Raw genomic sequence first — 230686 nt, forward strand, 5'->3', positions numbered from 1 at the left:
CAATAGGCGCGGAGGGCGGCTTTGCCACGGATCACACCCCCGGTCTCGGGTAACAGGCTGGCGGCAACAGGTGAGGTGAAGGTCACGTCATCATGGAAATGCGCCAGAACGGCGTCGAGATCGTGCGCATTCCAGGCAGCGCGCCAATGAGCGGCGAACGTGGCGGGGTCGAAGGTCGTCATTTTACGCAAAACTCTACGCCGCCGTCGCCAGCTTATAGTCCTTATATTGGTCGCGCAGCACGGTCTTGAGCAATTTGCCCGTCGCGGTGTGCGGTAGATCGTCGACGAACAAGATCTCGTCCGGCAGCCACCATTTGGCGACATGCTGGGTCAAATGCTGGATGATCTCCTGTGGCGTCACCGCGCTTCCCGGCTTTCGGACGACGAGTAGCAGCGGCCGCTCGTCCCATTTGGGATGGTGGACGCCGATCGCCGCGGCTTCGTGCACACCCGGACAGCCGACCGCGGCATTTTCGAGATCGACCGAGCTGATCCACTCGCCGCCCGACTTGATCACATCCTTCGAGCGGTCGGTGATCTGCATCGTGCCATTGGGGTGCAGCACCGCGACGTCGCCAGTATCGAACCAGCCGTCGGTGCTCGCGGCATCTTGCTCTGCCTTGAAATAGCGCTTCACCACCCAGGGCCCGCGGATCTGCAACCGGCCCGACGTCTCGCCGTCGCGCGGCAATTCCCTGTCCTCATCATCGACGATGCGCAGTTCGACCCCGAACGGGATCGATCCCTGCTTGCAGACGATGTCGAGCTGTTTGTCGCGGCTGAGGTCGTGCCAGTCCGGCCCCGGGGCGAGCGCAGTCGCGATGGGCGAGGTCTCGGTCATGCCCCAGAGGTGGAGCGGCTTGATCCCCATGTCCATGAACCGCGCCAGCATCGCGCGCGGCGCCGCCGACCCGCCAACGGTGATCTGGCGCAGGAAACGCGGTTCTTCACCGGTCGCGTCGATATGCTGGAACAGTGCCAGCCAAACGGTCGGCACACCGCTGCCGATCGTCACTTTCTCGCTGTTCATCAGTCCACACAGCACGGCCGCGTCATTGGTCTGCGAATAGACGAATTTCGTGCCAGCCAGCGCGCCGGCAAACGGCAGCCCCCAGGCCGCGGCATGGAACATCGGCACGATCGGCAGGATGACGTCCGACGCCGACAGGCCCATCACCCACGGCTCGGCGGCGTGCATTGCGTGCAGCACGGTCGAGCGATGCTCATACAGCACGCCCTTGGGATTGCCCGTCGTGCCGCTCGTGTAGCAGATCATGCACGGCTCGCGCTCCGGGCCTTCGTGCCATGCATAGTCGCCATCCTCGGCATCGAGCAGCGCCTGAAAACCGTCGGGGCCGAGGTCATCGAACGCTACGTAGCGCTCGATCGAGGTCCAAAGCGGCTTGAGCCGGTCAATCAGCGGCTGGAACTGTTTGTCGTAGAACAGCACGCGATCTTCGGCATGGTTGGCGATGTAGATCAATTGCTCGTCGAACAGGCGCGGGTTGATCGTATGGATTACCCCGCCCATCCCCATCGCGCCATACCAGGACGTCAGATGATGCTCGTGGTTCATCGCCAGCGTGGCGACGCGGTCGCCCGGGAGGATGCCCCATTTCTCCAGTCGCTGCGCGAGCTTGCGCGCGTTGCGATGGATGCCGGCCCAGTCGTTGCGAGTCTCGCGCCCATCGGCCCAACGCGTCACGATCTCGCGGGTCGGATGCTCGCGAGCGACATGGTCGAGCAGCCGCATCACGCGCAACTCGAAATCCTGCATCGCACCCATCTGCATCCCACTCTCCATACTCTATGTTTGAAGAGTGTTATTCCGCCCGAAGCGGTCGAAGTCTAGCCGACCAATGCAAGCCGTTGCGGCGGCGCGATTGCGACCTCAGCCGATCGCACCCCGGGAAGCGTGGCAATGCGGTCGGCAAGTTCGGGATCGAGCAGGAAATCGCGCCCGATCAGGATCGTTGCCGTTCCGCCCGCCGGCAGCGGAACAACGAGGCGTGCTTCGCCGCGCGCGCCGCGCGCCTCTGACAATAATGCACCGATCGCCGGGATCGCGGCCGCATCCTCGATCTCGATATCGAGATTCATCCGTGTTGCGCTGGCCAGTTCGTCGAACGGTTGGATGCGTTTGACCGTGACGCGCGGCTGTTCCTCGCCCGCTCGGCGGTCGAGCTCAACCGTGATCAACCCGCAACCGCCATTGCGCGCTGCTTCCTCCAAGTCGACCGCGACCGAATCGTCGAAACAGGTCGCGACGAACTGGCCCGACGGGTCGGACAGGGTCGCCATCAGATAGCGCCGGCCCTTGGCCGAGGTGCGCCAGCGCGTATCCTCGACCATCGCCGCCATTACCGCACCGGCGCGCCCACTCTCCGGAATCTGCAAGTCGCCGAGATCGGCATAGCGCCGCGCGCCGTGCATCCGCGCGAGCTGGGTGAAGCGGTCGACCGGATGCGCCGAGAAATAGAAGCCGAATGCTTCTTTCTCCTGCTCCATCCGCTCGGCCAGGCTCCAGCGCGCCGACTGCGGTAGCTTGATATGCGTACCCGACGCCTCGCTCTCGCCGAACAGGCCACCCTGGCCGCTATTCTTCTGGTCGTGGACCCGCGCCGCGGTCGCCAGGATGGTTTCGGCGCAGGCGTAGATACCGGCACGGTTGGGGTCGATCGTATCGAACGCTCCCGCCGCCGCCAGCGTTTCCAGCTGGCGCTTGTTGAGCAGGCGCGGGTCGACGCGATGGGCAAAGGCGTCGAGGCTGTCGAACGGCCCGGACGCGTCACGTTCCTCGACCAGTTTCTCCATCGCGCCTTCGCCGACCGATTTGAGTCCGGCCAGGGCGTAGCGGACGGCAAGCTGTTCCGTCTCCCCCTCGGAAGCAGAGCCGATTACCTCGACGTCGAACTCCGCCAGACTGCGGTTCACGTCCGGCGGCAGGATCGCAACGTCCAGCCGCCGCATGTCGTCGACAAAGATCGCGAGCTTATCGGTCAGATGGATGTCGTAGCACATCGACGCCGCATAGAATTCGTGCGGATGGTGCGCCTTCAGCCAGGCGGTCTGGTAGGCGAGCAGCGCATAGGCCGCGGCGTGCGACTTGTTGAAGCCATAGCCGGCGAATTTGTCGATCAAGTCGAACAACTCGTTGGCCTTGGCGGCGTCAATCTTGTTGTGGGTCGCGCAGCCCTCGACGAAGGTCGCGCGCTGCGCGTCCATCTCGGCCTGGTTCTTCTTGCCCATCGCGCGGCGCAGCAGGTCGGCGCCGCCGAGCGAATAGCCAGCCAGCACCTGCGCCGCCTGCATCACCTGTTCCTGATAGACGAAAATGCCGTACGTCTCGGCCAGGATCGGCTCGAGCAGCGGATGCGGATAAGTGATCGGCTCCTGTCCGTTCTTGCGCCGGCCGAACGACGGAATGTTGTCCATCGGGCCCGGGCGATAGAGCGAGACGAGCGCGATGATGTCGCCGAAATTCGACGGCCGCACCGCGCTCAGCGTGCGCCGCATGCCTTCCGATTCCAGCTGGAACACGCCGACCGTGTCGCCCTTCTGGAGCAATTTGTAGACGCCCTCATCGTCCCAGGTCAGCGCATCGAGGTCGCAGGAGATGCCGCGCTTGGCGAGCAGTTCGACCGCCTTCTTGAGCACCGACAACGTCTTCAAGCCCAGGAAGTCGAACTTCACCAGGCCTGCGCCTTCGACATATTTCATGTCGAATTGGGTGACCGGCATGTCCGATCGCGGATCGCGATAGAGCGGGACGAGATCGGCAAGCGGACGGTCGCCGATCACCACGCCAGCGGCGTGGGTAGAGCTGTGGCGCGGCAGCCCTTCGAGCTTCATCGCCAGGTCGAACAGATGGCGGACGTCCTTGTCGCCGCGATATTCGGCCGCGAGTTCGCTGACGCCGTTGAGCGCACGATCGAGCGTCCAGGGGTCGGTCGGCAGATTGGGAACGAGCTTGGCGAGGCGGTCGACCTGGCCATAGCTCATCTGCAGCACGCGGCCGGTATCCTTGAGCACCGCGCGCGCCTTCATCGTCCCGAAGGTGATGATCTGCGCGACCTGATCGCGGCCATACTTCGCCTGGACGTAGCGGATCACTTCGCCACGCCGGGTTTCGCAGAAGTCGATGTCGAAGTCGGGCATCGACACGCGTTCCGGGTTGAGGAAGCGTTCGAATAGCAGCCCGAGCTTGATCGGATCGAGATCGGTGATGGTCAGCGCCCAGGCGACCACCGAGCCGGCGCCCGACCCGCGGCCAGGCCCGACCGGGATATCGTGCGCCTTCGCCCATTGGATGAAGTCGGCGACGATCAGAAAATAGCCTGGGAACCCCATCTGGATGATGACGTCGAGCTCGAATTCGAGCCGGTCGCGATAGGGCTGTTGCCAATCGCCTTCGCCCGCATTGCCGAGCTCGACGATGCGATCGAGCCGCTTCTGCAAGCCCTCTCGCGCCGCCTCACGCAGCGCCTGCGATTCGCCCTCACGATCGCCGGCCAGGCTAGGCAGAATAGGCTTGCGCTTCGGCGCCGCCACCGCGCAGCGCTGGGCCACGACCAAGGTATTGGCGATCGCCTCGGGCAGATCGGCGAACAAGGCGCGCATGTCCTTGGCGGGCTTCATCCACGCATCGGGCGAGCTCTTGGGCCGGTCGTCGCTGGCGACGTAGGAAGAATTGGCGATGCACAGCATCGCGTCATGCGCTTCGAGGAATTCCTCATCGGCGAAACAGCACGGATTGGTCGCGACGATCGGCAAATTGCGCGCATAGGCCAATTCGAGCAATTCGGCTTCGGCCTTGGCCTCGACTGGATCGAAGCGCCGCGCGATCTCGATATAGAGCCGGTCGCCGAAAATCGCCTGCAGCCGGTCGACATAGGCATTGGCGCCGTCGGGTTGATCCTCGGCGAACAACCGGGCGACCCCGCCCTCGCCGCCAGCGGTCAGCGCAATCAGCCCCGCCGAATTGGCTTCGAGCGTGGCGAGATCGACATGCGGATCGAGGTCGAGCGGGCGACCGAGATGCGCCTCGCTGACCAGCCGGCAGAGATTGAGATAGCCGGCCTCATCCTGCGCATAGAGCGCGATCCAGTCGGTCTGCACCGCCTGGCCCTCGGGCAGATCGGGTCGTGCCACCCCCAGCATCGTGCCGATGATCGGCTGCACCCCGGCATCGGCAGCCGCGCCCGAGAACGACATCGCCGCGAACAGCCCGTTTCGGTCGGTCACCGCGGCGGCAGGGAAGCCCAGCTCGCGCGCGCGCTTGGCGATCGCCTTCGGCTCGATCGCGCCGTCGAGCATCGTGTAGGACGAAAAAATCCGGAGGGGCACGAAGCCGGAATGGGGCATGGTGCCAACCTAAGTCGCTCGCCCCGCCTTGGCCACCCCGGCGGCGAGCTTACCCACAACTTTCGACGGTACGCGCGTTCAAAGCAGCTTTTCGATATCCGCCGCGATCTCTTCGGGCTTGGTGGTCGGCGCATAGCGTTCGACCACCTGGCCGTCGCGGCCGACCAGGAACTTGGTGAAGTTCCATTTGATGCCCTCGGTACCTAGGAACCCGGGCGCCTGCTTCTTGAGTTCGCCGTAAAGCGGATCGGCGCCCGAGCCGTTGACGTCGATCTTGGCGAAGACCGGGAAGGTCACGTCATAGGTCAGCGAACAGAAGTTCGCGATTTCCTCGGCATTGCCCGGCTCCTGCGCGCCGAACTGGTTGCAGGGGAAACCCAGCACCTCGAACCCGCGATCGGCATATTTGCGATGCAGCGCCTCCAACCCTTCATATTGCGGCGTGAAGCCGCATTTCGAGGCGACGTTGACGACCAGCAGGACCTTGCCGGCATAGGCCGAGAGGTCGGCGTCGCTACCATCCGCCGCCTTGACGTGAAACTCGGTGATCGCGGTCATGCGCCCTTCCCCTCATAACGGGCCATCAAGGCGGCGATATTGCGCTTCACCCCCGGCCATTCGTGTTCGAGGATCGAATAGAGCACGCTGTCGCGATAATGGCCATCGTTGAGGATGAGATGGCCGCGTATCACCCCGTCCATCCGCGCGCCCAGCCGCTCGATCGCCGCGCGAGATTGGCGATTGAGGAAATCGGTGCGGATCTGGACGCAAAAGCAGCCGAGCGCCTCGAACGCGTGGGTCAGCAGCAGCATCTTCGCCTCGGTGTTGAGCCCGGTGCGCTGAACGCGCGTGGCATAGACCGTGCCGCCGATCTCGACCCGGCGGTGCTGCTTCGCCATGCGCAGGAAGCGCGTGACGCCGGCGATCTCTCCGGCGGCATCGCGGACAGTGAACGGCATCGCGCGCCCGGCCTCGAACTCGCGTTCGAGCCGTTGGTACCAAGCCTCGACCGTGGACGAATTGGGTATGGTGGTGTGAAAGGCGCCCTTCAGGTCAGAGGCGAACGCCGCGAGGATGCCCTCTCGATCGTCACGTGTCAGCGGCGAGAGCGTGACGTGCCGGCCGTTCAGCGTCGGAATCGTCCGCCAGGGATCGCTCATCACTTTCCGCTACCGGCTGAAGTCGCGGGATCGCGCCGGTCGATCGGTCTCGCCATGCGCCCCTTGACCTTCGACCAGGCGATATAGTCGATCACGCCCAGCACCTGCTCGATCGGCACCATCCCGACCCCCATTTCATCGACAGGTGCTCGGCTGTCGGCCGCCTGGTCGCGATTGTCGCCCAGCACGAACAGCGTGCCGGGCGGAACCTTGGCGGCAGGCATATCGTCGAACGGACCCGGGATCGTCATCCTGATAACGCGATGCGAGCCGCGTTCACCCGGCAGCCGCTCGGCATAGAGCAGGCTCCGAGTATTCCCGTCTAACGTCGGGCCGGCCCCAAGCTCGCGCCGCCGGGCGGCCACGCCATTGATCCAGGGAAAGCCGCCGCGCATTTCGATCGTATCCCCGCCCACGGCGGCTACGCGGGCGACGCGCACCTCGTCCGGCGTGCGCCGATAGACGATCACCTCGCCCCGTGTCGGCTCGCCCGGTTGGCGACGGCGCGGCAGAACCCGATCACCCGGGATGAGGTTCGGCATCATGCTTTGCGATGGGATCGAATAATAGCGCCCGGTGCGCTGACCGTCGAACATTAGACCAACCACCGGCCAGCACAGGTAGAGCAATGCTCCGATGACGAGCGATCCGATGACGAACAATCCCGCGACGATCCGCATCTGGCGGCGCGCGGAAGCATTCATTGAAGGTGCCCTTCGTGCAGGCGCAGGACGCGGTCCATCCGCGCGGCCAGCCGCTCGTTATGAGTCGCTACCACGGCCGCCGACCCTTCCTGCCGCACCAGCCGCAGGAATTCGCCGAACACGATCTCCGCGGTCGCCTCGTCGAGATTGCCGGTGGGCTCGTCGGCGAGGATCAAGGCGGGCCGGTTGGCCAGCGCGCGGGCGACCGCGACGCGTTGCTGCTCGCCGCCCGACAATTGGCTCGGCCGATGCGTCAGGCGATGCCCCAGGCCGAGCGTCGTCAACAGGTCGGCCGCGCGAGCGTCGGCATCTGCGCGCGAGGCCCCCTTCACCAATTGCGGCAGCACGACATTCTCGATCGCGTTGAAATCGGGCAGCAAGTGATGGAATTGATAGATGAAGCCCAGCATGTCGCGGCGCGTCGCGGTACGCTCCGAACTGCTCATCTGCGCCGCTTCGGTGCCGGTGATGCGGATCGACCCGCCGAACCCGCCTTCGAGCAGGCCGACTGCCTGGAGCAAGGTCGATTTGCCCGAGCCCGAGGGGCCGAGCAGCGCGACGATCTCACCGGGCGCGATCGACAAGTTCACCCCGCGCAGGACGTGGATCGTCTCCCCGCCTTGCTCGAAGCTGCGGGTCAGGCCGGTGGTGGCGAGGACGGCGTCACTCATAGCGAAGCACCTGGACTGGGTCGGTGCTGGCGGCGCGCGACGCCGGGTACAGCGTCGCGAGGAAGGTCAGCAGCAAGGTGATCGCGACGACCATCGCGATCTCGATCGGATTGGGCTTGGATGGCAGTTCGGTCAGGAAGCGGATCGAGGGATCCCATAGATTCTGCCCCGACACTTTTTGCACGAAGTCGACGATCGGCTGGCGGAAATAAAGCAGGACGAATCCCAGGATCAGCCCCGCGATCGTGCCGAGAATGCCGATCGTCGTGCCGACGGTGATGAAGATCCTGACCATCGCGGCGCGCGGCGCGCCCATCGTCCTGAGGATCGCGATGTCGCGCGTCTTGGCGCGGACCAGCATGATCAGCGATGACGCGATGTTGAACGCCGCGACCAGGATGATGATGCACAGGATCACGAACATCGACACTTGCTCGATCGCCAGCGCCTCGAACAATTGCGCGTTCATCTGGCGCCAATCGCTTACGGCGGCGGTCTGGCCAAGCGACGCGCGCAGCGGCGCCAGGATCGGCCCGACCTGATCGGCGTCCCTGGTGTTGACCTCGATCATCCCCACCGTGTCGGGATCAAGCAGCAGCAGGGTCTGCGCCTCCTCCATCGGCATGACGACATAGACCTTGTCGTAATCGTAGACGCCGATCTCGAAGATTGCGCCGACCGTATAGGACACCATCCGCGGCACGGTGCCGAACGGGGTCGATTGTCCCATCGGGCTCCAGATCGTGACCTGACTGCCGATATCGACGCCAAGCGTTTCGGCCAGGCGCGATCCGATCGCGATCCGGTTGCTGCCGGCGGTCACGCTGTTGAGGTCGCCGGCGACGACATGACCGGCAATCGTCGGATTGCCGCGGATATCGGGCACAGTCAGCCCGCGCAGGCTGATCGGCTCGGCGCGACCATTGTTGGTCATCATCAACGGCTGTTCGATCATCGGCACCGCGCTGGTGACGCCTGGCGTCGCCTTGGCGCGTGCAAGCAATTGCCGCCAGTCGTTGAGCGGACGGCCGCCATAGCCCTGGATCACGGCATGGCCGTTCAGTCCGACGATCTTGTCGAACAATTCGGCGCGAAAGCCGTTCATGACGCTCATCACGATGACCAAAGCGGCGACGCCCAGCATCACCGCGCCTAGGCTGAACCCGGCGACGAGAACGATGAAGCGCTCGCCTTTGCCGGGCAACAGATAGCGCCCGGCAATCATGCGTTCGTAGCTCGACAGGAGAATCAATCAGGCCTCGCGATCCGCCCCCGGAATGTCGGGTGCTTAGGGTCTGTACTCGATAGCGGCGGGGATCGAGATTGCGTTGTGGAGCCCGTCGGCGAGGAGCGCAGCGCAGTCGCGTAGCTTGAGCTACGCGCAAGCAAGCGACGACGTCCGGCGGGCTCCACAACGCAACCTCATCGGGGCGGGCGGATTTTGTCGCGTGGAGGGCGTCGCTCGTCGGTCACGATGCATAATGCATCGCTCCCTCCTCGCTCCTACCCACGCGACAAAATCCGCTCCGTCTCGACCCCGTCGCTATTGAGTACAGACCCTAAGGCGTATCGCGATTACAGGCAACCAAGGCGGTGCTGTGGCGGATTCGACACATGCGCGCCGCAATCGTGCGGCGACCCGTTGTTTGGCGATGACAAGACACCAGTCGCCGCTTAGCAGTTTGCTTCGCGAAACGCAGGTCAATGGCCGTGGTTCGGGGATCGCTTCCAGCTCCGCCTTAAAAGAGGCGTGCGGGCGGAAGTTACAAGGGGGCTGACGAGCAATCGTCACGCAGGCGCCCGGGTCGGAAACGGCCCGGGCGTTTGTCATTTGGGGCGAAGGCGAGCAGCGAAGCTGCGAGCCGGTGCGCGAAGCGCATCGCCCCAAACGGCCGCCGGTCCGCAACGCGGCCCGAGCGACGGCGGCTTCGCCGACCGGTGCCCCTTTCGTCGACCGGCGCCCCGCCTGCCCTCATGCCGTCATGCCGCCCTCTTCCGTCATGCCAGCGAAAGCTGGCATCTCATGAGGGGGCTACTGCCTGAGACCCCAGCTTTCGCTGGGGTGACGTTAGTATTCCTCAGGGTTGACGTTAGTTTTCGCCAGGGCGACGCCTTGATCAAAAACTAATCCGGAACGTCCCGCCATAAGTCCGCGGGTCGCCCGGCTGGCCCACAATCAGCCCCGTGCTGCCCGATTGCGTGCTCAGCAGCTCGAAATAATGCTGGTCGAACGCATTGCGCACCCAGCCGTACAGGTTCCACTTGTCCTTGCGGAAACCGAGCCGGAAGTTCGACAGCGAATAGCCATTGATATCGGTGTAGAGCGAGCGCGACGGGTTGGACGAGAATTTCGAGCGATAGCTGCCGTCATAGCCGAGATAGACCTGGCCCCCGCTGACCGGCACGTTCACTTCGCCGCCGAACGAGAACGACCATTTCGAGATGCCGGGCAGAACCGATCCCGAGATATCGCAAACCAAGGGGCTGAGACCCGGCGTGCCGGGCGCCGCCGGCGTCTGACCGGGAAGCGCCGGGTTACCGCCGGACAATTCGGGCGGGCACGGCGCATTGCGGAAGCGGACATATTTGGCATCCGTGAAGGCGCCGTTGGTGTACAGGCTCAGCCGCGGACTGGGGCGGAAGGACGAGTCGAACTCGATGCCGCGCACGCGGACCCGCGCCGCATTGGCCAGATAGCCGCGGATAACGGTCGTCTGCCCGTTGTTCACGGTCGCCTGGTAATCCTTGATGTCGGTCCAGAACGCGGCGAGGTTGAACGTCACCCGGCGGTCGAGGAACTGCGTCTTCAACCCGAGCTCGAAGTGATTCTCCTTCTCGGGCTTTACCGTCTGGGTCGACAGGTCGACTCCGGTATTGGTGGAATTGAGCGGCAGTCCCGACAGGTTGATCCCGCCCGACTTGAAGCTGCGCGCATAGGTCGCATAGCCGTGAATGTCCTTGGAGAAATCGTAGGACAGGGTCAGGTCGCCGGACAGGTTCCAGGCGCTGAATTTCGGGCTGTAACGTTGCGGCGCCAGCGTATTGAGCTGATCGGCAAGCGCGGTCCCGTTCTGCAGCAGGGTCGCGACATTATCCGCCGTCGCGACGAAATTGTACTTGGCGTTGTGGATGCTGACGACCGACTCGTAAAAGCCTGATTTCTTGTCGTAATTGAGTCGCAGGCCGGGCTGGATGTGAAAGCCGGGCGCCGCTTCCCAATTGAGTTTGCCGAACACGGCGAAGCTCTGATTGCTGAAATGGATCGAGTTGGTCGAGGTCAGCCCGTCGAGCACCAGCGGATTGCACGCATTGGCCGTCGGCGTGGCGCAACCGCTCGATCCTACCGGTACGTTGCCAGGATTGAGCAGCCACCGGCTCGCCGCCGGGCCCTGCACCTGCGACCCCTGCGTATCGATCGTCTGGTCGAAGAAGAATGCGCCGAGCGTGTAGTTGAGCTTACCGTCGCCGTTCGAGGCGAGGCGCAATTCCTGCGACCATTGCTTCTGCTGCGACGGATTTTGCGAGACGGTGGTGATCGGCAAGCCGACGAAATCGCGGTCGTTGGCGGGCTGCCAATCCCAATAGCGCCAGGCGGTTACCGACGTGATTGTCGCGCCGCCGACGTCCCAGCTGCCGACCAGCGACAGCCCGCCGACCTCCTGGCGTGAGTTGATCGATGCGTCGAGGTCGGTCACGCGGTCGAACGGATCGAAACTCGGCGGCTTGTAGCCGAGCGCCGCGGCCAGCGCGGCATATTGGCGGTTGAGCGGCCGCTGCGTCGCGCCAACCCGGGCGTAATATTGCACGCAGCAATAGGGATTCTGCAGACTGAAATCGGCCGAGAAGTTGAAATCCAGATTGGGCGTCGCTTGCCACAGCAACTGCCCACGCACGCTGAAATTGTCCTGCTTCTGCAGATTCTTGTCGATCGCGGTGTCGTAGATCGACCCGCCTCGCTTGCTCACCGAAGTCGACAGACGCACGCCCAACTTGCCGTCGGCGATCGGCGCCGAGGCCGAGCCTTTCAGCTGGACCAGGCCGTAATTGCCGGCGCTGACCTCGAACGTCGCTTCTGGCGACGAAAGGTTGGGCTTCTTGGTCGTGATGTTGACCGCGCCCGCGGTGGTGTTCTTGCCGTACAGCGTCCCCTGCGGCCCACGCAGCACCTCGACGCGATCGATGTCGACGAAATCGAAGGTCGAGGCGCCGACGCGGCCGATATAGACCTGGTCGATATAGAGGCCGACGCCCTGCTCGATGCCGTCATTGGTCAGCCCGAACGGCGCCCCCAAACCGCGGATATTGATCGCCGAATTGCGCGGATTGCTCGAATAGAATTGCAGCGCGGGCTGGAATTGCTGGAGCCGGTTGACGTTGAACGCCCCGGCATTGGCCAGCGTTTCGCCGCTCAACACCGCCACCGCGAGCGGCACGGTCTGCAAGCGTTCCGACCGGCGGCGTGCGGTGACGACAATGTCGCCCCCTGGCGTCGGCGCGGCTTGCGGATCGGCTTGGGGCTCGGGCGCCGGTGAGGGTGCGTTGGCGGCAGTATCGTCTGGCGCGACGACCGGCGCTGCCGGGCGAGCGGCGTTGTCGGCGAGCGCGATGCTTTGCGGCGATGCGGCGGCAAGCAGGAGCGGAAACGCAGCGAGCATGATTCGGTAATCCCCTAGACGATTGATTAACGCCTTAATCCCCACTGAGTTGCTGGGAATAAAAGCAAGATCGTCTGACCAGCTACGCAAGCCAAACTTTATCACCGTTGAAAGATAACGATATTTTGTCGGACAGGCACTCTTGAACCGGCGCCGGAATGCCCCAGATATGCGATGACGCGACGCCCATCGGGGTCGCGTCGTTGTGACATCGCTCAATGGAGGATGATTAAATGCGACAGTTCGACCTTACTCCCTACCGCCGCTCGACGATCGGCTTCGATCGCCTGTTCGATATGCTCGAAGCCTCGGCGCGGCAGAATGGCGGGGACAATTACCCGCCCTTCAACCTCGAGCGGATTGCCGAGGATCATTATCGCATCACGATCGCGGTCGCCGGTTTCCGCCGCGACGAGATCGAGATCGTCGCCCAGCAGAACCTGCTGACCGTCAAGGGCAAGAAGGACAAGGACGGCGATCAGTCGGCCTATCTTCACCTCGGTATCGCGACGCGCAGCTTCGAGCGCCGCTTCGAACTCGCCGACTTCATCCGGGTCGACGATGCGCGGCTCAATGACGGTCTGCTGACCGTCGACCTGGTGCGCGAAGTGCCCGAGGCGCTGAAGCCGCAGTCAATCGCGATCAAGACGGGCGCCCCGCTCGCCGCAATCGAGACCAGCCCGGCCGCTGACGAAACCAAGGCGGCCTGACAGACCGGCGCTTTCTCGCTCCCTTGAAAGCGCCAATGGGCGTCCGGGCCGACAGGTCCGGGCGCCTTTTTCGTTTCGATGGCGCCGGTCGTCCTGTTAGCTGTCGGCGATGAAGACGCTGCAGGTGACCGTGAACAAGACTGGCGGCACGGCGGCCAAGATGGGCGACGCGCTGGTCGGAGAGCTGGAAAAAGCTTTTACACAAGCGGGGACAACGGCCGACGTCACAGCGCTCGATGGCGAGCAAATCCCCGAAGCGATCGAGGCGGCAGCGAGATCGGGACGGGTGATCGTCGCGGGCGGCGACGGCACCGCTGCCGGCGCTGCGCAAATCCTCGCGGGCAGCGATACCGAACTCGGCCTGCTGCCGCTCGGCACGCTCAACCATCTGGCGCGAGATCTCGGCATCCCCACCGATCTGGGCGAGGCCGCCAAGGTTGCGGTGAATGGCCAGCCTGTCGCGATCGACGTCGGCGAGGTCAACGGACAGGTCTTCGTCAACAACGCGTCGATCGGGCTCTACCCGTTGATGGTGCGCAAGCGCGAAGGTTTGCGCCGTGCCAAGGGCTGGCCCAAATGGCTGTCGACGCTGCCAGCGGCGTTCGCCGTGCTCGAGCGGCTACCGCATCATCGGTTGCGGCTCGATTGGGGCAAAGGCGAGCGCAGGATCGTCACGCCACTGCTGTTCGTCGGCAACAACGTCTATTCGCTTGATCGCGGCGAGGTTGGCAAACGCGGTACCCTGACCGACGGCAAATTGTCGATCTATGCCGTGACGCATCGACGGCGCGCGGCGCTGATCTGGTTCGCCCTGCGCGCGCTGGTCGGGCGCGCTGAACGCTCGCTCGATTTCGAGACGCTCGGCGAATGCGAGACACTTACCGTCAGTTCGAGCGGCGGATCGATCGAAATCGCACTCGACGGCGAACTGAAGCGGATGGACTCCCCACTCGAATTCCGCATCCGCGCAGGCGCGCTGAGGGTACTGACGCCGGGCGACTCCTAAAAGCAGTGACGTCTAGACCAACCTGCTCTGCCGCACCGCCGCCGCGATGAAGCTGGCGAACAACGGATGCGGGTCGAACGGCTTGGATTTCAGTTCCGGGTGGAACTGGACGCCCACGAACCAGGGATGATCGGGGCGCTCGACGATCTCGGGCAGCATTCCGTCGGGCGACATGCCGCTGAACACCAGCCCGCCTTTTTCGAGCGGTTCGCGATAGCCGGTATTGACCTCGTAGCGATGGCGGTGCCGCTCGCTGATGTCGGTCGAGCCATAGATTGACGAAACGACGCTGTTACCGTCGAGCTTGGCGTCATAGGCTCCAAGCCGCATTGTGCCACCCAGATCGCCACCCGCTTCGCGCTTTTGAACGCCTTCAGCCGACATCCATTCGGTGATGATGCCGACCACCGGTTCCTCGGTCGGGCCGAATTCGGTTGACGAGGCCTTCTCGATCCCCGCCAGGTTCCGCGCGCCCTCGATACAGGCCATCTGCATCCCGAAACAAATGCCGAAATAGGGGACGTTGCGTTCGCGTGCGAATTTGACCGAGGCGATCTTGCCTTCCGCCCCGCGCTCGCCGAACGCGCCGGGGACCAGGATCGCGTGGCAGGGTTCCAGGCTCGCCGTGACGTCGCTATCGGCATGTTCGAACAATTCGGCGTCGATCCAGCGGACGTTGACCTTGACCCGGTTGGCGATGCCGCCATGGACCAGCGCTTCGTTCAATGACTTGTACGCGTCCTGCAGGCCGACATATTTGCCGACCACGCCAACCGTCACTTCCCCTTCCGGGTTGGTCAGGCGATCCATGATGTCGGTCCAGCGCGCGAGATCGGGCAGTGCTTCGGAATCGATCCCGAAAGCATTGAGGACAGCGTCGTCGAGGCCTTCCTCATGGTATTGGACCGGCACGGCGTAGATGCTCTTGGCGTCGAGCGCCGGAATGACCGCTTCCTTCGGCACGTTGCAGAACAACGCAATCTTCGCGCGCTCGCTCGCGGGTAATGGCTGCTCGCAGCGGCACACCAGCACGTCGGGCTGGACGCCCAATGCCGCCAGCTCGCGTACGCTATGCTGGGTCGGCTTGGTCTTCAGCTCGCCCGCGGCGGCGATGTACGGCACCAACGTGACGTGGATGCTGACCGAATTGCCGCGGCCAAGATCGTTGCGAATCTGGCGGATCGCTTCGATGAACGGCAGCGATTCGATATCGCCGACCGTGCCGCCGATCTCGCACAGCACGAAATCGAGATCGTCGGTCTCGGCGAGCGCGAACGCCTTGATCGCGTCGGTGACGTGCGGGATGACCTGGACGGTGGCGCCGAGATAGTCGCCGCGGCGTTCGCGCTGGATGATCTGCTGATAGATCCGGCCGGAGGTGACGTTGTCCGACTGACGGGCAGCAACGCCGGTAAACCGTTCGTAATGGCCGAGATCGAGGTCGGTTTCCGCCCCGTCATCGGTCACATAGACCTCACCATGCTGATACGGGCTCATCGTGCCCGGATCGACGTTGAGATAGGGATCGAACTTCCGGATGCGGACGCGATAGCCGCGTGCCTGGAGGAGGGCAGCCAGTGAAGCCGCCATCAAACCTTTGCCCAGCGAGGAGACCACGCCGCCGGTAATGAAAATAAACCGCGCCATGGGAGTCATCGCCTAGCTGGTATTGGGGGTAAGCCGCAAGCACGCGACTCCGCCCGCGCGAACAAAAAGTCCGCGCGGGCGATTAGAACGAAATGGATTTAGCGGACGGGAACCGCGCCGTTGCTGGCCGGAGCTACCTTGTTCTCGCCCGGCGCCAGAGCGCCCGGGAAGGTGACGTTGCTGCCGGCACCCGCCGCCGCATTGGCCGCCGCGCCACCAAACGCGCCACCCGCCGGCTGCGGGGCAGTGCCCGCCGGCGCGTTGATCGGCGCCGCGCGATTGAGCGAGGTGTCGATCGAGGTCGCATGCCGCGTCGCCGCCATCACCGCCAGGATGATGGTCAAGGTGACGAAGATCGTCGCCAAAATCGCCGTGGACCGCGTCAGGAAGTCTGCAGCACCGCGCGCGGACATCAATCCGGCCGGGCTGCCGCCACCGGTCAGGCCGCCACCTTCGGAGCGCTGCATCAGGATGATGGTGACGAGCGCCGATCCGACGAGCAACTGAACGACAAGGACGAAAGTGAAGAGCATCGAACGACTGTGACCTGCGAAACTGGAGAAAGCGGGGACATAGGCGACCCCTTCCCCGCGATCAACCGCTCATCCACCGGACGACACGTGGCGTTTCCATGACATTTCGTGTCCGCACTGAAACTCAATCGCCCCGGCGCACGTTGTTACGCCTGCGATAGCGACCGCCTTTCGAGCCTTGTGGACAATCAGTGAGCACCGACATGAACATTGCCAGCACTTTCGACAGCTCCCCGCTAACGCGGTGGATGAATACGCTGGTCGATTATGTCCGATCCGGCGAGCCCGATCTCACCAACCGCCAGATGGCGCTGTTGCTCGTCGTTTATCTCAGTCCGGGGCCGCATACGGTGCGCGGTCTGGCCCGCGCGTTGAACGTTTCCAAGCCCGTCGTGACACGCGCCTTGAACAGGTTGGGGGCGCTCGGCTATCTGCGCCGCCAGCGCGACGATACCGACAAGCGCAACATCTTTATCGCGCGTACCACCGAAGGGGCAGGCTTTCTTGAAGAATTCGGACAATTTGTGGGAGAAAGCGACCCGCCCCGCGCCCGCAGAGCCACCGCGTAGAACCTTCGCGCTGACGGGTCCGTCGATATCGATAGACCCGCGCCACAACGCGATTCGCCCCGACCTGGCCGACGTTCGGCTCGCCGAATACGTATTCGCGCCGCATTACGCTGCGCCCCTGCCCTGTGTAGTAACCCGCGCCGTGACCTTGCACGCCGAATCATCCCCCACGTCCGAGCCGCTCGCCGAACTCACCGTCGGTGAGAGCTTCGAAGTGCTGGAAGTCCTGCGCGAGGTCGCCTGGGGTGTGTCGCCCGAACACCGCCTGGCCGGCTATGTCGACCGCACGGCACTGGATCTGGCGGCATGAACGTCAACGTCTTCATCGATGGCGGTGCCGGCACCACCGGGCTAGAGATCCGCGAACGGCTGTCCGGGCGGAGCGACGTCACCCTCGTCACGCTGGACGAAGCGGTGCGCAAGAATTCGACCGCGCGCAAACAGGCGCTGAACGATGCCGATTTCGTCATCCTGTGCCTGCCCGACGATGCCGCGCGCGAAGCGGTGGCGATGATCACGTCGGACAAGACGCGGGTGATCGACGCCTCGACCGCGCATCGCGTCGCCGAGGGATGGGCCTATGGTTTCGCCGAGCTCGAACCGGCCCAGCAGGCGGTGATCGCCGAGGCGCGCTTCGTCAGCAATCCTGGCTGCTATCCGACCGGCTTTCTCGCGCTGGTCCGGCCGCTGGTCCGCGCGGGGCTGATCCCGCACGACTGGCCGCTCAGCGTCAACGCGATCTCGGGCTATTCGGGCGGCGGCAAATCGATGATCGCCGAGTTCGAAGAGGGTAAGGCCAACACCCGCGCCCGGCTGTATGCTTTGGGTCTGGCGCACAAACATGTCGCAGAAATGCAGAAGCATGCCCGGATTGCGCATCCGCCGATCTTCGCGCCCGCGGTCGCCGACACGTACCGCGGCATGATCGTCGAAGTGCCCGTGCCGCTCCATGCCCTCCCACGCAAACCGTCGCTGGCGCAGATCGAAACGACGCTGGCCGAAGCCTATAAGGACAGTCCGCTGATCCGCATGGGCGCGGCGGACGCCCAGTTCGTGACAATCGAGGACGATGCCGGCAGTGACCGCCTGACCTTGCGCGTCTGCGGCAATGCCGAGGCCGGACAAGCGCGGCTGGTCGCGACGCTCGACAATCTCGGCAAGGGCGCGGCGGGGGCCGCGGTGCAGAATCTCAACATCATGGCGGGATTCGACCCGGTCACGGGCCTGACTTTATGAGCGCGACGCCTTAAATTCGTCGGTCTCCACACTCTCCGCCCTGCGCCAAGCGCAGGGCCAACGGTCTAAACGAGGAAAGCTAGATGCCCGGAACGCGCCAGCCGCTCGACAAATTGCTGCTGTTCGGCGCGACCGGGGATTTGTCGCAGCGCATGTTGCTGCCTTCGCTCTACGGCCTCGACGAAGACGGGTTGTTGCCGGCCAACATGACGATCACCGGCACCGCAAGGACGGTGTTCGAGGACGGTGCGTTCCGCAAATTTGCGAAGGAAGCGCTCGAAAAATACCTGCCCGAGGATCGCAAGGACAAGGACAAGATCGCCTCCTTTCTCAAGCGGTTGAACTATCAAGCGCTCGACGCAACCGAGGCCGACCATTTCAAGAACCTGTCGGACGAACTCGGCGACACCTCGAAGGGGCTTGCGATTTTCCTGTCGACCGCGCCGAGCCTGTTCGAAGCGACGATCAAGGGTCTCAACGGCGCGGGCCTGGCGCATGGCAATGTCCGCATCGGGCTCGAAAAGCCGCTCGGCTACGACCTCGCCTCGAGCCGCGAGATCAACGACGCGGTCGCCGCGGTCTTTCCCGAGGACCGGATTTTCCGGATCGACCATTATCTCGGCAAGGAGACCGTCCAGAACATCCTGGCGCTGCGCTTCGGTAATTCGTTCTACGAGCCGGTGTGGAATGCGCAGGGCATCGACAATATCCAGATCACCATCGCGGAGACGGTCGGACTGGAAGAGCGCGCCGGCTATTATGATGGCGCCGGGGCGCTGCGCGACATGGTCACCAACCACATGCTGCAGCTGCTGGCGCTGATCGCGATGGAGCCCCCTGCCCGTTACGACAAGGACGCGATCCGCGACGAAAAAGCCAAGGTTTTCCGTAGCTTGCACGTAATGACGCCAGAGGAAGTGCCGCATCTGACCGTCACTGGTCAGTACGGCCCCGGCGCGGTCGACGGGAAGATCGTCAAGGGCTATCTGGAGGAACTCGGCAAGCCGTCGACCACCGAGACGTTCGTCGCGATCAAGGCGAGCATCGAGAATTGGCGCTGGCAAGGCGTACCCTTCTACCTGCGCACCGGTAAGCGCATGGCGGTGCGCCGCAGCGAGATCGCGATCCAGTTCAAGCCGGTGCCGCATTCGATGTTCGCCGGGCGCGGCGGCCTGCTCCAGCCCAACAAGCTGATCATCCGCCTGCAGCCCGAGGAATATATCTCGATGCTGGTGATGGCGAAGGAGCCGGGTCTCGATCGCGAGGGTATCCATCTGCGCGAAGTGCCGCTCAATCTCAGCCTCGACGCGGAATTCGCCGGCACGCGCCGCCGCATCGCTTATGAACGCCTGCTACTCGACCTGATCGAGGGCGACCAGACCCTGTTCGTTCGTCGCGACGAAGTGGAGGCGCAATGGGCCTGGACCGACGCGATCCGTGCCGGCTGGACGGCCAACGACACCAAGCCCAAGAGCTATGCCTCGGGCAGCTGGGGTCCGTCGACCTCGATCGCGCTGACCGAGCGCGATGGGGTGACGTGGCAGGACGATTGAGTTTCTAAAATCCTCTCCCGCTTGCGGGAGAGGAGCGAGACTTAGGTCGGCGCAGCCGGCCTTAGTCGCAGCGGTGAGGGTCTTCTGTTGCCCCACAGCTGGAAGAAAGAAGACCCTCACCCAACCCTCTCCCGCAAGCGGGAGAGGGCTTTAAGAGCGAAGAGCAACATGGCAACCAACGAAGAAATCGAATGGTGGGAATATGACGATACCGACGAGATGGCGGATGCCGTCTCGGGCGATATCGCGTTCATCATCGAAAGCGCGATCGAAGCGCGCGGCGGTGCGGTGGTCGCGCTGGCCGGTGGTAAGACGCCGATCCCGATCTACGCACGGCTCGCCAAGGCGAAGCTCGAATGGAAGCGGGTGACGATCATCCCCGGCGACGAGCGCATCGTGCCGCTGGGCGACCCGCTGTCCAACGTGACGATGATCGCCAAGACCTTCCTGCCGCTCGGCGCGCGCGTGATGCCGATCGTTCCGCAAGCGACGGCGGACTACAAAGCGGCGGGCCGATCGGCCGACGCGCTGATGCAGGATCTGCATTGGCCGCTCGACCTCTGCCTGCTCGGCATTGGCGGAGACGGCCATACCGCCTCGATCTTCCCGGGTCCGGATTTCGACGAAGCGCTGAACGGTCCCAAGGAGCGCCGGATGCTCGGCGTCATGCCCGACCCGCTGCCGCCCGAAGCGCCCGTGGCGCGCGTGACGCTCAGCCGTGCGGCGATCGTCTCGTCAGCGGCGGTGATCATCGCCATCACCGGTGCCGACAAGAAGAAGGTGCTGGAGGACGCGATCAGCCAGGGGCCGAGCTCGTCCTATCCGATCGGGCGCGTTCTCGCCGATACCGAGCTTCCCGTCGACATCCACTGGGCGCCGTAGCCACGGTCAGGCCACCGAGAGAGTGGCCCCGGTTTCAGCGCATACGAATTTCCATCACCCAGTGAGGCGCGCGGGCTTGCCCAGACGTTGGGCAGGTCTAGGACGAAGTTGAAAGAGCTGGCACGTCCTGCTCCTGGCAAACGGACCCCAAGACCATGAACCCGGCAGTATCCGCCGTCACCAACCGTATCGTCGAGCGCTCGCGCCCGACGCGCCGCGCCTATCTCGACCTGATCGAGCGGGAACGCGACCGCGGATCGCGGTCGCGGGCGACGCTCGGTTGCGCCAACCTCGCGCACGGTTATGCCGGGACCGAGGAAGATCGCGACGCGATGAAGACTAATGCCGCGATGAATATCGGCATCGTCACATCGTATAACGACATGCTGTCGGCGCACGCGGTCTATTATCGCTATCCCGAGCAGATGAAGGTCTGGGCGCGCGAAGTCGGCGCGACCGCACAGGTCGCCGGCGGCGTGCCGGCAATGTGCGACGGCGTAACCCAGGGTTATCCGGGGATGGAGCTGTCGCTGTTCAGCCGCGACACGATCGCGCTGTCGACCGCGATTGCGCTGACTCACGGGCTGTTCGAGGGCGCCGCTTTGCTCGGCATTTGCGACAAGATCGTGCCCGGTTTGCTGATGGGTTCGCTGCGTTTCGGCCATTTGCCGACGATTCTGATCCCCGGCGGTCCGATGCGCACCGGCATTCCCAACAAGGCCAAAGCGGCGGTCCGCGAGCAATTCGCCGAAGGGAAAGTCGGCCGCGAGGAATTGCTCGAAGCCGAGATCGGCGCCTATCATTCGAAGGGCACCTGCACCTTTTACGGCACCGCCAACACCAACCAGATGATGATGGAGGTGATGGGCCTCCACATGCCCGGCGCCGCTTTCGCCAATCCCGGCACCAAGCTGCGCCAGGAACTGAGCCGAGCGGCGGTGCATCGTCTCGCCGAGATCGGTTGGGACGGCGACGATTACCGTCCGCTTGGGCATTGCGTCGATGAACGCGCGATCGTCAACGCGGCGGTCGGCCTGCTCGCGACGGGCGGATCGACCAACCATCTGATCCATCTGCCGGCGATCGCCCGCGCGGCGGGGATCGTGATCGACTGGGAAGACTTCGATCAACTGAGCCGCGCCGTGCCCTTGGTCGCGCGCGTCTATCCCAACGGATCGGCCGATGTGAACGGCTTCGAGGATGCCGGCGGCATGCCGTTCGTGATCCGCGAATTGCTCGGCGCCGGTCTGCTCCATGGCGACATCCTGACCGTAGCGGGGAACTTCGCCGATTACGGCAAGCGCCCGGTGGTCGAGGGTGACGGCCTGCGCTGGGAAGATCCCGGCGCGAGCGGCGACGAGACGATCCTGCGCCCTGCCGCTGCTCCCTTCTCGACAGAAGGCGGCTTCCGCATCCTGACCGGCAATCTCGGCCGCGCCTGCATCAAGGTGTCGGCGGTCGACCAGGATCGCTGGGTGGTCGAGGCACCGGCGCGCGTGTTCCACGATCAGGCCGACGTCCAAGCGGCGTTCAAGGCCGGCGAACTCGATCGCGACGTCGTCGTGGTGATGCGCTTCCAGGGCCCGCGTGCGAACGGTATGCCCGAGTTGCACAAGCTGACCCCGCCTTTGGGCGTGCTCCAGAACAAGGGCTATCGCGTGGCGCTGGTCACCGATGGCCGCATGTCGGGCGCGTCGGGCAAGGTGCCGGCGGCGATCCATTGCTCGCCCGAGGCCTTGGGCGGCGGTCCGCTCGGTCGCGTGCGCGACGGCGACGTCATCAGGCTCGATGCGGTGAACGGCACGCTCGACGCGCTGGTCGACGCGGTCGAATGGGATGCGCGCGATCTTGCGGAATGTCCGCCGGCGGCTGAGGGCATGGGGCGCGAGCTGTTTGGGTTGTTTCGCGGGGCGGCTGACGAAGCGGAATTGGGCGCCAGCGCGATTTTCGCAGGCGCTGGGTTATAAGAACCGTCACCCCAGCGAAAGCTGGGGTCTCAAGCCAAGTGCCAATACCGCATGAGATCCCAGCTTTCGCTGGGATGACGATCTGGGGAGGTTGAGGAAGCACATGGAAGTCGTCGCAGTCGATATCGGGGGCACTCATGCCCGCTTCGCCATCGCGGAAGCGGCGGACGGCAAGGTCGTCTCGCTCGGGCCGGAAACTACCCAGAAGACCGCCGAGCACGCCTCGCTCCAGACCGCGTGGCAGGATTTCGGCCGGCAACTCGGCCGCGACTTGCCCAAAGCGGCGGCGATCGCGGTCGCGTCGCCGGTCGGCGGCGACGTCATCAAGCTGACCAACAATCCCTGGATCATCCGCCCCGCGCTGATCCCCGAACGGCTCGGCGCCGACATCTATGTCATCGTCAACGATTTCGGCGCGATCGCCCACGCCGTGGCCCAGCTTGCCGATGAGGACTTCCAGCACATTTGCGGCCCCAAGCGACCCCTGGCGCGCAGCGGCGTGACCTCGATCTGCGGGCCGGGCACCGGCCTGGGCGTCGCGGGGGTGCTCCATGCCGGCGGCACCTATCATGTGCTGTCGACCGAGGGCGGGCATGTCGATTTCGCCCCGCTCGACGCGTTCGAGGATGCGATCCTCAAGCGGCTGCGCAAAACGTTCACCCGCGTCTCGGCCGAGCGGATCTGCGCCGGGCCGGCGATCGTCGCGATCTACGAAACCCTGGCCGAGATCGAAGGCAAGGCAATCCGCCACCTCGACGACAAGACGATCTGGACGATGGCGTTCGAAGGATCGGACAGTCTGGCGATCGCCGCGCTCGACCGCTTCGTGCTCGCGCTCGGTGCGTTCGCCGGCGACCTCGCACTGATGCAGGGGGCGAAGGACGTCGTCATTGCCGGCGGTCTGGGCCTCAAGCTCAAGGAGCATTTCGCGCGGTCGGGCTTTTCCGAACGCTTCACCGCCAAGGGGCGGTTCCAGCAGATGATGGCCGCTATCCCGGTCAAGCTGATCACCCATCCCCAACCCGGCCTCTACGGCGCCGCGGCCGCTTTTGCCCAGGAGCATGCCAAGTGAACGACACCGTCAACCCGATCGAACGCATCATGCTGGCGGCGCCGGTCATTCCGGTAATCGTGATCGAGGATCTGGCGAGCGCAAGGCCGCTGGCCGAAGCCTTGGTCAAAGGCGGCCTGCCCGTGCTTGAAGTGACGATGCGCACGCCGGCCGCGCTCGATGCGATCCGCGAGATGAAGAAGGTCCCGGGTGCGATTGTCGGTGCGGGCACCGTCATCAACCCCGCTCAGTTCGCGCAAGTGATGGATGCCGGGGCCGAATTCATCGTGTCGCCGGGCCTGACCGAGCGTCTGGCCGAGCCGATCATCGCCAGCGGCGTCCCCTATCTGCCGGGCATCGCCAATTCGGCAGATCTAATGCGCGGACTCGATCTCGGGCTGACGCACTTCAAATTCTTTCCGGCGGAAGCCAATGGCGGGCTGAAGGCGCTCAAGAGCTTGGCGGCGCCATTCTATCAGTGCAAATTCTGTCCGACCGGTGGGGTCAGCGAGGCCAATGCACGCGAGTGGCTGGCGTTCGAACCCGTGCTGTGCGTTGGCGGAAGTTGGGTGTGTTCGGGCACGCCAGAAGAGGTTGAGGCGAAAGCGCGGGCTGCGGCTGGGTTGCGCTGAAATCCCTCTCCCCTTGTGGGAGAGGGAGGGAGCGGCGAAGCCGCGGAAGGGTGAGGGGGAGTCACGAGCGATATCGCTTATGAGTCCCCCTCACCCTTCCCACGCCTTCGGCGCGGGCCCCTTCCCTCTCTCACAAGGCGAGAGGGAAAATCTCACATCTCGCCCCGCGCTCTCCTGATCGCGTACCATTTCTGCACGTTGGCATTATGCTGCTCGAGCGTGTCGGCAAACACATGCCCGCCCGTCCCGTCCGCGACGAAATACAGCGCCTGCGAATCCGCCGGATTGAGCACCGCGTCGATCGACGCCCGCCCCGGATTGGCGATCGGCCCCTTAGGCAACCCCGTCATCGCATAGGTATTGTAGCCGTTATTCGCCTCGAGCTCCGAGCGCAGGATGCGGCGGCCGAGCGGCTTGCCCTTGGTCACCGGGTAGATCACCGTCGGATCGGCCTGGAGCGGCATGCCGCGCTTCAGCCGGTTCGAATAGACCGCGGCGACCATCCGCCGCTCCGACGGTTTGCCGGTTTCCTTCTCGACGATCGACGCGAGGATCAGCGCTTCACGCGGCGTCTTGGCAACGGTCGTCGGCGAGCGCTTCGCCCAGGCCTGGTCGAGATAGAGCGCCATCGCGTGCTGCATGCGCTGGATGATCGCCTCACGGCTGTCGCCGCGTTCGAAACTGTAGCTGTCGGGCAGCAGCGAGCCCTCGGCGGGCACGTCGATCTTCCCCGTCAGCTCGGACATCGCCATCAGCCGCTCCTGCGCCATGATCGACGGCCACCCCTCGGGAATGGTGATAAAACGCTGCAGCGTCTTGCCGCCCTGCAGCAGCTTCAGGATGTCCGACTGGCTGAGATGCGCGGGAATGCGATATTCACCGGCCTTGATCCCTGCCCCACCGCCAAAGACCTTGGCGAGCAAGGTGAAGCGGCTGGCGGATGAGATCGCGCCGGCTTGTTCGAGTTGCTCGGCGGCCTTGTTGAGGCTGGTGCCCGGCGCGATCGAGACGGTGACGTTCTTCGGCAACGGGCCGCGCCCGCCCCAGCTATAGACCAGCCAGAAACCGCCCGCGACCAATAGCAGCGCGGCGACGAGACCGAGGCATCCGAACCGGCTGCCGCCGCGCTTCTTGCGGGCCATGGCGGGGTCAGACCGCCTTCATCACCAGGCTGGCATTGGTGCCGCCGAAGCCGAACGAGTTGTTGAGCACCGCCTTGACCTTACGCTCCTTGGCGACGTGCGGGACAAGGTCGACGCCCGCGCAATTGTCACTTGGATTGTCGAGGTTGAGCGTCGGCGGCACGATCTGATCGCGCAGCGCCAGGATACAGAAGATCGATTCAACCGCGCCCGCGCCGCCGAGCAGATGGCCGATCGCCGACTTGGTCGACGACATCGACATGGTGGCGATGTTGTTGCCGAACAGGCGGCGCACGGCGTTGAGCTCGAGCTCGTCGCCGAGCGGCGTCGAGGTGCCATGCGCGTTGATATAATCGATATCGCTCAGGTCGAGTCCCGACTTGCGCATCGCCATTTCCATCGACCGGAACGCGCCCGATCCTTCGGGATGCGGCGCGGTGACGTGATAAGCGTCGCCCGACAGGCCATAGCCGATCACTTCGGCATAGATTTTGGCGCCGCGCTTCTTGGCGTGCTCATATTCCTCGAGACACACAACACCAGCGCCCTCGCCCATGACGAAACCGTCGCGGTCCCGGTCGTACGGACGGCTACCGCGCCACGGTTCGTCACGGAAGCCGGTCGACAGAGCACGCGCCTGGCCAAAACCGGCGATGCCGATCGGGCAGATCGCGCCTTCCGCACCGCCGGCGAGCATCACGTCGGCATCGTCCATCGCGATCATCCGCGCGGCGTCGCCGATCGCATGCGCGCCGGTCGAACACGCCGTGACGACGGCGTGGTTGGGGCCCATCAGGCCGTATTTGATCTGCACCTGACCGGTGATCAGGTTGATCAGGCGGCCATGGACGAAATGCGGCGAGACGCGCTTGGGACCTTTTGCGGCGAGCACCAGCGATTCGCTTTCGATGCCCGGCAAGCCACCAATGCCCGATCCGATCGAGCAACCGGCGCGAAAGCGCTCTTCCTCGCTCATCTCGGTCAGGCCGGCATCTTCGAGCGCCTGACCGGCGGCATCGATGCCGTAGACGATGAACGGATCGACCTGGCGCTGGACCTTATGGTCGACGCGCTTGTCGGGGTCGAAGCCATATTCGTGATCGGCCGGCTTCACTTCGCACGCATAATTGCTGTGGAAGTCGGTCGCGTCGAAGCGCGTGATCGTCCCCGCGCCTGATTTGGCTGCGATGATGTTCTTCCAGGCCGTTTCGACATCCGCCCCCAAGGGGGTCACCAGGCCCAGGCCGGTCACGACTACGCGCCGCATGGTCTTCTCCAATCCAAGTCTCTTACAGCGAAACGGCCCCCCGGCCCTGGGTAACCCTGGGACGGGGAGCCGCTCGTTACTCTATACGCCCGCGGCGGTCAGCCACGGAAAAGAGGGCTCAGCCCTGATGTGCGTCGATATAGGTGATCGCGTCGTTGACGGTCGTGATCTTCTCGGCGGCATCGTCCGGGATTTCGACCCCGAATTCTTCCTCGAACGCCATGACCAGCTCGACGATGTCGAGGCTGTCGGCACCGAGATCGTCGATGAAGCTAGCCTCAGGCGTCACCGAACCGGCTTCGACGCCCAGGTGCTCGACCACGATCTTCTTCACCCGGTCGGCAGTATCGCTCATTCGTCAGCTTCCCTCTATTGTTCCGGGGTACCCCGGGGAATTTCCTGAACGCACGTAGAACGCGAGTGGTGCCCGCGCAAGAGGGGGCACGTTCACGCGGCGGCGAACTCCGCCGGATAGAACTCGATTGCGGCCAGTGCGGAGAAATATAGCAGCACGTGGCGGCGCGCGCGCGGCTGCGCCGCCGCACCCCTCACCGATGCCAGTGCACCTGAAGACGCCTTTTCGATCAGGCTCTTGCGGTCCTGGGTCGGCAGAGCTGCGTAAGCTGTCGCGAGTTTGGTGGCGTCGAGCCCATCGCTCCGCAACGCGGCTTCGGCACCCAATTTCGTCGCCCTTCCTTGGGTGTAGGAAACGGCAGCCTGAACCGCGTCCGGCGACCAACTGCCGGCGGTGCGGCAGGCTTGGCGCGCGGCGAGCAGTGCGTCGCGGTCGGTATCGAGCGCGGCTGCGGGATTGCCGCCCTTGTCGGCCGCGGCGACGACGCCGTCGCCAATCCGCTGCATCGCGGTCGGACCCAATTTCGCCTCGATGCAACCGATATCGCCTGATGCCGCCCAGGCAGTACCGGGCGCGAGCAGGGCGGCGGCGATCAGGATGATCCTCACAGCATTGCCATCCCGCCATTGACGTGAATTGTCTGGCCGGTGACGTATCCGGCTTCCTTCGACGCGAGATAGACCACAGCGGCACCGATATCCTCGCCGGTGCCGAGATCGCCCGCCGGGATCCGGCCGAGCAACGCAGTTTTCTGCGCTTCCGGCAGTACGTCGGTCATCGCGGAACGGATGAAGCCGGGCGCGACGCAATTAACGGTGATGTTGCGGCTGGCGAGCTCTTGCGCCAGCGCCTTGGACATGCCGACCAGCCCGGCCTTGGACGCGGCGTAATTGGCCTGTCCGGGATTGCCGGTGGCACCGACCACCGAGGTGATCGAGATGACGCGACCGTAGCGCGCCTTCATCATCGGTCTGGCGGCGGCGCGGACGAGGCGGAACGCGGCTTCAAGGTTGACTTTGATCACCTGCTCCCATTCCTCGTCCTTCATCCGCATCGCGAGATTGTCGCGCGTGACGCCGGCATTATTGACCAGGATATCGAGCTTGCCGCCCAGCGCCTCGACCGCCTGCGGCACCAGCGCGTCGACCGCGGCGCCGTCCGACAGATCGCATTGCAACGCGACATGATCCCCGCCAAGCGAAGCCCGGAACGCCTCCAGCTTGTCGGCATTCGATCCCGACACTGCGAGCCGAGCCCCCTGCCCGGCCAAAGCCTGCGCGATCGCCGATCCGATCCCGCCGGACGCGCCGGTAACGAGGGCCGTCATGCCTGTGAGGTCGAACATCATTTCATCTCCAGATTTTGATTTTGGTTCACGCGGAGGCGCTAAGGCGCAAAGGGTTTGTAGTCATTGGCTACGCGACGGAGCTCTTCTTGAGCATCTCGCCGCATTCGCAACGCGTCGTCAACGACAGCAGACGCCAGAGCCTATATATCCTGCAATCTTCGCGCCTTCGCGCCTCCGCGTGAATCAAAAAGATTTAGCCAACGCCTCGATGTCCTCCATCGAGATCACGCTTGACGCATCCACGTCCGGAACGATGCGTTTGACCATTGGGCTCAGCACCTTGCCGCCGAATTCGACGAAGCGCTCGACGCCGGTGTCGGCCATGTTGATCACCGACTCGCGCCAGCGCACCATGCCCGTCACCTGTTCGACCAGCAGCTTGCGGATCGTATCGACGTCGCTGACCGGCTGCGCGGTGACGTTGGCGAACACGGCGACCAGCGGCGTGTCGATGCGCGCCTCGGCCAGCGCCTTTTCCATCGCATCGGCGGCGGGCTGCATCAGCGGACAGTGGAACGGTGCCGATACCGGCAGCGCGATGGCGCGCTTGGCGCCATAGTCCTTCGCGATTTCGATCGCACGGTCGATCGCTGCCTTGGCGCCCGAGATCACCACTTGCGACGGATCGTTGTCGTTGGCGACGGTGCAGACCTCGCCCTGCGCGGCGGCTTCGGCGATCTTCTGCGCGATCGTCAGGTCGGCGCCGAGCAACGCCGCCATCGCGCCCACGCCTACCGGGACCGCCGCCTGCATCGCCTCGCCGCGGTGGCGCAGCAACAATGCGGTGGTGGCAAGGTCGAGCGCGCCGGCGGCACATAAGGCGCTATATTCGCCCAGACTGTGGCCCGCGACGTAGTCGGCCTTGTCGGCCAGCTTCAGCCCACCTTCCTTCTCCAGCACGCGCAATGTCGCGATCGCGTTCGCCATGATCGCGGGCTGAGCGTTGGCAGTCAGCGTCAGTTCGTCGGCGGGCCCGTCGAACATCAGCGCCGACAAATGCTGGCCGAGCGCCTCATCGACTTCCTGGAACACCTCGCGCGCAGCGGCGCTGGCCTCGGCGAGCGCCTTGCCCATGCCGACCGCCTGGCTGCCCTGGCCCGGAAATATGAAAGCGCGCATCGTCGTCTCCCCGATTGAGGCTGCGGCACTAGAAATGCTGCGCTGGTTAGGCAAGTTCGGTCGTTTTGGTGCGGGCCGAAATTCGCACCGAGATGCGTTCCGCTGATGAAGTATTCCGCGGCGCCGACCGACCGCCTCTTCGACCTGCTACAGGTTGATACAAAATCACTCGCTTCCCGCGACACCTTCACGACATGCGCTTCCCAAATTGCCCTCCGACGCCATTCACGACGTCGTCCGAATGGAGGTAACGATGAAAAAGCTGATCCTCACGGCTGCGGCCGTTTCGCTACTTGCCAGCCCGCTCGTGATCGCGCCGGCTTCCGCCGCGCCGCAGCGCGACGATCGCACCAAGGTCAGGACCGGCCCGGACGGGCGCCCCGTCCTCATCACGCATGCAGTCACTTCACCGGCGCGCCCGAGCTTTCGTCGCTGGAACAAGGGCCAGCGCTTCGATTATCGCTATGCGCAGAATTATCGCGTGGTGAACAATTGGCAGCAATATCGCGGCCGCCGCCTCTACGCACCGCCGCGCGGCTATCACTGGGTGCGGTCGGGCAACGACGCGGTGCTCGTCGCGGTCGCGGGTGGCGTGATCGGCGCGGTTATCGCAGGCGCGTTCAACTGATGTAAAGCCCCTCTCCCGCGTGCGGGAGAGGGAGGGGCCCGCCGCGAAGCGGTGGGAGGGTGAGGGTCTTCTTTCTTCTTCCTCCTCACGGAATCAAAAAAGTAGAAAGAAGACCCTCACCCAACCCTCTCCCGCATGCGGGAGAGGGCTTTCCACGCGCGAGAGGGCTCTGCTCCCGCAACCTTGCTTTCCGTCCGGAAACCTGTATGGGAGCCGCCATCGGGGTGGAGGGACGCGTTCTCTCCGCCCCGGTTGCTTTGAAGACGATAGCCGGAGGGGCGTCCGTATGGTGCGGCGTCAGCGATCGGCCAAGATAGAGGTAAGACATGGCTCTTTACGAGCACGTGTTCCTTGCGCGCCAGGATCTGGCACAAGCGCAAGTGGACGCACTGGCGGAAGCCGCCACCAAGATCATCGAGGACAATCAGGGCAAGGTCGTCAAGACCGAGACCTGGGGCCTGCGCAGCCTGGCCTATCGCATCGCGAAGAACCGCAAGGCGCATTACGTGATGCTCGAGATCGACGCACCGGGTTCGGTCGTCGCCGAGCTGGAGCGCCAGACCCAGATCAACGAAGACGTGATCCGCTACATGACCGTCAAGGTCGACGAGCACGAGACCGGCCCGTCGGTGATGATGCGCAAGAACGAGCGCGATCGCGAGCGTCGCAGCGAGCGCGGCGACCGCAACGACCGCGGTCCCCGCGGCGGTTTCGACGGCGAATAAGGAGCAACGACCATGGCACGACCCTTTTTCCGCCGCCGCAAGAGCTGCCCGTTCTCCGCGAAGGATGCCCCCCGGATCGACTATAAGGACGTCCGGCTGCTGCAGGGCTTCGTCTCCGAGCGTGGCAAGATCGTCCCCTCGCGCATCACCTCGGTGAGTGCGAAGAAGCAGCGCGAGCTGGCCCAGGCCATCAAGCGCGCGCGTCACCTGGGCCTGCTGCCCTACCTCGTTAAGTAAGGAGCGCCCGCGATGGACGTTATTTTGCTGGAGCGCGTCGAGAAGCTCGGCGCCATCGGCGATGTCGTGAAGGTCAAGGACGGCTTTGCCCGTAACTACCTTCTGCCGAACAAGAAGGCGCTGCGCGCCAACGAAGCCAACCGCAAGGTGTTCGAATCGAACCGCGCCCGCATCGAGGCCGACAATGCGTCGCGCCGTACCGATGCCGAGAAGGAAGCCAAGAATTTCGACGGCGTGGCGATCACCCTGATCCGTCAATCGTCGAACACCGGCCAGCTCTACGGATCGGTCGCGGTCCGCGATCTGGTCGAAGCGCTCGAAGCCGACGGCCACAAGGTCGCCAAGTCGGCGATCGTGCTCGCCAAGCCGATCAAGGCGATCGGCGTCTACGACGTGAAGGTCCAGCTGCATCCCGAGGTCGCGGTGACCGTCAAGGTCAACGTCGCCCGCTCGCCCGAAGAGGCCGAAATGCAGTCGAAGGGCGTCGACGTCATGGCGCAGATGTTCGAGGAAGGCCGCGAGGTCACCGGCTTCACCGAGGATTACGATCCGAACGCCGAGCCAGGCGCGACCGCCGAGGCTCCGGCCGAAGCCGCTCCGGCCGCCGAGGAAGCCTCGGAAGGCTGAGTTCTTTCAGCTTCAGACATAGAAAAAGGGCCGTCCGGATCGCTCCGGGCGGCCCTTTTCTTGTGCGACCCTTCGGGGGCTGGGGTCGCGGGTCGACGCTCTCGGGGGGATCAGAGCGTCGTAACGTAGGCGCCGACGACCGCTGTCAGCGGGATGAGCGCGAAGATTACAGGCAGAACCTTGCTCACGGCTTCGTTTCCTTCGGCCGTCATGGCCGTTGGCAGTGAAATGTGCACGGGACCGCTTTCTTTCCAGAAGATGAACGGGAAACTTATCGTTTCAGGATGAGAATAGCCGCTTGGCCGCTTCGGAACGTCACTGCCGCCCGAACAGTTTCTTGATCTCGCTATTCGCCAGCTTCTCGAAGGCAGCCTTACAAATGTGAAGGCGGAGGCGGCAATCGGGTGGAAAGCCGCCGTCAAAAATGAGCGAGACTAGCGAGCGTGGCCCAGACCATCGCCACCATTGCCAGGAGCGAGCCGGAGAACGCCAACAAGCCCCATGTCACCTGGGCGTGCCGAGAATGCCGCACGTCCGCTGTGATGCGCTGGCCGCAATAAATCAGGTTGCAGACGAGCAGTGCCAGTGTCAGCAGGATGAAGCTTAGGATCTGCACACTGCAATCATCGCTCAGGCAACGAATGTCTGCAAGTGAGGCGCTTCCGGCCCGGCAGCTTTCCCCACCCGAAACCCGCCGGTCGACTATCAGGCCCGGCGCCCGCTGTTCAGCCGCTGCACGAGAAAAATGGTCGAAGCGGCCGTTTAGCCTGCGCCTGCCAACGCCCAGACAAAGAGCAGCGCCGTGGCTGCGCCCAGTGCGCTCCTGAGGTTGTGCAGCTTTCCCCACTGAACCAGCATCGCGCGGCTTTCAGCGCCCGCCTCGCTTACCGGCGTCGCCATCAAGCGTTTGTTGACGGGCATGATGACGAATAGCGTGAACGGCCAGTTGGCGAGCAACAGGATGCTTCCGGCAAACCACCGCCAATCCGCCGAAAGATACCCGACGATCAGTCCTGCCGCGCCCCCGGCAATCGCCAACCCGGATTGGATCGGTAGCGCTCGCTTGTAGCTGGGCTGCCATTGCGCCAGCAAAGGGCCATCCGACAATCCGAGACGTGAAGGATGCTCCACGAGACTTATGTAGAATGCGGCACCGGCGAACAGCGTGGCGAAAACGAGAGCCGCTATCGAGAGTTGAAGCATAAATGTTCCTCGGCATCAGCCGGGAGGACGCGAGACCCATGTCAGCGCCCTCCCAAACGAGTTGGGTGGACGCCGCGGCTGGGAAGAACCCGATGAACGGGCGCAGGAGCTACCGACCTGCAACTCTATTTTCGGCATTTCCAGAATGATCGGTGACGGGGCGAATTGCAAGGTCCGAATGTCTGCAAATGGGCCGACGGGATCATTCAACCTGGCCGCTCGACCTCAGACGCAACCATAGATGAAGTCGTCTAACCTTCTCTATTTTCTACCGAACAGTTTCTCGATATCGCCATGCGCCAGCTTCACCCAGGTCGGGCGGCCGTGGTTGCACTGGCCCGAATGCGGCGTCACTTCCATCTCGCGAAGCAAAGCGTTCATCTCGGCGACCGACAGCACGCGACCGGCGCGGACCGAGCCGTGGCAGGCCATGGTCGAGGCGACGTGATCGAGGCGTTCCTTGAGGCTCAGCGCTTCGTCGAACGCGGCGAGTTCGTCGGCGAGGTCGGTGACGAGGCCGGTGACATCCCCCTGCCCCAGCAAGGCCGGGGTCGAGCGGACCAGCATCGCGCGCGGACCGAAGCGTTCGAGGTCAAGGCCGAGTTCGGCCAATTCCTCGATCCGCGCCTCAAGCCGGTCGCAGGCGGGTTCGTCGAGTTCGATCACTTCGGGCAATAGCAGCGCCTGCGCCGCGACCTTGCCGCCGGCCAGCGCGGCGCGCATGCGTTCGAGGACGAGGCGTTCGTGGGCGGCATGCTGGTCGACCAGCACCAATCCGTCCTCGGCTTCCGCGACGATATAGGTCTTGGCGACCTGACCGCGCGCGACGCCGAGCGGATGCGCGACGTTTTCGGGTGGCGGTGCCCAGGCCGGTTCGGCGCGCGCCGCCGGCGGCGGCATGGAGAAGGTGGAACGGTGCTCCATCACCGACGTCGCCCCGGCGAAGGCCGGGGCCGCGGGCGATTCCGAATACTGCCAGAGATCCCGACCTTCGTCGGGATGACGGATTTGCGGTTCCGGCTGCCACGCCGCCAACGCGGCTTCATTCGGACGCTGCGCGCTGCGATGGCCCGCCTCGTCGAGCGCGCGGCGTAGGCCGCTGACGATCAGCCCGCGGATCATCTGCGGCTCCCGGAAGCGCACCTCGGTCTTGGCGGGATGGACGTTGACGTCGACCATGTCGGCGGGAAGATCGAGGAAGAGTGCCACCACCGGATGGCGATCGCGCGCCAGCATCTCGGCATAAGCGCCGCGCACTGCGCCGGCGAGCAACCGGTCCTTCACCGGACGGCCATTGACGAACAGATATTGATGATCGGCGACGCCGCGATTGAAGGTCGGCAAGCCGGCCACTCCGCCCAGCCGCACCCCTTCGCGCTCGAGGTCGATCGCGACGCTGTTCTCGATCAGCGCGCGGTCGGTTAGCGCGGCGACGCGGCCGGGGCGATCCTCTGGCGCGTTGGTCGATAGCGCGCGCCGGCCATCATGCTCGACCGAAAAGGCGATGTCGGGCCGCGCCATCGCCAGGCGCCGCACCACGTCGAGACTCGCGCCATATTCGGCGCGCGGGCTCCGCAAGAACTTGCGGCGGGCGGGGACGCGGTCGAACAGCGCCTCGACGCGGACGCGCGTGCCGGGCGGAAGCGCGGCAGGCCCCTCCTCCAGCACCGCGCCATTGTCGACCACGCGTCGCCAGCCATCGGCGCCGCGCACCCGGCTTTCGAGCGTCAGTCGCGCGACGCTGGCGATCGACGGCAGCGCCTCGCCGCGAAAGCCGAGCGTGACGACATTTTCGATCGCCTCATCGGGCAGTTTCGAGGTTGCGTGGCGCTCCAGCGCGAGCGCCATATCGGCCGCGGACATGCCGCATCCGTCGTCGATCACTTCGATCAAATCGATGCCGCCAGAGGCCAGTTTTACGGCAATTCGGGTCGCCCCCGCATCGACCGCGTTTTCGACTAATTCCTTCAACGCACTGGCGGGTCTTTCGACCACTTCACCGGCGGCGATACGGTTGACGAGATGCTCTGGAAGGCGGCGTATTGACATGGGTTTGACTCTAGACCAAGCGACGCCATCCCGCGACTGCAAATGCCAACAAACCGGAGCCCGGATTTGGCTTTGGCGGACGGGGTGAAACAACCCGGCGCATGCCGTCACTACGGTCTCGAATTCGGACGGTCACATCGAATGGTCTTCTCGCGTTTCTTCAAATTCATGTCGCATGACATGGCGATCGATCTGGGGACGGCCAATACCGTCGTCTATCTGCGTGGCCGCGGCGTCGTCCTCAACGAACCGTCGGTCGTGGCGGTCGAGACGATCAACGGGGTCAAGAAGGTCAAGGCGGTCGGCGACGACGCCAAGCTGATGATGGGCAAGACCCCCGACAGCATCCAGGCGATCCGTCCGCTGCGCGACGGTGTCATCGCCGACATCGACGTCGCCGAGCAGATGATCAAGCACTTCATCCACAAGGTGCATGGCGGGCAACGCCGCTTCATGCGCTGGCCGCAGATCGTGATCTGCGTGCCATCGGGCTCGACCTCGGTCGAGCGCCGCGCGATCCGCGATGCCGCGTCGAACGCCGGCGCCAGCCAGGTGTGGCTGATCGAGGAACCGATGGCCGCGGCGATCGGCGCCGACATGCCCGTGACCGAACCGATCGGATCGATGGTCGTCGATATCGGCGGCGGCACGACCGAAGTTGCCGTGCTGTCGCTGCGCGGCCTCGCTTACACCACCTCGGTCCGCGTCGGCGGCGACAAGATGGACGAGGCGATCGTCTCCTACGTCCGTCGCAACCATAATCTGCTGATCGGCGAAGCGACTGCAGAGCGGATCAAACAGGAAGTCGGCACGGCCAAGCCGCCCGCGGACGGCATCGGTCAGACGATCCACATCAAGGGTCGCGACCTGGTCAACGGCGTTCCCAAGGAAATCCAGATCAACCAGGGCCAGATCGCCGAGGCGCTGTCCGAGCCGGTCGGGACGATCGTCGAGGGCGTGCGCATCGCGCTCGAGAATACGGCGCCCGAACTCGCCGCCGACATCGTCGACCAGGGTATCGTGCTCACCGGCGGTGGTGCGTTGCTCGCGGGGATCGACGAAGTGCTGCGCGATGAAACCGGCCTGCCGGTGACGATTGCCGAGGACCCGCTGACCTGCGTCGCGCTGGGTACCGGCCGCGCGCTGGAAGATCCGATGTTCCGCGGCGTGCTGCATAACGCTTGATTGAGTCTCGGGCCTGATCCAAGCCTGAGAGCGAAAGAATCCCGGGGCTTCGGGGTGCGAGGGAAGTGAATGGCGTCGCCACGCAACCGGCGCCCGGGTTATTCGCGGCGGGCGCAATATAGTCTGTTCATCGGCTACGTGATCGCGATCGCGGGCGTGCTCGTGGGCGCCGTTCTGCTGCTGATCTCCAAGCTCGACCCACCCGCTTTCTCGGCGTTACGCGCCGGGACGGCGGAAGTCACCGCGCCGGTCAGCTGGGGCGTCGGCTCGGTCGTGCGCGGGATCGGATCGATCCCCGGCTGGATCGGCAGCTATTTCGGCGTGCATGGCGAGAATGCGCGGCTGAAGGAGCAGGTCCAGCGCCAGGAGCAGGTTCTGCTCAAGGCGCGCGCGATCGCCTATGAGAATATCCGCCTCAAGAAGCTGCTCAACATGCGTGAGCCGGCAATCGAGGACATCATCAATGCGCGGTTGGTGAGCTCGTCGGCGTCGAGCACGCGGCGTTATGCCCTGATCTATGCCGGCATTGCCCAGGGCGTGCATGCCGGCATGCCGGTACGCGGACCCGATGGTCTGGTCGGTCGGGTGATCGAGGCGGGTCCGGATACCGCACGGGTGCTGATGATCATCGATCCGGAAAGTGTGATCCCGGTGCGGCGCCTGAAAGACGGTGCGCCGGGCTTCGCCGCCGGGCGCGGCGACGGCTTGCTCGAAGTGCGGCCGATCGCGATGACGACCGGCCAGTTCGCCCCGGGCGACATCCTGGTGACGTCGGGAACCGGGGGCATCTTCCCGCCCAACGTACCGGTCGCCAAGGTCACCGAGCGCGGCCGCGACAGCGCGTTGGCGATGCCGCTGGCGCGCCCCGACGCACTCGATTTCGCCACGGTGATGAAGACCTATTTGCCGCCGCAGCCGCCGGCGCAGGATACGCGTCCGTGAGTCGGCCGCCGAGCGCGTTCGCTCCCCAGACCTCGCCCACTGGCCGATGGCTGATTCCCGTCAGTTCGGTGATGGTGGGGTCGCTGGTCACCGTGATTCCGTTCATCGCGACCTTTCCCGTGCTGCCGCCGTTCGGCCTGATGATTCTGCTCGGCTGGCGGCTGATGCGTCCCGAGGCCTTGCGTGTCTGGGCGCCGATTCCGTTCGGGCTGTTCGACGATCTGGTCAGCGGCCAGCCATTGGGCAGCGCGGTGATGCTGTGGAGCATGGCGTTTCTGGCCATCGATATGCTCGACCAGCGGTTGGTGGCGCGCGATTTCTGGCAGGATTGGGTGCTGGCGACCGGCGCGATCGCCTTTGCGTTGATCGGAGGACGCTTGATTGCGACCGGGATAGAGGCGCATGTCGATACCCTGTTGTTGTTTCAGGTGATCGTCGCGGTGCTGCTCTATCCCTTCGTCGCTCGTTTGGTCGCCTGGCTCGACCGCAAACGGGGCCGTGCGTGAATCGCCCGACGCGCCTGGTCAACGAGGTCCAGCAATCCTACAGCTTCTCGCGCCGCGCGCTCGTGCTGGGTGCGGCGCAGGGTGCGGTCGCGGTCGCGTTGGCCAGCCGCATGACCTGGCTCGCGGTGATCGAGAACCAGCACTATCAGGTGCTAGCGGAAAGCAACCGCGTCAGTTCGTCGATGATCCCGCCGCGACGTGGCTGGATTCTCGATCGCTATGGCCATCCGATCGCCAACAACCGCACCGATTTCCGCGTCGACATCATTCCCGATCGCCTGCCCAAAGAGCAGATCGATCAGGTGTTGAAACTGCTCCAGCAATTATTGTCGCTGCCCCCCGAACAGGTCGCACGTATCCAGACCGACCTCAAGCGCGCTGCCGGGTTTCAGCCGGTCCAGGTCGCGGAAAATCTCGATTGGGACCGGTTTGCCGCGGTCCAGGTGCGCCTGCCGGAACTGCCCGGTGTGGCGCCGACCCGCGGCTATTCACGGAGCTATCCGGCGGGGCCCGCGGTCGCACACCTGACCGGCTATGTCGGTGCGGCGTCAGCCGAGCAATACAAACAGACCAAGAATTCTCTGTTCATCACTCCTGGTTTCAAGATCGGCAAAGACGGCCTTGAAAAAGCGCTAGAATCGAAGTTGCAGGGCGTCCCCGGCGCCAAGCGCGTCGAGGTTACGGCGCATGGCAAACTGATCCGTGAACTGGCAACGCGGCAGGACGTGCCCGGTCACAACCAGCGGCTGACGATCGATGCGGGGTTGCAGGAATATGCCGCGCGCCGCCTCGGCACCAATTCGGGCTCGGCGGTAGTCATCGACATCACCAGCGGCGACCTGCTCGCCTTCGTGTCGATGCCGGCGTACGATCCCAACAGCTTTTCCGACGGCATCAGCCATCTCGAATGGAAGATGTTGTCGGACAACGACCACGTGCCGTTGATGAACAAGATCCTCCAGGGGCTTTACCCACCGGGGTCGACGGTCAAGCCGATGAACGGGCTGGCGTTGCTCCGTGCCGGTGTCAGCCCGGACGACCGGATCAGCTGCAGCGGCGCACTCCGGGTCGGCAACGGCATCTTCCACTGCCACAAGAAATCGGGGCACGGTCCGCTCAATCTTAAGCAAGCGATCATGGCAAGCTGCGACATCTATTTCTACGAGATGGTGCGGCGGCTGGGTTATGATCAGGTGGCGCCGGTCGCGCGGACGCTGGGGCTCGGTCAGAAGTTCGACCTGCCCTTTTCGACCCAGCGCTATGGCACCGTCCCGGACAGCGCGTGGAAGCTCAAGAAATACAAAGCCGACTGGACCGTCGCCGATTCGCTCAACGCGTCGATCGGCCAGGGCTATGTGCTCGCCAATCCGATTCAGCTCGCGGTGATGGCGTCGCGCATCGCGTCGGGCCGGTCGCTGCAACCACGCATCGTGATGAGCGGCAATGCGCCGATCGCCAACCCGCTGCCGCTCAACCCGGAACACCTCGCCTATATCCGCGACGCGATGTACGGCGTGGTCAATCAGGGCGGCACGGGCGGCCGTGCCCGGCTCAACATTCCCGGCGCCTCGCTCGGCGCCAAGACGGGCACCGCCCAGGTCCGGCGTATCACCATGGCCGAGCGCGCAGGTGGCGTCCGCTCGAACGCCTCGTTGCCGTTCAAGATGCGCGACCACGCCTTGTTTATCTGCTTCGCGCCGGTCGAGAACCCAAAATATGCCGCCGCCGTGGTGCTCGAACATGGCGGCCATACGGTGACCAATCTCGATACGCCGGGAATCGGGCGCGACATCATCACCTATCTGCTCGACCGCGACCGCGCGCTGAAATCGCTAGCCGAGGTCGAGCCGACCTGGGGCGGCGACATCGCCACGCGGATGGCAGCCGAGACCGCCGCGTATAAGAGTCAGATTTCGCTGGTGCAGGGCGCGCAGACCGAAACCAACGCCACCGCGGCGCCGACCGACGCGCCGGCAGTCGAGGCGGCGACCGACGCCGCCAATTCGTCGGCGGCGGCGATCGCCAATACCGCCCAGCCGGCCGAGGAAGGATCGCGCGAGGCGACCAATGACTAAGGGATCCTCCGCCAATCTCGGCTTCGTGCCCGAGCCGCTCGCGCAATTGCCGTGGAAGGTCATCCTGCTGGTCCTGGCGATCGGCTGTTTCGACCTGCTGGTGCTCTATTCGGCGGCGGGCGGGCATATCCGCCCCTGGGCGCTATCGCAGGGTGTCCGCTTCTTTGTCCTGCTCGGCGGCGCGATGGCCTTGTCGCGGGTACGCGAAAGCACCTGGAGTTCGATCAGCCTGCCGATCTACGCGGTCATCATCCTGATGCTGCTGGGAGTCGAGATCCTCGGCAAGGTCGCCGGCGGTGGCCAGCGCTGGCTGGAACTCGGCATCATCCGCCTGCAGCCGTCCGAGCTGATGAAGCCGTTCATCGTGCTCGCCTGCGCGCGCTTCTACGAGATGCTACCCCCTGCCGAGATCCGCAAGTTCGGCGCGATCTGGCCGCCCTTGGTGCTGATCGGCATTCCCGCCGCGCTGGTCATGCTTCAGCCCGATCTCGGCACCGCATTGATGATCACCGCCGGCGGTGTCACAGTGATGTTCCTGGCCGGCATTCCGTTGCGCCTGTTCATCGGCGGCGGGCTGGCGGGCGCGATCCTGGCGCCGATCGCGTTCAACTTCGTGCTCCACGACTATCAGCGCAATCGCATCCTGATCTTCATGGATCCGGAGAGCGATCCGCTCGGCACCGGCTATCATATCAGCCAGTCGAAGATCGCGATCGGATCGGGTGGGATTTTCGGCAAGGGCTTCCTGAACGGAACGCAGAGCCATCTCGACTATTTGCCGGAGGGCCATACCGATTTCGCGCTGGCGACAATGATGGAGGAATGGGGGCTGGTCGGCGGCGTGCTGTTGGTCGTCGCCTGGTTCACGATCATCTGGTGGGCGGTCAATGTCGCGCTCAAGGCCGAAGGGCGTTTCGCCCGGCTGACCGCCGCAGGTTTGGCGACGACCCTGTTCTTCTACGTATCGATCAACATGGCGATGGTGATGGGCATGGCGCCCGTGGTCGGCGTGCCGCTGCCGCTGATCAGTTTCGGCGGATCGTCGCAGCTGACGGTGCTGTTATGCATCGGCATCCTGATGTCGCTCGACCGCCAGAACCGACAACAGACCCGCTGGTAACGGCCAGGCGGGCGCCAATTGCGGCGCCGCAAAAAAGGGGTTGCAAAGCGCGCCTGCGATGGTAATTGCCCCCCTCCCCGTCCGGGGAGCCGCTCTTAACAGCGGCAGCCGCAAACCGGCATGGACGCATAGCTCAGTTGGTAGAGCAGCTGACTCTTAATCAGCGGGTCCTAGGTTCGAGCCCTAGTGCGTCCACCACCTTTTCAATGGCTTAACGGCATGACCTGGGCCAGCCAAGGGCGGCTCGACGGTGGGATGCACGAGATCGTCGACCACCGCGAAGCTCCGCAATTCTACCCGCCCGATTAGGGTCTGTCCTTTTTGTGGCACATGTCCGTGATCGGATTTGCCCCCTTGGCTGTCAGAAGGCCGAGCCGGTATGGCAGCTGGATGTAATCGGAGGGGTGAACCGACGGGTCGTTACCTTGGAACAGGAACCGAAGCGGCTTGCAGGGGTCAATGACCTGGGTCTGATCCGTCGTGTCCCGGATCAGTTCGCCATGCGAAACACCCTCGGACCAGATGCCTTCCACGTTGTCGGCTGTTGCGAAGGGATTTTTGGCGGCTGAACCCAGCGGCACCCAGGTGCCTTCCAAACCGTCGCTTTTCCATATCCGGAAATAACGCCCCTTCGGGCTGATTGCCTCGACGACGGTGAGGTACGTATTGGTTCCTTTTACCCGATAGTGGCTGCTTGCCTCGAACGCGTCCTCTCGAGGCTCGGTGATGACGGTGACGGTATTGTGGAAGCCGTTCGGGAATTGATCGATCCCTGTCTCCGACCGCATGACGTGGCCGTTATCGTCGGTATTGAAGAGGTAGCACTTGGTGTCGTTGCAGAGAATGTAGAAATCTAGCCACCCCTTCCCCGCCGGAGGCTTCGTGATGTCCGGCGCCGTGGCAAAGAATGGGCGAGCAGCGCTCCATGACATCGGGTCGTCGATGTTGGTCGTGGTGGAATACATCGGATCGCCGCCCTGAAATATCAGGTACCAGAGCTTTTTCGGAGCAAAGTAGAACACTTCCGGCGCCGCGCGGTACCCAGGGCCTATCGGCGATTTCTCGAGGGGGAATATCGGCGCCGTCGATGCGGACGACCAATCGGCGAAGCTGGTATAGGCGATGCCCCATCCCTTCGATCCGGCCGTGGTCATGAAGACATGGTATTTTCCGTTCGCAAATACGACGGACGGATCCTTTACCGCGTAAACGGTCTGGGATGGATCCGGCTGCGGCCCGATCAGCGGTGCGCTTGATTTCCAGTAAAAGGCTCCGTGAGACGGCGCAGAGGATGAACCGGCAGACGCCCCGGCACATCCGGCCAGCAGGGCCATGGCCGCCAGGCTCGCTGGACAGAATGTCAGGGCCTTCATCCCCCGCATGTTCTTTTTGAAGTTCATAGTATGAATATCTTTCAAGCTTGAGCCTGGCCGTTAAGATGCAAGCGTATTGGCCCGCTCCTGGGCGCTCCGATTATTCGAGACCAAGCACCGTCACCGATGCCGGCGCGACAGTGATGGTCAGCTTGCCGCTCGCAACCTTGGCCGCCAATGCCTTGGGGGCGACGATATTGGGTGCGTCGAAGGTGTTGACGCTGTCGACCTTCGGCGCCGAAAGGGTTTGGCCCGAAGCCCTCTTGGCTTTCACACCGGCGAGCGAAACGCCGAATGTCGCGGGCGACTTCGGGTCGATATTGGTGACGGCGATCCATATTTTGCCGGCCTTGTCCCTGGCCGCAATGACGTCGACACGCGGCAGGGTGATCCCGTTCGTCATATAGGTGCCGGCGTCGAAGGTCAGCGGCACGAAGGTCGCGTCCTGGAACGGCACGTACATGTGGAAGACGTGATAGGTCGGCGTCAGCAGCATCTTGCCCTTGTCGGTCAGGATCATGGCCTGCAGGACGTTGATCATCTGCGCGATATTGGCCACGCGGACGCGGTCGGCGTGGCGCGCGAAGATATTGATGTTGAGGGCGGCCAGCACGGCGTCGCGCTGAGTATTCTGTTGCACTAGGCTGCCCGGGTTCGACCCCGGCGTCGGGGCCAGCCACGAGCCCCATTCGTCGACCACCAGGGCGACCTTCTTTTCGGGATCATATTTATCCATGATCGCCGACTGCGTCTTGAGCGTATCCTCCATGCCGATCGAGTCTTTCAGCAGGACGGCATAGTCCTTCTCGCCAAAGCCGGTGTCCGCCATATGCGGCGGCCAGCCGCCCGCGCTGTAGGAGTGCAGCGACAGGCCCTCGATATCCCAGGCCCAGGAACGGCTCTTCCAGGCCTTCATGACGGCGTCGGTATAGGTGGGGTCGGCACCGCTCGGTCCGACGGCAACGCGCTTCATCGGCTGGGCAGCGTTGTAATTGCGCACGAAGTGCGAAAAGCGCTTCATTTCGCTGATGTAGAAGTCCGGCGACATGGGGCCGCCGCAGTCCCAGGATTCGTTGCCGAGGCCAAGGATGGCAACCTTGTACGGCTCAGGGTGACCGTTTTTGGCACGCTCGGCACCCAGGGCGTCGTCGGTCGGCGCGGTCATGTACTCCAGCCATTCGGCCGCTTCCTGCGCAGTGCCAGAGCCGAGATTGACCGAAACATAGGCTTCGGTTCCGATCTGCTGGGCGAAGTCCATGAATTCGTCGGTGCCGAAACTATTGGGCTCGCCGATGGCCGGCTTGCGCTCAGGGCCGACTCCGCGGCGCCAGTTATATTGATCGGCGAAGCAGCCGCCCGGCCAGCGGACGTTGGGGACCTTGAGCGCCTTCAAGGCCGCTACGACATCGTTGCGAATGCCGCGCGTGTTTGGGATCGTGGAATCCCTGCCGACCCAGATGCCGCCGTAGATACCGCTGCCTAGATGCTCGGCGAACTGGCCGAAGATATTGCGGTCAATCACCGCGCCGGGCTTGGACGCATCGAGTGTTACCTGAACCGGAGCATCGGCGGCAGGCGCTACGCTTGCCGGCATGGCGATGCACAGCAGCAGGGCGATGCGGGCAGCCCAGGTCAGGGACGAAAAGCGCCGCTTTGCCTGCTCGCCTGACGGCGAGATACGGGTCGTGCGTGGAAACAGGCGCGTAATCATGCGAATCCTTCTGGCATTAGCGTTGATGCCCAGCGATCAGCGTCTGCGCGGCCGGGCGTGTCCTATGATTTCGCAGGGCCAGTCAGGAGCAGCATCAGCACGCTGTGCGGCGCCAGCCGCGCTTGCAGTTTGGTGCTCGTGTCGCCCGTCTTCGTGCTCCACAGGTCGGACCAGCGGTAGACGGCCTGCTTGAAATCGACCGACCGGTTGCTCAGCCCGTCGGTCAGGACTTCCGCCTTCCAGTCATGGTCAACGTTGGTCGGCTGGTTGGAGCGGTTCAGGAACATCAACGCCCATTTGCCGCCGTCGAGCGGCTTGGCATAGGTTTCCAGCGGACCGTCGACCATGACGCGCAGCGCCTGCACACCCAGCTTGTCCTGGCTCACCGCGATCACGCCGGGGTTGGTCAGGATGCGGCGGGTCGACTCGGACATGGAACGCAGGTCGTTGCCCAGGATGAGGGGCGAGGCCATCATGGCCCAGATCGACAGATGGGCGCGGTCTTCGTCCTCGCTCATGCCGTTGCCCACTTCGAGCATGTCCATATCGTTCCAGTGGCCGGGCCCTGCGAACTTGCGCAGGCCGGCCTGCCTGTCGAGGATGCGCAGTACGCCCAGACCAGTCGAAAGACCGGGACTGAATTCGCAGTCGAAGCAATTATAGATATCGGGCGTGGTGCGCCACGAATGGCCAACCTGGCCGGCCCACTCCCACGGCTTGCTCATGCCCCATTCGCACAAGCTGAACAGCATCGGACGGCCCGACTGGGCGATCGCGTCGCGCATCGTGGTGTAGGCCGCTTCGGCGCTCATGCCTGGGGTGTTGCACCAGTCGTACTTGACGTAATCGATGCCCCAGCGCGCATAGGTCCGCGCATCCTGATATTCGTGGCCGCGGCTACCGGGACGGCCGCCGCAGGTGGTCGCGCCGGCGTCCGAGTAGATACCCAGCTTGAGTCCCTTGCCATGCACATAGTCCGCCAGTGCCTTTATGCCGGACGGGAAGCGCTTGGCGTCGGGCTGAATGTTGCCGTCGGCGTCGCGCTGGCCTTGCCAGCAATCGTCAATGTTCACGTACTGGTAGCCGGCGTCCTTCATGCCGGACTTTACCATGGCATCGGCGGTCTCGCGGATCAGGCGCTCGTCGATTTCGCAGGCAAATTTGTTCCAGCTGTTCCAGCCCATTTGCGGGGTGCTGGCCAGGCCTTCAGCCTTTTGAGCCCAGCAATTGCCGCAGGCGGCAGCACCCAGCAAGATGCCTAACATGAGCCGCGCTATGCCTTTGATGTTCACTTCGCATCCCTTCATCATGTCGATGCTGGCACTCGGCCAGGATATGGAAGATTCCGCTCACGCTGCGGATCTCACCAGAAATTGTCAGAAGATCGTCGACTGACGATCCTCCGCGCGGAGCGACGTCGATCTTGAGAGGCCGGACCTTCAGGGCGCGGCGAAAACCGCGGCGATCGTCGATGGATTGAAGTCGGCGCCGGTGTTGCGGTCGAACAGCCCGCACGTGTGATTGGGGAAGGCGCCGGTGTCCCAGTAAAAGGGTGCGAAGCCATGCCGGATCGCGGACCCGGTGACATATTTGGTCCAATAGTCCCTGTACTTCAGCGACGGATCATATTCGGTCTTTGAGATGGCACAATATTCGCCGATGATGACGGGAATGCCCTTGTCGGCATAGGCGGTCTTCGCCTTGTCGAATTGGGCGTCGACATGCGCCTCGTTGTCCCATGCTTCGGTTGCTGCGGGATCGGTTGCGATCGATCCCCACTGCCAGATGGCGCTCTTGTCGTTCAGCGTGAAGTTGTATGAGTCGTAATAATGGAACTCCATCATCAGCCTGCCGCTGACGGTGTCGGTTGGGACGGGAGCTCCACACGCCGTAATCGTATTGGTGATGTCGGTGTTATAACCCTGGAAGACCAAAGTTCGTGACGCATTGTTCCCGCCGGTCGCGCGCACCGCGTCGACGAACGCCTGGTTGAAACCCTCCTGAACCGAGCAATTTTCCTGCGACGGCACGCCATAGTCCACGTGGATTTCGTTAGTGCCGGCGAACAGCAAATGGTTGTCGTAATCTTTGAAATTGTTCGCGACTTGCGTCCACAAATTCTTGTACGCCGCGTTGCCGGCAACCTGGTTCGCAGCCGTCGGCGTGTACCAATCGCTCTTATGCTGGTTGATGATCACGTACAGCCCGGCGTTGCGTGCCATATCGACCACTTCCTTGACCCTGGCGAGCCAGAACGGCGCGATGGTCCCGGCGCTGTCGGCATATTGTGCCCACTCGACGGGAATGCGCACACTCTTGAAACCGGCGGCCGCGACTGCGTTGAGCAATTTCTGGTTTATCACGGGATTGCCGTAAACGGTCTCCTGCGAAGTCGTGTGGGGCTTGCCGTAGTCGTTTAACGACTCAAGCGTATTGCCGATGTTCCAGCCCTTGCCGAGCTCCGCCGTGGTGACCGCCGCAAGCACTGGGGTTGGTGTTGGGGTCGGCGTGGCGGCCGGCATCGGTGTGGGAGCCGGCGCAGGCGCTGGGGTGGGTGTCACCGTTCCGCTTCCGGCCGCGGCGCCGCCTCCGCAAGCAGTCAGACCGAGCGCAACCAGCCCCGACAGCGGCACCCGTCGGTGCACTCGCCCACAAAATTTCATGTCCTCATCCCCAGGCACGTTGGCCGACAACCCTTGCGCACTGGCGCCGAGTTCATGCGGGCTATACGTCAACGAAAATAGCGCGCCGGGAATTGTTTCGGGCCGGAAAATGCTGGCTGCGAAATGGACACGGCGACTGCGAACTGGCTGCAGCGCCGGCTCACCAGCCCGAATCAGGAACATTAGAGGTATCAGCGGATCCTAGATCCGAGCTCTAATATATCCGATTTTCTTTCAATGACTTGATAGGCATGCAATAGGCTCGTCCGGGCATAGGCAGTTCGCAAGGCACATTATAGCCGATCTCTGGTAGCGTTATCAGATTCCAGCTTTGTGGTATCAGGGCACAAAATGAGGGAGGCATAATGCGGCCTGGGTCGAAATCGTCCGGACTCGTCATATCCGGGCTGGCATCATGCCTGGCCTTTACCCTGGTTACAGGAGCATCGCCCGCATCCGCCGTGGATCGGGACGGTCCGGTGGCGCGCACGTCCAAGGGCATGTCGACAGAGACCTGGACGCCGGATAACGGTGACGGCACGTTCACTAATCCATTATTCTATGACGAGTTTTCAGATCCGGACCTGATCCGCGTCGGCGACTGGTTCTACCTGACCGGCACCACCATGCACGCCATGCCCGGCCTGCCGATCCTGCGCTCGAAGGACTTGGTCAACTGGGAATTCGTTGCCTATGCTTTGGACAAGCTCGACCTCGGCCCGGCCTACCGGCTGGAGGATGGCCGGAATATCTACGGTCAGGGTATCTGGGCGCCATGCTTCCGCTACCATGACGGCAAATTCTACATCTTCTCGAACGTCAACGGCCAGACGACCCAGATGTTCACGGCCACCGATCCCAAGGGGCCGTGGACGCGCACGCCGATGAAGCGCAGCTTTCACGATTTGTCCGTCCTGTTCGATGACGACGGCAAGGCCTATGTCGTCTGGGGTCATCAGGACATGCACCTGGCCCAACTTACCGATGACCTGACCGACGTGGTTCCAGGCACCGAGCGCGCCCTGTTCACCGCCGATGCCGGGATGGGCGAAGGCGCGCATTTCTACAAGATAGACGGCAAATATTACATCATCAGCGCCGAATATGCCGGCGGCTTTCGGATGCCGGCGGCGCGGGCGGATCGCGTGCTGGGCCCCTATGAGGTCGATCGAGCGATCAGCTTGCACGAGGACTTCGGCATGGCGGCGGGCCAGCGCACGGCCACGGCCAAACCGCCGTTCAAGTTCTGGGCGCCCGGCGCCGCCGCCAGTCACGGCCTGGCGATGCACCAGGGGGGCATCGTCCAGACGCCGGAGGGCGAATGGTGGGGTTTTTCGATGATGGATTTCAATTCTGTCGGCCGCCTGCTCGACCTGTCGCCGGTCACCTGGAAGGACGGCTGGCCCTATTTCGGGCTGCCGGGTAATCTGACGCGTACGCCGCGGACCTGGGTGAAGCCCAAGACCGCCACGCCGCAGCCCGTGCGGGTGCCCTACCGCCGCAGCGACGATTTCTCGGCGCCGCGGCTCCAGCCGATATGGCAGTGGAACCATGTCCCGGTCGACGGCAAATGGTCGTTGTCGGAACGGCCCGGCTTCCTGCGGCTTCATGCCTTGCCGGCGACCTCATTCTATGACGCGCGCGATACGCTGACGCAGCGCGCGATCGGGCCGATGTCGACCCCGACCGTCCTGCTCGATGCGTCGCACCTGAAGCCTGGCGACATGGCCGGCCTGGGGCTACTCAATCTGCCCTATGCGACTTTGGGCGTCGAAAAACGTACCGACGGGCTCGACATCGTCCTCCATGACCAGCGCTCCGACAAGACGGTACGGGTGAAGATGACGGGGACGCGCATCTGGCTTCGTGCCGACTGCGATTTCCTCACCGAACGCGCGCGCTTCAGCTATTCGTTCGACGGCGTCACCTTTACCCCGATCGGTGAGCAGGTCGTGCTGGTCTATCAGACCTTCACCTTCCAGGGCGTTCGCTACGGATTGTTCAGCTACAATAGGACCGGCGCCGAAGGCGGGTTCGCCGATTTCGACAATATCCAAATCTATCAGCCGCATACCCGCGGCCTGATGCGACCCATTCCCTATGGCCGATCGATCCGGCTGACCTCGTTTCATGCGACGACCGGGCTCGCGGCCGGCGCTGCGGGCCTGGCTTCGGCAGTCCCGACGCGGTTCGAGGTCGTCGACCGCAAGTTGGGCCGCATCGCCCTGCAATCGGGCCGACGCTATGTTACCGTCGGCGCGAATGGAGAGGTGACACTCGTGGCCGGCCAGTCCGGCAAGGCGCAAAACTTCCAATGGATTGAAACGCCGACTGGAGAACTGGTGCTGATGTCGTTGGCGACCAACCGCTTCCTCCGCATCGATCCGAAGACCGGCAATATCCGAGCCGACAGCCCCGGCCCGATGCCGGACGATAGCGATGGCGCGCGCTTTATCTGGTCGGAATAGAAAGGGCGGCGCTGGCGCCCGTGTTGGCTTTCGTGCCGCTAGCCAATTCGGCTTTTTGGTGGCGAAGCCGCTCCCGATGCCGCGGCACCAACACCGGTCCGTAAACATGGGCGTTGGAAACTGGCGAGCCGTTTATCTTCACTCGGCCTGCCCCTCGCCCACCGGCATCACCAGCACCGGCTTGACCACCGATCCGTCGCTGGAGGCGGCGAAGGCGCGCTCAATCTCGGCGAAGGAATAGGTCCGGACGATCTTTTCCAGTGGCAATTCGCCGGCTCGATAATGATCGATGAGCCGCGGAATGAAGCGGCGCGGATCGATGCCGCCCTCGACCACCCCAACGACCCGTCGGCCGACAGCCATGATCGCGGAAGGATCGATCGAGATCGACCCGCCGGGCGGATAGGCACCAACCAGCGCAAGCGTGCCACGCGGCGCGAGCAGATCGACCGCTCGCTCCACCAATGCCGGAACGCCGGTCGTGTCGACGATATGGTCGAACGCGCCCGACAGCCGCTCGATCGCATCGGCGGTTTCCGTCGCGCCGAGGTCGCGCGCCAGATCGAGGCGCCCCGGATGGAGGTCGAGCACCGCGATTCTGCCCGCGCCGAGGATCCGTGCGGCCATCACTGCCGCCAGCCCGACCGCGCCGGCACCGAACACCGCTATCGACTGGCCGGGTTGCAGGCGCAGCGTTTCCATCACCGTGCCCGCGCCCGTCTGGATGCCGCAGCCGAGCGGCGCGAGCAGGTCGAGCGGGAGTGCGGGGTCGATCGGCACCACATTGTCGGCATGGGCGAGCGCCGAGGTGGCAAAGGCCGATTGGCCGAAGATGTTGCCTCCGACCGCCGCGCCATCGCGTCGGATATCGCCCTCGCCCGGCGTCCGCGCGCCGAGAAAATTGCGCGGGACGAACTCGTCGCAATAGCCGGGCTGATGATCGTCGCACGCCGCGCATCGGCCGCAACTGTGGAAGCTGAGCAGCACATGATCGCCTGGCGCGATCCCCTCGACCGCCGAACCCACCGCCTCGACCACCCCGGCGCCTTCATGGCCCAGCACCACCGGAAAGGGGATCGGCAACCCGCCGTCGCGCATCACCATGTCGGTATGGCAGACCCCGCAGGCGTGGATCGCGACCCGGACCTGCTCTGGACCCGGTGGATCGATGGTAACCGCGGTGAGCGTGAACTCGCCGCCGGGCGCCTCGACGATCGCAGCCTGGGCTGTCAGTCCTTCCATCGGATCAGAACCGGAAGCCGAACTTGGCATACCATTCACGTGGCCGGTTATAGCTTCCGAAGAAGACCCCCGCCGATACGTTCGATCCGCCCGAGGTGAGGTAGCGGCCGTCGGTCAGGTTGGTGCCGCCGACCGTCAGCGTCCAATGGTCGCCGGGCTCGCGATAGGTGAGGCTGGCATTGACCGTATTGGTCGTGGGCCGGAACAATAAATAGGTGCGTTGCGCGTCGTTCCACGCGCTGGTGGTATGGCTCCAGTCGGCGAGCAACACCAGCGCTCCGCCATTCCCCAGCCTGGTCTCATAGCGAGGGCTGAGGCTGATCTGCCATTTCGGCGTCTTGGGCAAGGACGCCCCTACCAGCGTTCCCGCCTGGAAAATATTGGCGCCGCCCACCGCAGCCGCGGCCGGGGACACATAGGTGTAATAGGCATCGGTGTAGCCGACCGATCCGTTGATCGTCAGGCCGGCCACAGGCGCTGCGACCATCTCCACCTCGAAGCCCTTGATCCGGGCATTGCCGGCATTGGCGATGGTCGGCGACGTCCCGATCTGGATGTTGAGCTGAATACCCTGATAGTCGGTCGTATAGGCGGCCGCGTTGAGCTGGAGCTTGTGATCGAACCAGGTCGATTTGACGCCAGCTTCCCAGGTCGTCGCCTTTTCCTCATCGAAACCCGGCGCGACATTGCCCTGCGGATTGGTCAGGCGCGTGGTCCAGCCGCCGGTCTTGTAGCCCTTCGACCAGCTGCCATAGAGCAGGATGTCCTTGGCGGCGTGGAGCTGGATGCCGACCTTGGGCGAGAAGTTGGTGAAGGTCTTGCGGTTGACGCCCGGCACATAGACGCGGACCGGATTGCTCGGATCGGGGAAGGACAATCCCTGTTGGCAAGTCACTGGCGCCAGCGGGAACGGGCCGTTGGGCGTGATGTTGCCATTGGCGTCGGAACAGCCGAACAATTTGTAGTTGAACCCGTTGAGCTCCTGCTGCCCGCCCTCGAATTGCTTGTTTTCGCGCGTGTAGCGCCCCCCCAGCGTGATTCCGATCAGGTCGATCGGGCGGAAATCCACCTGCCCGAAGGCGGCATAATTCTCGGTCTTGAGCGTGTTGGGACCGTCGACCTGGACCAGCCCTTCGGCGAAGGTGACATAATCATGCAGGTCGCCGGCTTCCTTGAAATAATAGGCGCCAAGCACATAGTTGAGTTTGTTGTCGAACGCCTTGCCGAGCAGCTGCACTTCCTGGCTGAACTGCCATTGGTTCATCTTGAAGCTGAGCTGCAGGAAGTTGAGCGGCGAGCCGTCGGCATCGAGACCGGCATTCCAATGGAGAGCGCGATACGCGGTGATCGACTTGATCGCGAAGTTCTTCGCCAGGTCGATATCGACGATGCCCGACACGCCCCAATTCTTCAGGTCGGAATAGCTGTTGCCGGTGGCGTAGCTGCGATTGGGATCTGCGGTGACGAAGCGGCTGTCCCATGGCAACCGGTCATTGTTGGGGTTGCCGTCGACATTGACGCTGGCCACGCTCGGCAGCTTGAATTGCGGGCTGTATTGAGTGCTCGTCACGCCGCACAGCGCCTGCGCGCCACGCGCGGCGATCTGCGCCGAGGTGGCGCCGATACAGAAATTGTACAGGCCCGCGAACAGGAAGCCGGTCGTGCCGGTTGGGTCGAAGGCCGTGCCTGGCAGATTGGTCGTGCCGGCAAAATTGCCCGGTACAGTTTCGGCGGTTCCCAGCAGCTTGTTCGCCGATGTTCCCTTGTCGCGGCTGTAATCACCCGACACGGTCAGTCGGACCGGGCCGCCATTGTCCCATTTGAGCTTGCCGCGCAGGTTGAAATTGTCATTGGCGCCTTCGCTCCGCGCGCTGTCATATCCCGCGGCGTCGAAAGCGGTGAAGGACGGCGAATTGTTCGCGCGCGCATCGGGATAGGGAATGCGCTTCAGATAGCCGTCGCGCGTCCGCACACCGAACGTCAGCGACGAAGACAGGCCGTCGGTAATCGGGATATCGACCGTGCCGCGCGCCTGGAGGAGGTTGAAGCTGCCGGTAGTGATGTCGCCGCTGACGCGGAAAGTCTTGCCCGGGTCATGCGTGACGATCGAGATCGCACCACCGATCGTGTTGCGGCCGAACAACGTGCCCTGCGGTCCCTTCAGGATCTCGACGCGCTCGACATCGGGCAGGTCCTGGTTGGCGCCGACCGTTCGCGCCAGATAGACGCCGTCGAGGTAGATGCCGACCCCCGGATCGATGTTGAACGCGAAATCGTCCGACCCGATGCCGCGGATATAGGCGGAGAGAACGGCGGTGGAGCCGGAAAAGGGCGTTCCCGCATCGAGATTGACGTTGGGCGCGATCGCCGACAGCTGCGAAATGCTGGTGACCGCGCGCTCCTTCAGCGTATCGGCGGTGAAGGCCGAAATCGCGATCGGCACGTCCTGCACATTCTCGGACCGCTTCTGCGCGGTCACGACGATATCGGGAATGCCGCTATTGGTCTCGACCTGGGCCGGGTCCGGCTGGGGTGGCGTCGCGGGCGCCGCTTGCGCATGCGCGAGCGACGGCAGGATGACGGTGGTCCCCAACAGGATGCCGATGATTGACGTGCGCAAAATTGTCCTCCCCTGAACCCGGCCGCTTCGAACGGTCTGAGGAAGCTTAGTAGCGCTCGCCGATCCCGTCGGCTTGGATTGGAGCGAATGGCGGCCATGGACTCACGCGAACCGAGCTGCCCCGGGAGAGGTGGGTTCAGCCGATTGTCTCGGGCCAGTATAGCCGTTCGGGATTTTCGATCAGCAGCTTGCGCTGCAGTTCGGCCGTCGGGGCGATGCGCGGGATCATGTCGACCAGCGCGCCGTCGTCGGGGATCGCGTCCTGCATATTAGGGTGCGGCCAATCACTGCCCCAGAGGGCGCGATCGGGATAATCGGCGACCAGCGGCGCGACGGCGGCGGCGAAATCGTCCCAGGGCGCTCCGGCAGGATCGAGCCGGTCGGGACAGGTTGCCTTGAACCAGATGTCGTCGCGGCTGTCGAGCAACCGGCGGAATGCTTGCATGTCGGCGCCATCGGGCCCCTGGGTGACATCCGGGCGCCCCATATGGTCGATTACCAAAGGCACCGGGATGGCATCGAGGAACGGCCGTAATTCCGTCAGGATATCGGCCTCGAAATAGACCACGACATGCCAATCCGGCGGCAGCCGCCGCGCTACGTCGAGGAACTTGTCCTTGGGCGCGTCGTCGACCAGCCGCTTGAGGAAATTGAAGCGGATGCCGCGGCAGCCGCCGTCGTGCAGCGCCTGCAACTCAGCTTCGCCAATGGCGGGGTCGACCACGGCGACTCCCCTCGCCTTGCCGTCCGATCGTGCGATCGCGTCCAACGTCGCGGCGTTGTCGGTGCCGTGGCAGCTCGCCTGAACGATCACGTTGCGGTCGAACCCCAGCCGGTCGCGCAGTGCGAACAGCATGTCCGGCCCGGCATCCTGCGGCAGATATTTCGCTTTGGCGCTGAACGGGAATTGCGCGGCCGGTCCGAACACGTGGCAATGCGCGTCGATCGCGCCGGGCGGGGGAACGAAATGCGGCGTCGAGGGCGATTCCGTCCAGCTGCGGATGCGCCCATTCGCGTCGAGAGTCATGCGAACACCTCGCCATCCATCAGCTTGCGAGCGGTGCGGAGCAACGCGGCGGTCGCGACCTGGCCGTTGTCGTCGAGCGTCAGCACGCAGCTCATTTCGCCGGTCGGGTGCTCGACCGACAGCGTCTTGACCGATCCGTCCGGAATAACAGCGACCGCGGCGGCGGGCGAGCCGGGAACCAGGCAGGCCGTGGCGACGCTGACCGCGCCCAGCACGCCGATCGTGGCATGCGCGCGATGCGGGATGAAGCTTCTGGCGGTCACCGCTCCACCATGTTTCGGCGGCGCCACCAGCATCATCTTGGGCACCGACTTCGCGGTCACATCGCCCAGGTTCATCAACGGCCCCGCCTTGAGCCGGATCGCCTCGATCCGCGCCTTGAGCGCGGTATCGCCGTCGAGCGTCTCGCGATCTTCATAGCCGGTCGCTCCGACATCCTCCGCCCGAAACACCACGCAGGGCATGCCGTTATCGATCAGCGTGCACGCGACGCCTTCGATCTCGTCGGTCGCGTTGCCGGTCGGCAGCAACGCGCCGCAGGACGACCCGGCGGTATCACGGAATTCGAGCGGGATCGGCGCCGCGGTACCCGGCACGCCATCGATCCGCGCCTCGCCATGATAGACCGGTGCGCCATCGCGCGTCCGCACGGTAGCAACCGCGATCTGCCCGGTATTCTCCATGAAGATCGCGACGCGGGTCTCCTCGCCGGCCGCCGCGACCAGACCGCGCTCGATCGCGAACGGACCGACCCCGGCGAGCATATTGCCGCAATTCTGCGCGTCGGTGACGATCGCCTGGTCGACGAACACCTGCAGGAACAGATAATCGACGTCGACACCGGGCCGGGTCGACCGCGAGACGACCGCGACCTTAGAGGTCAACGGATCGGCACCGCCCATGCCGTCGATCTGGCGCGGATCGGGCGATCCCATCACGCGCAACAGGAAAGCATCGCGTGCGGCGGGGTCGGCGGGCAGTTCATCGGCAAGGAAGAACCCGCCTTTCGACGTGCCCCCGCGCATCCACATGCAGCGGATGCCCTGACTGCCCGGGGCGGCCAAGTCACTCATATTTCAGCCCCATCGCCGCGAGCTTGCCGCGCATGTCGTAGATGTCGAGACCGAGCTCACCCGCCGCCAGCCGCTGGCGCTTGGATTCCTCATTCGCCTCGCGCGCCTGGGCCTGTTCGAGCACGGCGGCGGCATCGGCCCGCCGGACCACACACACGCCGTCGTCATCCGCCACGATCACGTCGCCTGGCTCGATCGCTGCACCCGCGCAGACGATCGGCACGTTGACCGATCCCAGGGTCGCCTTGACCGTCCCTTGCGCGAACACCGCCTTCGACCAGACCGGAAAACCCATCTGCGTCAGGTCGCGAACGTCGCGGACGCCCGCATCGATCACCAGCCCGCGGCAGCCCCGCGCCATCGCCGACGTCGCCAGCAAGTCTCCGAAATAGCCGTCCTCGCACGGACTGGTCGGCGCCAGCACCAGGATGTCGCCATCCTGCAACTGCTCGATCGCGACATGGACCATCCAATTGTCGCCCGGCGGCGCGGAGATCGTCACCGCCGACCCCGCGATCCGTGCGCCCGGCCAGATCGGCCGCAGCCGGCTCGCGAGCAGTCCGATCCGGCCCTGCGCTTCGTGCACCGTGGCGACGCCGGCATGCGCCAGGCCATCGATTACCGACGCGTCGGCGCGCGCGATGTTGCGAACCACTCGACCAGCCATGTCCACCTCGCCTCAAAACATTTCGCCGTCAGCGCTAGAGAAGGCGCTGGCGGGGCGGCATTCACAATTATCCCCCAGCGATAAGTTTTTGCTATGATCGCCGCCGATGACCAAGCCCTTCGATCTCAACATCCGGCATTTGCGAGCAATATCGGCGATCGTCCGCCACGGCAGCATGAGCGCCGCCGCCGAGGCCGTGAGCCTGTCGCAGCCCGCGCTGACCCAAGGCCTCGCCAAGCTCGAACGCCAACTCGGCGCGACGCTGTTCGAACGCCACCCCGACGGCATGTCGGCGACGGCCGAGGGTCGGCTGGCGAGCGAACGCGTCGATGCCGCGCTCAACCATCTGACCGTCGCCACCCGCGCCACCGCGCGAGGCGGCGCGCGCAGCTTCGCGCGGCCCGAATTGCTGATGACCGCGACGCAGCTGCGCGCGTTTCTTGCAGTAGCCGATGCCGGTAGCTTCGTCGGTGCAGCCGATGCCACGGGTCTGTCGCAGCCGGCCATTCATCGCGCGGTCCGCGATCTCGAACAGCTCTGCGCCACGCCGCTGGTCGAACGGCGCGGCCGCGGCGTCGCGCTGTCGCCATCAGGCACCAAGCTGGCCCGGGGAATCCGGCTGGCGCGGAGCGAACTCGCCGCGCTGATCGCGGAAGTCGCGGCCGAGCCTGAGGGCGGCGGCAGCGTGGTGGTCGGCGCCATGCCGCTCTGCCGCGCGCTGATCCTGCCAGCCGCGATCGCCCAGTTCACCCGCGACTATCCCGGGACGATGATCGACGTGGTCGAGGGATCGTGGCGCGAGCTGGTCGATCCGTTGCGCGATGGCGTGCTCGACCTGATGATCGGCGCGCTTCGCCCGGCCGCACCGCCCGATTGCGTGCAGATGCCGTTGATGATCGACCGGCTCGCGGTGATCGGCCGCGCCGGCCATCCCTTGGCGCGGGTCGAGCAGCCCTCGCTGGAGCAACTGGCCGGCTATCCGTGGATTGTCGGCCAGCCCGGGACGCCGCTCCGCCTGCAATGGGAAGCCTTGTTCGCCGGGCATCCCCGTCCCCGCGCACCGATCGAATGCGGATCGGTAATGGTCATTCGCGGCGTGCTCGCCGATGGCGACTTCCTGACCCTGTTGTCACCCGACCAGGTGGCGCTGGAAGTCGATGGCGGGATGCTCACGACCATCGGCCCGCGGCTGGAACACAGCACGCGCACGATCGGCATCACGACGCGCGATCACTGGCGGCCGACTCTGCCCCAGGCGCGCTTTATCGAATTGCTGCGCGCGACCATCGCCTGATCCGGACTTCAGGAATTCCGATAGCGATCCCGGCAAACCGATTGGGGCGTCGGCGGCCATAAAGGCTAGCGCTGGGCAATGGACGGAGGGATTGCCTTTATCGGGTTTGGCGAAGCCGGGCAGGCGTTCGCCGACGGACTCGGCGGCCCAGCCCGCGCCTATGACCGCAAGACCTATGTCGGCCCGACCCGCCGGGCCAAGCTGGACGATTACGCCCGGCTGGGCGTGCAGGGCGCATTGACCAACCAGGCCGCGGTCGAAGGCGCCGGGCTGATCCTGTCGCTGGTGACCGCGGACAAGGCGCTCGCGGCGGCCCGCGAAACCGCGCGCGGCATCGAGCGGGGTGCGGTCTATTGCGACATGAACTCGGTCGCGCCGCAGACGAAATGCGAGGCGGCGGGTGCGATCGAGCAAGCCGGCGCGCATTATGTCGACGTGGCGGTGATGGCACCGGTGCATCCCGCCGGGCGTGCCGTTCCGCTGCTGGTCAGCGGACCCCAAGCCGAACGGGCGGCGAAGGCTTTGGGCGCGACCGGCTTCGGCAATGTCCGCGTCATCGCCGGCGGCGTCGGTACCGCTTCGGCGATCAAGATGATCCGGTCGGTGATGGTCAAGGGGATCGAGGCGCTGACCGCCGAATGCGTACTGGCGGCCGAAGCGGCGGGCGTGCGCGACGAAGTCATCGCCTCGCTCGACGCCAGCTGGCCGGGCGCCAATTGGGGTCGCCGGGCCGATTACAATCTCGACCGGATGATGGTGCATGGCCTGCGCCGCGCGGCCGAGATGGAGGAAGTGGTGCGGACGCTGGACGCGCTCGGCACCGGATCGGCGATGAGCCGCGGAACGGTCGAGCGCCAGCGCGCGATCGGGTCGCGCGCGATGACGCCCGCTGCCACGCTCGACGCCAAGGTCGCGGCGTTGCTCGATCGTTCGAAGGACCAGGCTGCATGACATTGGTGATCGACTGCCACGGCCATTATACCACGGTGCCTGCCGCCCATAGCGATTGGCGCGAGGCGCAAAAGGCCGCGTTCAAGGAGGGCCGGACTCCGCCCCCCTACCCCGCCATCTCCGACGACGAGATCCGCGAAAGCCTGGAAGCGAACCAGATCCGGCTGATCCGCGAACGCGGCGCCGACATGACGATCTTCAGCCCGCGCGCTTCGGCCATGGCGCCGCATGTCGGCGACGAAGCGGTCGCGATGGCCTGGGCGCGGGTGAATAACGACCTGATCAAGCGCTGCGTCGATCTCTATCCGGATGTTTTCGCCGGCGTCTGCATGCTGCCGCAGAACCCGAAGGCGGATCTGACCGGGTCGATCGACGAACTCGAGCGCTGCGTCACCGAATTCGGCTTCATCGGCTGCAACCTCAACCCCGATCCCGGCGGCGGCCATTTCACCGCGCCGCCGCTGACCGACCGTTTCTGGTATCCGTTCTACGAGAAGATGGTCGAGCTCGACGTGCCGGCGATGATCCACGTCTCGGGCAGTTGCAATTCGGGGCTGCACGCGACCGGCGCCTATTACATCGCCGCCGACACGATTGCGTTCATGCAGTTGATCGAGGGCGACCTGTTCAGCGATTTCCCGACATTGCGCTTCATCATCCCACACGGCGGCGGCGCGGTGCCCTATCATTGGGGCCGCTATCGCGGTCTGGCCGATATGCTCAAGAAACCGGCGCTGGCCGGGCACGTCATGAACAACGTGTTCTTCGACACCTGCGTCTATCACCAGCCCGGCATCGACCTTCTCGCCAAGGTGATTGACAGCAAGAATATCCTGTTCGGCAGCGAGATGGTCGGCGCGGTGCGCGGGATTGATCCCCAAACCGGCCAATATTTCGACGATACCAAACGCTATGTCGACGCGCTGCCGATCAACGATAGCGAACGGCACGCGATCTTTGAGGGCAATGCCCGCCGCGTCTTCCCGCGCCTCGACCAGCAATTGAAGGAGAAGGGGCGATGAGCGAGCCCGAGGACATCCATTCGTACCTCGCCGAGTTGGACGACATTCCCGGCACGCGCGTGTTCACTGCAAAACGCGCGCGCCAAGGTTACCATATGAACCAGTTCGCGATGAGCCTGATGACGGCGGAAAATCGCGAGCGCTTCAAAGCGGACGAGCGCGCCTATCTCGACGAATGGCCGCTATCCGACGACCAGAAGGACGCCCTTCTGGCGCGCGATTACAATCGCTGCCTCGACCTCGGCGGCAATGTCTATTTCCTCGCCAAATTGTTCTCGACCGACGGGTTCAGCTTTGCCCAGGCGGTCTCGACGATGACCGACATGAATTTCGAGGACTACACCAAGATGATGGTCGCCGGCGGCCGCTCGCCCGAGGGCCAACGCTCGATCAAGGCCAACCAGCAAGACAAAGAAGGGAGCCGCTGAGATGGCGCGCATCACCGCCGGCGTCGCCTCCAGCCATGTGCCGCTGCTTGGCGTCGCTTCCGATTTCGGCAAGGATTCCGACGATTATTTCGCCCCGATCTTCGCCGGCTATGACTGGACCCGCGCCTGGGAACAGGCCGAACGGCCCGATGTCGTCATCCTGGTCTATAACGACCATGCTTCCGCTTTCGACATGAAGATCATTCCGACCTTCGCGATCGGCTGCGGCGAGCGCTACAGGCCGGCCGACGAAGGCTGGGGACCGCGTCAGGTGCCCGAGGTCGAAGGCCATCCCGATCTCGCCTGGCATATCGCGCAGAGCCTGATCCTCGACGAATTCGACATGACCATCATCAACGAGATGGACGTCGATCATGGCCTGACCGTTCCGCTGACGATGATGTTCGGCAAGCCCGATGCCTGGCCGTGCAAAGTCATCCCGCTGGCGGTCAACGTCGTCACTTATCCGCCACCCTCGGGCAATCGCTGCTGGGCGCTCGGCGAGGCGATTGCGCGCGCCGTCGCGAGCTTCCCGGAGGATCTGAATGTCCAGGTCTGGGGCACCGGCGGCATGAGCCATCAGCTTCAGGGTCCGCGCGCGGGGCTGATCAATCCCGAATGGGACAATCGCTTCCTCGACGGGCTGATCGGCGAAAGCGACCATCTGCGCCGCATCCCGCATATCGAGTATCTCCGCGAGACCGGGTCCGAAGGGATCGAGATGGTGATGTGGCTGATCATGCGCGGCGCTCTGGGCAAGCGCACCCGCGCGCTGCACCGCCATTATCACGTGCCGTGCAGCAATACCGCGATCGGCCATATCGTGCTGCGGCCCGACAATGGCGAAGGCTTGGATATGACCGGCGGTGACTACCACGCGGCGCTGACGGCCGAATAGCGGCCTCCCCGCCCAGATTCCGATCAGGAGACACGCATTGACGCTTCGTATCGCCCTCGCCGGCGCCGGCGCTTTCGGCGAGAAACATTTGGACGGCTTGGCCAAGATCGACGGGGTCGAGGTGATCTCCCTGGTCGGCCGCCGGCTCGAACCGACCCAGGCGATCGGAGCCAAATACGGCATCGGCCATGCCACCACAGAATTGGCCGAAACGCTCGATCAGCCGGGGCTCGACGCCGTCATCCTGTGCACGCCGACCCAGATGCATGCCAGCCAGGCGCTGCAATGCCTCGACGCGGGCAAGCATGTGCAGGTCGAGATTCCGCTGTGCGACAATCTGGCCGACGGCGAAGCAGTGCTGCGCAGGCAACAGGAAACCGGCCTGATCGCGATGGTCGGCCACACCCGTCGGTTCAATCCCTCGCACCAATATATCCATCGCAAGATCGCGGCCGGCGAGCTCGCCGTCCAGCAGATGGACGTGCAGACCTATTTCTTCCGTCGCCAGAACATCAATGCCAAGGGTGAGGCGCGGAGCTGGACCGATCATCTGTTGTGGCATCATGCCGCGCACACGGTCGACCTGTTCGCCTATCAGGCGGGACCGATCGTCCGGGCGAATGCAATCGAGGGGCCGATCCATCCCGAGCTGGGCATCGCGATGGACATGTCGATCCAGCTCAAGGCCGAAAGCGGCGCGATCTGCACCTTGTCGCTGAGCTTCAACAATGACGGGCCGCTCGGCACCTTCTTCCGTTATATCTGCGACAACGGCACCTGGATCGCCCGCTATGACGACCTCGTCACCGGCAAAGAAGAGCCTGTCGACGTGAGCAAGGTCGACGTGTCGATGAACGGCATCGAGTTGCAGGACAGGGAATTCGTTGCCGCCATTCGCGAGGGCCGCGAACCCAATGCCAGCGTAGCGCAGGTCATGCCGTGCTACCGCGTCCTCGACGCGCTCGAGAAGCAGCTCGCCGGATCGTGACCACGCGGCGAACGCAGGTCGCGATCGTTGGTGGCGGACCTGCAGGCTTGTTGCTGGGCCATTTGCTGCGCGCCGAGGGAATCGACTGTCTGATCGTCGAGCGCCAGACCCGCGCGCATGTCGAAGCGCGCATCCGCGCGGGCGTGCTGGAGACGCTGACGACCGATCTGCTCGGCCGGCTCGGCGTGGACGCAGGCTTGAAAGCGCATGGCATCCGGGAAGAGGGTTTCAACCTGGCCGACGGTGAGCATGTGATCCGCATCGACATCACGCGGCTGACCGGCAAGCATGTCGTCGTCTACGGCCAGACGGAAATGACGCGCGACCTGATCGCGGCGGCGTCCGAGCGGCAGCTGGAGATCGTGTTCGAGGCGGGCGAGGTCGCGATCCACGATCCCGACAGTGACGCCCCTTCGATCAGCTATACCAAGAACGGGATCGTCCATCGTGTCGACTGCGCGTTCATCGCCGGCTGCGACGGCTTTCACGGACCGTCGCGCAAGGCGATACCGGCCAGCCCGGAACGCGTTTTCGAACGGGAATATCCGTTCGGCTGGCTCGGCATCCTCGCCGATGTCCCGCCATGCCATCCCGAGCTGATCTATTCGAACAGCGACCGCGGCTTCGCCCTCGCGTCGATGCGTTCGGCGACGCGCAGCCGCTATTACATCCAGGTCCCGTCGAGTGAACGGCTGGACGATTGGCCCGAAGACCGGCTGTGGGACGAACTCGAACGGCGCTTCGCCCCGCTCGCGGATCATCCGGTGACGCGCGGGCCCGCACTCGAAATGTCGATCGCGCCACTCAGGTCCTATGTTTTCGAAACGATGCGGCACGGCCGCCTGTTCCTGGCTGGCGACGCCGCACATATCGTCCCGCCGACCGGGGCCAAGGGATTGAACCTCGCGGCATCCGATGTCGCCTATCTGTCGGACGCGCTGATCGGGTTTTTCGGACGCGGCGACGAGCGCGGATTGCTGGACTATCAAGCAAGGGCGCTAGCCCGGATCTGGAAAGCCGAACGGTTCAGCTGGTCGCTGACCAAGCTGATGCACCGCTTTCCCGAGGACGGAGCGTTCGAGCGCCGGATGCAAAAGGCCGAGCTCGATTATCTCGCCGGGTCGCCGGCGATGCAGACCGCGATCGCCGAAAATTACGTGGGACTGCCGCTTTAAGACCATCTTGCTGAGACGGCGCTATCGCGTCGGCCACCTCTCGAAATGTATGCCAAACAAACTATTTCGCGTCATCCAACCGCAGCTTGACCAGCATCAGCGCGAGCGCCGCGACAAGCGACCCCGTTCCCAGCCCGATCGCGACTCCCGCCAGCGGCAGCCCCGCATTGAACAACAGGCCGGCCAGGATCGGCGACAGCGCCGCCCCGCCTCGCCCGACGCCGATCGCGAACCCGGTACCGGTCGCGCGCACATGGGTCGGAAATGCCCGGGCGAAGATCGTATAGAGCCCAACCACGGCGCTGTTGGTGAACAGCCCCGACGCGCAGGCCAGCATAGCGAGGCCGGACAATGAGCGCACGCCCGCGGCGCCGAACAAGGCGACCATCACCGACGAGACCAGCAGTACGCCGATCGTCATCGGCTTCAACGCGAAGCGCTGGGCAAATAGCCCGAATACCGCGCCGCCAACCGCACCGCCGACATTCGCCCACACCAGCACGCCGGCGGCCTGGGCCGGCGCGTGCCCGAGATCGACGACGATCTTGGGCGCCCATTTGAGAATGAAGTAGAAGCTGACGATATGCGCGAAATAGGCGAGCGTCAGCAGCAAGGTCGTGGCCCGAAGGCCCGGCTTGAGAATGTCGATCAGCGACGCGCGGTCTTCGTCCGGCGAAACCGTGGGAAGCGCATCGACCGGCGCGTGCCCCATTCGGGCCAGCGTCGCGTTGACGCGATCGAGCGCGCGCGGCGGGCGGCGCGAAATCAGGAACTGGACCGGTTCCGGAACGAGGAACCAGACCAACGGCACGAAGCATGCGGTGACGATCGCGCCGAATTCGAACACCGCGCGCCAATCGCTTCCCTTGAGCAATTGGGCGGCGATGGAGCCGCCCAGCACCGCGCCGATCGGATAGCCGATCACCATGATCGCGAGCGAGAGATTGCGGCGGCGCCGGTTGGCGAACTCGGCCGCGACCGCGTTGATCGCGGCAAGCATTCCACCGATGCCGAGCCCGGTTATCACGCGCCAGACCGACAAGGTGACGATGTCGTGCGCGGTGGTGACCATGAACATGCCCGCCGCCATCGCCACCAGGCAGCCGAGGATCGTCCGCCGTCGTCCGATCCGGTCGGCGACGCCGCCGAGCAGCATCGATCCCACCGCCATGCCGATCAGTTCCATCGACAGCACCACGCCCAGCGCGGCGCGGTCGATTCCCCATTCGGTGGCGATTCCGGGTGCGGCAAAGCTGATCGACAGCACGTCGAATCCGTCGAGCGCATTCAACCCTACGGTGATCGCCACCGCCGCGATCTGAAGCGCGCCCATCGGCGCCTCATCGATCGTGATGCGCGGATCCTGATGTTTCACGCCGTCCTCCTCCCTTTTTTCGGTCGACCACGCGGAACAAGAAATTTCGTCCGTCCCGACAGCGTCCGCCCGCATATTATTTGTATGTTAGACTAACGAATTATAAGGCCGATGCGAACGTAAAACCTCGCTGGGCGGAGCGTAGCGGCCAGGCACCCTAGAACCAATAGGCGATCGCGCGCATCTCGATCGAGGCGCGCGGCACCGCATCGGCCGGACATTGGGGATCGTCGAACGCGACATGCGGCACCGAATGTGCGCGGTCGGGATCGCTGTCATTGGTCTTGAACACGATGACCTCGTCGCGTGTGAGATCCGGAAACCAATGCCAAAGATGCGCCGGCGAATGGGTGACGACCAGCCCCTCGAATGACCAGGCTATTTCTCCGTCCTGGTCGAACATCGCGTCCGCCGGCAGCAGGTCGGCGGCCGCGACGCTACGCGCGTCGCACAAGGCAAGCGGCACGTCCTGAGGCGCCGGCGAGAGCGCGCGCCAGACGTTGTAATGCGCGATCCTCCGCGGTTCGTCGGCACCGGCGGGTAGTGACCGTACGCCGAACTGCACCGCGGTGGCATCGGATACATCGACATGGGCGAATCGTGCCGGCTTCGAATTGTCGAGCGCACCGGAAAGCGTCGAGCGCTCGGCGAACCGCAACACGCCCGTCCCGGTCACCACAACCTCGTCCGCGCCCGACACGCGCCGCACCAATTCGGCTATCTCTTCGGGATGCACCCGTTTCACCTCGGCCGCGTCCGCAAAGTCGGTCACGACACTGCGATGCGGCACCAGCGCGAACCCTTCGCCGTCCAGAGTGGCCCCGATCTCCCGCGCATTGCGGATCGCCATCGGGCGGGGATCGAGGATGACGGTGTCACGGCTCGAATCATTGGCGAAATACCGCATCCGCTCCGTGCTGCGGGCGACATAGTTGATACCGACCTGCATTGAGCACCTCTCCAAAAACGGCCCGTGCCATCGAGTCCGCCGATGCTGCAATTTTTTTGCGCAGCATGAGGCGCTTAGCGGGGCGCCCCACAAAGGCTACATCATCGGCCCAACGGCAAAAGAGTGGCAATTATAGGGGTAGTCCTACTACTCCTTGTCAAGCGATCAATCGTATGTCCTACTAACAATACGCACCCATGAAGGTGCGCACGGGTGGCACGCTTTCCGGGAGGGGGAGCGAGGCGACACCGTATCAGGAGAGGATTTACGATGCAGAACCCCATTCGTTCGCACGCCTCATTGGCATTGTTGACCGGCGTTTCAGCAGCGGCATTATTGTGCGCAGCACCAGCCCTTGCCCAGGACGCGAACGCCTCGTCGCCGAGCACGGCCCCCGCGCCGCAAACGGCAACACCCCCCGCACCTCAGCCGCCCGCCCAGAACGATGCGTCGGGCTCGCCGGACATCATCGTCACCGCGCAGTTCCGCAAGGAACGGCTGCAGGACACGCCGCTCGCGATCACTGCGGTGAACGCCGCCCAGCTCGAAGCGAAGAGCCAGACCAACCTCGCCCAGATGGCCGACGCGGCACCCAACGTGTCGCTCAAGCCGCAAGGCGCCTCGTTCGGTCCGTCGATTTCCGCCTCGATCCGCGGCGTCGGCCAGAACGACTTCAACCCGGCCTATGAACCGGGCGTCGGCATCTATATCGACGATGTCTATTACCCGCAGCTGACCGGCGCGGTGTTCGACCTGCTCGACGTCGACCGGGTCGAGATCCTGCGCGGTCCGCAAGGCACGCTGTCCGGGCGCAATTCCGAAGGCGGCGCGATCAAACTCTATTCGAAGATGCCGAACGGCGAAACCAGCGGCTATGTCGAGGCAACCTATGGCTCGCGCAATCGGATCGGCCTGCGCGCCGGCGCCGACTTCAAGCTGACCGACACCTTGTTCGGCCGCGTTTCCGGCGTGTTCAAACAGCAGGACGGCTTTGTCGACCGGATCGATTATGGCTGCGCCAACCCAGGCAGCGGGGTTCCCGCGACGCAAGCGGCTGGCCATTGCAAGATCGATAAGCTCGGCGGCATCGGCTATCAGGCGGTCCGCGGCATTCTGCGCTGGGAACCGAGCAGCCAGCTCGATGTGACCGTGATCGGCGACTATACGCATGACGAACACACGATCGCCGGCGAAGTGTTGCTGGGGGTGCAGACGGTCAATAACCCCAACGTCAATCCGGCACCGGGCGTGCCGTACGACAGCCGCTTCATCTGCGGACGCTTCTGCAATTATATCACCGTCGGGCAGCCGGCGGCGACCTGGGCCGGGCCAGTGGCGCCCGGCGTCCCCATGGCGGCGACGCAGGGTAACGACCGCAGCCTGTACGATGGCTGGGGCGTTTCGGGTCAGATCAACTACCGACTGAGCGAGGCTATCTCGCTCACCTCGATCACCGGCTATCGCAAGTTCGACACGCGTTTCGATTCGGACGATGATTTGTCGCCGGCGAATATCGGCTTTGGCCGTAACCGGCTGAAGAACTGGAGCCTGAGCGAGGAATTGCGGCTGAGCGCCAAGCTGGCCAAGGGCATCGACCTGACCGTCGGCGGTTATTACTTCAAGCAGAAGTCGGTCTACGATTCACAGCAGGATTTGCGCTACGTCGTGATCCCGCTGCAATTCCTCCAACCCGATCCAACCGAGGCCGAGGCCAAGGCGTTCTTCGCGCATCTGTCCTGGGAAGCGTTCCACGGCTTCACGCTCAGCGGCGGCGTCCGGTACACCGACGAGTCCAAGGACCAGACCTATTACCGCCTGAACTACAACGGCACGGTCAATGCCTTCCTCGATCCGGTCGGCGCGATCTACGGGATCGGCTATTCGGGACCGGATACGATCGATTACAACGGCAACGGCAATACCGCCGAGACCGTCACCGCGCTGTCGGGACTGACCGCCAAATATAAGGCGAAGCGCTGGGACTATCGGATCGCGGCCGACTACCGTTTCTCTCCGGAGTTGATGGTCTATGCGTCCTTCTCCACCGGCTTCAAGGGCGGCGGCAGCAATCCGCGGCCGTTCAACGCGCAACAGGTGATCTCCTTCCAGCCTGAAGAGCTGCGCGCCTATGAAGTCGGCTTCAAGAGCGACCTGTTCGACCGCAAGGTCCGCTTCAACGTTGCCGGTTTCATCAACGATTATACGAACATCCAAATCCCCGTGCTCACCTGCCCAACCGCACCATGCGCCGCACGGCTCAATGCCGGGGCCGGCAAGATCAAGGGGTTCGAGGCCGAATTGTCGCTATTCCCGGTCCAGGGTTTGGCGATCGACGCGTCGCTTAGCTATTTGTCGTTCAAATATGATGCGAGCAGCTTGAATCCGGCGGCAGCCTATCCGACCAATCCGGGCGGCGTCGTGGCCAACGATCCGCCGACCGTGCCGCCATGGAAGTTCAGCGCGGGTGCCCAATACAAGATCGAGATGGGCAGCGCCGGCAGCATCACGCCGCGCATCGACATGACCTATCAGGACAAGCAATATACCGGACCCACCGTGATCGGTGCGACGCGGATCCTGAACTTCATCCCCTCTTATACCCTGGTCAACGCACGGCTGACCTGGGCCAATGAGAAGGGAGACCTCAGCGTCTCGCTCGAGGCGCAGAATCTCTTCGACAAATATTATCTGCTGACGATCTTCGATCTGCGCGGCGCCGGCGCCGGCTTCCGCAAGGGTCGGCCGGGATCACCGCAGGAATTCGCGGTGACGATCAAGAAGAAGTTCTGAGGCAATTACAAGGCGAACGCGGCAGGGCCGGCATGACTGTCCCTGCCGCGTATCGCGAGGAACGAAGCGACATGGCGGAAACAGCGAGCGTCACTCTCTATCATTGGGAACCCAACGCCAATTCGGGCAAGCCCATGCTGACCCTGTTCGAGAAAGGCGTGACGTTCGAGAGCCATTATCTCGACCTGCTGAACTTCGACCAGCACAAGCCCGATTATCTCGCGATCAATCCGCTCGGCACGATCCCGGCCATGACTCACGGCGACCTCGTGCTGACCGAATCGACCGCGATCATGGAATATGTCGATGAGGCATTTCCCGGTCCACGGCTGATGCCCGACTCCGCTGTCGACAGCTGGCGCGTACGCTGGTGGATGAAGTTCATGGACCAATGGCTCGGGCCGAGCTTCTCGATGATCGGCTGGAGCGTATTCGTCGGCCCGTCGGTGCGCAGCCGCGACCCGGCGGAGCTGGACGCGGCGATCGAGCGCATCCCGCTGCCCGAGCGCCGCATCGCCTGGCGAAAAGCGATCAGCGGCGCGTTTTCGGCGGAAGAGATGGCCGAATCGCAACGCCGCGTCGCGGTCGGCATCGGCTTGCTCGAACAAGCGCTCGGCCAGCGCGAATGGCTCGCGTCGGACAGCTACAGCCTTGCCGATATCAACGGGTTCAACCTGGCTTACGCGCTGCCTTTGTCGCAGCCGCATTTGTCCAATGACGAGCTCACGCCCAATATCATGCGCTGGTTGCGGGCGATCTATGCGCGGCCGGCGACCAGATCGTGCTGGGCACTCGGCCGCACCGACATGGCCAGGCGCGTCACGATTCTGGAAGGGGAACCGGCATGACGACCACCCTTTATCACGGCGAACCCAACGGCCCCTCTTTGACCGTTCTGGCGGCCCTGTTCGAGAAAGGCGCGGACGCCGCGCTCGAGCGGATCGATCTTGCCTCGGGAGAGCGCCACAGCGCGCGCGTGCCGCACGCGATGGAAGTGGATCATTCGATCGAGGGCGAAGGTCCAATATTGGTGGTCGACGGTATCCCGATGGCGGACAGCGTATTCCTCGCCTGCTATCTCGACGACGTTGGCCCCGGACCGGCGTTGCGCCCGCGCGACCCCTATGACCGCTGGCGGATGATGACCTGGTGCCGCTACATCGTCGAGCGAGTCGCACCGGCTGCGTCCTATCTGGGAGTCGAGGCGAGTCCGCCCACGCGTATTCCCGAACGCATCGCCAGTGTCGATCTCGCCGAGCGCTGGAGCGATGCCGTTATGGGGCGGATCGACGATGCCAGGCGCGCCGATAGCCGCGGCAAGATCGTCGAGGCGGTCGAACGGATCGAGCGCGAATTGAGCGACGGCCGCGACTGGCTGATCGACGCATTCTCGATCGCCGACCTGGAAAGCTATGCCTGGCTCGCCGGGATGACCGAGCTCGTTCCCGAGGCCTTTGCCGACCGCCCGCGTACCGCCGCGTGGCTGGCGCGGGTCAAGGCGCGGCCCGCCGTGGCACGCGCGCTCGCACTGGCGACCAGCGTCGCGCCCGAACGTATCTGGGCGCCCGGCCCCGAGATCAATCGCTGGGGCTGATCGCGTGTCGATCGTCATCTCTGGAGGAAGGCACCGAATGGCTTCGGCACTGCAGCGTACCAATTTCATAGTCCTGTTCGCCGCCGGCATGGCATTGGCGGCCGCCGGTTGCAGCCGCAACGCCGGCAGCGAGAGTGGAGAAACGAGTGGCGGCGTCGATGCGGCGCGCATTACCGCGGCGGCTCCCGACCAATGGCTCTCGACCGGCCGAACCTATGACGAACAACGCTTCAGTCCGCTCGACGCGATCAACACCGGCGACGTCGCCAAGCTGGGACTTGCCTGGTCCACCGATCTCGACACCGCGCGCGGCCAAGAGGCGACGCCGCTGTTCGTCGATGGCACGCTCTACGTCTCAACCGCCTGGAGCATGGTCAAGGCCTATGACGGCCAAAGCGGCAAGTTGCTCTGGTCGTACGATCCCCAGGTGCCGCGCGAGACTTTGGTCAAGACCTGCTGCGACGCGGTCAATCGAGGCGTGGCGGCATGGGGCGACAAAGTGTTCGTCGGCACGCTCGACGGGCGGCTGATCGCGCTCGATCGCGCCACCGGCAAGCCGGTCTGGTCGGTAGTCACGGTCGATCAGAGCAAGTCCTACACCATCACAGGCGCGCCGCGCGTGGTCGACGGGCTGGTACTCATCGGCAATGGCGGCGCCGAGTTCGGCGCGCGCGGCTATGTCACTGCCTATGACGCGCAGACCGGCGCGCAGCGCTGGCGGTTCTACACCGTCCCTGCCCAGCCCGGCACGGAACAACAACCCGATTACCTCAACAAAGCCGCCTCGACCTGGTTCGGCGAATGGTGGAAGCAAGGCGGCGGGGGCACGGTCTGGGACTCGATGGCGTACGATCCGGCGCTCGACCTGCTCTATATCGGCGTCGGCAATGGCTCGCCCTGGAACCAGGCCTATCGGTCGGACGGCAAAGGCGACAATCTCTATCTGTCGTCGATCGTCGCCATCCGGCCCAAGACCGGCGATTATGTCTGGCATTACCAGACCACGCCGGGCGACAGCTGGGACTTCACGGCGACGCAGCACATCATCCTCGCCGACCTCACCATCAACGGTCAGAAGCGCAAGGTGCTGATGCAGGCACCGAAAAACGGCTTCTTCTACGTGCTCGACCGCACCAACGGTCAACTCATCTCCGCCAAGAATTTCGTGCCGGTCAATTGGGCGACCGGTATCGACATGAAGACCGGCCGTCCGATCGAAACGCCCGAGGCGCGCTATTACAAGACCGGAAAGCCGTTCATCGGCTCGCCGGGCGCCGGCGGCGCGCATAGCTGGCAGCCGATGGCCTTCGATCCCAAAACCGGCCTGGTCTTCATTCCGGCCAATATAGCCGCTTTCCCCTACTTCCCGGCAAAGGACTGGAAGGCCGCCAAGCTCGGCTTCAACGTCGGCGTCGACATGGGCGCCGCGGCGATGCCAGCCAATCCCCAGATCCGCGCGGCGGCGGCACAGGCGACGACCGGTGCGCTGATCGCCTGGGATCCGGTCGCGCAGAAGGAACGCTGGCGCGTCTCCTATAAAGGGCCCTGGAATGGCGGCCTGCTCGCCTCGGGCGGCGGCCTGGTCTTCCAGGGCAATGCCACGGGCGAGTTCGCCGCTTATGGCGCCGCGGACGGCCGCAAATTATGGTCCTTCCCGGCCCAGACCGGGGTGATCGCCGCGCCGATCAGCTATTCGATCGGTGGCGAGCAATATGTCGCCGTGCTCGCCGGCTGGGGCGGCATCTGGGCGCTCGCCCCCGGCGTTCTGTCGGACAAGAGCGGGCCGAGCCGCAACATCAGCCGCCTGCTGGTGTTCAAGCTCAACGGATCGGCGACGTTGCCGGCCGCGCCGCCCCTCAACAAAACGCCGCTCGATCCGCCCGCTTCTACCGCGCCCCCCGCAGCCATCGCCGCTGGCGGCGAACGGTTCGGGCGCTTCTGCGGGACGTGCCACGGCGATGCCGCGGTCGCCGGCAGCCTCGTCCCCGACCTCCGCCATAGCGGCGCGCTCAACGACGCCGCGACCTGGCGCCAGATCATTTATGAGGGCGCGTTGAAGGACAATGGCATGGTCAGCTTCAAGGCAGTGATGACGCCCGAGGAGATCGAGACGATCCGTGCCTATGTCATCAAGCGGGCCAATGAGGACAAGGCGCTGGAGAAGGCATCGGGAAAATGAAGAAAAGCTAGTCGATATTGTATCAATGGCATACAATATCGACTATGCGCTGCGGGGCGGAGTCGATCGTTAGCGATTGGTCGCCACGCGTCTGAGGAGAGTTCATGCCCATCGATCCCAGCAAGGTCGTCGCCATCGACGTCCACGTCCATGCCGAGGTGTCGTGCCACGACCCCGAGGATCCGGTGATGGCCAAATTCTTCGACGCGGCGTCGGCCTATTTCAAGGCAGATCGCAAGCGGCCGACCATCCCGGAAACGATCGACTATTACCGCGCGCAGAATATCGCCTTCTGCCTGTTCACGGTCGATTGCGAGAGCGGCATCGGCGCCAAGCGCATCAGCAATTACGAAGTGGCCGAGCTCGCCGGGCAGCATGACGACATTGTCATCCCCTTTGCCTCGATCGATCCGCGCAAGGGCAAATACGGCGCGCGCGAGGCGCGCGATCTGGTCGAGAATTACGGGGTCAAGGGCTTCAAGTTTCACAGCATCATGCAGGATTGCCACCCGGCCGACCGCGTCGCTTATCCGATCTACGAAGTGATCGCCGAATACGGGCTGCCGGCGATCTTCCACACCGGCCATTCGGGCATGGGCACAGGAATGCGGGGCGGCGGCGGCGTCCGTCTGAAATATGGCCAGCCGATGCTGGTCGACGACGTCGCGGTGGATTTCCCCGACATGAAGATCATCCTGGCCCATCCGAGCTGGCCATGGACCGACGAGAGCCTGTCGATGGCGCTGCACAAGGACAATGTCTTCATCGACCTGAGCGGCTGGTCGCCCAAATATTTCCCCAAGCAAGTGATCCAATACGCCAACACCCAGCTCAAGCATAAGATGATGTTCGGTTCGGACTGGCCGCTGATCCGCCCCGAGAAATGGATCGACGCCGCCAAGGAGGCGGGTTTCCGCGACGACGTGCTGCCGCTGATCATGAAGGACAATGCGGTGCGCGTGCTGGGCTTGGGATGACGGGAGCGCCCGCCGCGTGCCGGACGACGGCACCCCAACAGGCTCACCCTTTGAAGGCAGATCGATGGCGCTGAAACTCTATCATGCCGAACCGCTTGCCAATTCGCTCAAGTCGATGGCCCCCTTGTTCGAGAAGCAGCTCGCTTTCGAGAGCATCTATGTCAATCTTCACAAGTTCGAGCAGCACGAATCCTGGTTCCTGGCGATCAACCCCGAGGGCCAGGTGCCCGTGCTCGACCATGACGGGACGATCGTGACGCACTCCACCGTCATCAACGAATATCTCGAGGATGCCTTTCCCGATGCACCGCCGCTCCGGCCGAACACGCCTACGGGCAATGCGCGGATGCGGTATTGGAACAAGTTCGTCGACGAGCATGTGATGAACCATGTCTCGATGCATGGCTGGCACCGGTTGGTTGGCGTGATCGCGCGCAAATTGGAGACAGGCGAGTTCGAACAACTGATGGAGCGTATCCCCCTGCCCGACCAGCGCAGGAAATGGATGGCGGCGCGCTCGGGCTTTTCCGACGCCCAACTGGCCGACGCCACCGTCAAGACCGAATATGCGGTGGACAAGGTCGAGCGGCAGCTCGACGGCAATCCCTGGCTCGCCGGCGAGAGTTTCACGCTTGCCGATATCAACTTCTATTCGCATTGCGGCATGATGGTCGAACGGATGTTCCCCGAGATGGAAATCGCCAAACGCGCGCCGCGGCTGGTCGAGTGGCGCGATCGCGTGACGGCGCGCCCGGCGATGCAGCAGGCGCTGAACATGCCGGACCATACCGAACCTGGTTTGCGCACCTGGTCGGGACACGCCCGCTGATGCTGGCCGAGATCGTCGACGGACGCGCGCTCGCCCGCAAGGTGGTGGAGGATGTCCGTGCGGGCATGGCCGCGCTGGATCGCGCACCGGGACTGGCCGTCATACTGGCCGGCGACGATCCGGCGAGCCACGTCTATGTCAATGGCAAGGTCAAGCTGGCGCGCGAGATCGGCTTCAACGCCGAGGTCGTGCTGCTGCCGGCCGACACGACCGAGGAGCGCGTCCTGACCGAAGTCGCGGCGCTCAACGCGCGCGACGAGATCGACGGCATCCTGGTCCAATTGCCGCTGCCCGATGGCATCAACACCTTGCGGGTCATGGCGGCGGTCGATCCGGCAAAGGATGTCGATGGCCTCCATGCGCTCAACGCGGGGCGACTGAGCCAGGGATCGGGCGGGTTGATCCCCTGCACGCCGCTCGGCTGCATGAAGATCATCCGGTCGCTCGTCCCCGACCTGACCGGCAGCCATGCGGTGGTGATCGGCAGCTCGAACATCGTCGGCAAGCCGATGGCGGCGTTGCTGCTCGATGCGCGCGCCACCGTGACCCAGACCCACATCCATACCCGCGACACCCAGTTCATCTGCCGCGGGGCGGATATATTGGTCAGTGCGGTCGGCAAGCCCGGGTTGGTGCGCGGCGACTGGATCAAGCCACGCGCGATCGTCATCGACGTCGGCACCACTCGCGTCGCCAAGCCCGAGGTCGGCCATCGCATTGTCGGCGACGTCGTGTTCGAGGAAGCCAAGCACGTGGCTGGCGCGATAACCCCGGTTCCCGGCGGTGTGGGACCAATGACGATCGCCTGCCTGATGGAGAACACGCTGACCGCCGCCCGTGCACGCGTCGAGGCGCGGCGATCGGGCGCAAGGCGGTCAGTCGCCGAAGAAGTTTAGCTCGAGCAACACCCCGTCCGGATCGTGGACGAACAACTGCCGCAGACCGGCGGCAGCCACCGTATTGATGCGATGATCGAGCGCCATCGCCGCGACCCGGGCAAGCATGGCATCGTAGCCGCTGCAGCGGAGCGCGATATGGTGCAGCGCGCCTGTCGGCGCCGGCGCCATGTCGCGATCGAACACGCGCGGTGCGCCCAGCCCGTTGATATGGAGCACCGCCCGCTCGCCTTTATCGTACATCCAGCGCGCCGTCGCGCGCGTCAGCGGCGGCGGCGCGGGCCGCGACTCGAGTTCCAGCAGCTCATGATAAAAGGCTTCCGCACGATCGAGATCGCGGGTCACGATGTTGAAATGATCGAGCGCTTCGACGGCCATGCCCTTCTCCTCGACACGGCGATCAGCTTCGTCCCAAACCGCGTAGTTCACAAGTACGCAAGACGCACGGCCTTCCGTGGCGCTCTCGATTTGGCGACGCGCGAAAATTGTTTGCCTTACATACAAAATTTCCTATGATCCGCGCCAAGCTTTTGCCACCCGCGAGAGGCGAGCAAAGCACAGCGACAGCGCGGCTGCGGTAGCGGCCGCCGGAAAACGGGAGTGGATCGATGGCCGACAATCTGGAAACCGTGCTGCAGCGGAATGGCAACATCGTCGACATGCTGCGCAATTCGCAGCTGGGCGCCTATGTCTATCCGGTCGTCGCGCCCGAATTCCACAATTGGCGATCCGAACAATGGGCCTGGCAGCATTCGGCGGTATTGTTCGACCAGTCGCACCACATGGTGAACCTGTATTTGCGCGGCAAGGACGCGCTGAAGCTGCTCACCGACACGATGATCAATTCGCCCAAGGGCTGGGAAGTCGGCAAGGCCAAGCAATATGTGCCGACCACGCCTTATGGCCATGTCATCGGCGACGGCATCATTTTCTGGCTGGCGCCGGAAGAATTCTGCTACGTCGGCCGCGCGCCGGCATCGAACTGGCTACGCTATCACGCCGCGACCGGCGGCTATGACCTGGATGTCGAGCTCGACGACCGCTCGCCGATGCGCCCAATGGGAAAGCCGGTCACCCGGTCGGTCTGGCGTTTTCAGATCCAGGGGCCGAGCGCTTGGGCTATCATCGAAAAGCTCAACGGCGGCCCGCTCGAAAAGCTCAAATTCTTCAACATGAGCACGATGACCATTGCCGGCCGAGAGGTGCGCACGCTCCGCCACGGAATGTCGGGCGCGCCGGGCCTGGAAATCTGGGGTCCCTATGCCGAGCAGGAAGAGATCAGGGCGGCAATCCTGGACGCGGGCAAGGAATTCGGCATCGTGCCGTGCGGCAGCCGCGCCTATCCGTCGAACACGCTCGAATCGGGTTGGATCCCCTCCCCGCTGCCAGCCATCTATACGGGCGACAAGCTCAAGGATTATCGCCAGTGGCTGGGCGCCGACAGCTATGAGGCGACCGGTTCGATCGGCGGCAGCTTCGTTTCCGAGCGGATCGAGGATTATTATCTAAACCCGTGGGAGCTGGGCTACGGCCCGTTCGTCAAGTTCGACCATGACTTCCACGGCCGCGAGGCGCTGGAAGGACTCGATCCCGCAGCGCAGCGCCAGAAAGTGACGCTCGCCTGGCATCCCGAGGACATGGCCAAGATCATGGCATCGCTGTTCGACCCCGATGGCGAGCAGTATAAGTTCTTCGACGTGCCGCTCGCCAATTATGCCTCGTCCAATTACGATCGCGTGGTCGATGCCGACGGCAGGACGATCGGCCTGTCGATGTTCACCGGCTACAGTTACAATGAGAAGCAGGCATTGAGCCTCGCCACGATCGATCCGTCGGTGCCGGTCGGCAGCGAAGTCCGCGTCGTGTGGGGCGAGGAGAATGGCGGCACCCGCAAGACCACCGTCGAGCCGCACAAGCAGATCGAGGTCCGCGCGATCGTCAGCCCGGTCCCCTATTCGCGGGTCGCGCGCGAAACCTATCACGAAGGCTGGCGCACCACCCAGACAGCGTAATCGCCGCGACCAATCGACCACGTCCGGGGAGGGTGCGATGACGGATTATGTACTGGTGCACGGTGCCTGGGGTGGCGGCTGGACGCTCGCCGGCCTGGCTGCCGATCTCGAGGCGCACGGACATCGTGTCCTTGTCGCGGCGCTGACCGGGCTGGGCGACCGCGCCGCCGAGCTTTCTCCGGCGGTCGACCTGTCGCGCCATGTCGCGGACGTGATCGATCAAATCGAGGCCGCCGGTTTCGACCGCTTCGTGCTGGCCGGGCACAGCTATGGTGGGATGGTGATCACCGGCGTGGCGACGCACCTGGGCAGCCGGATCGACGCGCTTGCCTATATCGACGCGTTTCTGCCGGGCGATGGCCAGTCGCTGTGGGACCTGACCGGCGAGCAGGACCACCAATTCTATATCGACGGCCAACGCGATACGCCCGGACTTGTCGCACCTTTGCCGTTCCTGCCGCCGGAACCGCGCCTGGGACGGCACCCGCTGCTGACGTTGCTCGAGCCGGTACGTTTCACCGGCGAGGAAGCGAAGGTCGCGCGGCGGGCCTATCTATTCGCCACCGGATGGGCGCCGACACCTTTCACGCGTTTCCATGATGCGGTGAAGGACGATCCTGCCTGGGAAGTGCATCGTGCCGAGGCGAGCCACGACGTGATGACCGACCAGCCGCAGCAATTACGCGAATTGCTGCTCGATCTGGGCCAGCGTTCGTCCTGAGCGGCAGCTACCCAGACTCTCGCTCGCGCGTACGCGGACGCCCTTGGTGAGGCGGCCAGTGCGCCGGCGAGAGTCAGAAGGCGAGCGAGCCGCGACGCTCGGCAAAGCGCCAGCCTTGCTCCGTCAGAACGAATATATCCTGGAACCCGCCCACCAGCGGCGGCGCGTCTGCTGCGGTGAACAGCAGCATCGCGCTGGTGCCGCGAGCGCGGCGCGGGCTTTCGACGGTGACGACGATGTTGCTGCAGATATGGCATGTCACACGCGGCGGCCGCGCCTGGAACGCGGCGAGGATCGCCTCGCGCCCGACGATCGGCACGTCGGGCGCGGTCGGCCGGGTCATGAGCCCGTCCAGCGCGTAGAGCGCGGCGACCTCTTCCCAGCGCGCGGCGTCGTTGAGCTGGGCGTAGAGGTTGATCAGCCGCGCGCAGTCCCATTCGATCGCGCGCTGGTCGCCAGCGGAAAGTTCAGCGCCCAGATTCATTGCGAAGCATCCTTTTCCCTCCCGCTCGCGCCCGGTCGGCGGGGGTCAAGCGTCGGCCGGACGCCGCTCGCCGCCTGGCACGCCGTGCGCGACACGTTTCTCATATTCGGGATCGTCCTCGGGTTGGGCAAGCGCCGCCATTACCCGCGTGTGGATTTCCTCCAGCGTGCCGCGAAATTCGGGATAAGGCAGGATGTAGAGCTGGTCCCGCTCGACCCCATCGAGAACATAGCGCGCCAGCGTCTCCGGCTCCATGCCGACCTCGATCACGCGTTTCAGATGCGCGAACATCGCCGGGTCCGCACCGTAATAGCCGGTGTTCCGCAGATGCTCGGGCCGCGTCAGCACCGCTTCGTGGATATTGGTGTTGACCGCGCCGGGACACAGCATCGAGACGCCAATCCGGTGTTCGGCAAGGTCGAGCGCGAGGCATTCGGACAGGCCGCGGATCGCCATCTTGGTCGTACAATAGATGCCCGTGCCCTTGAGCGCGACGAAGGCCGACATCGACGCCGTGTTGACGATATGGCCGCCATTGCCGCGGGCGATCATGCGCGGCACGAAGGTCTGGATGCCGTTGATGACGCCGTTGAGATTGACCGACAATTGCCAGTCCCAATCGTCATAGGTCGCCTTTTGCAATGGCCCGAAGATCGACACGCCGGCGGTATTGAACAGCAATTCGACCGGGCCGAGCCTGGCCTCCACCGCATCCGCCGCGGCCGAATAAGCGGCTCGGTCGGTGATATCGAGCTTGATCGGCATCACCTCGAAATCGGTCTGATCGAACCAGGCCATCGCCTCGTCGAGATGGTCCTGGCGGATATCGGCGATGGCGACCTTGCATCCTGCCTGCGCGAATATCTTCGCCTGGCCGAGCGCGACTCCCGATCCGCCGCCGGTGATGAAGGCGGTGCGCCCCGCCACCCTGGTCATCGTGCCGATTCCTGTTCCTTGACGCCCTTTTCCCTGCCGTGACGAGCGAGTTCCTCATCGAACACGGGATTGCCGAGCAGGAAGCCGATCGCCTCCGCGCGCTCGCGGTTGATCGGCTCGTCAGGGAAGGAAGCGAGGATCGCGTCGAACCGCGTGCGCATGCCGGCAGCGAATTCGGGATGGGTGAGGATATAGAGGTCGTTGTTGCGGATGCCCGCGAGGACACGCTCGCCGACCTCGTCCGCCTCCATCCACAGCGGCGACACCGGCCGCTTTTCCAGTTCGGCCTCGCGGGTCTGATATCCGCTGTCGCTCTTGAACCGGTCGGGGCGCAATTCGCCCGACAAAGCGATATTGCTCTGGACCGGCCCGGGCAGGAATGCCGAAACGCCGATATTCTCCGCCGCCAGCTCGCCGCGGATCGCTTCCGAAAGCCCCAGCACCGCTGCCTTGGCGGCGGTGTAGGTCGCCGAAAAGGGTATCGGGATCAGCGCCGATTGCGACGAGGTGGTGACGATCTGCCCGCCTTCGCCATGCGCGCGGATCCTCGGCAGGATGGTGACGAGACCGTTGACGACGCCGCCAAAATTGACTCCCATCGCCCAATCCCAATCGTCGTAGCGGGCATCGACGATCGGCCCCATGATGCCGATCCCGGCATTGCCGATCAGCATGTGGATCTTGCCGAACCGCGCCTCGGCGGCGTCGGCGGCTCGCGCGAAACCGGGACGGTCGGTGACGTCCAGTACGACGGTTTCGACCCGCGTGTCGTCGCCGAGCGCGGCGCGCGCCTCCGCCAGCGACTCCGCGCGGATATCGGCGATCACGACATTGGCGCCCGCGCGAACCAAGGCGCGCGCGATGCCGAGCCCGATGCCGTTGGCACCCCCGGTGATGAACGCCGTGCGGCCGGCCACATCGGCCATGGGGGCAGGCCGCGGCGCGGCCGTTACTTCCGACATCTCACTCTCCTTTTATCGTGCCCGCCGTCGGTCAGGGATGATCGGCAGGCCGGTATTTCCGGTCATTTCCCGATCGTCCCCGGCCGCGGCGCCACGTGCTTGCGGTTTAGCTTGCAGAAGCTGGATAGAACTAGAAGACCGCTGGCTATGCCATTATTGGTGCTAACTGGATAAACCATGGCCCATCGCGAAGAACTCACCCGATTCCTCAAGGCGGCGCGCGCCAAGCTGTCGCCGGCGGATGTCGGCCTGCCATGCGGCACGCGGCGGCGCACGACGGGCTTGCGGCGAGAGGAAGTGGCTGCGCTCGCGGGGATGAGCGTCACCTGGTACACCTGGTTCGAGCAAGGCCGCGAAGTCCGGCTCTCGGCGCCGATGATCGAGCGGCTCAGCGCCACGTTGCGGCTCGATAAGAACGAGCGCGAATTCCTGTTCGCGCTCGCCCAGCACCGCCCACCCCCGCTCACCGCGGTCGCCGACGAGCAGGTCCATCCCGGGACGCAGCATTTGCTCGACAGCCTGTCGATCCCGGCTTTGGTCATCGTCGAGGATTGGACGGTGATCGGCTGGAACGACCTCGTCGCGCGCGCTTTCCGCGATTATGGCAGCTTGCCGCTCGCCAAGCGCAACCTGTTCAAGATCCTGATGCTCGACGACCGCTATCGCAGCGACCCCGACCATTTTCGCGAAATGGGGCAGCGGCTGACCGCGCGGTTCAAATGGGACTACAGCCGCACCGCGCGACCCGAAGTGTTCGACGCGATCATCGCTGAGATGTACGAGCGGTCCGAGCTGTTCCGGCAATATTGGCAGGAATCGGAAATCCTCGCCCATTTCGAGCACACCAATGTCGCCGACATGCCCGACGTGGGCGAGATCATTTTTCGGCATACCTCCTACGCGATCGAGGAAGCGCCGGGCCAGCGGCTGATCCTGTTCGCGCCCAACGATCCCGAAAGCGCCGCCAAGCTGGCAAAGCTCGCCGCCAAACGCTGATCAGTTGAAATAGGCGATCGCGCGGAATTCATAACTTTCGCGCGTCACTGCATCGGGACGGCTGGTGTCGTGAAATGCCGTGTGCGGTGCCCTCCAGGCACGGCTGTGATCGCTGTCGTGAAACTTGATGAAGATCACCTCGTCGGCGGTCATGTCGGGGAAATACCACCAACGATGCGCCGAATTGTGATGGAAAATGGTGGCGGCCGCCATTTCTTCCTCGCCTTCGATCGGCGCATAAAGCGCATCCCCCTCGGGGATTTCGTCGACGTCGACTTTGACGTTGGCGACCGCGTCCTCGTCGCCGACGCTGCCGGCCTCGCATAGAGCAAGCGGCCAATCCTGGGGCGGCGGCGAAAAGGTGCGCCACAGGCTGAACGCGATGAACCGGCTGAAGCTGGCGCCGGGGGCCGTCTTGTCGTGCAGTGCCCTGGCGATCCGGTGCGCCGTGCCGGTGTTGAAATCGACATGCGCCTCGGCCGCCGGCGGTTGGATGCCGGCGCCGGAAATGACCGGCGAGCGCAATTGTCCGCTCATCGGCACGACCAGGTCGCAGCCGGTGAGCATGCGCGCGACCTCCGCCACCTCGGCGGGATAATCCGCCACCGCGTCGGGGTCGCGAAAGTCCCCCACCCCGCTGACGTGGCGCGCCAGGCAGAAACCGTGCTTGTCGAGCGTGAACGGCTCGGGCGCCAGCCGGGCGTTGCGGATCGTCACCGGATAGGATTGGTAGATTCCGGTATTCACTTCGTGCCCCGGCGCCCAGAACCGCCGATTGATCTTCGATGTCGGGACGAGATAATCGATGCTGGTCTCGACCGCCGGCCCCGCCGTGCTGCGATTGATGAGCGTCGCCATCGCCGTTTTCCGCCTTCCCTTCGCCTAGGACAGGATCGTCTTGCCCTGGAGGACGGTCTTCTTCTCCATTTCCGTAGCCTTTGGTGGTTCCGGCACGAGCAGGCCGCGCTGCACGGCCGGACGCACCGCGATCGCATCGAACCAGCGCTGCAGATGCGGGAAACCGTCGATCGGCACCTGCGCCCAGTCATGGCCCCTGACCCAGGGGAAGCAGGCGATGTCGGCGATCGAATAATCGCCGGCCAAAAACTCGTGCTCTGCCAGCCGCGCATCCATCACCCCAAATAGGCGGCGGCTTTCGCGGACGTAGCGATCGATCACCTTGGGCAGGCGGTCCTCGAAATAGCGATTGAATACCGTCGCCTGGCCCATCATCGGCCCCAATCCGGACATCTGCCACATCACCCATTGGATGACGCGGCTGCGGCCCTTGACGTCGGAGGGCATGAAGCGGCCGAACTTCTCGGCGAGATAGATCAGGATCGCGCCCGATTCGAACACCGCGAAATCGCCTTCGTCATGGTCGACCAGGGTCGGTATCCGGCCATTTGGGTTGAGCGCGACGTACCAATCCTGCTTCTGGTCGAGATTGGTGAGCGAGATCGCCGTCACCTGGTATGGTACGCCCAATTCCTCGAGCATGATCGCGGCCTTCCAGCCGTTCGGGGTTTCCGACGTCAGCAATTCGAGCATATGCGGGCCTTTTTCTCTCCTGGCCGGCAAGCCAAGCAGAGCGACGCCTCGCCTACAAGGTGACCGCTTACGCTATCACTGCCGATGACACCCTGGATCGCGCATTGCGCCCGCCTGAGGGGTAGCTCGACTAATAGAACCGCTGGTCTTCTTGCGAAGCGCGCCAACCATCGTCACCGCTACCGCAACGTGTGAAAACGCACGGTCCGGGAAGAGGAGGAAGCGCTGATGTTGACCCTGTATAGTTTCGGTCCGGCCGCCAACTCGCTCAAGCCGCTGCTCGCTTTGTATGAAAAGGGCCTGCCCTTCACCCCGCGCTTCATCGATCCGCGGAAGTTCGAGCATCATGAGGAGTGGTTCAAGAAGATCAATCCGCGCGGCCAGGTGCCGGCGCTCGATCACGACGGCCACATCATCACCGAGTCGACGGTGATTTGCGAATATCTCGAGGACGCATTTCCCGACGCGCCGCGGCTGCGCCCGGCCGACCCGGTAGCGACTGCTGAGATGCGCGTCTGGACCAAATGGGTCGACGAATATTTCTGCTGGTGCGTCTCGACCATCGGCTGGGAGCGGATGATCGGTCCGATGGCGCGCGCTTTGTCCGATTCCGAGTTCGAGGAGCAACTCGAGCGCATCCCCGTTCCCGAACAGAAGGTCAAATGGCGCAACGCCCGCAACGGCTTTCCGAAGGAAGTGCTCGACGAGGAGATGCGCAAGATCGGCGTGTCGGTCGACCGACTGGAGAAAAGGCTGTCGCAGAGTCCCTGGCTGGCGGGTGAGGATTATACGCTGGCCGACATCTGCAACTTCGCGATCGCCAACGGCATGCAGCACGGTTTCGCGGAAATTGTGAATCGCGACGCCACTCCCCATCTCGTCGCCTGGATCGAGCGGATCAATACACGCCCGGCAGTGCGCGAGATGTTCGCGCGATCGCAAAGCGAAATGCCGTCGCGCGCGCCTGCGCCTGCGTCAACTGCCTGAGGAGACCGAGACCGTCATGACCTGGAACGACGAACCCGCGGGCGGCGCGCTCAGGATGTACCATATTCCGGGCTGTCCGTTTTCCGAACGCGTGGAGTTGCTGCTCGACCTCAAGGGGCTCGACGGCATCATGGCCGATCACGAGATCGATATTTCCAAGCCGCGCCCCGACTGGCTGCTGCGAAAGACGCGCGGCACCACTGCCCTGCCCGCGCTCGAGCTGGAAAATGGCGAGACGCTGAAGGAAAGCATGGTCATCATGCGCTATTTCGAGGATCGTTTCCCCGAGCGCCCCGTCGCGCGCAGCGATCCCTATGAGCATGCGGTCGAAGCGATGTTGTGCGCGACCGACGGTCAGTTCACCGGCGCAGGCTATCGCATGATCCTCAACCGCGATTCCGCCAAACGCGAGGAGCATCGGGCGGAAGTCGATGCGCAATATGCCCGGCTCGACGACTTCCTGCGCCATTACGCGCCCGACCGCGATTTCCTGTTCGACGCATTCGGCTGGGCCGAGATCGCGTTCGCGCCAATGTTCAAGCGGCTGTGGTTCCTCGATTATTACGAGGCGTACGAAATCCCGCAGCACCTCGTTCGCGTGCTGCGCTGGCGAGAAGCGTGCCTGGCGCACCCGATCGTCGAGCGCCACCACAGCCATCGCGAGCTGATGACGCTCTATTACGATTATTCGCAGGGCGGCGGGAACGGACGCATCCCCGATGGGCGCAGCGTCTCCAGCTTCACGCTCGACCCCGCCTGGGACGCGCGGCCGATGCCGCCGCGCGACAAATGGGGTGCACCCGCCACCGACGCCGAATTGGGGCTTGTTCCCGCCTGACCTTCCGCAAAAGGACCGACACAATGAAGAGCTATCCGCAGAACTATATCGACGGCCGCTGGGTCGACAGCAAAGGCGGGCGCAAACATACGGTCATCAACCCCGCGACCGAGCAGGCGGCGAGCGAGATCGTGCTCGGCACCGCGGCCGATGTCGATGACGCGGTCCATGCCGCGCGGCGCGCGTTCGAACGCTTTTCGCAGACGTCGAAGGACGAGCGCATTGCCCTGCTCCAGCGGATCATCGCCGAATATCAGAAACGGATTCCCGACATCGCCGAGGCGATCGCGACCGAAATGGGCTGCCCGATCTCGATCTCGCAGACCGCGCAGGCCGGTTCGGGCCTGGGCCATCTCGGCAATGCGCTGAAGGCGCTGCAGGATTATGATTTCGCCGAGAAGATCGGCGACAATACAGTCGTGCGCGAGCCGATCGGCGTCGTCGCGCTGATCACGCCGTGGAACTGGCCGATGAACCAGATCGTCGCCAAGGTCGGCCCGGCGCTCGCTGCCGGCTGCACGATGATCCTGAAGCCATCGGAGGAAGCGCCGAGCTCGGCCGCGATCTTCGCCGAGATCATGGACGCGGCGGGCGTGCCGGCGGGGGTGTTCAACCTGGTCCAGGGCGATGGCGAAGGCGTCGGCACCGCGCTGGCGAAACATCCCGATATCGACATGGTCAGCTTCACAGGCTCGACCCGCGCCGGGATCATGGTCGCCAAGAACGCCGCCGATACGGTCAAGCGCGTGGCGCAGGAGCTGGGCGGCAAGTCGCCCAACATCATTCTCGAAGGTGCCCCACTCGATCAGGCGCTGCCCGGCGGCGTCGGCGGCGTATTGCTGAATTCGGGCCAGAGCTGCGTCGCGCCGACGCGGATGCTGGTCCATACGTCGCAGCATGACGAGGCGGCCGAGAAGGTCGGCGCGATGTTCGCCGCCAAAAAGGTCGGCGAACCGCTCAGCGAAGGCGATCATATCGGGCCGGTCGTCAATCAGCGCCAATGGGAACGCATCCAGGGCCTGATTCAGACGGGCATCGACGAAGGCGCGACCCTGGTGACCGGCGGCACCGGCCGCCCCGACGGGTTCGACACCGGCTTCTATGTGAAGCCCACCGTCTTCGCCAATGTCACGCCCGAAATGACGATCGCGCGTGAGGAGATTTTCGGCCCGGTATTGGTGATCATGCCCTATGCCGACGATGCCGACGCGATCCGCATCGCCAACGGCACGCCGTACGGCCTGGGCGCCTATATCGCCGGCGATCCGGCCAAGGCGAAGACGATGGTCGGCAAGATTCGGGCCGGCGCGGTCTACGTCAATGCCGGCGGCCTCGCGTTCGACATGCCTTTCGGCGGCTACAAGCAATCGGGTAACGGCCGCGAATTCGGCAAGTTCGGGCTCGAGGAATTCCTCGAGGTGAAATCGGTGATCGGCGCCCTGCCCGAAGACGCCGTTCCCGCCTGATGCATTTACGGGTGCCGGCCGGCCCCCGGCCAGCCGGTACCCGACTCTCAAGCGGTCGGGCATCCGCTGCGATCCGCATCACGCGCTCGCTTGCTTCCTGCGCTATCGTCGCTATTGTGCGCCTAGCATACAAATAACGGCGAGGGAGAGTCGGCACCTAACCGACCGGCATCTGCCCCGCGCAGACTGGGATGGCGAATGATGAGCGAAGACAATGCGCAGGATGTGATGTCGTATCGGGTTGAGGACCGAATCGCCTGGGTCTATTTCGCGCGACCGGAGAAGCGCAACTGCATGAACCCGGCGCTCAACCGGCGCATGATGGAAGTGCTCGACGAGCTCGAATATCGCGACGATGTCGGTGTGCTGGTCTTGGGCGGCGAAGGAACCGCCTGGTCGGCGGGCATGGACCTCAAGGAATATTTTCGCGAAACCGAGGCGAAGGGGCTGCGCGGGGTCCGCCAATCGCAGCGTGAGAGCTATGGCTGGTTCCGGCGGCTGCGCTGGTTCCAGAAGCCGACCATCGCGATGGTCAACGGCTGGTGCTTCGGCGGCGGCTTCGGCCCGCTTTTCTCCTGCGACCTCGCGATCTGCGCCGATGAGGCGCAATTCGGCCTGAGCGAGATCAATTGGGGCATCCTGCCCGGCGGCGGCGTGACCAAGGTCGTGGTCGACCTGTTGTCGATGCGCGACGCGATGTGGATGACGCTGACCGGCGATCTGATCGACGGCCGCAAGGCGGCGGAATGGAAGCTGGTCAACGAGAGCGTGCCGCTCGAGCGGCTGGAAGCCCGCGTCCGCGAAGTCGCCGAGATGCTGCTCAAGAAGAATCCGGTCGCGCTCAAATTCGCCAAGGACGCCGTGCGCCGCGTCGGCTCGATGACGTACGACGAGGCCGAGGATTATCTGGTCCGCATGCAGGAAGCGGCCAATTTCCACGACAAGACCGAAGGCCGCAAGGAAGGCATCCGCCAGTTCATCGACGAGAAAAGCTACAAGCCCGGGCTGGGATCTTACGACCAGCAAAAGGCCGACGCCTCCCGAAACTGATGCGGCGCGGCGGCCCCGGCGGTCGCCGCCCGAAGCTCAGGTCTGGATCAGGGCGTCCAGCGCGATCGCGCCGTGGCCACGCGGATAGACCATCACCGGATTGAGGTCGATTTCACGGATCCCCGGGGTCGCGGCCACCACCTTGCCGAGTGCTTCGACGAGTGCCGCCACCGCGTCGACATCCATCGCCGGCTCGCCACGGAACCCGTCGAGCAGCGGCGCGAGACGCAGGCGGCTCAATTCGGCGGCGATGGCGTCGCGATCGAGGCCGGCGGGAAGCAACCGCACGTCGTGGAGCAGTTCGGCACTGACGCCGCCGAATCCGACCAGGATGGTCGCTCCCCAATGCGGGTCGTTGCGCGCGCCGACGATCAGTTCGACGCCGCGCGCCGCCATCGGCTCGACCAGCACGCCATCCAGCGTGAGATCGGGCCGCGCCGCGGCAACCGCAGTCTGTAGTTTCGCCCATCCGGCGCGGACCGCTTGTGAATCTGCCAGCCCGACGACCACGCCACCGGCATCGCTTTTGTGCGGCAGCGCCGCAGCCTGAGCCTTGAGCACGACCGGATAGCCGAGCCGTTCGGCGGCGGCGACCGCCTCATCGGCCGATCCGGCGAGTGTGCCCGACGGGAACGCGATGCCGCGCGCACCGAGCAGGTCCTTGGCGCGATATTCGGGCACCGTCGCGCCGGCCTCTGGTAGCCCAGCCAGCGGTAGTGCTTCGTCCGCCGCAACGGGAGCAATGCCCCCCCCGGCCGACCGCATCCTTGCCAGTGCGCGCAAGGCGCGTTCCGCGGTCGGCAGATACATCACGCCTTCCGCGCGAAGCGCAGCGACGTCCTCGGCCAGGATGATGCCGCCTTCGTCCACGCCCGCGACGATCACCGGCTTTTCCGGCGGGCTCGCACGCAATGCGCCGAGCACGGCATCGAATTTGATGTGCGACGTGCCGGTGTCGGTTTGGATCAAGGTCACCAGGATCGCCCCGATGCGGTCGTCGGCCGCCAGTGCAGCGATCGTCCGACCATAGATGCCGGGATCGACCAGGCCTTGCGCTGTCACATCGAGCGGATTGCTGACGGGCACGAAGTCGGGCAGCGCCGCACGCAATGCCGGACTATCGGCATCGCCGAGCGGCGGCAGGGAGAGCCCGAGCGCTTCGGCCTGATCGAGCATGATCGCCTTGAACGCCCCCGATTCCGCGATCACGCCCAGGCCCTTGGCGACCGGCGAGGCGTAACGCGCGAGCATTTCGACGACATCGCCCAACTCCTCCAGCGTATCGACAAGAATGACGCCGGCACGTTCGACATGGACGCGCATCACCTCGTAATCGCCGGCCATCGCGCCGGTATGTGTCGCCGCGCTTGCCGCGCCCGCCGCGCTGCGCCCGGGATGGAGCAGCACCACTCGCTTGCCGGCGGCGCGCGCGGCTCGTGCCGCCGCCAGGAAGCGCGCAGGTTTGCGGAAATGTTCGACGATCATGCCGACCACCGACGTCGCCGGATCGCCGACAAGATGGTCGAGATAATCTTCGACCCCACTGGCCGCTTCGTTGCCGGTAGAAATGTAACAGCTGAGCGGCACCTCGCGCGCGATCATCGTCGTCGCCAGCACCGCCGCCATCGCGCCCGATTGCGACACGATGCCGACCCGGCGGTCGCCATCGACGCGCGGTTCGGGTAGCTCGATGAAGGTAAGCGCGATGCGATCGACGAAATTGACCAAGCCGAGGCAATTGGGACCCTCGACGATCATGTTCGCTTCCGCCGCGATCCGCGCAATCTCCCGCTGGTCGGCCAGGCCTTGCGGTCCATCCTCGGCGAAGCCTGCCGAAAAGACGATCGCCGCGCCAACGCGGCGCCCGGCCAGGCCACGGATCACGTCGAGCACGCCTGCGCGAGGAATCGCGAGCACCGCGACGTCGATCCCTTCGGGCAAATCGTCGACCGTGGCGACGCAGCGCCGGCCGCCAATCTCCGCACGCTTCGGATTGACGAGATGAATCTCGCCGTCGAACCCCTGCCGCTCGAGATTGCCTAGAACCGACGCTCCGAGCGCGCCGGGTTTATCCGAAGCGCCGACGATGGCGACCGAGCGCGGCCGCAGCAATCGCTCGAATCGCAGGCCCGCGTCCGCTCCGTTGCCGATGATGTCGTTCTTCGCCGTCGTCGCAATCGTCGCCATCAAAATCCGTCCTCAATCTCGAAATCTTGTACCCGCAGCCAGGCGATGAAATCGCGAAGCGCCAGCGTCGCATCCTCTGCCGACCGGCGATAGGCTTCCGGACTCTCGCGCGCCCGAACAACCGGCCAGGTCGCCTGGTGCAGCGACACGACGTGCCGGACGCCCGACAGCCGCCGACGTGCATCCGATCGCAACTCGGGCGGGCACGATTCGCTGTCGATGAGAAGTCCGGTCGCGCCGATTTCCGCCGTCAGGTCGCGGCGCGCGGCAACGATCTCGCGCATGCGATCCTCGCGGCCGGCCAGGAATTCCAGATTGCTCAATATCGCCTCGAGCCGGCCCGCCGCACCTAGCCAGCTGCGGCCGCTATTCGGCGATCCTCCAGTCGTCATCGGCGCGATTCGCACGCGACAAGACGGGCGGAATCGCCGTCATTCCATTCGATGTTTCGACACATCCCCGCCCACTCCGATCTCGCTCGTATGTGGCGAGCGTTTGCCAGATTGTATCTCAAGCAAACAATTTGGCAAGCTGGGTGCTACCCGTCAGTCGTCGTCACGCCGCACCGCGCGCGGTTTCCGGAGTTTCTTGAGCAATGCCATCAGCATCGCTCGCTCGGCTGCGGTCAGATCGCCGGCGAGGCGTCGATCGGACTCGCGCAATCGGTCGAGCATCTCCGCCACCCGCTCCTCGCCGCCGGGCAGCAGATGCAGGGCATTGGTACGCAGATCGCGTCCAGGTCGACGCTCGATCAGGCCGCGATCGACCAGCACGTTGACCAGCTTCATCGCGCTCGACCGGTTCACGCTCAACGCCTTGCCGAGCGCGGTCTGATCGCAGCCCGGATTGGCGCGAATGAGCAACAACGCGGTCAGCTTCGCCGGCGTCAGGCCGTATGGCGCGAGCGCCAGCCGCGCATCCTCTATCGCGATCAAATGGGCGAGTTCGATCCTGTACCCCAGTAGCCCGTCGAGATCGCTTCCTTGTTTCATCGGCTGAATACCATCTTGTCAAAATTGTATGCCCGGCGCACAAAGGCCGAAACGTGTCGCATCTTTTCCCGATTGCGACGCTGATTGCCAGCGCAATGCCGGCAGCCGAACAAGGAGAGTGATGATGGAACGCGATTTCAGGATGCTGGTCGATGGCGAACTCGTCGAGGGCGCGACGACATTCGACGTCATCAATCCGGCGACGGGGTCGAGCTTCGCGCATTGCCCCAAGGCCGATCGCGCCCTGATCGATCGCGCCGTCGCCGCGGCTAAGCGCGCTTTCCCGGCCTGGTCGGCGACTCCCATCGAACAACGCGCGGCCCTGGTCGACAAAATCGCGGACGCAATCGAGGCGCGGGCGGGCGAGTTCGCCAGCCTGCTGACCAGCGAACAGGGCAAACCGCTCGACCAGGCGATGTTCGAGATGATGGGCAGCATCTTCACGCTGCGCGCGTTCGCCGCCATGCGGATCGAGCCCAAGACCTTGCGCGACGAAGGCGGCAACACGGTGATCGAGCACCGCACCCCGCTCGGCGTGGTCGCGTCGATCACGCCGTGGAATTTCCCGGTCATCCTGCTGATGAACAAGCTGGGCCCGGCGCTCGTCACCGGCAACACGATGGTCGCCAAACCCGCGCCGACGACGCCGCTCACCACCTTGCTGGTCGGTGAGATCTGCCGCGATATCCTGCCCGCCGGGGTGTTCAACACGGTGTGCGACCAGAACGATCTGGGCGAAGTGCTGACCACGCATCCGGACGTGGCGAAGGTTGCGTTCACCGGATCGACCGCCACCGGCAAGAAAGTGATGGCCGCGGCCGCGCAAGGCGTGAAGCGCGTGACGCTTGAGCTCGGCGGCAACGATGCCGCGATCGTGCTCGACGATGTCGATCCACGCCAGGTCGCGCAAAAAGTCTATGGCGGCGCCATGGCCAATGCCGGCCAGATCTGCGTCGCGATCAAACGCGCTTACGTGCCCGAGCCGATGTACGACGAATTCTGCGACGAGCTCGCCCGCCTTGCCAAAGAAGCGGTGGTCGATGACGGCGCCAAGCAGGGCACGCAGGTCGGGCCGGTCCAGAACAAGATGCAGTTCGACAAGGTCATGGCGCTGCTCGACGATGCGAAGGAGCGCGGCACGGTGCTGGCCGGCGGCGAAGCCCTCGATCGGCCCGGCTATTTCATTCCGCCGACGATCGTCCGCGACCTCGACGACGACGCGCCGCTGGTGCGCGAGGAGCAATTCGGTCCGGTGCTGCCGGTGCTCAAATATGACGATATCGACGACGTGATCGCGCGCGCCAACAATTCCGAATTCGGCCTGGGCGGCACCGTCTGGGGCAAGGACCTGGTGCGCGCCACCGATGTCGCGAAACGGATCGATTCGGGCACCGTTTGGGTCAATCAATATCTGGCGATCGATCCCAACATCCCGTTCCGCGGATCGAAGCAATCGGGCCTGGGCGGCGAACTGGGTGAAGCGGGTCTGCACGAATATACCCAGCCGCACATCATCAACGTCGTCGCGCTCGAGGATGCGTGATTATTCGCGTATATGATCTATACACAAACATGAAATGACGGCATGGTCGTTCGATAGTCCAAAGACGAGGAACGCCCATGCCGATCGCGACGACCCATGTCGGTAGTTTGCCGCGCGGCCCCGAACTGACGCCGCTCTTGCTCGCCCGTGACCATGGCGAGCCCTATGACGCCGACGCGTTCGACACCGCGGTCCAGGCCGCGGTCGATGCGGTGGTGACGGCTCAGATCGACGCGGGCGTCACGGTGATCAGCGACGGCGAACTCGGCAAGGTCGGCTATTCGACCTACATGATCGAACGCCTGTCCGGCTTTGGCGGCCATACCGACCGCCATCCGGCACTCGACCTCGCCCCACTGCCCGATCTCCGCGCCAAGCTGGCGCATATCATGGGGGCGCAGGAATTCACCCGTGCCTCGTGCATCGCGCCCGTCCGATTGGTGAACCTTCAGCCGTTGCACGACGATATCCGGCGCTTCCGCGGCGCGCTCGACCGCCACGGCAAGGGCACGCGCGCGTTCATGAATGCCGCCTCGCCCGGGCTGATCACTGCGTTCCAGAAGAATGCTTATTATCCCAGCCACGAGGCCTATCTCGCCGACCTCGTGGCCGCGATGCAGCCCGAATATGAGGCGATCGTCGCGGCCGGATTCGAATTGCAGCTCGATTGTCCCGATCTCGCCATGTCGCGCCACACCGGCTATCAGGAAATGGACGAGCCGACATTCCTCAAGACGATCGCGGCCAATGTCGACGCGCTCAATGCCGCGACCGCCAATATCGCGCCCGAACGGATGCGGATGCACATCTGCTGGGGCAATTACGAAGGCCCGCACGACCACGACATCCCGCTCGAGCGGATCATCGACATCGTGCTCAGGGCGCGGCCGGCGACCATCCTGTTCGAAGCGGCCAACCCTCGCCACGAGCATGAATGGGTGATCTGGCGCGACGCCGCCATCCCCGACGACAAGCTGCTCGCCCCCGGCCTGATCGACACCTGTTCGAACTATCTCGAACATCCCGAGCTGATCGCGCAGCGAATCGAACGTTTCGCCGGCATTGTGGGCCAAGACCGCGTGGTCGCGAGCACCGATTGCGGATTCGGCACCTTTGCTGGTTACGGCAAGATCGATCCGATCGTGACCTGGGCCAAGCTGCGCAACCTGCGCGAAGGCGCCGATATCGCCGCCGCCCGGATCTAGAGTCTTTTCAGCGTCGCTGTGACGGTGCCGGCCCGCTCCCCCACCCGACCTCCCATAGAATACCCTGATTGGGAGGTCGGGTGGCAACTGTTTCAGCTTTGCTGAAACAAACTCTAAAGCATCGCACGGGAGTAGCGGGCGGCGCCGCGATCGGGCAATAAACGTTCATGGCAGATGCCGCATCATCCCCCGTCAAATCGGCGACACGCACGCTCGACATCATCGAATATGTCGTGGCGCGCGATCGCCCCGTCGTCGCCCAAGAGATTGCGGCGGCCCTGGTCATCCCGGTCAGCAGCCTGTCCTATCTGCTCAACACGCTGATCGATCGCGGTTATCTGGCGCGCGCCGGCCGCCGCTACACCGCCGGCCCCGGCCTCGCCCGGCTACAGGCACGCGCGCACGGCTTTTCGCTGGCCGAGCGGGTCGCGCCATTGGTCCGCTCGTTGCGCGTCCAGCTCAACGAAACCGCATCCTTCTTTGTCCGCGTCGGCTGGGAAGTGGAGGCGCTGGTCACCGAAACCAGCGAGCATGCGCTGCGCTATGCCGTCCAGATGGGCACGCGCACCCCGCTCCACGGCTTCGCGGCGGGCAAGGCCATCCTGGCCGCTCTGCCTCAGGCCGAATTCGAAACCTATCTGGACGAGTCGGAGCGGCGAGCCTTCTCGCCGGCTACGATCACTGATGCCGATGCCTTGCGCGCCGAGATCGCCGCGATCCGTCAGTCAGGCATTGCTCGGACGCGCGAGGAGCATACGCCGGGCATCCAGGGGATCGGTTGCGCCGTATCGGTCGACGGCGAATTGCTCGGCGCGTTCAGCGTCGCCATCCCCTCGGTCCGGTTCGACGCCGAGATCGAACGCCATGCCGCCGAGTTGCTCAAGCGAACGGTGGCTCTATTCGAAGCCGCCTGACCGCATTTCCAGCGACACGAAAGCATCGCCGGAAATGCGGGGACGGAGTCCGTCAGGTCAGCTGGTGGGTGCGCCAGCTCTCGGCATAGCTGTCGCGCGCGACCTCGGAATAGGGGACCGGCGCCACAACCGCCTTGATCTCGGTCTGAACATGGCGCTCGACCGTCGGCTTGCGCGTGCCGCCATCGGGCTCACCCCATAACAACGTGACTTCGGTGCCGGGTACGGCGTGATCGGCCTCGATCATCGCCAGCGTCAGCATCCGCCCTTCATTGGCGCTATAGCTGATCCAGGTCGAAATACCGACCTGCTTTCCGTCCTTCAGCACCTGGTCATAGGGGTGCATCGAATAGACGGCCGATGGGAATTCCATATATTTGGCGCGATCTCCTCGCGTGAATTGCGAACTGATGACGCGCATCAGATCCTCATTGTCGAGCGCCAGCGTCACCTTCTTGCGATGCGGCAGGCCCGCCATCCGTTCCAGCGCATCGCGGCCAATGAAATCGTGGTCGAACTTGACGAACGGGCCGTAGCCGAGGTCCCAGGGTGTCAGATAATAGCCCTCGATCGAATCGGGCACGAAGCTGCCGCCGATCGACGCCTTGCCTTCATAGCTATTGGCCGACAGCCATTCGCGGAAACCGCGCGTCCCTTCACCGGTATAGGTCGCCGGCAAGGGTGACGGGATCCAGCCCGATTCGATCGTGTTCGACGAATAGGTGCGCCCGCCGACCAGCGCCAAACCGAATTCCTTGCCGGCGTCGATCAGCGCGTTGCGCACGACGTCGTAATCGCCCCATGGCCCGAATAGTTCATAGCCGGGCTGTCCCGCCATGCCGTGGCGCAGCGCGCGCACTTCCTTTCCAGCAATCGCGAGCCGCGTCATGTGAAAGAATTTGAGGTCGGGCGGTGTCGTGCCCATCGCCTTTTCCAGCGTTTTCATGGCGTTCGGCCCTTGAAGCTGGAACCGGTAGGAACGACGATTTTCCGGATCGGGACGGACCGCAGTGCGCTCGTCGCGCGACACCGTGACGTTCCAGTCGCCGGTCGCGGCGTGATATTCGATCCATTCGATCGTCGGCGCACGGCCGACCAGGTTGAACTTGTTCTCGTCGAGATAGAACAGGATGACGTCGCCGATGACATAGCCGTCGGGCGTCACCGGCACGAATTGCTTGGCGCGGTCGGGCACGAACCCCTTGAAGCTGTTGACGCCGAGATGGTTGAGCATCGCGAACGCATCGGGTCCCTCGACCGCCAGGTCGACCATGTGGAACGACTGGTTGAACAGCACGCAGGTCTTCGCCCAGGCTTGCTGTTCGCTGCGCCAGTTCGAATATTCGGCCGGCACGCCTGGATAGACATTGGGTCCGCTTTGCTGGTTGCGCAGCAATTCGACGATATCGCCGCTGGCATCCAGCAGCTGTTGCAGGGTCTGTTCGGTCATCTCAGGCTCCTTCAGGACAATATGATTGGGATGATAGGGCGGGCTGTTCCAGCCAGTCCGCGATCGCGGCGTTGAGCGAGTCGGGACGTTCGGCGGGCAGCATGTGCCCTGCCCCCTCGATCACGGCCAAGCGCGCGTCCGGAATAAGCGCGGCGATCGCCTCGTGCTGGACGGGCGGGCTCCAGCGATCCTCGCTGCCGACCGCGACTAGCGTCGGGCAGGTAATCGCCGGTAACAGGCTTTCGACTTCCGGCCGTGACAGCAAGGCGGCAATCTGCGCCTCGAAACGCGCCAGGCCGGCCTCGACGCACATCGCGTGGAGCTTTTGGTAGAGATCGTCGCGCGGTCGCGACGGCGCGATCATCGGCGGGAGCCAGGCATCGACCAGCGCCGCCATGCCACGCTGCCGCCCCAGATCGCGCAAGGCATAGCGCTTAGCCGCCTCGCCTTCCCCCGGCAGATGGACGCCGGTGCTGAGCAATGCCAGCCGATCGACTCGATCGCCTGCCGCTCGCACGATTTCCAGCGCGACGCGCGCACCCATCGAATGGCCGAGCAGCGCGAAGCGTGCGGGAGCAGCATCCAGCACGCGCCGCGCCATATCCCCCAGCGTGGCGGCATCGCCATAATCGGGCACCGGCCACGCTTGGGTGAAGGCCCCCGCCTGCGCCGCGAAGACGCGCGAATCGCACATCAGTCCCGGCAGCATCACGAGCGGGAGAGGTTCGACGGCAGGCTCAGATAAATTCACAGACATGAAGTTTTCATCTATACGAAATATCAAAGTCGCGATAGAGGCTATCGACACGCGGCGGTCGAAACCGCGCAAGAGCGAGAGGGCCCATGGGAATTCCTGTCCTGCACCCCGCCTGGACGCGGCCAGCCAATGGCATGACCGACGGCTATTCGCTCGAAATGACGGCCAAGGATCGCCCCGCTTTGTACGAGGTGGCCAATGCCATCGCGCCCGAAACGCCTGTCGCGATAACGTTCCTGCCCAACGAAACGATGGACGCCCGGATCGACGCCGCGATCGGCCTGCGCGCGCTCGGCTTCGAGCCGATGCCGCACCTCTCGGCGCGTCGCATCACGTCGCACGACGAATTGGCCCAGATGGTGGCGCGGACCACCGCCGAGGCCGGTGTGCGTCGCGTCTTCCTGGTCGCCGGCGATCCGCCCGTCCCTGCCGGGCCATTTGCGGACACGATGTCATTGCTCGAGACCGGGCTGTTCGAACGTCACGGGATCCAGGCGATCGGCATCGCCGGCCATCCCGAAGGGCATCCGGCAATGAACGAGGCCGAACGCTGGGACGCGTTGGCGACCAAGCACGCGGCGATCACCGAACGCGGCATGGCCACGCTGATCGTCACCCAATTCGCCTTCGACGCCGCGCCGATCCTTACCTGGCTGGCGGAACTTCGCGCGCGCGGCATCGACTGCCCGGTCCGCATCGGCGTGCCGGGCCCGGCCGGGATCAAGACCTTGCTGCGTTACGCGGCGCATTGCGGCGTCGGGGCGTCGACGACGGTGATGGCCAAATATGGCGTCTCGCTCACGCGCTTGCTCGGGTCGGCCGGGCCCGACCGGCTGGTCGCCGATTTCGAGCGCGGACTAACGCCGGCGCATGGCGCGGTCCGGCTGCATTTCTACCCGTTTGGCGGGCTCGCCCGAACGGTCGAGTGGATCAACACTTATCGGGCCGCGTCGCATTGACCGGCGTCACTCTTGCGGAGTTTGACGTGAATCCAACCTTCGTCCTGCGCTTGTCCTGCGACGATCGACCAGGCTTGGTCGCCAAGGTCGCGACCGTGCTCGCCGATCATGGCGCGAACATCACTGACGCCCAGCAATTCGACGACCCCGCCACCGGGCGCTTCTTCATGCGCGTCGTCTTCATCGTGACGGGCGGCGGCAGCATTGACGATGTGCGCACCGCTTTCTCTCCAGTGGGAACGGCGATCGGCGCGGATTGGACGATCCACGATGCCGCCGAGCTCAAGCGCGTGCTGCTGATGGTGTCGAAGTTCGACCATTGCCTGGGCGATCTGCTCTACCGCCGGCGCATCGGCGAATTGCCGATGGATGTCGTGGCGATCGTTTCCAATCATCCCAAGACCGCACTCCACACCACGATGATCGGTGACATCCCGTTCCACCATCTGCCGGTGACCAAGGACAACAAGCACGAGCAGGAAGCGGCGCTGAAGCGGATCGTCGACGAAACCGGCGCCGAGCTGGTCGTGCTGGCGCGCTATATGCAGATCCTGTCGGACGATCTCAGCCGGTTCCTGTCAGGCCGCTGCATCAACATCCATCACAGCTTCCTGCCCGGGTTCAAGGGCGCCAAGCCCTATCACCAGGCGCATGAGCGCGGCGTCAAGATGATCGGCGCCACCGCACATTACGTCACCGCCGATCTCGACGAAGGCCCGATCATCGCCCAGGACGTCGAGCCGATCAGTCACGCCGATACGCCCGACGACCTCGTCCGCAAGGGGCGCGACATCGAACGGCGCGTGCTGGCGGCGGCGGTTGCCTATCACCTCCAGGACCGGGTGTTGCTCAATGGCCACCGCACCGTCGTTTTTCGATAGCGCGCCGCGCGATGCCGCGATGCCGCGGCCGGTCCGCGATCGCTATGCGCTCGCCACCTATGTCCGCGTCGAGGACCTCCCGATTTCCGCGCGCATCGGGATCAATCCGGACGAACGTGACCGGCGACAGCCCTTGCTCGTCTCCGTCGACCTCCAACTCGTGGACAGAGGGCCGGTCGCCTCGCTTGGCCAGTCGGTCGATTATCGCCGGATCGCCGCCGAAGCCGAGGATCTGGGGTCGGATCATATCGAGCTGATCGAGACCTACGCTCTCCTGCTCGGCGAACGCTGCCTCGAACTGGGGCCGGTGGAGCGCGTCGAGATCATCGTCGCGAAACCCGAGGCCCTGCCCCGCGGCACCGCCTCGGTACGGATAGCGTTGACGCGGCGGGAGCGGCACGATGGGCAATGACCCCGCGGCTTCCGGCAGTCATGGCGAGGCCGCGCGCCGGCAATATCGGTTGCGGCGCTTTTCCTTCCGGTCCGGGATCAATCCCGACGCGCAGCGTATCCTGGCGGACCTCGCGCGCCAGCTGACGCTGCAGGTCGACGGCATCGAAAGCTGCGACCTGGCGTTCGACCGCGCATCCAATCAGTGGATCGAATATACCATCCGGACCGACCGCTGCCCGGTCGGCGAGGAAATATCGCCCGACGCCGCCAGGGCGCTGCTGGCACGGCTTCGCGCGGCGGAACTTGGCGAGGATTATCTGGCGCCCTGCCCGTCGGGCAGCACAGCGACTGAGATCGAGCGAGTGCCGGGGGCTAGATCGGATGAAAAACGCGATCGGTTCGGCGTCGGGTGAAGACAGGCATTTCCGTTCGGAAAATTGTATGTAAGACACACGGACGAATCCGACTGTAAGCCGGCGGGAATGGGCCATCGAACGGCCGAGCGTCGGAATGCGGAAGCGTTCGACAACGATAAGTATGGCGCAGGGAGAGAGCGGCGATGCGCAACATCGATTATTTCGACAAGCAGGCGCGACTGCATCCCGATCGCATCGTGCTGGTTGCCGGCGACGAAAGCTACACTTATGCCGAAATGGCCAAGCTGTCGCAGCGGCTGGCCGGCGCGCTGATCGCGGACGGCCTGGAGCGCCAGGAAGCCGTCGCGGTAATGTCGCCCAATCACGGCTCGGTGCTGATCGCGATGCTCGGGCTGTGGCGCGCGGATGCCGCCTGGATTCCGGTCAACACGCGCAACGCGCTCGACGCCAATATCCAATATCTCAACTATGTCCGCGCCAGCTGGCTATTCTATCATTCGAGCTATGCCGCCGACGCGCACGCCGTCGCACAGCAAGTGCCGACGATCCGGCGTCTGATCTGCCTCGACGCCGAGGAAGGCGGCAATGCCTCGCTTGACAATTATATGCTGCCGGAGGGTTCGCCCCCGGTGCCCGATGGCGGCGACCCGACCGGCAATGGTGAGGATCTGGCCGCCATCATCGCGACGGGCGGAACCACCGGCCCGGCCAAGGGCGTGCGCGTGCTCAACCGCAGTTGGGGCACGATGTTGGAAACGATCGCCCATCTCATGCCGGCCGAGACTCCGGTGTTCCTGGCGACCGCGCCGCTGACCCATGCCGCCGGCCCCTTCACCATGGCGGGAATCGCGATGGGCGCGACAGTGGTGGTCCTGTCCGGCTTCGACGCCGATACCGTGATGGCGGCGATCGGCGAGCATCGCGTGACCCATATGTTCCTGCCCCCCACCGCGCTCTATTCGATGCTGGCGCATCCGCGTGTCGGCGAATTCGATTATTCGAGCATGCGTTATTTCCTGCTCGCCGGATCGCCGGTTTCGCCGGACAAATTGCGCCAGGCAGTTGGCGTGTTCGGCCCCTGCATGTGCCAGAGTTATGGCCAGACCGAATGCCACCTCGTCGCCACCTGGCTGTCGCCTGAGGTCGTCGCGGCGGCTGCGCGCGGCGAGCATCCGGAACGGCTGGGCAGCTGCGGCACGGCGACGCTTTCGGTACGCGTCGAGTTGATGGACGATGACGGCAACATCCTGCCGACCGGCGAAGCGGGCGAGATCGTCGCGCGCGGCGGGATCGTCGGCGGCGGCTATTTCGAGCTGCCCGAGGCGAGCGCCGAAGCCTGGGAGCATGGCTGGCACCATACCGGCGACGTCGGCCGGCGCGACGAGCACGGTTTCTATTATATCGTCGACCGCAAGAAGGACATGATCGTCTCGGGCGGGTTCAACGTCTTCCCGGTCGAGGTCGAAGCCGCGATCATGGAACTGCCCGAGGTGATCGAGGCCGCGGTCATCGGCGTGCCCGACGAGAAATGGGGCGAAGCGGTGACGGCGTTGGTCGTTCTGTTGCCCGGACAATCGCTCGACGCCGAGGCGATCCGCGCGCATTGCAAGGCGCAATTGGGCAGCGTGAAGGCGCCCAAGACCGTGCTGTTCCGTAGCGAATTGCCGCGCACCCCGGTCGGCAAACCCGACAAAAAGGCGATGCGCGCCGAATTCTGGTCCGGGGCCGGTCGCAACGTCAATTGATCGGACGGAGGTGATCGCTAGGTTGAGAACCAAAATAAGTCGTTGCTCTTAAAGAGATTTACTTCCAAAACTCGTCGTCCCAGCGAAAGCTGGGATCTCAAGCGGCATCGCGTTACCGCCAGAGACCAACATCGGGTCGGATCGTCCCCCGGACGATCCTTGAGCATGCGGGGCATGCTCAACCCGATGTTCTTTCGTTGGGGTGACGGGAAGATTCCGCGGGGATGACGACGGGACTATGAGTCCCCAACCTAAGCCCTATCGCGCCAGGCGCTCGGCGTCTGTCCGAAACGGCGGCGGAAGCAGCGGCTGAAAAAGGCCGAATCGGAAAACCCGACATCGAACGCGATCTGCGTCACCGACCGCCCGTCGCGGCGGCGGAGCGCCTCCGCCGCGCGCTGCAGCCGCTGCTCCGCGATGAACCCGGTCGGCGTCGCGGCGACATGCCGCGCGAATGCCTTCTGCACCGCGCGCGCGCCAAGCCCGGTCATCTCGGCGATGCGCGCGGTGCCGAGTTCGGGATCGTGCAGATGCGACAGGGCGTAATCGATCGGATCGCGCGGCGCCTCGGCTTCTCTCGGCGAGCCGCTGAGACACGCCATCCGGGCAAGACCCGCGAGCACACCGTCCACGCCTTCTTCCAACCGGTCGAGCTTCGCGCGTTCGGCCCATAGTCCCTCGAGCATCCTGCCGAACAGCGCAACGTGCGGGTCGTGCCCGTCCAGCATATGCGCGTGCCAGTCGCGCGCTGCCGCTTCGGCGCCGAGCATGGGCGCCGGGACATGGACGATCAGGCAATCGTTGGTATCGGAAATGTCGATCGTGTAGGGCGTGGCTTCGTCAGCGATGACGATATCCCCTCCCCCCGCGATCGCGACGCGGCCCGCCTGGGTCATCATCAGCCTGCCGCGGCGCTGAAAGTGGAAAACCAAGTTGCGGTCGTCGCGCACGTCGCGCGTGCGCTCGACGCGGGCCCGGTCGCTGCGCGCATGTGCGACCGCCATCTTACCGATCGACCAGCGCGCCAGATCGGCACGGATTCCGGCAGGCACATCGGCGACCATGCCGGGAAAGGTCTCGGCGACCAGCGAGCGCCAGAAGTCCTGCCGCCGTTCGTGCGGCACCATGCGGGTGGTGAACAGCTCGACCGTGCTCAACGGACTTGCCCTGGCGGCTCGGCGAGCAGCGAAAGGCCACTCTCGCTTTCCGGCGTCGCCCGCGTGTCGCGCTTTAACCCGTCGTACCAGCGATCCATCGCCCCTCCCGCTCACCGGTGTTACCGGACGAACCTATGCTCCGCCCGATCTGCGCCGGGCTGATGGCGATATTGTATCCCTATCATACTTTTTGCACAAGCGCGGGGCGCTATGGCGACTCGTCGAGTCGCGGGACCTTAGCCGTCGCCACGAGCTGCTTGCCGTGCCGCGCGATAGCCGTCGCGTCGCATCTTCTCGAAGGCGAGCCGCTGCTGGAACGCCGAATCCTCCGGATAATCGCGAAACGCGTCGAGGATATCGTCGAACACTTCGCGCAATTCGTCACGAAATTCCGGATGCGAGAAGATGTAGAAGCGGTTGGCGCGGACCGCCTCGATCACGCGCGCGGCGATGACATCGGGCTCCATCCCGGCCTGATGGATCTGCTCGAGCCGTCCGACGCTCGTCGGGTCGACCGCTTTCGCTCCCGCCTTCAACTCGTCCGGGCGCACCTCGTCGCTCGCGAAGATGTGACTCTTGACCAGGCCGGGGCAGAGCACCGAGACGCCGATGCCGTGCGGCGCCAGGCTGTAGCGCAACGATTCACTCATCCCGCGCACGGCGAATTTGGCGGTATTGTAGATGCCCGGCTGCGGCCCGCAGAGAAAGGCGGCCATCGAGGCGGTATTGACGATATGCCCGCCGCCGCCTCGCGCTTTCATCCGCGGAACGAAGGTCATCACGCCATTGACGACGCCGTGGAGATTGACGCCGAGCACCCAGTCCCAATCATCATAGGATGAATCGTCGATCGTCTGGAACAGGTTTACCCCGGCATTATTGAACACCAGACTGACGGGTCCCAGGTCCGCCTCGACCCGATCGGCCGCCGCGGCAAAGCCGTCGCGCGACGCGACGTCGAGCTGCACGCCGATCACGTCCTGATTGTCGAGGGTCGCCAGTGCCGCGTCGATCGCGTCCTGGCGGATATCGGCCAGCGCGACCTTGCACCCTTCGGCCAGCAAGGCGCGGACGAGCCCGAGTCCGATGCCGTTGGCACCGCCGGTGACGAACGCCGTGCGTCCAGCCAGATCCTGCAATTCGTCTCTCCCATGACCGGCGGAAATTTGTTTCCCACCGCACGCATTTTTGTCTCGCCTTTTGTATCCAACACGTACAATTTGCCAAGCGGAAACGATGGGCCCGTCAGCGGCTCACGTCACGGTGAGAGGAATGCCCATGGCGATCGGGATCGCGACGGCGGCGGACATGACGACCGGCGAACGGGAAGCGGAGGCTGCGCCGCATCCTTCGCGCATCTGGCCCTCGACACCGCGCGCTTATTGGGCGTTGGCGGTGATCGTGCTGGCGACCTTCCTGACTTTTTTCGATCAGGTCGTGTTCGGCATGCTGGCGCAGCGCATCAAGACCGATTTCGGCCTGAGCGATGCCCAACTCGGCTTTCTCGGCGGACCGGCCAGCATCATCTGCTATCTGTTCGTCGGCATTCCGCTGGCGCGGCTCGCCGATATCTATCCGCGCAAATACGTGCTGGCGGGCGGCGTGGCGGTGATCGGATCGATCATCGCACTCGGCGGCCTGGCGCAGAACTTCGCCCAGTTCGTCGGCTCGCGCGTCTTTCTCGCGGCTGGAGGATCGGCACACGCCCCGGCATCCTATTCGCTGCTGGCCGACGCCTTTCCGCCGCGCAAGCTGACTCGCGCCTTCGCCCTGCTCCAGTTCGGCTTCATCGGCGGCACGACGTTGGGCCCGATCGTCGGCGGGATGCTGATCGCGATGACCGCGCATTGGGCGCCGACCGAATTTGGCGGCCTCCGGATCTTCGCCTGGCAATGGATCATGATCTGGGTCGGCCTGCCCGGCCTGCTGGTTGCTTTGCTGTTCCTGACGGTGAAGGAACCGCCCCGCCTCGCGCCCGCGCCCGACGCGCCACAGCCGCCGCGCGACGCCTCGCTCGCCCGCCGCATGCTGACTTTTACCGGGCTCGACGCGATCCGCGCGATCCATGCCCGCCGCCGGGTCTATTATCCCCTGTTCGCCGGACTCGCGCTGAGCGCGATCGAGGTGTTCGGGCTTCAATTCTGGCGAGTCCCGTTCATGATCCGCACCTTCGGTTGGGACGAGCGCCAGATCGGCGCGGTGATGGGCGGGATGATCCTGATCGCCTCGCTGGCGGGACTGGTGCTCGGCGGCGTGCTGGTCGAGTGGCTGGCACGGCGTCACAAGGACGCCAACGTCCGCGCCGCGGCGATCCTGTTCGGCGGCGTGACGATCTGTTCGATCCTGTCGCCGCTGATGCCCAACGGCTATCTGTCGCTCGGCGTGATGAGCGTCGGCGCGATGTTCGGCATCGCCGGCGCGGTGCCCCAGAATGCCGCGATCCAGCGCGTCGCACCCAATGCGATGCGTGGCCAGGTCACCGCGATCTACCTGTTCATGTTCACCTTCTTCGGCGCGATGGGCAGCTTCGTCGTCGGGCTGGTGCAGGATTATGTGATCGGCGACGAAGCGCAGTTGTGGAAGACGCTGGTGCTGACCGCGTCGATCCTGCTGCCGATCGCCACTCTGTGCATGGTGCGCGCCATCAAACCCTATCGCGAGGAAGTCGAGCGGCTGGAAGCGGCGGGAAGTTGACTCGCTCGCGCGGGCGGCGCACATTGTACGCAAAGCATACAATTAGGAGAGATTGATGTCCGAGGCCGATCGCATCGCGAAGCTCGAAGATACCGTCGAGCAATTGTCTCGCCGCCTGCTGCAGCGCGAGGACGAGCTCGATATCCGCAAGCTCCAGCACCTCTATGGCTATCTCATCGACAAATGCCTCTACAACGAGACGGTCGACCTGTTCACCGACGATGGCGAAGTGCGCTTTTTCGGCGGCGTGTGGAAGGGCAAGGACGGTATCCGCCGGCTCTATGTCGAACGGTTCCAGAAGCGCTTCACCCACGGCAATAACGGGCCGATCGATGGCTTCCTGCTCGATCACCCGCAGCTCCAGGACATTATCGACGTCGAACCCGACGGCGAGATCGCCTATGGCCGCGCGCGCTCGATGATGCAGGCCGGCCGACACAAGGATTATGCCGATTCGAGCAACCCGATGATGGGCGCGCGCCAATGGTGGGAAGGCGGAATCTACGAGAACACCTATCAGAAGGTCGACGGAGTCTGGCGCATCAAGGTGCTGAATTACCTGCCGCAATGGCATGCCGATTTCGAGACCGGCTGGGCCAATACGCGGCCCGAATACGTCCCCTTCCCGACCCAGACCTTTCCCCAGGATCCGACCGGCCCCGACGAGCTGATCGCCGACAGCTGGCTATGGCCGACCCACAAATTGGTGCCCTTCCACATGAAGCATCCGGTGACCGGCAAGGAGATCGTCGCCGAGCGCTGGCAGGGGGACGTCGACCGCGAACAGGCCAGGACGGCGGAGCCCGCGGTCTAGTCTCGAGCAGCGCTCACCAACAACGCAGGACGCCGATGACCTATCCCGAACTCTGCATGGTGATCGACGGCGAGCGCGTTCGCGGCGGAGGGCGGCGAACGCATGACGTGGTCAATCCGGCGACCGGCGAAACGCTCGCCGCGTTGCCGCTGGCCGACCCCGCCGATCTCGACCGCGCGCTCGATGCTGCCGCGCGCGGTTTCCGGCGCTGGCGCAATTCGACCCCGCACGAACGCGCCGCCGTGCTGCAAGGTGCGGCGCGGTTGATGCTCGAACGCCAGGACGAGCTCGCCCGCGTCGCGGTGCTCGAGCAGGGCAAGACCCTGGCCGAGGCCAAGGTCGAGGTGCTGATGAACGTCGGCCTGTTCAATTTCTACGCCGGCGAGGTCTTCCGCCTCTATGGACGGACGCTGGTGCGTCCGACCGGCCAGCGATCGACCGTCAGTAAGGAACCGGTCGGGCCGGTCGCGGCGTTCGCGCCGTGGAACTTCCCGATCGGTAATCCCGGCCGCAAGCTGGGCGCGCCAATCGCGGCGGGATGCTCGGTGATCCTCAAGGCGGCTGAAGAAACCCCGGCCTCGGCGCTCGGCGTGCTGCAATGCCTGCTCGACGCCGGCCTGCCCGGCGAGGTGGCGCAGGCAGTGTTCGGCGTGCCCGATGAGGTGTCCCGGCACCTGCTTGCCTCTCCCATCATCCGCAAGCTGAGCTTCACCGGCTCGACCGTCGTCGGCAAGCATCTCGCCAAGCTGGCGGCGGACGACATGAAGCGCACGACGATGGAATTGGGCGGCCATGGTCCAGTGCTGGTATTCGACGACGTCGATGTCGATCAGGTGCTCGATACGATGGTCGCCGCCAAATATCGCAATGCCGGTCAGGTTTGCGTCTCTCCCACGCGCTTCATCGTTCAGGAGGATGTCTACGATCGGTTCCGTTCGGGCTTTGCCGAGCGCGCCGGACGGATCGCCGTCGGCGACGGGCTCGATCCGGCGAACCAGATGGGACCGATGGCCAATCCGCGGCGCACCGATGCGATGGAGCGGCTGATCGGCGACGCGACCGCACGCGGTGCCACCCTGCTGGCCGGCGGCGGGCGGATCGGCAATCGCGGCTTCTTCCATCAGCCGAGCGTGTTGTCGGACATCCCGCTCGACGCTGCGATCATGAACGAGGAGCCGTTCGGCCCGGTCGCGCTGATCAACCCATTCGCCAACGAGGAAGCGATGCTCGCCGAAGCCAACCGCCTGCCCTACGGGCTGGCGGCCTATGCCTGGACGGGCGATGCCGGACGCCAGCGGCGGATCGCGCGCGAGATCGAGAGCGGGATGGTCGGCATCAACACGACCATGATCGGCGGCGCCGATGCGCCGTTCGGCGGGGTCAAATGGTCCGGACATGGATCGGAAGACGGGCCGGAGGGCGTCGATGCGTGCCTGGTCACCAAAGCGGTCCACGAGGGGTAGAGGGAGACGGCTAATGCCGGGCGCAGCGGACATTCCAATTGCGGCGATCGATGCTGCGCTCAAGGAGCTGGCCGATATCCTCGGCCAGGACGGACTGATCGTCGATGAAGCCAAGGTCGCGGAATTCCGCGACCCTTTCGCGCCGCCGACGGGCCGATGGTACGAACCCGGCGCGGTGCTGATGCCGACCAGCGTCGAGCAGGTGCAGGAAGTGCTGCGCGTCGCCAACAGCTACAAGACGCCGCTCTGGGTCAACGGCCAGGGCCGCAACAACGGTTATGGCGGGCCGGCGCCGCGGGTGTCGGGGTCCTTCGTCATGTCGATGCGGCGGATGAACCGCGTCCTCGACGTCGACGAGGATTCCGCTTGGGCGCTGGTTGAATCCGGCGTCACTTTCTTCGACCTGCACGACCACCTCAAATCGACCGGGTCAAGGCTCTGGATGTCGGTGCCCGATCTCGGCTGGGGCAGCATTGTCGGCAACGCGCTGGAACATGGCGTGGGCTATACGCCGCTCGGCGATCACTTCGACGCCAAATGCGGGATGGAGGTGGTGCTCGCGAATGGCGAGTTGCTGCGCACCGGGCTCGGCGGGCTCGAGGCGCCCCGCGCCTGGCACGTCTATAAACATGGCTGCGGACCGACACTGGACGGCCTGTTCAGCCAATCCAATTTCGGCGTCGTCACGAAAATGGGAACGTGGCTGATGCCCGCTCCCGATTGCTATATGCCCGGCTGGCTGACCTTGAAGCAGGACAGCGACCTTGAGGTGATGCTCGAGCGGCTCCGCCCGCTGATGCTCGACGGCACGATCCCCAACCAGCCGATGATCATCAACGCGGTCTGCGCGGCCTCCGCTTTCTGGCAGCGCGATCACTGGTACACGGGCGACGGTCCGATCCCGGAGGACGTGATCGACAAGATCGCCGAGACCCCCGGTTTCGGCCGCTGGGTGATGCGCTTCGCGCTCTATGGCGACGAGAAGATCGTCGAGCGTCAGCGCGAGATCGTTCAGGATGCGCTGGGCACGATTCCCGGGGCAACAATCGACTTCACCAAATATGACGGGCACGCACTGCCTGAATTCGACAACCCGCATCACCGCGTGCAAGCCGGCGTCCCCAGCCTTGCCCTCGACCAGATGACACGCTGGTACGGCGGCGAACAGGGCGGCCATATCGGCTTTTCCTCGGCGACACCGATCACCGGGCGCGACGGCGGCGCGATCCGCGATCTGGTGCGCGAGCGCCTTTACGCGGCGGGGCTCGATTATAGCGGCGTCTATGTCGTCACCAAGCGCGCGCTGATCCATGTCGGGCTGGTCGTGTTCGACACCCAAAATGCGAAGCAAGCCGATGCCGCTTATGCCGCGTGCAAATTGATGGTCACCGACGCGGCGAAGATCGGCTATGGCGAATATCGCTCGCACCTCGATTTCATGGACTTGGTCGCCGACCAATACAGCTTTGGCGATCACGCCCAGCGCCGCTTCGCCGAAACGATCAAGGATTGTGTCGATCCGAACGGCATCCTGTCCCCCGGCAAGCAGGGCATCTGGCCCCGCGCCTATCGCGAGGCCCACCAATGACCCATGCGCTGAACACCGGCGGCGACCGCGGCTATCTTCGTATCGCGACCGAAGAGGCGTTTGCCACGCGCGAGCAGATCGACGCCTATCTGCGCATGGTGGGCGACGGCACCGCCGATAAGGGCATGACGTCGTTATGGGGCTTCTATGCGCGGTCGCCGTCGGAGCGCGCGATGCTGATCATCGAGCGGTTGCTCGATCTCGGCGAGCGCAGGATCGCCGACATGGACGCGACCGGGATCGATGTCGCGATCCTGTCGCTCACCTCGCCCGGGGTTCAGCCGCTGCTCGACACCGACGAGGCCAAGGCGATGGTGGCGCGCGCCAACGACTATCTCGCCGAACGCTGCGCCGCCTATCCGACGCGGTTCGTCGGCATGACCTCGATCGCGCCGCAGGATCCCGAATGGTCGGCAGCCGAGATCCGACGCGGCGCGGCCGAGCTGGGCTTCAGGGGCGTGATGGTCAACAGCCACACCCACGGCCATTATCTCGACGAGCCGCAATTCGACCCGATCTTCCGCGCGCTCGCCGATACCGGCCAGCCGCTCTACATCCATCCGCAGACGCTGCCCGACGCGATGATCGGCGGGATGATCGAGGCGGGGCTGGACGGCGCGATCTTCGGCTTCGGGGTGGAGACTGGCATGCATCTGCTCCGGCTGATCACCACGGGCATCTTCGATCGCTATCCCGACCTCCAGATCGCGGTCGGCCATGGCGGCGAAGCGATCCCTTATTGGCTCTATCGCATCGACTTCATGCACAAAGCGGGCGTCGCCTCGCAGCGTTACGAGCGGCTCAAACCGCTCAAAAAGGGCATGGTCGCCTGCCTGCGCGAGAATGTGCTGGCGACCACCAGCGGCCTCCCCTTCCCGCCCGCGATCAAGCTGATGCTCGACGTGATGGGAGAGGATCGCGTGATGTACGCGATGGACTATCCTTACGAATATGTCGCCGACGAGGTACGCGCGCACGACCTGCTCGACATTCCCGATACGACCAAGAAGAAGCTGATGCAGAGCAACGCCGAACGCGTGTTCGCGCTGTGAGCCAGGCCGCCACCCGGCCGCTTCCCGGCGCCTGGTACGCGTTGGCGCTGGTCGCCGCGACCCAGGCGATCAGCCTGCTCGATCGCAACATCCTCGCGATCCTGGCGCCGGCGATCAAGGCCGACCTGAAGATCGGCGATGCCGAGATGGGTCTGCTCTACGGCACGGTATTCGCGCTGTTCTACGCGCTGTTCTCGCTGCCGCTGGGGCGGCTGGCGGACGGCTGGGTCCGCACCCGGCTGTTGGCGATCGCCATCCTCTTCTGGTCGCTCGCGACCGGCACGGCTGCGTTCGCCGGCGGCTTTCTGCTGCTGATGCTGTCGCGGCTGGGCGTCGGCATCGGCGAGGCCGCATCACAGCCCGCCGGCACCAGCCTGCTCTACGATTATTTCCCGCGCCGGCGCCGCGGGACGGTGATGGCCATCCTGGCCGCTGCGGTCGCCATCGGACTTGGCGGGTCGCTGGTGATCGGCGGTGGCGCGGCCGATTGGTGGCATCGGTGTTATCCGGCCGGCGGCGCGCCGCTGGGGCTGGCCGGCTGGCAATTCGCCTTCCTGGTCGCGGCCTTGCCGGGGCTGCTGATCGCTCCCCTGATGTGGCGCGTGCGCGAGCCGGAGCGCGGCGCGGTAGACGGCATCGCGACGCCGCGCGACCCCCATCCGTTCGGCGCCAGCCTGGGCGTGCTCGGCGCGATCACGCCTGGCATCCACTGGGTCGCGCTGGCGCGGCGGCGCGCGACCGCGCGCGACTGGCTGGTCAATGCCGGCATCCTCGTCCTGATCGTTGCCGCCATGGTCGCCGCGATCCGTTGGGCCGAAGCCTTTTCGCCCCGGCCGCCGTTGATCCTCGGCGGCGTCGCGGTCAGCCCGCACGTGCTGCAATGGAGCGTGATCGGCTTCGGCATCTTCGTCATCGCCAATCTGCTCCAGGCGTTGCGCCGCAACGATCCGCCGGCCTTCGCGGCGATTGCGACGTCGCCCTCGGTGATCCTATGCATCGCGGTCGGCGCTTTGCAGGGCGTGGTCAATTATGGCGTAATGGGGTTCACCCCCTCGTTCCTGATGAAGACCTATCACTTATCGCCAGGCGCGACCGGGCTCCAGTTCGGGCTGCTAGCGGCGGCGCTCGGTGTGATCGGGCCACTGATCGCCGGACCGCTGTCGGACCGGCTGAGCGGTGGCCGGCCGCGCGAGCGGGTATGGGTCACGCTGTTCGCGCTCGGCGTATCGCCGCTAATCGCCTTCTGGGTCTATCGCGCGCCCTCGGCGGGCGCCTTCTACTTCCGCTTCACCTTTTACAGCCTGGTGCTGACGATGTGGATGCCGCCGCTTTATGCCGTGCTTTACGATCAGGTGCTGCCGCGGATGCGGGGGATCACTTCGAGCATCTATCTGTTCGCGATGACGATCATCGGCCTGGGCATCGGGCCCTATGCCGTCGGACTGGTAAGCGACGCCACGCACGGCGACCTCGCCACCGCGATCCTCTCGGTCAATTGGGTCGCGCCGCCGATCGTCATCATGCTGGTGATCCTCGCCCTGCGCGTCAATCGCGACCAGGCGTCATTGCTCGACCGAACGCGCGCGGCTGGGGAAAAGGTTTAGGTTGAGAACCCAAATAAGCCGTTGTTCTTAAGCGATCCATTTCCAAAGCTCGTCATCCCAGCGAAAGCTGGGATCTCAAGCGACATCGCGTCACCGCCAGAGACCCCAGCTTACGCTGGGGTGACGGCGGGATTCCGCGGGGATGACGATAGGAATATGAGTCCCCACCCAGGGGCCCCGCTTCTGCGGAAACCCTGGGACGGCTTTCGGCTTAGGCCGCCTCGGCCAGCCCGATCTCCTCGGCGGTCGCCCAATTGCCGTGCAGGCCGAAGCGCAGCCGGATCGGGATGCGCACTTCGGCGATCGGCCCCTTTTCGATGTCGAGCGCGTCGAACAGCAGCAGGTCCGAGCGATGTTCTTCGAGCCGGTTGCAGACCTGGACGATCCAGCCGTCGCCCTCCGCGGCATCGGGGCCGCGCGGGATGAAGCAGGGTTCCTGCAGCGACGAAACTGGGCCGCACCAATATTTCTGCTCGCGCCCGGTTTCGTGATCGACCAGCCCAAGCGTATTCATGATCATGCCCCCGGCGCTACCGCCCTTGAGCTCGACCGGCTTGGTCGGATCGATCACCAGCATCCAGCCATAGCGATAGGGTAATCCGGTGCGGCGTTCGTCGATGCGGGGAAATTCGCCCATCATCCCGGTCAGCCGCTCGAAGCTTTCGAACGTGTCGGAATTGGACGCCATATCGACCGTCCAGCGCGTCAGGAAGCTCGCCGCTTCCATCGGATTGAACGGCGCGCCGTGGATGTCGGGGAAGAACGGGAACATGTTGTTCTTCGCTTCCGGCGTGTCGAAATGGATCCTGGTCCCGTCCTGGAACGCGTTCATGACATGGCTGGCGAAGCAATTGTCGCGCTTGAACCAGCGTATGTCCTCCGCCGTCGCGTCCGCCCGCCGCGGCAATACGCCGAGATAGACCGGCAAGGTCGTGTCGAAGCCGAAATGCGGCAGGCCCTGTTCGAGCCGCTCCCAGTTCGAGGTCGAGGGCACCACGTGAAACAGCGCGTAATCGGGCGTGATCGCGAAATCGTGCATCATCGCGTAATAAGGCAGCTCGAACCACAATTCCTGCTTCAGCTCGCCATCGGGCGACACGACATAATAGGTCATGTCGCGAGTCAGCACGCCCTTGGCGGCATAGCCGAACGCGATCATGTCGCCGGTTAGGGGATCGACCTTGGGATGCGCGGTGAAGGTCTGCCCGGTCATCGCGCCGTTGAACCAGGTATAGCCCTCGGTCTCTAGCGTCGCCGGGTCCATCACCAGTGCTGGGCTGTCCTCCTTCAGCGCGTAGAGCTTGCCGCCATAGACGAAGGCATTGGTGTTGGCGGTGCCGCGGATCCGGCCCTTCACACTCTCATCGTCGGTCAGCGGGTTGCGATAGGCGCCGAACAAGCCACGACCGGCCTCATGCTCCAACTGCCATTTGTCGGTCTTGGCCCAACGCTGGCGGAAATCGACGCGGCCGCCATGGAAGCGGAACATCGTGATCATGCCGTCGCCGTTGAAGGCGATGTCGTCGCCCAGGCGCGGCGCGAATTGGGGATCGGGTTGGACGCGATAGAAGGCACCGTCGAGCTCGACCGGAACCGTGCCTTTCACGTCGAGGTCGGCGATATCCGCCTCGATCCGCGACGGCGTGTTGAAACCGGTGAACGACGGCGTGTCGGGGAAATGCGTCACGGCCGATCCTCTCTCTATTATCTGCGCGGCATTGTATGCAACGCAAACATTATTTTCAATCCGTGATGGTTGACCTGAACACCCCCGGGGGGCAGGCTGGCGCAATGCTGAGATCGTTTCCCGCCAAAAGCGCCCCCGCGTCCGACGATGGGGAGATCGGCGGTCTCGATCAGATCGTCGGGTTTCACATCCGCCTTGCCTATGGCGCGGTGTACCGCCATTTCAGCGAGACGTTCAACGACCTGGACCTGACCCAGAAACAGGTCTCAGTGCTATGGCTGATCGACGATCATCCGGGCATCGCCCAGGCGGATATCGGCCGGCGGCTACAGATGGACCGCGCGACGGTGATGGCGATCATCAACCGCCTGCAGAAACGCGGCTTCGTGGTGCGTGGCCCCTCTCCCGACGATCGCCGCCGCCAGACGCTGAAGCTGACCGATGCCGGCCATGACGGCCTGATCGCGGCGCGCGCGTGCATCCTGGAGCACGAGCAATGGCTCAAGAACCGGTTCACGCCGGGCGAGACGGCGATGCTGATCGAGTTGTTGCGACGGATACACGAGTAAGGGCACCGGGCCCGGAGTTTCGGGCTGGCAGCTTACTGGCCGCAGCCGGCTCCCTGATCGTCGGCGAAACTCGGCGTCATCGCGAAACAGGTCCAGACAGGATCGCCGTTCGGATCCACCGAGCGCACGACCCAGCTGTTACAATCCAATAAGGGTCGCATGGTATGCGAGCGCTGGTCGGCGGCGAGAGTGACCGCGGGCGGCGGGCCGGGATGCCATCGCGCCTTGAGGATTCGGGTACCGACAGTGTCCGTCCCGCCGGGAACGTCCATCGCGACGGTATATCCGCGCTCACGCCCCAGACCGAGCATCACGCGGATCGCGGCGATCACGAAGAAGCGGGCACCTACCGCGGCGGCAACCGGATTCCCCGGCAATCCGAAATACAGGCAGCCATTGGGCAGGGTGGCGAAGAGCACCGGCTTACCAGGACGCATCGCCACGCCGCGAAAGTGGATCGTCGCGCCTAGAGCCTGCAGCGCGGCGGGCACCTGGTCATAATCGCCGACCGATATCCCGCCCGTCGAGATGATCAGGTCCGGCGCGGCGGCCATGGCCTGTTTGATGCTCGTCACCATTGCCGCGGGATCGTCGCGTGCCGGCATGACGAGCTGCGGAGCAAGACCGGCCTGTTGCATCATCGCGGCGATCATCGGTCCGTTCGAATCGTGGACGAAATGGTCGCTCGTCCCGCTCGCCCGCCTCAATTCATCGCCGGTCGTCAGCACGACCACGCGCGGCAGCCGGATCGCGTCGATCTCGGGCACGCCATAACAGCATAGTGCGCCGATCACTTCAGGCGTAACCAACTGGCCGCGAGTGGCGACGACCTCGCCTTGCCGCGCGTCTTCGCCCCGGCGCCGGATATTCCGCCCGAGGCCGACGGGCTCTGTCAGCAGGACGGCCGTTCGCTCGCGCGAGACACGTTCCTTGGCGACCACAGCGTCGAATGGCAGGACGATCGGCGCCCCAGTGCTAATCGCGCAGGCGCCCGACGCCGAGACCAAAGTCGCCGCCGCACCGGCCCGGCTTTCCCCGACCAGATCCAGGCGAACCGGCCGCTCAGGCGATGCATTGGCGACATCGGCGGCCACGACCGCGAACCCGTCCATCGCCGAGCAATCGAACCGCGGATAATCGGCTTGCGCCACGACATCCGCGCCGATGATCCGACCGAGCGCCGCGCCAATCGCCACGGGTTCGACCGGCAGGCGCGGGGCGACGTCCTCGATACACGCGAGCGCTGCCGAAAAATCGATGCGATTCATGGCTCCGACATAGCACGCAGCGCCGCCAGGTCGTCGGGCCGATTGACGTTAGGGATAGGCGGCCAGCCATCGAGCGCCGCGGCGCCGATCTCCTCCGCCCAGGCTCTGACCGCCCGGTTCCCGCCGTGCTCGAGATAGTCGCTGAGCCTGTCGGCCAACGCGCAAGGCCATAATCCTATCACGGGCGTGTTGGCGACGAAGCTCGCCACGCCGCGCCCGGCGAGATCGCCGAGCAGCCCGGCGGGAAGCGACGGCGTGTCGCAGGGAAGCGTGAGGATGGCATCGAATTGGCGATCCCGCGCATGACGCAATGCGCCGCACAACCCGCCGAGCGGGCCGAGCCCAGGCGCCGGCCAGTCGGCTATCGAGACATAGGTCGGACTGTCGCGCCCGACCACGGCGATGTCCTCGGTAACCGGCCGCAACGCCCGGGCTGCATGGTCGAGCAAGGCGATCCCGGCGAGCGTCGCGAGCGCCTTGTCGCCGCCGAACCGGCGCGCCTGCCCGCCCGCAAGGACAACGCCGAGCAGTCGGGTCACGGTGCCTGCTCGAGCAGCGCGTCGCTGCGCGCGAGAACGACGAGCCTGAGCCCGGCATTGGCCGCGCGCGCCATGGCGAGATCGGTCGGCGCCGAAATCGTCACCAGCATCGGACATTGCGCGAGCACCGCTTTTTCGACCAGCTCATAGGAGCAGCGCGACGACAACAAGGCGAATCCGCCATCCCAGGTTCGGTCGGATCGCGCCATCGCGCCGATCAGCTTGTCGAAGGCATTGTGGCGGCCGACATCCTCGCGGACCTCGACGACGGCGCCGCTTGCGTCGCACAAGGCGGCGGCATGGACCGCGCCAGTCTGCTCGTTGAGTGGTTGGCGCGCGCGCAACCCGGCGAGTGCCGCGAATATCTGGTCGGGTGCGGCGCGCGAAACCGTTTCGACCCTGGGCAGCGGCCGGATCGCCTGGTCGAGATTTTCGATGCCGCAAAGTCCGCAGGACGATTCCGACACGCGATGCCGCGCCCGTTCGACCAGTGCCTCGGCGCGCGACGGCGCGAGCGACGCGCGGACCACGTCGCCGCTGGGCGTGGCATGCACGTCGATCGCCTCGATCTGACCGGCATGGTCGATCAACCGCTCGCTCAGGGCGAACCCGACGACAAAATCCTCGATGTCGAGCGGCGTCGCCATCATTACGGCATAGCCGATGCCGTTGAACTCGAGCGCCAGCGGCCGCTCGACCGCCACGGCCCGCTCGACCTCGTCGGCGCCGGTGCCGTCGGCGGCGTGGCGTTGAAAGCGTCTCGCGGAGACGCCGGCGATCCGGGAACGATCGGGCAATGTCCCGGTCAACCGGCCCGTTCCGCAGTCTCGCGGAGCAGCGCAACCGCGTCCCGTGCGGTATCGCTCAGATGCTCGCCGCCGCCATCGAGATAGGCGACGATCGCCTGGCGCATCCGGGGATCCCAGAATTGGCGGAGATGATCCCGGGTCGCCGCCACCGGGCGGCCGGGGCATTGGCTGCCGAGTTCGCGCGCGATCTGGTTGGCCATGTAGACGAGGTGGTCGATGGTCGACATCGCCCGCGCCTCACTCGGCCGGTTCGGGAAGGACGCGGCGCGAGCGCTCGGTTTGCGCTTGATAGGCCTGCTGCCAATCGCTCGGCCCATTCGATATCGCGACCTGAACCGCGGTGACCTTATATTCCGGGCAATTGGTCGCCCAGTCCGAATAGTCAGTGGTGATGACGTTGGCCTGGGTCGCGGGATGGTGGAAGGTCGTATAGACCACACCCGGCGCGACGCGTTCGGTGATCAAGGCGCGCAACGTCGTCTCTCCCGCCCGGCTGCGCAGACTGACCCAGTCGCCGTCGCGAATGCCACGATTCTCGGCATCGTGCGGATGGATTTCGAGCCGGTCCTCGGGATGCCAGGCAATATTCTCGGTCCGGCGCGTCTGGGCGCCGACATTGTACTGGCTCAGGATGCGGCCGGTCGTCAGCAGCAGCGGGAAACGCGGTCCGGTCTTCTCGTCGGTCGGGATATAATCGGTGACGACGAAATGCCCCTTGCCGCGCACGAATTGGTCAATGTGCATGGTCGGGGTACCTTCGGGCGCGGCCTCGGTCGCGGGCCATTGCATCGATCCCAGCCGGTCGAGCGCGTCATAGCTCACCGTGGCGAAGGTCGGCGTCAACGCGGCGACCTCATCCATAATCTCGGACGGATGACTATAGCTCCAATCGAGCCCGATCGCATTCGCCACGAGCTGGACGATTTCCCAATCGCCATAGCCGTTGAGCGGTTCCATCACCTTGCGCACGCGCTGGATTCGGCGTTCGGCATTGGTGAAGGTGCCGTCCTTTTCGAGAAAGGTCGATCCGGGCAGGAAGACGTGCGCGTAATTGGCGGTTTCGTTGAGGAACAGGTCCTGCACCACGACGCATTCCATCGCGGCGAGCCCTGCCGCCACGTGGTGCGTATTCGGGTCCGACTGCAGGATGTCCTCGCCCTGGATGAACAGCGCCTTGAACGTTCCGTCGGTCGCGGCATCAAGCATGTTGGGGATGCGCAGGCCCGGCTCGGCGTCGAGCGTGACACCCCAGGCTTGTTCGAACATTGCCCGTGTCGCGGGGTCGGAAACGTGGCGATAGCCCGAATATTCGTGCGGAAAACTGCCCATGTCGCAGGCGCCCTGGACATTGTTCTGGCCACGCAGCGGGTTCACCCCGACGCCTTCGCGGCCGATATTGCCGGTCGCCATCGCCAGATTGGCGATCGCCATCACGGTCGACGACCCCTGGCTGTGCTCGGTGACCCCCAGGCCATAATAGATCGCGCCGTTGCCGCCGGTCGCGAACAAGCGTGCGGCGGCGCGCAGGTCGGCGGCCGGCACGCCGGTCAGCGCCTCAGTCGCCTCGGGCGAGCGCTGGGGCTGCGCGACGAACGCCGCCCAATCCTCGAACTCGCTCCAGTCGCACCGCTCGCGGACAAAGGCCTCATCGGCGAGCCCCTCGGTCACGACCACATGCGCGATCGCGGTCAGCACCGCGACGTTGGTGCCGGGACGCAACGGCAAGTGATGCGTCGCAGCGACATGCGGCGTGCGGACGATGTCGGTACGCCGCGGGTCGATCACGATCAACTTCGCGCCCTCGCGCAACCGCTGCTTCATGCGGCTGGCGAACACCGGATGGCCGTCGGTCGGATTGGCGCCGATCACCATGATGACGTCGGCCTGCGCGACGCTGTCGAAATCCTGCGTTCCGGCCGATGTGCCGAACGTCGTCTTGAGGCCATAGCCGGTCGGAGAGTGGCAGACCCGCGCGCAGGTATCGACATTGTTGTTGCCGAACCCCTGGCGGATCAGCTTCTGGACCAGGAACGTCTCTTCATTGGTGCAGCGGCTCGAGGTGATGCCGCCAACGCTGTCCTTGCCATATTTGGCCTGGATGCGGCGGAATTCGCCGGCGGTATAGGCGATCGCCTCATCCCAGGACACCTCGCGCCACGGATGGTCGACCGACGCGCGGATCATCGGCTTCAAAATCCGGTCGCGGTGATTGGCATAGCCCCAGGCGAACCGCCCCTTGACGCAGCTATGCCCGCGATTGGCCTTGCCATCCTTCCACGGCACCATGCGGACCAGCTGCTCGCCGCGCATTTCCGCCCGGAAAGTGCACCCGACTCCGCAATAGGCGCAGGTCGTGATGACCGCCTTGTCGGGCGTTCCCTGGGCAATCACCGATTTTTCGATCAGCGCGGAGGTCGGACAGGCCTGGACGCAGGCGCCGCACGACACGCAGTCCGACTCCAGAAAGCTGTCGTTCTGGCTGGCAACGACCTTAGAGGCGAAGCCGCTGCCCTCGATCGTCAGCGCGAACGTCCCCTGAATCTCGTCGCAAGCGCGCACGCAGCGCGAGCAGACGATGCATTTGGCGGGATCGAAGGTGAAATACGGATTGCTCTCATCCTTCTCGGCAACGAGGTGGTTGCGCCCTTCATAGCCGTAGCGGACGTCGCGCAGGCCCACCGCGCCGGCCTGGTCCTGCAATTCGCAATCGCCATTGGCCGAGCAGGTCAGGCAATCGAGCGGATGGTCGGAGATGTAGAGCTCCATCACCCCGCGCCGCAACTTGGCCAGTCGATCGGTCTGTGTCCGCACCACCATGCCGTCCGCGACCGGCGTGGTGCAGGATGCGGGGTAACCGTTGCGGCCATCGATCTCGACCAGGCAGAGCCGGCACGAACCGAACGCCTCGAGCGTGTCAGTCGCGCACAATTTAGGGATATCGGTGCCCATCAGCGCCGCCGCGCGCATGATCGATGTCCCTTCGGGCACGGCCACGTCCTGTCCGTCGATCCTGAGCGTCACCATCGCGGGCGCCATCGCCGAAACCGCCTTGGTGCCGAGATCCTGCTCGCCGATCCATGCCATGGTCGTTACTCCGCCGCCGCCGAGGAAATGGGTGCGCCCGCACCGAAATCCTGCGGGAAATGGTCGAGCGCGCTCAGCACCGGATAAGGCGTGAACCCGCCAAGCGCGCAGAGAGATCCGAACTTCATCGTATCGCACAAATCGCGCAGCAGCTCGATCTCCTGCTCGGGAGGCCGCGCACCACCGTGGACATTGCGCATCTGGGGAAGCCGCTCGACCGCGTCGGCGGCACGGCGTTCGCCGGCAATGATACGATCGATCAGCTCGACCCCGCGCGTCGATCCGATCCGGCACGGCGTGCATTTGCCGCAGCTCTCATGCGCGCAGAATTCCATGGCGAAGCGCGCCATGTGCGCCATGTCGACGGTGTCGTCGAACACGGTGATGCCGGCATGGCCGATCAGCCCGCCGGCCGCGGCGAAGGCTTCATAGTCGAACGGCAGATCGAACATCGACGGCGGAAAATAGGCCCCGAGCGGACCGCCGACCTGGACCGCCTTGACCGGGCGGCCGCTCTCGGTGCCGCCGCCGATATCCATGACGAGTTCGCCGAGCGTGATGCCGAAACCAACTTCGAACAGCCCGCCATTCCTGACATTGCCGGCAAGCTGCACTGGCATAGTGCCGCGCGACCGGCCAAACCCGATCGCGGCATAGGCCTCGCCACCTTCGCTCAGGATGAACGGCACCGCCGCCAGGCTCAGCACGTTATTGATCACCGTCGGGCGGCCGAACAGCCCGGCAATTGCCGGCAAGGGCGGCTTGGCCCGCACCTCGCCGCGTTTGCCCTCGATCGAGTCGAGCAAGGCGGTCTCTTCGCCACAGACATAGGCCCCGGCCCCGACCCTGACTTCCAGCGCGAACGGCGCGACAATTGGCGCCGCGCGCGCAATCGCCTCGCGCATCGTGCGGATGGCGAACGGATATTCGGAACGGATATAGATGTAACCGCGCTCGGCCCCGACCGCATGGCCGGCGATCGCCATCCCCTCGATCAGGCAGAACGGATCGCCTTCCATCAGCATGCGGTCGGCGAAGGTCCCGCTGTCGCCCTCGTCGGCGTTGCACACGACATATTTGATGGGGCCCGGCGCGTCGTGGACGGTCTGCCATTTGATCCCGGTGGGAAAGCCGGCGCCGCCGCGCCCGCGCAGCCCGCTCGCCTTGACCGCGTCGACAGCGGCTTGCGGCGGCAGCGCGCGCGCCGCCGTCAGTCCGCGCCAGCCGCCATGCGCTTCGTAATCGTCCAGGCTCAACGGATCGATCACGCCGCAGCGGGCGAAGGTGAACCTTTGCTGCCGCGCGAAGAACGGCATGGCGGATACGTCGCCAAGCCGCGCGGGATGGCTGCCGTCGAGCACCAGGGTGGCATCGGCGGCCGCGACCGGGCCGAACCCGACCCTGCCTTCCGGCGTATCCACCTCGACCAGCGGCTCCAGCCGAAACAGCCCGCGGCTACCCGTCCGCACGACCTGAGCGCCGGCGGCAGAAAGAGCCTCAGCCACAGCATCGGCGCCGAGCGCGACCGCCGCCATGTCCTTGCTGACATAGACGCGCGTCATCGCGTCAATTCCCCGAGCAGGCGATCGAGCGTCGCGGGATCGATCCGCGACACCGGGACGTCGTCGATCATCGCATTGGGGCCGGTCGCGCAAAGCCCCAGGCAATAGACGGCATCGAGCGTCACCTGCCCATCTGCGCTGGTCTCGCCCATCCGCAGGCCCAACCGGTCGGTCGCAATACGCTCGATCGCCGCGGCACCGCGCGCCTGGCAACTCTCGGCGCGGCACAGCCGTACCCGGTGCCGGCCAGCGGGCTGGCGGCGGAAATCGTGGTAGAAGGTCACCACGCCGTGCACATCGGCGCGACTGATGTTAAGCGCCGATGCGATCGCCGGCACCATCAGGTCGTCGATATAGCCGAATTCCTCCTGCAGCGCGTGCAGCATCGGCAGCAGCGCGCTCTGTTCGCTGCCGAAATCCTCGACCAGGCGCGCAACGGCTGCGGCGTAATCGTTCGCATGGGTCGCATCGCTGGCGATCGACCTGTCATTCCGTGCTGCACTCACCCAGAGATTAGGAGCCCGAGCCGGCGCCAAGTCAAATCGACAATCCTTGATTTCGATAGAAAGTCTCTATCACAGCAGCGCCGCTAGCGATCGGGCAGTAGCAAGCGCGGCGCTCGCCAGCGGACCAATCGGCGCGCGATCGAGCACGATCAGGCCGATGCGGCTCGGCGGAAGCGGATCATCGAACGGAACGATCCTGGCCCAGCCGCCACTAGGGATGATTTCGGCATAAGTATCAGGAACGATCGTCGCGAACGGCCCCGCCTCGACCATTGCCAGCAAGGCGACATAGCTGTCCGCAGTCGCCGCCGGCCGCACGGCCAGTCCTTTACGCGAAAGATGATCGTCGAGGATGCGCCGGTTCTGCATGCCTTCGTGAAGCAGGCAGAGCGGGAAGGAAAGCGCCGCGCTCCAGCCGATCCCCGCGCAATCGGCGAGCGCATCGCGGTGACACAGGAACATCGCCCTTTCCGCATAGAGCGGCGCCGCCAGCACCGAGGTCGGCGGCTCGTGATCGAGATAGGTGATCCCTGCATCGAGCTCGAATGCGGCGAGCCCGCGCTCGATTTCGCGCGAGGTCAGCGATCGCACGCTCAGCACCAGATCCGCATGCGCTGCCGCGAGCGCGCGCGCGAATTGCCCGACCACCGGCATCGCCGCGGGGATGACGCCGAGGCGCAATGTGCCGGTCAGCGGCCCGTGTGCCAGTTCAGCGGCATGCTCCAGTCCTTCGATCATCGCGATGGCCTGTTGCGCCCAGGGCAGCGCCGCGCGTCCTTCGTCGGTCAACCCGGTAAAGCGCCGATCGCGCTGGATCAGCCGTCGCCCGAGCTGTTCCTCCAAGGCGGCGATGCCGGCCGACAAGGTCGGCTGCGACACGTTGCACGCCGCCGCTGCCCGGGCGAAATGCCGTTCGCGTGCGACCGCCACGAAATATTCGAGTAACCTGAGATTCACGCCGTATCGATTTACCTCGCGACGGCGGGTGTCAACCGGCGCCGGGATCTCGCAGCCCCTGCCTCACTCGCGCTCCGCTGCTGCGCCAGGGCTTTCCCCGCCTTGATCGCCCGCTATACCGACCGGCGATGAAGACGCTCGTCGATCCGTCCAATGCGCTCGCGCAGGGACTCGCTACGGTCCGCAGCCAGTTCAAGGTTCCCGCCGCTTTCCCCCCGACTGTGCTCGCCGCCGCCGAAGCGGCCGCGAAACGCGTGCCGACCGAGCATGTCGATCGCACGACCGTGCCCTTCGTCACGCTCGACCCGGCGACCTCGACCGATCTCGATCAGGCGTTCGCGATCGAAGCGGCCGGCAGCGATCTGTTGCTCCGCTATGCGATCGCCGACGTCGCCTGGTTCGTTGGCGATGGCGACGCGATCGATCTTGAAGCATGGGCACGCGGCACGACGCTCTATCTGCCCGACGGCAAAGCGGGCCTTTATCCGCCGGTGCTGGCCGAAGGCGCCGCCAGCCTGCTCCCCGACGGGCCCCGCCCCGCGATCATCTTCACGGTGCGCGTCGCGTCCGATGGGTCGGTCAAGCTCGATGGCGCCGAACGCGCGCTGATCCGCAGCCGGGCCAAGCTCGCTTATGACAGCGTCCGCGACAGCGACTTGCCGCCCGATTTCGCCGAACTCGCGCGCCGTATCACCGCCGCCGAGGATGCGCGCGGCGCCTCGCGCGTCGATCCGCCGGAACAGGAAGTGTCCGAGCAAGCCGACGGCACGTTCGAACTCCATTTCCGCCCGCGGCTGGAAGCCGAGGACCGCAACGCCGCCATGTCGCTGGCGACCAATCTGGCGATCGCCAATGCGCTCCAGGCGCACCATACCGGCCTGTTTCGCGTCATGCCCGCGCCGGACGAGCGCGCGATCCTCCGCCTGCGCAACACCGCCCGTGCGCTCAAGCTCGACTGGCCCGCCACCGTCGCGCTCGAGGATTACGAAAAGGGCCTCGACCCCAACGACCCGCGCCAGGCCGCGTTCATGCTGGCGATCCGGCGCGCGGGCGGCGGCGCCTCGTACCAGCCCTATCGCGATGGGGTCGTACCGTGGCACGCGCCGATGGCGGCGACCTATGCTCAGGCGACCGCGCCGCTGCGCCGGCTAGCCGATCGCTATGTCGTGCGCGCGACGCTGGCGATCGCCAACGGCCAGCCCGTGCCGGGCGTCGTCGTCCAGGCCTTCGAGAAGCTGCCCAGCGTGATGGCCCATGCCGACGCCACCGGCGGTCAGATCGATCGCGCCGTGATCGATCTGGGCGAAGCAGTAATGCTGAAGGACCATGTCGGCGAGATTTTCGGCGCGGTCGTAACCGACCTCGACGATCGCGGCGCGCGCATCCAGTTGAGCGACCTACCGGTCGTCGCACGAGTCGACGCGCACGGCGTCGAACCCGGCGACACGATCCGCGTGAAGCTAACCGTCGCTGACCCGGATCACCGGTCGATCACCTTCGCCAGGGTCAACTGATCAAGGAGTTTCGCTACGCGAAGCTCAATCGACCTGCGCGCCAACCAAACTTTTCTCTTCTTTGCGCCTTCGTGTCTTTGTGCGAGCCAATTATCCCGTCGGGCTCGCACCGTCGGCCTGATTTCAACTCGCACGAAGACACGAAGCCACAAAGGAGGTCCGCATTGGATACGCCCGGACTCAACCGACCCTTTCCGGCGCTAAAGAAAGCGCAGTTATGCCTGCGGCGCACTATCCCTATGTAGCGCTCTCGAAATTGGTGCATTTCCGGCGCAGCTGGCTAGGCTGCGCCCCGAAAGGTAAAGCATGGCGACCCGGCCGTTGGCCCAGACTTCCGAGACGATCGAACCCGCGGCGCTCACACACCTGCAGCGGTTGGAAGCGGAGAGCATCCATATCCTGCGCGAAGTGGTGGCCGAAGCCGAGCGTCCGGTGATGCTCTATTCGGTTGGCAAGGACAGCGCGGTCATGCTGCATCTGGCGCGCAAGGCCTTTTACCCCGCGCCGCCGCCCTTCCCGCTGCTCCATGTCGATACGACCTGGAAGTTCCGCGACATGTACGCGCTGCGCGATCGTGCCGCGCGCGAGGCCGGGATGGAATTGCTCGTCCATCACAATCCCGATGCGATGGCGCGCGGGATCAACCCGTTCGACCATGGCGCGCTCCACACCGATCTTTGGAAGACCGAGGGGCTGAAGCAGGCGCTCGACAAATATGGTTTCGACGCGGCATTCGGCGGCGCGCGGCGCGACGAGGAGAAGAGCCGCGCCAAGGAGCGCGTCTTCTCGTTTCGCTCCGCCTCGCATCGCTGGGATCCCAAGAATCAGCGTCCCGAGCTCTGGCACCTCTATAATGCGCACAAGGCCAAGGGCGAAAGCATCCGCGTCTTCCCGCTGTCGAACTGGACCGAGCTCGACATCTGGCAGTACATCCATCTCGAGGGGATCGAGATCGTTCCGCTCTATTTCTCGGCGCCGCGTCCGACGGTCGAGCGCGATGGGCTGATCCTGATGGTCGATGACGACCGCTTTCTGCTCAATCCCGGCGAAGTGCCGGTCGAACGCTCGATCCGCTTCCGCACGCTCGGCTGCTATCCGCTGACCGGCGCGGTCGAGAGCGATGCGGCGACCTTGCCGCAGATCATCCAGGAAATGTTGCTGACCACCACGTCGGAACGCCAGGGTCGCGCGATCGACAAGGATGCCGGCGGCGCGGGCATGGAGAAGAAGAAGCAGGAGGGGTATTTCTGATGCGGCGGGAGCTATCCAAGATCGTCGCCCCGGCGAAGGCCGGGGCCGCTGGCGATCGCGCCCTCCCGCCTGCCGCCGGCGATCCCGGCCTCCGCCGGGATGACGGTGATCCGTCATGACCACCCCAACCTACCGCCCTGACGCGCTCATCGCCGAGGACATCGACTCCTATCTCGCACAGCATCAGCGCAAGACGCTGCTGCGCTTCATTACCTGTGGCTCGGTCGATGACGGCAAGTCCACGCTGATCGGACGGCTGCTCTACGACAGCCGGATGATCTTCGACGATCAGCTCGCCCAGCTCGAGGCCGACAGCAAGCGGGTCGGCACGCAGGGGCAGGAGATCGATTTCGCCCTCCTCGTCGACGGGCTTGCCGCCGAGCGCGAACAGGGCATCACGATCGACGTCGCCTATCGCTTCTTCGCGACCGAAAAACGCAAGTTCATCGTCGCCGATACGCCGGGCCACGAGCAATATACCCGCAACATGGTCACCGGCGCGTCGACCGCCGACCTCGCGGTGATCCTGATCGACGCGCGCAAGGGCGTCCTCACCCAGACGCGGCGTCATTCGTACCTCGCCCATTTGATCGGCATCCGCCACATCGTGCTGGCGGTGAACAAGATGGATTTGGTGGGCTACGATCAGGCAACGTACGATGCGATCGTCGCCGACTATGCCGACTTCGCGACCAGCATCGGTATCGAGCACTTCACCCCAATCCCGATTTCGGGGTTCAAGGGCGATAACGTCACCGCTTTGTCGGGCAACACGCCCTGGTATGTCGGCCCGACGCTGATCGAGTATCTCGAGACGGTCGAACTCGACAGCGAGACCGACCGCGCCAAACCGTTCCGCATGGCTGTGCAATGGGTCAACCGTCCCAATCTCGATTTCCGCGGCTTTGCCGGATTGATCTCCGAAGGGACGATCGCGCCGGGCGACGCTGTGCGCATCCTGCCCTCGGGGAAGACCACCCGGGTCGAGCGCATCGTGACCTTGGATGGTGATCTCGACGTCGCGGTCGCTGGCCAGTCGGTCACCCTGACGCTGGCTGACGAGATCGATTGCTCGCGCGGTGACGTGATCGCCGCAGCCGATTCCCCGCCCCAAGCGGCCGACCAGTTCGAAGCGACGATCGTGTGGATGGCCGACGAGGAACTGCTCCCCGGGCGCGGTTATTGGCTCAAGCTCGGCACGCAGACCGTCAGCGCGCAGATCCACCAGCCGAAATATCAGGTCAACGTCAACACGCTCGAGCAGATCGCGACCAAGACGCTCGATCTCAACGCGATCGGCGTCGCCAATCTGGTCACCGACAAGCCGTTGGTGTTCGAGCCCTATGCCGACAGCCGCGATCTCGGCGGGTTCATCCTGATCGACAAGCTGACCAACGCCACCATTGCCGCGGGTATGCTGCACTTCGCGTTGCGTCGCGCGCGCGACGTCCATTGGCAGTCGATCGACATCGGCCGCGCCGCGCACGCGCAGCAGAAGGGTCAAGAGCCCAAGGTGCTGTGGTTCACCGGCCTGTCGGGTTCGGGCAAGTCGACCATTGCCAATCTGGTCGAGAAGAAGCTCTACGCGCTCGGACGCCACTCCTATCTGCTCGACGGCGACAATGTCCGCCACGGGCTCAACAAGGATCTGGGCTTCACCGATGCCGACCGCATCGAGAATATCCGCCGGGTCGGCGAGGTGGCCAAATTGATGACCGATGCCGGGCTGATCGTCCTGACCGCCTTCATCTCGCCGTTCCGCGCCGAGCGCGATATCGTACGCGCGATGCTGCCCGAAGGCGATTTCGTCGAGATATTCGTCGACACACCGATCGAGGTCGCCGAAGCGCGCGACGTCAAGGGGCTCTACAAGAAGGCGCGCTCGGGCGAGATCCGCAACTTCACCGGCATTTCGAGTCCCTATGAACGCCCCGAGCGGCCCGATATCCGGGTCGACACGACGCGCGAAACGCCCGAAGCGGCGGCCGAGCGCATCGTCGAGCATATCATGGGCGTGTGGAGCCCCGACCTGTGAGCTGGACCCAGGCCGACGCCGATTTCGCGGCGGAGATTGCCGCGGCGGCAGGCAAATTGCTGCAGGAAGTCCGCGCCTCACGCACCTGGGATGCCAAGGAACTGGGCAAGGTTGGCGACGCCGCCGCCAATGAATTACTGTGCCACGCCATCGGCACCGAGCGGCCCGACGACGGCCTGTTGTCGGAAGAGCGCAAATGCGACGGCAGCCGCCTGGCGAAGTCGCGGACCTGGATCATCGATCCGGTCGACGGCACGCGCGAATATGGCGAGGAACGCGACGATTGGGCGGTCCATGTCGCCCTCTGCATCGATGGACGGCCCGAGCTGGGCGCGGTCGCGCTGCCCGACGCCGGTCTGGTGCTGCGCTCGGACGCTCCCCCTGCCCTGCAGCCGCTCAACGACCCGCCGCGCATGGTAGTCAGCCGCACGCGCCCGGCGCCCGAGGCGATCGCAGTCGCCGAAGCGATCGGCGCCGAATTGGTGCCGATGGGATCGGCCGGCGCCAAGGCGATGGCGGTCGTCCGCGGCCTCGCCGATATCTACCTTCATTCCGGCGGGCAGCATGAATGGGACAATGCGGCGCCGGTCGCGGTTGCCCTCGCCGCCGGCCTGCACGCGACGCGGCTCGACGGATCACCCTTCGTCTATAATTGCGCCGAGACCTGGGTCCCCGATCTGCTGATCTGCCGCAAGGAGTTGCTCGCCCAGGTGACAGACGCGTTGCGTGCGACGGCCGTGGCCGGCTGATCGAAACTTCCGCATCTCAAGCAGAGACCGCTCTTCAGCGACGATTTGTCTCGCTTGGGCTAGCCAGTATAGTGGCGCCATGACCGTCGACCCCGCCCGCCAGACGCCACGCTTCGCGCGGCGCCGCGGCGAGATTCTCGACGTCGCCTCGAACCTCATCAATGTACACGGCACGCGTGGCATGACGCTGACCGCGGTCGCCAAGGCACTCGGGCTCGATACGTCGAGCGTGACCTATTATTTCAAACGCAAGGACGTGCTGGCGGCGGCCTGTCTGGAGCGCACCTTGCTTCGCCTGCGCGACAGCGCGGCGACGGCCGCGCACGGGCCCGATCCCCGCTCGCGCGCCCGCGCTTTCCTGCACGACCAGTTCGAACTGCATCTTCGCCAACGGCTGCCGGGCGCGACGAAACTGGCGCTGCTGTCCGATATGCGTGCGCTCGACCCCGACACGCGCGCGCCGCTCGATGCGCTCTACACCGAGATGGCGCGGCTGGTGCGTGGCTTTTTCGACGCCGGCGAAGCGCCCGAGGCGGAATCGCGCACGCTCATTGCCAGCTCGATCCTGATCCACAATGTGCATTGGCTGCCGGCCTGGCTGCCGCATTATCTCGAACGCGACCTCGATCGGGCCGAGGCGCGGTTGTTCGACATCCTCGATCGCGGTCTTGCTGCCGCCCGCGACTGGCCGGTCGACATCGCCCCGCTCGATCCGCCGGACGGCGGTGACGCGCAGACGCGCTTCCTCCATGCCGCCACCAATTTGATCAATCGCGAAGGCTATGTCGGCGCGAGCGTCGAAAAGATCGCCGCCGAGCTCGGCGTGTCGACCGGCAGCTTCTATCATCACCTCGAGAACAAGGACGATCTGGTCGTCGCCTGTTTCGACCGCAGCTATGCGTTGCTCGACACGGCCCAGGCGCGCGCTGACGCGTCCGGCAACGATGAAGGCGAGCGGTTGGCGATCATGGTGTCGAGCCTTGTCGCGCTGCAATTCGCCGCCGACAGCCCGTTGCTGCGCACCAGCGCCTACCAAGCGTTGCCGATCGACCTGCGCGAACAGATGCTGCAGCGGACCGACCGCGTCACGCGGCACATCGCCGGCACTATCGCCGACGGCGTCGCCGACAGATCGGTTCGCGCGGTCGATCCGGAGATTGCGGGGCACGCGATCATGGCCGCGATCGACGCCGCCGCATCGTTGCGGCGTTGGGCGGGACAGCACCCGCTGGGCGATGCCGTCGCGCAATTCTCCGCGGCCTTGCGCTCCGGCATCTTCTGATCTTAGTCGTCTCGCGAGGAGAACCAGGTGCCCATCTACGAACTCGACGGGAAAGTCCCGGTCATCGGCAGCGGCGTGTGGATCGCCCCCGACGCGCATGTCATCGGCGAGGTCGTGCTGGGCGACAATGTCGGCGTGTGGTTCGGCACAGTGATCCGCGGCGACACCTCCCTGATCGCCGTCGGCAGCGGTACCAACGTCCAGGATGGGACGATGCTGCATTCCGATTATGGCGTGCCGCTGACGATCGGTGAGGATTGCACGATCGGCCATCACGCGATTCTGCACGGCTGCACCGTCGGCAATCGAGTCCTGGTCGGCATGGGAGCGACCGTCCTCAACCAGGCGGTGATCGGCGACGAATCTGTGATTGGCGCCAACGCCTTGATCACCGAGGGCAAGACGTTCGAGACTGGCAGCCTGATCGTCGGCTCGCCGGCGCGCGCGACCAAGACGCTCGACCCCGGCAAGCGCGCGTTCCTGAAGGCGTCGGCGGAGCATTACATCGCCAATGCGCATCGTTTCGCGAAAGGGCTGAAGCGGATCGACTGATCCGCACCAGACTCCGGAGTCCCAATCGTCACCCCCGCCTTGTGCCCGTTCGAGTTTTGGCTTGCCCCCGGCAAGCCAAGATCGTGTCCGGGGGACAGGATCTCGCTCGAACGCCAACCCTCCACAACGGAATCCAGCCGCCGTTCCGCGTTGGATGCCGGGACAAGCCCGGCATGATGATCGTGGCTTAGATTAGCCCCTCAGTTCCCCTTCGCCGCCCAGGCCATCACCCCCGCTCGCAGCCGATCCGCCGCAGCCTTGCGCACGGCGATCGTCGCCAGCGCGCGCTTGGCGCCACCGCGCGATGCCGCCGGCAGGTTCTTCTCGGCATAAGCGGTGATCTTGCCCGGCATCGCCGGATCGTTCGACCCCGCTCCCAGGCGGACGATATAGCCAGCGCGCGTGCTCGCTTCGAGGAAGCCGTTGACCATGTCGGCGTTGGCGACGGCATAGTCGAACGCCAAATCGGGATTCCCGCCCGCCACTGCGCCCAGGATCACCGGCTTTTGCTGCGCGGTCAGCACGTCGGTCTTGAGTAGGTCGAGCGCCTTCTGCGCCAGCGCAGGATCACGCGTCGCCCCGAGCAGGCGGACGTATTCGTTCTTCACGACTGGATTCGTCTCCGCTTTGGTCAGCGCGAGCAGCGCGTCCCAATCGGCCGGCGTCGCATTGCGGGCGAAGGTGGCGAGGATCGGCGCGCGGATCGCCGGCGGGATCGCCGAGCTATCGGTGCGGAGTTTGGCGAAATAGGCGCGGGCCCGACTCAGCACGTCCGGATCGCCGGCCGCCCCCAGGCGCCCGACCAGATCCTCGCGCAAATTGGTTACCAGCGGCGACTCGCCGGCCTTGGCCTCGTAACCGATCGACGCGAGCACCGGATCGAGCCGCCTGATCGTCAGCGCGTTGACCTGAGCGCGGAGCGGACTGCCTTCATAGAGGCCGGACAGCGAACCCAGCTCGGCCGAGAGCAGCGACCATTCGAGCGGGCTGGCATCGTTCGGCACCGCGGCAAACGTCGCCGCCCAGGCTGAGAAATCCTGATCGCCCGATCGCGCCAGCGCGAAATCGTCGCCCAACGTTCCCAGCCGATCGGCGAGCGCTAGCTTGGCGTAGTCAGCAACCAGCGCCGCATGGGCGTCGCCCGCATAGCGCGCGCGCAAATAGCTGCCCTTGCCGACGTTGAGTACCACCGGGCCGCAGCCCGGCATGGTGACGTTGGTCGACGCACCGGTCGCGATCGCCCGTACCGGCTCGCCGCCGACCGTCCCGACCCGCAACGGCACACGCCAAGTCGTCGCTGTTTTGGACGCCTCGTCCAGCCCGAACCGACCCTGCGCCAGCGTCGCAACGGTCTGACCGTTGACGCACTTGCCCGACGTGAGCGTCACCATCGGCACGCCGCCCTGCAAGGTGAAATCGTGCGCACTATCCTTGATCTTGACGCCCGACGCCGCTTCCAGCTCGTCCCACAACATATCGGTCGAGGTGTTGCCGTATTTGTATTTCGCCATGTAGCGGCGGATGCCGTCCCGGAACTTGTCCGGACCCAGCACCGACTCGATCATCGTTATGACCGCCTGGCCCTTTTGATAGGTGATGCCGTCGAACGCTTCGCCAATCTGATCGACGGTTTCGACATGGCGGATGATCGGGTGCGTCGCGCTGGTCGCGTCAGTCCCGATTGCGCCTTCGCGGTCGAACGCTACCGCCGATTCGCGGGCGAACCAGTCGGGATTGAGATCACCCGAGGTCTTGTTCTCCATCCACGAGGCGAAGCCCTCGTTGAGCCACAGATCGTCCCACCAGCTCATGGTGACGAGGTCGCCGAACCATTGGTGCGCCATTTCATGCGCGACCACGGCGAAGATGCGCTGCTTGTCGCTCTCGGTCGCGCGCTTCGGGTCGAACAGGAGCTCCGGCTCGAAATAGAAGATCGCGCCCCAATTCTCCATCGCACCGAAGAATTGCGACGAGCCCGGACCAGCGATCATGTCAAGCTTGGGCAGCGGATAAGGCTGGCCGAAATAGTCGTTATAATAGGTCAGCAGCCGCTTGGCCGAGGCGAGCGCGTAATCGCCCTGATCCTTGACGCCCTTGCGCGTGATGACGCCGATCTCGGTCTTGCCGGCCATCACGGTCTTGCGCTCCATGTCCCCCATGCCGAGGAACAGGAGGTAGCTCGACATGATCGGGCTCTGCCGGAAGCTATAGAGTTGGGTGCCGTCGGGACGGTTGGTCATGGTGGCGGGCATGTTGGAGAAAGCGAGCTGCCCCTTGGGCGCCACCGCCGACAGCTTGAACTTGGCCTTGAAGCTGGGCTCGTCCCACATCGGCGCGAAACGGCGCGCATCGGGCGCCTCGAACTGGGTCGCGAGCATCCGCGCCTTCGACCCGTCGTCATTGGTGTAATCGATCGCGAAGAAGCCGGCGGCCGATTCGTTGATCTTGCCAGTCCAGGCGAAGGTAATGACGTGGTTGCCAAGCTTGGCCGGCGCCGGGAGCGTCAGGGTCAATTGCTGCGCATCGTTGTCGAGCTTGAATGGCACCGCCTTGCCGTCGATCGTCGCGCGGCTGATCGTCATGTCGGCGGCATTGAGGATGATCGTGCTGGTCGCCTTCTTCACCGTGACGTTGACCGTCTCGGTGCCGGTGAAGGTCATCTTCTGCGCGTCGGGATCGACTTTGATGTCGTAGGACACCGGCACGACGTCTGTCGGCAGTCGCGCTGCGGCGAGCGCCGGCGTGGAGACGGTGGCGAGCAGCAGCGCGGCAGTGACGGCGATCTTCATGCGATTCTTGGACCTTGGTGATATGGTGTATTGTTTGGCCATAACGCGGTGCGTGCGAATGGCAAATGGATCGATTCGGCCCGATTCGCCCATTCCGTACCGTCAATTCGAAAATTTGTCCGGGCTGCTGGACTGTGGTTTCGGTTGCGCTATGAAACCGGCATGAGGACGCCGATATTCGATCGCCTGCGCCTGCCCGTGATCGGGTCGCCGCTGTTCATCATCTCCGGACCCGATTTGGTAATCGCCCAGTGCAAGGCGGGAATCGTCGGGTCCTTTCCGGCCTTGAACGCGCGGCCGCAGACCCTGCTCGACGAATGGCTGCATCGGATCACCGAGGAACTCGCGGCGTGGAATCGCGACAATCCCGATCGCCCCGCCGCCCCCTTCGCCGTCAATCAGATCGTCCACAAGTCGAACGACCGGCTGGAAGGCGACCTCGCCATCTGCGCGAAATGGCAAGTGCCGATCACCATCACGTCGCTCGGCGCGCGCGAGGAACTCAATCAGGCCGTGCACGCTTGGGGCGGGATCACGCTTCATGACATTATCGACGACCGTTTCGCGCGCAAGGCGATCGAAAAGGGCGCCGACGGGCTGATCGCGGTCGCGGCGGGCGCCGGTGGCCATGCCGGACGCCTGTCGCCCTTCGCGATCACCCAGGAAATCCGGCAATGGTTCGATGGCCCGCTGGTCCTGTCGGGCGCGATCGCGACCGGCGGCGCGGTGCTTGCCGCTCAGGCGATGGGCGCCGACCTCGCCTATATCGGCTCGCCTTTCATCGCGACCGACGAAGCCAATGCCGTCGAGGCCTACAAACGGGGCATCGTCGAGAGCAAGGCGGCGGACATCGTCTATTCGAACCTGTTCACCGGCGTGCACGGCAATTATCTGCGCGGCTCGATCGTCGCGGCGGGCATGGATCCCGACAATCTGCCGGAAGGCGATCTCAGCACGATGAACTTCGGCGGCAATCGCGAGGCGAAGGCCTGGAAGGACATCTGGGGATCGGGCCAGGGCATCGGCGTGATCGACAAGGTCGAGTCGGTCGCCGCACGCGTCGATCGGCTTGAAGCAGAGTATAAGGCAGCGAAGGCGCGCATTGCCGCGCTGTAACCCTCACATAGTGCGACGGGCGATGACGACCTTCTAAAACGCCATCGCCAGACGGGCCTGCATCCACTGCACCGGGCTATCGGCGGGCAACGAGTCGGCCTGCGCGCCGTCCAGACGCGCGACGCGACGATGGAGATCGATGCTGGCGGTAATCAACGCGCGCGCATCGGCCGGCATCTGCTCGATCACCCCGCGGTCGGTGATCGGCGCATCGCCAAGACGCCGCGCGGGATCGAGCGCGTCGCGTGGCGACAATTCCCCCGAATCGACCGCGCGCTGGGTCAGCAGCCAGGCGATGACGTGCATCAGCCGCGTCGTCACCTTGAGCGATTCGCACGAGAAGGTGACGCGACCGAGCGGATCCAGCGCCTCGCGCTCGACGCGCGCGCCCTGGTCGAAATAGCCGCGCGCCTCGTCCGCCAGCACCATCGCCTCGACGTAGAGCGAGTCGATCATTTTGCGATGGATGCGCAGTTCGGTGACTTCACCTGTCATGCGCAATACGATTGCCACAAACGACGGTTCCCGCAAGCGGCGAAAGGACCACCGCGTCCCAAATTCGATCAGGGCCGGATTCGATCACGCGATGATGTCGGGAATCAACTGGTTCTCCAGCGCGGTAACCTCATCCTTCAGCAACAGCTTGCGCTTCTTCAGCCGGGCGATCTGGAGCTGGTCGCTCGACCCCAATACCCGCAACGCCTCGATCGCCGAGTCGAGGTCGCGATGCTCGGTCCTGAGGGCGTCCAGCCGTTTGTGGATCTGCGCTTCGTCCATCGCTCTTCGCGTCCTTTGGGCCCTCGACGACCGCTCTGTCGCCAAAACGATGCGCCGCGTCGAATCGAAAGTGAAATCGATGGCGACAAATCGCGCGACTCGTGTTCTATTGGTCCACCCACCTTGATGAAGGAGGTCGCTCCCATGCAGAACTCGCACCTTTCAGCTCTTGAGGCGAAGCATTTGGTGTTGGACCGGCAGATCACAGCCGAAAGCCAGCGCCCAGCGCCCGACACCCGCATCCTCGCGAATCTCAAGAAGCAGAAATTGCGTGTGAAGGAAGCAATCGCGGCGATCTGATCCCGCGTGCACCGGGGCCCGGGTGCGATGCGCCCGGGTCGTCCCGTCAGAATAGCGGCTTGATCGGCTTGTCCTTGACCGGACCCGAGTTGGCTACGACCGGCTTGCGCGCGGCCTGAGGATCGATCGGGTGATCGAATGCCACGCCGGCGCGGCCAGCCGCGATCCAGGCGATGCGGCCATTGACCCAACCGACGCCGCGCACCTCTATCTCGACCATCGTACCGATATCGATCGGCTTGGGCACGTCGGCCATCAGTCCGCCGGATGACAGGTTACGGACGCGCACCTGCGTGGTTTCAGTCGAGCCTTCGATGCGAAACCGCGCCACCAGCAACAGACTGTCGCGCGCGTCGTTACGCTGTGCCACCGCGTCTTCGGCGCCGCCGTCGGTTAAGGGATCGTGCGAAACGTGGTCCATATGCCTGCCAAAAACGCGTCCATGCCGCCCGCGAACGCTTAGGCCGAAAGATTATCGAAAGCGTTAAACCGCAGGCCCAACGAAAAATCCGATCCAGAACGGATCGGATCAGTCCTCGCGCGACACTTTCTCGTTGCGCTCGTGACGCTCCTGCGCCTCGACGGTCATCGTCGCGATCGGTCGCGCCTCGAGCCGGCCGAGCGAGATCGGTTCGCCGGTGACTTCGCAATAGCCGTATTCGCCTTCATCGAGCCGGCGCAGCGCGGCATCGATCTTGGAGATCAACTTGCGCTGGCGATCGCGCGTGCGCAATTCGATCGACCAGTCGGTCTCGCTCGATGCGCGGTCGGTTAGATCCGCCTCGCGCAGCGGCTCGACCTGAAGCTGCGACAGCGTCGTTTCCGCTTCCTTGAGGATCGCTTCCTTCCAGCGCAGCAGCTTGTCGCGGAAATATTCCTGCTGACGCGGATTCATAAAAGGTTCGTCAGGGCTCGGCCGATAGCCGTCGCCATCGTTGGCCGGTACGCTGAAACTGGAATCATCCATGCGATTCAAAGCCGTTGCCATCCCCACTCTCCGTTTGGCCCTTGGAACACTGTTCCCGTGCGCCTGTCGGACCCCTAATGACGAGCGGGCCTATAGCGGCGTGGAAGCGGCTCCACAAGCGATTGGCGACAAACAAAAAGCCCGTCGCGTCCGCGGCACGATAATGGGGAGTTGATGACGACGGCGTGAACCGCCCCTTCACCCTTTGGTCACATGTCGAGACCCTGGATCGGGCGAAGAAGTTAACCCAGGCCGTATCACAATGACACGTTAACCATAACCGCACCTCCATCGATCGATATAAAGATCAAATCGGGCGACTATAATTGGTTAACGGAATTGCGCTTAATTCTTTGTTTTGCACTATCGCACTAGCAGCGAAGTAACTGCGAGAATCACCACCGTCTCTGTGGGGTCAGCGACGGTTAGAGAGAAAGTAGACGCGATGTCTGTCCGGATGGCGATGGCTAAACTATGCGCCTGCGCATGCGGGGGCGCCATTATCGGCGGCGGTGCGGTCAAAGTGGCCGACGGCGCCAAGGCTCGTCCCGTTTATGCCAAGACGTACAAGCGACATGTCGTGCGGGCCCGGGTAGCGAGCGCCGCCCGATCGCGCGTTCGCAAGGTGGTGACGACCACGACGACCTGCCCACCCGCAATCGTGACGGTTGCCGGTGGCGCTCCATTGCCGATGCCGCCCGCATTCACCGGATCGAGCGGCGGTGTGCCGATCGTTGGCGGAAGCGGTGGCGGCTGGGGCGGCGGCGGCGGCGGGTTCTTCGCCGGCGGGTTTGGCGGCGGCGGCGGTGGCAGCGGCGGGATTGCGATCTCGTCGACCTCGTCCAGCTCGGGCGGTTCGTCCTCGACCTCTTCCTCAACCGGCGGCTTCTCGTCGGGCAGCACCTCCTCTACCTCGTCGGGTAACGTCTCCTCGTCGTCGTCGGGCGACGTGTCGTCCTCAACCTCATCTTCGGGTGACGTCTCGTCCTCCTCGTCGACCTCGAGTTCCTCTAACGGCTCGTCGTCTTCGACGTCTTCATCCTCGAACGGATCGAGCTCGTCCAACTCGTCCGCCAGCTCGGGCTCTTCCTCCACGTCTGGCTCCTCGTCGACCTCGTCGTCGAGCTACGGCTCGTCGTCCAGGGGCTGGAGTTCGAACGGCGGCTGGTCGTCGAACGGCGGCTGGAGCTCGACCGGTGGCCACGGCTCCTCGACTGGGTCGACCGGCGGCACACCAGCCCCGGTGCCGGCGCCGCCGATGATCCTGTTGTTCGGCGGTGCCGCGGCCGCAATGGTCGCGCGTAAGCGCCTGACGAAGAAGAAGACCGAGACGATCGCGGCCTAAGCTGCGCTCAACGCTTTCTCGATTTCGGGAATAGGATGGCCGGTGAGGTTCTTCGGGACTTCGCCGGCCAATCTGTTGGCGACCTCGACATGATAATGTTTGCGCAGCTCGCCCAATGTGTGCGGTGGCGCGGCGATGATGAGCGATTCGAATTCGTTGGCGAGCGCGCGTTCCTTGAGCATCGCCCCGACATCGGCGGCGAAGCGATCCTCTTCCTGCTGGTGAAAATCGACTTCCTGCATCGAACTGCGCGCCGATCCGATCGAGCTGGCGGTGCTGCCCGGCGCGTCGCTTTTCTGGTCGCGATCGGCGGGATTGATCCGGTCCTGGGCATGTTCGACCACCAGATTGGGGTGCACGCCATCGCCCTCATTGCGCAGGAACAGCGCCTTGCGCCCATCGGCGACGACGACGAGGGTATTGTGACGAAGCTGCATGATGTTCTCCTCGGGTTTGGGAGTTGAACGCCGCAGTACGCCACCGGGTTGCGCGCCTCGTCCCGCCCCGCCATAGCCTCGCCGCTATGCATGACATCCGCCTGATCCGCGACAATCCCGAAGCTTTCGATGCAGGGCTGGCCCGTCGCGGCCTGTCACCGATGGCATCGGACCTGCTCGCGTTGGACGAAAAGCGCCGCGCTGTGATCACCGAATTGCAGGCCGGCCAGACTCGCCGCAACGAGGCGTCGAAGGCGATCGGCGCGGCCAAGGCGGCCAAGGACGAAGCGACCGCGGGCGCGCTGATGGCCGAAGTCGCGACGCTCAAGACGCGCTTGCCCGAGTTGGAGGAAGAGGAACGGACCACCGAGGCGGCGCTGAATGAGGCGCTGGCCGCGATCCCCAATCTCCCGCTCGACGACGTGCCCGCCGGCGCGGATGAAGATGATAACCAATTGATGCACGAGCGTGGCACCAAGCCCGTTTTCGCGTTCGAAATTCGCGAGCACGACGCCATCGGCCCGGCGCTCGGACTGGACTTCGAAACCGGCGTGGCGCTTGCCGGCGCGCGCTTCACTTTGGTTCGTGGCGCCGCGGCGCGACTCAACCGCGCGCTCGGCCAGTTTGGGCTCGACGTGCTGACCAAACACCATGGATATGAGGAAGTCGTGCCGCCGCTGCTCGTGCGCAGCGAGGCGATGTTCGGTACCGGGCAATTGCCCAAGTTCGCCGAGGACCTGTTTCAGACCACCGATGGTCGCTGGCTGATACCCACCTCCGAAGTGTCCTTGACCAATATCGTGCGCGAACAAATCCTGGCCGGCGCCGAGCTGCCGCTGCGCTTCACCGCCCTGACGCCCTGCTTCCGCTCGGAGGCAGGCGCCGCCGGACGCGACACGCGCGGCTTCATCCGCCAGCACCAATTCGAAAAGGCCGAGATGGTCTCGATCGTGCCGCCCGATCAGTCGGAAGCCGAGCATGAGCGGATGACCGCCGCCGCGGAAGACGTGCTGACCCGGCTCGGCCTGCCTTTCCGTCGGATGAAGCTGTGCACCGGCGACATGGGTTTTTCCGCGGCCCGCACCTACGATCTCGAAGTCTGGCTGCCGGGCCAGGGGCGCTATCGCGAGATTTCGAGCTGCTCGACCTGCACCGATTTCCAGGCGCGGCGGATGAACGCGCGCTTCCGTGGCGAGGACGGCAAGCCGGCGTTCGTCCACACGCTGAACGGCTCGGGGCTGGTCGTCGGGCGGATGATGGTCGCGATCCTGGAAAATTATCAGCAGGAAGACGGCGCGGTGGCGATCCCTGATGCGCTGCAACCGTATCTCGGTGGGCTGAACCGGCTCGAGCCCAAGGCGTGAGAATCCTTCTCACCAATGACGACGGCTATCACGCGCCCGGACTTGCCGTGCTCGAACGTCTGGCGCGGTGCTTTTCCGACGACATCACCATCGTGGCGCCGGCCGAGGAGCAATCGGGCAAGGGTCGCTCGCTCACACTGACCGAACCGCTGCGGGTCAAGCGGTTCGACGATAAGCGCTACGCCGTCGGCGGCACGCCGACCGATGCGGTAATGTTCGCGCTGGCCAATGTCATGCGCGACGCCAAGCCCGATCTGATCCTGTCGGGAGTCAATCGCGGCGCCAATCTGGGCGAGGACGTATTCTATTCGGGCACGATCGGCGCGGCGATGGAAGGCGCGCTCGCCGGCATCCGCTCGATCGCGATCAGCCAGCGTTATGGTGCCGAAGCGCCCGGCCACGACGTTACGTTCGAGACCGCTGAGGCGTGGGGCGAACGCGTGCTGGCGCCGTTGATCGCCGCACCGGTCGATCCGCGCGTCGTGGTCAACGTCAACTTTCCGCCGATTCCGCCCGATGATGTGCAGGGCGTGCGCGTCGTCCATCAGGGATTGCGCGACTATGGCCGCGTCAAGGTGATCGAGCGCACCGACCCGCGCGGGTTCGCTTATTATTGGATGGGCCTGGGCCGCGTCGAGCACACGCCGGCCGCCGATACCGACCTGGAGGCGATCGAGCGCGGCTTCATTACCGTGACGCCGTTACAGATGGACCTGACGCATCGTGATTCATTGGCTATGCTGGAGAAAGCGTATCGATGACGCAGGGGGGGCCCGCGATGCGAATGATCACACTTGTCCTTTTGATATTCGGACTCTCGGGATGCATCCCGCAGACCAATTATGCGCGGCCATCTGACGCGGGGTCGCCGCCCGTCGCAGATTACGACCCGCCGCCGCCGCAGACCGAAATGACTGCCCCGCCCTCGGCGCCGCCTGCCTGGGAAGCAAAGCCGGTCACACCCGATGCGCGAACGATCGCTGAATCGAGCTATATCGTCCGGCCCGGCGACACGTTGCGCGGCGTTGCCGACAAGACCGGGTCAGGTTCGGAGATCATCGCCAGGGCAAATGCCCTCGAATCGCCCTTCACCATTCGCGCCGGGCAGCAATTGCGCATTCCGGGCGGCCGCTACCATCTGGTCCGGCCGGGCGAATCGGGCATCGCGATCGCGCGGGCCTATGGCGTCCGCTGGGCCGACATCGTCGCTGCCAATAACCTGGTCGAACCCTATGTGCTGCGGTCGGGCCGTCGTATCCTGATCCCCGGCGGCACACGGCCGCCCCAAACGCTCGCCGAGCGCGCGGCAGCGTTCAAGATCGACCTTGGCGACATCGCCACTGGCGGCGGCGAGCCCGCCATTCCGGATAACGTCAGGCCGGTTCGCCCCGCGACCTCGGTGACCAGGGCGCTGCCCTCGACTGTCGCGGTGGGCGCGCCCTCGCCGCTCAGCGGGCCTTTCCTCTGGCCGGTCGCGAGCGGCAGGGTCGTCAAGCGGTTCGGCGGCGGCGCGAGCGGGGAGCGTAATGACGGGATAAAGATCGCGGTGCCGCTGGGGACGCCGATCCGGGCCGCGGCCGATGGTGTGGTGATCTACACTACCGACAGCATCGCTGGACTGGGTGGCTTGGTCATGGTCCGCCACGGCAATGGCTGGACCAGCGTCTATGGCCACGCCAGCCGCGTCATAGTGACTCGCGGCCAGGCGGTGAAACGCGGGCAGACGATCGCGCTGTCGGGCGACACCGGCTTCGCCGACCGCCCGGAAGTGCATTTCGAACTCAGGCAGGGCCGTACGCCGGTCGATCCCTTGTCGAAGTTGCCGAGTCGCTAGTGGCGGTGCTACCCGCGCCGCCATCATGACCGACTACAAATCCGACCTGCTCCGCCTGCTCAACGAGCGCGGCTATATTCATCAAGTGACCGACGCGGCCGCGCTTGACGCGCTCGCGACAAAGCAGGTGGTACCCGGCTATATCGGCTTCGACGCGACCGCGCCGTCGCTGCACATCGGATCGATGGTGCAGATCATGATGCTGCGCCGCCTGCAGCAAGCGGGCCACAAGCCGATCGTGCTGATGGGCGGCGGGACGACCAAGGTCGGCGATCCATCGGGCAAGGACGAAAGCCGGCGGCTGCTCGACGACGCCACGATCGATGCCAACATCGCCTCGATCCGTCGCGTATTCGAACGCTTCCTGACGTTCGGCGACGGGCCGACCGATGCGGTGATGGTCAACAATGCCGACTGGCTCGACAAGCTCGAATATATTCCGTTCCTGCGCGATGTCGGGCGGCATTTCACGATCAATCGCATGCTGGCGTTCGATTCGGTCAAGCTCCGGCTCGATCGCGAGCAGCCGCTGACCTTCCTCGAATTCAACTATATGATCCTCCAGGCCTATGATTTCCTGGAATTGTCGCGCCGTTCGGCATGCCGGCTGCAGATGGGCGGATCGGATCAATGGGGGAATATCGTCAACGGTATCGAGCTGTCGCGGCGAGTCGACGGGACCGAGGTATTCGGGCTGACCACCCCACTGATCACCAATGCGGACGGATCGAAGATGGGCAAGACCGCGGCCGGCGCGGTGTGGCTCAACGACGATGCGCTGCCGGCCTATGATTATTGGCAATATTGGCGGAACGTCGACGACCGCGACGTCGGCCGTTTCCTGCGCCTGTTCACCGACCTGCCGCTCGACGAAATCGCCCGGCTCGAATCGCTCGAGGGTGCAGAGATCAACCAGGCCAAGATCGTGCTCGCCAACGAGGCGACGGCCTTGTGCCGCGGCCAGGAGGCAGCGAACCTGGCCGCCGAGACTGCACGCAAGACGTTCGAGGAAGGATCGGCGGGCGCCGACCTGCCCACGTTTGCGGTGTCCGGCTCGACCGGCCTGGTCGATGCGCTGATCGGGCTCGGCTTCTGCACATCCAAGGGCGAGGCGCGGCGGTTGATCGCCGGTGGCGGCGCGCGGGTCGATGGGGAGAAGGTGGCGGACGAGGCGTTCACCATCGTGATGGCGGGAAATCCGGTGCGCGTGTCGGCGGGCAAGAAGCATCACGGCTTGCTCACGCCGGCGTGAATATGGCTAACAGCCGTTAAACACGTTCCTTTTCAAGCTTTTCATGGGCTGGTCGTTACTCATTGTAGCGAACGGGAAAGGACTCGATGGGCGCGGCACTGGCCTATAGCGATCAACGCGATGCTCCACGGGATGAGGTTCATTACCGTGCGCGCGCTTTCGGCGGCGATGCCCGGCCGGTATCGGTGCTGGTCGTCAACATGTCGGCCCAGGGGCTGATGGCGCGAGTCGATGCCGACCGCCCGATCGGCGAACGGCTGCACATCACCCTTCCTGTGGTCGGCGTGATCGTCGCCGAGGTCCGCTGGTCGCTTGGCGGGCGGATCGGCTGCGAGCTCGACCGGCCGATCGGCATGGCCGAATATTACGAACTGCTCTCGGCCCTGCTCAAGAACGTTCGCTGAGGGCGGTTGCCCAGGGGCAGGCCGCCCTAGCCCGACCGCAGCAATTGCACCCCGGCATCGCGCTCGAACAAGTACAGCGCGATCCGCGCCGCCTGACCGCGCGGGCCGTCCAGGCCACCGTCGCGATCGATCATCAGTCGGGCGTCGTCATGCGCGGTTTGTTGCAGCGAAGCGAAATGCTCGGGCGTCGCCAGGCGATAGCCTTGCTCGCCGGACTGACGCGTCCCGAGCATCTCGCCAGCCCCGCGCAACCGCAAATCTTCCTCGGCGATACGGAAGCCGTCGTTGGTCTCGCGCATCAACGCCAGCCGCGCGCGCGATGTCTCGCTCAGGCCGTTGCCGCGGATGAGCAAGCAGATCGAGCGCCCCGTGCCGCGCCCTACGCGACCGCGCAACTGATGAAGCTGGGCGAGACCGAACCGATCAGCATGCTCGATCACGATCAGCGTCGCATTGGGTACGTCGACCCCGACCTCGATCACCGTGGTCGCCACCAGCACGCCGAGATCGCCGCTGGCGAAGCGCGCCATCACCGCATCCTTCTCGGCCGGTTTCATGCGGCCATGGATCAGCCCGACACGATCGCCGAACCGCGCCTGTAGTGACCCCGCACGCGCCTCGGCCGCGGCGAGGTCCGATTTCTCGCTTTCCTCGACCAAGGGGCACACCCAATAGGCCTGACCTCCGCTGTCGAGATGCCGGCCGAGCGCTTCGACGATCTCGCCCAGCCGGTCCTCCGACATCACCCGCGTTTCGATCGGCTGGCGTCCCGGCGGCATCTCGTCGAGCCGGCTGACGTCCATCTCGCCATATTGCGCCAGGGTCAGCGTGCGCGGGATCGGCGTCGCGGTCATCGCCAGCAAATGCGGCGCGGTACCCTTCTCCTGCAGCAACAGCCGCTGCGCCACGCCGAAGCGATGCTGTTCGTCGACCACGACCAGCCCCAGATCGCGATAGGCTACCGCTTCCTGGAAGATGGCGTGCGTCCCAACCAGGATATGGATCGATCCATCCGCCAGTCCCATCAAGGTCGATTCGCGCACCCTGCCCTTGTCGCGTCCGGTCAGCACCGCGACATTGACCGACAGCCCGGCGAGCATACGCTGCAGCGTGTCGTAATGCTGCCGCGCCAGGATCTCGGTCGGCGCCAGGAACGCCCCTTGCGCGCCCGCCTCGACCGCCATCAACAGCGCCATCGTCGCGACCAGGGTCTTGCCCGAGCCGACATCGCCCTGGAGCAGCCGCAGCATCGGCGCCGATTGCGCGAGGTCGCCCTCGATCTCGCGGATCGTCCGTGCCTGGGCATTGGTCGGCGCATAAGGCAGGTTGAGCATGGCACGCAGCCGCCCGTCGCCGTTAAGCGCGCGTCCACGCCGCGCGCGGGACGATTGCCGCACCAGCATGAAAGCGAGCTGGTTGGCGAACAATTCGTCATAGGCGAGCCGCTCGCGCGCCTTGTGATCGGCGGGATCGGCATGCGCCCGGGCGAGCGCTTCGCGCCAGTCGGGCCATTGATGCTGCGTCTTGACCCCCGGCTCGATCCACTCGGGCAGATCGGGCGCGCGCTCGATCGCCTGATGCGCCATCTGCGCCAGCCGGCGCGAGGTCAGCCCCTCCGACAACGGATAGATCGCCTCGCGCTCGCGAAAGCCCTCGCCGGGATCGGCCAGGTCGGGATGGACGATCTGCAATTCCTGTCCATACATTTCGAGCTTGCCCGAAATGCGCTTGGCCTCACCGAGCGGCAGCAATTTCTTCACCCAGCCCGACGAGCCGCCGAAATAGATCAGGCTGACATAATTGCCCTTGGCGTCGGTCGCGTGAACCCGCGTCGGCCCGCGCGGACTGCTGCTGATGCGGTAATCGACCGGCGTCACGGTAATCGCGATCGTCCGTCCGGCATCGGCCATGTCGAGCTCGTCGCGCGGTAGCCGGTCGATGAACCCGGTCGGCAGATGGAAGGCGACATCGACCACCCGGTGCAGCCCCAGCCGGTCGAGTGGCTTGGCGAGCGCCGGTCCCACGCCCTTGAGCGCAGTCACTTCGGCAAAGAGCGGGTTGAGGATATCGGGGCGCATAGCTATCTCGCTCTCCCTAGCCCCAGCCGACTGCGCGTCAAAGCGCTGCCGGCCAATTGTCGTTGGAGACCAATGGACCGCGATATCCGCCTCAAGCGCCTGCGCTTTCGCGCCTGGCACCGCGGCACCAAGGAAGCCGATCTGATGATCGGCGGATTTTTCGACGCGCATGGCGCGACGTGGAACGATGCCGAGATCGACTGGTTCGAAACCTTTCTGGAAGAACAGGACGTCGACATCATGGCCTGGGCGATCGGAACGCAGGACGTGCCCGCGCAATGGCAAGGGCCGATGATCGAGGCGATGAAGCAGCTGAATTTCGTGCCGATCCAGAAGTAGTTCTCCCCTCCTTGCATGGGAGGGGATTAAGGGGTGGGTCGCGACCCCGGCGCAAGCCGGGCGGGCGTCCGGAACGAGCCCTAAGCCAATCGATCGGCGCTACGCGCCGAACCCACCCCTAACCCCTCCCTTGCAGGGAGGGGAACAAGAAGAAAAATGACCGACCCGCGCAAGATCCTCTCCGCGAAAGCACCCCTGACCCTCGCCGGCGTCCCGGCGGGGTTCCTGCCGGTGTTGCTTGCCGACCTCGCCCGCGCGCAGGCACCGGGCCGCGTGGTGCTGATCGCGCCCGACGAGGCCGAAATGCGTGCTGTCGCGGCGACCGCGGGGTATTTCGCGCCCGAGATCGAGATCGTCACCTATCCGGCCTGGGATTGTCTGCCCTATGACCGCGCCAGCCCGACCTTACGCGTCATGGCCGAACGCCTGGCCGCGCTCCACCGCTTGCAACAGGCGCCGAAGAAGCCGCAGCTCGTCGTCACCACCGCCAATGCCGCGACTCAGCGCACGCTGACGCCGTTCCGCATCCGCCAACTCGTCGCGCGCCTCGCGCCGGGCGAGCGGATCGGCCGCGACAAATTGGCGATATTGCTGTCGGCCAATGGCTATGTCCGCACCGACACGGTCCACGACCAGGGCGAGTTCGCTGTGCGCGGCGGATTGGTCGACCTGTTCCCGAGCGGTGAGGAACAGGCGTTGCGCCTTGATTTCTTCGGCGACGAGATCGAGAGCGTCCGCACCTTCGATGCCGCCTACCAGCGCACCACCGGCCGAGTCGATGGATTCACTCTGCTGCCGGCCTCCGAAGCCCTGCTCGACGAGGAATCGGTCAAGCGCTTCCGCACACGCTATCGCGAGAAGTTCGGCGCCACCGCGACCGGCGACCCGCTCTATCAGGCGATCAGCGACGGGCGTCGGCTGGCCGGCATGGAACATTGGTTGCCGATGTTCGAAGAGCGGTTGGAGACTCTGTTCGACCATCTCGGCGACGACGCGCTGGTGATCCGCGAATCGGGCGTCACCGCGGCGGCCGAACAGCGGTTCGAGGCCGTCTCTGACTATCACGCCAATCGCCTGAAGGCGCAGTCGAGCGATCCGGGCAGCTATCGTCCGCTCGCGCCGAACGCGCTCTATTTGTTGCCCGACGAATGGGCGACGCGGCTCGATCAGGCCAAGGTGCACCTTGCCACGCCGTTCCACGAACCACCGAGCGACACCGTGCTCGATTTCGAGGTCGATGGCCCGCGCGACTTCACGCCCGAGCGCGCGAGTGGCGTCAACATCTACGAAGCGGTCGTAGAGCATCTCGACAAGCTGCGGAAAGACGGCAAGAAACCAATCCTGGCGAGCTATTCGGCCGGGTCGCGCGAACGCCTTGCCGGGTTGCTCAAGGACCATGAGCTGACCGGGCTGAAGCTCGTCGACACCTGGCAGGAAGCGCAGGGCGCCGCGGAGCGCGGTGTCGCGCTCACGATCCTGCCGCTCGATCACGGTTTCACCGCACCCGACATCGCCTTGCTCACCGAGCAGGATATGCTCGGCGACCGCCTGGTCCGCCGCAATCGCCGTAAGAAGTCGGCCGATGCCTTCCTCGCCGAGCTCGCGACGCTCACGCCAGGCGACCTCGTCGTCCATGCCGATCACGGCATCGGCCGCTACGAAGGCCTGACCCAGATCCCGGTGCAGAAGGCGCCGCACGATTGCGTCGCTTTGACCTATGCCGGCGGCGACAAGCTCTACGTTCCGGTCGAGAATCTCGAAGTCCTGAGCCGTTACGGCGGCGACGAAGGCGGCACGCTCGACCGCCTCGGCGGCGAGGCGTGGCAGCGCCGCAAATCGCGGATGAAAGAGCGCATCCGCGAGATTGCCGGCGAGTTGATCGCGACCGCCGCGCTGCGCGCGCTCCGCCAAGCCGATGTCGCCGAGCCCGATTCGTCGGGCTATCCGGCGTTCGTCGACCGCTTTCCCTATCAGGAAACCGACGATCAGGACCGCGCGATCGCCGAATCGCTCGACGATCTAGGCTCTGGCAAGCCGATGGACCGGCTGATCGTCGGCGATGTTGGTTTCGGCAAGACCGAGGTCGCATTGCGCGCCGCGTTCGTCGCGGCGATGGGCGGGATGCAGGTCGCGGTGGTGTGCCCGACCACTCTGCTCGCGCGCCAGCATTACAACAATTTCGTCGCGCGGTTCGAAGGCTTCCCGATCAAGGTCGGGCGGCTGTCGCGGCTGGTCGGCAGTGCCGAGGCAAAGGCCGTCAAGGAAGGTCTGACCGACGGCACGATCGACGTCGTCATCGGCACGCACGCGATCCTGGCCAAGGGCATCGAGTTCAAGCGGCTCGGACTCGTCGTAGTCGACGAGGAGCAGCGTTTCGGCGTCACTCATAAGGAACGACTGAAGGCGCTCAAGACCGACGTCCACGTCCTGACGCTGACCGCCACGCCGATCCCACGCACCTTGCAAATGGCTATGTCGGGCTTGCGCGAATTGTCGGTGATCCAGACGCCGCCGGTCGATCGCCTGGCGGTACGCACCTATGTCATGCCCTGGGATCCGGTGGTGCTGCGCGAGGCGTTGCTGCGCGAACATTATCGCGGCGGGCAGAGCTTCTTCGTGACGCCGCGAGTCAAGGATGTGCCCGAGATCGAGGAATTCCTGCGCGAACACGTGCCCGAGGTGCGCTATGTCGTCGCGCACGGTCAGATGGCGGCCGGCGAAGTCGAGGAGCGGATGTCCGCTTTCTACGACAAGAAGTTCGAGGTTTTGGTGTCGACCACGATCGTCGAAAGCGGGCTCGACATCCCCAGCGCCAATACGATGATCGTCCACCGCGCCGACCGTTTCGGCCTCGCCCAGCTGTATCAGCTGCGCGGCCGCGTCGGGCGGGGCAAGACACGGGCTTATGCCTATCTGACCACGCCGGCCAATCGCATCATCACGGAGACCGCCGACAAGCGGCTCAAGGTACTGTCGGATCTCGACACGCTGGGCGCCGGGTTCCAGCTCGCCAGCCACGATCTCGACATTCGCGGCGCGGGCAATTTGCTCGGCGACGAGCAATCGGGGCATATTCGCGAAGTCGGCTACGAACTCTACCAATCGATGCTCGAGGAAGCGATCCTCGACGCCCGCGCCGGCGGCCTGGCGCAGCGTCCGCGCGATTTCAGCCCGCAGATTACCGTCGACGCGGCGATCATGATTCCCGAGGATTACGTCCCCGATCTCGACCTGCGCATGGGCCTATATCGCCGCCTCAACGAACTCGACGACCAGAACGGGATCGAGGCCTTCGCCGCGGAGATGATCGACCGTTTCGGCCCCCTGCCCGAGCCGACCGCGAACCTGATCAAGCTCATCGAGATCAAGCTCAACGCCAAGAAGGCCTGTGTCGCCAAGATCGACGTCGGCGCGAAGGGCGCGCTGGTCAGCTTCCACGACGACAAGCCGCCCAATATCGATGGCCTGCTCGCTTATGTCGCGCGGCTGCAAGGAGTCGCCAAGCTGCGTCCCGACAGCAAGCTGGTGATCGCGCGCGAATGGGGCGATCCGCAGGCGCGGCTCAATGGCGCGCTGCAATTGTCGAAGGGACTGGCGAAGGCAGCAGGATAAGCCCATCGCTCTAAATCCCACGCTGACCATCGTCGCCAACGCGATGCGGATCGGCGTGCATTTGCGCGATCGATTGACCTGGCAAGAAATTGGTCCAAAAAGAATTAATCTTTACTCCCTGAACGTAACGCCAGGATTCGCGCGTGGGGTAGGAGCGATGGAGAAGACGGTCCGTTTCAAACGCTTGCGGCTCATGACCGCCGCGACCGAGGCACTGACGAAAGCCCAGTCGCTCGCCGAGATACTGGAGATATTACGGTCGCGCGCGCGCGCCATCCTGGGCAGTGACGGGGTGACAGTGGCGATGCGCGAGCGCGATCAGGTCCATTATGTCGGAGAGGATTCGATCGCGCCTTTATGGGCAGGGCGACGCTTTCCGATCGGTTCGTGCATCTCGGGCATTGCGATGACGCAGCGCCGGACGATCGTCATTCCCGACATCCGCGTCGATCTCCGCGTGCCGCTCGACGCCTATCTTTCGATCTATTTCGTCGGCCTGGCGATGGCCCCGATCGGTGTCGGCAAGCCAGTCGCGGCGATCGGCGCCTATTGGCGCAGCGGCCGCCCGATCGACGAGGACGCGTTGGTATTGCTCGACATGCTGGCCAAGGGCGCCAGCGCGCAATTCGAGCGGATCGTCGATCAGCGGATGAAGTGGGCGTCCTGAGGGCCGACAAGTTCGACCTCCTCTTCGCGTTCGAGGTCGATCTCGGCGAATTTCTCGCGGCGCATCGTGAAGATGCCGTGATGGCTCACGATTATCCAAGTGCCTGATATCTCGGTCGCGTCACTATTGATCTGGCCCGAATAGCGGACCGCATGCGCTAGCGCGCCACCGTCATATTGCTTCACGAACCGCAGTCCGGATCCGTTTCGGCTGCCACTGACGAAGGCCCGCCGCACGCCTGTTCCCCCGCTGGTATCGGGCTCGGTGATCGTTCCGGAGATCGCGCCGCCATCGTCGTCGAGCCGCGCGACGAAATTATTGGTATCGGCATAGCCCAGCGCGTCGTAGCGACCATACCAGACCCCGCCGAGATTCTGCGGATCCTCGCTCACACCGTGACCAGATCGGCAAGCGCCTGTCGAAAGGGCTAGCCAAGGCGGCGGGTTGAGCCCTGCCCGTCATGTCAGGTTTGTTCCGGCATCCAGGGAGCAACGGCAGTTTGATCTGCCGGGAGGACGATCGAGCCTCGGTACAAGTCCGGAGTGACGGCCGGGGACGAATTGGCTGTAGAAGCGATACCGTGACGAAACGAGTCCGCGACCGCGCGTTGATACCCGGTACGTCGTCCAGCATTGGAGCGGCAGCGTACACCTGCGTGCTAGCCCATAACAAAAAATTGATCCAAAATGGACTAATCTGGACTTCTCCGAGCCTAACGCTAGGTTTTGCGCACGGGATAGGAGCCATGGGGAAGACGGTCCGTTTCAAGCGCTGGCGGCTGATGACCGCGGCCACCGAGGCTTTGATGCAAGCTGGCTCGCTTGCCGAGATATTGGAGGTATTGCGATCGGATGCCCGCGCGATCCTGCGCAGCGACGGCGTCACCGTGATCATGCGCGAGCGCGACCAGGTTCATTATGTCGGCGAGGATGCCATCGCTCCCCTATGGACGGGTCAGCGCTTTCCGATCGGCTCGTGCATCTCGGGCATGGCGATGACCCAGCGCCGGACGATCGTCATTCCCGATATTCGCGCCGATCCGCGTGTGCCGCTCGACCTCTATCAGTCCACTTTCGTCTCCCGCGTGGCGATCGCCCCGATCGGCGTCGGGAAGCCGGTCGCGGCGATCGGCGCCTATTGGCGCAGCGGCCATCCGATCGACGATGACGCACTGGTGCTGCTCGACATGCTGGCCAAGGGTGCCGGGGCGCAACTCGAACGCATCGTCGATCAGGAGATGAAGACGGCGTCCTGAGGGCCGGCGGCTTCCGGCTCCGCTCACGCCGCGACCAGATCGGCAAGCGCAGCGCTGGTCAGCGGCTCGGCGCACAGAAAGCCCTGATAATATTGGCAGCCTTCCTTGGCGAGCAGGTCGAGCTGTTCGGCGGTTTCGACGCCCTCGGCGATCACCGACAGGCCGAGCGACAAGGCCATTTCGATCACGCCGCGCACGACGATACGGTCGCGCGGCGATCCGCCAATGTCCTGCGCCAGCTTGCGATCGATCTTGAGGTAATCGAGCGGCAATGCCTTGAGATAGGCGAGGCTCGAATAACCGGTGCCGAAATCGTCGATCGCCACGCGGCAGCCCGCTTGTCTCAGTCCGGTAAGTAAAGTCGACGCCGCACCAAGATCGTCGATCAGGCCGCTTTCAGTGATCTCGACGGTCAGGCGCGACCGCGCGAATCCCGAAGCATCGATGCGGTCCAGCAGGATATCGGCAAAGCCTGGCCGCGCGATATCGGCGGCGGTCAGGTTGATCGACAGCCGCTGGCCCGACAACGCTTCGGGCCAGGCCGCCGCCCGACTGAGCGCCAGCCGCTGAATATGGTCGGACAAGGCCAGCCCCAAATCGGCGCGGTCGGCGGCGGCGAACAATTGATCGGCGCCGATCGCTCCGAAGCGCGGATGCTCCCAACGAGCGAGGGCTTCCACCCCGACGATCTTGCCCGTCGCGATCGCCACCTGGGGCTGGAACAGCACCGCGATCTCGTTGCTGTCGATCGCCCGGCGCAGATCGACCGACAAAGCCTCGGCGATTGCGGGTTCGTCGGCGATGCGGATCGTCGCGCCGTCGGACGCGCGCGCATCGTCCAGCGCGTCATTGGCGCGCCGCAACAGCGCCTCGACCGTTTCGTCCGCCCGCGCCGCGGCGACGCCCAGCCGCGCGCCGACGGCCACCAACGTGCCGTCGATCGCGAAAGGCCGCGCCAACGCTTCAGCGAGTGCCCCAGCCAGCGCTTCCGCGTCCGCCGCCTCCTCGAGCCCGACCAGGAATTCGGGGCCTTTTTGCCGCGCGACGATCTGGCGCTTGCCGAGGGTCGTGCGGGCGACGCCGGCGATCCGCCTGACCGCCGCCCGGATCAGCGCGTCGCCGGCCGGGCGGCCATAACCGCTATTGACCAGATCGAAGCGGCTGAGCGCGATCAGGATCGCGCTGGCGCGTTCGCCGCGCTGCAGCCGGCGATCGAGCCATGCACGGGCCGCGCCGGCGTCGAACGAGCCTTCGATCGCCTCCTCGGTTTCCGCCGCCGCGTTGGGCGCGGTGCCGAGTTCCTCGATCAATCCGTGAACCCAGGGATCGCCCGTCGTCGCCTGGACATGATGGACCAGCCGCCCGACCCCTGGATGATCGTGCGCGAACGCGGTCGCCCCGCCGCGGCCGACACGGCGGACTGCCGCCGCCGCTGCCGCGCGATCGTCGGGCGGCAGCGCGCGAAGCGCCGTACCGAGCGAGACCTCTTCGCCCAGATCGAGCCGTTTGCCCAAAGCGGGCGTCAAGCGCACGCGGCGCGTGCGGCGATTGTAGCGCCAGCCGAGCAGATCGACCGCGCGGCCGCGATCCCAATCGCCGGCGATCCGTTCGACGAAACGCCAGGCGAACCGCAGCGCCTGGGCGAATTCGAGCTCGGTGAACGGGCTGGCCAGGAAATGCGTCGCCCCGGCGGCGTGGAAGTCGCCCAGCGCGGCGACGTCGTCGCGCGACACCAGCACGAGCAAGGCACCGCCGCGGACGCGCGCGGCCTCACCGAATGCCTTGGCGGCGGCAAGCCCCTCGCCCAGCGCTCCGCGAGCGTCGAGCACCGCCAAGGCCGCGCCGCTGCCGAGATACCGCCGCGCTGCGCCGTCGCCGCGCCGGGCGGCCACCACGCGCCAGCCCGCCTCCGCCGCGATCGCCGACAATTCACCGCGCTGCCGGAACGACAGCAAGAACAGGGAGTTTCCGGTGTGAGGATCGCTGGGGACCATTGCGCGCGGTTCTACGCATGCCGACGCGACTTCGCCAATCCGCAATCGGCCATGCGCAATCGGAACGCGCGCAGCTAATCGGGGTTGCCGCAGGGGGTACGACGCCCTAGCTGTCAAAGCACGATGGCGACAGCCCCCGCCCTGATCGACCGACATGGCCGCACGATCAGCTATCTGCGCGTGTCGGTGACCGATCGCTGCGACCTCAGATGCCGTTACTGCATGGCCGAGGACATGCGCTTCCTCCCGCGCGATGCGTTGCTCGAGCTCGACGAGATCGCCGTCATCGCCGAACGCTTCATCGCGCGCGGTGTGACCAAGATCCGGCTGACCGGCGGCGAGCCTCTCGTGCGGCGTGGCGTTATCGATCTCGCTCGGCGGTTGGGGCGGCAAGTCGGGAAGGGTCTCGACGAACTGACGTTGACGACCAACGCCACACGGCTGGCCGACTGTGCCGGCGATCTGCGGACCGCCGGCATCCGGCGGATCAATGTCAGCCTCGACAGCCTCGATCCCGATCGCTTTCACCACATCACCCGCCATGGCGATCTGTCGCGTGTGATCGAGGGCATTGCCGCCGCCAAGGCGGCGGGACTGGCGATCAAGATCAACATGGTCGCGCTCAAGGATCTCAATCAGGACGAAATTCCGGCAATGCTCGCCTGGTGCGTCGAGCAGGGTCATGATCTCAGCCTGATCGAAACCATGCCGCTGGGTGCGATCGACGAGGATCGCGCCGACCGGTTCGTGCCGCTGACCGCGGTGTTCGACGATCTGTCGCGGCGGTTCGACCTGATCCGCGACCCGCGATCGACCGGCGGTCCGGCACGCTATTGGCGCGTCGGCGCCAGCCCTACCCGATTGGGACTGATCTCTCCCCTCACCGCCAATTTCTGCGATGGCTGCAACCGCGTCCGGTTGACGACCGAGGGACGGCTCTATGCCTGTCTCGGCCATGACGATCAGGTGGATCTGAAGGCGGCATTGCGCACGGACGGGATGACTGGGCTCGATGCCGCGATCGACGAGGCGCTGGCGATCAAGCCCGCGCGCCACGATTTCCGCATCGCCGCCGGCGCCGCGCCCGCGGTCGGGCGGCATATGAGCGTGACCGGCGGATGAAGCGCGCGCTGGTCGCGTCGCCGACCCCACCCGCCCAGGCCGCCGAGCGCGAGCTGCGAGACAGCTACGAGTGGGTGCCCGTCGAACAGGCCGATCTGGTCGTCGCGCTGGGCGGTGACGGCTTCATGCTCCAGACGCTGCACGCGATGCTCGATCGGCGCGATCCGGTACCCGTATTCGGCATGAACCTGGGCACGGTCGGTTTCCTCATGAACGACTGGCGGCGCGACGGGCTCGACGCGCGGCTCGAGCGCACGCGTCCGTTCAAGGTCACGCCGCTTCAGATGACCGCGCGGACGATCGCTGGAGAGACGTTCGTCCACCCGGCGATCAACGAAGTCTCGCTGCTCCGCGAAACGCGCCAGACCGCCAAGCTGGAAGTCACGGTCAACGATCGCGTCGTGATCCCGGAACTGGCCTGCGATGGTATCCTGGCCGCGACGCCGGCGGGATCGACCGCGTATAATCTGTCGGCCAACGGCCCGATCCTCCCGCTCGGCTCGGCGATGATCGCCTTGACCCCGATCTCCGCTTTCCGCCCACGCCGCTGGCGCGGCGCGATCCTGCCCGAAAAGGCGCGGATCACGCTCAAGGTACTCGAAGCGGCCAAGCGGCCGGTATCGGCCGTCGCCGACCAGCACGAGGTACGAGATGTCGCACAAGTCGATATCGCGATCGACCGTTCGCGCGAGCTGACCCTGCTGTTCGACCCCGAGCATGCGCTCGACGACCGCATCACCATGGAGCAGTTCGCCGCCTGAGGTTTTAACGGGAAATCAGGGGTTGCATCGTTAATGCGCGAAGGTATAGACGCGCGCTCCGGTGACGTTCCCTGATAGCTCAGCGGTAGAGCTCTCGACTGTTAATCGAGCGGCCGTAGGTTCGAATCCTACTCAGGGAGCCACCGCCGTAACGATCCGAGACGGGCAAATAATCCCGGACCTGCGTTCAGAGTGCTGGCGAGAGCGCCTCGATGATCCGACAGTCGGCAATGGTCGAGCCAGCACAGGTATCCAGGCGTCGAACCAGCTCACCGCGCAGCGCTTGCAGGTCCGCGAGCTTGCGGTCGATCTCGGCGACATGCGCGGTCGTGATCGCGTCGACTTCGGCGCAGGGCGCATCGCGGTCGTCCGCCAGATGCAGCAGTGTGCGCACCTGGTCGAGCGTGAAGCCTAGGTCACGCGAGCGGCGGATGAAGGACAGGCGCACAAGATGTCCCTGCTCATAGATGCGATAGTTGCTATCGCTGCGGGCAGGCGAGGGAAGCAACCCCTCCGCCTCATAGAAGCGGATCGTTTCCACCTTGGTGCCAGTGGCCCGTGCGAGATCGCCAATCTTCATAGCTTGACCCTATAGTGGCTTCAGGGTGCATGGGTCCAGCCGCACACCGACGACTCAGGATCCACGCGTGGCCGACGAATGCTGCTCCAGGAAGGGTGACACGCTTGCCTCACTCGCCGCGAAGGCCGGGCAGCGGCGGGTGCTGGTCATCGTCATGGCCATCAATCTCGCCATGTTCCTCGTCGAGTTTGGCGGCGGTCTGGCCGCGCGATCCTCCGCGCTGATGGCGGATTCGGTCGACATGCTCGGCGATGCGCTTGTCTATGCGCTGAGCCTCTACGCGCTGCACCGCGGCCCCGGATGGGAGGCCGGTGCGGCGATCGCCAAGGGCGTGATCATTCTCGGGTTCGGCATGGTGGTGCTGGTCGAGATCGCCGACAAGCTCGCGCATGGCATTCCGCCGTCGAGCACGCTCATGCTTGCCTTCGGCTCCGGCGCGCTCGCCGCCAATCTCCTCTGTCTGGGCCTGCTATGGCGCTTCCGCGGCGCCAATGTGAACATGCGCAGCACCTTCGAATGCTCGCGCAACGATGTCCTCTCGAACATCGGCGTCCTCGTCGCGGCTGGACTGGTGGCCGCCACCAGCGCGGCCTGGCCGGATATTGCGGTGGGCACGGTCGTCGCGTTGCTGTTCCTGCGCTCGGCGTGGCGCGTGCTTGCTGAGGCGATCCCGGCATGGCGCGGCGCGCGGCCGCAACGCCCCGAGGCTTTGCGATGACAGCGCGACCGCGAACCGCTATCCGGGCATCAATGCTGCACCGTGCATGGCTCCTTCTCCTCTGCCTGCTCGCGTCGTCCCTGGTGGCGACGTCGACCGTACACGCACAGGAGAACTATCTAGCGGAGGCCGCCTGCAGCGAAATGGCGCATATCGAAGGTGATGCGGACGAGGCTCCCGCCGATGGCAGCCAGCCCTTTCCCCATCATCATGGCGCGTGCCACGGGCACAACGTCACGGCACCGGTCGCCTCTCTGGCGCTTCCGCCTATGCTGATCGCGCTCGATACGCCCAGGGCATCCGGCACATCGCGCCTCGCTCAAGGCATGGTCAGTCCAGCGCTCGAACCGCCACGCGCCTGATCCCGCGCGCCCGCGCACCCGCCCATCCTTGACGCTCGACCCGCGCGGACTTTCCGCCGGTCCTGGGAAGTTGCCCATGAAGCCCAATATCGCGGCCTTGCCGCTGCTGCTTGCCCTGGCCGCCTGCGGCGGCGCGAGCCAGCCCATTGAAAACAAGGCGGACGCCGAAGCCAGCCATGGCGAGGAAGGCGTCGTTACCCTCACGCCTCAACAGATATCCACCGCAGGGATCGAAGTCGTCAGTCCGACGATCGGCGGCAACGGTGGCGCGATCGACCTGCCCGCGCTGCTGACGAGCGATCCCCAGGCGACACGGATCGTCGCTGCCACCGTGCCAGGCCGCATCGTCGAGCTCCGCCGTAATCTCGGCGACGGTGTGACGCGCGGCGAGACGCTGGCAGTGCTGGAAAGCCGCGAGGCGGCGGGTCTTCAGGCCGAGGTGCAGCGCGCCGCCGCCGCCGCCGAGCTGGCGCGAACCACGCTCGCGCGCGACGAGGCTCTCTACGCCAAGGGCTTCCGACCCTTACGCGAAGTCGAGATCTCGCGCGCCGCCGCCAAACAGGCGAATGTCGCCCTGCGGCTCGCCCGCCAGCAGGTCGCCGCCAGTGGCGGGCGCGGCGGTAGCGACAACCGCATCGTCATCACCGCGCCGATTTCGGGCCGGGTCATCGCGCGGTCCGCAATGCTCGGACAGAATTTCGCGACGGATGCCGCTGAGACCGAACTATTCCGCATCGCCCGTCTCGATCGGCTGAGTGTCACACTTTCCTTGTCCCCTGCCGATGCCGGACGCGTACGGCCGGGCATGACGGTCGCGGTCACCTCACCGGGGCGCAGCCAATCGGCGCGGATCAGCTTCGTCTCGCCCGTGCTCGATGCCGAAACGCGCCAGGTGCCCGTCATCGCGATGCTGGACAATCGCAGCGGGCAATGGCGCGCCGGCGAGCCGGTCACCGCCTCGATCCAGCTGCCAGGCACAAGCGACGGCACGATCCGGGTCCCGTCGACCGCCGTGCAGACAGTGGAAGGCAAGACCGTCGTGTTCGTGCGCACCGGCACCGGCTTTCGCGCGGTTCCGGTCACGCTCGGGCGGCAGGACGGCGCGATGGTCGTGGTGACCAACGGGCTCACCGGCCGCGAACGGATCGCCGCGGCCAACAGCTTCACGCTCAAGTCCGCGCTCGGTGCGGCCGAAGCCGGGCATGAGGACTGAGCCATGATCGACCGCATCGTCACATGGGCAGTCGACCGGCGCTGGCTGGTCCTGCTGCTCACTACCGTCGCCGCGATCATTGGCGGCATCTCGCTCGCACGCCTGCCGATCGACGCGGTGCCCGACATCACCAACAACCAGGTCCAGGTGAATGTCCTCGCACCCGCGCTATCGCCCGAGTTGATCGAAAAGCAGGTGGCCTTTCCGATCGAGACCGCACTCGCCGGGATCAAAGGGCTGGAAAGCACCCGTTCGCTCAGCCGCAACGGCTTCGTCCAGGTCACCGCGATCTTCTCGGATTCGACCGACATCTATTTTGCGCGCAGCCAGGTGCAGGAGCGGATGACGGCGGCACAAGAAGCGCTCCCCGCAGGCGTGAAGCCAGCAATGGGGCCGATCGCGACCGGCCTGGGCGAGGTCTATATCTGGACCCTGCGCTACGCCGAGCGCGCGCATGAACAGCATCGCCCCGGCGAGCCCGGGCTGCAGCCCGACGGCAGCTACATCACACCCGAAGGCGACAGGCTGGCGAGCGAGGCCGACAAGGCGACCTATCTCCATACCGTCCAGGACTGGATCGTCGCGCCGCAGATCAAGACGGTCGAAGGCGTCGCAGGCATCGACTCGCTTGGAGGCTTCGAGAAAGAATATCTCGTCGTCCCCGACATCCAGCGGCTCGCTGCATTGAAGCTGTCGCTGTCCGATCTCGCCGCCGCGCTCGAGCGCAACAATGTCGCGACCGGCGGCGGCACGGTGAACCGTAACGGCGAGGGCCTCGCCGTTCGCGCCGACGCGCGCATCCGCAGTCTCGCTCAGCTGCGCGGCACGGTGATCGCGACACGCGAAGGCGTGCCGGTCACGCTCGATCAGGTCGCCGAAGCGCGGCTCGGCCAGGGTGTCCGCATGGGCGCCGGTTCGGAGAATGGCCACGAGGTGATCACCGGCACCGCGATCATGCGGATAGGCGAGAACAGCCGTACCGTCTCCTCAGGGGTCGACGCCAAGCTCAAGGCGATCGCCCCTTCCCTGCCGCGCGACATCGTCGTCGAGCCGGTGCTCGACCGCACCAGGCTGGTCAACGCCACCATCACGACCGTGGCAAAGAACCTCGCCGAAGGCGCGCTGCTGGTCATCGTCGTGCTGTTCCTGCTGCTCGGCAACTTTCGGGCGGCGCTGATCGCAGCACTGGTGATCCCGATCACCATGCTGCTCACCGGCTTCGGCATGCTGCGGGTCGGCGTCTCGGCCAACCTGATGAGCCTCGGCGCGCTCGATTTCGGGCTGATCGTCGATGGCGCGGTGATCATCGTCGAGAATGCGCTCCGCCGCATCGCCGAGCGTCAGCACAGCGAGGGCCGAACACTGGCCTTGCCGGAGCGGCTCGCCGTCGTCGCGGCCGCGGCGCGCGAGATGATCCGACCCTCGGTCTATGGCCAGGCGATCATCATCCTCGTCTATGTGCCGCTGCTGACCTTGAGCGGCGTCGAAGGCAAGACGTTCGAGCCAATGGCGCTGACCGTCATCATGGCGCTCGTCTTCGCGTTCATCCTTTCGCTCACCTTCGTACCCGCGGCGATCGCGGTCGCGCTGTCGCGCCCGGTCGAGGAGAAGGAAGGGAGCACAGTACGTTGGCTGCGGCGGCGCTATGAGCCCGGCCTCGACCGAGCGATGCAGCGGCCGAGCCTGACTATCGGCATCGCTGTCGGTGCGCTCGCGCTGGCCGGCGCCGCCTACACCACGCTCGGCCAGGAGTTCCTGCCGCAACTCGATGAGGGCGATGTCCTCGTCTCGGCCTTCCGCGTGCCGGGCACCTCGGTCGAGCAAAGTCAGAAGATGCAGGCGCAGATCGAGCGCGCCCTTGCGGGCATGCCCGAGATCAAGACGGTCTTCTCGCGAACCGGCACCGCGGAGGTCGCATCAGACCCGATGCCGCCTAACGCCACCGACACGTTCATCATGCTCAGGGACCGGAAGGATTGGCCCAATCCGTCCGAAGAGAAGGCAGCGGTCGTCGAACGGATCGAGGCACGGCTCGCCCAGGTTCCCGGCCATGCCTATGAGGTCACGCAGCCGATCCAGATGCGGTTTAACGAGCTGATCGCCGGCGTGCGATCGGATGTCGCAATCAAAGTGTTCGGCGAGGACTTCGCCGAGATGAACGCGACCGCTGCGAACATCGCCGGCGTGCTCCGCCGCACGGCTGGTGCCGAGGACGTGAAGGTCGAGCAGACCGAAGGTCTGCCGATGCTCGACATCGCCTATGCCCAGGACCGCGCCTCGCGGGTCGGGGTCAGCGCGCAGGATGTCGCCGACACTGTCGCCACAGCGGTGGGCGGACGCGAGGCGGGCCGAATCTTCGAGGGCGACCGCAGCTTTCCGATCGTCATCCGCCTGACCGACGCGGCGCGTGCCAATCTGGAGACGCTCGGTCAGACGCCCGTGCCGACACCGGGCGGCAGCTTCGTCCCGCTCGCCTCGGTCGCCGATATCCGGCTGATCGACGGCCCGAACCAGATCAGCCGCGAGAATGGCAAGCGGCGCGTGGTGGTGCAGGCCAATGTCCGCGGCCGCGACGTGGCGAGCGTCGTCGCCGATGCGAAAGCGGCGATCTCAAGCAAGGTGCAGCTTCCCGCGGGCACCTGGCTTGAATGGGGCGGCCAATTCGAGAACCTGGCTTCCGCGCGCGACCGGCTGGCCCTGGTGGTGCCGGCATGCTTCGTGCTGGTCCTGCTCCTGCTGTTCGGCGCGCTCGGCAACATGCGCGATGCCGGAATCGTGTTCACCGGCGTGCCGCTGGCGCTGGTCGGCGGCGTACTCGCGCTGGTGCTGCGTGGCATGCCCTTCTCGATCTCGGCTGCTGTCGGGTTCATTGCACTGTCGGGCATCGCGGTCCTCAACGGGTTGGTAATGCTGACCTCGATCCAGCAACTCGTGGCCGAAGGGCGCGATCGCGTGACCGCGGCACGGGAGGGCGCGCTTGCCCGGCTGCGTCCGGTGGCGATGACAGCGCTGGTGGCGAGCCTGGGCTTCGTACCGATGGCGCTCGGCCACGGCGCCGGCGCCGAGGTGCAGAAGCCGCTGGCAACGGTGGTGATCGGCGGGTTGATCAGCGCTACGCTGCTCACGCTCTTCGTGCTGCCGACGCTCTATGCACGTTTCGGTAGCACGAGCCCCACAAGGTCCAATTCATAGCGGCCAGGTCGATGCGGCTATAGCTGGCGAGCGACACGCTGATTTCCTTCGCGTGCTCCCGTAGAGAATTTCGAATGTGCTCCACGAACGGGAGCCATTTTCTGGTTTTGGGTGCTCTCGCGCCTGAATCCCCCTCGCAAGGGTCTCGCGGTGAAAAATTTTCACTATTGTATTGAACGTCTTACGGTAGTTTTCTGAGATTGTCCCCTACGTGCAGTTCGATAGTAGAAGCGACAGGATCCGTTTGCGACCTTCCCGGTCGGCCTTCTGGAACATCCGCCTGGCGTCTTTGGCGACGCCGATCAGTCGAATCCCTTCGTCCAGATAGCCGTGATCGGCGTCCATGCGCCGTTCCAGCTCCCGAATGATCTTCCGCTCGTCCTGCTTGTAGTCGGCGATCAGCCAGCCGAAAATCGTCGTCGATATTGTCGATATAGGCCAGCTTCATGCGGTTGCGGATATCGTCCTGCTCGCCGCCAAACCGATCGGCGTCACAAGTCAGCGTGGCCCGATCCGAACAGCAATCGCGCCAGGTCGCCGACGCCGTTGACCACCAAATGTGCGCGCTGCGCCTCGGGCGCGGCGGCCCATTCTGCCGCGCTGGTCGTGCCGGTCGTGACGCCGATTCCGATCGCGCCGCCGGCGCGCGCCATGACCGTTTCCACTTTCGGGTCGTCACCGACCACCGCCACGCGATCGACCGGCACGCCAAGCCTGGCGGCGACAAAGCGCAAGGCGGCCTGCGACGGTTTGCCCGTCACCTCGGGTTCGATTCCGGTCACGCGCGCAACAGCGCCGCCGATCGCGCAACTATAGCCGAACGCGCGGCCCGATTTGCTGGCGAAGAAGGGAACATCCGACGCGCTGTAGAGCGCGGCGCCGTCGAGCACTGCCGCAGCGGCGGCGTGGATATGGTCCATCGTGCACTGCGGATGCCACGCGATATAGACCGCATCGGCATCGGAATCGCCAGGCGCACAGGTGGTGACGCCTTCCACCTCCAACGCCGCGACCACGCCGTCGGTGCCAAGCACCATGACCCGCTCCAGCCCGCGCGCCCTGAACAGGCCGGCGGCGACGCTGTTGGGCGTGAACAGCCGGTCGTCGGCGATCGGCAACCCGAGCGCGCGCAGCCGCGGCGCCTGCTCCGATGCGGGATAGGCGCTGCCGTTGGTCAGCGCGACGAACGGCATGCCCCGCCGATCGAGCTCGGCGAGCAGCTCGACCGCGCCCGGCAGCACTTGATAGCCGCCAAGCGCGCGGTCGCTCAGGATCAGCGTGCCGTCGAGGTCGAACATCACGCCGGCGGGCGCGGGAAATGCCTCAATCACCGGCCGCCTCCAGCTCGAGCCGGAAGCCGAGTCGCTCGACCGTGACGCGCGTCAGGTCAGTCCGTGCGAGCAATTGCTCCACCAGCGCCATGACTGGCCGCACCGCCGGATCAAAATCGCGCGGCGCGGGGCCGGCGGCCTGCATCGCATCGATCATTGCCGCGGGCATGGTTGCACGGAGCAGGAATTCCTCGTCGGACAGATGCGCGCCGACCTTGCGGCGAAGGTCCGGCAGCGGCGCCATGGCCGGCTCCGCATCGAGTTCGCGCGCGCGCGGCGACGACAGGATGCGGTCCATCACTTGCGGATCGATCGGGCGATTGGGACGGCCGAACCGGCCAATCGCATAGCGGATCACCTCATCGGGGATCGTCGCATAGCGTTCGGCGCCCGTCACGTTCATCACCGCCTGGGTCTGCAGCATCTGCGCGAACGGCGTCATCACGATCGGCCAGCCCAGTTCCTCGCGGACGCGGCCGAGTTCCTCGATCACCGCGCCTTCGAGGTGCGGCACGCGGTGGTCGGCAAGGTGGCGGCGCATCGTGCCGACCATCCCGCCGGGCAATTGGTGGCGGACGTAGCCGGCATCATAGGCCATGGGCGCGCCGGTCGGCAGCCCGTCTGCGGCGGCGAGCGCGGCGAAATAGCGTGCGACCTCGGCCACCGCGTCATCGTCGATGGCAACCTCGTGCCCCGCCTCGCGCAAATTGCGTATAGTGCGCTCGATCGGCGGGTTGGACGTGCCGTCCGCCGCGCCGCCGCTCGCGCATTGCAGCGCCGATACGCCGAGCGCGGCGCTTTCGACATAGGTGCGGTCGGCCAGCCCGATCGTGCAATGCGCGTGGAGTTCGAGCGGCTTGTCGCCGATCTCCGCGATGATCGCCGGGATCAGCGTGCTCGCCCGCTCCGACGTCAACAACCCGCCCGGGTCCTTGATGTAGAGCGCGTCGATATCCGGGCTCGCCGCCATCGTCCTGGCCGCCTCGGCATAATGCGCGTCGTCGTGGATCGGGCTGAGCGTGAAGACCAGCGCGCCGATCACCTGGTCGCCGCCGCCCTGCTTGACCAGCCGCGCGGCGTCGACATTGGCCGCAGCGTCGTTCATCGGATCGGCGAGCGCGAAGCGGCGGATGCCGTTGCGCGCCAGCGTGGCGAAGGCGAGCGCCATGAAATCGGGGCTCGCGGTCTCCCACGAAATGAAGCGGAAGCCGGTCGAGAGGAACTGGAGCGGCGTGGTCGGGCAGGCCGCCGCCATCAGCCGGATGCGCTCCCACGGATCCTGCTGCTTGTAGCGCACCGCGACGCCCATATGGGTCGAGGTCGTGAAGTCGATCGCGGCATAGCCGGCACGCTCCATCACCGGCGCGATTGCGAGCGTGCGCGCGGTGTCGACGCCGAGCGCTCCCCACAGGCATTGGTTGCCGTCGCGCAGCGAGGTTTCGACGAGGCGGATGGCGGCCATCAGGCAGCAGCCTTCGCACGATCGAGGAAGCGGGCGAGAAAGCCGGTGTCGACACCGCCGCGTGCGAAATCGGGATCGGCGAGCACCGCCTGCTGGAAAGCGAGATTGGTCGCGACGCCCGCGATCCGCACATCCGCCAGGGCAGTCCTCAGACGCGCGAGTGCGGTAGCACGATCGGGCCCGTGCGCGATCACCTTGGCGATCATCGAATCGTAGAAGGGCGGGATACGCGCGCCGTCGACGATATGCGTGTCGACCCGGATGCCCTCGCCTGTCGGCCAGCGCGCTGCGGATATTGTACCGGGCGACGGCGCGAAATCATGCTCCGGGTCTTCGGCGTTGATGCGGCATTCGATCGCCGCTCCGTCGCACGCGATGTCGTCCTGGGCTATGTCGAGCCCACGGCCATCGGCGATCGCGATCTGCTCGGCGACCAGGTCGATGCCGGTCACCGCCTCGGTCACTGGATGCTCGACCTGGATGCGCGCGTTCATCTCGAGGAAGTAGAAGGCGTCGCGCGGGACGTCGTAGAGGAACTCGACCGTTCCCGCGCCACGATAGGACAGCCGCGCGGCGAAGCGGATCGCGGCGTCGTGCATCGCCGCGCGGGTCGCGGAGGGCAGGTGCGGCGCCGGCGTTTCCTCGACCAGTTTCTGATAGCGGCGCTGTACCGAGCAATCGCGCTCGCCGAGGTGGATCACACGGCCCTCGCCGTCGCCAAGCACCTGCACCTCGATATGTCGCCCGGATCGGACATACCGCTCGAGATAGACCCGTGCGTCGCCGAACGCGGCCTCGGCCTCGGCACTCGCCATGTCCATCGTCGCGGCGAGGTCCTCCGCTTGTTCGACCAGCTTCATGCCGCGCCCGCCGCCGCCGCCCGCCGCCTTGACCAGCAACGGCACGCCGATCGCCTCGGCCAGCCGGCGCGCTTCATCGGGAGAGGCCGCCGCGCCGCCCGGAATGATCGGCACCCCGGCCGCTTCGGCCGCGGCGCGCGCGCGCAATTTGTCGCCCACCGCCTCGATCTGGTCCGCGGTCGGGCCGATGAAGATGACACCCTCGGCTTCGCACAAGTTCGCCAGATCGGCGCGTTCTGACAAGAATCCATAACCAGGATGGATTGCGTCGCATGCGCTTCCCAGAGCTGCCTGGACTATAGTCTCGACGCGGAGATAGCTGAGCGCCGGTTGCGCCGGGCCGAGACACAGCACGCGATCGGCCATCTCGGCGCCAAGCGACGCGCGATCCGCCTCGGACACGCCGAGCACCGTTTCGATCCCGAGCGCACGGCACGTGCGCAGGATGCGGACCGCGATCTCGCCGCGATTGGCGACGAATATCCGCCGGATCGCCATGACTCAGCAGTCCGGCCGGACAAGCAGCAGCGTCTCGCCATGCTCGACCAGTTCGCCGTTGCGCGCCAGTATCCCGACCACCTCACCGCTGACGCCGGCGCGCGCGGTGTTCATCAGCTTCATCACCTCGATAATGCCGATGATCGTATCGGGCTCGACCCGCGCGCCGATCTCGACGAACGGCGGCTCGCCGGGGCGCGGCGCGCGGTAGTAGATGCCGAGAAGGGGCGACTTCACCTCGACCAGTCCGACCTCACGCGTGGCGACCTCGGGAGGTGGCGGTGGCGCGGCCGGTGCCCCCGGGGCGAGCGGCGGCGGTGCAGGCCGAGCGACAGGCGCGGCCCCGTCGCGCACCAGATCGAGCTTGAGCCCGTCCATCTCCAGGCTCAGCCGGTCGAAGCGCGAGGCGTCGAGCAGCGCGATGATCCGGTCGACATCGGCGGCGGTCAGCGTCATCGCCGCCCCCCGAACACGCCCATGATGTGCCCGAGCGGATTCGCCAGCGGTTCGGCGACAGGCGCCGCCGCCCTGGTCGACCAGATCGTTTCCGGCCGGCTCTGGAGCAGCAGCACTGCACCGTCGCGGTCCACCGCCCATTCGATGTCCTGCGCGGCGCCGTAATGCCGCTCGACGCGCCGCCCGATATCGCGCAGCGCCTGCAGCGTGGCGTCATCCAGGCACGGCGCATGCCGGCGATCATCGGGCACCGGGCGCTCCTCGAGGCCACCGCTTACGAGCGGGCAATGTTCGACATGCTTGTCCGACACTTCGCGGACCGAGATTTCGCCGGTAATCTTGCCGAGCACCCAATGGTCGGGCGTCACTTCGCCCGACACCACTGCCGAACCGAGCCCCCAGGCCCCTTCGATCGTGACGACCGACTTGTCGCCGGTGGTCGGGCTGCGGGTGAACATCACGCCCGCGGCGCGCGCGTCGACCATCTGCTGGATCACGACCGCCATCGCCACCCCGGCTTCGGGAAAGGATTGGCGGCGGCGATAGGTGATGCTCTCGACCGAATAGAGGCTGCCCCAGCATTCGCGCACGCGTGCGACCAGGTCGGCGGCGTCGATCACCCACAGGAAGGTGTCCTGCAGACCGGCGAAGCTCGCATCGGCCGCATCCTCGGTCGTCGCCGAGGATCGCACCGCGACCGGCGTCTCGCGCTCGCCGGACAAGGTGCGATGCGCGGCAAGTAGCGCCTCCTCGACCTCGGCTGGCATCGCTTCTTCCTCGACGCGTCGGCGCAGGTCGCGCGATAATGCGGTGACCGCGGCCAGGTCGTCCGGATCGCACGTCTCGATCCTGGCGCGGACCGGCGCGCGCGCTTCCAGCGCGGCGAGGAACAGATCGAACGCACGCGTCGTCACGACAAAGCCGGGCGGCACCGCGATCCCGGCGCGGGTCAGCTCGCCGAGGCTGGCGCCCTTGCCCCCCGCGATCGGGCGATCGCCGATGCCGAGATCGGCAAACCAAGCGATCGCGTCAGCCATGGTCGGTCACCCCTTCCTCATCGAGGATCGTGACGATTCCCCTGCCACCGTCGACGCGGATGCGCTGCCCGGTGCGGATGCGTTGCGTCGCCGATCCCGTCCCCACCACCGCCGGCAGGCCATATTCGCGCGCGACGATCGCCATGTGGCTCATCGACCCGCCGATGTCGGAGACGGCGGCGGCGATTTTCTGGAAGATCGGTGCCCAGCTCGGGTTGGTCACCTGACAGACGAGGATCTCGCCCTGGCGCAGCGTCCCGATCTCCGCCGCCGAAGTGACGACCCGGGCCGGCCCCTCGACTACGCCCGAAGACGCCGCGAAGCCTTTCAATTCCCGGCCGTCGTCATCGCCGTTCTCGGCCAGCCAGCGATCGAGATTCTCGCGCGTGATGCCCCACAGCATCACGATCGCGGGATCGTCGATCACGTCGGGCACGGCACCCAGCGCCGGTGGCACTCGGTGCTCCGACCATGAAGCGATCGCCGCCTTGCGCTCGGCGACGATCGCCGGCCAGCGCTGGGGGCCCAGTGGCCGCGATCCGCTCGACCAGGCGAGCGACAGATCGACGATCGCGCTTTCCAGCTCGTAATGCGTCAGGTGGAAGACGTCGGCTTCCTCAGCGAAGAAGCCGTGACCCGCGAGCAGCGCCCCGAACTCCCTGATCTTGTTGAAGAACAGGTTGGTGTACCAATGTTCGCAATAGAATTTATGCCCCTCGACATAGGGGAAGACGCGATGCGCCAATGTGATGAGCTGGTCATAGGTCGCGCGATCCGCGTCGCTGTCGAGCAGATCGCGATAGTCCGCGACCAGCTGGTCGCGCTCGCGGATCAGTTGCGCGACCGGGCGGTCGATCGGCTCGCCTGCCTGGAGCTTGGCGATATAGCCGGGCAATGCCGAAAAGGGCATCGACAGATCGTCGTTCCACGACCGGTGATAATGATAGAAACCGTCACCGACATTGACGTTGAACCACGGATCGCGGCTCGTCTCCAGCTCGTCGCGCCAGGCGGCACCGCTGTTGCCGAGCGCATCGAGGCGCGCGAACACCTGGTCGACGGTCATCCCCTCTTCGAACACGTCGTCGATGCCGAGCTCGACCGCGCGCCGCGCGAGCCGCCGCACTTCCTCGTCGGGGCGGAAGATCTCCGCCTCCATCCCCGCGACCATGCGGCTGATCGTCTGGTCCGAAATCTCCGGGAACGCGCGCTTGCAGAAGTCGAAAAAGGTCAGATAGGCGCCATAGCCGAGCAGCAGGAACTCGAAATGGTATTGCCACATGCGGTAATAGCCATCGAGCTGCCGGCGATAGGTGTCGAGCAACGCGTGGTTCGACGCGATGCCCTTGCCGCTATGCGTCGTCTCGATCGGCTCGATGTCGGGAAGCTCGACCCTGGGCAGGTCGTTCGCCTCGTCGATCAGCGCCTTCATCTTGACCTTCCACTGGTCGTAGAGGCGCTCCCAATTCTCATAATAATAGAACGCGCGCTGCTGAAAGAGCTCCAGCCGCTCGGCGATTTCGGCGGGATCGGTCACCGCGACGCCGCCGATATAGACGCGGCCGTTGACGATGCGGTGATCGATCCCCTTGGTCGTGGGCAGGATGTGGACGCGAGTGTTGAACGCGCCGAGCGCGCAATAAGCGGCTTCCGCCGTCACCATGTCGAAATGGTGCATCGGCTCGGGGAAATGCATCGAATTGTAGAACCAGAAGCGCTCGTCGTCCTCTGGCACGAACTGGGTGTAATAAGGATAGGCCGCCTGCGCGGCTTCGGTCCCCGGCACCACCGCGACCGAGCTCGGCAGCGGGAAGCTCTTGATCTTGTCTGCCATCGATCCTCTCGCCCCGCATGTCGCCTTGTGGCGCCTTGGGACCCGGACTCTAAAGCGAGGACGGCGGGAGCGCGTAGGATTCGCGCGCAACGATCATGGGACAAATGCGCACGATCAATGTTCCGTTCGCCAATCGCGCGGCGAGGTGCCGAACCGCTTGCGGAACTGGCGCGCGAAATAGCCGGGATCGAGGAAACCGCACCGGAACGCGATCTCGGCGATCGAGACATGCTGACCGTGCGGATCCACGAGCAAGTCGCGCGCGCGATCGAGCCGCGCGCCCGACACTTCGCGGACGAAGCTGGTGCCGCGCCTGGCGAGCAATGCCTGGAGATAGCGCGTCGAAATGCCCAGGCTCGCCGCGACCGTATCGGGCGTGAGATCGGGATCGGCGAAATCGCGCCGGATTCGGCACAGGATGCGGTCCGCCAGCGCGGCGCGATGCCCGGCGGGAACAGCGTCCTCGGCATCTCCCACCAGCGTCAACAACGCACCGATCCGCTCCGCGAGAAGCGGTCGCAATCCGGGGCTGTCGTCGAGGTGCCGCACCATGGTCTCGATCAGACTGCCGAGCGGTGCCCCCCAGCCGTTGCGCGCCGATAGCGGCCGCGCGAGCAAGGCGTCGGGGTCGGCGACCCAGCGCTCGACCCAGGCGCGCGGCATCATCAGGTCGAGCGCTTCGTGCGGCGCGTCCATGTCCATCTGATAGAAGCGGGTATTGTCGAGCAGCACGAATTCGCCGGGGCCGACGGTGAATTGCGCCCCGGCGATCCGCGTCTCCAGAGCGCCGCGCCGCGAATAGACGAGCTGGATCGACGGTACGGCGCTTCCGGCGCTGCCACCGCCGCGATGAACGACGCGCTGTGCCGGGGCGAGGAGCTGGAGCAGGCGCAGCTCGCCGAGCCCGTAGCTGCGCCACCCCGCGGCGAAGGCGTCGCGGTCGCGGACGCTGATGTCGATCGGCGCGATCGTGCTGGCGGCCCATTCCTGCCATTGGTCGATCGCATGGCGCGTGCCCAGCCCGCGCGACGACCAGCGCATGTCGGGCAGAATCGGCGGAGTCGCGGGCAACATCATTCCTCCACGCCCGCGATCATGCTCCAAATCGCGCCGCGCCGCCATCGTCACGGCGCGATCAGAACCTTGCAGTCATGCGTCCGGCGGCGAAGCGCCTCGAATCGTTCGGGCGTATCGTCGAGCGCGATCGTGCCGGTGACCAGATGGCGCGGTTCGGCGGCACCGGCGTCGAGTGCGTCGAGCGCGGCTTCATATTCCTGGCGCGTGAAGAAGGCCGACGTGACCAGCCGCACTTCCTTGGACAGCATCGCGAAGCTGTTGAACGTGTCGGGGCGCGTGCACAGGCCGAGCAACAGGATCGTGCCGCGATTGCGCACCTGGTTCACCGCCTGCGCGATCAGCCCCGGCACCCCGACGCATTCGAACACGAAATCGGCCTTGCCGCCCAGCGCACGCTCCGCCGCCCCGACCGGATCATCGGCATCGGCGACAAAGCCCGATGCGCCCATCGCGATGGCGCGGTCGCGCTGGTGGTCGGCAATATCCTGCACCACCACTTTCGCCGCGCCCGCGCGCCGCGCCCAGAAGGCGACCGCCAGTCCGATCGGTCCGGCACCGAGGATCAGCACCTGGTCGCCGGACCGCAGTCCGCTCATGTTCACGCCGTGCAGCGCGACCGCGAGCGGCTCAATGATCGCGCCGTCCGCCAGGCTTGCCGATTTGGGCAGGATCACGCATTGATTGGGGCGGGTCACGGCATATTCGGCATAGCCCCCGCCCTGCAGCCCGAAATGCTCGCACCAGGCCGGCTCGCCCGCACGGCACGTAGCGCACTGACCGCAGCTCACCAACGGAATCACCGACACGAGATCGCCCATCGCGAGCCGCTCGACGCCGCGCCCCAGCGCGACGACTTCACCGGCGAATTCATGGCCGAGCACGTCTCCGGCGACACGACCGTAAGCCGCATCCTCGGTCATGTGCAGGTCCGATCCGCAAATTCCGCAGCGCCCGACGCGAACCAGAACCTCGCCTGCCTGAGGCGTCGGATCGGGCAAGGTCTCGACCTTGAGCGGCTTGTGGAGCCCCTGCATGACGACGGCACGCATTTCCTACGCCTCCGCCGCCATCCGCAACACCGGCTTGACCACCTTGCCGCTTTCGCTGGCAGCGATCGCCTGGTCGATCTCGGCGAAGTCGAAATAGCCGATCAGCTTGTCGAACGGGAATTTGCCGGCAAGGTGCAGTTCGATCAGCTCGACGATGAACGTGCCCACATCGCTGTCGCCGCCCAATATGCCCTTCACCGTGCGGCCGCCGCCCATGAACTGGCTTTCGTTGAATGATAAAGTGTCGTCCGGGCCGGACGCGCCGACGATCCCGAGCACGCCCCTGGGCGCGAGCAGCGCGAACGCGTCCTCGATCACCGCCTTGATTCCAGTGGTGTCGAAGGCATAGCCGACTCCCACCGGACACAAGGCGCGGATCTTCGTGGGGGCATCGTCGCGCGCGTTGAAGGCGTGCGTCGCGCCGAGTTCGCGCGCGAGCGCCAGCCGCTCGTCGTTGACGTCGACCGCGACGATCGGATCGGCGCCCGCCACCTTCGCCGCCATGATCGCCGCCATCCCGACCGTGCCGGTGCCGAACACCACGATCGGCAGGCCGCTGCGTACCTTCATGCTGCGCAGCACGGCCCCCGCCCCGGTCATCAGCCCGCAGCCGATCGGTGCGAGTTGTTCGAGCGGCAAATGCGCCGCGCTGTCGGGTACGCGCACGACGTTGCGCTGATGCGCGATGGCATGGGTGGCGAAACTCGACTGGCCGAAGAAATTGGCGTTCATCGGCGCGCCGCCCACGAACATGGTCGGCGTTCCGTCGGCGCGCGTCCCGGTCCAATTGTTGGGGAAGAAATTGTAGCAATAGGTCGGCGCGTCGACCGCGCAGCTGGGGCAGTCTCCACAGCTGTTGAAGCTCATTACCACGCGATCGCCCGGCTGCGCGACGGTGACCGCCTCCCCCACCGCTTCGACGATCCCAGCGCCTTCATGCCCCAACACGATCGGCAGCGGCACGGGCAATTGCCCGTCGCGCACTGCGAGATCGGTATGGCAGATACCGCAGGCAATGATGCGGATGCGCAGCTCGTCGGCGCGCAGTTCGTCGAGCTCGACCTCCTCGATCGCGAACGGGGCATGCTTGCCGCGGCAGATCGCCGCTTTCGCCTGTGTCGTCATCGGTGTCGCATCCGGTAAGGATCCTGTCAGTCGAGCGGTTTGACGGGGCCGAGCTGCATCCCGCCATCGATCATCACATGGCTGCCGGTCATGTAGCTCGACGCGTCGGACGCCAGCAGCAATGCCAGCGGCTTGATCTGATAGGTTTCGGCAACGCGACCGACCGGGACCAGTTCATCCCACGCCTTGCGTGCCGCGGGGTTCTTCTTGAGCCAGCCGCCGCCGATATTGGTCACGAACGGCCCAGGCGCGATCGCATTGACGCGGATGCCGTAAGCAGCGAGCTCGTAGGCCGCGTGGCGCATGAAATGCTTCACCCCGGCCTTGGCGGGCATATACGGCACGCCGACGATCGCCTCGTTGACCTCGGCGGCGTTCGACGAGGTGCAGATGATCGATCCGCCACGACGGCCGATAGTCGCCTCGTTCGCCTTCATCACTCGCGCCGCCTCGCGCACGGTGTGGAACACGCCGGTCAGATTGATCGCGATCGATCGGTACCAGCGTTCGGGATCGTAGACGTCGATCTGGCCTTCCGGATTGCGCTTGTTCTCCGGGCTCCAGAACCCGTTGCCGGCGTCCCAGCCGGCATTGGCGAAGGCGATATCGCACCCGCCATAAGCAGCAACATGGCCGTCGAACGCCGCCGCGACCTGCGCGAGATCGGCGACGTCGCAGGCGACCGCTCGCGCATCGAATCCCTCGCCGCGCAACCGCGCCGCCTCGCGCTCCGCGCCCTCGGCATCGATATCGGCGAGCGTCACGCTGACCCCGGCTTCGGCCATGACCTCGGCATAAGCGAGACCGAGCCCCGATGCCGCCCCGGTGACGAGCGCCGAGCGCCCGGCGATATCGAACTGGTCGAGCGTCTTCATCGCCGGATCACAGATAGAGCTGCGGGTTGGGCGTCAGGCCATGGTCGCGGCAGTAGCTCTCATAATGGTTCATGAACCACCAGACATCGAGCGTTTCGACGTGATTACCCTCGGCATCGTAGAATTCGTTCGCCCCCTGCATCCAGAACAGCGCCTTCATCCCGTCAGGATCGTCGGTGACCAGCGTGTGCGCGGTGCCCGGCGTTTCGGTGATGAAATCGCCCGGGCGGCAGACCCAGTCATATTCGAGATAGCGGAAGCTGCCCTCCAGCCCGATCGCCCAGACCGGCCCACGATGCTTGTGGGTGCCGATCACCCCCGGCGATTTGATCCACAGGATGTTGCAATAGACGTTCTGCCGCACGTCGAAGGCAAGGTGCCGGATCGCCGCATTGTCGCCGAACGGCACCCACGGGCTCTCCTCGTCGGACGACCCGACATAGGTGCCCTCCTGCCCCTTGCGCCGGATCAGGTCGAGATACGGCTCCGCGATATCGACGATCTTGTACGCACTCGACGGCGGCGCGGTCATGGTGCCCATGCTGCGATCCCCTCAGATATAGAGCTTGGGGTTGAGCGGGATGCCGTTGGCGCGGCAGTGGGTCTCGTAGTGGTTGATGAACCACCAGACGTCGGTGGTTTCGACGAAGTTCGCCTGGTCGTCGTAGAATTCGATCGGCCCCTGCATCCAGCCGAACAATTTGACCCCATTGGGATGGTCGGTGACCAGCGTGTGGCTTTCGCCCGGCACCTCCAGAATCAGTCCGCCGGGTGAGGCCACCCAGTCATATTCGAGATATTTCACGCTGCCTTCGAGGCAGACCATCATGATCGTGCCACGGTGCAGGTGGGTGCCAATCACCCCTGGTCCCTTGATCCACAGGATGTTCGAGAAGATGCCTTGCCGCACGTCGAAGGCGAGATGCTTGATCGCGGCATTGTCGCCGAACGGCACCCAGGGGCTGTCGACGTCGCTCTGCGCATCGATATAGCGCCCGCCCGGGCTCAACCGCGCGACGATCTCGCGGTGGGCGAAGGGGACATTGACGATTTCCGCCTTGGTTGACGGCGGCGCTTCCATCACGCTCATGGTGATACTCCTCTCAACGGATCAATGTGTCGACATAATCGGCGCCGATGCCGACCGCGGCATAGTGCGCGCGCGCGGCCGCGATATAGTCGTAGACGTCGTAATGGCCGGTCGTGTTCCCGTCCTCGTCGAGCCACATCAGCGGGCCCGACACGACGAAGAAGACCTTCATCGGATCGGGGTGATCGTAGCAGACCAGCGTATGGCTCTCTCCGGGGGTTTCGTAGACGAAATCCCCCGCGGTCGCGGTCCAGTCATGTTCGAGATAGGCCCATTTGCCGCTGATCGTGTAGGCCCAGATCGGGTGCGGGTGATAATGCCGGTTCACCAGCCCCGCCGCCTTCGACATCAGTACGTCGGCCCACATGTTGCGCGACGGGCTGATCCATACCGGCTTCGACGACACTGTCTCGCTGATCGGCACCCAATAACGTTCGTCGCCCTCGGCGATCTTGGACGCATAGATTTCGGGTAGCCCGCCTTCGCGAAACACCTTGGCGACCGGCTTCAAGTCCTTCCAGAATTCGGCATGCGCCTGTTCGGGCATCTTTACGCTCCCACGTCGCTATCCGGCACTGATCACGCTCCAACCGCCATCGACCCGGAACGAGGCGCCGGTAACATAGGTCGCGTCGTCGCTGACCAGATAGGCGATCATCGCGGCGACATCCTCGGGCGCGCCGCGCACGCCGAACGGCACTGCCGAATTGATCCCCGCTTCCGCGTCCGCCTCTGAAATGCCGGTATTGGCGGCGTAGCTCTGGATGATGCTGTCGGTCATCCGCGTGCGGATCACGCCGGGATGGACCGAATTGCACCGCACGCGGCCGCCGTCCGCCGCGCCGATGATCGCCAGCGAGCGCGTCAGTTGCTCGACGCCTGCCTTGCTGACGCCGTAAGCGAGCGCCGACGGAGTCGCCATGAACGACACGATCGAGGCGATGTTGACGATCGCGCCTGTCCCTTCCGCGATCATGTGCGGCATCACCGCGGTACAACCGAGGAAGGTGCCGTCGAGATTGATCGCCAGGACGCGGCGGAACTCGGCATAGCTCGTCGCGAGCCCGGCCTGGGCGAGATCGCCCTCTATTCCTGCAGCATTGACCAGCATGTCGATGCGACCGGTCGGCCGGAGCGCGACGTCCACCACCCCGTGCCAACCATCGGGATCGGAGACGTCCTGGAGCAGGAATGTCCCGCCGGTTTCGGCCGCCAGCGCCTTGCCGGATCCTTCCGCGACATCGGTCAGTATCACGGTCGCGCCGTCGCGCGCCAGCCGCCGCACGGTCGCAGCGCCGATCCCGCCGGCTGCCCCAGTGATCAGCGCGACTCTACCCGCCAGCGCGCTCATGCCGGGACCTTTTCGAGGGAGAATCCGGCATAGCCCGCTGCGGCTATTTCATCGCATTTTGCGCGATAGGCGCCGACGCCGCCGACATAGGGCATGAACACACGCCGTCCGTCGCGGGTGCGGCCCTGATACCAGCTGTCGGCGCGCGGAAAGAGCGTCTGGTGGGCGACCGCATCGGCATGTTCCATCCAGTCGCGCTCGGCATCGGCATCCGCCTCGATCGTCGCGATACCCCGTTCGCGCAGATGGATCAGGCAATCGGCGATCCAGTCGACATGCTGCTCGATCGAAACCACGACGTTGCTCAGCACCGATGGGCTGCCCGGCCCGGTAATCGTGAACATGTTGGGAAAGCCGGCAACCGCGAGCCCCAGCAGTGCGCGCGGCCCGTCCGCCCATTCGTCGGCTAGCGCCCGGCCGCCGCGGCCGCGAATGTCGATCGCCCTGATCGCACCGATACAGGCGTCGAACCCCGTAGCGAAGACGATCGCATCTGCCCGATACGTCCCGCGATCGGTGACGATGGCATGATCGGTGACCGCAACGACCGGTTCCTCGCGCACGTCGACCACGGCGACGTTGCGACGATTGAGCGCGTCGTAATAGCCGATCTCGGAGCAGAGCCGGCGCGATCCGATCGGGTAACCGGTCGGGGTGACCTTGCGCGCCGTCTCCGGGTCGCTCACCAGCTCGCCGATCTTGGCGCGCGCGAAAGCGGCGGCGTAGGCGTTCGATTCCTCGTCGAACAACAGATCTTGATAGGCGCGCAACAGCCCGGTCGTGCCGCCAGCCCAATAGTCCGCAAAGCGCCGTGCGCGCCCGGCATCGTCATCCGCCTTGGCCGATCCCGGTCCCGGCCCGTCGAACCAGCCGAGCGGCGATTGGCGCGCCGCGGCGCGCAATTGCGGCAGCTGCGGCTCGATCGCGGCGCGCTCGTCCTCGCTGAGCGGACGATTGCCCGCCGGCACCGCGAAATTGGGCGTGCGTTGAAACACGGTCACGGCATCCGCCCGAGCGGCAAGTTGAGGCAGCACCTGGATGCCCGACGACCCCGTGCCGAACAACGCGATATGGCGGCCGGCCAACGGCACCGTCTCATCCCATCGCGCGGTGTGGAGAATGTCGCCCGCGAAGCGGTCGAGCCCCGGCAAATCGGGCGTCTTGGGCGCCGACAGCGCGCCGGTTGCGAGAATCAGATGGTGAGCATCGAACGTCGCGCCGCTATCGATATCGACGTGCCAGACGGCGGTCCGGTCGTCCCAGGTCGCCCGGGTAACGCGCGCGTCGAACCGGATGTCGCGGCGGAGATCGAAACGATCCGCGACATGGTCGAGATAGGCGAGAATCTCGGGCTGCGCGGCATAACGCTCCGTCCAGCGCCAGTCGCGTTCCAGCTCCGGCGAAAAGGAATAGCTATATTCGACGCTCGGAATGTCGCAGCGCGCGCCGGGATAGCGGTTCCAATACCAGGTGCCGCCCACGCCCGACCCGGCTTCGACGACGCGAACCGAAAAGCCGGCCTCGCGAAGGCGATGGAGCATGTAGAGCCCGGCAAATCCGGCCCCGACGACCAGGGCGTCGAGCGGCGTGGCGGCGTCGGAGCTCATGTCGCGCGCCTCGCGGCGACGTGCTCGCGCAGGAAAGCCCCCGCCGCGGCGACCGCCGCCGCTCCTTCGGGCAGCATGAAGGCGAAGGCGTGCCAGACATGGATCAGCCCCGGCCAGAGGTCGAGCGTCAGCGCGACGTCGTCACGTCCCGCCGACGCGGCGAGGCGGACCGCGTCGTCGAGCAATATCTCCGCCGTTCCGACATGGACCAATAATGGCGGCAGGCCGCTGAGATCGGCATGGATCGGAGAGGCGAGCGGATCGGCGGGGTCGGTCGATCCGAGATAATAGGCCGCCAGCCTGCGCAAGCCGAGCTCGGTGAGCGCGGGATCGGCGGCGGCCTTGCCGGTCATGCTGACGCCGCTGCAAGCGAGATCGGTCCAGGGCGAGATCAGGAAGCCTGCCCCCGGCATCGGTGCGCCGGTATCGCGCAAGCGGAGCAACGTCGCGACGGTCAGCCCGCCGCCTGCCGAATCCCCGGCAACGACAAGATTGCCCGGCTCATGGCCCTGATCGAGCAACGCGCGAAACGCTGCTGCGGAATCGTCGATCGCGGCAGGGAACGGGTGTTCGGGGGCGAGCCGATAATCGATCGCATAGGCAGTCATGCCCGACGCGTCGGCGAGCGCCGCGACCAGACCGCGATATCCCCAGGCGTTGCCGACGACATAGCCGCCGCCGTGCAGGTACAGCAATGTCGGCGCGGACGGATCGGCGGGGCCGTAGCGCAAGGCCGGGATACCGCCGAGCGTATCGTGCGCGAACGCCGCGTCGGGCGGCGCGGGCATCGCCCCGACCATCGCATCGAACGCGGCGCGCGCCTGTTCGGGCGGTGCCGATAGATCGGGACCGCCCTGACGCATCGTCTCGATGATCTGGGCAAGGGCGTCGCTGGGCAATGTCGTTCTCTGTTTTCTCGACTGGAAAAGCGGAGCGGCGCGGACGCCGCCCCGGAGAGCGTCAGAAGTTGAACCCGACGCGCACGTACCATTCGGCGGGGCGGCTATAGGTGCCGTAGATCTCACCCCCCGCGATCTGCGCCTGGCCGGTCACCAGATAGCGGTCGTTGGTCAGGTTGGTGCCGCCGACCGTCACGCTCCAATTCTTGCTCGGTGCGTTATAGGTCAGGCTGGCGTTGACGATGTCGGTCACCGGCCGCATCAGCAGGAACGTGCCCTCGGTGTCGTTGCGCATGCTCGTCGTGTGCGTCCAGTCGCCGAGCAGCACGATCGATCCGTCGCCCACCGGCAGTTCGAGCCGCGGCGAGACGTTGATCTTCCAATGCGGGGCCTTGGGCAGCGCCGATCCGACGCCGACGCCTTCCTGGAACGGATTGGGCGCGACCTGCGCGGGCGCGAGCACCATCGTATAATAGGCCTCGAGATAGCCGACCGATCCGTTGATCGTGAAACCCTTGACCGGGGCGACCACTGCTTCGAGCTCGACCCCCTTGATCCGCGCGTTGCCGGCATTCTGGATGGTCGGCGAAACGCCCTGCTGGAAGTTGAGCTGGATGCCGTCATATTTGGTGGTGAAGGCGGCGAGATTGAGTTGCAGCCTGCGGTCGAGCAGGGTCGATTTGATGCCGACTTCATAAGTCTCGGCTTTTTCCTCGCCGAAGGTCGGTGCGACCGGCAGCGGGTTGGATAGGCGTGTCGTCCAGCCGCCGGTTTTGTACCCTTGCGAGAACGAGGCATAGGCCATCACGTCGTCGGTCGGATAGAGTTGGGCACCGGCTTTGAACGAGAAGTTGCTGAAATTCTGCTTGTTGGGCGTGCCCGGATAGTAGCGAAACGGCTGGTCGGGGAACGGGAAACCCAAAGCGGCCGCACAGGCGGCACCCGGCGGCGTGCAGTTGAACAGCTTGTAATTGAAGCCGTTCACGTCGGACTGCATGCCGTCATAGCGTTTGTCCTCGGACGTGTAGCGTCCGCCCAGCGTCAAGCCGAAGAGCTTGGTGATGCGCCAGTCGATCTGGCCGAACCCGGCATAAGCGGTGGTATCGACCTTGCCCGGTCCGTCGACCTGCAGCAGCCCGGCGGCGAAGGTCACATAGTCGTTGAGCGTGCCCTTTTCCTTGAAGGCATAGCCGCCCAGGACGAATTTCAATTTGTCGTCGAGCAGGCTGCCCGAGAATTGGAGTTCCTGGCTGAGCTGGTACTGATTGACCTTGAAGCTGGTCTGCAGGATCGGCAGCGGCGAATTGTCGAGGTCAACGCCGGCCGAAAAATTGATCTTGCGATAGGATGAGATCGATTTGATCAGCATCTTGTCGGCTACGTCGAACTCAAGCGTCAGCGCGGCACCGCCCTGCTTCAGCCGCGAGAAGTTGTTGCCATTGGCATAGGTCGTGTCGATGTCGGTATTCACCCAGCGGCTGTCATATGGCAGCAGATCGTTATTGGGATTGGCGTCGACATTGACGCTGCCCAGGCCGGGAAGCGTGTTGTAGCCGTTCACGCTGGTGCGCGGCCCGCACAGATTTTGCGCGTTGCGCGCGGCGATCTGCGCCGGGGTCGCGCCAATGCAGAAATTATAGAGGCCGGCGAACAGGAACCCGGAACTCCCTGTCACCACGTCGAGTGCCGTGCCGGGAATGTTGTTCGCCGCGACGCCGGCAAACGGCCCCGGAACCGGCGTGACCGCAAGGATGGTGTTGGCGGTCGATTCCTGGTCGATATTGGTATAGTCGCCGGTCAACGTGGCGCGGATGCCGCTGCCATTGTCCCAATGCAGCTTGCCGCGGACGTTCCAGCTATTATCCCCGCCCTGGCGATTGCGCGTCTCGTAATCCGCGGCAACGAAGCGGGTGTAGGAATCGGTCGCGCTCGGCGTGCCGGGATAGGGAATGCGCCGCTGATATCCCTCGCGGCTGAGGATGCCGAACGCGATCGACGAGCTGAGACCCTTGGCCAGCGGGATTTCCACGACGCCGCGCGCCTGCAAACGGTTGTAGCTGCCCCCGGTAATGTCGCCCTTGGCCTTGAAGGTATCGCCCGGCGTGGTGGTGACGATCGAGATCGCGCCGCCGATCGTATTGCGGCCGAACAAGGTGCCCTGCGGCCCCTTCAGCACTTCGATCCGCTCGACGTCGAGCAGGTCCTGGTTGGCGCCGATCGACCGGCCAAGATAGACGCCGTCGAGATAGACGCCGACCGCGGGATCGATGTTGAAGGCGAAGTCGCTGGCGCCGATGCCGCGGATCGTCGCGCCGAGCACGGCGGAGGAGCCCGAGAAGGGAGTCGACGCGTCGAGCGTGACGTTGGGCGTGATCCCGGACAGAGCCGAAACGTCGCCGATGGCGCGCTCCTGCAACGCCTCGTTGGTGAAGGCGCTGATTGCGATCGGCACGGTCTGGATATTTTCCGACCGGCGCTGCGCGGTGACGACGATGTCGGGAATCCCGCCATTATCGGCCGGTGCGGTTTGCCCGTTGGCGGCCGGTGCCGGGGGCGGTGCGTCCTGCGCCTGCGCCGCGGCCGGCATCAGCAACGCGACGGCCAGAGCACTCAATGAAACGGTGATACGCGGCTTGCCCATATCGAATCCTCCCCTTTGGCCTCGCGTTCGTCGCGATGGTCCAGGTGTGGGCGAGTCTAGGGGGCACGACCCGATCCCGTCTTGCACTGACGCGCAACGGGGCCGGACTGACGCGAAATTCAGCGGCCCGTGCGATAGGCGCTGGGCGTTCTCCCGAAACGCTGGCGAAAGCAGCGCGCGAAATAGGCACTGTCGTTGAACCCCATGTCGAAGGCGATCTCGGTCACGCTGGTCGCCGGGTTGCTGACCAGCATTTCCGCGGCGCGCTCCAGCCGCTGTTCGATGACATGGCCGACCGGCGTCGTTCCCATCGTGGCGAAAACGTTCTGCACCGTGCGCGCGCTGATCCCCAATTCGCCGGCGATGCTCGCGGTGCGGAGATCGGGGTCGCCGAGCCGGGCATTGACCAAGGCGAGGACGCGTTCGCGCGTCCGGCTCGCCCCCGGCGCCGGCGGCGCCGTCGGCGCGACGTTGATGGCAAGCGCGACGAGATCCGCGAACACCGACGCAACGCCGGCCTGCCAATCGGGATCGGCATGGCTCTGGTCGCCCTGATGCCACAATGACAACAGGAAATCGTGGAAGACCCTGCCGCCGGCGCAAGCGCCCGAAATGGCGGTACCGAGCCGGTCGTCGAGCCGGCGGATCTTGTGCTCGATCAGCCGCCGCGGAAATTGCACCACCATCAACTCATGCGTGTGCGGGAGATCGATCTTATAGGGTCGATCGGTCGACATCAGGATGAAATCGCCGGGCGCCAGCGCCGCTTCGCGGTGATCCTGGCGGTGGTTGCTGATGCCGCGTCGCTGCAGGTGAAGAACGATCTGCTCCTCGTCGACCGCGCGATCCGCCGCGCGCCCGACCTGCGCGGGATCCGACCGCGGGCGGATCATGTCGAGATCGCCGACTTTCCATCGCCACATCTCGGCGACGAAGTCCGTCTTGGCGGTGTTGACCCAGGTCCCCGTATAGACCCGATCGACGACGTCGTTCCAGAATGGCAGGCGCTCGGCCGGCGCCAGGCTGAGCGTCTCGTATTTCTGTACCGCGTTCATGTGGCTGCCTCCCGCAACTCCGCGCCGCGCCGCGCGGCGACGATCCGCGGCGCCGTCTCGCGCAACCCCATGGCGACGATCCCGGCTACGATCGTCAGGCCGAGCATGATCCAGAGCGGCGCGGCCAGGCTGGTCGCGTCGGCGGAGCGCCCCGCGATCCAGGGCGCCAGCACGCCGCCCAGCACTTCGCCCGATCCCATGCTCAGCCCGAGCGCCGTCGCAACGCGGCGCGGATCCACGCTTTCCGACGGCACCGTCGCCATGAACAGGGGGAAGATGCCGTTGAGGCCCCAGCCGAAGAAGAAGAATATTGCCAGGAGCCAGGGCGATCCGGCAAAGAACATCGCGCCCAGGGGCAGGATGACCCCGATCAACGGCATCGCGATCATCACCGGACGGCGCCCGATACGGTCCGACAGGCCGGAGATCGCGAAGCTGCCGATCGTCGCCGAGATGCCGAGCGTCCCCATCAGCCACTGCATCGTCTCGGGCGGATAGCCGCGCACCTCGGTCAGGTAGAGCGGCATGAAGACCCAGCAGATGACCAGATACGACACCAGAATGACCGACAGCAGGCAGCACAATAAGACGTTGCGCTCGCGCAGCACCGCCCAGGGCGACTCCTTGTCGACGGCGTCATCCACGATATGCGCGGGGGCCTCCGGTTCGCGGATCAGCAACCAGATCATCAACGCGCTGACCAGGCCCGGGATGCCCGCTAGATAGAAAGCCTGCCGCCAGCCGAAGGCGGCCGCGAACGATACCAGCAACACCGGTGCGACGAACGAGCCGAGCAGGTTCGACCCGAAATTCTGCGCGATGCCCTGTGCGAGGCCGCGCCGCGCGGGAGATACCTCGCTCGCTACCATAGCATGGCTGATCGGCATCACGCCGCCCTCCGCCGCGCCCATCAGCAGCCGCGCGCCGAGCAGCAGCGCAAAGCCCTGCGCAAGCCCGGTCAGGAACGAGCAGACCGAAAAGATCAGCGTCGAGAGTACGAGCAGCAGCTTGCGGTTGCCGGTCCGGTCGGACAGCCGGCCGATCCCGAACGCGGCAAGCGCCCAGGTCAACGACAAGGCGCTTTGGAAGATTCCCACCTGCTCGTTGGAGAGCCCGAGATCGGGTTTGACGAACGGCATGAGGAAGTTGAGCGAATTGCGATCGAAGAAGACGATGCCGAAATTCAGGCTGAGCAGCCCGACCAGCAGCACCTGGTACGACCCGGATCGGTTGCTGGCCTTGCTAGCCATCAAGCCTTCCTCTCCATCCCTGTAGTGCCACCGTCTTCCGGACGAACCGGAGCGGCCGCTCTTTTTGTACGCAGAGCATACAATATCCCTCTTCTTCCCACAAGCCTGCCGGATCAGGCGAATGGCCGGATCGGATCCTTGCCGTCCCAGCCGATCGAGGCGCGCCAGAACGCCGTGAACGCGGTGTCCATTCCCGGCGTCGCGGGGATCAATTCGACGAAATGCGGATGCGTATCGCCGCCGTCGAGATAGGCGACATGGCTGCCGGTCGGCACGCTCGCGGTGAAGGCGAGCGAATAACCACGCGCCAGGTAGGCGGGGATTTCGGCATCGACGTCGTCGCAGGCAATCCCGACATGATGGAAGCCATGGCCGCGCCGCTCGACCATCTCGCGATAGACCGAAGGGTGATCGTCCTTGGGCTGGATCAACTCGATCTGCATGTGGCCGGCAAAGGCCATCGCGATCCGCACATCGGCCCGCGACGGCGCGCCGCGATAGACATGGTCGGCGCCCGTGAAGCTTTCGAGGAGAAACCACGGCCCGGTCCGCGTGTCGCGCACCCACCAGTCGATCGCCGCCTCCATGTCGGGGACGATATAGGCCATCTGGGCGATGCCGCCGACGCGCTGGCCGAAGCCGAGCAGGCGCCCTTCGACATCACCCGGCACGGATCGGCACCCGCGCGATCGGTCGATGGAAGCGGTGCGAAGGCGGATTGGCCATGTCGATCAGCTCTCCGTCGCCTCGCATTCACGGCGATGGCGTTGAAGGGCATCCTAACGGGCCGCCCAATTCGGTCTTGGACTGGCGCGCAGCGGGATTGGACTGCTGCGAAGAAATCGGACGGGGCCGGACGGAATTCCCTATTCCGTCCAGGGCGCCACCTCTCCCTTCGCGACCTGTGCCGAATTGGTCAGGATGAAATTGTCGAGCACGTCGATCGCGTCGGGAAAGGCCTTGCGCACGCGCGCTTCCAGCTCCTTTGAATCCTTCGACGCGGCCGCCAATTTGGGCCAGGCGGTGAGATAGGCGCGAGTGAAGGCCAGACCGCTGGCATCGTTGGGCAGTCCGGGCTTCGAATGGCCGGGGACGACGGTCAGCGGATCCAGCTCGGCGAGCCGGTCCAACGATGCCGACCAGGCCGCGACGTTCGCCGCGCGATGTTCGGCGAGCCATGGGAAGACCTGGTTGAAAACAAGGTCGCCTGCCACCAGGGCCCTGATCGACGGCACCCATAAGGCGGTCGCGTGAACGTGATCGCCCTCCATCGGGCCAAGAACCTTGATCTCACGCCCTTCGAGCAGGATCGTATCGCCATCGAGCGCTAACGGGGCCGACGGGTGAACGGGCCCGTTGCGGCCCAACACCGGGCCCCAGCGCTTCATCTTGTAGGGAAGCGAACGCCAGATGTCCGCCACGACGACCGGATTGGCCACAATCTTGGCTTCGGGAAAAATGTCCTGGATCACTTCCATCGAAAAGAAGTGGTCCGGATGGTCGTGGGTCACGAAGACATAGGTCAGGCGCTTACCGCTTTCGAGCACCATCGCGGCGAGCCGATAGGCATCCGCCCGCGTAAACGGAGGGTCGACCAGCACGGCATCCTTGTCGCCGATGATCAGGGTGGAATTGGCGTACAGCGATCCTTCGCTGGACCGCAGCACTTCCACTCGCAGCGGCTTTTCCTGAGCCGTCGCGGGACAGGCGGCGAGTATGAAAAACGCGGCAAAGGCATTCAGGATAAAGCGCATCTGCATCCTCCGTTCTTGATACGGCGCCCGCCGCCGCGTTCGACGCGGCTCAGTCGACGCGGATCACCACCTTCCCGAACAAGTCCGGTGAGGACTGATATTCATATGCCTGCCGCGCCTCGTCGAAGGCGAAGACGCGGTCAATGGCAGGCTCGATGCCGGTCGCGTCGATTGCGCGGTTGAGGGCAGTCGCCATCGCCGCCGACCCGACGAAGATCCCGCGCAGGCTCGCCCCCTTCAGCATCAACGCGTGCGGCGCGGTCTCGCCCTGGCGCGTCAGCACGCCGATCAGCGCGACCTCACCGTTGTAGCCCACCGCGGCCATCGATTGCTGCAGCGTTCCGGCGCCGCCGACCTCGACGACATGATCGACTCCGCTACCCGCCAGCCCTGCCGCCGCCGCGCCCCAGTCGGGCGTGGTCCGGTAATTGATCGTCTCGTCGGCGCCGAGCGCGCGGATGCGCGCCAGCTTCTCGTCCGACGACGAGGTGGCGATGACCCGGGCACCCGCCGCCTTGGCAAGCGCCAACGCAAGCAGCGAGACACCGCCAGTGCCCAGCACCAGCACGCTGCGCCCCGGCCCCACCGCATGCCGCCCTTCCATCAGCGCGTTCCACGCCGTCACGCCAGCGCAAGGCAAAGTTGCCGCTTGTTCGAACGACAGGCTTTCGGCGAGCCGCACCACGCCGCGTTCGGGCAAGGTGACATATTCGCTGAGCATGCCCTTGGCGGGCGGTGCGCCGAGCGCGACGCCGGGGGCAGGGTTGGGCGGCCCGGCCAGCCAGTTCTGAAAGAATGTGCTCGCGACACGATCGCCGGGCTGGTAGCCGGTGACGCCCTCACCCACCGCTTCCACCGTGCCGACACCGTCCGACAGCGGGGTCAGATCCTGCGCGATCGTCCCGCCGAAATACTGGCCTTTCACGATCATCTGATCGCGATAGTTGAGCGAGCAGGCGCGGACGCGGATCAGCACTTCGCCCGGCCCCGGCTCGGGCTTGGCCGCCTCGATCATCGTCAGGTCGTCAAGCGAGCTCGCGCCGGCGGCCAATCGCCATGACTTCATAGCGCCTCTCCTGGTTTGTACGCCTGACAAACTGTCGCCGGATTGTATGATAGGCAAGCAATTAACATCGCATCCCTGGCACGCCGACGCTAGCGCCTTGATATGAGATACAAATCGAAAGCGGCCCATTCCGTTGGGAGCCGATGCCTAGCCAGCAACAAGCCGATTTCCTTCGAGTTCTCCCGTGGCGAATTTCGAATTTCTTCCACGAACGGGAGCCACTGCGGAAAAATCGCCCAGCTACACCTACGTCCGCTCGCGCCTCGGCGGTCCTAGCAGCGCGGGCTCGAAGATCAGGGCGCAGATCAGCGTCCAGATCAACGAGATCATCAGAATCTCGCCCATACTAGCCGTGCCGGGATGATGCGACAGCCAGAGGCTGCCGAACGCGGTGCCGGTGGCGAGCGCGCTGAACATGACCGCGCGGGCCAGGCTCGACTGGAGCAGCCCCGTTGCCCCCGCCCGCCACGCCATCACGAAATAGATGTGGAAAGCGACGCCCACGCCGAACAATAACGGGAAAGCGATGATGTTCGCGAAGTTGATCGGCTGGCCGATCAGCACGCAACTACCCAAGGTCAGGAAGATCGACAGCACGACCGGCGCTAGCGTGAACGCCACCTCGCGCACGTTGCGGAGCACCACGAACAGCAATGCGCTCACCAGCAGGAAGGCAAGAATACCAGCCTGGACGAAGGCGCCGGCCACGGTATTGGCCGCGGCCTGGGTCGCGACCGGCAAGCCCGATATCGCTGGCGTCACACCGGCAACGGCGGCCCGGAAGCGGCGGATCACGCCATTGTCGTTGCTATTGCCGCTGGGAAAGACCTGGAGCCGCACCCGCCCGTCGGGCGTGACCCAGTCGCGAGCCAGCTCGGCCGGGAGATCGGCGCGGGTGACGGGCGCCGCCTGCAAGGCAAGCCGGACCTGGGCTAGCATCACGTCGAGCGGCCGGGACACCGCTGCATTCATCGCGGTGCGTTTTTGGGGCGAGCTTCTGGCCAACCGGTCGAACAGCATCGCAAGCCGCCGGACGTCGCGCGCGCCGGGTTGCTTCCCCTCTCCGGCGACCGCGCGCAGCTTAGCAGCACTTTGCGACAGCGAGGCGACCAGGTCGGCATCCGTCGGCGGTGGTGCGATATCGAGCGGATTGATCGTCACATCGAGCAACAAGGCCGCGTCCTGGATGATCGACAGCTTCGCCTGCTGGTCTTCGGGCACGAAGCTGCCGAGCGAGATCACCCGCGCAACCTCGGGCAGCCGCGCGAGCTTTCCGGCGATCGATCGAGCTTCGGCCGGATTGGCGGCGAGGACGTCGATCGTGTTGGGCGTACGGTCGGGATCGCGCGTCAAATCGGCCAAGGCCCGCATTGCCGGTGCGTCGGGATTGCGCAGGTGTAGCGGGTTGAAGTCGAAGCTCACCCAGGGAAGGATGGCGATGCTGGCGACGAGCGCGATCGCGAATCCCCACAGCACCATGGCGCGCTTGCGTTCCAGCCACCGGTCGACCGGCGCGAGCATGGCGAATCCGACGTCGCCGCGCGGTTGTCCGGGACGGAACAGCATTACCAACGCCGGCAGCAAGGTGACGCTCAGCGCCAGCGCGACGATCATGCCCAGCCCGGCGATCACGCCCAGTTCGGCGATACCGATATAAGCGGTCGGCAGGAACGCGCCGAAGCCTAGGAAGATCGCGCCCGCCGCCAGCGTGAGCGGAGCGCCGAGCGCGATCGCGGCCTGGCGAAGCGCCGCATCGGACGGGGCGCCGACCGCACGCTCGGCATTGTAGCGGACGCAGATCTGGATACCGAAATCCACTCCCAGCCCGACGAACAGCGGAATGAACGCGATCGAGATCAGATTGAAGCGGCCGACCGCGACCAGCCCCGCCGCCATGGTGACGAGCAGGCCGAGCACGATCGTCGCCAGGATCGCGGCGACCAGGCGCGCGGACCGTGTCGCGAACCACAAGGTGAGCAGCATCGCCGCGAGCATCACCAGTCCGACCAGGCCGATATTCTCCTGGAGCGTACCGAATTCCTCGTCGGCCAGCGGCACCTCGCCGGTCAGCTGCACCTTTACGCCATGCGCGGCATCGAGCCCGAGCGCGGCGGCGGCCGTCCGGACCGCATCGCTCGCCGCCTCGCCCGACATCAGCGCGCTATGATCCAATACCGGCTGGGCGAGGATCAGCCGTCGCCTCGGCGGCGCCAATGCCCCCTTGCCGCTCGCGAACAGCTTCTGCCAGGAAAACGGCTTCGGCTTGCCGGCCAGCACGCCGTCGGCGGCATCCCCGAGCGCACGGACGGGCTTGTCGATCCGGTCGAACGTGACCTGGCCCGCTTCGACTCCGTCGGCGATAGTCGACAAGGCGCCGGCTACGCCGCGCAGGCTGGGGTCAGCGGCAAGCGGCCCGAGCATCGGCTGCGCTTCGACCAGCGCGGCACTGGTATCGCGCACATCCTGTTCTGAGCCGAACAACAGGCCTTCGCGCCCCAGGAAATCGCCGCCGTCGGGCCGAGTGACCAGCCGGAAATGCGCCTTGTCGGATGCCAATCGAGCGGCGAGCCGAGCCGCGCCGTCCTCGGCCAGTTCCGGGGTGGCGCCGTCGACCATCACCAGCATCACGTCGCGCAGTTGCGGGAACGCCTGCTCCATCGCCCGTTCCCGCTGCCGCCATTCGACATTGGGAGAGATCAGTTCGGCGGTGTCGGTGGTCATCGCGAAACGATCGACGGTGACCAACAGCGCCATCGCGGCGAGTACCAGCACCAGGATGACCGTCAGCCATGGGCGGCGTACGCTAGCCGCGACGATTGGCGTGACCGGGGACCGCACGATCAGCGCGCCGACGGACCTTTGGCGCCCATGAAATAGCGCAGGTTCAATCGGATAGTCCGGGCATTGCCGTCGAAGGCGAACACCGCTTCGGCGAATTTGGGCGGGCCGAGGCGGATCTTGGCATCGTTCGAGAATCCGACGCCCTCCTTCGGGATGCCGAACAATGCCCGATCGACCTCGCCATTGCCGTTCTCGTCGAGAAAGGCCTGCACCGCGTAGCGCCCCGCCGGCAGGTTGGCGACCGTCACGCGAGTGTCGCCCAGCCTGGCCCGCGCATTCCCCGTCCAGGGACAATTATCCTTGAGGAATTGCGCCTCGGGACAGACGTCGACATGGACATTGCCCTTGGCGATGCGGACATTGCCAATTTCGATCGTCAGAACGCCATGCGGGGGTGCCACTGCCGCCGGCAAGAACAACAATGCGGGGAAAACCAACACCAATCGCCTCATATGCGCTGGCACTCCGCGATCGCGCTCGCCTCGTTATAGCGCAGCGCCTTGAGCACGTTGTCGACGATGGCATCGGCATCGAGCCCGGCCTGGGCATATTGCAGCTCGGGCTTGTCCTGGTCCTGGAAGAGGTCGGGCAGACGCATGGTGCGCAGCTTGAGGCCACCATCGATCAGCCCGGTGTCGCTCGCCATCGTCAGCACGTGGGCGCCAAGTCCGCCGATCGACCCTTCCTCGATCGTCACCGCCACTTCATGGGTAGTGAGGAGACGACGGATCAGCTCCTCGTCGAGCGGCTTGGCGAAGCGCAGGTCGGCGACCGTGGTCGACAGTCCCTTGGCATCGAGCGCRTCGGCTGCCTTCAAGGCTTCCTGCAAGCGCGTGCCGAGCGACAATATCGCTACCTTCTTGCCTTCGCGGACGATGCGACCCTTGCCGATCTCGAGCCGCTCGGGCGTCTCGGGGAGCGCGACACCAACTCCGTTGCCGCGCGGATAGCGCACCGCGATCGGTCCGCTGTCGTGGAGCGAAGCGGTATGCGTCATGTGCACTAGCTCGGCCTCGTCGGCCGCCGCCATCACGACGAAGTTGGGGAGCGTCGCCAGATAGGTGACATCGAAGCTGCCGGCATGGGTCGCACCATCGGCCCCGACCAGGCCGGCGCGGTCGATCGCGAAGCGGACGGGCAGGTTCTGGATCGCGACGTCATGGACGACCTGATCGTACGCCCGCTGCAGGAACGTCGAATAGATCGCGCAGAATGGCCGCATGCCTTGTGCGGCGAGACCCGCGGCAAAGGTCACCGCATGCTGTTCGGCAATGCCGACATCGAAGGTGCGGTCGGGGAACGCCTTGGCGAAGCGGTCGATGCCCGTGCCCGAGGGCATGGCGGCAGTGATCGCGACGATGGTCGGGTCGCGTGTCGCATCCTTGATCAGCTGGTCGGCGAACACGTTCTGGTAAGCCGGCGGCCCCGGCGGTGCCTTGGCCTGGGCGCCGGTGATCACGTCGAACTTCTGGACACCATGATATTTGTCGGCCGCTGCCTCGGCCGGGCCATAGCCCTTGCCCTTCTTGGTCACGACATGGACCAGGATCGGACCGTGCTCGCTGTCGCGGACATTCTCCAGCACCGGGATCAGATGGTCGAGATTGTGCCCGTCGATCGGSCCGACATAATAAAAGCCCAGTTCCTCGAACAACGTGCCSCCGGTGACCCAGCCGCGGGTCAGTTCCTCGGCCTTTTGCGCGGCATTGTGGACCCGACGCGASACCTTGGCGGTGATCCGCTTGGCCAGGCTCCGCAAGCCCAGATATTCGCTCGAACTGACCATCCGCGCGAGATAGGCCGACAAGCCCCCGACCGGCGGCGCGATCGACATGTCATTGTCGTTGAGGATGACGACCAGCCGGTTGCCCGCTCCTTCGGCATTGTTCATCGCTTCATACGCCATGCCCGCCGACATCGCGCCGTCGCCGATCACCGCGATCGCCTTGCCGGGTCTCCCCGCCAGCTTGTTGGCGATGGCGAACCCCAGGGCCGCCGAGATCGAGGTCGAGCTATGCGCCGCGCCGAACGGGTCGTATTCGCTCTCGGAGCGCTTGGTGAAGCCCGACAGCCCGCCGCCCTGGCGAAGCGTGCGGATGCGGTCGCGTCGCCCGGTCAGGATCTTGTGCGGATAGCATTGATGCCCGACGTCCCAGATCAGCCGGTCGTCGGGGGTGTTGAACACATAATGGATCGCGGTCGTCAGTTCGACCACGCCCAGCCCCGAGCCGAGATGCCCGCCCGTCGTCCCCACCGCCGAAATCGTCTCCGCGCGCAACTCGTCCGCCAGCTGGCGCAGTTGCTCGGGCTTCAGGTTGCGAAGATCCGCCGGCGTCGAAACAGTGTCGAGCAGCGGCGTCGAAGGAAGATCAGCCATCGGACCGCCTTACCCCAGCGCCCGGTTCGTGTCGATTGATCGAGTTATCTGAGCCATCTGATCATTGCCGGATATTGCTCGCCGTCATCGGCTGTACGGCGCGCGAGTCCGTAATATTGCAGCATCGGGACGCCCAGGAAGCGGCCCTCGGCGAAATTCTCCAGGATGGCCTGGCCCCCTCCTCGATAGCCAAAGTCATGAAACACCACGCGCGGATCGATCCCCGCCGCCAGTGCTGCTGCATAGGACCAGCCCATCGCGGCCATCTCGTCGCCACCATTGCCGTCAAACTCGCTGACCGTCGGGCGCAGCTCCGGATCGGTCACGGCAATGTGTCCAGCTTCGTGCAGCAAGTCGCCCGGATATTGCAGGCGGTCGGGATCATAAATCAGCCGTCCATCGCGCACCGCGATCGCCGGCAGGAAGCCGTCTTCCGGCAGCGCCGCCGTCTCGACGGCAATGCCGACGCCGCGAATGAAATCGATGATCGTCGCCAGGGTTTCGGCATGCTCCATGGCCCGCGACGATAACCGGACCCAGGATTGACTCCAAGCGCGTTCTGTCAGATATTTCTGTTATGACAGAAATTACCGATGAGTCGAACCAGCTACCTCCTGCAGTGCTCCAGTTCGTGCTGCATTGGGGAGAGATGGGCGGGCAATGGGGCGTCAACCGCTCGGTCGCGCAGATCCATGCCTTGCTCTACCTCAGCGAGCGACCGCTCCATGCCGAGGAGATGAGCGACATGCTCCGCATCGCGCGTTCCAATATTTCCAATTCGCTCAAGGAGCTGATGGGCTGGAAGCTGATCCGCCGCGTGCCGGTGATGGGCGACCGCCGCGACCATTACGAGGCGGAAGTCGATCTGTGGCAGATGCTGACTCGCATCGCCCAGGGCCGCAAGGAGCGCGAGATCGATCCGGCGGTCGCGGCGCTGCGTACCTGCGCCGACACCGCTGCGCGCGATCCCAGAATCGGCCGCGTCGCGCGCCAGCGGATCGACGACATGCGCGACTTCGTGATGACGATCGACGATTGGTACCAGCAGATGATCGAGGTGCCGCCGAGCCGGCTGATGATGCTGATCGGCATGGGCAAGCGTATCCTCGCCTTTCTGCCCAAGGCCAAGAAGGACACCTGAACACAGGGGATCGATCATGGCGACGCTGGCAAACGAGGTGACGGGAGCGGGATATGCGGGATGGCGGCGGAATACCGCCCGGCCGTCAGCCTTTGGCACGAGCCAGTTCGCGCGATTGTTGCCGCCTGGACATTGGAATGCCCTGCCCGCCGCCGTCCGCCATCGCTTCGAGCGCAAGGCAACCGCCAGCGCCGCGATCACTTATGCCGGCGAAGTGGTCGAATGCCGGATGACCGCGGCGGGCTGGCTGTTGGCCCAGGCCGCGCGGTTGATCGGCGCGCCCTTGCCGTTGGGGCGCGATACGGGTGTTCCAGCGACCGTCTGCATCACCGAGGATCGCGCCGGCAACGGCCAATATTGGAGCCGCAATTACGGCCGCGCCGCGGGTTTCCCGCAAGTCATTCAAAGCGCCAAGCGCTTCGCCGGCCCGACCGGGCTCGAGGAATATCTCGGCCATGGCATTGGCATCGCGTTGCGCCTGGCGATCGAGGACGGAGCCCTGCTGTTCGTCGGCGATCATTATTTCCTGCGCCTGTTCGGTGTACGGTTGCGCTGGCCACGCTGGCTCGCGCCCGGGGCATTGGTGATCCGGCATCAGGATATCGGCAGCGGCCGGTTCGTCTTCGCGCTCGACCTCGTCCACCCCTGGTTCGGCGAGCTGCTCCATCAGGTCGCCTTGTTCACGGATCCAATCGAACCGTGAGCAAGACGCATCCCATCATCGTGTTCGACGCCGAATGCCTGTTGTGCTCGGCCAATGCGCAATTCGTGCTCAATCACGATCGGCGCGGCCGCTTCCTGCTCGCCTCGATGCAGGGGGAAGCGGGCAGCGCGCTCTATCGCCGGTTCGGGATCGATCCCGCCGACCCCGACACGCTGATCGTGGTGGAAGGCGATCGCGTGCGGCGCGACAGCAATGCGATCCTGGCGATCTGGGCCGGGCTCGGTTGGCCGTGGCGTGCGGGCGCGATGTTCGGCCTGGTTCCGCGACTGCTGCGCGACCCCGTCTATCGCTGGGTTGCGCGCAATCGCTACCGGCTGTTCGGCAGGCGCGACACCTGCTGGTTGCCCGACCCCACGTTCAGGGATCGTATGTTATGAGCCGCCCTCCAGTCGCTGAGCCAGGAATGAGCCTGCTCGCTTCCGGAGTGATCGCTGCGGTCACCGGTGGCATCGTCGCCGCGACGCTGGTTTGCTGGGGCAATAGCCGGGTCGATGTCAGCGCTTATATGGGAATGGTGTTCTTTTCGGTCATGATCGCGCTCTTCCTTGGCGGCCTTGCGGCCCCTCCGCTCGCCAAATGGATCATTGGCAGCGGATCGGTGAGCTGGGGAAGTTCGGCGATCACCTCGACACTCGCTGCTGCGTTCCCGGCCACGCTGTTCGTTCTCGTCCGCGCGCCCTTCGTAAGTTGGGGCGATGAGCCTTACCCCATCGCCGACACGTTGAACGGGCTGGCGATGCTCGCACTGTCCGGCACGGCGGCGGGTCTGGTCTTCCGAGCATTGTACGGCGCGCGCCCGATCGAGCCACGATGAGCCGCATACTGGTCATCGGCGGCTATGGCGGGTTCGGCGCGCGACTGACGCGACGGCTGATCGCAGCGGGGCATGACGTGCTCGTCGCTGGGCGCAGCGCCGACAAGGCGGCGGCGTTCTGCGCCTCGCTCGACCGCGCCGAGCCGGTCGTCGCCGATCGCAACCACGCCATTGGCCTCGTCATGGCGCGCCACCGTCCCGATCTGGTGATCGACGCCGCCGGACCGTTCCAGGGCAGCGGATATATCGTCCCCGAAGCGTGCGTGGCGATGAGCATCCCCTATCTCGACCTCGCTGACGCGCGCGATTTCGTCTGCGGGATCGGCGCGCTCGACAGGCAAGCCCGCGTCGCGCGCGTCGCGATCATATCGGGGGCTTCGAGCGTGCCTGCGCTTTCCGGCGCCATCGTGCGGCGACTCGCCGCAGACCTCACCCAGGTAGACAGCATCGAAATGGCGCTGAGCGCCTCGAACCGCGCGAGCGCCGGCAAGTCGATCGCCGAAGCGATGTTGAGCTATATAGGTCAACCGGTGCGCTTGTGGCGCGGCAAGCATTGGCAGACGGTGCACGGCTGGCAGGAACTGCGCCGCCAGCCGATGCTGGTGGGGGGCAGCGGGCTTCCTGGCCGCCTTGTCGGGATCGCCGATGTGCCCGATCACGCGATCGTTCCCGACGCGCTGCCCGGCCGCCCCGCGGTGACCTTCCGCGCAGGCACCGAACTCGATTTCCAGATGGCGTCGCTATGGCTGCTTAGTTGGCCGGTGCGTTGGGGTTGGCTCGGCTCGCTGCTACCATGGAAACGCGGATTGATGGCGCTCTATCGCGCCTCCGCCAGGCTGGGAGGCGACCGTTCCGGCATGACGATCACGCTCAAGGGCCGGCGCGGCGGCGCGGGCATCGAGCGGCGTTGGACGATCGTAGCGACCAACGGCGAGGGTCCCGAAATTCCGACGCTTGCGGCGGAGATTCTCGCCGGACGGATCCTCGCCGGCCAGGTCAAACCCGGCGCGCGCCATGCGTGGTACGAGTTGGAGCCGGAGGATTTCGAGCCCCTGTTCGCCAGGCTGGCGATCCAGCACGAGACCGTTGAGCGGGCGCTGCCGCCGCCGCTTTACCAGCGGCTGATGGGCGAGCGCTTCGGCGACCTGCCGCGGCTGGTCCAGATGATCCACGGCATCAGCGGCGATGGTGGTGCGGCGGGCGAAGGGGCGGTTGAGCGCGGTCGAAGCCTATTGGCCCGGCTGCTCGGTGGGCTGATGGGCATGCCGCCAGCGGGCAATTATCCGCTCCACGTTGGCTTTGCCGAGCGGGACGGGCGCGAGACCTGGACACGCGATTTTGGCGGAAACCGCTTCAGAAGCGAACTGAGCGCACGAAAGGGGCTGGCCGTCGAGCGCTTCGGCCCGATCCGCTTTGGCTTCGCGCTTCCGTCCGACGGCGACGGACTGAGGATGGAGTTGCGCCGTTGGAGCGTCTTCGGCGTGCGGCTGCCCCGCTTGCTCGCACCGCGGATCGACGCACGCGAATGGCAGGAGGGCGATCGTTTCCGCTTCGCCGTCGCGGTGTCCGCACCGCTCGCTGGGCGCATCGTCCGCTATTCGGGCTGGCTACAGCCGTTGGACGAAGCCGTACCGACAGCCGCCGAGCGACGGGCACCCGAGATGCCGCCAAAGATCGTCGGATCAAGCAGGGACGGACTTGCGGCCGAATGATCAGGATGGGCGGCCCGTCACCGGACCGCCCCCCTTCATCCGTTACCTAAGCGATCGGCTGCGCGATCAACATCTGCTCGTGATCGACCGAAACCTCACCCTTGATGAACGCCAGCAAATCGGCGTTGAACTTCTCGGGCAAGGTCTCGGCGAGGCCATGGGGCGCGCCGTCATAGATCTTGAGCGTCGCATTCGGCAGAATCTTGGCCGATTTCAGCCCAGCTGCGGCGATCGGTACGATCTGGTCGTCGCTACCATGGATCACCAAAGCGGGCACGCCGATCTTCTTCAAATCCTCGGTGTAATCGACTTCCGAAAATTCGCGGACGCAGTCGTAATGGCCCTTGAGGCCGCCGAGCATGCCCTGCAGCCAGAAATTCTCACGCAGCCCTTCCTGCACCGTCGCGCCGTCGCGATTGAAGCCGTAGAACGGCATCGACAGGTCCTTGTAGAATTGCGCTCGGTTGAGCGTACCCGCGCGGATACCGTCGAACGCCTCAATCGGCGTGCCTTCGGGATTGCTGTCGCTCTTGAGCATGATCGGCGGCACCGCGCCGACCAGCACGATCCTGGCGACACGATCGGTGCCGTGGCGCCCGCAATAATGAGTGACCTCGCCACCACCGGTCGAATGGCCGACCAGGATGATGTCCTTGAGGTCGAGTTGCTCGATCAGTTCCGCGAGGTCGTCGGCATATTGGTCCATATTGTTGCCGTCCCAGGTCTGGGACGAACGGCCATGGCTGCGGCGGTCATGCGCGATCGTGCGGAAACCCAGATGCGCAAAATCGACCAATTGCCGGTCCCATGCTTCCGACGACAAAGGCCAGCCATGCGAAAACAGGATCGGCTGACCCGACCCCATATCCTGATAATATATCGTAGTACCGTCGCGGGTAGTGATCGTCGCCATGATTGCCTCCTGTCGAATCGCCCGCCCCGGCCGTTTCAGAATGCCATCGAAGCGTCCGACAGGCGAGCCCGCAACCCGATGCGAACGCAAAAAAGGCGGCCCGTTGCCGGACCGCCCCTTCTGATCTTTGGCCGGATCGCCGAAGCAATCCGAAGCCGCCCGCGTCTTAGCGCTTCGAGAACTGGAAGCTGCGACGCGCCTTGGCGCGGCCGTACTTCTTGCGCTCGACGGTGCGGCTGTCGCGGGTCAGGAAACCCGCGCGCTTGACCGGGGTCCGCAGGATCGGCTCGAACTTGGTCAGCGCCTGGCTGATGCCATGCTTGACCGCGCCGGCCTGGCCCGACAGGCCACCGCCCTTGACGGTGCAGATCACGTCATACTGACCTTCGCGGCCCGCGACGCCGAACACCTGGTTGATCACCAGACGCAAGGTCGGACGCGCGAAATAGACTTCCTGGTCGCGGCCATTGACCGTGATCTTGCCCGTGCCCGGCTTCAGCCAGACGCGCGCAACGGCGTCCTTGCGGCGGCCGGTCGCGTAAGCACGACCGAACTTGTCGAGTTCCTGCGCGCGCAGCGGCGCGGTCTGGACCGGCTCGTCGATCTTGCCTTCGAGATAATCTTCGGCGCGCTGCTCGGCGGCAGCTTCGGCGGCCTCACCCTGCTGCTGCAGGACAGTGCCGAGATCGGAAAGCGACTGGCGCCCGTCGGTGTTGTTGGTGTCGACCATTATGCGCCCACCTTGTTCTTCCGGTTCATGCCGGCGATGTCGAGGACTTCGGGGTTCTGGGCTTCGTGCGGATGCTCGCTACCCTTGTAGATGCGCAAGTTGCGCATCTGATCGCGACCCAGCGGGCCGCGCGGAATCATCCGCTCGACGGCCTTTTCGAGCACGCGCTCGGGGAAGCGACCCTCGAGCACCTTGCCCGCGGTGATCCCCTTGATGCCGCCGGCATAGCCGGTGTGCTTGTAATAGATCTTGTCGGCCAGCTTCTTGCCGGTGAACTTGATCTTGTCAGCGTTGATGACGATGACATTGTCACCGCAATCGACGTGCGGGGTAAAGCTGGTCTTGTGCTTGCCGCGCAGCACATTGGCGATCACGACCGCAGCGCGGCCGACCACCAGATCGGTGGCATCGACGATGTGCCACTTCTTTTCCACTTCGTACGGTTTGACCGACTTGGTGGTCTTCATCAGCGCCTTCATGGGCTGTTGACCTTCCGGTTATGGCGTTAAAAACAAACGCGCGGCCCGTCACCGAGCCGCGTCCGTGGCGGGCAAATGCCGCCGGACCCCGCGAAAGTCAAGCAAAACCGGGCTTTTGCTGACGGGTATTATGATACCTGTCGATTAACTGGCCTGCCCGGCCCTTCAACCGGTCGTGTTCTTCACCCATGCCGCTACCGCCTCATCGACCGCGACTGGCCAGCGTTCGATCACGGGCAGCTCATAGCTGTGCAGCTGGCCGATCCGCGCCGCGACTTGCGTCGCCAGCTCGATCGTCGTCTTCGCGGTCATTACGGTCTCGGCCGCTTCCTGGGTCACATCCTCCCAGCGATAGATCGACGTGACCGGGACGAGCGAGGTGCACGCCGCCAACCGTTCTTCGAGCAGCTTGCGCGCAACCAGCGCGGCTTCGGCGGGATCGCCGAAGCTTGACTGGACGATAGCGATGTCGGTCATGCGCGCCTCCTGCCGATGGCATGGGCTCCCCATACCACGCTGATCACCAGCAGCGCGCCTACCAATTGGTGGAACGCGGCTAATGCGATGTTCACCTGGGTCATCACCGTCGCGATGCCGAGCAGGATCTGGATGCCGAACGCGCTGTGGATCGCGACCGAGGCCGGGCGATCGATCTTCCTCACCGCGCGAGCCAGCACGACCAAAACCACGACCACCACCCAGGCCCACCAGCGATGGATGAAATGGACGATCGCCGGATCGTCGGTCAGCAGATGCCCGAGCGATTCGCCCGACTGGCTGGCGCCGGGGAAGAAGGTCGAGAAGGCCCCGGTCATCCCCGGCCAGGTGTCGCTGACCAGCCCGGCGCGCAGCCCCGCCATCAGCGCGCCATAGAATAATTGCACGAACAGGATGACGCCGGCGGCCAGGCCGAGCCCGGTCAGGCGCGCGGGCCGGGAACGGCGATCACGTGCCAGCGCCTGCAGGTCGAGCGCGGTCCAGACGATGCCGGAGAGCGTGAACAAGGCGGTCAACAGATGCGCGGCGAGCAGCAACGGCGCCACCTCGGTCCGCACCGACAATCCCGAGCGCACCATGATCCAGCCGAGTGCGCCCTGCAGTCCTCCGAGCGCGAACAGGGCGACCAGCCGCCACCAATAACCGCGCGGAATCTGCCGCCGGACCGCGAACCATAAGAGCGGCAACGCGAACGCCATGCCGATCACTCGCCCAAGCAGGCGGTGGATATATTCCCAGAAGAAGATGCTCTTGAACCCGGCCAGCGTCATGCCGGCATGGATCGCCTCATATTGCGGAATCTTGCGGTAATTGGCGAACTCGGCCTGCCATTGCGCATCGGTCAGCGGCGGGATGATGCCGGTCAGCGGCTTCCATTCGGTGATCGACAGGCCGGATTCGGTCAGTCGGGTGATGCCGCCGACCACGACGATCGCGACGATCAAAACGGCGACGCACCACAGCCAAGCCGCGATGGCGCGCGGACGCTTCCGATTGGGAGAGAAGGAATTCATCGCGCGCCATTATCTGGTCGCGTGCGCGTTGTCGAAGCGGATGTGGTGACCTCGCCACTCCACCCAACCGTCATCCCCGCGAACGCGGGGACCCATCTCCGACGAGCGCAACAAACACTGCTGACGCAATGGTGGAGAGTGCACGAGATGGGTCCCCGCGTTCGCGGGGATGACGTGATTGCAATTAGCTGACGCACCTCTGAATCCGCCGTTCGACGGACTTAGTGCGAAAACTCAGTTCGCGGTCGTCCGCGCGCTCTGGCCGTCACCTTCGGGCGCGGCGACGATGTCGCGGGTGGTGCCGCCCTTGTCGACGATCTTGGTGTCGGGGTCGCCGGCGTCCGAGCGAATGCCCGGGCTGGCCGAATCGCCGCCGGCAGAATCGAGCGTGCCGTTCTCGGCCTGGCTCCGCGGGGCCGGGCCGCCGAACAGGGCATCGAGCGCCTGCGCAGACGGGTTATTGTCCTGCGGGCGAGTCACGCCCGGCTGTGGCGGCTGAAGCGAGAAATCGGGCGGCACGACCAGCGGCTGCGCGCGCGCGACGGCATATTCGTCGGGACGCGCGCGGTCGAACCCGCGATGGCCGCATCCGGCGAGCAACAAAGCAACGCCCGCCACGGCAACAATCGGCACAACCTTACGCATTCGATTTCTCCACGTCCGCTCCATCCGCTCGCGGCTTGTCGCGCACCAAAAGTGCCCGCGCGAGCAGGATGAGCACCCCCACCGTAATCGCAGCGTCGGCAAGATTGAAGTTCAAAAACGGCGACCATGCGCCGAAGTGCAGATCGGCGTAATCCTGGACATAGCCCAGCCGCACGCGATCGAGGATATTGCCGAGCGCGCCGCCGGCGATCATGCCCAGCGCGAACTGGTCCTGGCGATTGCGCTCGCGCCACATCCACACCAGCACCGCGACCGCGATCGCGCCGGTCATCCCGACCAACAGCCAGGTCGACGCCGCGCTGTCGGCGCGCAGGAAACCCAGCGACACGCCGTGATTATGGACGTTGCGCAGGGTGAAGATCGGCAGCACGATCCGCTCATCGCCTTCATAGGTCAGCCCGATCGGGCCGATCACCAGCCATTTGACGAGCTGGTCGAGGATGAAGAGCGATAGCGCGCTGATCAGCCCGATCTTGGGCAGTTTCCAGGTCACGAGAGAACTCCGGTGCAACGATCGCACAAAGCGCCGTCCGCCGTTACTTCGGGCAGGAGGCGCCAACAGCGACCGCATTTGTGATAGTCGGTGCGCGCGACCGCCAGCGGCCCCTTGCTCACCTTGGCGACGATGAACGCCTCGGCGAGATCGGCGGCCGACAGCGGCATTTCGGGCACGGTGACCTCGGCCTCGAGGCTCGAGCGGATCACCTTGTCGCGGCGGAACGGCTCGATCGCTTCGGTCACTTGCGCGCGCAAGTCGCGGAGCCCGGTCCATTCGGTCGCGACGACCTTATCGGCGGGGATCTTGGGCAGATCGGGCCATTCCAGCAGGTGCACCGAGTCCGCGTCGGGGAACCTCGCCTGCCAGGCTTCCTCGGTAGTGAAGACCAGGATCGGCGCGGCGTAGCGCACCAGCGCGTGGAACAGCACGTCGAGCACAGTGCGATAAGCGCGGCGCTTCAAGTCCGTCGGCGCATCGCAATAGAGCGAATCCTTGCGGATATCGAAGAAGAATGCCGACAGATCGTCCTGCGCGAAGTCGGTCAGCAGCCGCAGGTAACGGTTGAACTCGAACGCGTCGGTCGCCGCCTTCAATTCGACATCGAGCTTGCCGAGCAAATCGAGCACATAGAGTTCGAGCTGCGGCATGTCCTTGGGCGCGACGCGCTCGGCCTCGCTGAACCCATCGAGCGCGCCGAGCAGGTAGCGGAAGGTGTTGCGCAGCTTGCGATAGGCGTCGCTGGTCGTCGCCAGCACTTCCTTACCGATCCGCACGTCCTCGAAATAATCGACCGACGCCACCCACATGCGCAGGATGTCGGCACCCGATTCCGAGATGATCTTGAGCGGGTCGACGACATTGCCGAGGCTCTTCGACATCTTGCGGCCATTACCGTCGAGCGCAAAGCCATGGGTCAGCACCGCGTCATACGGCGCGCGGCCGCGCGTGCCGCAGCTTTCGAGCAGCGACGACTGGAACCAGCCGCGATGCTGGTCCGACCCTTCGAGATAGAGGTCGGCGCGCACGCCCTCCCCGTACCGCGCCTCGATCGTGAAGACATGGGTCGAGCCCGAATCGAACCACACGTCGAGAATGTCGTTCTGTGGCTCGAAGTCCTCGAGCTTGTAATCGGAACCGAGCAGTGCCTGATGGTCCGCGGTGAACCAGGCATCGGCGCCGCCGGACTCGAACGCCTTGACGATGCGATCGTTGACCGCCGGATCGCGCAGATACTCGCCGGTCGCGCGGTTGAGGTAGAGCGCGATCGGCACGCCCCAGGCGCGCTGGCGGCTGATCACCCAATCGGGGCGGCCCTCGACCATCGAGCGGATGCGGTTTTGGCTGCGCTCGGGCACCCAGCGCGTGCGTTCGATCGCGTCGAGTGCGACTTCGCGCAAGGTCGGCCCGTTGCCCACGGCATGGCCGAGCGACGGCATGAAGCCGGCGAGATCGCCCGGCTCCGGCAGGTCGATCGCGACCGCGGCGGCATTCGCGCTCTTCTGCGAGTGGTCCATCGGGATGAACCATTGCGGCGTCGCGCGGAAGATCACCTTGGCCTTGGACCGCCAGCTATGCGGATAGCTGTGGGCGAAATCGTCCGACGCGGCGAGCAACGCGCCTGCCTCGCGCAAGTCGTTGCAGATCGGCCCGTCCGAGGCGACGAACTTCTTGTTGATGACGCTGCCCTGCCCGCCCAGCCACAGCCAGTCGGGGCGGTAGAAGCCCGCGCCGTCGACCGCGAACACCGGATCGATGCCGTGCGCCTTGCACAGCAGGAAATCGTCCTCGCCATGGTCGGGCGACATATGGACGAGCCCGGTACCCGCGTCGGTGGTGACGAAATCGCCGGCCAGGAACGGACGCGGCTTGGCGAAGAACCCGCCGAGCTTGTGCATCGGGTGGCGCGCGACGGCGCCGGCAAGGTCGGAGCCCTTGATCGGTTCGCCGGCGCGATCCCATTTGAAGGTTCCTTGCGGACCGAGGTGCTCAAGCGTTTTCTGCACCCGGTCCAGGAAAGGGATCATCAGTTCCCGTGCGACCAGAAACTTCTTGCTCGCGAATGGGTAAGCCAGGTCGTTGTCATCGCCATATTCGACGACAACGTATTCAACCTCCGGCCCGTACGCCAAAGCCTGGTTGACCGGGATCGTCCACGGCGTGGTCGTCCAGATCACCGCATGCGCGCCGACCAGCTCTGGCGCATTGGGCGCCTCGGTGATCTCGAACGCGACGTCGATCTGGGTCGAGACGACATCCTCATATTCGACCTCGGCCTCGGCCAGCGCGGTCTTTTCGACCGGCGACCACATCACCGGCTTGGCGCCGCGATAGAGCTGGCCGCTTTCGGCGAACTTGAGCAATTCGCCGACGATCGCCGCCTCGGCGTCGAACTTCATCGTCAGATAGGGATCTTCCCAATCGCCCATCACGCCCAGGCGCTTGAACTGCACGCGCTGCACCTCGACCCATTTGGCGGCATAGGCTCGGCATTCGGCGCGAAACTGGTCGACCGGCACCTGGTCCTTGTCGAGCTTCTTGTCCTTATATTGCTTCTCGACCTGCCATTCGATCGGCAGGCCGTGGCAGTCCCAGCCGGGCACATAGGGCGCGTCCTTGCCGAGCAAGGACTGGCTGCGGACGATGATGTCCTTCAGCACTTTGTTCATCGCATGGCCCATATGGATGTCGCCATTGGCGTAGGGCGGGCCGTCGTGAAGGATGAAGCGCTTGCGCCCCGCGCGCTGCGTGCGGAGCTTGCCGTACAGATCCTCGCTCTCCCAGCGCGCGAGAATCGCCGGCTCCTTCTGTGCCAGGCCGGCCTTCATCGGGAAGTCGGTCTTGGGCAGGAAGACGGTGTCGCGATAATCCGCGGTGCTGGGCGTTTCGTCAGTCATAAGTCGGCGGGCATTAGCGTGGGAAATATCTCACGTCACTACAAACTCCCCTCCCTGCAAGGGAGGGGCCGAGGGGTGGGTGGCGAGCGCAGCGAGCTCCCTTCGGTCGCACCCACCCCTAACCCCTCCCTTACGGAGAGGGGGACAACATTTGCCGCGCCGTCGCCACATCCTCGGCCATCTGCGCCATCAGCGCATCCATGCTATCGAACTTCGCCTCGGGCCGGATGAAATCGACCAGTTCGACCTCAATCGTCTGGCCATACAGATCGCCGGAGAAATCGAAGAAATACGGCTCAAGCAATTCCTTGGGCGGATCGAAGCTCGGCCGCACGCCCAGATTGGCCGCGCCCTCCACCACGCGCCCACCAGGCAGATGCCCGCGCACCGCGTAGATGCCAAACTTCGGCCGCAGATAATTGGCCATGTCGATATTCGCGGTCGGGAACCCCAGGGTCCGCCCGACCTTGTCGCCGTGCTGCACCACGCCCTCGATCGTGTAAGGTCGGGTAAGCAACCGCGCCGCTTCGCGCGGATCGCCGGCGCGCAAGGCCTCGCGGATACGGGTCGAGGACACCGTCTCGCCGTCGAGCTGGACCGGCGCGATCGTGTCGACGGTGAAGCCGTGGCGCTCGCCCAATTGCCGCATCAGCGGGATGTCGCCGCTGCGCCCCTTGCCGTAGGTGAAGTCTTCGCCGGTCGACACGCCGGCGACGCCGAGATGCTCGACCAGACATTGACCGACGAATTCCTCCGCCGAGAGCCCGGCGAGCGCCGCGTCGAACTCGAATACGTACATCGCGTCCACGCCCGCCGCCGCGAACAGCCGCGCGCGCTGATCCATGCTGGTCAGCCGGAACCAGGGACTGTCGGGACGGAAATAGCGCATCGGGTGCGGATCGAAGGTGGCGACGATCGCGGGCCGGCCGGCTACCCGCGCACGCTCGACCGCGCGGCCGACCACCGCCTGGTGCCCGAGATGAAATCCATCGAAATTGCCGAGCGCGACATAGCCCCCGCGAAACCGCTCGGGCACCGTCGAGCCGCCGGAAAGCCGCTCCATGGCGGGTGCCTATAGGGGCGTCATTTGCCGGGCACCATCCCCGCCGTCAGCACGCGGATGACGTTGCCGCCCATCACCTTGCGGATGTCGTCGTCGGAGAAACCGCGGTCGATCAACGCTTGAGTGATCGCCGCGACCTGGCTCGCGTCGAATCCGGTGGTCACTGCGCCGTCGAAATCCGATCCCAGTCCGACATGGTCGATCCCGACCAGATCGCGGACATAGGCAATCGCCTTGGCGGCATCCTCAGGCTTGTTCGAGCAGATCGCGGCGTCCCAATAGCCGATCCCGATCACGCCGCCGGTCCTCGCGATGCCGCGGATCTCGTCGTCGGTCAGGTTGCGATTGACCTTGCACGTCGCCTGGACACCGCCATGGCTCGACACGATCGGGCGCCGCGCCAGCGCGATCACTTCGGCGACGGTCTGGTGGCTCGAATGCGCGATGTCGACCACCATGCCGAGCTTTTCCATCCGCGCGACGGCCGCCCGGCCGAGCGAGGTCAGGCCGCCTTTCTTCACACCGTGCATCGACCCGGCGAGGTCGTTGTCGAAGAAGTGCGCGAGGCCGGCCATGCGGAAACCGGCGGCGTAGAGTTTGTCGAGATTGCCGATCTTGCCTTCGAGATCTTGAAGTCCCTCGATCGACAGCATCGCGCCGACTACGCCCCTGCCCGCGCGGCGATCGGCGATCAGCTTCTGGAGGTCGGCGAGCGAGGTGATCAGCCGCAATTGCCCGTTCGAGCGGTCGGCGAAGCGCTTGAGTTTCTCGGCATGATAGAGCGAGCGTTGGAGCAGCGAATTCCATGTCCGCATCGGCTGCAGGTCGGCGATCACCAGCTGGGTGATATTGTCGGTGTCGCCCGAATTGGCGTCGTAATTCTGGTGCTTGGGCGTCTTGGTCACCGACGAGAAGACTTGCAGCGCGTAATGCCCCGCCTGCAGCCGCGGCAGGTCGACCTGACCGCGATCGGAGCGCGTCAGCAGGTCGCGTTTCCACAATAGCGAATCGGCGTGCATGTCGGCGACGTCGAGCGTCTTCTGCAACGCCAGCGCGCGCGGCGTGATCCTGAGCGCGACCGGCTGCACCTTGTTCATCGATTTCTCGACCATGCCGGGAGCGAGGATGAAGAACAGGATGGCGGCGATGATGAGCAGCGCCAGAATCCCCAGCAGCCATTTGCGCATACCGCCTTCTCCTCCCCGTCATGCCGGCCTTGTGCCGGCATTCACCGTGCTGCAAGCTACGTCGTTTAGGGTGTGCGGCACGGTGGACCCCGGGACAAGCCCGGGGTGACGACTAGAGTTTGGCGAGCGTCACGAAACTATACGCCGGCCGCTCGCCGTCGGCCGGGTGATCCTCTCGCGCGGTTTCGCGCCAACCAGTGAAAGCCGGCACCGTCGCATCGCCCTCAGGCGTGGCATGGACCTCCGTCAGTTCCACTCGATCGGCGCGGTCGAGGAACAGCGCAAAGACCTCGGCCCCGCCGATCACCGCGGCGTCGTCGCCGGCCAGCGCCATCGCTTCCTCGACTGAGTGTGCGACCTCTGCTCCTTCCGCGCTCCAGGCACGATCGCGCGTCAGCACGATGTGGCGACGGCCGGGCAAAGGCGACGGAAAACTCTCGAACGTCTTGCGGCCCATGATCATCGGGCGCCCGATCGTCTGTGCCTTGAAGCGCTTGAGGTCGGCCGGCAAATGCCAAGGCAGCCGTCCGTCACGGCCGATCACGCCGTTATCGGCGCGTGCGAGGTGGAAAGAGATCAAACCGCCACGGGCGCCTTGATATGCGCCTGCGCTTCGTAGCCGACGAGTTGGAAATCCTCATATTCATAAGCGTCGATCGAGGGCGGCTTGCGCAGGATCTCGAGCTTGGGCAGCGGCCCCGGCTCGCGCCCCAATTGCTCGCGCGCTTGGTCGAGATGGTTCGAATAAAGGTGGCAATCGCCGCCGGTCCAGACGAACTCGCCGACGTCGAGCCCCGCTTGCTGCGCGAGCATATGGGTGAGAAGCGCATAGCTCGCGATGTTGAACGGCACGCCGAGGAAGATGTCGGCCGAGCGCTGATAGAGCTGCAGGCTCAATTTGCCGTTGGCGACATAGCATTGGAACAGGCAATGGCAGGGCGCCAGCGCCATGGCGTGGAGCTCGCCGGGGTTCCACGCGCTCACCACCATGCGGCGGCTGGCGGGATTGATCTTCAGCGTCTCGATCAGTTCGGCGATCTGGTCGACATGCCCGCCCTCGGCGGTCGCCCAGTCGCGCCATTGCTTGCCATAGACGGGACCGAGATCGCCATTCTCATCGGCCCATTCGTCCCAGATGCTCACCTTGCGGTCGCGCAGCCATTGGACGTTTGTGTCGCCGCGCAGGAACCACAGCAATTCGACGATGATCGACCGCAGGTGCAGCTTCTTGGTGGTCAGCACCGGAAAGCCCTGCGCCAGGTCGAAGCGCATCTGGTGCCCGAACACCGATCGCGTACCGGTCCCGGTGCGATCCATCTGCTCGGCGCCATGGTCGAGCGCGCGCTGCATCAGGTCGAGATATTGCCGCATGATGATGGCTTACTCCGCACCGCGCGCGCCGCCAAGCCGAGCATGTATCGAATTGTGGAAAACGCCCCGCTATTCGGATGCGGTCAGGACGCGGGCGGCGTCGGGGCCGGCGTCGGCACCAGCCGGCAGGCGCGGATGTCCTTGGGTTCAGGGCGAGGCCCTACCGCCTGGAACCGTGCGAGATAGCCGCCCGCCGAGGGCATCTCGTCGAACGAAACGAGCTTGTAGCCGACAGCGGCGAATTCGCATTCGAGCAATTTGGGCGGCGTGCCGTGATTTTCGGTGCGGCGATTGGCGTCGACGACGATCACTTCGCCGTTCGGCTTGAGCGACGGGCGCATCCGCCAGAGGAATTCGTAAGGCTGCTCGATCTCATGGTACATGTGCACCATCAGGATGCGGTCGAAGCTGTTGTCGGGCAATTTGGGATTGGCCGGTTCGCCCAGCCGCACGCTGACAGTGTCGAGCCGGTCGCGTGCGACGCGCTCGGCCAGCGCATCGCGCACCTCCGGCACGATGTCCTCCGCCAGCACGCGGCCGTCCTTGCCGACGCGGCTGGCCAGGCGGATCGTGTAATAACCCTCGCCCGCGCCGATATCGGCGACGGTCATGCCCTTGGCGATGCCCGCCTTGTTCATCACCTCGCCCGCTTCGTTGAGGCGATCGCGCGCTTCTTCGGTCGACCAGCGCGGTGAGATGATGCGCGCGACCGGGCGGTCGGCGGCGGGGAACGGACCGACATTGTCCTGTTGGTTACGGATGACCGGCGGGCCGCCGTCACAGGCGGCGAGCATCAGCAAGCCGACGATCAGCGCGCCCGACCACCGCATCACTCGACGTCCTCTACCTCGACCGCCTCTCCGGTCACGCGCTGCGAAAGCGCGGCCGCCATGAAGGCGTCGAGATCGCCGTCAAGCACATCGGAGGGGCTGGTCGAGGTCACGCCGGTGCGCAGGTCCTTCACCAGCTGATAGGGTTGCAGCACGTAGCTGCGGATCTGGTGGCCCCAGCCGATATCGGTCTTGGTCGCGTTGACCGCGTTGGCTTCTTCCTCGCGCTTCCTGAGTTCATGCTCGTAGAGGCGCGCGCGCAGCTGGTTATAGGCCTCGGCCTTGTTCTTGTGCTGGCTGCGCTGGTTCTGACAGGCGACGACGATTCCGGTCGGCAAGTGGGTGATGCGCACCGCCGAATCGGTCGTGTTGATGTGCTGGCCGCCCGCGCCAGACGAGCGATAGGTATCGATGCGCAGTTCGCTTTCGTTGATCTCGATATCGATCGAATCGTCGATCACCGGATAGACCCACACGCTGGAAAAGCTGGTGTGGCGCCGCGCCGCGCTGTCATAGGGGCTGATCCGGACCAGGCGGTGGACGCCGCTTTCGGTCTTGGCATAGCCATAGGCATTCTCGCCCTTGAGCAGCAACGTCGCCGACTTGATGCCCGCTTGTTCGCCGGCATGATAGTCGACCAGTTCGACCTTCATGCCGTGACGTTCGGCCCAGCGCGAATACATGCGCTGGAGCATCTCGGCCCAATCCTGGCTCTCGGTGCCGCCGGCGCCGGCATTGATTTCGATATAGGTGTCGTTGGCGTCGGCCTCGCCCGCGAGCAGCGCCTTGACCTTGTCTGCTTCGGCGCGTGTCGCGAGTTCGGCCAGCGCTTCGACCGCCTGACTTTCCATATCGGAATCGCCTTCGGCCTCGGCCATCTCGACGAGTTCGACATTGTCGCTCAATTCGCTTTCGATCGCGCGCGTCGCGGCGATCGCCTCGTCGAGACGACGGCGCTCGCGCATCACGTCCTGCGCCGCCTTGGGATTTTCCCACAGGCTCTGATCCTCGACGCGCGCGTTGAGTTCGTCGAGCCGCCGCAGCGCGCGGTCCCAATCGAGGAACCGGCGCAACAGGCTGAGCGCATCATTGATCGTATCGACATGCGATTGCGCTTCGGCGCGCATCGGTAACTCCAAATTCTAGTTCGTCGCCCCGGCGAAGGCCGGGGCCGTTACGTAAGAAGATCGGTCCTTTGCCGCCAGCGGCCCCGGCCTTCGCCGGGGTGACGCCCCCTAGTAGATACCGCCCTGCCGTTGCAAGAAATCGCGATCGCCGCTCGATTCCTTGGGTTTGGATTCCTGCGGCACTGCCTTGGTGGCGGTCGGCGTCGGCAAGTCGCGGCGGATCGGCGAGCGACGCGTTTCGCTCTCGGGCTTGAACGCTTCCCAGATCACTTGCGCCTTGGGATCGCCACCAGGCGACGGCCACGCCCCGAAGACTGGCTTGCCGGAAAGGCGGTCGACGCGGACCATGCGGATCCCCGGCGGTGCGCGGAACGGCATCTTGGGCAGGCCTTCATAGGCCTTGACCGCCCACTCCTTGAAGATCGGCGCCGACACGGTTCCGCCCTGGGCATAGCCGCCCAGGCCGCTCGGTTTGTCATAGCCGAGATAGACGCCCGCGATCATCTGCGGCGTGCCGCCGATGAACCACACGTCGGTCGGGCCCGAATTGGTACCGGTCTTGCCGAACATCGGGCGATCGAGGTCGCGCAGGATCGTCGCGGTGCCGCGCTGGACCACGCCTTCGGCGATATGCACCATCTGGAACGCGCTCAGCGGATCGACCACTTGCTTCAGCTTGACCACCGGACGCGGCATCGGCTTGCCGTTCCAGTCGGGCGCATTGCAGCGATCGCAGGCACGCCAATTTTCCGGCCAGATCACGTTGCCACGACGATCCTGGACGTAATCGACCAAGGTCGGCGCGCGGCCGCGGCCATTGTTCTCCAGGATCGAATAGGCATTGACCATGCGCTGCACGGTGGTTTCGCCCGCGCCGAGCGAGAACGCCAGATAAGGCGGATATTTGCCGACGCCGATTTCGTCCATCAACTTGACGACGTTGGGCATGCCGGTCTGCGCCGCGACGCGCACCGTCATCAGGTTGCGCGATTGCTCGAGGCCCCAACGCATCGTGTGCGATCCCGAACCCCCGGCGCCGCCGAAATTACGGAAGCATTTCGAATATTGCGTGCCCTGGTTCACGCAATAAGGGCCGTCCTGAATGATCGAGGACGGGGTCAGGCCATGTTCGAGGCCCGCGGTGTAGACGATCGGCTTGATCGTCGAGCCCGGCTGGCGCAGCGCTTGCGTCGCGCGGTTGAACGACTGGACGCGGTTGTCGAACCCGCCCTGCATGGCAAGCACCCGGCCGGTCGCGGGCTCTTCGACGACGAAGCCGCCCGACACCTTGGGCAGAGTCTTGAGCACGTACGAGCCGCCCGACGGCGCCACGGCGATGATATCGCCGGCCTTGATCGCGCTCGACGCCGGCCCGCCGCCGCCGCGGATTGGCATCGACGCAGCGCCGCGCGGCAGCGTGCCGGTCGCGCCGTTCGAGAAGCCAAGCGTGAAATCGCCGCTGTCGTCGATCACGACGGCCGCGCGCCAATCCTCGTAATCGAGCGCGATGTTGCTCGCGAGCAGCGCGTTGAGCCAGTTCTGCGACACGTCGACATGGCCGAGCGGCCCGGTCCAGCCGCGATTGCCGTCATAGCGCAGCAAGCCGTCGCGCAACGCTTTCTGCGCCAGCGCCTGCTGCTTGGGATCGAACGACGTCCGCACCCACAGACCACCGCCATAGACGCTGAACGGATTGCGGCCGGCTTCGGAGGCCTCGCCAAACTTGTCCATCAACTGGCGGCGGACTTCCTCGATGAAATAGCCCGACGCCGATTCGAACTGGACGGTGCGCTTGTTGACCGTGCCGAGCGGCTGCGCGACCGCCCAATCATGCTGCTGCTGGTTGATGTACCCATTGGCCTGCATCTCCCCCAACACCCAATTGCGCCGCGCGGTCGCACGCTCGGTCTGGCGATCGGGATCGTAGCCCGACGGCGCCTTGGGCAGGATCGCCAGATAGGCGAATTGCGGGATGGTGAGCTGGTCGAGGTCCTTGTCGAAATAAGCGCGCGACGCCGCTTGCACGCCATAAGCGTTGCGGCCGAGGAAGATCGTGTTGAGATAGATTTCCAGGATCTGCTGCTTGGTCAGCGTATCCTCGATGCGGTAAGCGAGGATCGCTTCCTTGAGCTTGCGCGTATAGCTGTGCTCGTTGCCGACCAGCAGGTTCTTGGCGACCTGCTGCGTGATCGTCGAGGCGCCGCGCGAACGCTTGCTACGCATATTGTCGATCATCGCCGAGACGATGCCGGGATAATCGACGCCGTGATGCGAGAAGAAGGTCTTGTCTTCGGCCGACAGATAGGCTGCGACCAACAGCTTGGGATATTCGTCGAACTTCAGCTGGACGCGATGTTCGCGCGCGAAGCTGAAGACTGGCATGCCATTGGTATCGCGGACGTTCGACGGCAGATCGGGTTCATAGGCCTTGAGCCGATCGACCGACGGCAGATCGCGCGCGACGAACAGCCAGATCAGGAACCAGGCGATGCCCCAAAGCGCCGCCAGGACGACCAATGCCTTGACCCACCAGCGCTGCCACGCGCCGCGCATGAAGCCGGCGACGCCGCCAGCCTCTCGCTTGATCCGAAAATTGACCGAGTCCGAACTGTCCGCCGCCATAATCGTCCGGGCCTTAGCAGGTCCGGCGGCTCTTGCCAGCGCCCTAGTTTGATTTTCGCGGCACCAGCCCGCTCCCCCACCCGGCCACCCATAGAATACCTTGTTGGGCGGCCGGGTGGGGGAGCGGGCTGGTGCCGCAACCGTTTCAGCTCTGCTGAAACCAAAAGCACCGCATCAATTCGACGCAAGCTTTTTGGCGAAATTCACTTGTACCGCGCGTTCGACGCTTTGCGCGATACGCTTGCGACCCTCCGGAGAGTCCAGGAAAGCCGCGTCTTTCGGGTTCGAGATGTAGCCCGTCTCGAACAATACAGACGGCATATCCGGCGCCTTCAGGACCATCAGCGATGCGAATTTGTGAAAGCCGGGGCGCAGCGGGATGTTCGGTTCGGCTTCGCGGCCGAGCAAGCGCGCGAACGCGGCCGAGGCGTTCATCGTCTCGCGCTGGGTGAGATCGATCAGGATCGACGAGACGTCGGCATTCTCGCTGCCCAGATCGACACCGGCGATGACGTCGGCCTTGTTCTCGCGCGCCGCCAGCCGGGCGGCTTCCTTGTCAGACGCGACTTCGGACAGGGTATAGACCGAGGCACCCGAGGCATCGCCCGCCCCGACGCTGTCGCAATGGATCGAGATGAACAGATCGGCCTTGAGCTTGCGCGCCACGCCATAGCGTTCCTGCAGCACCAGGAAACGGTCGTCATCACGCGTCAACGCCACCCGCACTCGGCCCGATTTGAGCAATTCGTCGCGGATCGCCCTGGCGATGCGCAACGTCACGTCCTTTTCCTTGATCCCGCTGGTCGGCGAGATCGCGCCGGGATCGAACCCGCCATGGCCGGCGTCGATCACCACCAGCGGACGGCCGGCATCGCCGTCGATCCGCGGCAGTGCCAGCGTCTTGCTCGCAGCCGGCACGGGCACCGAAACCGAATAGCGCGCGCTGCTGCTGACGGTGTCGGGCAGGTTGAACGGCGGCAGGAAGCTCATCCGACCGGCCGCCGCGGCGCGCGCGAAGCCGGCATCGTCGGTGGTGCGGAGTTGCAAGGTCAGCACGCGGCCATCGGCACCGAACGAGCCATCGGTGACCACGGCCGGGCGAGTCAGGTCGAACACGACGCGGGCGCCGCCGTCGCGCGCGCCCTCGCGCACCGCATCGACCAACCCGCCGGTGGCAACGGCTCCGCCCGGCGCGGCGTCCGCGATGTCGAGCGCGACACGCTTGGGCGCGACCAGCAGGAAACTCGAGGCGTCGGCGACCTTCTGGTCGAACGTGACCACGATGGAGTCATCCCTGACGTCCACGCGCTGGATCGTCGCTGCCCAAGCGGGGCTGCCGCCGAGCCACAGGGCCAACATGGCAAGAATGAACGACACACGCACGTAATGGCGCGCGGGCCGGTAACCGGTCCAGCGAAAAACCATCTGGAAGAACCCCTTTTACTCGCTCTTCTGAAACGGGGTTACCGCGCCGCTTACTCAGACTCGGTGAAACGACAGGGTTAATCCGTCGTTCGGCACGTTTTTGCCGACATGATCGGCAGAAACCTGCCAGTTGAAGCGGACGATGGCAGGTGCTACCTGAATCGTAACCGGCACCGCGACAATGATTTGTCCGGAAGTCGCCGGCCCCACGGCCGCCCCGGCGTTCATCGGCAGGCGGTCCATCAGGTTGACGTTCGCATGCTGCATTTCCCTCGCCTAGTGCTCGACCCGGCCATCGCCGGCGAGCGCGTTGGCGCGGGTGCCCCGGCCGTGATGCCCGGGCGTGCGCAGCGAACAGACGCACATCCACCATCCCGCACCGGCCGGTCACGGATCGACAATCCGTCCACCGACGCCGCGCGACTTATTGGCGCGCCCCTACCCTTATCGAAGGTCCGGCGCGCCCGGAGAGAAAATAATGACCATGCGTATGTTGATCGACGCACGCCACCGGGAGGAAACCCGGGTGGCGGTCGTCAAAGGGAACCGCATCGAGGAGTTTGATTTCGAAAGTGCCGAGCGCAAGCAGCTCAAAGGCAATATCTATCTAGCCAAGGTTACCCGCGTCGAACCGTCGCTCCAGGCGGCGTTCGTCGATTACGGCGGCAACCGCCATGGCTTCCTGGCCTTTTCGGAAATCCACCCCGATTACTATCAGATCCCCAAGGAGGATCGTGACGCGCTCCTCCGCGAGGAAGCCGAGCACGCCGCCGAGGAAGCCGCACTGCGCGCCGAACTCGACGCCGAGGATGACGAGCACGACGATCACGAGCCTTCGGAAGAAGAGATCGAGCGGCTCGACGATGACGGCGCGCCCGACGAGGACGTCGCCGCCGAGCAGGAAAGCAGCGGTGGCGGTCGCCGCCGTGGCCGCAAGGACAATGGGTCGGAGGATCAGGTCGAGGCGCTGCGCCAGCGCCGCATGAACCTGCGCCGCCGCTACAAGATCCAGGACGTGATCCGGCGCCGTCAGGTGCTGCTGGTCCAGGTCGTCAAGGAAGAGCGCGGCAATAAGGGCGCGGCGCTGACCACCTATCTGTCGCTCGCCGGCCGCTATTGCGTGCTGATGCCCAACACGTCGCATGGCGGCGGCATCTCGCGGAAGATTTCCAACGCCGCCGACCGCAAGCGGCTCAAGACGATCATGGCGGAGCTCAAGCTGCCGCCGTCGATGGGCTGCATCGTCCGCACCGCGGGGCTCCAACGCACCAAGGTCGAGATCAAGCGCGACTTCGATTACCTCGCCCGGCTGTGGGATGGGATCCGCGAGACCACGCTCGCCTCGGCGGCACCGGCGCTCGTCTATGGCGACAGCGACCTGATGAAGCGGGCGATCCGCGACATCTACAACAAGGACATCGACGAGGTGATTGTCGAGGGCGATGACGGCTATCGTCAGGCCAAGGAGTTCATGAAACTCCTGATGCCGAGTCATGCCCGTCGCGTGAAACATTATTCGGACCCGGTGCCGCTGTTCCAGCGTGCCGGGGTCGAGGATCAGCTGTCGGCAATGTATCACCCGGTGGTGCAGCTCAAGTCGGGCGGCTATCTGGTTATCAACCCGACCGAAGCGCTCGTCTCGATCGACATCAACTCGGGCCGCTCGACGCGCGAGCACAATATCGAGCAGACCGCGACCGCGACCAACCTCGAGGCCGCGCAGGAAATCGCGCGCCAGTTGCGCCTGCGCGACATGGCGGGGCTGGTCGTCATCGACTTTATCGACATGGACAATGGCTCCAACGTCCGGAAGGTCGAGAAGGCGATGAAGGAGGCGCTGAAGAACGATCGCGCCCGCATCCAGGTCGGCCGCATCTCGAGCTTCGGCCTGATGGAAATGAGCCGCCAGCGCTTGCGCACCGGCGTGCTCGAAGCCTCCACTCGTCAGTGTCCGCATTGCGAAGGCACCGGCCTGGTCCGCACCGCCTCGTCGGCCGGCCTGTCGGCGCTGCGCATGATCGAGGATGAGGCCGCGCGCGGCCGCGGCTCGCAGATCACCTTGCGCGCATCGCAGGAAGCGGCGTTCTACGTGCTCAACAAGAAGCGTGCGGACATCGCCGAGATCGAGGATCGCTATGGCGTCCAGGTCGTCATCCTGTCCGATGGCGAGACCGAGGGCGCGCGGATGACGGTCGAGGCGTCGGGTCCGCCGCCGGTCCACGCGCCGCGCTTCGAAGCGCTGATCGAGGAAGAGGAAGAAGACGATTTCGTCGAGGAGGATCTCGACGAGGAAGAAGAAGCCGAGGAAGAGCGGACGGAGCGTGCTGAGCGTGGCGAACCGCGCGAACGCTCGGACGACGACAGCGATGCCGGCCGCAAGCGCCGCCGCCGCCGCCGTGGCCGCCGCGGTCGTGGCCGTGACGAAGGCGGTGAGGATGTCGCCACGCAGCAACCGCGCGAAGAGGGCGACGCCGAGAGCGATGGCGAAGAGGCAGAAGCCGTCGAATACGCCGCTGCCGGTGAGACCGAAGGCGAAGGCGAAACGCGCGGCCGTCGCCGCCGTCGCGGCCGTCGCGGCGGACGTCGCACCGAAGGGCCGACCGACGCTATCGTCGACGCCGGGGAAGCCGATGCCGGCGATGCCGGTGCGGTGATCGCGACGCACGCCAATCCCGACGTGCCTGTGGCGGTTGAGCCCGACGTAGCGCCCGAAGCGGAGGCCGCGCCCAAGCGCACGCGCCGTCGCCCCAAGGCGCGGATCGCCGAGGAAACCGCTGCAGCACCGGTGGCCGAAGCGGCCCCCGCGCCGGAACCCGAGCCCGTAGCAGCAGAGCCGGCGGCCAAGCCCAAGCGCAGCCGCAAAAAAGCCGCGCCGGTTGAAGCGGAAGCAGCCAATGCAGAACCCGTCCCGGCCGAAATGCCCGCGGCGGCAGAGGCGGCGGCGGCATCTCCGTCGATCGAGCTGGCGGAACCCGCGGCCAAGCCGAAGCGCAGCCGCAAGAAGGCCGCGCCGGCCGACGCCGCGACCGAATCGGACGCACCGACCCCCTCGCCTGCGGCGGCCAACGACGCCGACAAGACGCCGATGGCGGCCGATGCCGACGGCGCAGCACCGGCCGATGATGCCGCTGACGACACCGACGGTGACGGCTCGCCGCGCCGTGGCTGGTGGCAGCGCACTTTCGGCGCATGATCGCACGGGCCGGTCCCTCGCGCTTCAGGACGGGTTCACCCGTCCCGGCGCAGGGGCCGGCCGCATGCGCCCAATGGGACCCGAACGGATGACCGGACGATGAGGCGATTGATCGCGCTGTTCGCGACGGCAATCCTTCTCTGGGCGCAGCCGGCTTATGCGCAGGGCATCCTGCGCGATGCCGAGACCGAATCCCTGTTCAAGGACATGTCGCGGCCGATGATCGTCGCCGCCGGTCTGTCCCCGGCCAACGTCCAGGTCGTGCTGATACAGGACGATTCGATCAATGCCTTCGTCGCGGGCGGGCAGATCGTCTATATCCATTCGGGCCTGATCCAGGCGGCGGACAATGCCAACGAGGTGCAGGGCGTCATCGCGCACGAGCTTGGCCATATCGCCGACGGCCATGTCGTGCTGGCCGATGCCGGCGCCAAGCCTGCCATGGGCATTTCGCTGCTCAGCCTGGTGCTCGGCATCGCGGCGATGGCGGCGGGCGCAGGCGATGCCGGCGCCGGCATCATGGCCGCCGGCCAGCAGGCCGCGATGGGCAAGTTCCTATCCTTCACCCGCGTCCAGGAAGCCACTGCCGACGCCACCGGCGCCAAGTTCCTGCGCGAGGGCAACGTCAGCGGCAAGGGCATGATCAGCTTCTTCAAGAAGCTGGCCAATGAGGAATATCGCTACGGCCTGCAGAATATCGATCCGTATGCGCAGACCCACCCGCTGTCGAACGAACGCATCAACACGCTATATGCCGACGTGAAGGCGTCCCCCGCCTGGAACAATCCGCCCGACACCGCGCTCGACGAGCGGTTCAAGCGGATCAAGGCGAAGCTCTATGGCTATGTCTCGCCCTATGCGTCGACGCTCAACAAATATCCCGAGAGCGACCAGTCGATCTACGCGCATTACGCCCGCGCTTATGCCTGGCACAAAGCGGGCTATCCCGACAAAGCCGATGCCGAGACGCGCGCACTGGTCAAGCTGAAGCCCGACGATCCCTATTTCCTCGAAATTCGTGGCCAGATCCTGCTCGAAGCCGGCCAGCCCGCCGACGCACTCGCGCCGTTGAAGGAAGCGACCGAGCTGACCCGCTACAGCCCGCTGATCGCCACCACTTATGGCCATGCGCTGATCGCGACGGAGAACAAGGCCAATTATCCCGAGGCGATCCGCGTGCTCAAGATCGCGACCAACAAGGACGACGACAATCCGTTCGGATGGTATCAGCTGGGCACCGCCTATGAGCTGACCGGCGATACCGCCCGCGCCTCTTTGGCCGCCGCCGAGCAAGCGAGCCTGACTGGCGCAACCGCGCGTGCCGTGATGAGCGCCCGCGCCGCGATGGCCAACCTCCCGCCCAACAGCTCGGACTGGATCCGCGCCCAGGACATCGCTATGACCGGACAGAACGAACTCGACCAGAAGAAGCGCAAGCGATGAGCGATTTCCTGTCGTCGCGCTTCGCGCTGCCGCTGGTCGCGGTCGCCGCCGCCTTGCTTGGCGCCGGCGCCACCTGGCTGGTGCAACGGCCGACCGATGGCGCCGAAATCCGTGAGTATCTCCTCTCCCATCCCGAAGTGCTGCCCGAAGCGATGCAGAAATTGCGGGAGCGCGACGCGGCCGAGCAATCGCGGCAGACCGGCTCTTTCATCGCCGCCAACCGCGATCGCATCTTCCCTGCTCTGGGCAGCGCCTGGTCCGGCAATCCCAATGGCGACGTCACGGTGGTCGAATATCTCGACTATAATTGCGGCTATTGCCGCGCCAGCCTACCGATCCTCGACAAATTGGTCGCGAGCGATCCCAAGGTGAAGATCGTGTTCCGCGAACTTCCCGTGTTGAGCGAGGAAAGCAAGGTCGCGGCGCGCTATGCCGTGGTCGCCGCCAAACAAGGCAAATATCGCCTGCTGCACGATGCGCTTTATGCCGGTGGCCCGTTGAGCGACGCGAGCATGGACGCGGCCTTGCGCACCGCAGGGCTCGACCCGGCGGCGGTCAAGGAAGCGGCGAAAGCGCCGGACGTCGGTCGCGCTATCGAGAACAACCTGGCGATGGTCGCGCCACTCGGCATGTCGGGCACACCTACCTGGGTGATCGGCGACAAGGTGCTGTCGGGCTTGCAGCCGCTCGAGACGATGCAGGCGGCGGTCGCGGCGGCGCGGACGAAATAAGCCGCGCGGGAGCGGTTGCACCCGCGACCGCCCCGCCCCATTTCCCCGTTTCTAGGGGAATTGCATGACCGAACCGATCCTGAGCGTCCGCGGCGTTTCAAAGACCTATGCCTCGGGCGTCCACGCGCTGCACGCCGTCGACCTCGACATCAACAAGGGCGAGATTTTCGCGCTGCTCGGCCCGAATGGTGCCGGCAAGACGACCTTGATCAGCATCATCTGCGGCATCGTCACGCCGTCGACCGGGACGATCACGGTCGGCGGCTTCGACGCGATCGGCCAGCCCAAGCGCGCGCGCCGGCAGATCGGTCTGGTGCCGCAGGAACTCGCCACCGATATGTTCGAGACGGTCGAATCAACCTGCCGCTTCAGCCGCGGCCTGTTCGGCCACCCGCAGAAATCGGGCCATATCGACGAGGTGCTCAAGGACCTGTCGCTCTACGACAAGCGCAAGGCCAAGATCATGGAACTGTCGGGCGGCATGAAGCGCCGCGTGCTGATCGCCAAGGCGCTCGCCCACGAACCCGACATCCTGTTCCTCGACGAACCGACCGCCGGCGTCGATGTCGAACTGCGCCGCGACATGTGGAAATTGGTCCATCGCCTGCGCGAAAAGGGCACCACGATCATTTTGACCACGCACTATATCGAGGAAGCCGAGGAGATGGCCGACCGCGTCGGCGTGATCTCGGGCGGCAAATTGCTGGTGGTCGACGAGAAAGCCGCGCTGATGAAGAAGCTCGGCAAGCGCGAACTCGACATCGCGCTCAACGAGGCGATGAGCACGATCCCGGGCGAGCTGGGCGATTGGGATCTCAGCCTGGAGAATGAGGGCAAGACATTGCGCTACGTGTTCGACGCGCAGGCCGAGCGGACGGGCATCCCGTCGCTGCTGCGCAAGCTCGCTGACCTCAATATCGGCTTCAAGGATCTCGAGACGTCGAAATCGAGCCTGGAAGACATCTTCGTCGACCTCGTGAAGGAGGGCGGCAAATGAACGTCCACGGTATCCTGGCCATCTACAAGTTCGAGATGGCGCGCGCGCTGCGCACCTTGTGGCAGAGCCTGGTCACCCCGGTGATCACCACCAGCCTCTATTTCGTCGTGTTCGGCGGCGCGCTCGGATCGCAGATCAAGGAAGTCGACGGCATTGCCTATGGCAGCTTCATCGTGCCGGGGCTGATCATGATGTCGTTGCTGACGCAGAGCATCAGCAACGCGTCGATCGGCATCTACTTCCCCAAATTCACCGGCACGATTTTCGAATTGCTGTCCGCACCGATCAACTCGATGGAGATGGTGATCGGCTATGTCGGTGCCGCGGCCACCAAGTCGGTGGTGCTGGGGCTAATCATCCTGGCGACGGCGGCCTTGTTCGTGCCGATCCCGATCCATCACCCGTTCGCGATGGTCGCATTCCTGTTGCTGACCAGCATCACCTTCAGCCTGTTCGGCTTCATCATCGGGGTGTGGGCCAAGGGATTCGAGCAACTGAACTTCGTGCCTGCCTTGCTGATCACGCCGCTGACCTTCCTGGGCGGCGCCTTCTATTCGATCAGCAAGCTGCCCGACCCGTGGCGCACGTTCAGCCTGTTCAACCCGGTCGTCTATCTGGTCAGCGGATTCCGCTGGAGCTTCTTCGACAAGGGCGACGTGCCGGTCGGGATCAGCCTGGCCGCGACCGGTGGGTTCATGCTGCTGTGCCTGGTGGTGATCACATGGATTTTCCGGACTGGATATCGGCTCAAAAACTGATGCCCAACCATTCGCCTCTGGTGAACGAAGAGCTGTGATCTTCTGAATTTTAGACGAGTTCCGGCAGGGTTAGGACGTGATGGTCATTCCAGGAGGCCATGATGTCGATGATCGTTCTTGCCGCGGCGCTCGCGGCCGCCAACCCGACACCGCAAGCCGCAATTGCCGCTTATGGTGAGGCGATCGCGCGTAACGATCCAGCGATGCTCGCTCGGGCGTTTCAGCCGAGCGCGATCATGTACTGCATCCGCGACGGTGCGATCCGCGCGACGTACCAGGCGCAATGGAAAACGCGGATGCGCACCGAAACGCCCGCGGCCGGGCCAAATTCGACCAAGATCGACTGGCTCGATCAGGGTACCGATACCGCGCTCGCACGCGTTGCCGCGGTGCGCGGCGAGAAGACCTTTACTGACTATCTATTGCTCGCCCGGATCGGCGACAGCTGGCGAGTGATCGGCAAATTGTGTCAGGCCGACGCGCGAGACATTCCGGCATCGCACACCGCGGTTAGCGCGGTGATCGATACCAAGCTCGCGTCGGACCGGGCATGGGATACCGACCTGCTCGCCGCGAGCATCGACCAGCGTGCATTGGTGATGACGGTCGAGGACAGTGAATTGGTCGCGGCAACGCTTGCCGAGTGGCAGGCGCGCTATCTCGACCGGCGCGCCACGTCCCCCGGCAACGCCGTCACCGAGACGAGCCGAGTGATCGACGCGCGCGGTGATATCGGCGTCGCGCGCTGGTCGTTCCGGGCGCGCGACGGCAGCGAATGGACCGATCGGGCATTGATGCTGCGCACACCAGCCGGATGGCGGATGATGGCCCTCGTGTTCGTCAAGGAACCGGCTGTGGCGCGCTGAACCGCGCCGCAGAGGCTATCAGCCCATCACCGGCAGCGTCACCTTCGACCCCGAACACACCTTCTGCGTCGCCTTGACGAAGTCGCTCGCCTTGGCCCGATAGGGATTGGCGACGAAGCTCTGCGGATTGCGATCGATGACCGGGAACCAGGTCGACTGGATCTGGACCATGATCCGGTGCCCGGCCTTGAACACATGGTCGTGGTCGCGCAGCGGCACGTCCCAGGCGACGACCCTGCCCGGCACCAGTGGCTGGGGATTGGTGTCGCTCGCCAGAAAGCGCCCGCGACGAACGTCCATCGCGATCGGCCACTGATAGCCGTTCAATGTTTTGGCATAATCGCCGACCGCCCATTGCTTATTTTCGGTATTCTCGAAATCGCTGGGCAAGACGTCGATCAGCTTGACCACGAAGTCGCTGTCGGTGCCGCTGGTCGAGGCCATCAGGGTCGCGGCGATCTTGCCGGTGACGGTCAGGTCCTGCTTCAGCGGCTCGGAGACATAGCTCAGCACGTCGGGGCGATGATCGACGAAGCGCTGGTCGTCGCTTTCCCACCAGGCCCAATCGGGCGTCGCATAGGTGCGACTCATCGGGCGCTTGCGGAACGGCACCGGATTCGCCGGGTCGCTGACATAGTCGCGGCACGCCTCTCCCGCGCCCGGCGCATCGAACGACAGCGAGCCGTCATCGTGGAGATAAAGCTCGGTCGGCTTGGCGCCCTTGGGCGGCCAGGAGGCATAGGTCTTCCACACGTTCGATCCGGACTCGAACATCTTCGCGGTGAAGTCGGGCCGAGCGCCCTTATTGTGCAGCCAATAGGCGAAGAACGGCGCCTGGATCTGGGTCTGGAACTGGGTGCCGCTGTCGGTACCGAGCGGGATCGGGCCGAGGAAATCGCCCTTGCCTTGCCAACCGCCATGGCGCCACGGGCCCGAGACGATCTGCGCGAGATTGTTCGGGTCGTTCTGCTTTTGCTTGGCGTAGATCTGCCACGACCCCCAGGGATCCTCCTGGTCCCAGAAGCCGGCGACGTTGAGCGTCGGCACCACCGTCTTGCCGAGCGCCTTGGTCCAATTCTGATCGGTGTAGAAATTGTCGTGATTGGGATGGTCGAGCAGCGCCGTGAACATCGGCACGCTACCCTTGAACACCTGTTTGTCGATAGTCTCGACCGGCCCCATCCGCAGATACCAGTCATAGGCATCGGTCAGCCCGTCGAGACTCAGTTCCTTGTTTTGCGTCTTGTCGACCTGCAAGCTCGACACCCATTCGGTCGCATAGCTCAGCCGGAGCGCGCCATTGCGGTGGAGATCGTCCGACAGCCAATAATCGATCCACGCCGCCTGCGGACTGACCGCCTTCAACGCCGGGTGCGGCTTGGCCAGCGCGACGGCGGCGGCGAAGCCCGGATAGGACACGCCCCACATCCCGACCTTGCCCGAATTGTTGGGCACGTTCTTCACCAGCCAGTCGATCGCATCATAAGCGTCGCTCGCCTCGTCGGTTGCCTTGGGATCGTTGGGATGGACTGCGGTCGACAGCGTGAACACGCCGTCCGACCCGAACCGCCCGCGCATCGACTGAAACACGAAGATATAGCCGTCGGCGACCAACGGCTTCCAGCTCGCCGGGATCGCCGGCGGCAGTGCCTGGGGCACGCCATAGGGCGTGCGCTGGAACAGGATCGGCAGCTTGCCGCTCGCATTCTTCGGCGCGATGATCACCGTCTCCAGCTTGGCGCCGTCGCGCACCGGCACCATTACCTTGGTGTAGGTGAACTGGCTCGTCACATCGCTCGCCGCGGGTGGCGGCGCGGCCTGGGGTCGGGCGAGCGCGATCCCGCTCGCACCCAGCAACAATATGGCGGCGATCAGCCCCTTGGCGCGCATGTGATTCTCCCTTTGGCGCATACCCTGTCGGGCCGCGCGGAAAGGGTCAATCGGTCGTGAGCGTCACCACGCCGATGGCGTGGACGATCCCGATCGCCAGGACGATCGCCGAGCTAGTCCACAGAAAATTGGGGCTGCGATCGGGCATCACGCGGAACAGAAGTGGTAAGGCGGCTGCACGCGCCAGGAGAATCGCCGTGATCGCGATCAAGGCTGGGCGAAGCAGCGGCAGGCGCGGCAACAGGTCCGCCCCGGAAAAGGCGAAAACCGCCCAAATCGCGAGGATCGCCGCAATCGCCAAAGTGATCAATGTCGGCTTCATCATCCCGCGCTCAGCCATAACCACCATCGCGTCACCCGCGCCGAAGAAGCGATACCAGGCCGGACCACCGAGGATGCAACCGAGGTGGAGCAGCGCAGCGACACCGTCCAGCACTCCCGCCGCGATCAGCCATCGGTTCACGCCGCCGCCTGTCGCCACGCGCCGCGGATCGCGGGACGGATCGCCAGCGTCATCAGGTCGATCGTGGCGTGGAACAGCATCGCGATCGCGAGCGACCCGCTCATCAGATACATCGCGGTGAACAGGATTCCGACCAGGCTCGTGACGGTGACTCCCTTCCACCCCTGATATGCATGCGCCAGTCCGAACAACAGGATGGCTGCAACAACGGCGGGGATAGCACCGATGAATGCAGCGAGCAGCATCGGCAACAACAGGCGGAAGAACAATTCCTCGCCGATCCCCGCCGCGACCGAGATCGCCGCGCCGAGCAGGACTTCGTCGCGGTCGCGCGGCAGCAAGGCGGACAGGCGTGCGAGATAGGCAGGAGCGCCCTTGCCGTTGCGCCAGCGCCGCCATGTCAGCAAGGAACCAAGCGGGATCGCGGCCAGTACAGCGAGGCCAAACATCGGCGTAAGCAACGGATCGATCTCCACCCCCGGCGCGTCGCCACGCAGCATCGCGGAGGCAGGCCACAATTCGGGCGGCAATTCGGCCACCGCCCCGATCCGACCGAGTAGCAGCAAGCCGATGATCGGCGGCAGCGTGAACTGGAGCAACTGGACCGTCAGCATGCGACGGTAGAAGGTCTTGCGACCTACCCCACCCGCCTCGGCCAATAGACGGTATCCACGGGGGCCCGCGACGACGTTGAGCGCGACGATGGCCAGCATCACCGCGAGGAGGATCGCGTTGGTCATCGCTCTACTCCCCTCCCGCTCGCGGGAGGGGCTGGGGGAGGGCATGTTGGGGTGAGCGCATCGTTTCGAACACGCCCTCCCCTAGCCCCTCCCGCAAGCGGGAGGGGAACTTGTTGTCCTACCCGATCCTGTGCTCGCCTTTGACCCAGCGAACCGTGCCCGAGCTCGCGCGCATCACGACCGAATTGGTCGTCATGCGATCACCGCGGCGTTTGACGCCGGCGAGCAGCGAGCCGTCGGTCACACCGGTGGCGGCGAAAATCGCGTCGCCCTTGACCAGCTCCGACAGATCATATTGCTTGTCGAGATCGGTGATGCCCCATTTGCGCGCGCGGCCGCGCTCGTCGTCGTTGCGGAACAACAAGCGGCCCTTGAATTGCCCGCCGACGCAGCGCAGCGCGGCGCAGGCCAGCACGCCCTCTGGCGCGCCGCCCGAGCCCATATAGACGTCGATCGTCGTGTCGGGATTGGTCGTCGCGATCACGCCCGCGACATCGCCGTCGCCGATCAGCATCACGCCGCAGCCGATCGCGCGCAATTCGGCGATCAGCGCTTCGTGCCGCGGGCGATCAAGCACGCAGGCGATGATCTCGCTGGGCTTGACGCCCTTGGCCGCGGCGATCGCGTTGACGTTCTCGGTCGGCGATTTGTCGAGGTCGATCACGCCCTCGGGATAGCCCGGACCGACCGCGATCTTGTCCATATAGACGTCGGGTGCGTTGAGGAGGTTGCCCTCTTCGGAGATCGCCAAGACCGCCAGCGCGTTGGGTCCGGCCTTCGCGGTGATCGTCGTGCCCTCGAGCGGATCGAGCGCGATATCGATCTTGGGTCCCTTGCCCGGCGCGGAGCCGACCTTCTCACCAATGAAAAGCATCGGCGCCTCGTCGCGCTCGCCCTCGCCGATCACGACCGTGCCATCCATGTAGAGGCTGTTGAGCGCGGCGCGCATCGCCTCGACGGCGGCGGCATCGGCAGCCTTTTCATCGCCGCGGCCGACGAGCGTGGATGCGGCAATCGCCGCGGCCTCGGTCACGCGCACCATTTCGAGCACGAGCACGCGGTCGAGAACGTCGCTGGCAGTCGTCATATTCGGGGCAATCCTCTTGTCTGATTTCGTTAGATTTGTGCGCGCGGATAGGCGCGGCGCGTTACGGAGTCGAGGCGGCGGCGTCGGCGGAGGACGCCACATCCTTGGGCGCCTTGATCTGGAACACGTACGGCCAATCCTTGCCGGTGACGAACAAGCGGCGCTTCTTGGCGTCCCAGGCGATGCCGTTGGGCACGTCATTCTCGGCGGTCGCGCCCGACTGGCGGTGAAGCTCGCTGACGTCGATCCAGCCGATGACATGGCCGTCGCCCGGGTCGATCCGCGCGATCAGATCGGTCAGCCAGATATTGGCGAGGACCTCACCATCGACATATTCGAGTTCGTTGAGCATCTTCACCGGCCGGCCGCCATCGGTCACGGTCAGGTGGCGCTTGACGGTGAAGGTGGCGGGATCAATGAAGCGCAGCACCGGCGAGCCGTCGGACATGATCAGCCCACCCTTGTCGTCGGCGGCGAGCGCCCAGCCCTCGCCCTGATATTTGAAGCTGCCGAGCTTTTTGAAATCCTTGGCCGACCAGCGGAAGCCGACCTGGTTCTTCCAGGTGAGACTGAGGATCGTGCCGTTCCATGGAGCGATCCCCTCACCGTAGAGGGGCGGCTCGACCGCGACGCGCGCCATCACCTTGCCGTCGCTCAGCCGCACCTTGCGGATGCCCGAGCGATTGAGCTCGCCAGTGCTCTCGTAGAGGTAGCCGTCCTGCCAGAACAAACCTTCAGTGAAGGCGCGATTATCGTGCGGGAAGGTCGCGACGATCTGCGCGGACTGGATCGGCACCGATTGCGGCGTCGAGCCGACCTGGGGAACCAGGCCCAGCAGCCAGAACAAGACGCCCGATATCGGCATCAGTCGCGCAGCAACTCGTTGATGCTGGTCTTCGATCGCGTCTGCTCGTCGACGCGTTTGACGATGACCGCGCAGTACAGGCCCGGCTTGCCGTCCCCGCCGCCGATCGAGCCGGGCACGACCACGGCATAAGGCGGCACTTCACCCATCAGCACTTCGCCGGTGGCACGGTCGATCACCTTGGTCGACTTGCCGAGATAGACGCCCATCGACAGCACCGCGCCGTCGCCGACGCGCACACCTTCGGCAACTTCGGATCGCGCGCCAATGAAGCAGCCGTCGCCGATGATCACCGGATCGGCCTGGAGCGGCTCGAGCACGCCGCCGATCCCAGCGCCGCCGGAAATGTGCACATTCTTGCCAATCTGCGCGCAACTTCCGACCGTCGCCCAGGTATCGACCATCGTGCCTTCGCCGACATAGGCGCCGATATTGACGAAGCTGGGCATCAGCACCGCGTTCTTGCCGATGAACGATCCGCGCCGCACGACAGCGCCGGGGACGACGCGGAAGCCGGCATCGCGGAAGCGGTTCTCGCCCCAGTCAGCGAATTTGGACGGCACTTTGTCATAGGCAGGCGCGCCCGCCGCGCCACCGTCGATCACCGTATTGTCGTTGAGCCGGAACGACAGCAACACCGCTTTCTTCAGCCATTGATTGACCGTCCAGCCATCGGCGCCCGGTTCGGCAACGCGTGCCTGGCCGCTGTCGAGCAGTTCCAGCGCCGCCTCGACCGCGTCGCGGACCGCGCCCGTCGTGCCGGTGCTGATCGTGGCCCGGTCTTCCCATGCGGCGTCGATCGTCGCGGGCAGGTCGGTCATGCTTCCTCCAAAATATCGTGCAGCCAATGGGTGATATCGCGGGTGGTGAAGTCGACGAAATCGCGGTCGCCCTCCTCGCCCTGTTCGGAGCCGTTGTCGACCCACAAGGTGGTCATGCCGATCAGCTTGGCCGGCTTCAAGTTGCGTGCCATGTCGTCGGCGAACAGGCTTTGCGCGGGATCGAGCTCGTACGCGTCACAGAGATGTTGGTATGCCTCCGGCGCGGGCTTGGGGCGATATTGCGCGGCGTGCACGTCGTGGATCGCCTCGAAACTCTCCCCCAACCCCAGTTTGGACAGGATCTTGCCGGCATAAAGCGCGTCGGCATTGGTGAAGATGATCTTGCGCCCCGGCAGCCGCGCGATCACCGCGGCGAGCGGCGCATTCTCGTCGAGCACGTCCATCTCGATATCGTGGACGTCGGCGAGATATTCGTACGGGTCGACGCCATGTTCGGCCATCAGCCCCGACAAGGTCGTGCCGCGAGTGTGGAAATAGCCCTTCTGGATCTTGTACGCCTCGTCGCGATCGACCTTGAAGAAGCGCGCGATGTAATCGGTGATCCGCCGATCGACTTGCTCGAACAATCGCGCGCCATGCGGATAGAGCGTGTTGTCGAGATCGAAGATCCAGTTCCGGACGTGGTCGAGCCGCGCATGCATGCCGGGCGCTCTACGGTGCGCGCCGGGCAGCGGCAAGGCGCGCCTTGAGCAATCGCGACGACACACTATCTCCTCGCGATGATCCCCTATTCGCTGCTCGATCTGGTCCCTGTCGTCGAAGGCGGCTCGGTGCCCCAGGCGCTGGCCAATGCCGCCGACATGGCGCGTCATGCCGAAGCCAATGGCTATCATCGCTATTGGGTGGCCGAACATCACGGAATGGACGGCATAGCCAGCTCGGCGACCGCGGTGGTGATCGCGCATGTCGGTGCGGCAACATCCACAATCCGCATAGGGGCGGGCGGCATCATGCTTCCCAATCATGCACCGCTGATGATCGCCGAGCAGTTCGGGACGCTCGACGCGCTGTTTCCCGGCCGCATCGACCTCGGTCTGGGGCGCGCCCCGGGCAGCGATCAGCGCGTCGCGCGCGCGATCCGGCGAGCGCTGGACACCGATCCCCAGGCGTTCCCGCGCGACGTGCTCGAACTGCAAAGCTACTTCGCCGATGACGGCCAGACAGGCATCCGCGCGACGCCCGGCGCCGGGGCCAAGCCAGAATTGTGGATATTGGGGTCGAGCACGTTCGGGGCTCAGCTCGCGGCGATGCTCGGCCTGCCCTACGCTTTCGCCTCGCATTTCGCGCCCGACGCGCTCGACCAGGCGCTGGAGATCTATCGCCGCGACTTCCGTCCTTCGGCGCAACTCGACCGGCCACATGCGATGGCCGGATTCAACGTGTTCGCCGCCGATAGCGACGAGGAAGCGGAGTTCCTTGCAAGTTCGCAGCAGCAAGCGTTCGTCGCGCTGCGCACCGGCAATCCGCGCCAGCTGCCGCCGCCGGTCGCCGGATATCGCGACAGCCTGCCGCCGTCGCACGCGGCCATCCTCGACCATGTCCTGCAATGTTCGACGGTCGGGAGTCCGGCAACGGTCGAGCGTGGCATCGCGGCGTTTGTTGAGCGGACCAAGGTCGACGAGTTGATGATCGTCAGCTCGATCTACGATGTCGAGGCGCGCAGGAAGAGCGTGGCGATCGCTGCCGAGGTGATGCGCGGCGTGACGATCGCCGCGTGACCGAATGGATCATCAGCGCTGTGGCGGTGGTCGCTTTCCTGTTGCTGATGCCGATGATGGTGCGCTCGTCGCGTCGGTCGAGACGCGGGCGTGGATCGGGTGCCGCGGTTGGAGACGTACTGATGGGCGCGTTCGATCCGGCGAAGCAGGCTGCCATCGAGCAGATCCGCAAGCAGAAGGAAATCGGCGATCATGAGCGCGGCTTGGTCGGCGAAAAACGCGATTAGGTCGCCGCCGGCAGCCTCAGCCGCACCAGCAGCCCGCCGAGATCCTCGCTTTCCTCCAGACTGACCGTGCCCTCGTAGATCTCGGCGACATCGCGCACGATCGCCAGGCCGAGGCCCGTACCAGGCTTGCCGGTGTCGAGCCGGACGCCGCGATCGAAAATGCGGACGCGTTCCTCCTCGGGGATGCCTACGCCGTCGTCCTCGACCAGCATTTCGACGAAGCCGGCCTGCGCGCTCACCGTCACGAACACGCTGCCGCCGCCATATTTGGCTGCGTTCTCGATCAGATTGCCGAGCATCTCGTCGAGGTCCTGGCGTTCGACATGGACCTGTAAATCGTGCGGCCCGTCGGCGTCGATGCGGACGTGCGGATAAAGTCGCGACACCGCGCGCTCGACCGAATCCAGGCTGGGCCATACTTCGGCACGGCTGTGCGCCGATCCGCGCCGGCCGACTGCGCGAGCCCGGGCGAGATGATGGTCGACCTGACGCCGCATCGTCCGCGCCTCGCGCACGACAGTATCGCCGAGATCATCGGCCTTGGCGGTGGCGGCGTTCATGATCACCGTCAGCGGGGTCTTGAGCGCGTGCGCCAGATTGCCAGCATGGCGCCGCGCTTCCTCGGCCTGCTTGTCGTTATGTTCGATCAGCGCGTTGAGCTCGTCGACCATCGGCGCGACCTCGGCCGGCATGGCGCCTTCGATCCGCCGCGCGCGGCCACCGCGCAGCCGCGCGATCTCGCCACGCAAGCGTCGGAGCGGACGTAGACCGTACCAGGTCTGCAGCCCCGCCAGGACGATGAGGCCGAGCGCGAGCAGCAGGAAGCTTCTGACCAAGGTTCGTCTGAGCGCGTTGATCTGCGCATTGAGTCCGTCACGGCTCTGCGCCACCTGAAACCGCCAGCGCACCGGCGAGCCAGGCAGCTTGATGTCGCGCTCGACGATCCTCAGCTGCTCGCCGGCAAATTGGTCGCTGTCATAGGTGTGGACTTCGAGGTCGTTATGATCGCTGCCATAAGCAAGCCGGCGATCCCACAGAGATTGCGACGAAAATGGCTCGCGGTGGCGCGCGGCAACCTGCCAGTACAGCCCGGAATAGGGCTCGAGGAAACGCTGATCGGCGGCGGCGCGGTTGAACACGACTTCGCCGTCCGGGCCGATTTCGGCCGACGTGAACAGCGACGTCAGGACATAATTGAGCTGGTCGTCGAAATTGCGAGTCACCGCGCCGGTCAGCACGCGGTCGAGCGCGTACCCGCCGCCGGCAAGCAACAGGCAAATCCAGATCGCGGCGATGATGATCATGCGCCGCCCGAGCGACCCCGTCACCACGGCGCGCGCGGTGTTGGGCGATCGCCGCCACAACACCCATGCCAATCGCAGCAATGCCAGCACCGACAAGACGAGCAGGCCGCGCGCGGTCCACACCTGATCGGGACTGAGCAGCAAGATAGTCGCCAGCGAACCGGCTCCGAGCGCGATCAGCGCCGCGATCTCGCCCGGCCGGCGGTATTTGCGAACAAAGACGCGCCAGCGCTTGATCGGCCGTTCCGGCGGCGCGTCGGCCCCCACGACAGTCAAACGCGCCTGAGCGTCCTTGGTCAGTTCATCCGCCGACGGCACGGCGATCAGATCGCGTCCCTCGGCCACGCGCTATCTCCTATTCCGCGCGCGGCGGACCGTCGGGATCGTCCAGGCTATAGCCCAGGCCGCGGATCGTGGTGATGACGTCCTGCCCCAATTTCTTGCGGATGCGCGTCACGAATACCTCGATGGTGTTCGAATCGCGGTCGAAATCCTGGTCGTAGATGTGCTCGATCAGCTCGGTACGGCTGACGATCTTGCCCTTGTGGTGGAGCAGATAGGACAGGAGCTTATATTCCTGCGCGGTCAGCTTCACCGGATCGCCGGCGAGCGTCACCTTGCCCGATCGCGTGTCGAGCCGGACATCGCCCGCTATCAGTTCGGACGAAGCATTGCCCGAAGCACGGCGGATCAGTGCGCGCAGACGGGCAATCAATTCCTCGGTCTGGAACGGCTTGGCGACATAATCGTCGGCGCCGGCATCGAGTCCCGCTACCTTGTCCGACCAGCTGTCGCGCGCGGTCAGCACGAGCACCGGGGTAGTCTTGCCCTGTTTGCGCCAGCGGTCGAGAACGGTCAGCCCGTCGATTTCCGGCAAGCCGAGATCGAGCACGATCGCGTCGTAATTCTCGGTCTCTCCGAGAAAGAGGCCTTCCTCGCCGTCGCCCGCCGTGTCGACCGCATAGCCCGCCCCTTCGAGCGTATTCTGCAGCTGCTGGCGGAGATTGGGTTCGTCCTCGACGATCAGAACGCGCATTGTAATCCCCTTCGCGCGAGCCCCTTCACAGGAGCTCGGATTAGCCGGTGCGGCCGATGATCTGGCCCGAACGGCCGTCGACCTTCACCCAGATGACGGTTCCATCGCGCAGGAACTTGAGCGTGTAAATGCCGCTATCCGGATCGAGCTCGGGTCCGAGATATTGCGCGCCGCGCATCGAAGGCACCACGCGACGCTCGATTTCAGGCAGCGGCAGCACGCGGCCTTCGCGCCGCGCTTCCCACGCGCGCCGCTGGTCGCGCTGGAAATGCGGTTCGACGGGCGGCGGAAACGCCGTCTGAGACAGGGTCAAGGCAAGCGACGCGAACATCAACATGGCTGGTTGCATAGAGAGGCGGGCTTGAACACCCTGTGAATGAGCCGAAGCGCGGCAGACGGCCACGTCCGGCTGACTCGCGCAAGGCCGGCCGGCAGGTCGCGCAAGCGAGCTGGCCGAGGACACGGAATTTACTTCCGTGTCGGCCCCTCGCCTTCATCCCATCACGCCGCGGCAAAGCCGCGTCGTCGACCCTCGCCCGGAGCGAGGCCGGCCGGGCGTGCGCGGCCCCTCGATTTAGCGTTGCTAAATCGCTAGGTGCGCACGCCATGGCAGCCCCTATCCTATCGTATGAAGACCTCGGCCTCGTTCAGGGCGCCGGTTGGCTGTTCCGTCATCTCGACCTGCATATCGGCGAGCGCGACCGGCTCGCGCTGATCGGGCGCAACGGCGCGGGCAAGACCACCTTGCTCAAGCTGATTGCCGGTGCGATCGATTCGGACGAAGGGCGCCGCACCATCGTGCCGGGCACCAATGTCGTGCTGCTAGAACAGGATCCGCGGGTCGATGGCTGCGCGACGCTCGCCGATTTCGTGATGGCCGGGCCCAATGCGCCCGCGCGCCACGAAGCCGATGCGATCGCCGATCAGCTCGGCATCGATTTGTCGCGCGACGCCTCCTCGGCCTCGGGCGGCGAGCGCCGTCGCGCCGCGATCGTCCGCGCGCTGGCGCAGAACCCCGACGTGCTGCTGCTCGACGAACCGACCAACCATCTCGACATCGCCGCGATCGAATGGCTCGAGCAATGGCTGACGCGGTTCACCGGCGCCTTCGTCGTGATCAGTCATGACCGCACGTTCCTGACTCGCCTGACCCGTCAAACCCTGTGGCTCGACCGTGGGACGATCCGCCGCAGCGAGATCGGCTATGGCGGGTTCGAGGCGTGGACCGAGCAGGTCTATGCCGAGGAGCAGCGCGCCGCCGAGAAGCTCGACGCCAAACTGAAGCTCGAGGAGCATTGGCTGCAGCGCGGGGTCACCGGGCGCCGCCGCCGCAACATGGGGCGGCTCGCCAAGCTCAAGGACATGCGCGCCGAACGCGCCGCGATGCTAGGCCCCCAGGGTGCCGCCGCGCTCGTCACCGGCAGCGACGACGTCAAGACCAAGGTGGTGATCGACGCCAAGCACGCGACCAAGGCGTTCGAAGGCCGCGTCATCATCCGCGACCTCAATTTGCGCATCACGCGCGGCGACCGGATCGGCATCGTCGGCCCCAACGGCGCGGGCAAGACGACGTTGCTCAGGATGCTGACCGGCGAACTCGAGCCCGATAGCGGCGTGGTCAAGCTGGCCAAGACGCTCGATGGCGTCGTGATCGACCAGCAGCGCAAGCTGATGGCGCCGGAGAAGCGCGTGCGCGACGTGCTGGCCGATGGCGGCGACTGGATCGAGGTGCTCGGCGTCAAGAAGCATATCCACGGCTATCTCAAGGACTTCCTGTTCGATCCCAATATGGTCGAAGCGCGGATCGCGACCTTGTCGGGCGGCGAGCGCTCGCGGCTATTGCTGGCGCGCGAATTCGCACGGCGATCCAACCTCTTGGTGCTCGACGAGCCGACCAACGACCTCGACCTCGAGACGCTCGACCTGCTCCAGGAAGTGATCGCGGACTATGAGGGCACGGTACTGATCGTCAGCCACGACCGCGACTTCCTCGACCGCACGGTGACGCTGACGCTCGGTCTCGACGGGTCGGGCACCGTCGACGTCGTCGCGGGCGGCTATGCGGACTGGGACGCCCGGCGCAAGCGGCGGCCGGAAGCGAAGAAGGCGGCGGCGAAACCCGCCGCGACATCGCCGGCCGAGAAGCCCAGGGCGGCCAAGCTCAGCTACAAGGACCAGCGCGACTACGATTTGCTGCCCAAGCGGATCGAAGAGATCGAAGCCGCGATCGCGCGAGACGAAGCGGCACTGGCCGACCCCGCACTCTACGTCAGCGACCCGGCAAAGTTCGCCGCGCTGACCAAAGCGATCGACGCCGCGCGCGCCGAAAAGGATGCCGCCGAGGAACGCTGGCTCGAGCTTGCCGAACAGGTCGAAGCGCTGGGTTGAGAACCCAAATAAGCCTTTGCTCTTTAAGCGATCCATTTCCAAGTTCGTCATCCCCGCGAAAGCGGGGACCCATCTCGGAGAGAAGTCACGCGTGCCACGGCTGTTTGGCAAGCTGGAGCGAGCAGGAGATGGGTCCCCGCTTTCGCGGGGATACGACTGAAATATAAGTCCTCAACCTAGGCTGAAACGCGGCCCTCAGGCAGCTTTTGGCATCCG

212 protein-coding genes and 2 tRNA genes (2 of these 214 cut by a window edge) are annotated in these 230686 nt (G+C 65.0%); 95 read left to right on the forward strand and 119 right to left on the reverse strand.

Annotation, left to right across the window (positions count from 1 at the left end; translation table 11 throughout):
- The 9 genes from AC1DRD_RS07905 to AC1DRD_RS07945 all read right to left on the reverse strand — a co-directional run.
- Positions 1-182 carry the start of a nuclear transport factor 2 family protein gene (locus AC1DRD_RS07905; RefSeq protein WP_478030202.1) on the reverse strand. It extends 202 nt beyond the left edge of the window, so 182 of the gene's 384 nt are visible here — the first part of the coding sequence; it begins with the start codon at positions 180-182; the stop codon falls past the left edge of the window.
- A 13-nt stretch (positions 183-195) separates the two neighbouring features.
- Positions 196-1794, reverse strand: a complete 1599-nt coding sequence (locus tag AC1DRD_RS07910) for a long-chain fatty acid--CoA ligase (protein WP_478040958.1) — start codon at positions 1792-1794, stop codon at positions 196-198.
- A 56-nt stretch (positions 1795-1850) separates the two neighbouring features.
- Positions 1851-5366: a DNA polymerase III subunit alpha gene (gene dnaE / locus AC1DRD_RS07915; RefSeq protein ID WP_478030205.1), complete on the reverse strand. Its 3516-nt coding sequence runs from the start codon at positions 5364-5366 to the stop codon at positions 1851-1853.
- Positions 5367-5444: 78 nt separating this feature from the next.
- Positions 5445-5924, reverse strand: coding sequence for a glutathione peroxidase (locus AC1DRD_RS07920; RefSeq protein WP_478030206.1), 480 nt, complete (start codon positions 5922-5924; stop codon positions 5445-5447).
- Entirely contained in the window at positions 5921-6526 is a 606-nt protein-coding gene (locus AC1DRD_RS07925; RefSeq protein WP_478040959.1) for a GNAT family N-acetyltransferase, read from the reverse strand. The genes AC1DRD_RS07920 and AC1DRD_RS07925 overlap by 4 nt, the downstream gene beginning before the upstream one ends.
- Positions 6526-7230 (reverse strand): signal peptidase I, encoded by a 705-nt coding sequence (lepB, locus tag AC1DRD_RS07930; RefSeq protein WP_478030208.1) that lies wholly within the window; start codon positions 7228-7230, stop codon positions 6526-6528. The genes AC1DRD_RS07925 and lepB overlap by 1 nt, the downstream gene beginning before the upstream one ends.
- Entirely contained in the window at positions 7227-7901 is a 675-nt protein-coding gene (locus AC1DRD_RS07935; protein ID WP_478030209.1) for an ABC transporter ATP-binding protein, read from the reverse strand. The genes lepB and AC1DRD_RS07935 overlap by 4 nt, the downstream gene beginning before the upstream one ends.
- Positions 7894-9150, reverse strand: a complete 1257-nt coding sequence (locus AC1DRD_RS07940) for a lipoprotein-releasing ABC transporter permease subunit (protein WP_478030474.1) — start codon at positions 9148-9150, stop codon at positions 7894-7896. The genes AC1DRD_RS07935 and AC1DRD_RS07940 overlap by 8 nt, the downstream gene beginning before the upstream one ends.
- A gap of 868 nt (positions 9151-10018) precedes the next feature.
- Positions 10019-12556 carry a TonB-dependent receptor gene (locus tag AC1DRD_RS07945; RefSeq protein WP_478030210.1) on the reverse strand — a complete coding sequence of 846 codons (2538 nt, stop codon included), beginning with the start codon at positions 12554-12556 and terminating at the stop codon, positions 10019-10021.
- Positions 12557-12789: 233 nt separating this feature from the next.
- Here AC1DRD_RS07945 and AC1DRD_RS07950 point away from each other — a divergent pair, with 233 nt between their 5' ends.
- Both AC1DRD_RS07950 and AC1DRD_RS07955 read left to right on the forward strand, forming a co-directional pair.
- Positions 12790-13266 (forward strand): Hsp20 family protein, encoded by a 477-nt coding sequence (locus AC1DRD_RS07950; RefSeq protein ID WP_478040960.1) that lies wholly within the window; start codon positions 12790-12792, stop codon positions 13264-13266.
- A 109-nt stretch (positions 13267-13375) separates the two neighbouring features.
- Positions 13376-14272: a diacylglycerol/lipid kinase family protein gene (locus tag AC1DRD_RS07955; protein WP_478040961.1), complete on the forward strand. Its 897-nt coding sequence runs from the start codon at positions 13376-13378 to the stop codon at positions 14270-14272.
- Positions 14273-14284: 12 nt separating this feature from the next.
- Here the strand turns inward: AC1DRD_RS07955 and AC1DRD_RS07960 are convergent, their stop codons facing one another.
- Both AC1DRD_RS07960 and secG read right to left on the reverse strand, forming a co-directional pair.
- Positions 14285-15919 (reverse strand): CTP synthase, encoded by a 1635-nt coding sequence (locus AC1DRD_RS07960; protein ID WP_478040962.1) that lies wholly within the window; start codon positions 15917-15919, stop codon positions 14285-14287.
- 98 nt (positions 15920-16017) lie between these two features.
- Positions 16018-16452 (reverse strand): preprotein translocase subunit SecG, encoded by a 435-nt coding sequence (secG, locus tag AC1DRD_RS07965; protein WP_478040963.1) that lies wholly within the window; start codon positions 16450-16452, stop codon positions 16018-16020.
- 248 nt (positions 16453-16700) lie between these two features.
- Between secG and AC1DRD_RS07970 the strand changes: the two genes are divergently transcribed.
- The 8 genes from AC1DRD_RS07970 to eda all read left to right on the forward strand — a co-directional run bounded on the left by AC1DRD_RS07970 (position 16701) and on the right by eda (position 24342).
- Positions 16701-17021, forward strand: a complete 321-nt coding sequence (locus AC1DRD_RS07970) for a MarR family transcriptional regulator (RefSeq protein ID WP_066583478.1) — start codon at positions 16701-16703, stop codon at positions 17019-17021.
- Positions 16957-17331, forward strand: a complete 375-nt coding sequence (locus tag AC1DRD_RS07975) for an SH3 domain-containing protein (protein ID WP_478040964.1) — start codon at positions 16957-16959, stop codon at positions 17329-17331. Before AC1DRD_RS07970 ends, AC1DRD_RS07975 begins: the two co-directional genes overlap by 65 nt.
- A complete protein-coding gene (argC, locus tag AC1DRD_RS07980; RefSeq protein ID WP_478040965.1) occupies positions 17328-18257 on the forward strand; it encodes an N-acetyl-gamma-glutamyl-phosphate reductase in 930 nt (309 codons plus the stop codon). The genes AC1DRD_RS07975 and argC overlap by 4 nt, the downstream gene beginning before the upstream one ends.
- Before the next feature lie 83 nt (positions 18258-18340).
- Entirely contained in the window at positions 18341-19810 is a 1470-nt protein-coding gene (gene zwf, locus AC1DRD_RS07985; protein ID WP_478030219.1) for a glucose-6-phosphate dehydrogenase, read from the forward strand.
- 168 nt (positions 19811-19978) lie between these two features.
- Positions 19979-20692 carry a 6-phosphogluconolactonase gene (gene pgl, locus AC1DRD_RS07990; RefSeq protein ID WP_478030220.1) on the forward strand — a complete coding sequence of 238 codons (714 nt, stop codon included), beginning with the start codon at positions 19979-19981 and terminating at the stop codon, positions 20690-20692.
- A gap of 155 nt (positions 20693-20847) precedes the next feature.
- A complete protein-coding gene (gene edd / locus AC1DRD_RS07995) occupies positions 20848-22659 on the forward strand; it encodes a phosphogluconate dehydratase (protein ID WP_478040966.1) in 1812 nt (603 codons plus the stop codon).
- Positions 22660-22762: 103 nt separating this feature from the next.
- Complete coding sequence (gene glk / locus AC1DRD_RS08000) at positions 22763-23731, forward strand: glucokinase (protein WP_478040967.1); 969 nt, start codon at positions 22763-22765, stop codon at positions 23729-23731.
- On the forward strand, positions 23728-24342 hold the full coding sequence (gene eda, locus AC1DRD_RS08005) for a bifunctional 4-hydroxy-2-oxoglutarate aldolase/2-dehydro-3-deoxy-phosphogluconate aldolase (RefSeq protein ID WP_478030224.1): 615 nt from the start codon (positions 23728-23730) through the stop codon (positions 24340-24342). The genes glk and eda overlap by 4 nt, the downstream gene beginning before the upstream one ends.
- 152 nt (positions 24343-24494) lie before the next feature.
- On the opposite strand, the gene mltG is transcribed toward eda, so the two are convergent.
- The 6 genes from mltG to fabD all read right to left on the reverse strand — a co-directional run bounded on the left by mltG (position 24495) and on the right by fabD (position 29573).
- Positions 24495-25484: an endolytic transglycosylase MltG gene (mltG, locus tag AC1DRD_RS08010; RefSeq protein WP_478040968.1), complete on the reverse strand. Its 990-nt coding sequence runs from the start codon at positions 25482-25484 to the stop codon at positions 24495-24497.
- A gap of 7 nt (positions 25485-25491) precedes the next feature.
- The gene (gene fabF, locus AC1DRD_RS08015) at positions 25492-26751 is read right to left on the reverse strand and encodes a beta-ketoacyl-ACP synthase II (protein ID WP_478040969.1); all 1260 of its coding nucleotides are present in this window, start codon (positions 26749-26751) and stop codon (positions 25492-25494) included.
- A gap of 118 nt (positions 26752-26869) precedes the next feature.
- Complete coding sequence (locus AC1DRD_RS08020) at positions 26870-27106, reverse strand: acyl carrier protein (RefSeq protein ID WP_066583498.1); 237 nt, start codon at positions 27104-27106, stop codon at positions 26870-26872.
- A 92-nt stretch (positions 27107-27198) separates the two neighbouring features.
- The gene (locus AC1DRD_RS08025) at positions 27199-27714 is read right to left on the reverse strand and encodes a hypothetical protein (protein WP_478040970.1); all 516 of its coding nucleotides are present in this window, start codon (positions 27712-27714) and stop codon (positions 27199-27201) included.
- On the reverse strand, positions 27711-28451 hold the full coding sequence (gene fabG, locus AC1DRD_RS08030) for a 3-oxoacyl-[acyl-carrier-protein] reductase (RefSeq protein WP_478040971.1): 741 nt from the start codon (positions 28449-28451) through the stop codon (positions 27711-27713). The genes AC1DRD_RS08025 and fabG overlap by 4 nt, the downstream gene beginning before the upstream one ends.
- A 186-nt stretch (positions 28452-28637) precedes the next feature.
- Positions 28638-29573 (reverse strand): ACP S-malonyltransferase, encoded by a 936-nt coding sequence (gene fabD / locus AC1DRD_RS08035; RefSeq protein WP_478040972.1) that lies wholly within the window; start codon positions 29571-29573, stop codon positions 28638-28640.
- 253 nt (positions 29574-29826) lie between these two features.
- Here fabD and AC1DRD_RS08040 point away from each other — a divergent pair, with 253 nt between their 5' ends.
- From AC1DRD_RS08040 to rplI, 4 genes are all read left to right on the forward strand, one after another.
- The gene (locus AC1DRD_RS08040; RefSeq protein ID WP_478040973.1) at positions 29827-30201 is read left to right on the forward strand and encodes an RcnB family protein; all 375 of its coding nucleotides are present in this window, start codon (positions 29827-29829) and stop codon (positions 30199-30201) included.
- Between the two features lie 326 nt (positions 30202-30527).
- Positions 30528-30926: a 30S ribosomal protein S6 gene (gene rpsF / locus AC1DRD_RS08045; protein ID WP_066826697.1), complete on the forward strand. Its 399-nt coding sequence runs from the start codon at positions 30528-30530 to the stop codon at positions 30924-30926.
- Between the two features lie 12 nt (positions 30927-30938).
- Positions 30939-31163: a 30S ribosomal protein S18 gene (gene rpsR / locus AC1DRD_RS08050; RefSeq protein ID WP_066583513.1), complete on the forward strand. Its 225-nt coding sequence runs from the start codon at positions 30939-30941 to the stop codon at positions 31161-31163.
- 12 nt (positions 31164-31175) lie between these two features.
- Entirely contained in the window at positions 31176-31790 is a 615-nt protein-coding gene (gene rplI, locus AC1DRD_RS08055; protein ID WP_478040974.1) for a 50S ribosomal protein L9, read from the forward strand.
- A 418-nt stretch (positions 31791-32208) separates the two neighbouring features.
- Here the strand turns inward: rplI and AC1DRD_RS08060 are convergent, their stop codons facing one another.
- The 3 genes from AC1DRD_RS08060 to mutL form a co-directional block, all read right to left on the reverse strand.
- The gene (locus tag AC1DRD_RS08060) at positions 32209-32406 is read right to left on the reverse strand and encodes a hypothetical protein (protein WP_478030240.1); all 198 of its coding nucleotides are present in this window, start codon (positions 32404-32406) and stop codon (positions 32209-32211) included.
- Between the two features lie 146 nt (positions 32407-32552).
- Positions 32553-32993 carry an anthrone oxygenase family protein gene (locus AC1DRD_RS08065; RefSeq protein ID WP_478040975.1) on the reverse strand — a complete coding sequence of 147 codons (441 nt, stop codon included), beginning with the start codon at positions 32991-32993 and terminating at the stop codon, positions 32553-32555.
- Positions 32994-33254: 261 nt separating this feature from the next.
- Positions 33255-35042, reverse strand: a complete 1788-nt coding sequence (mutL, locus tag AC1DRD_RS08070) for a DNA mismatch repair endonuclease MutL (protein WP_478040976.1) — start codon at positions 35040-35042, stop codon at positions 33255-33257.
- Positions 35043-35183: 141 nt separating this feature from the next.
- Between mutL and AC1DRD_RS08075 the strand changes: the two genes are divergently transcribed.
- From AC1DRD_RS08075 to AC1DRD_RS08100, 6 genes are all read left to right on the forward strand, one after another.
- Complete coding sequence (locus tag AC1DRD_RS08075) at positions 35184-36227, forward strand: rod shape-determining protein (RefSeq protein ID WP_066583527.1); 1044 nt, start codon at positions 35184-35186, stop codon at positions 36225-36227.
- Between the two features lie 69 nt (positions 36228-36296).
- Positions 36297-37169, forward strand: a complete 873-nt coding sequence (locus tag AC1DRD_RS08080; RefSeq protein ID WP_478040977.1) for a rod shape-determining protein MreC — start codon at positions 36297-36299, stop codon at positions 37167-37169.
- Positions 37166-37675, forward strand: coding sequence for a rod shape-determining protein MreD (gene mreD, locus AC1DRD_RS08085; protein ID WP_478040978.1), 510 nt, complete (start codon positions 37166-37168; stop codon positions 37673-37675). The genes AC1DRD_RS08080 and mreD overlap by 4 nt, the downstream gene beginning before the upstream one ends.
- Positions 37672-39750 carry a penicillin-binding protein 2 gene (gene mrdA, locus AC1DRD_RS08090; RefSeq protein WP_478040979.1) on the forward strand — a complete coding sequence of 693 codons (2079 nt, stop codon included), beginning with the start codon at positions 37672-37674 and terminating at the stop codon, positions 39748-39750. The genes mreD and mrdA overlap by 4 nt, the downstream gene beginning before the upstream one ends.
- A complete protein-coding gene (rodA, locus tag AC1DRD_RS08095) occupies positions 39743-40870 on the forward strand; it encodes a rod shape-determining protein RodA (RefSeq protein WP_478030249.1) in 1128 nt (375 codons plus the stop codon). Before mrdA ends, rodA begins: the two co-directional genes overlap by 8 nt.
- Positions 40871-40992: 122 nt before the next feature.
- A tRNA-Lys gene (locus AC1DRD_RS08100) sits at positions 40993-41068 on the forward strand.
- A gap of 107 nt (positions 41069-41175) precedes the next feature.
- Here the strand turns inward: AC1DRD_RS08100 and AC1DRD_RS08105 are convergent.
- The 4 genes from AC1DRD_RS08105 to AC1DRD_RS08120 form a co-directional block, all read right to left on the reverse strand.
- Positions 41176-42270: a glycoside hydrolase family 62 protein gene (locus AC1DRD_RS08105; protein ID WP_478040980.1), complete on the reverse strand. Its 1095-nt coding sequence runs from the start codon at positions 42268-42270 to the stop codon at positions 41176-41178.
- Positions 42271-42343: 73 nt separating this feature from the next.
- The gene (locus tag AC1DRD_RS08110) at positions 42344-43837 is read right to left on the reverse strand and encodes an alpha-N-arabinofuranosidase (RefSeq protein ID WP_478041211.1); all 1494 of its coding nucleotides are present in this window, start codon (positions 43835-43837) and stop codon (positions 42344-42346) included.
- A gap of 179 nt (positions 43838-44016) precedes the next feature.
- Positions 44017-45246 (reverse strand): glycoside hydrolase family 27 protein, encoded by a 1230-nt coding sequence (locus AC1DRD_RS08115; protein WP_478040981.1) that lies wholly within the window; start codon positions 45244-45246, stop codon positions 44017-44019.
- 147 nt (positions 45247-45393) lie between these two features.
- Positions 45394-46800 carry a glycoside hydrolase family 5 protein gene (locus AC1DRD_RS08120; protein ID WP_478040982.1) on the reverse strand — a complete coding sequence of 469 codons (1407 nt, stop codon included), beginning with the start codon at positions 46798-46800 and terminating at the stop codon, positions 45394-45396.
- 296 nt (positions 46801-47096) lie between these two features.
- Between AC1DRD_RS08120 and AC1DRD_RS08125 the strand changes: the two genes are divergently transcribed.
- On the forward strand, positions 47097-49085 hold the full coding sequence (locus AC1DRD_RS08125; protein WP_478040983.1) for a family 43 glycosylhydrolase: 1989 nt from the start codon (positions 47097-47099) through the stop codon (positions 49083-49085).
- A 138-nt stretch (positions 49086-49223) separates the two neighbouring features.
- Here AC1DRD_RS08125 and AC1DRD_RS08130 read toward each other — a convergent pair whose 3' ends face one another.
- The 5 genes from AC1DRD_RS08130 to AC1DRD_RS08150 form a co-directional block, all read right to left on the reverse strand.
- Positions 49224-50327 carry an NAD(P)-dependent alcohol dehydrogenase gene (locus tag AC1DRD_RS08130; RefSeq protein WP_478040984.1) on the reverse strand — a complete coding sequence of 368 codons (1104 nt, stop codon included), beginning with the start codon at positions 50325-50327 and terminating at the stop codon, positions 49224-49226.
- 4 nt (positions 50328-50331) lie between these two features.
- A complete protein-coding gene (locus AC1DRD_RS08135) occupies positions 50332-52947 on the reverse strand; it encodes a TonB-dependent receptor (RefSeq protein WP_478040985.1) in 2616 nt (871 codons plus the stop codon).
- Between the two features lie 136 nt (positions 52948-53083).
- Positions 53084-53974, reverse strand: a complete 891-nt coding sequence (locus tag AC1DRD_RS08140) for an amidohydrolase family protein (RefSeq protein ID WP_478040986.1) — start codon at positions 53972-53974, stop codon at positions 53084-53086.
- Entirely contained in the window at positions 53971-55047 is a 1077-nt protein-coding gene (locus AC1DRD_RS08145) for a 4-oxalomesaconate tautomerase (RefSeq protein ID WP_478040987.1), read from the reverse strand. Before AC1DRD_RS08145 ends, AC1DRD_RS08140 begins: the two co-directional genes overlap by 4 nt.
- Positions 55040-55714 (reverse strand): 4-carboxy-4-hydroxy-2-oxoadipate aldolase/oxaloacetate decarboxylase, encoded by a 675-nt coding sequence (locus tag AC1DRD_RS08150; protein WP_478040988.1) that lies wholly within the window; start codon positions 55712-55714, stop codon positions 55040-55042. The genes AC1DRD_RS08145 and AC1DRD_RS08150 overlap by 8 nt, the downstream gene beginning before the upstream one ends.
- 106 nt (positions 55715-55820) lie before the next feature.
- Here AC1DRD_RS08150 and AC1DRD_RS08155 point away from each other — a divergent pair, with 106 nt between their 5' ends.
- From AC1DRD_RS08155 to pobA, 7 genes are all read left to right on the forward strand, one after another.
- Positions 55821-57008, forward strand: a complete 1188-nt coding sequence (locus AC1DRD_RS08155; protein ID WP_478040989.1) for a LysR family transcriptional regulator — start codon at positions 55821-55823, stop codon at positions 57006-57008.
- Positions 57009-57086: 78 nt separating this feature from the next.
- On the forward strand, positions 57087-57959 hold the full coding sequence (locus tag AC1DRD_RS08160) for an NAD(P)-dependent oxidoreductase (RefSeq protein WP_478040990.1): 873 nt from the start codon (positions 57087-57089) through the stop codon (positions 57957-57959).
- On the forward strand, positions 57956-58981 hold the full coding sequence (locus AC1DRD_RS08165; RefSeq protein ID WP_478040991.1) for an amidohydrolase family protein: 1026 nt from the start codon (positions 57956-57958) through the stop codon (positions 58979-58981). The genes AC1DRD_RS08160 and AC1DRD_RS08165 overlap by 4 nt, the downstream gene beginning before the upstream one ends.
- On the forward strand, positions 58978-59409 hold the full coding sequence (gene ligA, locus AC1DRD_RS08170; protein ID WP_478040992.1) for a protocatechuate 4,5-dioxygenase subunit alpha: 432 nt from the start codon (positions 58978-58980) through the stop codon (positions 59407-59409). The genes AC1DRD_RS08165 and ligA overlap by 4 nt, the downstream gene beginning before the upstream one ends.
- A 1-nt stretch (position 59410) precedes the next feature.
- Positions 59411-60307 (forward strand): class III extradiol dioxygenase subunit beta, encoded by an 897-nt coding sequence (locus AC1DRD_RS08175; protein WP_478040993.1) that lies wholly within the window; start codon positions 59411-59413, stop codon positions 60305-60307.
- Positions 60308-60344: 37 nt separating this feature from the next.
- On the forward strand, positions 60345-61295 hold the full coding sequence (locus AC1DRD_RS08180) for a Gfo/Idh/MocA family oxidoreductase (RefSeq protein WP_478040994.1): 951 nt from the start codon (positions 60345-60347) through the stop codon (positions 61293-61295).
- Entirely contained in the window at positions 61292-62470 is a 1179-nt protein-coding gene (pobA, locus tag AC1DRD_RS08185) for a 4-hydroxybenzoate 3-monooxygenase (RefSeq protein WP_478040995.1), read from the forward strand. Before AC1DRD_RS08180 ends, pobA begins: the two co-directional genes overlap by 4 nt.
- Positions 62471-62531: 61 nt before the next feature.
- On the opposite strand, the gene AC1DRD_RS08190 is transcribed toward pobA, so the two are convergent.
- On the reverse strand, positions 62532-63845 hold the full coding sequence (locus tag AC1DRD_RS08190; protein ID WP_478030277.1) for an MFS transporter: 1314 nt from the start codon (positions 63843-63845) through the stop codon (positions 62532-62534).
- 157 nt (positions 63846-64002) lie between these two features.
- Positions 64003-64794 (reverse strand): CmcJ/NvfI family oxidoreductase, encoded by a 792-nt coding sequence (locus AC1DRD_RS08195; RefSeq protein WP_478030279.1) that lies wholly within the window; start codon positions 64792-64794, stop codon positions 64003-64005.
- A 270-nt stretch (positions 64795-65064) separates the two neighbouring features.
- Between AC1DRD_RS08195 and AC1DRD_RS08200 the strand changes: the two genes are divergently transcribed.
- The 7 genes from AC1DRD_RS08200 to AC1DRD_RS08230 all read left to right on the forward strand — a co-directional run bounded on the left by AC1DRD_RS08200 (position 65065) and on the right by AC1DRD_RS08230 (position 74059).
- The gene (locus AC1DRD_RS08200; RefSeq protein ID WP_478030280.1) at positions 65065-67584 is read left to right on the forward strand and encodes a TonB-dependent receptor; all 2520 of its coding nucleotides are present in this window, start codon (positions 65065-65067) and stop codon (positions 67582-67584) included.
- Positions 67585-67616: 32 nt separating this feature from the next.
- On the forward strand, positions 67617-68432 hold the full coding sequence (locus AC1DRD_RS08205) for a glutathione S-transferase family protein (RefSeq protein WP_478040996.1): 816 nt from the start codon (positions 67617-67619) through the stop codon (positions 68430-68432).
- Complete coding sequence (locus AC1DRD_RS08210) at positions 68429-69178, forward strand: glutathione S-transferase family protein (RefSeq protein WP_478040997.1); 750 nt, start codon at positions 68429-68431, stop codon at positions 69176-69178. The genes AC1DRD_RS08205 and AC1DRD_RS08210 overlap by 4 nt, the downstream gene beginning before the upstream one ends.
- Positions 69179-69215: 37 nt before the next feature.
- Positions 69216-71357 (forward strand): PQQ-dependent dehydrogenase, methanol/ethanol family, encoded by a 2142-nt coding sequence (locus tag AC1DRD_RS08215; protein ID WP_478040998.1) that lies wholly within the window; start codon positions 69216-69218, stop codon positions 71355-71357.
- Positions 71358-71461: 104 nt separating this feature from the next.
- Complete coding sequence (locus tag AC1DRD_RS08220; protein ID WP_478040999.1) at positions 71462-72334, forward strand: amidohydrolase family protein; 873 nt, start codon at positions 71462-71464, stop codon at positions 72332-72334.
- A gap of 64 nt (positions 72335-72398) precedes the next feature.
- Entirely contained in the window at positions 72399-73163 is a 765-nt protein-coding gene (locus tag AC1DRD_RS08225) for a glutathione S-transferase family protein (RefSeq protein ID WP_478041000.1), read from the forward strand.
- Positions 73163-74059, forward strand: coding sequence for a bifunctional 5,10-methylenetetrahydrofolate dehydrogenase/5,10-methenyltetrahydrofolate cyclohydrolase (locus tag AC1DRD_RS08230; protein ID WP_478041001.1), 897 nt, complete (start codon positions 73163-73165; stop codon positions 74057-74059). Before AC1DRD_RS08225 ends, AC1DRD_RS08230 begins: the two co-directional genes overlap by 1 nt.
- Here the strand turns inward: AC1DRD_RS08230 and AC1DRD_RS08235 are convergent.
- The gene (locus AC1DRD_RS08235; protein ID WP_478041002.1) at positions 74039-74437 is read right to left on the reverse strand and encodes a VOC family protein; all 399 of its coding nucleotides are present in this window, start codon (positions 74435-74437) and stop codon (positions 74039-74041) included. The genes AC1DRD_RS08230 and AC1DRD_RS08235 overlap by 21 nt on opposite strands.
- 230 nt (positions 74438-74667) lie before the next feature.
- On the opposite strand from AC1DRD_RS08235, the gene ligM reads away from it, so the two are divergent.
- Together ligM and AC1DRD_RS08245 are read left to right on the forward strand one after the other, a co-directional pair.
- Positions 74668-76071 carry a vanillate/3-O-methylgallate O-demethylase gene (gene ligM, locus AC1DRD_RS08240; RefSeq protein ID WP_478041003.1) on the forward strand — a complete coding sequence of 468 codons (1404 nt, stop codon included), beginning with the start codon at positions 74668-74670 and terminating at the stop codon, positions 76069-76071.
- A 37-nt stretch (positions 76072-76108) separates the two neighbouring features.
- Positions 76109-76792, forward strand: a complete 684-nt coding sequence (locus tag AC1DRD_RS08245) for an alpha/beta fold hydrolase (protein ID WP_478041004.1) — start codon at positions 76109-76111, stop codon at positions 76790-76792.
- A gap of 73 nt (positions 76793-76865) precedes the next feature.
- Here the strand turns inward: AC1DRD_RS08245 and AC1DRD_RS08250 are convergent, their stop codons facing one another.
- From AC1DRD_RS08250 to AC1DRD_RS08260, 3 genes are read right to left on the reverse strand one after another with little or no spacing between them, the layout of a single operon-like run.
- Positions 76866-77276, reverse strand: coding sequence for a nuclear transport factor 2 family protein (locus AC1DRD_RS08250; RefSeq protein WP_478041005.1), 411 nt, complete (start codon positions 77274-77276; stop codon positions 76866-76868).
- 45 nt (positions 77277-77321) lie between these two features.
- Entirely contained in the window at positions 77322-78212 is an 891-nt protein-coding gene (locus AC1DRD_RS08255; protein WP_478041006.1) for an SDR family NAD(P)-dependent oxidoreductase, read from the reverse strand.
- Entirely contained in the window at positions 78209-79174 is a 966-nt protein-coding gene (locus AC1DRD_RS08260; protein WP_478041007.1) for an SDR family oxidoreductase, read from the reverse strand. Before AC1DRD_RS08260 ends, AC1DRD_RS08255 begins: the two co-directional genes overlap by 4 nt.
- A gap of 177 nt (positions 79175-79351) precedes the next feature.
- Between AC1DRD_RS08260 and AC1DRD_RS08265 the strand changes: the two genes are divergently transcribed.
- Positions 79352-80170: a helix-turn-helix transcriptional regulator gene (locus tag AC1DRD_RS08265; protein WP_478030302.1), complete on the forward strand. Its 819-nt coding sequence runs from the start codon at positions 79352-79354 to the stop codon at positions 80168-80170.
- On the opposite strand, the gene AC1DRD_RS08270 is transcribed toward AC1DRD_RS08265, so the two are convergent.
- On the reverse strand, positions 80171-81028 hold the full coding sequence (locus tag AC1DRD_RS08270) for a CmcJ/NvfI family oxidoreductase (protein WP_478041008.1): 858 nt from the start codon (positions 81026-81028) through the stop codon (positions 80171-80173).
- Positions 81029-81052: 24 nt separating this feature from the next.
- Entirely contained in the window at positions 81053-81721 is a 669-nt protein-coding gene (locus tag AC1DRD_RS08275) for a glutathione S-transferase family protein (protein ID WP_478030306.1), read from the reverse strand.
- A gap of 228 nt (positions 81722-81949) precedes the next feature.
- Here AC1DRD_RS08275 and AC1DRD_RS08280 point away from each other — a divergent pair, with 228 nt between their 5' ends.
- The 4 genes from AC1DRD_RS08280 to AC1DRD_RS08295 all read left to right on the forward strand — a co-directional run bounded on the left by AC1DRD_RS08280 (position 81950) and on the right by AC1DRD_RS08295 (position 86062).
- Positions 81950-82708: a glutathione S-transferase family protein gene (locus AC1DRD_RS08280; RefSeq protein WP_478041009.1), complete on the forward strand. Its 759-nt coding sequence runs from the start codon at positions 81950-81952 to the stop codon at positions 82706-82708.
- Between the two features lie 16 nt (positions 82709-82724).
- Positions 82725-83546, forward strand: a complete 822-nt coding sequence (locus AC1DRD_RS08285) for a glutathione S-transferase family protein (RefSeq protein ID WP_478041010.1) — start codon at positions 82725-82727, stop codon at positions 83544-83546.
- 23 nt (positions 83547-83569) lie between these two features.
- Positions 83570-85012, forward strand: coding sequence for an aldehyde dehydrogenase family protein (locus AC1DRD_RS08290; protein ID WP_478041011.1), 1443 nt, complete (start codon positions 83570-83572; stop codon positions 85010-85012).
- 201 nt (positions 85013-85213) lie between these two features.
- Positions 85214-86062, forward strand: coding sequence for a p-hydroxycinnamoyl CoA hydratase/lyase (locus AC1DRD_RS08295; RefSeq protein WP_478041012.1), 849 nt, complete (start codon positions 85214-85216; stop codon positions 86060-86062).
- Between the two features lie 36 nt (positions 86063-86098).
- On the opposite strand, the gene AC1DRD_RS08300 is transcribed toward AC1DRD_RS08295, so the two are convergent.
- The 3 genes from AC1DRD_RS08300 to AC1DRD_RS08310 all read right to left on the reverse strand — a co-directional run bounded on the left by AC1DRD_RS08300 (position 86099) and on the right by AC1DRD_RS08310 (position 89241).
- A complete protein-coding gene (locus AC1DRD_RS08300; RefSeq protein WP_478041013.1) occupies positions 86099-88249 on the reverse strand; it encodes an acetate--CoA ligase family protein in 2151 nt (716 codons plus the stop codon).
- A complete protein-coding gene (locus AC1DRD_RS08305) occupies positions 88249-88641 on the reverse strand; it encodes a hypothetical protein (RefSeq protein ID WP_478041014.1) in 393 nt (130 codons plus the stop codon). Before AC1DRD_RS08305 ends, AC1DRD_RS08300 begins: the two co-directional genes overlap by 1 nt.
- A gap of 153 nt (positions 88642-88794) precedes the next feature.
- A complete protein-coding gene (locus tag AC1DRD_RS08310; RefSeq protein WP_478041015.1) occupies positions 88795-89241 on the reverse strand; it encodes a MarR family winged helix-turn-helix transcriptional regulator in 447 nt (148 codons plus the stop codon).
- Positions 89242-89365: 124 nt separating this feature from the next.
- Between AC1DRD_RS08310 and AC1DRD_RS08315 the strand changes: the two genes are divergently transcribed.
- The 3 genes from AC1DRD_RS08315 (at position 89366) to AC1DRD_RS08325 (ending at position 92903) form a co-directional block, all read left to right on the forward strand.
- Positions 89366-90784, forward strand: coding sequence for an aldehyde dehydrogenase family protein (locus AC1DRD_RS08315; protein ID WP_478041016.1), 1419 nt, complete (start codon positions 89366-89368; stop codon positions 90782-90784).
- 77 nt (positions 90785-90861) lie between these two features.
- Positions 90862-91989, forward strand: a complete 1128-nt coding sequence (locus tag AC1DRD_RS08320) for a cobalamin-independent methionine synthase II family protein (RefSeq protein ID WP_478041017.1) — start codon at positions 90862-90864, stop codon at positions 91987-91989.
- Positions 91990-92156: 167 nt separating this feature from the next.
- A complete protein-coding gene (locus tag AC1DRD_RS08325; RefSeq protein ID WP_478041018.1) occupies positions 92157-92903 on the forward strand; it encodes an IclR family transcriptional regulator in 747 nt (248 codons plus the stop codon).
- 52 nt (positions 92904-92955) lie between these two features.
- On the opposite strand, the gene desA is transcribed toward AC1DRD_RS08325, so the two are convergent.
- Together desA and AC1DRD_RS08335 are read right to left on the reverse strand one after the other, a co-directional pair.
- Complete coding sequence (desA, locus tag AC1DRD_RS08330; RefSeq protein WP_478030324.1) at positions 92956-94353, reverse strand: syringate O-demethylase; 1398 nt, start codon at positions 94351-94353, stop codon at positions 92956-92958.
- A 1-nt stretch (position 94354) separates the two neighbouring features.
- Positions 94355-95110: an alpha/beta fold hydrolase gene (locus AC1DRD_RS08335; protein ID WP_478041019.1), complete on the reverse strand. Its 756-nt coding sequence runs from the start codon at positions 95108-95110 to the stop codon at positions 94355-94357.
- A gap of 86 nt (positions 95111-95196) precedes the next feature.
- Here AC1DRD_RS08335 and AC1DRD_RS08340 point away from each other — a divergent pair, with 86 nt between their 5' ends.
- The 5 genes from AC1DRD_RS08340 to AC1DRD_RS08360 all read left to right on the forward strand — a co-directional run bounded on the left by AC1DRD_RS08340 (position 95197) and on the right by AC1DRD_RS08360 (position 99465).
- Positions 95197-96069 (forward strand): methylenetetrahydrofolate reductase, encoded by an 873-nt coding sequence (locus AC1DRD_RS08340; RefSeq protein ID WP_478041020.1) that lies wholly within the window; start codon positions 95197-95199, stop codon positions 96067-96069.
- 26 nt (positions 96070-96095) lie between these two features.
- Positions 96096-96950, forward strand: coding sequence for a formyltetrahydrofolate deformylase (gene purU, locus AC1DRD_RS08345; RefSeq protein WP_478041021.1), 855 nt, complete (start codon positions 96096-96098; stop codon positions 96948-96950).
- A complete protein-coding gene (locus AC1DRD_RS08350; RefSeq protein WP_478030331.1) occupies positions 96922-97362 on the forward strand; it encodes a dihydroneopterin aldolase in 441 nt (146 codons plus the stop codon). The genes purU and AC1DRD_RS08350 overlap by 29 nt, the downstream gene beginning before the upstream one ends.
- A complete protein-coding gene (locus AC1DRD_RS08355; protein ID WP_478041022.1) occupies positions 97352-97756 on the forward strand; it encodes a hypothetical protein in 405 nt (134 codons plus the stop codon). Before AC1DRD_RS08350 ends, AC1DRD_RS08355 begins: the two co-directional genes overlap by 11 nt.
- Positions 97757-97902: 146 nt before the next feature.
- The gene (locus AC1DRD_RS08360) at positions 97903-99465 is read left to right on the forward strand and encodes a class I adenylate-forming enzyme family protein (protein ID WP_478041023.1); all 1563 of its coding nucleotides are present in this window, start codon (positions 97903-97905) and stop codon (positions 99463-99465) included.
- A gap of 251 nt (positions 99466-99716) precedes the next feature.
- Here the strand turns inward: AC1DRD_RS08360 and AC1DRD_RS08365 are convergent, their stop codons facing one another.
- A complete protein-coding gene (locus AC1DRD_RS08365) occupies positions 99717-100622 on the reverse strand; it encodes a helix-turn-helix domain-containing protein (protein WP_478041024.1) in 906 nt (301 codons plus the stop codon).
- Between the two features lie 236 nt (positions 100623-100858).
- Entirely contained in the window at positions 100859-101761 is a 903-nt protein-coding gene (locus AC1DRD_RS08370) for an SDR family NAD(P)-dependent oxidoreductase (protein WP_478041025.1), read from the reverse strand.
- A 139-nt stretch (positions 101762-101900) separates the two neighbouring features.
- On the opposite strand from AC1DRD_RS08370, the gene AC1DRD_RS08375 reads away from it, so the two are divergent.
- Genes AC1DRD_RS08375 through AC1DRD_RS08400 form a run of 6 tightly spaced genes read left to right on the forward strand, consistent with a single transcriptional unit; the run spans position 101901 to position 109837 of the window.
- On the forward strand, positions 101901-103316 hold the full coding sequence (locus tag AC1DRD_RS08375) for an MFS transporter (protein WP_478030340.1): 1416 nt from the start codon (positions 101901-101903) through the stop codon (positions 103314-103316).
- Between the two features lie 55 nt (positions 103317-103371).
- The gene (locus tag AC1DRD_RS08380; protein WP_478041026.1) at positions 103372-104130 is read left to right on the forward strand and encodes a nuclear transport factor 2 family protein; all 759 of its coding nucleotides are present in this window, start codon (positions 103372-103374) and stop codon (positions 104128-104130) included.
- A gap of 35 nt (positions 104131-104165) precedes the next feature.
- Positions 104166-105593 (forward strand): NAD-dependent succinate-semialdehyde dehydrogenase, encoded by a 1428-nt coding sequence (locus tag AC1DRD_RS08385; protein ID WP_478041027.1) that lies wholly within the window; start codon positions 104166-104168, stop codon positions 105591-105593.
- 13 nt (positions 105594-105606) lie between these two features.
- Positions 105607-107181, forward strand: coding sequence for an FAD-binding oxidoreductase (locus tag AC1DRD_RS08390; RefSeq protein ID WP_478041028.1), 1575 nt, complete (start codon positions 105607-105609; stop codon positions 107179-107181).
- Positions 107178-108233 carry an amidohydrolase family protein gene (locus AC1DRD_RS08395; RefSeq protein WP_478041029.1) on the forward strand — a complete coding sequence of 352 codons (1056 nt, stop codon included), beginning with the start codon at positions 107178-107180 and terminating at the stop codon, positions 108231-108233. Before AC1DRD_RS08390 ends, AC1DRD_RS08395 begins: the two co-directional genes overlap by 4 nt.
- A complete protein-coding gene (locus tag AC1DRD_RS08400) occupies positions 108230-109837 on the forward strand; it encodes an MFS transporter (RefSeq protein ID WP_478041030.1) in 1608 nt (535 codons plus the stop codon). Before AC1DRD_RS08395 ends, AC1DRD_RS08400 begins: the two co-directional genes overlap by 4 nt.
- A gap of 211 nt (positions 109838-110048) precedes the next feature.
- Here AC1DRD_RS08400 and AC1DRD_RS08405 read toward each other — a convergent pair whose 3' ends face one another.
- Positions 110049-111524, reverse strand: a complete 1476-nt coding sequence (locus AC1DRD_RS08405) for a carotenoid oxygenase family protein (RefSeq protein WP_478030350.1) — start codon at positions 111522-111524, stop codon at positions 110049-110051.
- A gap of 104 nt (positions 111525-111628) precedes the next feature.
- On the opposite strand from AC1DRD_RS08405, the gene AC1DRD_RS08410 reads away from it, so the two are divergent.
- Positions 111629-112093: a MarR family winged helix-turn-helix transcriptional regulator gene (locus AC1DRD_RS08410; RefSeq protein WP_478041031.1), complete on the forward strand. Its 465-nt coding sequence runs from the start codon at positions 111629-111631 to the stop codon at positions 112091-112093.
- A gap of 32 nt (positions 112094-112125) precedes the next feature.
- On the opposite strand, the gene AC1DRD_RS08415 is transcribed toward AC1DRD_RS08410, so the two are convergent.
- The 8 genes from AC1DRD_RS08415 to AC1DRD_RS08450 all read right to left on the reverse strand — a co-directional run bounded on the left by AC1DRD_RS08415 (position 112126) and on the right by AC1DRD_RS08450 (position 120818).
- The gene (locus AC1DRD_RS08415; protein ID WP_478041032.1) at positions 112126-113361 is read right to left on the reverse strand and encodes a molybdopterin molybdotransferase MoeA; all 1236 of its coding nucleotides are present in this window, start codon (positions 113359-113361) and stop codon (positions 112126-112128) included.
- The gene (gene mobA, locus AC1DRD_RS08420; RefSeq protein ID WP_478041033.1) at positions 113358-113900 is read right to left on the reverse strand and encodes a molybdenum cofactor guanylyltransferase; all 543 of its coding nucleotides are present in this window, start codon (positions 113898-113900) and stop codon (positions 113358-113360) included. The genes AC1DRD_RS08415 and mobA overlap by 4 nt, the downstream gene beginning before the upstream one ends.
- Positions 113897-114709: a formate dehydrogenase accessory sulfurtransferase FdhD gene (fdhD, locus tag AC1DRD_RS08425; RefSeq protein ID WP_478041034.1), complete on the reverse strand. Its 813-nt coding sequence runs from the start codon at positions 114707-114709 to the stop codon at positions 113897-113899. The genes mobA and fdhD overlap by 4 nt, the downstream gene beginning before the upstream one ends.
- On the reverse strand, positions 114706-114936 hold the full coding sequence (locus tag AC1DRD_RS08430; protein ID WP_478041035.1) for a formate dehydrogenase subunit delta: 231 nt from the start codon (positions 114934-114936) through the stop codon (positions 114706-114708). Before AC1DRD_RS08430 ends, fdhD begins: the two co-directional genes overlap by 4 nt.
- Positions 114937-114946: 10 nt before the next feature.
- Positions 114947-117793 (reverse strand): formate dehydrogenase subunit alpha, encoded by a 2847-nt coding sequence (gene fdhF, locus AC1DRD_RS08435; RefSeq protein ID WP_478041036.1) that lies wholly within the window; start codon positions 117791-117793, stop codon positions 114947-114949.
- Positions 117794-117798: 5 nt separating this feature from the next.
- A complete protein-coding gene (locus AC1DRD_RS08440) occupies positions 117799-119355 on the reverse strand; it encodes an NADH-ubiquinone oxidoreductase-F iron-sulfur binding region domain-containing protein (RefSeq protein WP_478041037.1) in 1557 nt (518 codons plus the stop codon).
- The gene (locus AC1DRD_RS08445) at positions 119352-119834 is read right to left on the reverse strand and encodes a formate dehydrogenase subunit gamma (RefSeq protein WP_478041212.1); all 483 of its coding nucleotides are present in this window, start codon (positions 119832-119834) and stop codon (positions 119352-119354) included. The genes AC1DRD_RS08440 and AC1DRD_RS08445 overlap by 4 nt, the downstream gene beginning before the upstream one ends.
- 96 nt (positions 119835-119930) lie before the next feature.
- Complete coding sequence (locus AC1DRD_RS08450; protein ID WP_478041038.1) at positions 119931-120818, reverse strand: LysR family transcriptional regulator; 888 nt, start codon at positions 120816-120818, stop codon at positions 119931-119933.
- Positions 120819-120946: 128 nt separating this feature from the next.
- Here AC1DRD_RS08450 and AC1DRD_RS08455 point away from each other — a divergent pair, with 128 nt between their 5' ends.
- The 6 genes from AC1DRD_RS08455 to AC1DRD_RS08480 all read left to right on the forward strand — a co-directional run bounded on the left by AC1DRD_RS08455 (position 120947) and on the right by AC1DRD_RS08480 (position 128201).
- Positions 120947-122332, forward strand: coding sequence for an RNB domain-containing ribonuclease (locus AC1DRD_RS08455; RefSeq protein WP_478041039.1), 1386 nt, complete (start codon positions 120947-120949; stop codon positions 122330-122332).
- A gap of 306 nt (positions 122333-122638) precedes the next feature.
- Positions 122639-123583 carry a sulfate adenylyltransferase subunit CysD gene (cysD, locus tag AC1DRD_RS08460; protein ID WP_478041040.1) on the forward strand — a complete coding sequence of 315 codons (945 nt, stop codon included), beginning with the start codon at positions 122639-122641 and terminating at the stop codon, positions 123581-123583.
- Between the two features lie 115 nt (positions 123584-123698).
- On the forward strand, positions 123699-125618 hold the full coding sequence (cysN, locus tag AC1DRD_RS08465; protein WP_478041041.1) for a sulfate adenylyltransferase subunit CysN: 1920 nt from the start codon (positions 123699-123701) through the stop codon (positions 125616-125618).
- Complete coding sequence (locus AC1DRD_RS08470) at positions 125615-126367, forward strand: 3'(2'),5'-bisphosphate nucleotidase CysQ (protein WP_478030372.1); 753 nt, start codon at positions 125615-125617, stop codon at positions 126365-126367. Before cysN ends, AC1DRD_RS08470 begins: the two co-directional genes overlap by 4 nt.
- 79 nt (positions 126368-126446) lie before the next feature.
- A complete protein-coding gene (locus AC1DRD_RS08475) occupies positions 126447-127649 on the forward strand; it encodes a TetR/AcrR family transcriptional regulator (RefSeq protein ID WP_478041042.1) in 1203 nt (400 codons plus the stop codon).
- A gap of 27 nt (positions 127650-127676) precedes the next feature.
- The gene (locus AC1DRD_RS08480) at positions 127677-128201 is read left to right on the forward strand and encodes a gamma carbonic anhydrase family protein (protein ID WP_478041043.1); all 525 of its coding nucleotides are present in this window, start codon (positions 127677-127679) and stop codon (positions 128199-128201) included.
- 200 nt (positions 128202-128401) lie between these two features.
- On the opposite strand, the gene AC1DRD_RS08485 is transcribed toward AC1DRD_RS08480, so the two are convergent.
- The gene (locus tag AC1DRD_RS08485) at positions 128402-130990 is read right to left on the reverse strand and encodes a M1 family metallopeptidase (RefSeq protein ID WP_478041044.1); all 2589 of its coding nucleotides are present in this window, start codon (positions 130988-130990) and stop codon (positions 128402-128404) included.
- 162 nt (positions 130991-131152) lie between these two features.
- Between AC1DRD_RS08485 and AC1DRD_RS08490 the strand changes: the two genes are divergently transcribed.
- Positions 131153-132106 (forward strand): NAD(P)H-dependent flavin oxidoreductase, encoded by a 954-nt coding sequence (locus AC1DRD_RS08490; RefSeq protein WP_478041045.1) that lies wholly within the window; start codon positions 131153-131155, stop codon positions 132104-132106.
- Between the two features lie 33 nt (positions 132107-132139).
- On the opposite strand, the gene AC1DRD_RS08495 is transcribed toward AC1DRD_RS08490, so the two are convergent.
- Together AC1DRD_RS08495 and AC1DRD_RS08500 are read right to left on the reverse strand one after the other, a co-directional pair.
- Entirely contained in the window at positions 132140-132601 is a 462-nt protein-coding gene (locus tag AC1DRD_RS08495) for a DUF1465 family protein (RefSeq protein WP_478030381.1), read from the reverse strand.
- An 84-nt stretch (positions 132602-132685) separates the two neighbouring features.
- Positions 132686-132883 (reverse strand): YdcH family protein, encoded by a 198-nt coding sequence (locus AC1DRD_RS08500; RefSeq protein ID WP_066811480.1) that lies wholly within the window; start codon positions 132881-132883, stop codon positions 132686-132688.
- A 144-nt stretch (positions 132884-133027) separates the two neighbouring features.
- Here AC1DRD_RS08500 and AC1DRD_RS08505 point away from each other — a divergent pair, with 144 nt between their 5' ends.
- Positions 133028-133183: a YdcH family protein gene (locus tag AC1DRD_RS08505; protein ID WP_478030382.1), complete on the forward strand. Its 156-nt coding sequence runs from the start codon at positions 133028-133030 to the stop codon at positions 133181-133183.
- Between the two features lie 46 nt (positions 133184-133229).
- Here AC1DRD_RS08505 and AC1DRD_RS08510 read toward each other — a convergent pair whose 3' ends face one another.
- From AC1DRD_RS08510 to AC1DRD_RS08525, 4 genes are all read right to left on the reverse strand, one after another.
- A complete protein-coding gene (locus tag AC1DRD_RS08510; protein ID WP_478030384.1) occupies positions 133230-133604 on the reverse strand; it encodes a PilZ domain-containing protein in 375 nt (124 codons plus the stop codon).
- A 108-nt stretch (positions 133605-133712) separates the two neighbouring features.
- Positions 133713-134171, reverse strand: a complete 459-nt coding sequence (gene dksA, locus AC1DRD_RS08515) for an RNA polymerase-binding protein DksA (protein WP_478030385.1) — start codon at positions 134169-134171, stop codon at positions 133713-133715.
- Positions 134172-134702: 531 nt separating this feature from the next.
- A complete protein-coding gene (locus tag AC1DRD_RS08520) occupies positions 134703-135245 on the reverse strand; it encodes a hypothetical protein (protein WP_478041046.1) in 543 nt (180 codons plus the stop codon).
- Between the two features lie 246 nt (positions 135246-135491).
- Positions 135492-135932: a host attachment family protein gene (locus tag AC1DRD_RS08525; protein ID WP_478030388.1), complete on the reverse strand. Its 441-nt coding sequence runs from the start codon at positions 135930-135932 to the stop codon at positions 135492-135494.
- Between the two features lie 86 nt (positions 135933-136018).
- Between AC1DRD_RS08525 and serS the strand changes: the two genes are divergently transcribed.
- From serS to AC1DRD_RS08550, 5 genes are all read left to right on the forward strand, one after another.
- Positions 136019-137296 (forward strand): serine--tRNA ligase, encoded by a 1278-nt coding sequence (gene serS / locus AC1DRD_RS08530; RefSeq protein ID WP_478041047.1) that lies wholly within the window; start codon positions 136019-136021, stop codon positions 137294-137296.
- Entirely contained in the window at positions 137293-138057 is a 765-nt protein-coding gene (gene surE, locus AC1DRD_RS08535) for a 5'/3'-nucleotidase SurE (RefSeq protein WP_478030390.1), read from the forward strand. The genes serS and surE overlap by 4 nt, the downstream gene beginning before the upstream one ends.
- Positions 138054-139130 (forward strand): peptidoglycan DD-metalloendopeptidase family protein, encoded by a 1077-nt coding sequence (locus tag AC1DRD_RS08540; RefSeq protein WP_478041048.1) that lies wholly within the window; start codon positions 138054-138056, stop codon positions 139128-139130. The genes surE and AC1DRD_RS08540 overlap by 4 nt, the downstream gene beginning before the upstream one ends.
- A gap of 25 nt (positions 139131-139155) precedes the next feature.
- Positions 139156-140382: a tyrosine--tRNA ligase gene (gene tyrS / locus AC1DRD_RS08545; RefSeq protein WP_478041049.1), complete on the forward strand. Its 1227-nt coding sequence runs from the start codon at positions 139156-139158 to the stop codon at positions 140380-140382.
- Positions 140383-140468: 86 nt separating this feature from the next.
- On the forward strand, positions 140469-140786 hold the full coding sequence (locus tag AC1DRD_RS08550; protein ID WP_478030393.1) for a PilZ domain-containing protein: 318 nt from the start codon (positions 140469-140471) through the stop codon (positions 140784-140786).
- A gap of 26 nt (positions 140787-140812) precedes the next feature.
- On the opposite strand, the gene recG is transcribed toward AC1DRD_RS08550, so the two are convergent.
- Entirely contained in the window at positions 140813-142864 is a 2052-nt protein-coding gene (gene recG / locus AC1DRD_RS08555) for an ATP-dependent DNA helicase RecG (RefSeq protein WP_478041050.1), read from the reverse strand.
- Between the two features lie 72 nt (positions 142865-142936).
- On the opposite strand from recG, the gene AC1DRD_RS08560 reads away from it, so the two are divergent.
- From AC1DRD_RS08560 to AC1DRD_RS08570, 3 genes are all read left to right on the forward strand, one after another.
- Positions 142937-143203, forward strand: a complete 267-nt coding sequence (locus tag AC1DRD_RS08560; RefSeq protein ID WP_478041051.1) for an FAD assembly factor SdhE — start codon at positions 142937-142939, stop codon at positions 143201-143203.
- A gap of 156 nt (positions 143204-143359) precedes the next feature.
- Positions 143360-146815 (forward strand): transcription-repair coupling factor, encoded by a 3456-nt coding sequence (mfd, locus tag AC1DRD_RS08565; protein WP_478041052.1) that lies wholly within the window; start codon positions 143360-143362, stop codon positions 146813-146815.
- A 157-nt stretch (positions 146816-146972) separates the two neighbouring features.
- Entirely contained in the window at positions 146973-147482 is a 510-nt protein-coding gene (locus tag AC1DRD_RS08570) for a GAF domain-containing protein (RefSeq protein WP_478030400.1), read from the forward strand.
- Here AC1DRD_RS08570 and AC1DRD_RS08575 read toward each other — a convergent pair.
- Positions 147458-147874, reverse strand: coding sequence for a hypothetical protein (locus AC1DRD_RS08575; RefSeq protein ID WP_478030402.1), 417 nt, complete (start codon positions 147872-147874; stop codon positions 147458-147460). The genes AC1DRD_RS08570 and AC1DRD_RS08575 overlap by 25 nt on opposite strands.
- Before the next feature lie 353 nt (positions 147875-148227).
- Between AC1DRD_RS08575 and AC1DRD_RS08580 the strand changes: the two genes are divergently transcribed.
- Positions 148228-148737, forward strand: a complete 510-nt coding sequence (locus AC1DRD_RS08580; RefSeq protein WP_478030404.1) for a GAF domain-containing protein — start codon at positions 148228-148230, stop codon at positions 148735-148737.
- Between the two features lie 23 nt (positions 148738-148760).
- On the opposite strand, the gene AC1DRD_RS08585 is transcribed toward AC1DRD_RS08580, so the two are convergent.
- Positions 148761-150731 carry a putative bifunctional diguanylate cyclase/phosphodiesterase gene (locus tag AC1DRD_RS08585; protein ID WP_478041053.1) on the reverse strand — a complete coding sequence of 657 codons (1971 nt, stop codon included), beginning with the start codon at positions 150729-150731 and terminating at the stop codon, positions 148761-148763.
- A 123-nt stretch (positions 150732-150854) separates the two neighbouring features.
- Between AC1DRD_RS08585 and moaA the strand changes: the two genes are divergently transcribed.
- From moaA to AC1DRD_RS08600, 3 genes are all read left to right on the forward strand, one after another.
- Positions 150855-151853, forward strand: coding sequence for a GTP 3',8-cyclase MoaA (gene moaA, locus AC1DRD_RS08590; RefSeq protein ID WP_478041054.1), 999 nt, complete (start codon positions 150855-150857; stop codon positions 151851-151853).
- Positions 151850-152614, forward strand: a complete 765-nt coding sequence (locus AC1DRD_RS08595; protein ID WP_478030409.1) for an NAD kinase — start codon at positions 151850-151852, stop codon at positions 152612-152614. Before moaA ends, AC1DRD_RS08595 begins: the two co-directional genes overlap by 4 nt.
- A gap of 68 nt (positions 152615-152682) precedes the next feature.
- Positions 152683-152757: transfer RNA gene (locus AC1DRD_RS08600), tRNA-Asn, on the forward strand.
- A 44-nt stretch (positions 152758-152801) separates the two neighbouring features.
- Here the strand turns inward: AC1DRD_RS08600 and AC1DRD_RS08605 are convergent.
- Complete coding sequence (locus AC1DRD_RS08605) at positions 152802-153194, reverse strand: MerR family transcriptional regulator (protein WP_478041055.1); 393 nt, start codon at positions 153192-153194, stop codon at positions 152802-152804.
- 67 nt (positions 153195-153261) lie between these two features.
- On the opposite strand from AC1DRD_RS08605, the gene AC1DRD_RS08610 reads away from it, so the two are divergent.
- The 4 genes from AC1DRD_RS08610 to AC1DRD_RS08625 all read left to right on the forward strand — a co-directional run bounded on the left by AC1DRD_RS08610 (position 153262) and on the right by AC1DRD_RS08625 (position 158679).
- Positions 153262-153912 (forward strand): cation efflux transmembrane domain-containing protein, encoded by a 651-nt coding sequence (locus AC1DRD_RS08610; protein WP_478041056.1) that lies wholly within the window; start codon positions 153262-153264, stop codon positions 153910-153912.
- Between the two features lie 32 nt (positions 153913-153944).
- A complete protein-coding gene (locus AC1DRD_RS08615; RefSeq protein ID WP_478041057.1) occupies positions 153945-154274 on the forward strand; it encodes a DUF2946 family protein in 330 nt (109 codons plus the stop codon).
- 76 nt (positions 154275-154350) lie between these two features.
- The gene (locus AC1DRD_RS08620) at positions 154351-155487 is read left to right on the forward strand and encodes an efflux RND transporter periplasmic adaptor subunit (RefSeq protein ID WP_478041058.1); all 1137 of its coding nucleotides are present in this window, start codon (positions 154351-154353) and stop codon (positions 155485-155487) included.
- 3 nt (positions 155488-155490) lie between these two features.
- On the forward strand, positions 155491-158679 hold the full coding sequence (locus AC1DRD_RS08625) for an efflux RND transporter permease subunit (protein WP_478041059.1): 3189 nt from the start codon (positions 155491-155493) through the stop codon (positions 158677-158679).
- 207 nt (positions 158680-158886) lie between these two features.
- Here the strand turns inward: AC1DRD_RS08625 and AC1DRD_RS08630 are convergent, their stop codons facing one another.
- From AC1DRD_RS08630 to AC1DRD_RS08760, 27 genes are all read right to left on the reverse strand, one after another.
- Positions 158887-159024, reverse strand: coding sequence for a hypothetical protein (locus AC1DRD_RS08630; RefSeq protein ID WP_478041060.1), 138 nt, complete (start codon positions 159022-159024; stop codon positions 158887-158889).
- 146 nt (positions 159025-159170) lie between these two features.
- On the reverse strand, positions 159171-160010 hold the full coding sequence (locus AC1DRD_RS08635; RefSeq protein ID WP_478041061.1) for an HAD-IIA family hydrolase: 840 nt from the start codon (positions 160008-160010) through the stop codon (positions 159171-159173).
- Positions 160003-161472 (reverse strand): biotin carboxyl carrier protein, encoded by a 1470-nt coding sequence (locus tag AC1DRD_RS08640; RefSeq protein ID WP_478041062.1) that lies wholly within the window; start codon positions 161470-161472, stop codon positions 160003-160005. Before AC1DRD_RS08640 ends, AC1DRD_RS08635 begins: the two co-directional genes overlap by 8 nt.
- Positions 161472-162830, reverse strand: a complete 1359-nt coding sequence (locus tag AC1DRD_RS08645) for an acetyl-CoA carboxylase biotin carboxylase subunit (protein WP_478041063.1) — start codon at positions 162828-162830, stop codon at positions 161472-161474. The genes AC1DRD_RS08640 and AC1DRD_RS08645 overlap by 1 nt, the downstream gene beginning before the upstream one ends.
- A 3-nt stretch (positions 162831-162833) precedes the next feature.
- Positions 162834-163286, reverse strand: a complete 453-nt coding sequence (locus AC1DRD_RS08650; RefSeq protein WP_478041064.1) for an acetyl-CoA carboxylase biotin carboxyl carrier protein — start codon at positions 163284-163286, stop codon at positions 162834-162836.
- Positions 163283-164323 carry a PEP/pyruvate-binding domain-containing protein gene (locus tag AC1DRD_RS08655; RefSeq protein ID WP_478041065.1) on the reverse strand — a complete coding sequence of 347 codons (1041 nt, stop codon included), beginning with the start codon at positions 164321-164323 and terminating at the stop codon, positions 163283-163285. Before AC1DRD_RS08655 ends, AC1DRD_RS08650 begins: the two co-directional genes overlap by 4 nt.
- Positions 164316-166157, reverse strand: a complete 1842-nt coding sequence (locus AC1DRD_RS08660; RefSeq protein ID WP_478041066.1) for a PEP-utilizing enzyme — start codon at positions 166155-166157, stop codon at positions 164316-164318. The genes AC1DRD_RS08655 and AC1DRD_RS08660 overlap by 8 nt, the downstream gene beginning before the upstream one ends.
- A 114-nt stretch (positions 166158-166271) precedes the next feature.
- Complete coding sequence (locus AC1DRD_RS08665; RefSeq protein WP_478041067.1) at positions 166272-167231, reverse strand: AraC-like ligand-binding domain-containing protein; 960 nt, start codon at positions 167229-167231, stop codon at positions 166272-166274.
- A 50-nt stretch (positions 167232-167281) separates the two neighbouring features.
- A complete protein-coding gene (locus AC1DRD_RS08670) occupies positions 167282-168283 on the reverse strand; it encodes an alcohol dehydrogenase catalytic domain-containing protein (RefSeq protein ID WP_478041068.1) in 1002 nt (333 codons plus the stop codon).
- A 3-nt stretch (positions 168284-168286) separates the two neighbouring features.
- Complete coding sequence (locus tag AC1DRD_RS08675) at positions 168287-169408, reverse strand: NAD(P)-dependent alcohol dehydrogenase (protein WP_478041069.1); 1122 nt, start codon at positions 169406-169408, stop codon at positions 168287-168289.
- A gap of 26 nt (positions 169409-169434) precedes the next feature.
- A complete protein-coding gene (locus AC1DRD_RS08680) occupies positions 169435-170283 on the reverse strand; it encodes an SDR family NAD(P)-dependent oxidoreductase (protein WP_478041070.1) in 849 nt (282 codons plus the stop codon).
- A 7-nt stretch (positions 170284-170290) separates the two neighbouring features.
- On the reverse strand, positions 170291-170824 hold the full coding sequence (locus tag AC1DRD_RS08685; RefSeq protein ID WP_478041071.1) for a 2,4'-dihydroxyacetophenone dioxygenase family protein: 534 nt from the start codon (positions 170822-170824) through the stop codon (positions 170291-170293).
- 12 nt (positions 170825-170836) lie between these two features.
- The gene (locus tag AC1DRD_RS08690; RefSeq protein WP_478041072.1) at positions 170837-171373 is read right to left on the reverse strand and encodes a 2,4'-dihydroxyacetophenone dioxygenase family protein; all 537 of its coding nucleotides are present in this window, start codon (positions 171371-171373) and stop codon (positions 170837-170839) included.
- Between the two features lie 13 nt (positions 171374-171386).
- The gene (locus AC1DRD_RS08695) at positions 171387-171920 is read right to left on the reverse strand and encodes a 2,4'-dihydroxyacetophenone dioxygenase family protein (RefSeq protein ID WP_478030443.1); all 534 of its coding nucleotides are present in this window, start codon (positions 171918-171920) and stop codon (positions 171387-171389) included.
- 18 nt (positions 171921-171938) lie between these two features.
- Entirely contained in the window at positions 171939-172724 is a 786-nt protein-coding gene (locus AC1DRD_RS08700) for an SDR family oxidoreductase (RefSeq protein ID WP_478041073.1), read from the reverse strand.
- Entirely contained in the window at positions 172721-174331 is a 1611-nt protein-coding gene (locus tag AC1DRD_RS08705; protein ID WP_478041074.1) for a flavin-containing monooxygenase, read from the reverse strand. The genes AC1DRD_RS08700 and AC1DRD_RS08705 overlap by 4 nt, the downstream gene beginning before the upstream one ends.
- Positions 174328-175230, reverse strand: coding sequence for an alpha/beta hydrolase (locus AC1DRD_RS08710; protein WP_478041075.1), 903 nt, complete (start codon positions 175228-175230; stop codon positions 174328-174330). The genes AC1DRD_RS08705 and AC1DRD_RS08710 overlap by 4 nt, the downstream gene beginning before the upstream one ends.
- A gap of 61 nt (positions 175231-175291) precedes the next feature.
- Positions 175292-177871 (reverse strand): TonB-dependent receptor, encoded by a 2580-nt coding sequence (locus AC1DRD_RS08715; RefSeq protein WP_478041076.1) that lies wholly within the window; start codon positions 177869-177871, stop codon positions 175292-175294.
- A 119-nt stretch (positions 177872-177990) separates the two neighbouring features.
- Positions 177991-178926 carry a helix-turn-helix domain-containing protein gene (locus AC1DRD_RS08720; RefSeq protein ID WP_478041077.1) on the reverse strand — a complete coding sequence of 312 codons (936 nt, stop codon included), beginning with the start codon at positions 178924-178926 and terminating at the stop codon, positions 177991-177993.
- Entirely contained in the window at positions 178923-180176 is a 1254-nt protein-coding gene (locus tag AC1DRD_RS08725) for an MFS transporter (protein ID WP_478041078.1), read from the reverse strand. Before AC1DRD_RS08725 ends, AC1DRD_RS08720 begins: the two co-directional genes overlap by 4 nt.
- 113 nt (positions 180177-180289) lie before the next feature.
- Complete coding sequence (locus tag AC1DRD_RS08730) at positions 180290-180847, reverse strand: VOC family protein (protein ID WP_478041079.1); 558 nt, start codon at positions 180845-180847, stop codon at positions 180290-180292.
- Between the two features lie 195 nt (positions 180848-181042).
- Positions 181043-181930 (reverse strand): MBL fold metallo-hydrolase, encoded by an 888-nt coding sequence (locus AC1DRD_RS08735; protein WP_478041080.1) that lies wholly within the window; start codon positions 181928-181930, stop codon positions 181043-181045.
- Between the two features lie 49 nt (positions 181931-181979).
- Positions 181980-182996, reverse strand: a complete 1017-nt coding sequence (locus tag AC1DRD_RS08740) for a zinc-dependent alcohol dehydrogenase family protein (RefSeq protein ID WP_478041081.1) — start codon at positions 182994-182996, stop codon at positions 181980-181982.
- A 246-nt stretch (positions 182997-183242) separates the two neighbouring features.
- Complete coding sequence (gene hpnN, locus AC1DRD_RS08745; RefSeq protein WP_478041213.1) at positions 183243-185837, reverse strand: hopanoid transporter HpnN; 2595 nt, start codon at positions 185835-185837, stop codon at positions 183243-183245.
- On the reverse strand, positions 185837-186277 hold the full coding sequence (locus tag AC1DRD_RS08750) for a DUF2141 domain-containing protein (protein ID WP_478041082.1): 441 nt from the start codon (positions 186275-186277) through the stop codon (positions 185837-185839). The genes hpnN and AC1DRD_RS08750 overlap by 1 nt, the downstream gene beginning before the upstream one ends.
- Positions 186278-186285: 8 nt before the next feature.
- Positions 186286-188214: a 1-deoxy-D-xylulose-5-phosphate synthase gene (gene dxs, locus AC1DRD_RS08755; protein ID WP_478041083.1), complete on the reverse strand. Its 1929-nt coding sequence runs from the start codon at positions 188212-188214 to the stop codon at positions 186286-186288.
- A gap of 44 nt (positions 188215-188258) precedes the next feature.
- The gene (locus AC1DRD_RS08760; protein WP_478031538.1) at positions 188259-188729 is read right to left on the reverse strand and encodes a hypothetical protein; all 471 of its coding nucleotides are present in this window, start codon (positions 188727-188729) and stop codon (positions 188259-188261) included.
- 62 nt (positions 188730-188791) lie between these two features.
- Here AC1DRD_RS08760 and AC1DRD_RS08765 point away from each other — a divergent pair, with 62 nt between their 5' ends.
- The 5 genes from AC1DRD_RS08765 to AC1DRD_RS08785 are packed head-to-tail and all read left to right on the forward strand — an operon-like array spanning position 188792 to position 192605.
- Entirely contained in the window at positions 188792-189355 is a 564-nt protein-coding gene (locus AC1DRD_RS08765; protein WP_478041084.1) for a GbsR/MarR family transcriptional regulator, read from the forward strand.
- Between the two features lie 16 nt (positions 189356-189371).
- The gene (locus tag AC1DRD_RS08770) at positions 189372-190058 is read left to right on the forward strand and encodes a DUF4166 domain-containing protein (protein ID WP_478041085.1); all 687 of its coding nucleotides are present in this window, start codon (positions 189372-189374) and stop codon (positions 190056-190058) included.
- Entirely contained in the window at positions 190055-190456 is a 402-nt protein-coding gene (locus tag AC1DRD_RS08775) for a thiol-disulfide oxidoreductase DCC family protein (protein ID WP_478041086.1), read from the forward strand. Before AC1DRD_RS08770 ends, AC1DRD_RS08775 begins: the two co-directional genes overlap by 4 nt.
- Positions 190457-190482: 26 nt before the next feature.
- Positions 190483-190893, forward strand: a complete 411-nt coding sequence (locus tag AC1DRD_RS08780; RefSeq protein WP_478041087.1) for a hypothetical protein — start codon at positions 190483-190485, stop codon at positions 190891-190893.
- On the forward strand, positions 190890-192605 hold the full coding sequence (locus tag AC1DRD_RS08785; RefSeq protein ID WP_478041088.1) for a DUF4166 domain-containing protein: 1716 nt from the start codon (positions 190890-190892) through the stop codon (positions 192603-192605). Before AC1DRD_RS08780 ends, AC1DRD_RS08785 begins: the two co-directional genes overlap by 4 nt.
- 46 nt (positions 192606-192651) lie before the next feature.
- Here the strand turns inward: AC1DRD_RS08785 and AC1DRD_RS08790 are convergent, their stop codons facing one another.
- The 17 genes from AC1DRD_RS08790 to AC1DRD_RS08870 all read right to left on the reverse strand — a co-directional run bounded on the left by AC1DRD_RS08790 (position 192652) and on the right by AC1DRD_RS08870 (position 210189).
- A complete protein-coding gene (locus AC1DRD_RS08790; RefSeq protein ID WP_478041089.1) occupies positions 192652-193518 on the reverse strand; it encodes an alpha/beta fold hydrolase in 867 nt (288 codons plus the stop codon).
- Between the two features lie 166 nt (positions 193519-193684).
- The gene (gene rpsI / locus AC1DRD_RS08795; RefSeq protein WP_478041090.1) at positions 193685-194248 is read right to left on the reverse strand and encodes a 30S ribosomal protein S9; all 564 of its coding nucleotides are present in this window, start codon (positions 194246-194248) and stop codon (positions 193685-193687) included.
- A complete protein-coding gene (gene rplM / locus AC1DRD_RS08800) occupies positions 194248-194727 on the reverse strand; it encodes a 50S ribosomal protein L13 (RefSeq protein WP_478041091.1) in 480 nt (159 codons plus the stop codon). Before rplM ends, rpsI begins: the two co-directional genes overlap by 1 nt.
- Positions 194728-194892: 165 nt before the next feature.
- A complete protein-coding gene (gene cutA / locus AC1DRD_RS08805) occupies positions 194893-195204 on the reverse strand; it encodes a divalent-cation tolerance protein CutA (protein ID WP_478041092.1) in 312 nt (103 codons plus the stop codon).
- Positions 195201-196238, reverse strand: a complete 1038-nt coding sequence (locus tag AC1DRD_RS08810) for a COX15/CtaA family protein (RefSeq protein WP_478041093.1) — start codon at positions 196236-196238, stop codon at positions 195201-195203. The genes cutA and AC1DRD_RS08810 overlap by 4 nt, the downstream gene beginning before the upstream one ends.
- A gap of 234 nt (positions 196239-196472) precedes the next feature.
- Positions 196473-196883 carry a DUF3035 domain-containing protein gene (locus tag AC1DRD_RS08815; RefSeq protein WP_478031524.1) on the reverse strand — a complete coding sequence of 137 codons (411 nt, stop codon included), beginning with the start codon at positions 196881-196883 and terminating at the stop codon, positions 196473-196475.
- Positions 196876-197397, reverse strand: a complete 522-nt coding sequence (gene lspA / locus AC1DRD_RS08820; RefSeq protein ID WP_478041094.1) for a signal peptidase II — start codon at positions 197395-197397, stop codon at positions 196876-196878. Before lspA ends, AC1DRD_RS08815 begins: the two co-directional genes overlap by 8 nt.
- Positions 197394-200297: an isoleucine--tRNA ligase gene (gene ileS, locus AC1DRD_RS08825; RefSeq protein WP_478041095.1), complete on the reverse strand. Its 2904-nt coding sequence runs from the start codon at positions 200295-200297 to the stop codon at positions 197394-197396. The genes lspA and ileS overlap by 4 nt, the downstream gene beginning before the upstream one ends.
- 130 nt (positions 200298-200427) lie before the next feature.
- Positions 200428-201360 carry a bifunctional riboflavin kinase/FAD synthetase gene (locus AC1DRD_RS08830; RefSeq protein ID WP_478041096.1) on the reverse strand — a complete coding sequence of 311 codons (933 nt, stop codon included), beginning with the start codon at positions 201358-201360 and terminating at the stop codon, positions 200428-200430.
- Between the two features lie 20 nt (positions 201361-201380).
- Positions 201381-202547 (reverse strand): dipeptidase, encoded by a 1167-nt coding sequence (locus AC1DRD_RS08835; RefSeq protein WP_478041097.1) that lies wholly within the window; start codon positions 202545-202547, stop codon positions 201381-201383.
- A 112-nt stretch (positions 202548-202659) separates the two neighbouring features.
- Positions 202660-203127: a dihydrofolate reductase gene (locus AC1DRD_RS08840; protein ID WP_478041098.1), complete on the reverse strand. Its 468-nt coding sequence runs from the start codon at positions 203125-203127 to the stop codon at positions 202660-202662.
- Positions 203124-203918 (reverse strand): thymidylate synthase, encoded by a 795-nt coding sequence (locus AC1DRD_RS08845; protein ID WP_478041099.1) that lies wholly within the window; start codon positions 203916-203918, stop codon positions 203124-203126. Before AC1DRD_RS08845 ends, AC1DRD_RS08840 begins: the two co-directional genes overlap by 4 nt.
- An 83-nt stretch (positions 203919-204001) precedes the next feature.
- Positions 204002-204748 (reverse strand): class I SAM-dependent methyltransferase, encoded by a 747-nt coding sequence (locus AC1DRD_RS08850; RefSeq protein ID WP_478041214.1) that lies wholly within the window; start codon positions 204746-204748, stop codon positions 204002-204004.
- A complete protein-coding gene (gene prfB / locus AC1DRD_RS08855) occupies positions 204748-205875 on the reverse strand; it encodes a peptide chain release factor 2 (RefSeq protein ID WP_478041100.1) in 1128 nt (375 codons plus the stop codon). The genes AC1DRD_RS08850 and prfB overlap by 1 nt, the downstream gene beginning before the upstream one ends.
- Before the next feature lie 108 nt (positions 205876-205983).
- The gene (locus AC1DRD_RS08860; protein ID WP_478041101.1) at positions 205984-208497 is read right to left on the reverse strand and encodes a penicillin-binding protein 1A; all 2514 of its coding nucleotides are present in this window, start codon (positions 208495-208497) and stop codon (positions 205984-205986) included.
- A gap of 174 nt (positions 208498-208671) precedes the next feature.
- Complete coding sequence (locus tag AC1DRD_RS08865) at positions 208672-209922, reverse strand: N-acetylmuramoyl-L-alanine amidase family protein (RefSeq protein WP_478041102.1); 1251 nt, start codon at positions 209920-209922, stop codon at positions 208672-208674.
- A 54-nt stretch (positions 209923-209976) separates the two neighbouring features.
- A complete protein-coding gene (locus AC1DRD_RS08870; RefSeq protein ID WP_478041103.1) occupies positions 209977-210189 on the reverse strand; it encodes a hypothetical protein in 213 nt (70 codons plus the stop codon).
- Between the two features lie 211 nt (positions 210190-210400).
- Between AC1DRD_RS08870 and AC1DRD_RS08875 the strand changes: the two genes are divergently transcribed.
- The 6 genes from AC1DRD_RS08875 (at position 210401) to AC1DRD_RS08900 (ending at position 217910) form a co-directional block, all read left to right on the forward strand.
- A complete protein-coding gene (locus AC1DRD_RS08875; RefSeq protein WP_478041104.1) occupies positions 210401-213115 on the forward strand; it encodes an Rne/Rng family ribonuclease in 2715 nt (904 codons plus the stop codon).
- Positions 213116-213214: 99 nt separating this feature from the next.
- Positions 213215-214558: a M48 family metalloprotease gene (locus AC1DRD_RS08880; protein ID WP_478031503.1), complete on the forward strand. Its 1344-nt coding sequence runs from the start codon at positions 213215-213217 to the stop codon at positions 214556-214558.
- Positions 214555-215289 carry a DsbA family protein gene (locus tag AC1DRD_RS08885; protein ID WP_478041105.1) on the forward strand — a complete coding sequence of 245 codons (735 nt, stop codon included), beginning with the start codon at positions 214555-214557 and terminating at the stop codon, positions 215287-215289. The genes AC1DRD_RS08880 and AC1DRD_RS08885 overlap by 4 nt, the downstream gene beginning before the upstream one ends.
- A 64-nt stretch (positions 215290-215353) precedes the next feature.
- A complete protein-coding gene (locus AC1DRD_RS08890; RefSeq protein WP_478041106.1) occupies positions 215354-216286 on the forward strand; it encodes an ABC transporter ATP-binding protein in 933 nt (310 codons plus the stop codon).
- Positions 216283-217044, forward strand: coding sequence for an ABC transporter permease (locus tag AC1DRD_RS08895; protein ID WP_478041107.1), 762 nt, complete (start codon positions 216283-216285; stop codon positions 217042-217044). The genes AC1DRD_RS08890 and AC1DRD_RS08895 overlap by 4 nt, the downstream gene beginning before the upstream one ends.
- A gap of 101 nt (positions 217045-217145) precedes the next feature.
- Positions 217146-217910 carry a nuclear transport factor 2 family protein gene (locus tag AC1DRD_RS08900; protein ID WP_478041108.1) on the forward strand — a complete coding sequence of 255 codons (765 nt, stop codon included), beginning with the start codon at positions 217146-217148 and terminating at the stop codon, positions 217908-217910.
- A gap of 18 nt (positions 217911-217928) precedes the next feature.
- Here AC1DRD_RS08900 and AC1DRD_RS08905 read toward each other — a convergent pair whose 3' ends face one another.
- The 7 genes from AC1DRD_RS08905 to AC1DRD_RS08935 form a co-directional block, all read right to left on the reverse strand.
- Positions 217929-219800, reverse strand: a complete 1872-nt coding sequence (locus AC1DRD_RS08905) for a CocE/NonD family hydrolase (protein WP_478041109.1) — start codon at positions 219798-219800, stop codon at positions 217929-217931.
- 46 nt (positions 219801-219846) lie between these two features.
- Entirely contained in the window at positions 219847-220263 is a 417-nt protein-coding gene (locus tag AC1DRD_RS08910) for a hypothetical protein (protein WP_478031495.1), read from the reverse strand.
- Entirely contained in the window at positions 220260-221003 is a 744-nt protein-coding gene (locus tag AC1DRD_RS08915) for a CPBP family intramembrane glutamic endopeptidase (protein ID WP_478041110.1), read from the reverse strand. The genes AC1DRD_RS08910 and AC1DRD_RS08915 overlap by 4 nt, the downstream gene beginning before the upstream one ends.
- 118 nt (positions 221004-221121) lie before the next feature.
- Entirely contained in the window at positions 221122-222090 is a 969-nt protein-coding gene (gene glpX, locus AC1DRD_RS08920) for a class II fructose-bisphosphatase (RefSeq protein WP_478041111.1), read from the reverse strand.
- A gap of 61 nt (positions 222091-222151) precedes the next feature.
- The gene (locus AC1DRD_RS08925; RefSeq protein WP_478041112.1) at positions 222152-222955 is read right to left on the reverse strand and encodes a glutaminyl-peptide cyclotransferase; all 804 of its coding nucleotides are present in this window, start codon (positions 222953-222955) and stop codon (positions 222152-222154) included.
- The gene (dapD, locus tag AC1DRD_RS08930) at positions 222955-223776 is read right to left on the reverse strand and encodes a 2,3,4,5-tetrahydropyridine-2,6-dicarboxylate N-succinyltransferase (protein WP_478041113.1); all 822 of its coding nucleotides are present in this window, start codon (positions 223774-223776) and stop codon (positions 222955-222957) included. The genes AC1DRD_RS08925 and dapD overlap by 1 nt, the downstream gene beginning before the upstream one ends.
- Positions 223773-224438: a pyrimidine 5'-nucleotidase gene (locus tag AC1DRD_RS08935; RefSeq protein WP_478041114.1), complete on the reverse strand. Its 666-nt coding sequence runs from the start codon at positions 224436-224438 to the stop codon at positions 223773-223775. The genes dapD and AC1DRD_RS08935 overlap by 4 nt, the downstream gene beginning before the upstream one ends.
- 78 nt (positions 224439-224516) lie before the next feature.
- On the opposite strand from AC1DRD_RS08935, the gene AC1DRD_RS08940 reads away from it, so the two are divergent.
- Both AC1DRD_RS08940 and AC1DRD_RS08945 read left to right on the forward strand, forming a co-directional pair.
- The gene (locus AC1DRD_RS08940; protein WP_478041115.1) at positions 224517-225515 is read left to right on the forward strand and encodes an LLM class flavin-dependent oxidoreductase; all 999 of its coding nucleotides are present in this window, start codon (positions 224517-224519) and stop codon (positions 225513-225515) included.
- Positions 225512-225742: a hypothetical protein gene (locus AC1DRD_RS08945; RefSeq protein WP_478031484.1), complete on the forward strand. Its 231-nt coding sequence runs from the start codon at positions 225512-225514 to the stop codon at positions 225740-225742. Before AC1DRD_RS08940 ends, AC1DRD_RS08945 begins: the two co-directional genes overlap by 4 nt.
- On the opposite strand, the gene AC1DRD_RS08950 is transcribed toward AC1DRD_RS08945, so the two are convergent.
- The 3 genes from AC1DRD_RS08950 to AC1DRD_RS08960 form a co-directional block, all read right to left on the reverse strand.
- Positions 225739-227046, reverse strand: coding sequence for a sensor histidine kinase (locus AC1DRD_RS08950; protein ID WP_478031548.1), 1308 nt, complete (start codon positions 227044-227046; stop codon positions 225739-225741). The two genes, AC1DRD_RS08945 and AC1DRD_RS08950, sit on opposite strands and share 4 nt — an antisense overlap.
- Before the next feature lie 355 nt (positions 227047-227401).
- The gene (locus AC1DRD_RS08955; protein ID WP_066590860.1) at positions 227402-228082 is read right to left on the reverse strand and encodes a response regulator transcription factor; all 681 of its coding nucleotides are present in this window, start codon (positions 228080-228082) and stop codon (positions 227402-227404) included.
- A 40-nt stretch (positions 228083-228122) separates the two neighbouring features.
- Positions 228123-228419: a PepSY domain-containing protein gene (locus tag AC1DRD_RS08960; RefSeq protein WP_478031483.1), complete on the reverse strand. Its 297-nt coding sequence runs from the start codon at positions 228417-228419 to the stop codon at positions 228123-228125.
- Between the two features lie 269 nt (positions 228420-228688).
- Here AC1DRD_RS08960 and AC1DRD_RS08965 point away from each other — a divergent pair, with 269 nt between their 5' ends.
- Positions 228689-230470, forward strand: a complete 1782-nt coding sequence (locus AC1DRD_RS08965) for an ABC-F family ATP-binding cassette domain-containing protein (RefSeq protein ID WP_478041116.1) — start codon at positions 228689-228691, stop codon at positions 230468-230470.
- Positions 230471-230665: 195 nt separating this feature from the next.
- On the opposite strand, the gene AC1DRD_RS08970 is transcribed toward AC1DRD_RS08965, so the two are convergent.
- Positions 230666-230686, reverse strand: partial view of a sensor histidine kinase gene (locus tag AC1DRD_RS08970; protein WP_478041117.1) — the 3' portion only. It continues 1083 nt past the right edge of the window; only the last 21 of its 1104 coding nucleotides appear in the window; the start codon falls outside the window, past its right edge — the gene reads right to left on this strand; its stop codon occupies positions 230666-230668.

The sequence above is a fragment of the Sphingomonas sp. P4_G2 genome (assembly GCF_056401155.1).

Excerpts from the sequence above, each read along its gene's own strand:
- AC1DRD_RS07910 (WP_478040958.1), bottom strand. The coding sequence starts at position 1,794 with ATGCAGATGGGTGCGATGCAGGATTTCGAGTTGCGCGTGATGCGGCTG.
- dnaE (WP_478030205.1), bottom strand. The coding sequence starts at position 5,366 with ATGCCCCATTCCGGCTTCGTGCCCCTCCGGATTTTTTCGTCCTACACG.
- AC1DRD_RS07920 (WP_478030206.1), bottom strand. The coding sequence starts at position 5,924 with ATGACCGCGATCACCGAGTTTCACGTCAAGGCGGCGGATGGTAGCGAC.
- AC1DRD_RS07925 (WP_478040959.1), bottom strand. The coding sequence starts at position 6,526 with ATGAGCGATCCCTGGCGGACGATTCCGACGCTGAACGGCCGGCACGTC.
- lepB (WP_478030208.1), bottom strand. The coding sequence starts at position 7,230 with ATGAATGCTTCCGCGCGCCGCCAGATGCGGATCGTCGCGGGATTGTTC.
- AC1DRD_RS07935 (WP_478030209.1), bottom strand. The coding sequence starts at position 7,901 with ATGAGTGACGCCGTCCTCGCCACCACCGGCCTGACCCGCAGCTTCGAG.
- AC1DRD_RS07945 (WP_478030210.1), bottom strand. The coding sequence starts at position 12,556 with ATGCTCGCTGCGTTTCCGCTCCTGCTTGCCGCCGCATCGCCGCAAAGC.
- AC1DRD_RS07950 (WP_478040960.1), top strand. The coding sequence starts at position 12,790 with ATGCGACAGTTCGACCTTACTCCCTACCGCCGCTCGACGATCGGCTTC.
- AC1DRD_RS07955 (WP_478040961.1), top strand. The coding sequence starts at position 13,376 with ATGAAGACGCTGCAGGTGACCGTGAACAAGACTGGCGGCACGGCGGCC.
- AC1DRD_RS07960 (WP_478040962.1), bottom strand. The coding sequence starts at position 15,919 with ATGGCGCGGTTTATTTTCATTACCGGCGGCGTGGTCTCCTCGCTGGGC.
- secG (WP_478040963.1), bottom strand. The coding sequence starts at position 16,452 with ATGCTCTTCACTTTCGTCCTTGTCGTTCAGTTGCTCGTCGGATCGGCG.
- AC1DRD_RS07970 (WP_066583478.1), top strand. The coding sequence starts at position 16,701 with ATGAATACGCTGGTCGATTATGTCCGATCCGGCGAGCCCGATCTCACC.
- argC (WP_478040965.1), top strand. The coding sequence starts at position 17,328 with ATGAACGTCAACGTCTTCATCGATGGCGGTGCCGGCACCACCGGGCTA.
- zwf (WP_478030219.1), top strand. The coding sequence starts at position 18,341 with ATGCCCGGAACGCGCCAGCCGCTCGACAAATTGCTGCTGTTCGGCGCG.
- pgl (WP_478030220.1), top strand. The coding sequence starts at position 19,979 with ATGGCAACCAACGAAGAAATCGAATGGTGGGAATATGACGATACCGAC.
- edd (WP_478040966.1), top strand. The coding sequence starts at position 20,848 with ATGAACCCGGCAGTATCCGCCGTCACCAACCGTATCGTCGAGCGCTCG.
- glk (WP_478040967.1), top strand. The coding sequence starts at position 22,763 with ATGGAAGTCGTCGCAGTCGATATCGGGGGCACTCATGCCCGCTTCGCC.
- mltG (WP_478040968.1), bottom strand. The coding sequence starts at position 25,484 with ATGGCCCGCAAGAAGCGCGGCGGCAGCCGGTTCGGATGCCTCGGTCTC.
- fabF (WP_478040969.1), bottom strand. The coding sequence starts at position 26,751 with ATGCGGCGCGTAGTCGTGACCGGCCTGGGCCTGGTGACCCCCTTGGGG.
- AC1DRD_RS08020 (WP_066583498.1), bottom strand. The coding sequence starts at position 27,106 with ATGAGCGATACTGCCGACCGGGTGAAGAAGATCGTGGTCGAGCACCTG.
- fabG (WP_478040971.1), bottom strand. The coding sequence starts at position 28,451 with ATGTTCGACCTCACAGGCATGACGGCCCTCGTTACCGGCGCGTCCGGC.
- fabD (WP_478040972.1), bottom strand. The coding sequence starts at position 29,573 with ATGCGCGCTTTCATATTTCCGGGCCAGGGCAGCCAGGCGGTCGGCATG.
- AC1DRD_RS08040 (WP_478040973.1), top strand. The coding sequence starts at position 29,827 with ATGAAAAAGCTGATCCTCACGGCTGCGGCCGTTTCGCTACTTGCCAGC.
- rpsF (WP_066826697.1), top strand. The coding sequence starts at position 30,528 with ATGGCTCTTTACGAGCACGTGTTCCTTGCGCGCCAGGATCTGGCACAA.
- rpsR (WP_066583513.1), top strand. The coding sequence starts at position 30,939 with ATGGCACGACCCTTTTTCCGCCGCCGCAAGAGCTGCCCGTTCTCCGCG.
- rplI (WP_478040974.1), top strand. The coding sequence starts at position 31,176 with ATGGACGTTATTTTGCTGGAGCGCGTCGAGAAGCTCGGCGCCATCGGC.
- AC1DRD_RS08065 (WP_478040975.1), bottom strand. The coding sequence starts at position 32,993 with ATGCTTCAACTCTCGATAGCGGCTCTCGTTTTCGCCACGCTGTTCGCC.
- mutL (WP_478040976.1), bottom strand. The coding sequence starts at position 35,042 with ATGTCAATACGCCGCCTTCCAGAGCATCTCGTCAACCGTATCGCCGCC.
- AC1DRD_RS08075 (WP_066583527.1), top strand. The coding sequence starts at position 35,184 with ATGGTCTTCTCGCGTTTCTTCAAATTCATGTCGCATGACATGGCGATC.
- AC1DRD_RS08080 (WP_478040977.1), top strand. The coding sequence starts at position 36,297 with ATGGCGTCGCCACGCAACCGGCGCCCGGGTTATTCGCGGCGGGCGCAA.
- rodA (WP_478030249.1), top strand. The coding sequence starts at position 39,743 with ATGACTAAGGGATCCTCCGCCAATCTCGGCTTCGTGCCCGAGCCGCTC.
- AC1DRD_RS08105 (WP_478040980.1), bottom strand. The coding sequence starts at position 42,270 with ATGAACTTCAAAAAGAACATGCGGGGGATGAAGGCCCTGACATTCTGT.
- AC1DRD_RS08110 (WP_478041211.1), bottom strand. The coding sequence starts at position 43,837 with ATGCCGGCAAGCGTAGCGCCTGCCGCCGATGCTCCGGTTCAGGTAACA.
- AC1DRD_RS08120 (WP_478040982.1), bottom strand. The coding sequence starts at position 46,800 with ATGTTCCTGATTCGGGCTGGTGAGCCGGCGCTGCAGCCAGTTCGCAGT.
- AC1DRD_RS08130 (WP_478040984.1), bottom strand. The coding sequence starts at position 50,327 with ATGGAAGGACTGACAGCCCAGGCTGCGATCGTCGAGGCGCCCGGCGGC.
- AC1DRD_RS08140 (WP_478040986.1), bottom strand. The coding sequence starts at position 53,974 with ATGACTCTCGACGCGAATGGGCGCATCCGCAGCTGGACGGAATCGCCC.
- AC1DRD_RS08145 (WP_478040987.1), bottom strand. The coding sequence starts at position 55,047 with ATGAGTGACTTGGCCGCCCCGGGCAGTCAGGGCATCCGCTGCATGTGG.
- AC1DRD_RS08150 (WP_478040988.1), bottom strand. The coding sequence starts at position 55,714 with ATGGCTGGTCGAGTGGTTCGCAACATCGCGCGCGCCGACGCGTCGGTA.
- AC1DRD_RS08155 (WP_478040989.1), top strand. The coding sequence starts at position 55,821 with ATGACCAAGCCCTTCGATCTCAACATCCGGCATTTGCGAGCAATATCG.
- AC1DRD_RS08160 (WP_478040990.1), top strand. The coding sequence starts at position 57,087 with ATGGACGGAGGGATTGCCTTTATCGGGTTTGGCGAAGCCGGGCAGGCG.
- AC1DRD_RS08165 (WP_478040991.1), top strand. The coding sequence starts at position 57,956 with ATGACATTGGTGATCGACTGCCACGGCCATTATACCACGGTGCCTGCC.
- ligA (WP_478040992.1), top strand. The coding sequence starts at position 58,978 with ATGAGCGAGCCCGAGGACATCCATTCGTACCTCGCCGAGTTGGACGAC.
- AC1DRD_RS08175 (WP_478040993.1), top strand. The coding sequence starts at position 59,411 with ATGGCGCGCATCACCGCCGGCGTCGCCTCCAGCCATGTGCCGCTGCTT.
- AC1DRD_RS08195 (WP_478030279.1), bottom strand. The coding sequence starts at position 64,794 with ATGCAGGTCGGTATCAACTATGTCGCCCGCAGCACGGAGCGGATGCGG.
- AC1DRD_RS08200 (WP_478030280.1), top strand. The coding sequence starts at position 65,065 with ATGCAGAACCCCATTCGTTCGCACGCCTCATTGGCATTGTTGACCGGC.
- AC1DRD_RS08205 (WP_478040996.1), top strand. The coding sequence starts at position 67,617 with ATGACTGTCCCTGCCGCGTATCGCGAGGAACGAAGCGACATGGCGGAA.
- AC1DRD_RS08210 (WP_478040997.1), top strand. The coding sequence starts at position 68,429 with ATGACGACCACCCTTTATCACGGCGAACCCAACGGCCCCTCTTTGACC.
- AC1DRD_RS08215 (WP_478040998.1), top strand. The coding sequence starts at position 69,216 with ATGGCTTCGGCACTGCAGCGTACCAATTTCATAGTCCTGTTCGCCGCC.
- AC1DRD_RS08220 (WP_478040999.1), top strand. The coding sequence starts at position 71,462 with ATGCCCATCGATCCCAGCAAGGTCGTCGCCATCGACGTCCACGTCCAT.
- AC1DRD_RS08225 (WP_478041000.1), top strand. The coding sequence starts at position 72,399 with ATGGCGCTGAAACTCTATCATGCCGAACCGCTTGCCAATTCGCTCAAG.
- AC1DRD_RS08230 (WP_478041001.1), top strand. The coding sequence starts at position 73,163 with ATGCTGGCCGAGATCGTCGACGGACGCGCGCTCGCCCGCAAGGTGGTG.
- AC1DRD_RS08235 (WP_478041002.1), bottom strand. The coding sequence starts at position 74,437 with ATGGCCGTCGAAGCGCTCGATCATTTCAACATCGTGACCCGCGATCTC.
- ligM (WP_478041003.1), top strand. The coding sequence starts at position 74,668 with ATGGCCGACAATCTGGAAACCGTGCTGCAGCGGAATGGCAACATCGTC.
- AC1DRD_RS08245 (WP_478041004.1), top strand. The coding sequence starts at position 76,109 with ATGACGGATTATGTACTGGTGCACGGTGCCTGGGGTGGCGGCTGGACG.
- AC1DRD_RS08250 (WP_478041005.1), bottom strand. The coding sequence starts at position 77,276 with ATGAATCTGGGCGCTGAACTTTCCGCTGGCGACCAGCGCGCGATCGAA.
- AC1DRD_RS08255 (WP_478041006.1), bottom strand. The coding sequence starts at position 78,212 with ATGACCAGGGTGGCGGGGCGCACCGCCTTCATCACCGGCGGCGGATCG.
- AC1DRD_RS08260 (WP_478041007.1), bottom strand. The coding sequence starts at position 79,174 with ATGTCGGAAGTAACGGCCGCGCCGCGGCCTGCCCCCATGGCCGATGTG.
- AC1DRD_RS08265 (WP_478030302.1), top strand. The coding sequence starts at position 79,352 with ATGGCCCATCGCGAAGAACTCACCCGATTCCTCAAGGCGGCGCGCGCC.
- AC1DRD_RS08270 (WP_478041008.1), bottom strand. The coding sequence starts at position 81,028 with ATGGCGACGCTCATCAATCGCAGCACGGCGGGGCCGGCGGTCGAGACC.
- AC1DRD_RS08275 (WP_478030306.1), bottom strand. The coding sequence starts at position 81,721 with ATGCTCGAATTGCTGACGTCGGAAACCCCGAACGGCTGGAAGGCCGCG.
- AC1DRD_RS08280 (WP_478041009.1), top strand. The coding sequence starts at position 81,950 with ATGTTGACCCTGTATAGTTTCGGTCCGGCCGCCAACTCGCTCAAGCCG.
- AC1DRD_RS08285 (WP_478041010.1), top strand. The coding sequence starts at position 82,725 with ATGACCTGGAACGACGAACCCGCGGGCGGCGCGCTCAGGATGTACCAT.
- AC1DRD_RS08290 (WP_478041011.1), top strand. The coding sequence starts at position 83,570 with ATGAAGAGCTATCCGCAGAACTATATCGACGGCCGCTGGGTCGACAGC.
- AC1DRD_RS08295 (WP_478041012.1), top strand. The coding sequence starts at position 85,214 with ATGAGCGAAGACAATGCGCAGGATGTGATGTCGTATCGGGTTGAGGAC.
- AC1DRD_RS08300 (WP_478041013.1), bottom strand. The coding sequence starts at position 88,249 with ATGGCGACGATTGCGACGACGGCGAAGAACGACATCATCGGCAACGGA.
- AC1DRD_RS08305 (WP_478041014.1), bottom strand. The coding sequence starts at position 88,641 with ATGACGACTGGAGGATCGCCGAATAGCGGCCGCAGCTGGCTAGGTGCG.
- AC1DRD_RS08310 (WP_478041015.1), bottom strand. The coding sequence starts at position 89,241 with ATGAAACAAGGAAGCGATCTCGACGGGCTACTGGGGTACAGGATCGAA.
- AC1DRD_RS08315 (WP_478041016.1), top strand. The coding sequence starts at position 89,366 with ATGGAACGCGATTTCAGGATGCTGGTCGATGGCGAACTCGTCGAGGGC.
- AC1DRD_RS08320 (WP_478041017.1), top strand. The coding sequence starts at position 90,862 with ATGCCGATCGCGACGACCCATGTCGGTAGTTTGCCGCGCGGCCCCGAA.
- AC1DRD_RS08325 (WP_478041018.1), top strand. The coding sequence starts at position 92,157 with ATGGCAGATGCCGCATCATCCCCCGTCAAATCGGCGACACGCACGCTC.
- desA (WP_478030324.1), bottom strand. The coding sequence starts at position 94,353 with ATGACCGAACAGACCCTGCAACAGCTGCTGGATGCCAGCGGCGATATC.
- AC1DRD_RS08335 (WP_478041019.1), bottom strand. The coding sequence starts at position 95,110 with ATGTCTGTGAATTTATCTGAGCCTGCCGTCGAACCTCTCCCGCTCGTG.
- AC1DRD_RS08340 (WP_478041020.1), top strand. The coding sequence starts at position 95,197 with ATGGGAATTCCTGTCCTGCACCCCGCCTGGACGCGGCCAGCCAATGGC.
- AC1DRD_RS08350 (WP_478030331.1), top strand. The coding sequence starts at position 96,922 with ATGGCCACCGCACCGTCGTTTTTCGATAGCGCGCCGCGCGATGCCGCG.
- AC1DRD_RS08355 (WP_478041022.1), top strand. The coding sequence starts at position 97,352 with ATGGGCAATGACCCCGCGGCTTCCGGCAGTCATGGCGAGGCCGCGCGC.
- AC1DRD_RS08360 (WP_478041023.1), top strand. The coding sequence starts at position 97,903 with ATGCGCAACATCGATTATTTCGACAAGCAGGCGCGACTGCATCCCGAT.
- AC1DRD_RS08375 (WP_478030340.1), top strand. The coding sequence starts at position 101,901 with ATGGCGATCGGGATCGCGACGGCGGCGGACATGACGACCGGCGAACGG.
- AC1DRD_RS08380 (WP_478041026.1), top strand. The coding sequence starts at position 103,372 with ATGTCCGAGGCCGATCGCATCGCGAAGCTCGAAGATACCGTCGAGCAA.
- AC1DRD_RS08385 (WP_478041027.1), top strand. The coding sequence starts at position 104,166 with ATGACCTATCCCGAACTCTGCATGGTGATCGACGGCGAGCGCGTTCGC.
- AC1DRD_RS08390 (WP_478041028.1), top strand. The coding sequence starts at position 105,607 with ATGCCGGGCGCAGCGGACATTCCAATTGCGGCGATCGATGCTGCGCTC.
- AC1DRD_RS08395 (WP_478041029.1), top strand. The coding sequence starts at position 107,178 with ATGACCCATGCGCTGAACACCGGCGGCGACCGCGGCTATCTTCGTATC.
- AC1DRD_RS08410 (WP_478041031.1), top strand. The coding sequence starts at position 111,629 with ATGCTGAGATCGTTTCCCGCCAAAAGCGCCCCCGCGTCCGACGATGGG.
- AC1DRD_RS08415 (WP_478041032.1), bottom strand. The coding sequence starts at position 113,361 with ATGAATCGCATCGATTTTTCGGCAGCGCTCGCGTGTATCGAGGACGTC.
- AC1DRD_RS08430 (WP_478041035.1), bottom strand. The coding sequence starts at position 114,936 with ATGTCGACCATCGACCACCTCGTCTACATGGCCAACCAGATCGCGCGC.
- fdhF (WP_478041036.1), bottom strand. The coding sequence starts at position 117,793 with ATGGCATGGATCGGCGAGCAGGATCTCGGCACCAAGGCGGTTTCGGCG.
- AC1DRD_RS08440 (WP_478041037.1), bottom strand. The coding sequence starts at position 119,355 with ATGACGCGCGTCTATGTCAGCAAGGACATGGCGGCGGTCGCGCTCGGC.
- AC1DRD_RS08455 (WP_478041039.1), top strand. The coding sequence starts at position 120,947 with ATGAAGACGCTCGTCGATCCGTCCAATGCGCTCGCGCAGGGACTCGCT.
- cysD (WP_478041040.1), top strand. The coding sequence starts at position 122,639 with ATGGCGACCCGGCCGTTGGCCCAGACTTCCGAGACGATCGAACCCGCG.
- cysN (WP_478041041.1), top strand. The coding sequence starts at position 123,699 with ATGACCACCCCAACCTACCGCCCTGACGCGCTCATCGCCGAGGACATC.
- AC1DRD_RS08475 (WP_478041042.1), top strand. The coding sequence starts at position 126,447 with ATGACCGTCGACCCCGCCCGCCAGACGCCACGCTTCGCGCGGCGCCGC.
- AC1DRD_RS08485 (WP_478041044.1), bottom strand. The coding sequence starts at position 130,990 with ATGAAGATCGCCGTCACTGCCGCGCTGCTGCTCGCCACCGTCTCCACG.
- AC1DRD_RS08490 (WP_478041045.1), top strand. The coding sequence starts at position 131,153 with ATGAGGACGCCGATATTCGATCGCCTGCGCCTGCCCGTGATCGGGTCG.
- AC1DRD_RS08495 (WP_478030381.1), bottom strand. The coding sequence starts at position 132,601 with ATGACAGGTGAAGTCACCGAACTGCGCATCCATCGCAAAATGATCGAC.
- AC1DRD_RS08500 (WP_066811480.1), bottom strand. The coding sequence starts at position 132,883 with ATGGACGAAGCGCAGATCCACAAACGGCTGGACGCCCTCAGGACCGAG.
- AC1DRD_RS08505 (WP_478030382.1), top strand. The coding sequence starts at position 133,028 with ATGCAGAACTCGCACCTTTCAGCTCTTGAGGCGAAGCATTTGGTGTTG.
- AC1DRD_RS08510 (WP_478030384.1), bottom strand. The coding sequence starts at position 133,604 with ATGGACCACGTTTCGCACGATCCCTTAACCGACGGCGGCGCCGAAGAC.
- dksA (WP_478030385.1), bottom strand. The coding sequence starts at position 134,171 with ATGGCAACGGCTTTGAATCGCATGGATGATTCCAGTTTCAGCGTACCG.
- AC1DRD_RS08525 (WP_478030388.1), bottom strand. The coding sequence starts at position 135,932 with ATGCAGCTTCGTCACAATACCCTCGTCGTCGTCGCCGATGGGCGCAAG.
- serS (WP_478041047.1), top strand. The coding sequence starts at position 136,019 with ATGCATGACATCCGCCTGATCCGCGACAATCCCGAAGCTTTCGATGCA.
- AC1DRD_RS08540 (WP_478041048.1), top strand. The coding sequence starts at position 138,054 with ATGACGCAGGGGGGGCCCGCGATGCGAATGATCACACTTGTCCTTTTG.
- tyrS (WP_478041049.1), top strand. The coding sequence starts at position 139,156 with ATGACCGACTACAAATCCGACCTGCTCCGCCTGCTCAACGAGCGCGGC.
- AC1DRD_RS08550 (WP_478030393.1), top strand. The coding sequence starts at position 140,469 with ATGGGCGCGGCACTGGCCTATAGCGATCAACGCGATGCTCCACGGGAT.
- recG (WP_478041050.1), bottom strand. The coding sequence starts at position 142,864 with ATGCGCCCCGATATCCTCAACCCGCTCTTTGCCGAAGTGACTGCGCTC.
- AC1DRD_RS08560 (WP_478041051.1), top strand. The coding sequence starts at position 142,937 with ATGGACCGCGATATCCGCCTCAAGCGCCTGCGCTTTCGCGCCTGGCAC.
- mfd (WP_478041052.1), top strand. The coding sequence starts at position 143,360 with ATGACCGACCCGCGCAAGATCCTCTCCGCGAAAGCACCCCTGACCCTC.
- AC1DRD_RS08570 (WP_478030400.1), top strand. The coding sequence starts at position 146,973 with ATGGAGAAGACGGTCCGTTTCAAACGCTTGCGGCTCATGACCGCCGCG.
- AC1DRD_RS08580 (WP_478030404.1), top strand. The coding sequence starts at position 148,228 with ATGGGGAAGACGGTCCGTTTCAAGCGCTGGCGGCTGATGACCGCGGCC.
- AC1DRD_RS08585 (WP_478041053.1), bottom strand. The coding sequence starts at position 150,731 with ATGGTCCCCAGCGATCCTCACACCGGAAACTCCCTGTTCTTGCTGTCG.
- moaA (WP_478041054.1), top strand. The coding sequence starts at position 150,855 with ATGGCGACAGCCCCCGCCCTGATCGACCGACATGGCCGCACGATCAGC.
- AC1DRD_RS08595 (WP_478030409.1), top strand. The coding sequence starts at position 151,850 with ATGAAGCGCGCGCTGGTCGCGTCGCCGACCCCACCCGCCCAGGCCGCC.
- AC1DRD_RS08605 (WP_478041055.1), bottom strand. The coding sequence starts at position 153,194 with ATGAAGATTGGCGATCTCGCACGGGCCACTGGCACCAAGGTGGAAACG.
- AC1DRD_RS08615 (WP_478041057.1), top strand. The coding sequence starts at position 153,945 with ATGCTGCACCGTGCATGGCTCCTTCTCCTCTGCCTGCTCGCGTCGTCC.
- AC1DRD_RS08620 (WP_478041058.1), top strand. The coding sequence starts at position 154,351 with ATGAAGCCCAATATCGCGGCCTTGCCGCTGCTGCTTGCCCTGGCCGCC.
- AC1DRD_RS08625 (WP_478041059.1), top strand. The coding sequence starts at position 155,491 with ATGATCGACCGCATCGTCACATGGGCAGTCGACCGGCGCTGGCTGGTC.
- AC1DRD_RS08630 (WP_478041060.1), bottom strand. The coding sequence starts at position 159,024 with ATGGACGCCGATCACGGCTATCTGGACGAAGGGATTCGACTGATCGGC.
- AC1DRD_RS08640 (WP_478041062.1), bottom strand. The coding sequence starts at position 161,472 with ATGGCCGCCATCCGCCTCGTCGAAACCTCGCTGCGCGACGGCAACCAA.
- AC1DRD_RS08645 (WP_478041063.1), bottom strand. The coding sequence starts at position 162,830 with ATGGCGATCCGGCGGATATTCGTCGCCAATCGCGGCGAGATCGCGGTC.
- AC1DRD_RS08650 (WP_478041064.1), bottom strand. The coding sequence starts at position 163,286 with ATGACGCTGACCGCCGCCGATGTCGACCGGATCATCGCGCTGCTCGAC.
- AC1DRD_RS08655 (WP_478041065.1), bottom strand. The coding sequence starts at position 164,323 with ATGGCTGACGCGATCGCTTGGTTTGCCGATCTCGGCATCGGCGATCGC.
- AC1DRD_RS08660 (WP_478041066.1), bottom strand. The coding sequence starts at position 166,157 with ATGGCAGACAAGATCAAGAGCTTCCCGCTGCCGAGCTCGGTCGCGGTG.
- AC1DRD_RS08665 (WP_478041067.1), bottom strand. The coding sequence starts at position 167,231 with ATGTTGCCCGCGACTCCGCCGATTCTGCCCGACATGCGCTGGTCGTCG.
- AC1DRD_RS08670 (WP_478041068.1), bottom strand. The coding sequence starts at position 168,283 with ATGCGTGCCGTCGTCATGCAGGGGCTCCACAAGCCGCTCAAGGTCGAG.
- AC1DRD_RS08675 (WP_478041069.1), bottom strand. The coding sequence starts at position 169,408 with ATGACGACACAGGCGAAAGCGGCGATCTGCCGCGGCAAGCATGCCCCG.
- AC1DRD_RS08680 (WP_478041070.1), bottom strand. The coding sequence starts at position 170,283 with ATGAAGACGCTCGACCAGTTCGATATCGCCGGGCGCTCGGCGCTCGTC.
- AC1DRD_RS08685 (WP_478041071.1), bottom strand. The coding sequence starts at position 170,824 with ATGGGCACCATGACCGCGCCGCCGTCGAGTGCGTACAAGATCGTCGAT.
- AC1DRD_RS08690 (WP_478041072.1), bottom strand. The coding sequence starts at position 171,373 with ATGAGCGTGATGGAAGCGCCGCCGTCAACCAAGGCGGAAATCGTCAAT.
- AC1DRD_RS08695 (WP_478030443.1), bottom strand. The coding sequence starts at position 171,920 with ATGCCCGAACAGGCGCATGCCGAATTCTGGAAGGACTTGAAGCCGGTC.
- AC1DRD_RS08700 (WP_478041073.1), bottom strand. The coding sequence starts at position 172,724 with ATGAGCGCGCTGGCGGGTAGAGTCGCGCTGATCACTGGGGCAGCCGGC.
- AC1DRD_RS08705 (WP_478041074.1), bottom strand. The coding sequence starts at position 174,331 with ATGAGCTCCGACGCCGCCACGCCGCTCGACGCCCTGGTCGTCGGGGCC.
- AC1DRD_RS08715 (WP_478041076.1), bottom strand. The coding sequence starts at position 177,871 with ATGGGCAAGCCGCGTATCACCGTTTCATTGAGTGCTCTGGCCGTCGCG.
- AC1DRD_RS08720 (WP_478041077.1), bottom strand. The coding sequence starts at position 178,926 with ATGAACGCGGTACAGAAATACGAGACGCTCAGCCTGGCGCCGGCCGAG.
- AC1DRD_RS08725 (WP_478041078.1), bottom strand. The coding sequence starts at position 180,176 with ATGGCTAGCAAGGCCAGCAACCGATCCGGGTCGTACCAGGTGCTGCTG.
- AC1DRD_RS08735 (WP_478041080.1), bottom strand. The coding sequence starts at position 181,930 with ATGCGCTTTATCCTGAATGCCTTTGCCGCGTTTTTCATACTCGCCGCC.
- AC1DRD_RS08740 (WP_478041081.1), bottom strand. The coding sequence starts at position 182,996 with ATGAAGTCATGGCGATTGGCCGCCGGCGCGAGCTCGCTTGACGACCTG.
- AC1DRD_RS08760 (WP_478031538.1), bottom strand. The coding sequence starts at position 188,729 with ATGGAGCATGCCGAAACCCTGGCGACGATCATCGATTTCATTCGCGGC.
- AC1DRD_RS08765 (WP_478041084.1), top strand. The coding sequence starts at position 188,792 with ATGACAGAAATTACCGATGAGTCGAACCAGCTACCTCCTGCAGTGCTC.
- AC1DRD_RS08770 (WP_478041085.1), top strand. The coding sequence starts at position 189,372 with ATGGCGACGCTGGCAAACGAGGTGACGGGAGCGGGATATGCGGGATGG.
- AC1DRD_RS08780 (WP_478041087.1), top strand. The coding sequence starts at position 190,483 with ATGAGCCTGCTCGCTTCCGGAGTGATCGCTGCGGTCACCGGTGGCATC.
- AC1DRD_RS08785 (WP_478041088.1), top strand. The coding sequence starts at position 190,890 with ATGAGCCGCATACTGGTCATCGGCGGCTATGGCGGGTTCGGCGCGCGA.
- AC1DRD_RS08790 (WP_478041089.1), bottom strand. The coding sequence starts at position 193,518 with ATGGCGACGATCACTACCCGCGACGGTACTACGATATATTATCAGGAT.
- rpsI (WP_478041090.1), bottom strand. The coding sequence starts at position 194,248 with ATGGTCGACACCAACAACACCGACGGGCGCCAGTCGCTTTCCGATCTC.
- rplM (WP_478041091.1), bottom strand. The coding sequence starts at position 194,727 with ATGAAGGCGCTGATGAAGACCACCAAGTCGGTCAAACCGTACGAAGTG.
- cutA (WP_478041092.1), bottom strand. The coding sequence starts at position 195,204 with ATGACCGACATCGCTATCGTCCAGTCAAGCTTCGGCGATCCCGCCGAA.
- AC1DRD_RS08810 (WP_478041093.1), bottom strand. The coding sequence starts at position 196,238 with ATGAATTCCTTCTCTCCCAATCGGAAGCGTCCGCGCGCCATCGCGGCT.
- AC1DRD_RS08815 (WP_478031524.1), bottom strand. The coding sequence starts at position 196,883 with ATGCGTAAGGTTGTGCCGATTGTTGCCGTGGCGGGCGTTGCTTTGTTG.
- ileS (WP_478041095.1), bottom strand. The coding sequence starts at position 200,297 with ATGACTGACGAAACGCCCAGCACCGCGGATTATCGCGACACCGTCTTC.
- AC1DRD_RS08830 (WP_478041096.1), bottom strand. The coding sequence starts at position 201,360 with ATGGAGCGGCTTTCCGGCGGCTCGACGGTGCCCGAGCGGTTTCGCGGG.
- AC1DRD_RS08835 (WP_478041097.1), bottom strand. The coding sequence starts at position 202,547 with ATGCGCAAATGGCTGCTGGGGATTCTGGCGCTGCTCATCATCGCCGCC.
- AC1DRD_RS08845 (WP_478041099.1), bottom strand. The coding sequence starts at position 203,918 with ATGCGGCAATATCTCGACCTGATGCAGCGCGCGCTCGACCATGGCGCC.
- AC1DRD_RS08850 (WP_478041214.1), bottom strand. The coding sequence starts at position 204,748 with ATGCGGTGGTCGGGCGCGCTGATCGTCGGCTTGCTGATGCTCGCCGCC.
- prfB (WP_478041100.1), bottom strand. The coding sequence starts at position 205,875 with ATGCGCGCCGAAGCGCAATCGCATGTCGATACGATCAATGATGCGCTC.
- AC1DRD_RS08860 (WP_478041101.1), bottom strand. The coding sequence starts at position 208,497 with ATGGCGGCGGACAGTTCGGACTCGGTCAATTTTCGGATCAAGCGAGAG.
- AC1DRD_RS08865 (WP_478041102.1), bottom strand. The coding sequence starts at position 209,922 with ATGGTTTTTCGCTGGACCGGTTACCGGCCCGCGCGCCATTACGTGCGT.
- AC1DRD_RS08870 (WP_478041103.1), bottom strand. The coding sequence starts at position 210,189 with ATGCAGCATGCGAACGTCAACCTGATGGACCGCCTGCCGATGAACGCC.
- AC1DRD_RS08875 (WP_478041104.1), top strand. The coding sequence starts at position 210,401 with ATGACCATGCGTATGTTGATCGACGCACGCCACCGGGAGGAAACCCGG.
- AC1DRD_RS08880 (WP_478031503.1), top strand. The coding sequence starts at position 213,215 with ATGAGGCGATTGATCGCGCTGTTCGCGACGGCAATCCTTCTCTGGGCG.
- AC1DRD_RS08885 (WP_478041105.1), top strand. The coding sequence starts at position 214,555 with ATGAGCGATTTCCTGTCGTCGCGCTTCGCGCTGCCGCTGGTCGCGGTC.
- AC1DRD_RS08890 (WP_478041106.1), top strand. The coding sequence starts at position 215,354 with ATGACCGAACCGATCCTGAGCGTCCGCGGCGTTTCAAAGACCTATGCC.
- AC1DRD_RS08895 (WP_478041107.1), top strand. The coding sequence starts at position 216,283 with ATGAACGTCCACGGTATCCTGGCCATCTACAAGTTCGAGATGGCGCGC.
- AC1DRD_RS08900 (WP_478041108.1), top strand. The coding sequence starts at position 217,146 with ATGTCGATGATCGTTCTTGCCGCGGCGCTCGCGGCCGCCAACCCGACA.
- AC1DRD_RS08905 (WP_478041109.1), bottom strand. The coding sequence starts at position 219,800 with ATGCGCGCCAAGGGGCTGATCGCCGCCATATTGTTGCTGGGTGCGAGC.
- AC1DRD_RS08915 (WP_478041110.1), bottom strand. The coding sequence starts at position 221,003 with ATGACCAACGCGATCCTCCTCGCGGTGATGCTGGCCATCGTCGCGCTC.
- glpX (WP_478041111.1), bottom strand. The coding sequence starts at position 222,090 with ATGACGACTGCCAGCGACGTTCTCGACCGCGTGCTCGTGCTCGAAATG.
- AC1DRD_RS08925 (WP_478041112.1), bottom strand. The coding sequence starts at position 222,955 with ATGCCGATATCGGGCGTCTTGTTCTGGCTGCTGGGCCTGGTTCCCCAG.
- dapD (WP_478041113.1), bottom strand. The coding sequence starts at position 223,776 with ATGACCGACCTGCCCGCGACGATCGACGCCGCATGGGAAGACCGGGCC.
- AC1DRD_RS08935 (WP_478041114.1), bottom strand. The coding sequence starts at position 224,438 with ATGCATGCGCGGCTCGACCACGTCCGGAACTGGATCTTCGATCTCGAC.
- AC1DRD_RS08940 (WP_478041115.1), top strand. The coding sequence starts at position 224,517 with ATGATCCCCTATTCGCTGCTCGATCTGGTCCCTGTCGTCGAAGGCGGC.
- AC1DRD_RS08950 (WP_478031548.1), bottom strand. The coding sequence starts at position 227,046 with ATGATCATCATCGCCGCGATCTGGATTTGCCTGTTGCTTGCCGGCGGC.
- AC1DRD_RS08955 (WP_066590860.1), bottom strand. The coding sequence starts at position 228,082 with ATGCGCGTTCTGATCGTCGAGGACGAACCCAATCTCCGCCAGCAGCTG.
- AC1DRD_RS08960 (WP_478031483.1), bottom strand. The coding sequence starts at position 228,419 with ATGTTGATGTTCGCGTCGCTTGCCTTGACCCTGTCTCAGACGGCGTTT.
- AC1DRD_RS08965 (WP_478041116.1), top strand. The coding sequence starts at position 228,689 with ATGGCAGCCCCTATCCTATCGTATGAAGACCTCGGCCTCGTTCAGGGC.